The following is a 220,616-nucleotide window of genomic DNA, read 5'->3' on the forward strand; positions in this document are numbered from 1 at the left end:
ATGACGCGGGCGGTGGTGACGCCGTTGCGCACGGCGTGCAGGCAGCCCTCCATCTTGGGGACCATGCCGCTGGAGAGGTCGGGCAGGAGCTTCTCCAGCTGGCTCGCGGTGAGCCGGCTGATGACCTCGTCGCTGTTCGGCCAGTCCTCGTAGAGGCCCTCGACGTCGGTCAGGACCATCAGGGTCTCGGCGCCCAGCGCCGCAGCGAGTGCCGCAGCCGCCGTATCAGCATTGACGTTGTAGACATGTCCGTCGTCCTCGGAACGGGCGATGGAGGAGACGACCGGGATCCGGCCGTCGTCCAGGAGGGCTTGGATGGCGCCGGTGTCGATGGCGGTGATCTCGCCGACCCGGCCGATGTCGACGCGTTCGCCGCCGATGAGCGGCTGGTGCTTGACGGCGGTGATGGTGTGGGCGTCCTCGCCGGTGAGTCCGACGGCGAGCGGGCCGTGCTGGTTGAGCAGCCCGACGAGTTCGCGCTGGACCTGGCCGGCGAGGACCATCCGCACGACGTCCATGGCGTCCTCGGTGGTGACCCGCAGGCCGGCCTTGAACTCGCTGACGATGCCGTGCCGGTCGAGGGCGGCGCTGATCTGGGGGCCGCCTCCGTGCACCACGACCGGCTTGAGGCCGGCGTGGCGCAGGAAGACGACGTCCTGGGCGAAGGCGGCCTTGAGGTCGTCGTCGATCATGGCGTTGCCGCCGAACTTGATGACGACCGTCCTGCCGTGGTGCCGCGTGAGCCAGGGCAGTGCCTCGATGAGGATCTGGGCCTTCGGGAGGGCGGTGTGCTTCCGCGCGGTGTGGGTCATGACGAGTACGCGCTGTTCTCGTGGACGTAGTCGGCGGTGAGGTCGTTCGCCCAGATGACGGCGGACTCGGTGCCGGCGGCCAGGTCGGCCGTGACGGTGACCTCCCGGTAGCGCATGTCGACCAGGTCGCGGTCCTCGCCGACGGAGCCGTTCCGGCAGACCCAGACGCCGTTGATGGCGACGTTCAGCCGGTCGGGCTCGAAGGCCGCCCGGGTCGTGCCGATGGCGGAGAGGACGCGGCCCCAGTTGGGGTCCTCGCCGTGGATGGCGCACTTGAGGAGGTTGTTGCGGGCGATGGAGCGGCCGACCTCGACGGCGTCGTCCTCGGTCGCCGCGTTGACGACCTCGATGCGGATGTCCTTGCTGGCGCCCTCGGCGTCGCCGATGAGCTGGCGGGCGAGGTCGTCGCAGACGGCCCGTACGGCCTCGGTGAACGCGTCCTGCGCGGGCGTGGTGCCGGAGGCGCCGGAGGCCAGCAGGAGGACGGTGTCGTTGGTGGACATGCAGCCGTCGGAGTCGACCCGGTCGAAGGTGACGCGGGTGGCGCCCCTCAGGGCGCTGTCGAGGCCGGCCGCGTCGACGTCGGCGTCCGTGGTGAGGACGACGAGCATGGTGGCGAGGCCGGGGGCGAGCATGCCGGCGCCCTTGGCCATGCCGCCGACGGTCCAGCCGTCGCGGGTGACGACGGCCGTCTTGTGCACGGTGTCGGTGGTCTTGATGGCGATGGCGGCCTTCTCGCCGCCGTGCTCGGAGAGTTCGGCCGCGGCCTTCTCGACGCCGGGGAGCAGCTTGTCCATGGGGAGCAGGACGCCGATGAGGCCGGTGGAGGCCACGGCGACGTCGCCCGCTGCGACGTCGGTGCCCAGCTTGGCGAGGACCTCCGCGGTCTTCTCGGCGGTGGCGTGGGTGTCCTGGAAGCCCTGGGGGCCGGTGCAGGCGTTGGCGCCGCCGGAGTTGAGGACGACCGCGGTCAGTTCGCCGTCGGCCAGGACCTGCTGGGACCAGAGGACGGGTGCGGCCTTGACGCGGTTGGAGGTGAAGACTCCCGCGGCGGCGCGGCGGGGCCCGGTGTTGACCACGAGGGCCAGGTCCGGGTTGCCGTTCTGCTTGATCCCGGCGGCGATGCCCGCCGCCGTGAATCCCTTCGCTGCGGTGACGCTCACTGTGTCTCTCCGTTCGCTTCTCCGGCCGTGCGGGGCGGAGGTGCGGGTCTCGTCGTGGTCTGCGGACCGGTGGCCGCGCGCGGGTCACTCACGGAGCGACTCCCGTCGTGGACAGTCCGGTGCTCTCGGGGAGGCCGAGGGCGATGTTCATGCTCTGCACCGCGCCGCCGGCGGTGCCCTTGGTCAGGTTGTCGATGGCGCTGATCGCGATGATCCGGTTCGCGGCCGCGTCATGCGTGACCTGCACCTGAACGGCGTTGGAACCGTAGACGGACGCCGTCGCCGGCCACTGGCCCTCGGGCAGCAGGTGGACGAAGGGCTCGTCCGCGTAGGCCTTCTCGTACGCGGCCCGGACGCTCTCGGCGGTGACGCCGGGCTTCGCGGCGGCCGTGCAGGTGGCGAGGATGCCGCGGGGCATCGGGGCCAGGGTCGGCGTGAAGGAGACGGTGACCCGCTCCCCCGCCGGTCCGCTCAGGTTCTGGATCATCTCGGGGGTGTGGCGGTGGCCGCCGCCGACGCCGTACGGCGACATGCTGCCCATGACCTCGCTGCCGAGCAGGTGCGGCTTGGCGGCCTTGCCCGCTCCGGAGGTGCCGGACGCGGCGACGATCACGGCCTCCGGCTCGGCGAGTCCGTGGGCGTACGCCGGGAAGAGCGCGAGCGAGACGGCGGTGGGGTAGCAGCCGGGTACGGCGACGCGCTTGGAGCCCTCCAGGGCGGCGCGGGCGCCGGGCAGTTCGGGGAGGCCGTAGGGCCAGGTGCCGGCGTGCGGGGAGCCGTAGTACGTCTCCCAGTCGGCCGGGTCCACCAGCCGGAAGTCCGCCCCCATGTCGACGACGAGGACGTCCGGCCCGAGCTGTTCGGCCACGGCCGCGGACTGTCCGTGCGGCAGCGCCAGGAAGACGACGTCGTGGCCGGCGAGCTCCTCGGCCGTGGTCGGCACGAGGACGCGGTCGGCGAGCGGGAGCAGGTGGGGCTGGAGGCCGCCGAGCCGCTGACCGGCGTTGGAGTGGCCGGTCAGGGTCCCGATCTCGACGTCCGGGTGTCCCAGCAGAAGGCGCAGGAGCTCTCCGCCCGCGTATCCGCTCGCCCCTGCCACTGCTACTCGTACCGTCATCGAAACCCTCCTCATGGATGGCATGACTATACGTAAGCCCGCAGCTTTATGCAACGACTATCCGGCCAACCTCGGCAGGCGGCGGCGCGGCGACGGCCCCCACCCGTCGGGGTGGGGGCCGTCACGGCCGGCCGGGGACCGAGGAGCCCGCCCGCGGGGGCCCAGGTCCCCGCGGGCGGGGGCCGCGGTCAGTCCGCGGAGCCGAACCACCGGGCGAGGTGGCCGGCGAGCTCCCCTTGGTCGTCGCCGACCCAGGCGACGTGACCGTCGGGGCGGAGGAGCAGGGCGGGGACGTCGAGGGTCCCGCCGGCCGCGTCGCCCTCGCCGAAGGCCACGCGGTCGACCCGGTCCGCCCACCCCTCGACGGAGAGGCCGCCGGTGCGGTCGAGCAGGAGGCCGCGGCCGCTGCGCAGCAGCTCGTAGAGCCGCCCCTCCGGCAGGTCGAGGTCGCGCAGGCGGCGGCCGAGGAGGGCGTGCCCCTCGCCGAGGTCGTAGCGGACGTCGACGGCGGTGATGAGGCCGGTGACGTGACGGTTCACCTCCTCGAAGTCCATCAGCCGGGTGAACAGCGCGCGCAGGGCGGCGGCCCCGGGGTCGGTGCCCAGGAGCGCGATGCCCGCCCGGGTGCTGTCCAGGACGGCGGCGCCGACCGGGTGGCGCTCGGCGTGGTAGCTGTCGAGGAGCCCCTCGGGGGCCCGGCCCTTCACCTCGGCGGCGAGCTTCCAGCCGAGGTTGAAGGCGTCCTGGACGCCGAGGTTGAGGCCCTGCCCGCCGGTGGGCGGATGGATGTGCGCCGCGTCGCCGGCCAGCAGCACCCGGCCGACGCGGTAGCGCTCGGCCTGGCGGGTGGCGTCGCCGAACCGGGAGAGCCAGCGCGGCGAATGGGCGCCGAAGTCGGTGCCCGCGACGGCCCGGAGCCGCTCCCGGAAGTCCTCCAGGGTCGGCGGGACGGTCCGGTCCTCGGCCACCCCGTCGGCCGGCGCGACCACCCGGTACACCCCGTCGCCGATCGGGGCGAGCCCGAACCGCAGCTGGGTCTTGCGGACCTCCGCGACGACGGCGGCGACCGTCTCCGCGTCGGCCGTCACCTCCAGCTCGCCCAGCAGCGTCTCGACCCTGGCCGGCTCGCCGGGGAAGCCGACGCCGATCAGCTTGCGCACCGCGCTGCGGCCGCCGTCGCACCCGACGACGTAGCGCGAGCGCAGCGACGTGCCGTCGGCGAGCTCGACGGTGACGCCGTCCTCGTCCTGGGCCAGCCCGACCACCTCCCGGCCGCGCCGGACGTCGACGCCGACCTCCAGGGCGTACTCGTTGAGCAGCCGTTCGGTGACGGGCTGCGGGGTGGCGAGCCCGTAGTCGTGGGCCGTGTCCAGCCCCTCCGGCCACGGCTTGGCGATGCCCCCGAAGAGACCGCCGACCCGGAACTTCTCGCTGACCGCGAGGAAGCGGTCCAGCAGGCCGCGCTGGTCCATGATCTCGACGCTGCGCGCGTGCAGCCCCTGGCCGCGGGACTGCTGCGTCTGCTCGGGCAGCCTCTCCAGGACGACCACCGACACGTCGGCCAGCCGCAGCTCGCCGGCCAGCATCAGGCCGGTCGGTCCGCCGCCCACCACGATCACGTCCACCATCACTCGTCGAACCCCGTTCGTCGTCTGTCGCGCAGGTCGGGAGGCCGGCCGTGCGGGCGCCGCGGGGCGCCCGCCGGGTTCCGCGTTTCCGCAGGTCGGCGGCCTCGGCCGACCATTCTGGAGCAGTACGGGGGCCTTGCCGCAAGGCCCCCTGTGCGCTATATCTTGAGAGTGGCAAGGAGTGCGAGACCTCCTTGCCTTTTCTTTTGCCCCGCGCAGGGCGGACCCCGGCCCGCCGGGGGTCCCGCCGACCCGGCGTTGCATGACCATGCGGAATCATGCATACTCTTCCTATGTCCAAGGTCCTCACCTCCCTGCCCGCCGGCGAGCGCGTCGGCATCGCCTTCTCCGGCGGCCTCGACACCTCCGTCGCCGTCGCTTGGATGCGCGACAAGGGCGCCATCCCGTGCACCTACACCGCCGACATCGGCCAGTACGACGAGCCGGACATCGCCTCGGTGCCCGGCCGCGCGAAGACCTACGGCGCCGAGATCGCGCGCCTGGTCGACTGCCGCGCGGCGCTGGTCGAGGAGGGCCTTGCCGCCCTGACCTGCGGGGCGTTCCACATCCGCTCCGGCGGCCGCGCCTACTTCAACACCACCCCGCTCGGCCGCGCCGTGACCGGCACCCTGCTGGTCCGGGCGATGCTGGAGGACGACGTCCAGATCTGGGGCGACGGCTCGACCTTCAAGGGCAACGACATCGAGCGGTTCTACCGCTACGGCCTGCTCGCCAACCCCCACCTGCGGATCTACAAGCCCTGGCTGGACGCGGACTTCGTGACCGAGCTGGGCGGCCGCAAGGAGATGTCGGAGTGGCTGCTCGCCCACGAGCTGCCCTACCGCGACAGCACGGAGAAGGCGTACTCCACCGACGCCAACATCTGGGGCGCCACCCACGAGGCCAAGACGCTGGAGCACCTGGACACGGGCGTCGAGACGGTCGACCCGATCATGGGCGTCAAGTTCTGGGACCCGTCGGTCGAGATCGCCACCGAGGACGTCACCATCGGCTTCGAGCAGGGCCGCCCGGTGACCATCAACGGCAAGGAGTTCCACTCCCCCGTCGACCTGGTCATGGAGGCGAACGCCATCGGCGGCCGCCACGGCATGGGCATGTCGGACCAGATCGAGAACCGGATCATCGAGGCCAAGAGCCGGGGCATCTACGAGGCCCCCGGCATGGCGCTGCTGCACGCCGCCTACGAGCGGCTCGTCAACGCGATCCACAACGAGGACACCCTCGCCCAGTACCACAACGAGGGCCGGCGCCTGGGCCGCCTCATGTACGAGGGCCGGTGGCTCGACCCGCAGGCCCTCATGGTCCGCGAGTCCCTCCAGCGCTGGGTCGGCGCCGCCGTCACCGGCGAGGTCACCCTGCGGCTGCGGCGCGGCGAGGACTACTCGATCCTCGACACCACGGGCCCGGCGTTCAGCTACCACCCGGACAAGCTCTCCATGGAGCGCACCGAGGACTCCGCGTTCGGCCCCGTCGACCGCATCGGCCAGCTCACCATGCGGAACCTCGACATCGCCGACTCCCGCGCCAAGCTGGAGCAGTACGCCGGCCTCGGCCTCATCGGCACCGGCAGCCCCTCGATCGGCGCCGCGCAGGCCGCCGCCACCGGCCTGATCGGCACCATGCCCGAGGGCGGCGCGGAGGCCATCGCCTCCCGCGGCGAGGTGTCCGACGACGATGAGATGCTGGACCGCGCCGCCATGGAGTTCGGCACGGACTGACCGGCACCCCCGGCACCACGGACCCACCGGCACACCCGGCACCCGAGAGGGCCGGCCCGACGCCCCGCGCGTCGGGCCGGCCCTTTCCGCTGCCGCGCCGGGGACCCGGGGGCGGGCTGTCACATCCGGGTGGGCGTTCGCGTCAAGCGGGTACGGAACCCATGAGGAGTGAGACGCCATGTCCGACGACACGTTCCTGACCGCCCTGACCGTCCGCTTCGACGCGCACGAGGACCAACTGCGGTGTGTGGCACTCCGGATGATGGGGTCCCCCGCCGAGGCCGAGGAGATGCTCGCGGTGGCGCGGGCGGGGCTCGGCCGGGACGAGGGGGCCGCCGTGCGCGCCTGGCTGACGGCTCTCGTGGGGCAGACCTGCGTGCGCGGGCTCCAGGAGCGGGGGGCGGCCGGACGATGGCGCGCCCACGGGGCGGCGGAGGGTTCGGACGCGGAGACGGGCCCCGAGGGGGGAGGCGCGTTCCCGGACGCTGTCACGGACGCGTTCCCGGACGCGTTCCCCGCCGGGCGCGACGGCGCCGGGGGCGTGGCGGCCGCCCGGGAGGCGCCGGGGGGTGGGAGACCGGCGCGGGCCGGGACGCCCGCGGGTGGCCCCGAGGGCGGGGCCGGGGCCGGGGACGGTTCCGGGGCCTCGCGGGCGGGGATCGAGTCCGTGTGGCTCGCGCTGCTCGTGGTGCTGGAGTCACTCGGGGGCGAGGAGCGTCTCGCCTACGTGCTGCACGACGTGTTCGGGCTTCCGGCGCGGGAGACGGCGCGGATCACCGGGACGCCGGCCGCCGAGGTGGCGCGGCTCGCGCGGGGGGCGCGGGACCGGGTCCGGGGTGTCGGGGCGGTCAGGACAGCGGAGGATCCGGGGCGGCAGCGGATCGTGGTGGACCGATTCCTGCGGGCCGCACGCGCGCGCGACGCACGCGCGCTCGCCGCCGTCCTCGACCCGGACGTCGTGGCGTACTCCGATCGCGGTCCGGTGCACGGCGCCCCCGCCGTCGCGGAGGGCGCCGCGGCCTTCGCGCGGTTCGCCGACGTGTCCCGGCCCGCCCTGGTCGACGGCGCGGTCGGTGCGGTGGCGTTCGTCGCGGGCCGCCCGGTGGCGGCGCTCATGTTCACCTTCCGGCAGGACCGCATCGCCACGCTCGCCGTGACCTCCGGCGAGGAGCGGGTCCGCGCCCTCGACCTGGCCTTCCCCGACTGGTGAGCCGGGGCGGGGAGCACCGCCGTGAGGCGGGCCGGCGTCCGGACGCGGTCCCGCCCGGTCCGGAGGACGTCCGGGGCCGGGCGGGGCGGTGTCCGGCGCTACGCCTGGCGTACGGCGCGCAGGACGACGAACTTGCGGTCGCTGGCGACGAGTTCGCTGTTGCCGAAGACGCGCCGCAGGGTGACGTGGTAGCCGAGGTGGCGGTTGCCGATGACCCACAGTTCGCCGCCGGGGCGCAGGGCGCGCCGGGCGTCGGCGAACATCCGGCGGGAGGTGCGGTCGGTGGTGGCCTGGTGGGTGTGGAACGGCGGGTTGTTGAGGACGAGGTCCACGGAGCCGGCGGGCAGGTCGCCGAGCCCGTCGCCGACGAGGAACTCGGCCGGGCGGTCCTCGCCGAGGTGGGCCCGGAAGTTCTCCCGGGCGGAGGCGACCGCCGGGTAGGACTCGTCGGCGAAGACGACCTCCGCCTCGGGCTCCTCGAGGGCGATGGCGAGGCCGACGACGCCGTTGCCGCAGCCGAGGTCGGCGACCCGGGCGCGGCCGAAGCCGCCGGGCAGGTTCGCGAGGAAGAAGCGGGTGCCGATGTCGAGGCGGTCCGCGCAGAAGATCCCTGCGTGGTTGGTGACGGTCAGGCCGGGGAGGCCGGGCGCGGGCGTGTCGGCCGGGAGGTCGTACCGGTACGGCCAGGGGTTCGGGCCCGGGGTGAGGTCCGGGTCGAACGTGGTGTGGATGAGCCGGGCCTTCTTGACCGCGAGGGAGGTGCGGGTGGGGCCGAGGATCCGCTCGAAGAGCTTGAGGGTGGAGGTGTGGACGTCCTTGACCATGCCGGTGCCGACGATCACGGTGCCCTCGTGCACGGCCGGCGCGATGCGGTGCAGCTGGTCCTCCAGGAGCCCGAGGCTCTTGGGGACGTGGACGAGGAGGACGTCGACGCGCGCGGGGGGCGTGTCCAGCGTGGTGAGCAGCCGGACGGCATCCGGGGCCGCGCCCGCGCGCGCGAGGTTGGCCCGGGTGGCCCGCTCCCCGAGGTACGAGTCGGTGATCTGGACCAGTTCGCCGGCTCCGGCCGCCTGCAGCGCGGTGACGAGGGCTCCCCAGCGGTCGCCGATGACGGCGACGGTGCCGGAGAGGTCGGTGCCGGTGTCGGCCAGGTGGCCCAGGAGGTATTCGTCGGCCGCGTCCCAGGCGCGCAGCTGGTCGCGCGGGTCCTCGGGGAAGCGGGTCAGCGTGAAGGCGCCCCATGACGTGCTCAAACGGTTCATCGTGTTCTCAGGCTAGCCGGTCGCGGGCCCGCGCTCCGCTCGGATGCCCGGCGGGGTCAGCGCAGGGCGGTGTCGAGGTGGAGGTGCCAGAGGCCGGGGCGGCCGGTGAGGGTGACCGTCGAGAGGGGGCGGACGTCGACGTTCCAGTAGGTGGCGGGCGGTGCCTTCAGCGCGTAGACGAGGGCGGCCCGCACGACGGAGGGTTCGGCGACGGCGACGATGGCGCCGTCCTCGGCCGGGCGGGTGTCGAGCCAGTTCCCTATCCGGGTGATGAAGGCGAGGAGGGGTTCGCCGCCGTGCGGGGCGGTGCGGGGGTCCCTGAGCCAGGCGTCGACGGCGGCCGGTTCGAGGGCGGCGACCTCGGCGAGGGTCAGGCCCCGCCAGCGGCCCATGTCGCAGTCGCGCAGGGCCGGCTGGGCGAGGGGCGCGTAGCCGAGGGCGGTGCCGGTGGCGCGGCTGCGCGGGGTCGGGGAGCAGTAGCGGAGTTCGGCCGAGCCGAGCGGGATGAGCGCGGGCGCGGCCTGCTGCACCTCGTACCAGCCGGCCTCGTCGAGCGGCCGGTCGTCGTCGAAGCGTTCGGCGAGCAGGGAGGAGCTGCGTGCCGCCGTGACGAGCGTCACCCGAAGACCCATGGCCGCGATCGTGAGGCCGGTGGCCCCGCAGGTCAAGGGGTCATTTCGGGTGGCCCGCGGGGGTGCGGTTCACTGCTGCCCGAGAGCCATCCACTTGTCCGGATTCTGGAGTGGCGCGAAACCGACCTTCTCGTACACGGTGTGCGCGTCGGCGGTGGCGAGCATGATGCGGCGCAGTCCGTGCGGGGCGAGCCGGTCGCGGACGAAGGTGACGAGCGCGGTGCCGAGTCCGGTGCCGCGGGCCGGGCGGTCGACGTAGACGTCGCAGAGCCAGGCGAAGGTGGCGTAGTCGGTGACCACGCGCGCGTAGGCGCTCATCTCGCCGGTCTCCCGGTGGTAGGCCCCGAGGTTCAGGGAGCCGGCGATCGCGCGGTCCTGCTTCTCCCGAGGTCGGCCGAGCGCCCAGTAGGCGTCGGTGGAGAGCCAGTGGTGCACGAGGGCCGGGTCGATCCGGTCGGGGTCGGCTGAGATCTCGTACGCCCCGTGCATGACGGAGCCGGCGGGGGCGGCGGGGGCCGCGCTGTCGTCCATGGCCGCAGGCTGCCAGCGCGGCACGGGACTTGTCAGGTGAATTTGCCCGCGGCCAGGGCCGTGGCGGTGCCGCTCCGGCCCGCTCCCCGCCCGGCCCCGGAGGGTCATCCGGTGAGCTCGTCGACCGCCGTCCGCAGCCGGCGCACCCCCTCGGCGATCTCGGCGGGACCCGCGACACCCGCGAAACTCAGCCGGATGTGCCCGGCGGGGGGTTCGGCGCAGAAGTAGGGGCGCCCGGGGGCTGCGGCGACCCCGGCCCGCAGCGCGGCGGCGACGAGGGACGCCTCCGGGAGGGCGTCGGGGAGCCGGAGCCAGAGCTGGTGGCCCCCCGAGGGCAGGTGGGGCAGGGACAGGCCGGGGAGGTGCCGGGCGACCGCAGCGGCCATCAGGGTGCGGCGGTCCCTGAGTTCCTGGGAGACGGCGCGCAGATGGCGGTGCCAGGCCGGCGCGCCGACGAGTTCGAGGGCGGCCTCCTGGAGGGGCCGGGCGACGAAGAAGCTGTCGACGACCTGGATGGCGCGCAGGCGCTCCAGGACGGGACCGCGGGCGGCCAGGGCGCCGACGCGCAGGCTGGGCGAGGTGATCTTGGTGAGCGAGCGGACGTGGACGACGACGCCGTCGGGGTCCTCGGCGGCGAGCGGGGCGGGCAGGGGCGGCGCGTCCTCGTGGACGAGCCGGCGGGCGAAGTCGTCCTCGACGACGAAGGCACCGGCGGCGCGGGCGATGCGGACGACCTCCCGGCCGCGTTCGGCGGCGAGGACCACACCGGTCGGGTTCTGGAAGAGCGGCTGGCAGACGAGGACGCGGGCGCCGGTGGCGCGGAAGGCGGCTTCGAGGAGTTCGGGGCGCACGCCGTCGGCGTCGGTGGGCACGGGGACGGGCCGGAGTCCGGCGGCCCGGGCGACGGCGATCATGCCGGGGTAGGTGGGCGACTCGACGAGCACGGGGGCGCCGGGCGGGGCGAGCGCGCGCAGGGCGGTGGCGAGGGCCGACTGACCGCCGGCGGTGACGAGGACCTCGGCCGCGGTGACGCCGCCGCCGATGTCGCGGGCGAACCACTCGCGCAGCTCGGGCAGTCCGTCGGTGGGCGGCCTGCCCCAGGCGCCCGGGCGGCGCCCGGCGCGGGCGAGGGCGGCGGCCAGGGCCTGCTGGGGCTGGAGGGAGGGGTGGAGGTAGCCGCCGTTGAACTCGATGACGCCGGGCGGCGGCGCGGCCAGGGTGACCAGGACGCCGGAGGCGTCGACGGCCCGGGGCACGACGTCCCCGGCGGTGTCGGCGCTGAGGGCCACTTCCTGCCAGGAGGTGTCGCCGACGGCGGGCGTGGCGGTACGCGGCTCCGCGCGGAAGGCGCCGGCGCCGGGGCGGGTGACGACGAGTCCCTCCGCCGCGAGCTGGGCGAGGGCCCGGGTGACGGTGACCGGCGAGACCCGGTACCGCTCGACGAGGGCGCGACTCGATGGCAGTTTTCCACCTGGAGAGTAGCGGTCGACTTCCGCTCGCAGGGATTTCGCCAGCTCTGCCACGCTGCTACGCTCGTGCATGAGAACAGAGGATAGCGCTACTATCACCTCGACGATAGCGGTCCCCGCCTCCGGCCGGACCGCGACGACCGCCGCGACCGCACGGGGCACGGGCGCGCGCACCGCGCCGGACTCCGCCTCCTCCGGCAGCTCCGCCTCCGGCGCCTCCCCGGCCGCCACCGGGTCACCCTCGGCCTCGGTCGCCGCCGACCCGGTCGGCCGGGGCACCCTCCTGGCCGTGCTCGGCGTGGTGGCGTTCTCGCTCACCTTCCCGTCGACCGTCTGGGGCCTGGAGAGCTTCGGCCCCTGGTCGCTGGTCGCCGTCCGGTCCACCCTCGCCGCCCTCGTCGCGGGAGGCTTCCTCCTCGCCGGCCGGGTGTCCCTGCCGGAGCGGCGCCACTGGGCGGGTCTCGCCGTGGTCGCCGGCGGGGTCGTCGTCGGCTTCCCGCTCCTGACGACGCTGGCCCTGCAGACCTCCACCACCTCGCACGCCGCCGTCGTGGTGGGTCTGCTGCCGCTGACCACCGCGACCGTCGCCGCGCTGCGCACCGGCCGCCGCCCGTCCCGCACCTTCTGGGTCGCGGCCGTCTCCGGGGCGGTGGTGGTGATCGCGTTCACCCTCCAGCAGAGCGGCGGCGCGCTGTCTCGGGGCGACCTGTACCTCTTCGGCGCCCTCCTGGTCTGCGCGGCCGGCTACACCGAGGGCGGACGGCTGGCGCGGCTGATGCCGGGCTGGCAGGTGATCGGCTGGGCCCTGGTGCTCTGTCTGCCGCTGATGGTGCCCGCCTCGGCGCTCGCCCTGGCGCTGGAGCCGGTCCGCCTGACCGTCCACGGCGTCGTCGGGCTGGTGTGGGTCGCCGCCGGCTCCACCTTCTTCGGGCTCTACGTCTGGTACCGCGGGATGGCGTCGATCGGCATCCCGAAGGCGAGCCAGCTCCAGCTCGCGCAGCCGCTCCTCACCCTGTTCTGGTCGGTCTTCCTGCTGGGCGAGACGCTCCCCCTGGCCGCTCCGCTCGCGGCGGTCGGCGTCCTCGTCTGCATCGCGGTGACCCAGCGGGCCCGGAGCTGACGCGACGGGAGGGGGTGACGCGCGCCACAATGGCAGACAGAGACACCCACCCAGGACAGGCGCTGCCGCGAGGAGGTCACCCCGATGCAGGCGAGCGTGGGCGACAAGCTGCTGGTGCACGGCCGGACCGTCGGTCATCACGACCGTACGGCCGAGGTCCTTCAGGTACTGGGGGAGAACGGCACTCCCCCGTACCGCGTGAAGTTCGACGACGACGGTCACGAGGCCCTGATGTCCCCGGGCCCCGACACCGTCGTACGCCACCACCCGGAGGAAGGGGCCCGCTGAGTCCCTACCGTCCCGGCGCGCGGACCCGGGTCGGATAGTGGTCGTCCACCACGGTGGACATCGCCCCGATCGGGTCCGCGGCGACCTCCTTGGCCGCGAAGAAGCAGTGGCCGCCGACCGACGGGAACCCGGCCGCGAGCGCCAGGTGGCGCGAGAGCTCCTCCGGGTCCTGCCAGGCGGCGGGCTGGGCCGGATCGCCCGCCTTGTAGAGCGCCTCGCCGATGTAGAGGCCGACGCCGGTCCCCCGGACGACCCGGTCCCACCAGGGCAGCAGCCGGGCGTAGTCGGCGGCGGGGAGCCCGATGTTCCAGTACAGCTGCGGTACGACGTGGTCCAGCCAGCCCTCCCGGACCCATGTACGGGTGTCGGCGTACAGGTCGTCGTACGTCTGGACCCCGGCCAGGGTGTCCGACCCCTCCGGATCGGTGGCGGCGTTGCGCCAGACACCGAAGGGGCTCACCCCGAAGGCGACGCCCGGCTTCGTCTCCCTGATCCGGGCGGACATCTCCGACACCAGCAGGTCGATGTTGTTCCGCCGCCAGGACGCCCGGTCGGGGAAACCGCCGCCGTACCGCGCGTAGGACGCGTCGTCGGCGAAGACCTGCCCGGCCACCGGGTACGGGTAGAAGTAGTCGTCCCAGTGCACCGCGTCGACGTCGTACCGGCGCACCGCGTCCAGCATCGCGTTCTGCACGAAGCTGCGGACCTCGGGCCGGCCGGGGTCGTAGTACAGCTTCCCGCCGTAGGGCACCACCCACTCCGGGTGGAGCCGCGCCGGGTGGGCGGGGACGAGCCGGGCGGGGTCCGTGTGGTTCGCCACGCGGTACGGGTTGAACCAGGCGTGCAGTTCCAGGCCGCGCGCGTGGGCCTCGCGCACCGCCGTGCCCAGCGGGTCCCAGCCGGGGTCGCGGCCCTGGGTGCCGGTGAGGCACTGCGCCCACGGCTCGTACGGCGAGGGCCAGAGCGCGTCGGCGGTCGGCCGGACCTGCAGGACGACGGTGTTGAGCCGGCGCCGGACCGCCGTGTCGAGGTGGCCGAGCAGCTCGGCGCGCTGCTGCGCCGCGGTCAGCCCCGTGCGCGAGGGCCAGTCGCGGTTGGCGACCGTCGCGAGCCACATCCCGCGGAACTCCGGCCCTCGGCGCGGCCCGCCCCGCACGGGGGCGCCGTGCTCCCGTGGTGACCCGGCCGCCGACCCGGAGGCGCCGCCCGCGGCCCCTGCCGTCCCGTCGGCCCCCGCCGTCCCTGTCGATGCCGTCACAGCGAGCGCGGCGCCCGAGGCGCCTGCCACGAACCCTCTTCTGCCGATAGGCGGCACTTGTACCCCTCCTCTGTCGGATACGTCACACCCACCCGGACAGCATGCCCGGCCCGGACGATCGATCATCGGTTAATGAGCGGTAACGTCGTGGGGGTCGAGGCGGACGCACCGGAATCACGCGGGCCCGCCGCCAGAGAAGAGCGAAAGGCACGAGGTGACGGACTCCATGGCCGACATTGAGCGCGTCGGAGTGGTGGGCTGCGGCCAGATGGGCGCGGGCATCGCGGAGGTGTGTGCCCGGAGCGGGCTCGAGGTGAAGGTCGCCGAGACCACCGGCGAGGCGCTGGAGATCGGCCGCACGCGGCTCTTCAACTCGCTGTCCAAGGCCGCCGAGCGCGGCAAGATCAGCGAGGAGGAGCGGGACGCCACGCTCGCCCGCCTCAGCTTCACCACCGACCTGGGCGAGTTCGCCGACCGCGACCTCGTCATCGAGGCCGTCGTGGAGAACGAGCAGGTCAAGACCGAGATCTTCCAGGTGCTCGACCAGGTCATGACCCGGCCCGACGCCATCCTGGCCTCGAACACCTCCTCCATCCCCCTGGTGAAGCTGGCCGTGGCGACCTCCCGCCCCGACCAGGTCATCGGCATCCACTTCTTCAACCCCGCCCCGGTGCAGAAGCTCGTCGAGCTGATCCCCGCCCTCACCACCTCCGAGGGCACGATCAGCCGCGCCCAGGCGTTCGCGGAGAAGGCGCTCGGCAAGCACGCCATCCGCGCGCAGGACCGCTCCGGCTTCGTCGTCAACGCGCTGCTCGTGCCGTACCTCCTCTCGGCGATCCGGATGTTCGAGTCCGGCATCGCGAGCCGCGAGGACATCGACAACGGCATGGAGTTCGGCTGCGCCCATCCGATGGGTCCGCTGAAGCTCTCCGACCTGATCGGCCTGGACACGATCGCGTCGATCGCCGACTCGATGTACGCGGAGTTCAAGGAGCCGCTGTACGCCGCTCCCCCGCTGCTCCAGCGCATGGTGGACGCGGGCCGGCTGGGCCGCAAGACGGGGTCGGGCTTCTACCCGTACCCCTGATCCCCCTGGACACCGGACGGCCCGTACACACGCACAGGTACGGGCCGTCCGGCATGTCGCGCCCGGGTTCCCGGAGCCCCGGTGCTCAGCCGAGGCGCAGGTGGTGGAGCATCAGCAGCCCGGCGGCCATGTTGGCGGCCGGTATCTCGCCCCGGGTGATCATGTCGGGGATCTGCTTGAGCGGGACCCAGGCCCGCCGCGAGGACTCGAAGGCGTCCTCGGGCGGTCCGGTGTACGTGGCGCGGTCCGCCCAGTAGAGGTGGTGCCGGGCGTCCGACAGGCCGTTGGAGGGCTCGACGGTGAGGAGGTGGCGCAGCGGCCCCGGCCGCCAGCCGGTCTCCTCCTCCATCTCGCGCGCGGCGGCGGACTCGACGTCCTCGCCGTCCTCGACGACGCCGGCGGCCAGCTCCCAGCCCCAGCTGTCGGTGATGAAACGGTGGCGCCAGAGCATCAGGACCTCGTCCGCGTCGTTGACGGCCGTCGCGACGGCGACGGGGCGGAGTCGGATCAGATAGTGGTCGAGGTGGCGGCCGTCCGGGAGTTCGACGTCCGCGAGGTTCACCCGGAACCAGCGGTTCTCATAGACCGAGCGTTCGCTCAGTTTCGTCCATTGCACGTTCTTGCCACCTTCCGACTGGTCGGTGCTTGATTGGTGGCAATATCGCAGCAGTTGGCGGGCTACAGGGGAACGCGCAGCGCCCCGTCGATCAACGCCGCCGCCTCACGGGCCTCCCGCCCGTCGCTCTCGAGGAGCTGTTCCCGGACCTGGCGCAGCCGGTCCCTCAGCCGACGTGACTCCATCCCCCGCGCCCGCTCCGTCATCTCCACCGCCGTGCGCGCGGCGCCGTCCGCCTCGCCCTGGCGCAGCTCGATCTGACAGAGCATGGCGAGCCGGTGCACCCGCCCCCGGTCGTGCGAGGGCGTGCGGACCGCCGCCGAGGCGTGCTCGTGCGCCCCCGCGAGATCACCGAGGCTGAGCAGCGCCTCGGCGACCTGGACGTCGACGAACCCCGGCTGGACGTAGCCCGTCTCGGCCGGCTCCTCCCCCGGGCTGATCCGCTCCGCCGCGGACTCCGCCCGCCGGATGCAGGCCAGCGCCGCGGTGGCGTCGCCGAGGTGCGCGTACGCCTTCGCCTGCATCGCCGTCAGGTCCGCGGCCAGCGCGGGGGTGATCTGCCGGCCCGCCGCCCGCAGCGCCGCCTCCGCGAACGCCACCGCCTGCCGGTACTCCGCCATGAACAGCGCCTGGTTGACGAGCAGGGCGATCACATAGGCGCCCAGGCCCCGGTCGCCGCTCGCCTTCGCGAGCCGCAGGGCCTGGTGGAAGTAGCGCTGGGCGAGGCCGTGCGCGTCGGCGTCGTAGGCACAGATTCCGGCCACGGCGACCAGTCCCCCGGTCGCGCGGTGCAGCTGCCGCCCGAGGGCGTCGCTGTACGCGCCCCGGAGCAGCGGCGCGGTCTCGCCGGTGAGGAAGCCGACGATCCGGGCCCGGGTGGCGATCCCGCCGGCCCTGCGGTACATCTGCTCGTAGTGCGAACGGGCCGCGCTCAGCACGGAGATGTCGGCCGCCGAGACCTTCGCACCCCGCCCGACGCGCGACACGTCCGCGTCCTCAGGGGGGTTCTCCCACTCCCACACCGGCATCACCGCGGGCGTGCCGGTCACGGCCTGCGCACCGAGGGTGTGGGGCCGCCGCTGCTCGTCCGAGCGCCACAGGGCGGGGGCCCGCTCGACGAAGCCGGAGAGGGGCGCGCCGAGGGCCGCGGGCGGCACGCCGGGCACCCCGAGGCCGATGTCGTCCAGGGTCACCTGCCGGTGCAGCCGGGCGGCGAGCACCTCGCAGATCAGGTCCGGGACCTGGCCGCGCGGCCGCTGGCCCTTCAACCAGCGCGCCACCGCGGTGTGTTCGTAGCGCAGGGTGAGGCCCCTGCCCCGGCCGGCCCGGTTCACCCGGGCGGCGAGGCCGGCGTGCGAGACGCCCGCCTCGTCGAGCAGGGCGTCGAGCAGGGTGTTGGGCTGCATGGGCCCCTCCGGTGACTCGGTGCACTCACCCTAGGGCCGAGCGGGCCTCCAGGGTGGCCGAATTCATACGGCTCGACTCCGTACGTGTCGACTCCGTACGGACCGACCGCGTACGGACGGACTTCGGACGGACCGGGACCGTACGGGGCCGCCCCGGGCACGACGCCGCACGGGGTCATCCCGCGGCGGCCGGCCCCGCGCCGCGCGGCGGTGTCCGGCGCACATTCGCACGGGGTGTGAACCGAGTACCCGTTCCGCCGGTCCGCGCACGCTGCCGCCCCCGCCCGGCCCCTAGTTGACTGAGCATCTCGCCGCAAGGCGAGGACCGGGCCGCCGGCTCCCCCTCTGACAGTGCGGCTGCCCGGTCCGCGTCGCCCGCCCCGCCGATCTGCCCGACACTCCGTGGCGGGGCGGGCGTCGCCGGCCCCGCGCTCCCCGCTCACCTGTGGGAGGAGGGGGCGGGCCGGGAGCGACGCAGCCCGGGTTCGGCGGGCTGCGCCGCTACCCGGACCCGGTCGTTGCGCACGGCGAGCAGGGCGACGTCGTCGGCGAGCCGGCCGCCCGTGTGCCGCAGCAGCGCCTCGTGGACGCCCCTCACCAGCGCGGCGGGCGGCGCACCGGCCATCGCGGCCAGGGCCTCGTCGAGGGCGAAGAACCGCCCCCGGCGGTCGCGGGCCTCCTCCGCCCCGTCGGTGTGCAGGACCAGCGTCTCGCCCGGGAGTAGCGCGGCAGCGCCGTAGGGGACGAGTTCGGCGGGGAGCGGCAGCACCCCGAGCGGCGGCAGCGGATCGCCGAGCGCGATGCGCTCCACACGCGCGCCCAGCCGGTACGGGCCCGGATGACCGCAGTTGAAGACGGAGAGCCGCCCGTCGGGGCCGATCTCCAGGAGCAGCAGCGTCACGAAATCCTCCGCTGCCGGATGCCGGGGGCCGGCGCCCGCCCGCGCCGGGTGCTCGTCGCGCGCCCGCTCGCGCAGATGGCGTTCGAGCGCCCGCTCCAGGCGCCGCAGCACGCCCCCGAGTTCGGGCTCGTCGTGGGCGGCCTCCCGGAAGCTGCCGAGGACGGCCACCACCGCGCCGAGCGCCGCGAGACCGTGCCCCCGCACGTCCCCGACGACGATCCGCACCCCGTACGGCGTGGCCACCGCCTCGTACAGGTCGCCGCCCACCGTCGCGCCCCGGGTCGCGGACGACTGCCCCGCCGCGAGGGCGAGTCCGTCGAGCCGGGCGGGCGGCGGACGGAGCAGGACCCGCTGGGTGGCGGTGGCGACGGCCCGCACCCGGGCCAGCTCGCGGACGGGGCCCCGCCGCAGCCCCAGGACGAGGCCGACGCCCACGCTCAGGAACACGACGCTCGTGGCGATCCGCGTCGGCAGGCCCGGCTCCCCGGCCGGCGGGCACCAGAACCTCCACACCACCGCCGCGGCTCCCCACGCGAGCGGCAGGACGAGCGGGGCCGGCCGGCGGAGGCGGGAGCGAACGGCGACCGACGTCCAGGTACGCATCATGCACGGCCCTTCCCGAGCCCCGACAGCGCCCGAAGGCCCCGCGGCCCGACGGGTCCGCGCCCGCGAGCCGCGTCGATTCTGCCGACCGTACGGGGCACGGGGGAACAGCCGTCGGCCGACTCACCCGAAGGAGTGAGCGCCCCCGTCGCGCCTCCCCCCGCCAGGGGTCCGCCACGCGGACAGCAGGACGAGCCCCGCTCAGGAGTACGCCGCGCGCGGGCGCACTCCCCCACACACGACGGAGGGCCGCCCCGGGGATTCCGGGGCGGCCCTCCTGGGGTCGTGCGGGTGCGTCAGGCGCCGCGGAGGACGGCCCCGGTGCGCTCGGACGCCAGGGCGACGGCCGCGTCGCGGGCCGCGCTGGCCTCGTCGACGGTGAGGGTGCGGTCCGTGGCGCGGAACTTCAGCGCGTACGCCAGGGACTTGTGGCCCTCGCCGAGCTGGTCGCCCGTGTAGACGTCGAAGAGCCGGACGGACTCCAGGAGTTCGCCCGCGCCCTCGCGCAGGGCGGCCTCGACGTCGGCGGCCGGGACCTCGCCGGCGACGACGAGGGCGACGTCCTGGGTGGCCACCGGGAAGGAGGAGATGCGGGGAGCCCGCAGGGGGCCCTCGTTGGCCTGCTCCAGGAGGTCCAGGTCGATCTCCATCGCACAGCTGCGGGCCGGAAGGCCGAACGCCTTCACCACCCGCGGGTGGAGCTCGCCGGCGTGGCCGACGAGGACCTTCTCGCCCGCCACCTCGACGTGGAACGCGGCGCAGCGGCCCGGGTGCCACGGGGCGTGGCGGTCGGCGCTGACGATCAGCTCCACACCGGCCTCGGCGGCCACCGTGCGGCCGGCCTCGACGGCGTCCGCCCAGTCGGACGGACGGCCCTTGCCCCACCAGCCGGCCTGCTCGCGCGCCCCGGCGAGGACGACGGCGACGCGCCGCGGCTGCCTGGGCAGCACCGCGTTGACGCCGGCGATCTCCTCGTCGGTGGGACGCCGGTCGACGGGCAGGCGGACGGCGACGCCGGGCTCGCCCTCCGGCCGGAAGACGAGACCGGTCTCGAAGAGCGCCAGGTCGTGGCTGCCGCGGCTGTCGTTGCGGCGGAGCGCGCCGAGCAGGCCCGGGAGCAGCGTCGTACGGAGCGCGGGCTCCTCGTCGGAGAGCGGGTTGACCAGGGTGACGAGCCGGCGGCGGTCGTCGTCCGCGTCCAGGCCGAGCTGGTCGAGCGCCTGCTCGCCGATGAACGGGTAGTTCAGCGCCTCGACGTACCCGGCGCCGGCCAGGGCGCGGCCCACGCGGCGGTGGGTGCGCTGGCGCTCGGTGAGGCCGCGGCCGGCCGGGGGCTTGGGCAGCGTGGAGGGCAGGTTCTCGTAGCCCTCCAGCCGGATGACCTCCTCGGCGAGGTCGTTCGGCTCGCCCAGGTCGGGGCGCCACGACGGCACGGTGACGACGAGCTCGTCCTGGCCGTAGACGTCGCAGCCGACCTCCTGGAGGCGGCGGACGACGGTCTCGCGGCCGTAGTCGACGCCCGCGATCCGGTCGGGGTGGTTCGCCGGCATCGCGATCGTGCGCGGCGCGGACGGCGCGCTGATCTCGGTGACGCCGGCCTCGGCGGTGCCGCCCGCGAGGAGCACGAGCAGGTCGACGGTGCGCTGGGCGGCAGCGGCGGCGGCCTGCGGGTCCACGCCCCGCTCGAAGCGCTTGGACGCCTCGGAGGAGAGCTTGTGGCGGCGGGCCGTGCGGGCGATCGAGATCGCGTCGAAGTGCGCGGCCTCGATGACGACCTCGGTGGAGCCGGACACGACGCCGGTCTCGGGGTCGGTCACCGGGTCGGCGATCTCCGTGTTGGCACCGCCCATGACGCCCGCGAGGCCGATCGGGCCGCGGTTGTCGGTGATGACCAGGTCCTCGGCGTCGAGCACGCGCACGGTGCCGTCGAGGGTGGTGATCTTCTCGCCGGCCTCGGCGCGGCGGACCCCGATGGGCCCGTCGATCCGGGTGCGGTCGTAGGCGTGCAGCGGCTGGCCGAGCTCCAGCATCACGTAGTTGGTGATGTCCACGGCGAGCGAGATCGGGCGCATGCCGGCCTTCTGCAGGCGGCGGCGGAGCCAGATCGGGCTGCGGGCCTCGGGGTCGAGACCGACGACCGTGCGCGCGGTGAAGCGGTCGCAGCCGATCGGGTCGCCGATCCGGACCGGGTAGCCGTAGGAGTTCGGCGCGGGCACGTCGAGGAGCGCCGGGTCGCGCAGCGGCAGGCCGTAGGCGGTGGCGGTCTCGCGGGCGACGCCGCGCAGCGAGAGGCAGTAGCCGCGGTCCGGGGTGACGGCGATGTCGAGGACCTCGTCGAACAGCTCCAGGAGGACCGTGGCGTCGATGCCGACCTCGTGCTCCGGCGGCAGCACGATGATGCCGTGCGTGCCGTCGTCGCCCATGCCGAGCTCGTCGCCGGAGCAGATCATGCCCCGGGAGACGCGGCCGTACGTCTTGCGCTCGGCGATCCGGAAGTCACCGGGGAGCACGGCGCCGGGCAGGGCCACGACGACCTTGTCGCCCTCGGCGAAGTTCCGCGCGCCGCAGATGATCTCCTGGGGCTCGCCGGTGCCGTTGGCCTGGCCGACGTCGACGGTGCAGAAGCGGATGGGCTTCTTGAACTCCGTCAGCTCCTCGATCGTGAGGACCTTGCCGACCACCAGCGGGCCGGTCAGGCCGGCGCCGAGCTGCTCGACGGCCTCGACCTCGAGGCCGGCCGAGATGAGCTTGGCCTGGACGTCGCGGCCGGTCGCCGTGGCCGGCAGGTCGACGTACTCCCGCAGCCAAGAAAGCGGGACCCGCATCAGATCTCCATCCCGAACGGCCGGGTGAACCGGACGTCACCCTCGACCATGTCTCGCATGTCGTCGACGTTGTGGCGGAACATCAGCATCCGCTCGATTCCGAACCCGAAGGCGAAGCCGCTGTACTTCTCGGGGTCCACACCGCAGGCGACGAGCACCTTCGGGTTGACCATGCCGCAGCCGCCGAGCTCGATCCAGCCCTCGCTGCCGCAGGTGCGGCAGGGACGGTCCGGGTTGCCGACGGACTCGCCGCGGCAGACGTAGCAGAGCATGTCCATCTCTGCGGACGGCTCGGTGAAGGGGAAGAAGTTCGGGCGGAGCCGGGTCTTCATGTCCGGGCCGAAAAGCGCCTGGACCATGTGGTCCAGGGTGCCCTTGAGGTCGGCCATGGTCAGGCCCTCGTCGACGGCGAGCAGCTCGATCTGGTGGAAGACCGGGGTGTGCGTGGCGTCGAGCTCGTCGGTGCGGTAGACGCGGCCGGGGCACACGACGTAGACCGGGGGCTCCCGGTCGATGAGGGTGCGGGCCTGGACCGGCGAGGTGTGCGTACGGAGCACGACGCCGGACTCGTCGCCCGAGGTGGCCTTTCCGTCGGCGGTGGTGCCGCGGACGAAGAAGGTGTCCTGCATCTGGCGCGCCGGGTGGTCCGGCACGAAGTTCAGGGCGTCGAAGTTGAACCACTCCGCCTCGACCTCGGGGCCCTCGGCGACCTCGTACCCCATGGAGACGAAGACGTCGGAGACGCGCTCCATGAGGGTGGTCAGCGGGTGACGGGCGCCGGCCGGGACGCGGTCGTACGGCAGGGTGACGTCGACGGCCTCCTCGACGAGGACGCGGGCGTCCCGCTCGGCCTCCAGCTCGGTCTGGCGGGCGGCGAGCGCCTTGGAGACGGCGCCGCGGGCCTGGCCCACGAGCTTTCCGGCGGCGGCCTTGGCCTGCGGCGGCAGGGCGCCGATCTCCCGGTTGGCGAGCGCCAGCGGCGAGGTGCCACCGGTGTGCGCGGTCTTCGCCTGCGCGAGCGCGTCGAGGTCGCCCGCGGCGGCGAAGGCGGCGAGCGCCTCGTCCCGCATGCGCTCGATCTCTTCCGGTTTCAGTGCCTCGACCTCAACCGGGTCGTACGACTTATTGGGTGCGGACATCTCTTCCCGTGCTTCCGTTGGCTGGCTGGGCGGCCCCGCTCGACGTCAAGGGCGCAAACGTGCCAAAGGTCGAGTCTAACGGGGCGGGGGGACGCGCATGAGCCCGTGGGCAGGCCGGGCGGCTCCTGATCTCTTCCGGTCTCGTCAGATGAGACGTCAGAGGAGATGGGCCGGGGTGCCGACGGGCAGGATAAATCGGAACTCGGCCCCGCCGCGGGGGCCCCGTCCGACGGTGATGGTGCCGCCGTGGGCCTCGACGACGCCCTTGACGATGTAGAGGCCGAGTCCGGTGCCGCCGCGCTTGCTGCCCCGCCAGAAGCGGGTGAAGACGCGGTTCATGGACGCCTCGGGGATGCCGGGGCCCTCGTCGCTCACGGTGACCTCCGTCCCCTCATCTCCGTCCTCTCCCGCCGTGGCGGGTGCCACCTCGATGGTGACGGTTCCGTCCCCGTGGCGCACCGCATTTTCGAGGAGGTTGCCGAGGATCTGGTCGATCTTGTCGGGGTCGGCCCAGAGCGCGGGCACCCCGGGCCGGATCCGGACGAAGAAGCGGTCCGGGGGCTGGCCGCCGGTGATGTGGACCTGGATGTGCCGGCCGATCGCGGCGGCGAGGTCGACGGGCTGGCGGCGCACCTCCAGGCGGCCGGAGTCGATCCGGGAGATGTCGAGGAGTTCGGCGATGAGCCGCTTGATGCGGCCGGCGTCGGCGTCGACGGTCTCCAGCATGAGCCGCTTCTGCTCGTCGGTGAACCGCTCCCACTTGTCGAGGAGGGTGGCGGTGAAGCCCTTCACCGAGGTGAGCGGGGAGCGCAGCTCGTGGGCGACGGTGGCGATGAGCTCGGCGTGGCTGCGCTCGGTGCGGCGGCGGGCGTCGGTGCCGCGCAGCGAGACCACGACGCGGCGGACCGGCCCGGTGGGGTGGTCGCGGACGTAGCGGGCGGAGACGAGGACCTCGCGGCCGCCGGGGAGCAGCAGGTTCCGCTCGGGCTGGCCGCGGCGGATGGCGAGGCCGCCGTACGGGTCGGTGAGCGCCCACCAGCGGCGTCCCTTGAGGTCCTCCAGGGGGAGCGCCTCGTCGAGCGGGAGCCCGAGGGCGCGGCCGCCGGGGACGGCGGTGATGCGGCTGGCGGCGGCGTTGAAACAGACGACGCGGCCGGTCTCGTCGGCGACGACGAGACCGTCGGGCAGGTCGTCGGGGCCGAGGCCGGCCAGTCCGCCGGCGGGAGCGGCTCCGGGCGGCTCCGGGGCGTGCGGCGCGGCGCTCCGTGCCTGTGCGGGACTGTCCGTGCCGACCGTCATCCCCGTACCCCACCCCTCCGTGTAGCGCAGTGGGCCCCCGAGTGCGTCACTCTACTGGGCGAGGGAGGCGGAATGGACCCTTCAGGAGGAGGTTCGGGGGCGCTGGGCGCGCGCGGAGGCGTAGAGGCAGACCGCGGCGGCGGTGGCGAGGTTGAGGCTCTCGGCCTTGCCGTGGATCGGGACGCGGACGACGGCGTCGGCGAGCGCCCGGGTCTCCTCCGGCAGCCCCCACGCCTCGTTGCCGAAGATCCATGCGGTGGGACCGCCCATGGTGCCGGCGTCGAGTTCGTCGTCCAGGTCGTCCTGGCCCGCCCCGTCGGCGGCGAGGATCCGCACGCCCGCGCCCTTCAGTCCGGCGACGGCCTGTTCGACGGGGACGCCGACGGCCACGGGGAGGTGGAAGAGGGAACCGACGGAGGCCCGCACGGACTTGGGGTTGTAGAGGTCGACGGAGGCGTCCGTGAGGACGACGGCGTCGGCGCCGGCCGCGTCGGCGCAGCGCAGCACGGTGCCGGCGTTCCCCGGGTCGCGCACGTGGGCGAGGACGGCGACGAGCTTGGGCCGGGCCGCGATGATCTCCTCGAAGGGTGAGTCGAGGAAGCGGCAGACGCCGACGAGGCCCTGCGGGGTGACGGTCTGGGAGACCTCGGCGAGGACGGCGTCGGAGGCGTGGTGGACGCGGGCGCCGGCGGCGCGGGCCGCGTCGACGATCGGGGCGTAGCGCTCGGCGGCCTCGACGGTGGTGAAGAGCTCGACGAGGGTCGGCTCGCCGGTGGAGCCCCGGTGCTCGACGGCCTCGCGGACGGCCTGCGGGCCCTCGGCGATGAAGAGGCGGTCCTTGCCCCGGAAGTTGCGCTTGGCGAGCCGTCGGGCGGCGACGACGCGCGGGGAACGCGGGGAGATCAGCTCGGGGGTGACCATGGGGTGCGGCGGTTCTCTCTTCGGGACCGGGGGCTTCGGGGACCGGGAGCGCCGGTTCCCCCAGGGGGTGAAGCACCCGGACCCGCAGGCGCGTGCGCGCCTGCGGGTCCGGGCAGAAGTACTGCGGCCTGGAAGATCAGGCGGCGGCCTTCGGGGCGTTGACGTCGGCCGGGAGGGCCTTCTGCGCGACCTCGACCAGCGCGGCGAACGCGTTGATGTCGTTGACGGCCAGCTCGGCGAGGATCTTGCGGTCCACCTCGATGTTGGCGGCCTTCAGACCCTGGATGAGGCGGTTGTACGTCATGCCGTTCTGGCGGGCAGCGGCGTTGATGCGCTGGATCCACAGCTGACGGAAGTCGCCCTTGCGCTTCTTGCGGTCGTTGTAGTTGTAGACCAGCGAGTGGGTGACCTGCTCCTTGGCCTTGCGGTACAGGCGCGAACGCTGACCGCGGTAGCCGGAGGCCGCCTCGAGAATCGCCCGGCGCTTCTTGTGGGCGTTGACTGCCCGCTTGACGCGTGCCACTTTTAACTCCTTGTAGCGGGGTCGTGGTGGTCCTCACACGACCCGAAAAACGAATGGATCCCGGTCTCAGCCGGATGCCCCCGTCGCCGAGGGCGGGAGATCAACTCAGATGCCCAGCATCTTCTTGATCTTGGCGGCGTCACCCGGGGCCATCTCGGCGTTGCCGGTGAGGCGACGCGTCAGCTTGGACGACTTGTGCTCGAGCAGGTGGCGCTTGCCGGCGCGCTCGCGCAGGATCTTGCCGGAGCCGGTGACCTTGAAGCGCTTCTTGGCACCGGAGTGCGTCTTGTTCTTCGGCATCGCGCCGTATCTCCTCGTCAGTGGCGCTCCCGCCCGGTGCGGACACCGGACAACCGGGAGCGTCAGTTCTTCGTGTGGTGGTTCCGGGCGGGGCCCCGGGCTGCCTGGGTGGCAGCCCGACGGGTCACGCCTCGGGGGTCTCGGCCGGAGCCTCGGCCTCGGCGACCGGAGCCTCGGCGGCCGGGGCCGCGGGCGCCTCGTCGGAGGTCGCACCCTGGCGCTCGGCCTTGCGTGCGGCCTGGGCCTCACGCGCCTCGGCCATGGCCTCGGTCTTCTTCTTGTGCGGGCCGAGAACCATGATCATGTTCCGGCCGTCCTGCTTCGGGTTGGACTCGATGAAGCCAAGCTCCTCGACGTCCGACGCCAGCCGCTGAAGCAGCCGGAAACCGAGCTCGGGGCGGGACTGCTCACGACCACGGAACATGATCGTGATCTTGACCTTGTCGCCCTGCTTGAGGAACCGGACGACGTGACCCTTCTTGGTGTCGTAGTCGTGCGGGTCGATCTTCGGCCGGAGCTTCATCTCCTTGATGACCGTGTGCGCCTGGTTCTTGCGCGCCTCACGGGCCTTCATGGCCGACTCGTACTTGAACTTCCCGTAGTCCATGAGCTTGCACACGGGCGGACGGGCGTTCGCCGCGACCTCGACCAGGTCAAGGTCGTACTCCTGTGCGAGCTCCAGGGCCTTGGCAAGCGGAACAATCCCGACCTGCTCGCCGCTGGGTCCGACAAGTCGCACCTCGGGAACGCGAATCCTGTCGTTGATGCGGGGCTCGGCGCTGATGGATCCTCCTCGGTAGCACCACGCGACCGCCTGGCGGACGGACGCGCACTGTCTGTTTCTGACCAACCGAGCCGGAACGTGAAAAACGCCCCGGACGGGACACAGGCGGGGCTCCACGGAAATACCGGAGCACCGCCGCGGTCAACCGCGGGGCGCAACATCGGGCGGCTCCATCGTCCGTACGGAACGATGGGCGCCACCTGACCGGTGACCCGCCACCCGTGAGGGCGGTCAGGTGGGAGTACGGAGCCTCCACTTGTGGGCCGGGCACACAGGTGTCCGGCCGGTCGTTACACAAGGTTAGCAGGACCCGTCCCCATACGCGAACGCGGGCGCGGCGGCGGGGAGGCGCCCCGGGCGGCTTATCGTGTGGGGCATGAGCGAGACGCCCCAGAACGAGTCCGCGGACTCCCCCGAAACCCCCGACTTCGAATCCATGACCCGTGACATCGCGGAGGTCCCGGCGGTCGAGGTGATCGTGACCGTCGCCGTCAACCTGATGAGCGCCGCCGCGGTGAAGCTCGGGCTCACCGAGGAGGGCGACAAGCACAAGGACCTCGACGAGGCGCGCAAGCTGGTGCACGCGCTCGCGGGCCTGCTGGACGCCGGCGCGACGGAGGTCTCCTCCTTCCACGCCGCTCCCCTGCGGGACGGCCTGAAGTCCCTCCAGCTCGCCTTCCGCGAGGCCTCCCTGATCCCGGACGAGCCGGGCCAGGGTCCGGGCGAGAAGTACACCGGACCGGTGTACGGCTAGGAACCGACCGCGTCCCGGGGAGTCTCCCCCGGTCGCCTGACGTAGAAGGGCTCGCCCGGAGGGGTGGCCGAGGCCGGCAGCAGTGCCAGGTCGAGGCCCCGCACCAGGCGGGCCCTCAGTGTCTCGTCGGCCGCCAGGGCGCGGGCCACGCGCCCGGCGGTCTCCGCCGGGGAGCCGTCCTCGGCGAGGACCAGCGCGAGGGTGCCGTCGGCGGTCCCGGGACCGAGATGGGCCCGGAGCACCGCGGGCTCGGCGGCGACGGCGGCGCGCACCGCCTCGACCACGGCCGGGTCGTCCAGCGGGTCGGCGCTGGAGCGCCCCTCGGCGAGGGCGAGCAGCAGCGGGCCCGTCAGCTGGTAGGGCACCGGGCCGGCGAGGTCGAGGACGAGGGTGTCCGCCTTCTCGTGCGCGGCCGCCTGGAGCGCCTGGTGGAGCGGGACGGCGACGGGCCGGGCCCCGGGGTCCCACAGCGCGAGCGAGGCGATCGAGGTGAAGGCGGGCAGGGCCCGCCGGTCACCGGCCGTCAGCGTGGGGACCGCCATGTCGCTGGTCTTCTCGCGGCGCAGGCCGTTCTCGTCGGTCTCGACCTCGCCGAGCACGGCGACCACGGGGACGAGCAGCCGGGCGCCCCTGAGGGCGTCGAGGACCGGGCCGTGCGCGGTCCTGTCCTCCGCCCAGGCGGCGAGGGCCGCCGCCAGCCGCGGGTCGGCGGTGCCGTCGTCGTCGGAGAAACCGGGGTCCGGGATGTTCTTGAGCGCCACGCGTCGAGCCTAACCGGCGGGCCGGGACGCGCGGTCCGCCGGGTCCTCGGGCGCGCGCCGTCGTGCCGCCGGGCCGGGCCGGGCCTCAGAAGGTACGGCGGGAGCGGCGGAGGACGACGGCGGTCAGCAGGAGCAGGGCGCCCAGGCCGCCGGCCGCGGGGGCGAGCAGCCCGAAGGAGCGTTCCTCCTCCGCCGCGGGGACCGGACCGGGACCGAAGTGGCTGCCGCGGAAGCCGGCGACGGCGTTCTTGGGGTCGCCCGCCTTCAGCCGCGCGCCCGCCTCGATCGCGGCGGCCGGGTCGACGGTCCCGTACCCCTTGGCGTCACTGCGGCCGCCCTTCGGCCTGCTGCGGGCGGTGTCGATGAGGAGCCGCTTGATCTGGGCGGGGGTGAGGTCGGGGTGCGCGGACCGGACGAGGGCGACCGCGCCGGAGACGAACGCCGCGGCGGCGCTGGTCCCCCAGCCCTCGTAGTAGCGGCGGTCGGGGTCCGCGATGACGATGTCGACGCCCGGGGCGCTGACGGTGGCGTACCAGCGGCGGGTGGAGAAGGAGGCGTGGGTGCCGAAGCGGTCGACGGCGGTGACCGCGATGACGCCGGGGTAGGCGGCGGGGTAGGAGACGTGGTCGCCCTTCTCGCCGCCGTTACCGGCGGAGGCGACCACGGAGACGCCCTTGGCCAGGGCGTACTGCACCGCGGCGTCCTCGCCCGCGTCGGGGTGGGCCGACTCGGAGTCGTCGCCGAGGGAGAGGTTGATGACGTCGGCGCCGTGGTCGGCGGCCCAGCGGATGCCCTCGGCGAGGGCGGTGCCGCGGCTCTTGCGGGCCTTGTCGCGGGCCTTGTCGGTGCTTTCGAGGATGACCCGCACGGGCAGGATCCTCACGTCGGGCGCGATGCCGAGCACGCCGTCCCCGCCGTCGGGGCCGTGGCCGTGCCCGGCGATGATGCCGGCCATGGCGGTGCCGTGCCGGGCCCAGGCGCGGTCGCCCCGGGCGGCGCCGAAGCCGATGAGGTCGTGGCCGGGCAGGACCGAGCCCTCCAGGTCCGGGTGGCTGGCGTCGACCCCCGTGTCGAGGACGGCGACGGTGATCCCGTCGCCCTTGGTGGTCCGCCACGCCTCGGCGGTGTGGAGCGCCTCCGGGCCCCACTGGCGGGCCCGGATGGTGTCGGCGTACGCCGGAGGCGTCGTCGCCGGCAGCACGGCGATGCCGGCGGCGAGCAGGGCGGCCGCGGCGCCGCGCGTCCGGCGGCGGGAGGGCGGGGTCACCGGTCGTTCTCCTTCGCCGCCGCGACGGCGGTCGTGCGCAGCAGCGACGCGAACCCCTTCGCGATGCCGCGGGCCTCGTGCCCGAGGCCGGACTGGGCGACGGGGTCGGTGCGGCCGGGTCCGGCGGCCTGGTCGGCCGGGATCGGCTTCTCGACGGGCCGGCCGTCGGCGAAGCCGGAGACCGCGGTGACGACGACCGGCAGGTCGGCGGGGGCGGTCAGCCACCAGCTCGCGCGCTGCCCGGCGCCGAACCGGGCCGCGACGGTGCCGGGTCCGGACAGCGCGGGCGGCACGTCCTGTCCGCCGAGGCGGGTGGCGACCTCGCGGCCGAGCCGCCCCTGCGCGGTCACGTCGGCCCGGGTGAAGACGAGGCCGACGGTGATGACGCTGCTGGACGTCGCGTCGGTGTAGGTGGCGCGCAGGACGCGCTCGCAGCCGAGCGGCTTCACGGCGGCCAGCAGGCCCTTGCCGAGCGCGGCGGGCGAGCAGGCCGCGTCCGGCGCGACGACGACCCTGGTCCAGGTGCGCGCCGCCGAGCCGGGACCGGCGCCCGGTCCCGCGACGGTGCGCGGGAACAGCGTGTCCACCGGCGCGTCGTGCCAGAGCTCCTTGGCCTCCGCGTACCCGGCCGGTTCGGCGGGCGCACCGGGCTCCGCCGCCGCCAGCCACACGCCGGCCAGTGCGCCGCCGATGAGGCCCAGGCCCAGCACGGCGCACGCCGCGGCGGCCACCGTCCGGCCGGTCCCGCGCTCCCGCACGGGCCGCAGCCGCGTGGTCGTCTCCACCGGCGCCTCGGGCGGCAACGCCCCGGGCATGCCGGGGCCGTGGGCCCGCGCCGGGGCGGCGAGGGCCGCGAGGAGGGGTACGGACGCGGGCCGGGGCGGGGCGGCGGGGCGGCCGGCGGTCGCGGCCCGCCCGTCGCGGAGCGCGCCGGTGCCGGACGCGCGGCGCGGGTCGGGGTCCGTGGCGCGGATGGCCCGCAGGCGGGTGGTCGTCTCCACGGGCGGCGCGAGGGGCGCGGGGGCCTCGGCGGGCCGCTCGGGCCGCGCGGGCACGGTGGGGACCCGGCCGGCGGGCGTGGCGGGGGCTGGGCGGGAGCCGACGGGTGCCGGAGCAGTGGGGGCGGCGGCGAAGCCCGCGGGAGGGGCGGCGGGGGCCGGCGTCCGACCGGTGGAGACGGAGCCCGCGGGAGGGGCGGCGGGGGTCGGCGTCCGGCCGGCGGAGGCGGCGGGACCGGTCGGCGGGGCCGGGCTCGCGGGTACGGCCGGGACCGGGACGGCCGGCGCGGCAGCGACGGGGGCGGCCTCGGGCGCGGCGGGCGCGGACGCGGTCGGGGCGGGGCCGGGAGGGGGGCCGCCGGGGAGGAGCGCGTCGGTGATGCGGGACGAGACGGGGCGGTGCTCGGCGGTCATGCCCGTCCCCCCTGCTCGTGTCGACAATGGCCGTCACTCTACGGGCTGTTCCCCACCGCACGGGAACTCAGGGGCTACCCACCCGTAAACCTGTCTGGCAAGCTCGGGCCATGACTCCGCGCGCCGCCGACCGGGCCCGTTACGACCGGGCCACCGCTGAACTCGACGCGCCCGTGGCGATCGTCGATCTGGAGGCCTTCGACGCCAACGCGGCGGACCTGGTGCGCCGCGCCGGGGGCAAGCCGGTGCGGGTGGCGAGCAAGTCCGTGCGCTGCCGGGCCCTGCTGGAGCGGGTGCTGGCGCGGGAGGGCTTCGCGGGCATCATGTCCTTCACCCTCGACGAGTCGCTGTGGCTGGCCCGGGCCGGGTTCGAGGACGTGCTCCTCGCGTATCCCTCGGCCGACCGCGCGGGCTTCGGTGAGCTGGCCCGGGACCCGAAGCTGGCGGCGGCCGTGACCGTGATGGTCGACGACGTGGCGCAGCTCGACCTGATCGACGCGGCGCGGGCGGGCGGCACGGAGGAGGTCCGGGTCTGCCTGGAGCTGGACACGGCGCTGAGCCTGCTGGGCGGCCGGATACGGGTCGGCGCGCGCCGCTCCCCGCTGCGCGAGCCCGCCGAGCTGGCCGAGCTGGCCCGTTCGGTGGCGCGCCGCCCGGGGTTCCGGCTGGTCGGGATCATGGCGTACGAGGGTCATGTGGCGGGGGTCGGCGACGCGGTCGCGGGCCGGCCGCTGCGGTCGCGGGCGATCCGGCTGATGCAGGCGGCCGCGCGCCGGGAGCTGGCGGAGCGCCGGGCGGCGGTGGTGCGGGCCGTGCGGGCGGTGGCGCCGGACCTGGAGTTCGTGAACGGCGGGGGCACCGGCAGCGTGCAGCACACGGCCGCCGAGGACGCGGTGACCGAGATCGCCGCGGGCTCGGGGCTGTTCGTGCCGCGTCTCTTCGACAACTACACGTCCTTCAGCGGGCGTCCGGCCGCGCTGTTCGCGCAGCCGGTGGTCCGCCGGCCCGGTGTGGGCGTGGTGACGGTCCTCGGCGGCGGGTATCCGGCGTCGGGCGCCGCGGGCCCGGACCGGCTGCCGGTCCCGTACCTGCCGGAGGGACTGCGCTACGACCCCCAGGAGGGTCCCGGCGAGGTACAGACCCCGCTGCTCGGCTCCCCCGCCGACGATCTGCGGATCGGTGACAAGGTGTGGTTCCGGCACGCGAAGGCCGGCGAGCTGTGCGAGCGGTTCGACAGCCTGCACCTCGTGGAGGGCGACCGGATCACGGCGACCGTGCCGACCTACCGGGGCGAGGGACGCACCTTCCTCTGAGGGCGGCCCGTCCCTTCCCGGTCTCGCGCCGCCCGCGCTAGAAGACCGTGTCGCGCTGGTCCGGGACGACGGTGCCGTCGGGGCGGCGGACGGGCTGCGCGGTGCCGTCGGCGGCCGTGTAGCCGGTGGTGGCACAGGGGTAGGGGGTCGTCTTCTGCTTCTTGGGCTCGATGAACATCGGGTTGACGATCCAGCGGCCGTCCCCGTTCTCGTACGCCCGGCACATGAGTTCGCTCTTGTTGCGGTTGAGGACCAGGCGCAGGCCGGTCGCGTCGCGCAGGAACGAGATGTCGGTGTCGGAGTCGCCGGCGGCGAACACCTGGCGGCGGGCGGCGGGCTGGACGCGTTCGGCGGCGGGGCCGCGGACGCCGAAGATCTCCTGGTTGATCCAGCAGCGCTTGCCGTCGATGTAGGTGATCATCGTGTCCTCGCCGTCCCGCACCGTTCCGCAGCCCTTGAGGTGGCTGGTGAGGCGGCCGTGCTCGGTGGTGTTGCGGATGCCGAGGGTGTGGGAGGGGTCGACGCCGACGCCCCCGGCCCAGACGTCGACGACGGGCTCGGGCGAGGCGGAGACCACCCAGACGTCGAAGCCGGCGGCCTTGAGGGTGCGGATCAGGTCGCGCTGCTGCTCGTAGTAGCGGACCCAGCCCGTGACCTGGGCGGTGCCGACCCGCTGGGTGGCGCCCTGGGGCGCGGCGAGGTTCTCGGCGCGGGCGGCGGCGGCGAAGGACTCGGCCTCGCGGGTGGTCCAGCCGTGCAGGAGCTGGGCGAGCCAGGCGTACTGGGGCTCCGTGCGGCGGCGGTCGTGACCCGCGAAGGCGGCCTCACCCGCGGTGGTGGTGCCGGAGCCGTAGACGGAGAGCAGTTCGTCGGCGCAGCGGGCGTCGGTGGACGTGGGGAGGGTGCGGACCCCGGTGGGGCAGGCGGCGCCGAGGGCGGCCGCGGCCTCGAACGTGAGGTGGCGGCTGGTGGTGGACCAGTCGCCGCCGCGCGGCGGGCGGACGCGGTCGTGGCGCAGGAGCCAGTGGAAGGTGGCGTCGCCGACGTCGTTCTTGACGACGGTGTTGTCCCAGTCGAAGACGGCGACGGGCTTGCGGCCGGTTCTCGCGCGGTCGTCGCAGTGGTCGGCGACGAGGGCGTCGAGGCGGGCCTCGTTGTCGCCGTACCAGCCGTCGGAGACGGTGAGGGTGGGGCAGGGGCGGGGCTTCGGGGGCTTCGCCTGGGCGGGTCCGGCGGAGGCGAGACCGGTCGCGGCGAGGACGAGCGCGGCGGCGGCCGCGGAGGTGCGGAGTCGGTGGTTCATGATCACTCTCCTGTCTGTACGCGGAACAGCCGGGCGCCTTGCGACGCCCGGCTGTCGGGTGGGGGGAGCGGGGGTGAACTTCCGGGGTCCGTGGCCCCCTAGGGCCTGTCGTCGCCTTCCCCTCTGCCCCGCGACCCGGGCAACGAGGGGATGGTGACGACAGGTCCTAGAGCGGGGTCACGTACGCGCCGGAGATGCCGCCGTCGACGAGGAAGTCGCTGGCGTTGACGAAGGAGGAGTCGTCGCTCGCGAGGAAGGCGACGGCGGCGGCGATCTCCTCGGCCTCGGCGAAGCGGCCGACGGGGATGTGGACGAGGCGGCGGGCGGCGCGCTCGGGGTCCTTGGCGAACAGCTCCTGGAGGAGCGGGGTGTTGACCGGGCCCGGGCAGAGGGCGTTGACGCGGATGCCCTCGCGGGCGAACTGGACGCCCAGTTCGCGGGACATCGCGAGGACGCCGCCCTTGGACGCGGTGTACGAGATCTGGCTGGTGGCGGCGCCCATGAGGGCGACGAAGGAGGCGGTGTTGATGATGGAGCCCTTGCCCTGGCGGCGCATGTAGGGCAGGGCCGCCTTGCAGCACAGGTACACCGAGGTGAGGTTGACGTCCTGGACGCGCTTCCACGCCTCCAGGCCGGTCTCCAGGATGGAGTCGTCGTCGGGGGGCGAGATGCCGGCGTTGTTGAAGGAGATGTCGACGGAGCCGTAGGTCTCGAAGGCGGTCCTGAACAGGGCCTCGACCTGCTCGGGGTCGGTGACGTCGACCTGGACGAACGTGCCGCCGACCTCCTCTGCCGCGGCCTTGCCGGCGGTCTCGTCGATGTCCCCGCAGACGACGCGGGCGCCCTCGGAGGCGAGACGGCGGGCGGTGGCGAGGCCGATGCCGCTGCCGGCCCCGGTGATGACGGCGGTACGGCCGACCAGGCGGCGGCAGACGTTCTCTTCGGTGCTGGTCATGGTGGGTCAGGCCTCCGTGCTGAGGAAGACGTTCTTGGTTTCGGTGAAGGCGGTCAGGGCGTCAGGGCCGAGTTCACGGCCGAGGCCGGACTGGCGGTAGCCGCCGAAGGGGGTCGAGTAGCGCACGCTGGAGTGCGAGTTGACCGAGAGGTTGCCGGCGCGGACGGCGCGGGAGACCCGCAGGGCGCGGCCGACGTCCCGGGTCCACAGGGAGCCGGAGAGGCCGTACTCGGTGGCGTTGGCGAGGCGGACCGCGTCGGCCTCGTCGTCGAAGGGGAGGACGACGGCGACGGGGCCGAAGACCTCCTCGACGGCGCAGGGGGCGTCCTCGGCGATGCCGGTGAGGACGGTCGGCGGGAACCAGAAGCCCGGGCCCTCGGGGGCCTTGCCGCGGATGCCGGGGAGGTCGTCCGGCACGTAGGAGCGGACACGGTCGAGCTGGGCGCGGGAGATGAGCGGGCCCATCTGGGTGCGCGCGTCGGCGGGGTCGCCGACGACGATCTCCTCGATGGCGGGGGCGAGGAGTTCCAGGAAGCGGTCGTGGACGTCGCGCTGGACGAGGATGCGGGTGCGGGCGCAGCAGTCCTGGCCGCTGTTGTCGAGGAAGGACATCGGGGCGGCCGCGGCGGCCGCCTCGACGTCGGCGTCGGCGAAGACGATGTTGGGGCTCTTGCCGCCGAGTTCGAGGGTGACCCGCTTCACCTGGCCGGCGCACTTGGCCATGATCGCCTTGCCGACCCGGGTGGAACCGGTGAAGACGATCTTGGCGACGCCGGGGTGCTCGACGAGGGCGTCGCCCGCGACCGGCCCGGTGCCGGGGAGGACCTGGAAGAGCCCTTCGGGCAGGCCGGCCTCCAGGGCCAGTTCGGCGAGGCGGAGGGCGGTGAGGGGGGTCGTCTCGGCGGGCTTGAGGATCACGGCGTTGCCGGCGGCGAGGGCGGGTGCGGTGGCCCACGCGGCGATGGGCATGGGGAAGTTCCAGGGGGCGATGACGCCGACGACCCCGAGCGGTTCGAGGATCGTGATGTCGAGGCCGCCGGCCACCGGGATCTGCCGGCCGTTGAGGCGTTCCACTCCCCCGGCGGCGTAGTCGAGGAGGTCGCGGACGTTGCCGGCCTCCCAGCGGGCGTTGCCGAGGGTGTGCCCGGCCTCGGTGACCTCCAGGCGGGCGAGTTCCTCGACGTGGTCGTCCACGGTGGCGGCGAAGCGGCGGAGCAGCCGGGCGCGGTCGGCGGGCGCGGCGGCGGCCCAGCCGCGCTGGGCGGCGGTGGCGCGGGTCACGGCCGCGTCGACGTCGGCCGGCGTGGCGGCGGGGACGGTGGCGACCGGCTCCTCGGTCGCCGGGTTCAGTACCTGGAGCAACTCTGTCCTCTCAGTGGCGTTCGAAGGAGCGGCGCAGCTCCCAGTCGGTCACCGCGGCGTCGTAGGCGTCGAGTTCGACGCGGGCCATGTTGCGGTAGTGGGCGACGACCTCGGCGCCGAAGGCGGCCTTGGCGATCTCGCTGGTCTCCCAGAGTTCCGCGGCCTCGCGCAGGGTGGTGGGGACGTGCGCGTACTCGCCGGTGTAGGCGTTCCCGGTGCAGGGCGGGGGGAGTTCGAGGCGCTGCTCGATGCCGTGGAGGCCGGCGGCGACCAGGCCGGCGACGGCGAGGTAGGGGTTGACGTCGCCGCCGGGGAGGCGGTTCTCGAAGCGGGTGGAACGGCCGTGGCCGACGACCCGGAGCGAGCAGGTGCGGTTGTCGTGTCCCCAGGCGACGGCGGTGGGCGCGAAGGAGCCGGGCTGGAACCGCTTGTAGGAGTTGATGTTGGGGGCGTAGAGGAGGGAGAAGTCGCGGAGCGCGGCGAGCTGTCCGGCGAGGAAGTGCCGCATCGTCCCGGACATCCCGTGCGGGTCGTCGCCGGCCATCACGTTCTCCCCGTCGGCGTTCTGGAGGGAGAGGTGGATGTGGCAGGAGTTGCCCTCGCGCTCGTTGTACTTCGCCATGAAGGTGAGCGAGACGCCTTCCTGGGAGGCGATCTCCTTGGCGCCCGTCTTGTAGACGGTGTGCTGGTCGCAGGTGACGAGTGCTTCGTCGTACTTGAAGGCGATCTCGTGCTGGCCGGGGTTGCACTCGCCCTTGGCGGACTCGACGGTGAGCCCGGCGCCGGTCATCTCGTTGCGGATGCGGCGCAGGAGGGGCTCGATGCGGCCGGTGCCCAGGACGGAGTAGTCGATGTTGTACTGGTTGGCGGGGGTGAGGCCGCGGTAGTTCGCGTCCCACGCCTCCTCGTAGCTGTCCCGGAAGACGATGAACTCGAGCTCGGTGCCGACGTGGGCGGTGAGGCCGAGGCCGGCGAGGCGCTCCAGCTGGCGGCGGAGGATCTGCCGGGGCGCGGCGACGACCGGGGTGCCGTCGCCCCAGGCGAGGTCGGCCGTCACCATGGCGGTGGCCTCGTTCCAGGGGAGGCGCCGGAGGGTGGTGAGGTCGGGGTGCATGGCGAAGTCGCCGTAGCCGCGGTCCCAGGAGGACATCTCGTAGCCGTCGACGGTGTTCATGTCGGTGTCGACTGCCAGAAGATAGTTGCAGCCCTCGGTGCCGTGGCCGAGGACCTCGTCCAGGAAAAACGGGGCGGCGAACCGTTTGCCCTGGAGCCGTCCCTGCATGTCGGGGAAGGCCAGGACGACGGTGTCGATCTCGCCGCTCCCGACGAGGGCGCGGAGCTCCTCGACGGTGAGCGGGGGTGTGCGGACTGCCACGGGATTGCTCCTCCTTCGGCCTGCCGGAAGCCATAAGGTATTGCCGAAGACCATTGCTTGGGAAGTGCTGGAGGAAGGGAAACGAGAACGTGGCCAGGACGAGTGAACCGGCGGACCGGCTGACGCCCGTGCTGCGGCCGGTGCGGGCGGGCAACGGGTTCGAGGAGGCGCTGGAGCAGATCCTCCAGGTCGTGCGGCTCGGACTGGTGCCCGGCGGCGAGCGGCTGCCCGCCGAGCGGGAGCTGGCCGACCGGATGGGGATCAGCCGGGTCACGCTGCGCGAGGTGCTCAAGGTCCTCCAGGAGCAGGGGCTCGTGGAGTCCCGCCGCGGCCGGTACGGCGGGACGTTCGTGCGGCCCCGCGTCCAGACGGCGGACGAGGACGAGCTGCGCCGCCGGATCGCCACGGTCGACATGGAGGACACCCTGCGCTTCCGTGAGGTCCTGGAGGTGGGCGCGGCCGGGCTCTGCGCGGCCCACGGTCTCGACGCGGCCGGCGCCGAGCGGCTGCGGACGGCCGTGGCGGCCACCCGGGACGCCCCGCTGGCCGATTACCGCCGTCAGGACACCCTGCTGCACCTCACGCTCGCCGAGCTGTCCGGCTCGCCGACGCTGACCGCCCAGTACGCCGCCGTCCGGGCGACCGTGAACGACCTCCTGGACTGCATCCCCCTGCTCGTCCGCAATCTGGAGCACTCCCAGCACCAGCACACCGCGCTGGTCGAGGCGGTGCTCGACGGGGACGCGGACGCGGCGCGCGAGGTGATGCGGGAGCACTGCGCGGGGACCGCGGCACTGCTGCGCGGCTTCCTGACGTGAGGGCCCGGCCCGGCGGGGGCGTAACCCGAAAGTAACGCACGGGGGTTGCGCTTCCCGTCGGCCACCGCAAAGGTATGGCTCCAATCCATTGGGCCCGTTGCGGGGAGCTGACGCTGCCATGACGCTCGAAGACACCACCGGGGACACTCCCGGGAGCACGCCCGGGGCCACCGCCCCACCGAAGGACGACTACCTGGAGCGGCGGGCACTGCGGCGCGGCAGCGCCGGCTGGCTGCTGCTCACCGGGCTCGGCGTGGCCTACGTCGTCTCCGGGGACTTCTCCGGCTGGAACATCGGCCTGTCCAAGGGCGGCTTCGGCGGGCTCGCCGTCGCCACCGTCCTGATGGGCGCGATGTACGCCTGTCTGGTCTTCGCGCTCGCCGAGCTCTCCGCCATCCTGCCCACCGCGGGCGGCGGCTACGGCTTCGCCCGCCGGGCGCTCGGCACCTGGGGCGGCTTCCTCACCGGCACCGCGATCCTCATCGAGTACATCCTGGCGCCCGCCGCGATCTCGATCTTCATCGGCGACTACGTCGAGTCCCTCGGCCTCTTCGGCCTGGAGTCGGGCTGGCCGGTCTACCTCGTCTGCTTCGCGCTCTTCATCGGCATCCACCTGTGGGGCGTGGGCGAGGCGCTGCGCTTCAGCCTCATCGTCACCGCGATCGCGGTCGCCGCCCTGGTCGTCTTCGCCCTCGGCGCGTTCACCGACTTCCACGTCGACGGCCTCGACGACATCCCGGTCGACGGCGAGGCCTTCGGCGCGAACTCCTGGCTGCCCTTCGGCCTCCTCGGCATCTGGGCCGCCTTCCCCTTCGGCATGTGGTTCTTCCTCGGCGTCGAGGGCGTGCCGCTCGCCGCCGAGGAGGCGAAGGACCCGGTCCGGTCGATGCCGAGGGCACTCGCCCTCTCGATGGGCATCCTGGTGCTGCTCGCCGTCATGACCTTCTTCGCCGCCACGGGGGCGCGCGGCTCGGCCGCCGTCCAGGAGGCCGGCAACCCGCTGGTCGTGGCCCTCCAGGGCGACGGGGACCCGACGGCGCTCAGCCGCTTCGTGAACTACGCGGGCCTGGCGGGCCTGGTCGCCTCGTTCTTCTCCCTCATCTACGCCGGCTCCCGTCAGCTCTTCGCCCTCTCCCGGGCCGGCTACCTGCCCCGCTTCCTCTCGCTGACCAGCCGCCGCAAGTCGCCGTACCTGGGGCTGCTCATCCCCGGCGCGATCGGCTTCGCGCTGGCCGCCGGGACCGGGAACGGGGCCCGGATGCTGAACATCGCGGTCTTCGGCGCCACCATCTCGTACGCCCTGATGGCGCTCTCCCACATCGTGCTGCGGCGCCGCGAACCGGGGCTGCACCGGCCCTACCGCACGCCCGGCGGCATCGCGACCTCGTCCGTCGCCTTCGTCCTGGCCCTGTCGGCGCTGGTCGCGACCTTCCTGGTGGACCGGACGGCGGCGTTCACGGCGCTCGGGGTGTACGTGATCGCCCTCGCCTACTTCGCGCTCTACAGTCGGCACCATCTGGTCGCCCGGGCGCCCGAGGAGGAGTTCGCGGCGCTCGCCGCGGCCGAGGCCGAACTCGAACGCGACTGACCCGCCGCCGTCCCGCCCCTCTCTCCGCACCTCTGGAGGAAGCACGTGTCCCAGCCGCTCATCGGCGTGACCACCTATCTGGACCGGGCCCGCTGGGGGGTGTGGGACATGGAGGCCGCGCTGCTCCCCGCCCGCTACCCGGGGCTCGTCCGGGAGAGCGGGGGGCTCGCGGTGATGCTGCCACCGGACGGACCGGAGGCGGCGGCCGCGGTGGTGGCCCGGCTCGACGGGCTGGTCGTCGCGGGCGGGGCGGACGTCGAGCCCGCCCGGTACGGGGCCGCCCTCGACCCCCGTACCGGCCCGCCCGCCCGCGCCCGCGACGCCTGGGAGCTGGCCCTGATCGACGCGGCCCTGGCCTCCGGCACCCCGCTGCTCGGCATCTGCCGGGGCATGCAGCTGCTGAACGTGGCGCTCGGCGGGACGCTGGTCCAGCACCTCGACGGCCACGTCGAGGCCGTCGGCGTCATCGGGCGGCACGCGGTCAAGCCGGTGCCGGGCACCCGGTACGCCTCGCTCGTGCCCGAACTCGCCGAGGTCCCGACCTACCACCACCAGGCCGTGGACCGGCTCGGCGCGGGACTCGCCGTCTCCGCCCTCGCCGAGGACGGGACGATCGAGGCGGTGGAACTGGCCGATCCCGTCTGGGCGCTCGGCGTGCAGTGGCACCCCGAGATGGGCGAGGACACGCGCGTGATGCGGGGGCTCGTCCGGGCGGCGGGGGCCCGCCGGGGCTGAGCCCGACGCCCCGGCCCCCGACCGGCGAGGCCCGGCGCCCGCGCGGTTCGCCGGCGGCGAGCACCGGGTCCGGGAAGGGGTGGGTGCGGGTGGGCCGTCCCCCGTCGTCGGGGGTGACGACCGCCGTGCCGGCGGGTGCGCGCTCCACGGAGGCGGCGTGGTCGGCGGTCACCACGGTGACGACCGTGGAGGCCGAGACCGGGGCGCCGGTGAGGGGGCCGACGGCCTCCCCGTACGACCCCGCGGTGCCCGGCGCCCCGTCTCCTCGACCAGCTCCGGGGCCCACGCCCGGGTGGCGTCGGCGCGGCGCGGGGCGGGCAGACGGGCGCCGGGGGCGCGGCGACCGCGGCGATGAGCTCCTCGCAGACCTTCCGGGCACGGGCCACGGCGTCGCCGGCCAGGCGGCCGCCGTCCTCGCCCCGGCGCCTCGGGGAGTCCGCGGTGATCCGGAGGACCGGGCGGTCCCTCACGCCTCCGCCCGGGCGGCGAGCACCGTGCGGTCGCGGCGCATGAGGAGCGCGTAGAGGAGCGCGGAGACGGCCGTGCCGACGGGGAGCGAGAGGTCGACGCCGCCGAGGGCTCCGGCGACCGGTCCCGTGTAGAGCGTGTCGACGCAGAGGGCCGCGGCGGCGATGCCGGCGAGGAGGGCGAGGGCGCCGGAGCGGTTGACGCCCCCGGTGTACCAGAAGGGGCTCGCCGGGGTCTCGTCGGAGAGGGCGATCCCGTCGTAGCGGCCCCGGCGGAGGAGCACGTCGGTGGCGTAGACGGCCATCAGGGGCCCGCTGAGGATCACGATGACCTGGAGGGCGTTGCTGACGGTGTCCAGGAAGTCGGAGACGAGCAGGCCGTAGAGGGTCAGGGCGACGGCGACGGCGCCGTCGAAGAGGACGCTGACGGTCCGGCGGACGCGCAGGCCGACGGCCTGGAGGGCGAGTCCGGCGCTGTAGGCGGTCAGGGCGTTGATGGCGATCGTGCCGAGGACGAGGGCCAGCAGGAAGACCGGGGTGAACCAGCCGGGGAGGATCGACTGCAGCGCGGTCTGCGGGTCGGTCATGTCGACGGCGGTCGCCGCGAAGGCGCCGAGCGAGCAGACGACGACGCTGGGCAGGAAGGCACCGAGCGCGGTCCAGCCGACGATCGCCTTCTTCGAGGACGTCCGGGGCAGGTAGCGGGAGAAGTCGGCGCTCGTGGTGTACGAGAGCGGGCCCGAGGCGATCATCGTGACGCCGGCGAGGAGGAGCGCCCAGCGCTCGGCCCCGTCCGGCCGCGCGGCCGGGGCGTAGGAGAAGTCCGCGTGCCGCAGGACGGCGAAGGCGACCACGGCGAAGACGGCGGCCAGGACCAGGGTGATCGGCAGGTACAGCCGGACGATCAGGGCGTGCCCGTAGACGCTGATGGCCAGGGTCAGGGCGGCGATGACGACGATGACGACGACCTTCACGGGGGTGTTCGCCGTGATGCCGGCCTTCTCGACCAGGGCGAACGCGGCGGTGGCCGCGGCGGCGAGGTTGAGGGCGAAGTAGCAGACGGAGACGAGCCAGCCGCCGACCGCGTTGTTCACGCGGTTGCCGATGACCCCGTACAGAGCCCGGGTGATCACTTCGCTGGGCGCGCCCGCGGCCGGTCCGGAGGTGGCGAGGAGGCCGGTGACCAGCCAGAAGAGGTTGCCGACGACGATCACGGCGACGGCCTGCCAGAGGGTGAGGCCCATCAGGACGAGGGCGCCGCCGATGACGAGGCTGAGGTAGTTCACATTGGCCGCCGCCCAGACGGAGAAGAGCTCGCGGGGGTGTCCGTGGCGCTCCCCGTCGGGGATGTGGTCGATGCCGTGGGCCTCGACGCGGCCCGGCCGGTCGGCGGCCGGCGCGGTGACCCGGGCTCCCGGGGAGCCGGGCAGCGGGTCGGGGATCGTGGAAGCCATGCGGCCCTCCGGATGCGTGTGGTGCCCACCTGGTTGCTTATTGGTCGCACACTCAATAGCATCCCCGGTATGTCGTCAAGCGTCGAGCGCAAGCGCATTCGCAAATCCCCGGAAGCCCGGCGGGCGGAGATCGTGGAGACCGCGGCCCGCGTCGCCCTGACGGAGGGGCTCGAGTGCGTCACCCTCCGGCGGATCGCCGACGAGCTCGCCGTGCGCCCCGGTCTGATCAGCCACTACTTCCCCTCCGCCGAGGAGCTGGTGGCCGAGGCCTTCAGCGTCGCCTCCACCGGCGAGCTCGACGCGCTGCTGCCCGCCGACCGGCCGCACGGCACTCCCACCCAGTACCTCGCGCGCTACTTCGCCCTCTCCTCCGGCGAGGCGTACGACGACATCAGCCGGCTCTGGATCAACGCCCGGCACCTCAGCCGCTACCGGCCCGTCCTCCGCGACCGCGTCGCCGAACAGGAGCTCGCCTCCGACGACCGGCTGGAGGCCGTCATCCGCGAGGGGGTCGCGCGCGGCGAGTTCCGCACCGACGACCCGCGCGCCGCGGCCATCCAGATCCTCGTCGTCCTCGACGGCCTCGGCGCCCACGCCAACACCGACCGCAGCGACCGCCCGGAGGCGGTGACCCGGATGGCCGTCAGCACGGCGGAACGCGTCCTGGACCTGCCGTACGGAGCCCTCACCGAGGCGCCGCCGCTCCCCGGGCAGACCCCCGGCGAGGACCCCGCGCCGCCGGAATGACACCCCGCCGCCCGGCAGCCCTCCCCCTCGCTCCTGCTCGCTCCCCTCGCTCCTCCTCCCGCAGTCGGCCCCCGACGCCCCCGGCCCCTCCCGAGTGACGGCCCGCCGGACGGCGGCCCTGCCCCTCGTTCCCCCTCCCCGGGCCTCCGCCGGCCCCGTCCGGCCCCCTTCCCCTCCCCGGCCTCCGCCGGCCTCGTTCCGGCCCCCTTCCCCTCCCCTGGAGCCCCCGTGCGCACCCGACTCGTCCTGCTCTCCGCCCGTCTGCTCGACCCCGGCACGGGGGAGTTCCTGCCGCAGAACGCGCTCGCCGTCTCCGACGACGGCCGCATCGCGGCCCTGGGCGACGACCGCGCGATGCGGGCCCTGGCCGGGCCCGCCACCACGGTCGTCGACCTCAAGGGGGCCGTGGTCACGCCCGGTCTCGTCGACGGCCACGTCCACCCGGTCTCCGGCGCCGAGCTGACCCACGGCCTCGACCTGTCCTCCTGCGCCGACGTCGACGACGTGCGGGAGGCGCTGGCCCGGGAGGTACGGTCCCTCGACCGCGGCGCCTGGCTGTTCGCCTGGGGGCTCGACCCGAACGTCTTCGCCGGCGCACCGGTCGGCATCGCCCCGTTCGACGCGGTACTCGACGGCATCCCGGCCTTCCTGCTGCTCTTCGACGCCCACTCGGCCCTGGCCAGCCGCCGCGCCCTCGAACTCGCCGGCGTCGACGGCCCGCGGACCTTCGACCAGGCGTCGGCCGAGGTCGTCTGCGACGCGGCGGGCCGCCCCACCGGACTGCTCCAGGAGGACGCCGCCTGCGCCCTGGTGGAGCGGGTCGCCCCGCGGCCGACCCGCGAGGAGAGCCGCGAACGGCTGGCGGCCGCGCTGCGCTCCATGGCGGCGGCGGGACTCACCGGCGGGCACGCCATGGACGCCAACGGCGACAGCCTGGCCCTGTACGGCGACCTCGACGCGGCCGGCGACCTCCCGCTGCGGCTGCGGGTCGCGCCCTGGTGCCAGCCCGGCACCGACGCCGACGGCGTGCGCGCGCTCGTCGAGCAGCAGGGCACCGGCGGCGCGCTGTGGCGGGTCGCGGGCGTGAAGCTCTTCATGGACGGGACCATCGACAACGGCACCGCCTGGCTGGAACGCCCCGACTGCCACGGCGAGTCCACCCACGCGTTCTGGCCCGACCCCGCCGCCTACACGCACATCGTCGGCGAGCTGCACCGGGCCGGCGTGCCCACCGCCACGCACGCCATCGGCGACGCGGCCGTCCGGCACGTCCTCGACGCCGTCGAGAAGGCCCAGGCCGGGGACGGCCGGCCGGACGCGGTTCGCCACCGGGTCGAGCACATCGAGACCGTGCCGGACGACACCCTGCGCCGCTTCGCCGAGCTCGGCGTCCTCGCGTCCATGCAGCCCACCCACTGCTGCGACTTCACCCGCGCCGACCACACCGACAACTGGTCGCGGCGGCTCGGCGAGGAGCGCGCCTCGCGCGCGTGGCGCTGCCGCGACCTGGCGGACTCCGGCGCCGCGGTGATCCTCGGCTCCGACTGGCCGATCGCCCCCTTCCCGCCGCTCGGCGTGATGGCCGGCGCCCGCCACCGCCGCCCGAGCCGCGACCTCGGCCAGGCGCCGCACGGCCCCGAGCAGGCCCTCACGGCGCTGGAGGCGCTGCGCGGGATGACGACGGCGCCCGCCTTCGCCGCCGGCGAGGAGCACGAGGCCGGCCGGCTCTCCCCCGGCTACCGCGCCGACCTCACCGTCCTCGGCGCCGACCCGTTGACCACCCCCGCCACCGAGCTGCCGGACCTCCCGGTCCGGCTGACCGTGGTGGACGGCCGGCCGACCTTCCGGGCCGCGGACCTCTGAGACGGGGCCACGCCCCGCTCGGCGCAGAGCCCGGGGCAGACCCCTCGGACAGACCCCTCGGGCAGATCCCCGGGCAGACTCCTCGGGCAGACCACTCCGGCAGATCCCGGGGCAGACTCCTCGGACAGACCCCTCCGGCAGACCCTTCGCCGCAGGCCCTCGGGGCCGGCCCCGACCGCCGGGCCCGGGGCTACCCCGCCGGCCGCGCCCGCGTCAGCGACAGCAGGTCCCGGGCGGGACCGGTGGGGCGGTGGCCGGTGGGCCAGACGGCCCGGAGGTCACGGCGGAGCAGGACCCCGGCGACGGGGACGGCGACCAGGCGGCGTGAGGCGAGCTCCTCGGTGATGGCGAGTTCGCTGAGGACGGCGGGCCCGGCCGCGCTGACGGCGGCGGCCTTCACCGCGGTGGTGGAGGCGAGTTCCAGCAGGGGCTGGGCGAGACCTCCGTGGCCGGAGAGGGCGGCGTCGAGGACCTGACGGGTCCCGGAGCCGCGTTCGCGCAGGACGAGGGGGGTCGCGGCCAGCTCCGCCGGGTCCAGGGGGTCCCGGCGGCGGGCCCACGGGTGCGACGGGGCGACCACGAGGACGAGCCGGTCGTGGGCGACGACCGCCCCGTCGAGGCCGTCGGGCACGGCGAGCCCCTCGACGAAGCCGACGTCGGCGTCGCCCGCGAAGAGGCGCTCCGCGACCGCCGCGGAGTTCCCCGCCTGCAGCGACACGGCGGTGTCCGGCCGCTGGGTGCGCAGGGCGATGAGCCAGCCGGGCAGCAGGTACTCGGCGATCGTCATGGACGCGGCCACCCGCAGCCGGGAGTCCCGGCGTCCCCGCAGCGCCTGCGCGCCCGCGTCGAAGGCCTCCGCCGCCTCCACGATCCGCCGCGCCCAGTCGGTGACGAGCGCGCCGGCGTCGGTGAGGCGGGAGCCGCGGGGCGAGCGGTCGACGAGGGCCACCCCGAGCTGCCGCTCCATGGAACGGATCCGGCTGCTCGCGGCGGGCTGGGTGATCCCGACCTCGCGGGCCGCCGCGCCGAGACTGCCGTGCCGGGCGACGGCGAGGAGGAGTTCGAGCGCACCGAGGTCCGGGACCCGGTGGGAGAGGTGGGGCCGCGGCTCGCCGCCGTGCTCCCCAGGCTGCCCGCGCGTCCCCCGGCCCTCGGAGATCCCCCCCTCCGCCCGTGCCTCCCGCCTGCCGTCGGCACCCTGCGGCCCGCTCGTCTCCCTGCTCATAAAGCCAGCTTATGACGTCATAGCCGCATGATCCCTGGTGGGGGCCGGAGCGAGGGGCGACGGTGGAGCCATGGCAAGCCTCGCAACACCCCGCTCGGCCCCCCGTCCGGCCCTCCGCGCCACCACCCCCGGCGCGCGGCCGGCCCCGTCGGCCCCTTCCGTCCGCCACCTCGGACCGAACTGGTACGCCTCCGTGATGGGCACCTCCATCGTCGCCACGGCGGGTGCCGCGCTCCCGGTGGACGTCCCCGGCCTGCGGACGGTGTGCACCGCGGTCTGGGCGCTGTCCCTGGTGATGCTGGCCGTCCTGGTCTCCGCCCGCGTGCTGCACTGGATCCACCACCGCGACCAGGCCCGCGCGCACCTCCTCGACCCCGCCGTGGCGCCCTTCTACGGCTGTACCTCGATGGCCCTGCTCGCGGTCGGCGGCGGGGCGATGACCGTGGGCCTGGACTGGATCGGGCTGCCGGCGGCCCTGGCCCTGGACGCGGTCCTTTTCATCGTCGGCACGCTGGTCGGGCTGGCGGCCGCGGTGGCCGTCCCGTACCTGATGGTGGTGCACCACCGGATCGAGAGCGCCTCGCCGGTGTGGCTGCTCCCGGTCGTGGCGCCCATGGTCTCGGCCGCGCTCGGCCCGCTGCTCGTGCCCCACCTGCCCGCGGGCCAGGCCCAGCAGACCCTGCTGATCGCCTGCTACGCGATGTTCGGCGTGAGCCTGCTGGCCACCCTCGTGATGCTGCCGCTCGTCTTCGGCCGGCTGGTCACCGGCGGTCCCCTCCCCCTCGCGCTCACCCCCACCCTGTTCCTCGTCCTCGGCCCGCTGGGACAGTCGACCACCGCGGCGAACAAGTTCGCCGACGCGGCCGCGGGGGTGCTGCCCGCTCCGTACGCGCACGGCTTCGCCGCCTTCGCCGTCCTCTACGGCGTGCCCGTCATGGGGTTCGCGCTGCTGTGGCTGGCACTGGCCGGGGCGATGGTGCTGCGGGCGCGGCGGCAGGGCATGGGCTTCGCGATGACCTTCTGGGCCTTCACCTTCCCCGTCGGCACCTGTGTGACCGGCGCGGAGGGCCTGGCCGGGCACACCGGACTCGCGGCCTTCCGGTGGCTCGCGATCGGGCTGTACGCGCTCCTCGTCGCGGCCTGGCTGCCGACCGCGTTCCACACGGCGCGGGGGCTGTTCAGCGGCGCGCTGCTCGCAGGGCCCGGGCCAGTGCCCGCGGGGCGGCGGCCAGGGACGGCCCGTACCACGTGAGCATCCGCCCGTCGACGAGCGCGGCGGCGGCCTCGGGGAACGCCTCGGGGCCGTCGTCGGCGGTGAAGCGGTAGGGCTCGTCCGGCAGGACGACGAGGTCGGGGGCGGCGGCCCGCAGGTCGTCGAGCGGCAGGCGCGGATAGCGCTCGGGGTGGCCTGCGTACACGTTGCGGACGCCGAGCCGGGCCAGCAGGTCGCCCGCGAAGGTGTCACGGCCGAGGACCATCCAGGGGCGGCGCCAGATCGGCACCACGGCGGTGAGCGGTCCGCCGTCCGCCGCGGCCCCCACCGGCGTCACCGCCTCCCAGGCGGCCTCGGCCTCGTCGAGCCAGCGGGGCCGCGCGGGCGCGCCGCAGGCGGCGAGGACGCGGGCCAGTTCACGCAGGCCCTGGTCGAGGGTGCGGACCTCGGTGACGAGGACCTCGGTCCCGGCGGCCCGCAGGGCGGCGAGGTCCGGGGCCCGGTTCTCCTCCTCGTTGGCGAGGACGAGGTCGGGGCGGAGCGCGGTGACCGCGGCGACGTCGGGGTTCTTGGTGCCGCCGATCCGCGCGACGTCGAGGCCCGCGGGGTGGCTGCACCAGTCGGTCGCGCCGACGAGCAGGCCGGGCAGAGTGACGGCGACGGCCTCGGTGAGGGACGGCACGAGGGAGACGACCCTCGGTGCGGCCCTCACACCTCCTCGGCCTCGACGTGGTCGGCGACGGCGACGACGAGCAGGCGGGTGCCGGGCTCGGTGGCGCGCCAGCGGTGCCGCACGCCGCCGGAGAGGTAGAGGGTGTCGCCGCGGCCGAGCCGGTAGGCGCGACCCTCGGCCTCGACCTCGGCGGCGCCGTCGGCCACGTAGAGCAGCTCGTCGTTGCGGTGCTGGAACTCGCGTCCCGCGTCCTGCTCGCCGGTGAACTCCAGGGCGTGCAGCTGGTGGCGGCCCCGGACGAGCCGGCGGACGCCCGCGGGCAGGGCCGGGTCGGGGGAGCTCTCGTCGGACCGTACGACGTCGACGGTGCGGGAGGCCTCGGCGGCGGCCAGGAGTTCGCCGGCCGTCGTCTCCAGGGCCTTGGCGACCAGTTCGAGGGAGCGGCGGCTGGGTCGGGCCCGGTCGTTCTCCACCTGGCTGAGGAAGGGGACGGAGAGTCCGCTGCGGGAGGCGACGACGGCCAGGGTGAGCTGGAGCGCTCTGCGGCGTCTCTTGACGGCCGCGCCCACACGGGGTGATTCCTTCTCGTCCATGTCGACTCCCTCCCTTGTGTCTGCGGCGGGTCCCTCGGACCGGTGTACCGGTCGGTTACCTGAACCTTACGCAGCTTTGGGGCGGTGTTTCTCGTCGTGCCGAAAAGGGGTGGTCGCCGAGCACGCTCGGCGACCACCCCTTTTCGGACAGGAGTCACGGGACCGTCCCGGGGGGACGGGTCCGGACGGCTACCGCGGAGTGAGCTTCTCCGCGAGGCCCGGGTTCCGGTCCAGCCAGGTACGGACGGCCTGCTGCTCCTTGCCCTTGCCGGTCTCCTGGATGACGGCCTCCAGGTCCGTGAGCTGCTTCTCGGTCAGCTTGAACCTCTTCAGCCAGGCGCCGATCTCGGGGTTCTCGGCGGCGAAGCCCTTGCGGGCGAGGGTGTGGACGCCGTCGCCCTTGCCCCAGCTGCCCTTCGGGTCGGCGAGCTTCCTCAGGTCGTGGGCGGAGTAGGCCCAGTGCGGCGACCAGAGGGTGACGACGACCGGTTCCTTGCGGTCGTACGCGCGCTTCAGCTCGGCCAGCATGCCGGGGGTGGAGCCGTCGACGACCTGGTACTCGCCGTCGAGGCCGTACTCCTTCATGACCTTGTCCTTGAGGATGCCCATCATGCCGGCGCTCGGCTCGATGCCGACGATCCGGCCCTTGAACTGTCCGGCCTTCCCCTTGAGGTCGGCGAGCGAGTCCACTCCCTTGACGTACGAGGGGACGGCGAGCTCCAGGGAGGTGGGGCCGTACCAGGAGCCGAGGTCCTCCAGCTTGTTCCGGTACTTGGCCCAGTACTGCTCGTGCGTGACGGGCAGCCAGGCGTCGGTCTGGAAGTCGAGCTGGCCGCCGGCGAGACCGGTGTAGAGCGCGCCGGCCTCCAGCTGCTTGGTGTCGACCTGGTAGCCGCGCCGCTCCAGCAGCTCCTTCCACAGATAGGTGGAGGCGATGCCCTCGTCCCAGGGGATGAAGCCGATGCTGACCTTCTTGCCGTTGCCGCCCGCGGAGGCCGTACCGGAGCCGCCGAGGAAGCCGGAGCCGCCCGCGACCAGGGCGAGGACGACGACGCCGACGAGGGCGGTGACGGGCTGCGGACGGTGGGCCCAGAGCTTCGCGCCGACCCTCCCGGCGCTCGCCGCGCGCGCCTTGGCGGCGGCCCGGCGGCCGAGCGGGGAGACCTGGCGGCCGAGGGCGCCGGTCATCCGGTCGAGGTACATGGCGAGCACCACGATGGAGACGCCGGCCTCGAAGCCGAGGCCGATGTCGACGTTGCCGATCGCCCGGTAGACGGCGCCGCCGAGGCCGCCGCCGCCGACCATGCCGGCGATGACCACCATGGAGAGGCCGAGCATGATGACCTGGTTGACGCCGGCCATGATCGTCGGCAGGGCGAGCGGCAGCTGGACGCGCAGCAGCGTGTTCCGCGGCGTGGTGCCGAACGCCTCGGCCGCCTCGACGAGTTCGCCGTCGACCTGGCGGATGCCGAGTTCGGTCATCCGGACGCCCGGAGGCAGCGCGAAGACGATGGTGGCGATGATGCCGGGGACGACACCGACGCCGAAGAAGATGATGCCGGGGATGAGGTAGACCATCGCCGGCATGGTCTGCATGAAGTCGAGGACGGGCCGCAGGACGGCGCTCACGCTCGTGGACCGGGCCGCCCAGATGCCGAGCGGCACCGCGATCACCAGGGTCACCAGGGTGGCCACGAGTACGAGCGACAGCGTCGCCATGGCCTCGTCCCACAACTGGACGGAGTCGACGAGGGCGAACCCCGCGAACGCCAGGACGCCGGCCGCGAGCCCCCGCAGCCACCAGGCCAGGACGGCCAGGATGCCGGCGAAGAGCAGCGGCTGGGGTGCGGACAGGACGGCGTCGATGCCGTCGTAAAGGCCGGTGACGCCGGTGCTGACGGCGTCGAACAGCCAGGAGAACTGGACCTGGAGCCAGTCGACGGAGCTGTCGACCCACTCGCCGAGGGGAAGCCTAGGCACCGGCGGTCACCTCCCGGGCGTCCTTGCGGACCGGTCGGGCGGACGCACCGCCCGGGGCGGGGCGCGGGAAGTCGTCCGCCGTCCGGCGCGGGGCGTCGTAGGCCGCGCGGCCGTCCTTCTCCGCGGCGGCGGTCGCGCCGCCCATGACGGCGAGCAGGCGCTCCGCGGGGACGACACCGAGGACGGTGCCGTCGGCGTCCTCGACGGTGACGGGGTGCGGGGCCAGCGCGGCGACGGCGCACAGGTCGGCGACGAGCGTGTCCGGTCCGACCGGCCGGCAGGCGCAGCCGGCGGGGCAGTCGGCCGCGGTGGCGCCCTCGGTCATGACGGCGGACGCGGTGAGCACCCGGGAGCGGTCGACGTCCTGGATGAAGGAGGCGACGTAGTCGTCGGCGGGGCGGACGAGGATGTCCTCCGCGGTGCCGAGCTGCACGATCCGGCCGTTGCGCATGACGGCGATCCGGTCGCCGAGGCGCATGGCCTCGTTCAGGTCGTGGGTGATGAAGACGATGGTCTTCTTCAGCCGCTGCTGGAGGACGAGGAGCTGGTCCTGCATGTCGCGGCGGATCAGCGGGTCGAGCGCGCTGAACGACTCGTCCATGAGGAGCAGGTCGGCGTCGGTGGCGAGCGCGCGGGCCAGGCCGACGCGCTGCTGCATGCCGCCGGACAGCTCGTCGGGCCAGGACTTCTCCCAGCCCGCGAGACCGCACAGTTCCAGAGCCTCGGCGGCGCGCTTCTCACGCTCGGCGCGGGGTACTCCCTGCACCTCCAGGCCGTAGGCGGCGTTCTCCAGGACGTTTCGGTGCGGGAACAGAGCGAAGTGCTGGAAGACCATGCTGATCTTGCTGGAGCGGACTTCGCGGAGCTCGCGGGGGGAGAGCGCGGTGAGGTCGCGGCCGTCGAAGAGGACCCGTCCCGCGGTGGGTTCGAGCAGACCGTTCAGCATGCGCAGGAGGGTCGACTTGCCGGATCCGGACAGACCCATCACGACGAAGATCTGGCCGGGCTCGACGGTGAAGCCGGCGTCGACGACCGCGGCGGTCGTCCCCTCGGACCGCAGTTCCTCGCGGTCGGCACCTGCGGCGAGCCTGCGCACGGCCTCGTCGGGTCGTCTGCCGAACACCTTGAACAGGTGGTCGGCCTGGAGCCTGGACACATACACCTCACGGGTAGCAATGAAGAACGGCCCTGCCACCCCCGCGCGGCCGGGCCGTGGAGCGGGCAGGATCCGCCTGCGACCCGTCGCGTACGGGGGTTCCAGCATCGAAATCCCCGTACCGGGATCCGCTCCGGGCTGCCGCCTGCCCGGGGCCACCCGGTGCAAACGCAAAGGTGACACGGGTCACTCCGGGTCCTGCGCGAGGCGGCGCCCGCACGGGTCCCGGCGACCGCGGGGACCCGTGCGGGCGCCCCGGCGCGCCACGCTCCCTCCGAGGCCGCCTCGGCCGAGCGACAGGCATCCGCCGTCGCGGCGGCGGATGCCTGTCGCTCGCCGCGGTCTGTCGGTGGCGTGCGGCATGATCGGGCGGGTGACCCGACGTTTGATGCTCCTCGACACCGCCAGCCTGTACTTCCGCGCCTACTTCGGCGTCCCGGACTCGGTGCGCGCGCCGGACGGCACGCCGGTCAACGCCGTCCGCGGGCTCCTCGACTTCATCACCCGGCTCGTCCAGGACCACCGCCCCGACGACCTGGTGGCCTGCTGGGACGAGGACTGGCGGCCGCAGTGGCGGGTCGACCTGATCCCGTCCTACAAGGCGCACCGGGTGGCGGCCGAGACGGAGACCGGGCCCGACGAGGAGGAGATCCCGGACACGCTGTCCCCGCAGGTGCCGGTGATCGAGGAGGTCCTCGCGGCGCTCGGCGTGGCCCGCGTCGGGGCCGCCGGCTACGAGGCGGACGACGTGATCGGGACGCTGGCCGGGCGGGCCGCCGGTCCGGTCGACATCGTCACCGGCGACCGCGACCTGTTCCAGCTGGTGGACGACGCACGCGGGGTGCGCGTCCTCTACCCCCGCAAGGGCGTCGGCGACTGCGACCTGGTGGACGCCGCGTTCATCCGCGCGAAGTACGGGGTGCGCCCCGACCAGTACGCGGACTTCGCGGCGCTGCGCGGGGACGCGAGCGACGGGCTGCCCGGCGTCAAGGGCATCGGGGAGAAGACGGCGGCGCAGCTGATCACGGAGTACGGCGACCTCGACGGGGTCCGGACGGCCGCCGAGGACCGCGCGTCGAAGCTGACCCCGGCCAAGCGGCGCGGGATCGTCGAGGCGGCCGCGTACCTGGACGTCGCCCCGACGGTGGTGCGGGTCGCCGGTGACGTGTCGCTGCCGGAGTTCGACCCGGCGCTGCCGTCGGCGCCCCGCGACCCGGCGGCGCTCGACGCCCTGGTGAAGCGGTGGGGGCTGGGCGGGGCCGTGGGCCGGCTGCTGCCGGTACTGGAGCGCTGAGGGACGGGCCCGTGGGCCGTCCCCGCGCCGGCCCGGGGACGGACTCCGCGCTGCCGGCGGACAGTCCGGGGAAGGATTTCGCGGCGCCTTTCGCGGCGCCCGCGGACAGTGCGGAGACGGGCCTCGCGGCGGCGGGGGGCGGGGGTCTGGGGCGCACGCGCCGCGAGATGCTAGCTTAGGCATACCTAAGTTCGTAGAGTCAGGAGAGCCCGCCGTGGCAGAGCAGCCGGCCCGCAAGGCACCGAAGGCCACCGAGGCGCGCGTGGTGCGCACCGAGCGCATCACGCCGCACATGGTGCGCGTGGTCCTGGGAGGTCCGGGGCTCGACGCGTTCGACGCCGGTGAGTACACCGACCACTACGTGAAGCTGCTCTTCGCCCCGGAGGGCGTCTCCTACCCGGAGCCGTTCGACATGGAGCGGATCCGGGCGGAGTTCCCCCGGGAGCAGTGGCCGACGACCCGGACGTACACCGTGCGGGCCTGGGACGCCGTGCAGCGGGAGCTGACCGTCGACTTCGTGGTGCACGGCGACGAGGGCCTGGCCGGCCCGTGGGCGGCGCGCGCGCAGGCGGGCGAGACGGTGCGCTTCCTCGGCCCCGGCGGCGGCTACGCGCCGGACCCGGCGGCCGACTGGCACCTCCTCGTCGGCGACGAGAGCGCGCTGCCGGCGATCGCCGTGGCCCTGGAGCGGCTGCCCGCCGGGGCGCGCGTGCACGCGTTCGTCGAGGTGTCGGACGCGGCCGAGGAGCAGAAGTTCGCCACCGCGGACGGCGTGGAGGTGACCTGGCTGCACCGGGGTGACCGGCCGGCGGGCGAGGCGCTCGTCGAGGCCGTCCGCTCGCTGGACTTCCCGGCCGGTGACGTGCACGCCTTCGTCCACGGTGAGGCCGGTTTCGTGAAGGACCTGCGCCGCCACCTCCGCCTGGACCGCGGAGTGGGCCGCGAGCGGCTGTCCATCTCGGGTTACTGGCGTCTGGGCAAGTCGGACGAGGCGTGGCGCGCGATCAAGCGCGAGTGGAACGAGCAGGTGGAGCGCGAGCAGGAGAACTGACGCGCCGACCGGCGAGCAGGGGGTGGGCGCCCGAGGCACCCACCCCCTTTCGCCTGCCCGGCCCCATTCCCCTGCCCGGCCCCTCCCCCGCCTGGACCGTTCCCCCACTTCACACGGCCCCGCTTCACACGGCCCCGCTTCACACGGCCCCGCTTCACACGGCCCGGCCTCACCCCGCCCGGCCACCGGCCGACCGGCGGGGCCCCGCTACTTCTTCTCGCCGAAGGCGCGGTCCGAGGCGTCCACGTGGGCCAGCCGCCGCAGCGCCGAGAAGACCGCGTCACCGAGGACCGTGCCCACGACGGTGCTCTCGACGAGCTCCTCGCGCGCCACGTGGTCCGCCACGTACCGCAGGTCGGCGCGGGCGACGTTCTCCGCCGCGTCGGCGTAGACCTCCAGATAGTCGGCGAACGAGCCGTGGCCGACCTCTTCGAGCGTGGCCAGGGCGGTCGCCAGCGCCTCCGCCGCCCCGCCGCCGGAGTGCACCCGCCAGCCGCGCGCGGCGACCAGTGCGGCGACCCGCTCGCGCGCCTTCTCGATCCCGGCGCCCGGTTCGCGCTCGTAGCGCGGCACCAGCCGGATGGCCGCCGTGCCGAGGACCTTGTGCACCGGCCGCTCCTTGTCGTCGACGGCCTCGATCACGTCCCGGATGCCCGCGACGGAGAGTCCGCCGACATCGAGAAGCGCCCGGATCAGGCGGAGGCGCCGTACATGCGTCTCCTCGTACGAAGCCTGGTTGGGGCTCGTCAACTCCCCTGCCGGCAACAGCCCTTCCCGTACGTAGAACTTGATCGTGGGCACGGACACCCCGGTCCTGCGACTCAACTCTCCGATGCGCACCGCGCGTTCACCTTCCCGGTCGTTCAACGGTCTTGCCGACCGACGTCTCCATCATAGATAGTGGCGCTATCAGATAGCGGCGAGTGCCACTATCCATAATCGTTCCACGGGGGATACGCATGTCGTCGTTACCGCACCCGCCCGCCCGCCTCCACCGGCCCCTGGTCTGGTTCGCCGCCTCCATGGGCCTGCTGGCCCTCGTCTCCGTCGTCGGCCTGGCCGTCGACGACCGGATCCTCGTCGGCGTACCGATCTGGACGAAGCCGCTGAAGTTCTCGCTCTCGTTCATCGCCTACGCGCTCTCGCTCGCCTGGATGCTCTCGCTGCTCGCGCCGCTCCCCCGGGCCCACCGGATCGGCTGGTGGGCCGGGACGGTGGTCGGCGTCGCCGGCGCGGGCGAGATGGTCCTCATCACCCTCCAGGTGATCCGCGGCACCCAGAGCCACTTCAACCAGGCCACGCCCTTCGACAACGCCGTCTTCCAGATCATGGGCGGCACCGTCGTCGTCCTGTGGCTGGGCGCCCTGACCATCGCCGTGCTCCTGCTGCGCGCCCGGATCCTCGACCGGGCCACCGCCTGGGCCGTCCGGCTCTCCTCCCTGATCGCCCTGGCGGGCGCGGCCGTCGGCTTCCTGATGGTCCGTCCGACCCCCGAGCAGCTGGCGGTGGAGGAGCCCCCCATCAGCGGCGCCCACAGCGTCGGCGTCCCGGACGGCGGCCCCTCGATGCCGCTGACCGGCTGGGCGACCACCGGAGGCGACCTGCGCGTGGCCCACTTCTTCGGCATGCACGCGCTCCAGCTGCTCCCGCTGCTGCTGCTCGTCCTCGCCGCCCTCGCCGGCCGCTTCGGGCGCCTCGCCGACGAACGGGTGCGCCTGCGGCTGACATTGACCGCCTCCGCCGCCTACACGGCCGTCTTCGTCCTCCTGACCTGGCAGGCCCTGCGCGGCCAGGCCCTGTTCGCCCCGGACGGGGCGACCCTGGCGGCCGGGGGCGCGATCGCCGTACTCACCGCCGTGGCCGCGGGCCTCTCCCTCCGCCTCCCTTCCTCCACCCCCTCCTCCCCCGCCTCCGCACCTTCGGAGGAGGTCTCGGCATGACCGGCTTCCTCTTCGAGCTGACGTTCCTGCTGGCGGCGCCCGTCTGGCTGCTGATGATCCTGGCGCCGGGGTGGCGCGGAACCGAGCGGCTGGCGGCCTCGCCGTTCACGGTCCTGCCCCTGCTGACCGTGTGGGCGGTACTGGCCGTCCCCGTCCTGCCGGAGCTCTGGACCGCCGTCTCCAGCCCCGACCTCGACACCTTCCGGGAGCTCACCGCGCTCGCGAACGGCGCCGGGGCCGTCTGGGCACAGGTCATCGCCTGGGACCTGCTCCTGGGCCAGTGGATGTACCGCGAGGCCCGGCGCCTTGAGGTCCCGCCCCTCCTGATGGCCCCGCTGCTCCTCCTGACGATTCTCCTCTCCCCCGTCGGTCTGCCTCTGTTCCTGGGAGTGCGGGCGGTATGGACGGTGAAGGCAGGGCGCGGGGCGGGAGCCGGCGCGCCGCAGACGCCCACCCCGGTGCGCTGACGGGACGGCTTCCCCGCGACGACCCGGCACGGGGCTCCCGGGCCCGCGCCCTGCCCTCCGCCCCCTACCGAAGCGCTTCCCGTCGCAGCCGGGCGGCCGGGCCCGCCAGGCGGCCGTCGCGGTGTCCGTCGTCGCGGCTCCTCATCCGTCCCCGCGGCGACAACGGCACCTCCACGGGTTGGTGGTGACCGGGCGTCAGCGACGGGCGCGGACCGTTGCGTGGACGTCCCGGTCCGGCTGGAGCGTGAGGCTGGGGACCGGGCGGATCTCGTCCGTCGTGACGTCGAGGTGGTAGCGGCGGGCGAGGACGGCGAGGACGAGGACGGCCTCCACGAGGGCGAAGCGGGTACCGAGGCAGACCCGGGGACCGCCGCCGAAGGGGAACCAGGCGTACTCGGGTATCTCCTCGGCCGGCTCGCCCTCCTCGGTGGTGAGCCAGCGCTCGGGACGGAAGGCGTCCGCGTCGCCGTACCAGCGGGGGTCGCGGTGGGTGGCCCACTGGCTGGACCAGACGCGGGTGCCCGCCGGCACGGGGGTGCCGGCGAGAGTGGCACCCTCCTTGGCGAGGCCGGTGATGAGCCAGATCGTGGGGTAGAGCCGCAGGGTCTCCTTGACGACGGCCTGGGCGTAGGTCAGGGAGGCGTAGTCGTCGTAGCCGGGCTCGTGGTCGGCGAGGACACGGTCGAGCTCCTCGGCGAGGGCGTCGCGGACCCGCGGGTTGCGGGAGAGGAGGTACCAGGCCCAGACGAGGGTGGAGCTGGTGGTCTCGTGACCGCCGATGTAGAGCGTGACGGTCTCGTCGCGGATCTCCCGGTCGGAGAGGCTGGCGCCGGTCTCGTCCCGGGCGGCGAGGAGCCGGCTGAGGAGGTCGGGGCGCTCGGTGTCGCCGTCGCGGTGGCGGGAGACGACCCGGGAGACCTCGGCGTCGATGACGGCGGTGGCGCGCTTGATGCGGGCGCGGCCGGGGGTCGGGACCCAGTCGGGGAGCACGGCGCCGATCCCGCTGAACTCGGCGCCGATCTCCTTCTGCGCGATGTCCATGGCCCGGCCGATGGACTCGGCGTCGGCGGCGGTGTCGACGCCGAAGATGGTGCGGACGGCGATGAGCTGGGTGAGGGCCGCCATCTCCTTCTTGATGTCGACGTGCTGCCCGTCGCTCCACCGGTCGGCGAGGTCGACAGCGCACTCGGCCATCGTCGCGGCGTAGGAGCGGACCTGCTTGGGGCGGACGGAGGGCTGGACGAGGGAGCGCTTGCGGCGCCAGTCGGCGCCCTTGGCGACGACCACGCCGTTGCCCAGCAGGGTGCGGAAGGCGATGCCGAGGTCGGGCTGGTCGAAGGTGCGCTCGACCTCGGTGAGGAGTTCACCGACGGAGTCGGGATGGGCGATGAAGAGCGCGCGCCCGCGACCGAAGCGCCAGCGGACGAAGTCGCCGCGCTCCCTGAGCTGTTCGAAGAAGGCGAGCGGGTCCTTGCCGAACGCGGGGAGGTTGCCGAGGAGGGGCACTCCCCGGGGTCCGTCGGCGAAGACCGGCGCCGGCCGTCCCGTGTCGTCGTCGCGCGTCCCGGTGCCCGGACCGGCTTCCGTGGTCATGTACGTCCCCTCCCCAACTGGCCTTTCCCCTGTACGAGTCCATGCAAGCGGAAGGGTCGGCCCGTGCGCCACCCCTGTGGACGACGGCCTGTGGACAACGCTGCGCGGGGCGGAGGAAGCGGCCGGAAACGACCCGGTGCCCGTGGCGTGATCGCCACGGGCACCGGGTCGTGCGCAGGAGGTGGGTCAGCCGACCGAGCTGTAGGCGACGACACCGCGGAGCAGGGAGTCGACCGCCTTGCGGGCGTTCTTCGCGACCGTGCTGTTCTCCTTGGGAGCGGCCGCGGCGATCTGCCCGAGGACGTCGATGACCTGCTTGCACCAGCGGACGAAGTCGCCGGCGGGCATCTCGGCCTCGCGCAGGACCTCGTCGAGGCTCTTGTCGGAGGCCCACTGGTAGGCGGCCCAGGCGAAGCCGAGGTCGGGCTCCCGCTGGCCGACCCCCTCGGCCTGGTTGATCTTGAACTCCTCTTCGAGGGCGTCGAGACGGCCCCAGATGCGGACCATCTCGCCGAGCGCCGCCTTGGCGTTGCCGGTGGGCAGCTTGGGGGCGACGGCGTCGTCCGCCTGGCGCGACTCGAAGACCAGCGCGGAGACGCAGGCGGCGAGTTCGGGCGGGGTGAGCCCCTCCCAGACACGGTCGCGGAGGCACTCGCTGGCGAGCAGGTCGAGCTCGCCGTAGAGCCGCGCGAGCCGCTTGCCGTTGTCCGTGACGTCGTCCCCGCGCAGGTAGTCGAGCTCGGTGAGGAGCGCGACGATCCGGTCGAAGGTGCGGGCGATCGTGTTGGTCCGGCCCTCGATGCGCCGCTCCAGCTGCTGGGTGTCGCGCTGGAGGCGGTGGTAGCGCTCGGCCCAGCGGGCGTGGTCCTCGCGCTCGTCGCAGCCGTGGCAGGGATGGGCGCGGATCTCGGTGCGCAGCCGCGCGATCTCGCGGTCGTCGGCCGCGGCCGCGCGCTGCTTGCGGTGCCGCTCGGGGTTGATGTGCCCGGCCTTGCTCCGCAGGGCGGAGGCGAGGTCGCGGCGGGACTGCGGGGAGCGGGGGTTGAAGGTCTTGGGGATCCTCATCCGCTCCAGCGCCTCGACGGGGACCGGGAAGTCCATCGAGGCGAGCCGCTTGACCTGACGCTCGGCGGTGAGGACGAGCGGGCGGGGGCCGTCGTGGTGCTCGAAGCCGCGGTGGCCGTTGGTGCGGCCGGCCGGGATGCCGGGGTCGAGGACCAGCGCCAGCCCGGCGAACTTGCCGGTGGGCACGTGGATGATGTCGCCGGGCTTGAGCTTCTCCAGGGAGCCGGCCGCCTGCGCGCGGCGCTGGGCGGCGCCCTGCCGGGCCAGTTCGGTCTCGCGGTCCTTGAGGTCGCGGCGGAGCCGCGCGTACTCCTCGAAGTCCCCGAGGTGGCAGGTCATGCCCTCGCGGTAGCCCTCCAGCCCTTCCTCGTTCCGCTGGACCTGGCGGGAGATGCCGACGACGGAACGGTCCGCCTGGAACTGCGCGAACGAGGTCTCCAGCAGCTCGCGCGAGCGGTGCCGGCCGAACTGGTCGACGAGGTTGACCGCCATGTTGTACGAGGGCCGGAAGCTGGAGCGCAGCGGGTAGGTGCGGGTGCCGGCGAGGCCGGCGAGGTGGCCGGGGTCGAGGCCGCGCTGCCACAGGACGACGGCGTGGCCCTCCACGTCGATGCCGCGGCGGCCGGCGCGGCCGGTGAGCTGCGTGTACTCGCCGGGGGTGATGTCGGCGTGCTGCTCGCCGTTCCACTTGACGAGCTTCTCCAGGACGACGGACCGCGCGGGCATGTTGATGCCGAGGGCGAGGGTCTCGGTCGCGAAGACGGCCTTGACGAGGCCGCGGACGAAGAGCTCCTCGACGACCTCCTTGAAGGTCGGGAGCATGCCGGCGTGGTGGGCGGCGATGCCCCGCTCCAGCGCTTCGAGCCACTCGTAGTAGCCGAGGACGTGGAGGTCCTCCGCGGGGATGGAGGCGGTGCGCTGCTCGACGATCTCGCGGACCCGCAGCCGTCCCTCGTCGTTGTTGAGGCGCAGGCCGGCGTAGAGGCACTGCTGTACGGCGGCCTCGCAGCCGGCGCGGCTGAAGATGAAGGTGATGGCGGGCAGGAGCCCTTCGGCGTCGAGGCGCTCGATGACCTCGGGGCGGCCGGGGGTCCAGATGCGGGAGCGCTGGCGGCGCTCGCGCTCGCGGTCGGCCTCGCGGACCATCTTGCCGCGGCGCCGGTCGCGCGGGTTGTAGGCCGAGTTCTCGGTGCGGGCGAGGCGGATGAGGTCGGGGTTGACCTCGCGCCGGGCGGAGCCGCGGCCTCCGTGGTCGGTCTCCTCCTCGAAGAGGTCGTACATCCGGCGTCCGGCGAGGACGTGCTGCCAGAGCGGTACGGGGCGGCTCTCGGAGACGATGACCTCGGTGTCGCCGCGGACGGTGTCCAGCCAGTCGCCGAACTCCTCGGCGTTCGACACGGTCGCGGAGAGCGACACCAGGGTGACGGACTCGGGGAGGTGGATGATCACTTCCTCCCAGACCGCGCCGCGGAAGCGGTCGGAGAGGTAGTGGACCTCGTCCATGACGACGTAGCCGAGGCCGGAGAGGGCCTGGGACCCGGCGTACAGCATGTTGCGGAGGACCTCGGTGGTCATGACGACGATCGGGGCGTCGCCGTTGACACTGTTGTCACCGGTGAGGAGGCCGACCTTGTCGGGGCCGTACCGCTTGACGAGGTCGGCGTACTTCTGGTTCGACAGCGCCTTGATGGGGGTCGTGTAGAAGCACTTGCGGCCCTGGTCGAGGGCGAGGTGGACGGCGAACTCGCCGACGATGGTCTTGCCGGAGCCCGTGGGCGCGGCGACGAGCACGCCCTTGCCCGCTTCGAGGGCCCGGCACGCTTCGATCTGGAAGGGGTCCAGACCGAACTCGTACATCTCGCGGAAGGGCGCCAGCGCGGTGGCCTGCTCTGCGTTGCGCGCCAGGGCGGCGGCATAGCGCTGGGCTGGTGTGAGGTCCTCTGTCATCTTGTCATCGAGCCTACCCGCCACCTGTGACAGTGACGCGATCTTTATCGGGGCAATGGTTCCGGCCGCGGTGGCGGGCCCCGGACGTGCGAAATCCCCCCGGACGCCGTCCGGGGGGATCCGCCGTGCTCGGGATCAGGTGATGTCGTCGTAGCCGTTGAGCCGCTGGGCGGCGGACCCGCCCGGTTCGCCGGTGGCCTGCTCGGGCAGGGCGCGGGCGGCGGGGACGGGTTCGACGGCGCCGACCCTCTCGGGGGTGAGGTCCAGCGCGGACGCCTCGTCGTCGTCGAGCTCCGCGTCGGGGTTCGCGCGTCGGCGTCGCCGGTCGTTGAGGAGCGAGAAGCCGACGGCTCCGAAGTACAGGATCGTGATCGGCCCGGCGAGGGCGATCATGCCGACCGGGTCCGTGGTCGGGGTGATCACGGCGCCGAAGACGAACACGCCCATGATCACGCCGCGCCACCAGCCGGCCATCCGGCGGCCGGTGAGGACACCGGTGAGGTTCAGCATCACCAGGACGAGGGGGAGCTCGAAGGCGAGGCCGAAGACGAGCACCATGCGCAGGGTGAAGTCGAGGACGTCGTTCAGCGACAGGATGTTCGCGGAGCCGCTCGGCGTGAGGCTGATGAGGACCTTCACGCTGACGGGGAGGATGAGGTACGCGAGGTAGGCGCCGGCAGCGAAGAGCGGCACGGCCGCGCCCACGAAGGCGTACGTGTACTTCTTCTCGTTCTTGTGCAGCCCGGGCGCGACGAACGCCCACAGCTGGTAGAGCCAGACCGGGCTCGCGACGACGAGGCCCGCCGTCAGCGACAGCTGGATCGTCGTGCTGAAGGGGGCCATCAGCGTGTTGAAGGAGACGATCGCGCAGTTGCCGCCGTCGCTGGTGACGCCCTTGGCGCAGGTGGGCACCGACTTCGTCAGGAACTGCATCAGCTCCTCGCTGTAGGCGAGGGCGACGATCGTCACCGCGGCGATGGCGAGGAGACCCTTCGCCAGGCGGTTGCGGAGTTCACGCAGGTGCTCCACGAGGGGCATCCGGCCCTCGGGATCCTTCTCCTGCTTGCGGGCAGACTTGGGCAACCCACGTCCTCATCTCGTGCGGCAGCCGCCGCCCGGTGCGGCGGCTGCGGCGGACCGGGTCAGCGCTTGGTGGTGTCCGAGGGCTCGGCCACGGGACGCGAGCTGGTCACGTCGCCGGGGGCGGCCTGGATCGTGCGCGGCGCGGGCTGCGGGTCCGTGGCACCGGCCTGCGGCGGGTCGGCGGGCGCGCTCTGCTGGTCGTCCGACTTCATCGCCTTGGCCTCGCTCTTGAGGATGCGGGCCGACTTGCCCAGGGAGCGGGCCATGTCCGGGAGCTTCTTGGCGCCGAACAGAAGGATGATCACGACGAGGATCAGAATGATCTCGGTGGGGCCGAGCCTACCCATAGCTGTTTACCTTCTTCACCGAGGAGACATGGAGTGCGTGCCCGGCGGGTCGGACGTCCGTCCGGCCACCGCGCTGCCTGCGATCGTAACCCGCAGGAGTAAACGCAGGGCAATGCCCTTGCATACTCCCGATTTCGTCGAACGAGCCCCCTCAAGGGCGTCTTCATGCAGGGTACGGCACGGGTTCAGCGCAGGGTCTCGCCCGTGCGGGCCAGGTCGGCGGCCGCGTCCTCCAGCTCTCCGGCCGCCCGATTGATCCGTTCTGTGGTGTGCGCCACCTGACGGCCGAGGCGCTGGACTTCGAGGAAGACCTTGATGCCGAGGACGCCGAGGACGGCGACACCGAGAAAACCGAGGGCGATGGCGAGCATGGGCCAGAACATGTGCCGAGCCTACTCAGACGGTCGTGTGGAGGCGCAGGGTGCGCACCCCGCCGCCGGTGAGGAGCTCGACGATCCGCTCGCCGGCGGGCTTGCGGACGGAGTTGCCGCACTCGGGGCAGGTGAAGGAGTAGAAGGTGGTGCGCCGGCTGGCGCCGATGGCGAGCCGCAGGGCGCCGGCGGAGAGCTCGAACCGGGAGCGGCAGTCGGGGCAGGCCGCCTTGAAGAGGACCGGGGCCACCGTGGCCGTCAGACCGTGCGTCACCGACATCTCCCTCACTTCGCCCGCTTCCCGTCCACGGCCGCCCGGCGGTCCGTGTCCCCGTCTCCCGCACGCGGCCGCCGGTGGCCCGCGGGCCCGGCGGTCCCGCCCTCCGGTGGCGTCCGCGCCGCCGGATCCGTCATGTCACCACGTCGTCATGTCACCACGTCAGTAACAGCGTCGCCCGGGCGGGGAACGTCACGCACCGGCGACGCCTCCCGCCCGGGGACGGGGCCTCAGGCGCCCTCGTACGCGGCGAGCGCGGCGGCGGCGGCCGTCCTCGCGCTGTCGGCGAGGTCAGCGGGGGCGACGATCCGTCCGTCGCTGCCCAGCCGGAGCGCGAGCCGGCGCAGGGAGGCGGGGTCGGGCGTCCGCAGGGTGATCCGCAGGCCCCCGTCGGGCAGCTCGTCGGCTCGGTCGTGCGGGTAGTACTCGGCGACCCAGCGGCCACCGGGGCCGACCTCGACCACGACCTCGGGGTCGTCGGCGGACGGCTGGACCAGCCCCTCGGAGAGGTCGCGCAGCTCCAGCTCGGGCGGCGCGGCGTGCTCGTCGAGGATGCGGATCTCGACGACCCGGTCGAGCCGGAAGGTGCGGCGCGCCTCGGAGAGCCGGCACCACGCCTCCATGTAGGTGTGGCCGACGGCGAAGAGGCGGATCGGCTCGACCTCGCGCTCGGTGAGCTCGTCGCGGGCGGGCGAGTAGTAGCGCACCCAGAGCCGGCGGCGTTCGGAGATGGCCCGGTCGACCTCGGCGAAGACGCCGCCCTCGGACTCGAAGGTGACCGAGAGCCGGGAGCTGGCTCCGGCGGCCTCGCCGGCCGCGGCCTCCAGCTTGGCGGTGGCGCGCAGCAGGGCGTCGCGGTCGCCCTCCCGGAGCCCGGGCAGGGTGGCGACGGCGCGGGCGGCGACGAGGAGGGCGGTCGCCTCGTCGGCGGCGAGGCGCAGCGGCGCGGCGGCGTCCGCGCTGAGCGCGCTGGGGTTGCGCCACCAGATCCGGTCGCCGTCGGTGTCGATGTCGAGCAGGTCGCCGCCCCGGAAGCTGGTGCCGCACATGGGCAGCACGTCCAGGTCGGAGATCAGCTCGTCCTCGGTGATCCCGAAGGCGCGGGCCACGTCGGCGACGTGGGCGCCGGGGCGCTCGCGGAGGTAGGTGACGAGGGAGAGCATCCGCCTCGTCTGGTCGATCGCGTTGGCAGCCATGCGGTTCGTCTCCCCCTCAGCCCTTGGCCACGGCGCGCAGCCGGTCCACCACGTCGGCCCGCAGATCGGCGGGCTCCTGGACGACCACGTCCGGTCCGAACTCGACCAGCCAGGCGTCGAGCCCGTGGCCGTACGGGATCTCCAGCTCGTCCCAGCCGTCGGCGCCCTCGCGCGCGGACAGGGCGCGGGCCCGCAGCGGGTAGCCGCAGCCGGCGCGCAGCCGGATCCGGGCGGAGCGGGTGGCGGTCTCGCCGGCCCAGGTCTCGACGGTCTCGCGGACGGTGACGACGTCGGGCACGGGCGCGGTGAAAGCGCCGGCCCGGGAGCGGACCTTGCCGGTGATCCGGGAGAGGCGGAAGACGCGCTCGGCGCCGCGCTCGCGGTCCCAGCCGGCGAGGTACCAGTGGCCGCGCCAGCATTCGAGGGTCCAGGGCTCGACCTGGCGGGTCTCGGGGCGGGCGGCGTTGGCCTTGCGGTAGTCGAAGACGACGGGGCGCCGGTCGCGGCAGGCCAGCATGAGCGGCTCGAAGGCCGCCTCGTGGACCGGGATACGCGGTTCGAGGGCGCTGGGCTGGGTGTCGTAGGAGTCCTCCGCCTCCGGCATGCCGGCGGCGCGGAGCTTCTGGAGGGCGCCGCTGGCGGCGCCGGCGAGGCGGGCCTGCTGCCAGACCTTGGCGGCCAGGCCGAGCGCGGCGGCCTCCTCGACGTCGAGGGTGATGGGCGGCAGCGTGTTGGAGTCGCGGCGGGCGAGGTAGCCGATCTCGCCCTCCAGGTTCTCGACGGTCTCGATGACCAGGCCGAGCTCGCGCAGGTCGTCCTTGTCGCGCTCGAACATCCGGTTGAAGGCGTCGTCGCCCGCGGCTTCGAGATAGGCCTCGATGGACCCGCGCAGTTCACGCTTGCTCAGCGGACGGCGCGTCCCGAGCAGGCACAGCGCGAGATTCATCAGCCGCTCGGACTTGGCAATCGCCATCGACGCCCTGCACCTCTTCCGCGGATCCACTTCTCGGACGTCCGACCGTACCGCCCCGGGGTGTCGCGGCCAAAGCCGAGGCCCCCGTCACGGTGGACGGGGGCCTCGGAGCGACCGGGTACGGCCGGGTGCGCGCGGGTCAGCGCTTGGCGACGCCCACGAGGTCGCAGACGAAGATCAGCGTCTCGCCCGGGGCGATCGCGCCGCCGGCGCCGCGGTCGCCGTAGGCGAGGTGCGCGGGGATGACCAGCTGGCGGCGGCCGCCGACCTTCATGCCCTGGACACCCTGGTCCCAGCCCTGGATGACCTGGCCGGCGCCGAGGTTGAAGTCGAGCGGCGTGCCGCGGTTCCAGGAGGCGTCGAACTCCTCGCCGGTGGAGAAGGCCACGCCCACGTAGTGGACCTTGACGAAGTCACCGGCGGCGGCGACGTCTCCGTCACCCTCCCAGATGTCCTTGATCTCCAGGTCCTTCGGCGGCTCGCCACCCGGGAAGTCGATCTCGGGCTTCTCGATGCTCACGGAATTGCTCCTCGTACTGATGAACTGCTCGATCGGGACAGTCTTACATCTTCGTCAGGATGTCGACGACGAACACCAGCGTGGAGTTCTTCGGAATGCCCTGCTTCTCCTCGTTGCCGAAGGCCTCGGACGGCGGGGCGACGATGAGGACGCGGCTGCCGAGCTTCTTGCCGACGAGGCCGTTCTTGAGGCCCTTCAGCGTGAGCTGCTCCAGCGGGAAGTTGGCGGGCTTGCCGGTGGTGTACGTCGAGTCGAAGACCTTGCCGTCCTTCCAGAGGGCGGCGACGTAGTTCACGACGACGGTGTCGGTGGCCTTGACGGCCGCGCCGTCGGACTCCAGCACGTAGTTCGAGACGAGCTTGGTCGGCGGGTCGACCTTGGGGACCGTCAGCGAGGGGGCCTTGCCGTCGGTGTTGGTGCCGACCTTGGGCAGGTCCTTGTTGTCCTGGGCGACCGGGGTGCCGGTGGCGGACTTCGGGATGGTGACGGCCTTCAGGATGTCCACGACGAAGACGAGGGTGGCGTTGGGCTTGATGTCGCCCTGACCCTGCGCGCCGTAGCCGAGCTCCGGCGGGATGCCGATCTCGATGCGGCTGCCGACCTTCTGGCCCTCCAGGCCCTGGTCCCAGCCCTTGATGACCTGACCGGCGCCCAGCGTGAGGTCGAACGGCTGGCCGCGGTCGAAGCTGTTGTCGAAGGGGGTGGTGGAGTCCCACGCCTGACCCAGGTAGTTGACCTGGAGCGCGTCGCCCTTCTTCGTCACCGGGCCCGTGCCCTCGCTGATGACGTTGACCTTCAGTTCCTTGGGCGGGTCGCCCTCGCCCTTGGAGAGGGTCGGCTTCTCCCCGAACTTCTCCCCCGCGGTGATGGCGGGCAGCCCGTTCTTCATCGATGCGGAATCGGAGCCCTTGTCGTCGCTGCCGCACGCCGCTGTGGAGAGCAGCAGCAGCGGGACGACGAGAAGGCCGGCAAGTCGGCGCACGTGTTCCTCAGATCTCAGACGGCACAGTAGTGGTGCCGACACTCTAGGGGGTGTCCCGCCGCTCACGCCGGGCTCGCGACGCCCGGCACCCCCTGAGGACCCTCCTGTCAGCAGGAGGGCCCCGCACGTGAGACGTGCGGGGCCCTCGGGCGCGTACGACCTGGTCCTACATCCCGGCGATCAGCTTTTCCACCCGGTCGTCGACGGAGCGGAACGGGTCCTTGCACAACACGGTGCGCTGGGCCTGGTCGTTGAGCTTGAGGTGCACCCAGTCGACGGTGAAGTCCCTGCGCTGCTCCTGGGCGCGGCGGATGAAGTCGCCGCGGAGCCGGGCACGGGTGGTCTGCGGGGGCACCGACTTGCCCTCGAAGATCTTCAGGTCGTTGCAGATCCGCGCCGCCTGCCCGTTCTTCTGGAGCAGGTAGTAGAGCCCACGACGGCGGTGGATGTCGTGGTAGGCGAGGTCTATCTGCGCGACCCGGGGGTTCGACATGGTCATGTTGTGCTTGGCCCGGTAGCGCTCGATGAGCCGGTGCTTCATGACCCAGTCGATCTCGGTCTCGATGCGGTCGAGCCGCTCGCTCTCGATCGCGTCAAGGGTGCGGCCCCACAGCTCCAGGACCTGGGCGACGGTGCCGGAGCGGATGCCGCGGCGGTCGACGAAGTCCACGGCCTTCTCGTAGTACTCGCGCTGGACCTCCAGGGCGGAGGCCTCACGGCCGCTGGCGAGCCGGACCTTGCGCTGGCCCGTGATGTCGTGGCTGACCTCGCGGATGGCCCGGATGGGGTTCTCCAGGGTCAGGTCGCGCATCACGGTGCCGGCCTCGATCATGCGGAGCACCAGGTCGGTGGCGCCGACCTTGAGCAGCATGGTCGTCTCCGACATGTTCGAGTCGCCGACGATGACGTGGAGCCGGCGGTAGCGCTCGGCGTCGGCGTGCGGCTCGTCCCTCGTGTTGATGATGGGCCGGGAGCGGGTGGTGGCGGAGCTGACGCCCTCCCAGATGTGCTCGGCGCGCTGGGAGACGCAGAACACGGCGCCCCGCGGGGTCTGGAGGACCTTTCCCGCGCCGCAGATGAGCTGCCGGGTCACCAGGAAGGGAATGAGGATGTCCGCGAGCCGGGAGAACTCCCCGTGGCGGGCGACGAGATAGTTCTCGTGGCAGCCGTAGGAGTTTCCGGCCGAGTCGGTGTTGTTCTTGAAGAGGTAGACGTCGCCGGCGATTCCCTCCTCGTGCAGGCGGCGTTCGGCGTCGACGAGCAGGCCCTCGAGAATGCGCTCGCCGGCCTTGTCGTGGGTGACCAGTTCGGTCACGTTGTCGCATTCCGGTGTGGCGTATTCCGGATGCGATCCCACGTCGAGGTACAGGCGGGCGCCGTTCCGCAGGAAGACATTGCTGCTGCGGCCCCATGACACGACACGGCGGAAGAGGTAGCGCGCCACTTCGTCAGGAGACAGTCGGCGCTGTCCCCTGAACGTGCACGTGACGCCGTACTCGTTCTCCAGCCCGAAAATGCGGCGGTCCATGTCTGAACATTACGCCTGACGGCCTGTGCTGAAACCGGGTTGGGCGTTCCCGTTTCGATCATTTTCCGATCAGTGCGCGTTCTTTTCCGTGTGTACGGCGGCGGGGACCGCGTCCGCTCCGGCGTGTCGCACGGTGTCGCCGGGCGTGCCGGGGGACACGGGGACGGTGAGGACGCGCCCGGTGGCGACCAGGACGAGCAGCGCGACGAGGCCGCCCACGCCCGCCACGGCGAAACCCGCGACCGTCCCGGCCAGTTCGACCGCGGGTCCGGCGACCGCGGAACCGAGGGCCGCGCCGACCCCGAAGGTGGTGACGAGCCACGAGAAGGCCTCGGTGACGGTGCCGCGCGGAGCGTGCCGGTCGACCACGATGAAGGCGCAGGCGAGGACCGGGGCGAGGAAGAGGCCGGAGAGGACGGAGAGGCCGGTCATGGCAACGGGGCCGGGCGTCAGCATCAGCGGCAGGTAGCAGACCGCGAGGAGCAGCACGAGGACCCGCAGCCGCCGTTCGGGCGCGCCGGCCCACTGCCGGGCGCCGTAGACGGTGCCGCCGAGGAGGGCGCCGAGGCCGAGGGCGGCCATCAGCCAGCCGTAGACGGAAGGGGTGCCCCGGTCGTCGGCGTAGGCGACGGCGGCGACGGTGATGGAGCCGAGGGCGAGGCCGACGAAGAAGAAGGAGCCGAGGAGGGCGAGCAGCCCGGGCGAGCGCAGGGCGCCCAGCCAGTGGGCCTCGCGGGTGGCGGAGCGCCAGGTCCGGGAGGGCTCGGAGAGGACGACGGCGAGGGCGCCGAGCACCCCCAGGACGTTGATGACGACCAGGGCGGCGGCGGGCGACCACACGGCGACGAGGAGCGTCACCAGCAGCGGGCCGACGGTGAACATGACCTCCTGGGCGACCGCGTCCAGGGCGTACGCGCGGTGGACGCGGTCCTCGCGGCCCAGGACGCTCGGCCACAGGGCGCGCAGTCCGCCCTCCAGCGGCGGGGTGAAGAGGCCGGCGAGCACGACGGCGACGTAGGCCACGGCGAGGTGGCCGATGCCGGTGAGGGCGAAGAGGGCCATGCCGAGCGCCGAGAGGACCGCGGCGGGCAGCTGGACGCGGGGCTGGCCCTTGAGGTCGACGGCGCGGCCGAGGAGCGGCTGCCCGACGGCGTTGGCCACGCCGTAGGCGGCGATCAGGCCGCCGGCCAGGGTGTAGCTGCCGCCCTGGTCCCGCACGAACAGGGTCATGGCGATGGGTCCGGTGCCGTTGGGCAGGCGCCCGACGAGCGTGCCGGTGAGCAGCCGGGCGGCGTGCGGCGCCCGGAGTATGTCGAGATAGCCGCCGTGCGCGGGGGCCTCGGTGGCCATGTCCGCTCTCCCCTCACCTCGGAATCCCGCCGAGGTTTTACGTATAACGTTACCGGTCATACGTACCATGTCGGCGGGACGCGGGTCCACCCCGCCCCCAGCGATCCCGACCAGCGTGCCACGCGGAGGCCAGCCGTGCAGATCCACGAACCCGCCGCCGGAGGCGCCCGGCCGACCAGCCGGGACGTGGCCCGTGTGGCGGGCGTCTCCCAGGCCACCGTCTCCCTCGTGCTGGGCGACAAGTGGCGCGGCCGGGTCTCCGAGCGCACGGCGGAGACGGTTCGCGAGGCCGCCCGCGAGCTGGGCTACCGGCCCAACCTCGCCGCCCGGAACCTGCGGCTCGGCCGTACCCGCACGGCCCTGCTCGTCGTGCCGGCCCTGACCAACGAGTTCTTCGCCCACGTCCACACCGGCGCGGCCGCCGTGGCCGCCCGGCACGGCTTCGGCGTCGTCCTCTACCCCTCCCCCGACGGCGTCGGCCCCGCCCGCGACCCGTTCGCCTCCGCCCAGGCCGCCCTGGACGGGGTCATCGCCTCCTCCATGGCGGCGGACGCGCTCGGCGCCCTCCGCGGGACCGAGCTGCCGCTGGTGATGCTCGACAGCGATCCGTCCGACCCGGCGGCCTCGGCCCATGTGAACCTCGACGTCGCCGACGGCATGCGGAGGGTCACCGAACACCTGCGGGCGCTCGGCCACCGGCGCTTTCTGCACCTGGCGTCGGCCGTGCCGTCCTGGACCTTCGACGTCCGGGCCGCCGCCCTCGCCGACGCCCTGCGCGGGACGGAGCTGCGGACGGTACGGGCGCCCCTGACCGTCGCCGGGGCGCGGGAGGCCGCCGCCCGGGCCTTCGACGCCCCCGGCCCCCGGCCCACGGCCGTGGTCTGTGACGACGACATCCTGGCGGTCGGCGTGGCGAAGGTCGCCCGCCGGCTGGGGCTGCGGGTCCCGGAGGACCTGTCGATCACCGGCTTCGACGACCTGTCGCTCGCGTCCGCGGTCGAGCCGGAGCTGACCACCGTCCGGCTGCCCGCCGAGGAGTTCGGCCGGCGGGGCATGGAGGCGCTCCTCGCCGTCCTGGCGGGCGACAGGGTCGCTCCGGCCACGCTGCCCGTCTCGCTCGTCGCACGGGGCTCCTCGGGCCCGGCACCGGCCGTCTGAGCCTCTCGGGGTCCGGCCCGCCCCGCCGGGAGGCGGAGACGGCCGAACCCCGGACGCGCCCGAGGGGCCCCGGTCCGTGGACCGGGGCCCCTCGGGGACGGAGGTGACTACTCCTCGGGCGCCTCGTCCGAGGGCTCGTCGGTCTTCGCCGCCGCCGCGTTGTCCGCCTCCAGGAGACGGGACAGCTGACGGCCGACGATCCGCTTGAACTTGCGCTGCTGCGGACGCGTGCGGTCCAGGACCGCCACCTCCAGCCGCTCCGCGGGGATCTCCCGCTCGGTGCCGTTGGTGTCCCGCGAGAGCGCCTGCACGGCCAGCTTCAGGGCCTCGGCCAGGGACATGCCGTCCCGGTGCCGCTGGTCGAGGAAGGAGCTGATCTGCTCCGCGTTGCCGCCGACCGCGACCGAGCCGTGCTCGTCCACGATCGAGCCGTCGTGGGGCAGCCGGTAGATCTGGTCGCCGTCCGGCTCGGTGCCGACCTCGGCGACGACGAGCTCGACCTCGTAGGGCTTCTCCCCCGCGCTGGAGAAGATCGTGCCGAGCGTCTGGGCGTAGACGTTGGCCAGGCCGCGCGCGGTCACGTCGTCCCGGTCGTAGGTGTAGCCCCGCAGGTCGGCGTAGCGGACGCCGCCGATGCGGAGGTTCTCGTACTCGTTGTACTTGCCGGCCGCGGCGAAGCCGATCCGGTCGTAGATCTCGCTGAACTTGTGGAGTGCGCGCGACGGGTTCTCGCCGACGAAGACGATGCCGTCCGTGTACTGGAGGACGACGAGGCTGCGGCCTCGGGCGATGCCCTTGCGGGCGTACTCGGCCCGGTCGGCCATGGCCTGCTGGGGTGAGACATAGAACGGCGTGGACACCGGCTACCGTCCCTTTCTTCCGGTCTGAAGGGCTACTGCGGGCGGTGAGCGGTCAGAGAAGGGCGGCGCGCGGCCCGTCGGGCTGCTCCAGACGCCGCTCGGTGACCGACCGGGCCAGGTCGGAGGACTCGGCCTCGCTGAGCCTGCGGAAGCCCTCCTCGGTGATGACGGTGACGATCGGGAAGATCCTGCGCGCCATGTCCGGGCCGCCGGTCGCCGAGTCGTCGTCCGCCGCGTCGTACAGCGCCTGGACCACCAGCGTGGTGGCCTGCTCCTCGGTGAGGTCGGCGCGGTACAGCTTCTTCATCGACCCGCGGGCGAAGATCGAGCCGGAGCCCGTGGCGGCGTATCCGTGCTCCTCGGAGCGGCCGCCGGTCACGTCGTAGGAGAAGATCCGGCCCTTCTCCCGGCCCTCGTCCCAGCCCGCGAAGAGCGGCACGACGGCGAGCCCCTGCATGGCCATGCCGAGGTTGCCCCGGATCATGGTGGAGAGACGGTTCGCCTTGCCCTCCAGGGAGAGCGTCGCGCCCTCCACCTTCTCGAAGTGCTCCAGCTCCAGCTGGAACAGCTTGACCATCTCCACCGCGAGTCCGGCGGTGCCGGCGATGCCGACGGCGGAGTACTCGTCCGCCGGGAACACCTTCTCGATGTCCCGCTGCGCGATCATGTTGCCCATGGTGGCCCGCCGGTCACCGGCGAGGACGACCCCGCCGGCGAACGTCGCCGCCACGATGGTGGTGCCGTGCGGCGCCTCGACGATGCCCTCCGGGAGCTTCCGGTTGCCCGGGAGCATCTCCGGCGAGTGGTCGGCCAGGAAGTCCATGAACGAGGACGACCCCGGCGTCAGGAAGGCCGCCGGCAGACGCCCGGTGCTACGAGGGTTGGCTTCCACGCGATTCCTTCCGGGTGGGAGAGTCGCCCGCCTCGGGAGGCGCGGGGCGATCTTGGTTGCTGTGCACGGACCATACCCGTGCCACCGCCTGTCATCCGTCCCCGGGCCCACGGCTTTCTCCGGGGCTCCGGGGACGGAGACGACAGGCGCGCGAGGCGGCTACTGGCCGCCCTTCTGAACGAACGAGCGCACGAAGTCCTCGGCGTTCTCCTCGAGCACGTCGTCGATCTCGTCCAGGACGGAGTCCACGTCCTCGCTCAGCTTCTCCTGGCGCTCCTGGAGGTCGGAGCTCGCCTCCGTGGTGGTCTCCTCGACCTCCTCCGTGGAACGCGTCGCCTTCTGCTGTCCGCCGCCGGTGTCCTTGGTCGCCATATCCCTCACCCCGCTCGATTCGGCCCGCTCGGTCGAGTCCTTACAAGATCAGACCCTATAGCGCGGGCCCGACTTCGGCCCCGCGGTTTCGTCAACGTCCGGGCACTGATTCCATGATTCCCAGCGCCCGGGTATTTCAGGCCCGAACCGGGCCACCGTTTCACCCGCCGGAAAGCACGCGGACGAGTTCCTCCGCCGTCCGGCAGCGGTCCAGCAGCGATTTCACATGGGCCTTGGTGCCGCGCAGCGGTTCCATCGTGGGAACGCGCTGGAGCGAGTCGCGGCCGGGCAGGTCGAAGATCACCGAGTCCCAGGAGGCGGCCGCCACGTCGTCGGCGTACTGCTCCAGGCAACGGCCCCGGAAGTAGGCCCGGGTGTCCTCCGGCGGCGCCGTCTCGGCCCGCAGCACCTCCTCGTCGTCCAGAAGCCGCTTCATGCGCCCGCGGGCCACCAGGCGGTTGTAGAGGCCCTTGTCGGGGCGCACGTCCGCGTACTGGAGGTCCACCAGGTGCAGCCGGGCCGCGTCCCAGTCCAGGCCGTCGCGCCGCCGGTAGCCCTCCATGAGCTCCCGCTTGGCGATCCAGTCGAGCTCGCCGGCCAGGCTCATCGGGTCGTTCTCGAGCCGGTTGAGCGTGTCCTCCCAGCGGGTGAGGACGTCCTTGGTCTGCTCGTCCGCGTCCGCGCCGTACCGCTCCTCCACGTACTTCCTGGCCAGCTCGAAGTACTCCATCTGGAGCTGGACCGCGGTGAGCGTCCGGCCGCTGCGGAGGGTGACCAGGTACTGCAGGGTCGGGTCGTGCGAGACGTGGTGGAGGGTGCGCACCGGCTGGTCGACGGCGAGGTCGACGGTGATGAAGCCGTCCTCGATCATCGACAGGACCAGCGCAGTCGTGCCCAGCTTGAGGTAGGTCGAGATCTCCGACAGGTTCGCGTCGCCGATGATCACGTGGAGCCGGCGGTAGCGCTCGGCGTCGGCGTGCGGCTCGTCCCTGGTGTTGATGATGGGCCGCTTGAGGGTGGTCTCCAGGCCGACCTCGACCTCGAAGTAGTCGGCGCGCTGGCTGATCTGGAAGCCGTTCTCCCGGCCGTCCTGGCCGATGCCCACCCGCCCCGCGCCGGTCACGACCTGGCGGGAGACGAAGAAGGGCGTCAGGTGGCGCACGATGTCCGAGAAGGGGGTCTCCCGCTTCATCAGGTAGTTCTCGTGCGTGCCGTAGGACGCGCCCTTGTTGTCGGTGTTGTTCTTGTAGAGGTGGATGGGCTGGGCCCCGGGCAGCTGGGCGGCGCGGACCGCCGCCTCCGCCATGATCCGCTCGCCGGCCTTGTCCCAGAGGACGGCGTCGCGCGGGTTGGTCACCTCGGGCGAGCTGTACTCGGGGTGGGCGTGGTCCACGTAGAGCCGCGCACCGTTGGTGAGGATCACATTGGCCAGGCCGATGTCCTCGTCGGTGAGCTGGCTGGAGTCGGCGACCTCGCGGGCGAGGTCGAAGCCGCGGGCGTCCCGCAGCGGGTTCTCCTCCTCGAAGTCCCAGCGGGCACGGCGCGCCCGGTGCATCGCCGCCGCGTAGGCGTTGACGATCTGGGACGAGGTGAGCATGGCATTGGCGTTCGGGTGTCCCGGGACGGAGATCCCGTACTCCGTCTCGATGCCCATTACTCGCCGTACGGTCATGCGGCCCTCCTTGCCCGGCGTCGCTCACAGTGCGCGACTCGGCGTTACCGAAGAGCCTAGAGCGGCTCAGCGCTGGTGGGGAGATCACTTGCGGCATTTCCCGGCTGCCGAGGGAAAAGCTGCCGGAATGCGACGGCTGCGGATGCCCGGTTTCCGGACATCCGCAGCCGGCTCGCGCTTTACAGGTACTGACCGGTGTTCGCCACCGTGTCGATGGAGCGTCCGGTGTCCGCGCCCTGCTTTCCGGTGACGAGGGTGCGGATGAACACGATCCGCTCGCCCTTCTTTCCGGAGATACGGGCCCAGTCGTCGGGGTTGGTCGTGTTGGGCAGGTCCTCGTTCTCCTTGAACTCGTCCACGCACGCCTGGAGGAGGTGGGAGACCCGGATGCCCTTCTGGTTGTGGTCGAGGAAGGCCTTGATGGCCATCTTCTTGGCCCGGTCGACGATGTTCTGGATCATCGCTCCGGAGTTGAAGTCCTTGAAGTAGAGGACTTCCTTGTCGCCGTTGGCGTACGTGACCTCGAGGAAGCGGTTCTCCTCGGATTCCGCGTACATCTGCTCGACGACCGACTGGATCATTCCGTGGGCCGCGGCGGCCTTGGAACCGCTGTGCTCGGAGATGTCGTCCGAGTGCAGCGGCAGGTTCGCCGTGAGGTACTTCGCGAAGATGTCCTTCGCCGCCTCCGCGTCCGGACGCTCGATCTTGATCTTGACGTCGAGCCGGCCGGGCCGCAGGATCGCGGGGTCGATCATGTCCTCGCGGTTGGAGGCGCCGATGACGATGACGTTCTCCAGGCCCTCCACACCGTCGATCTCGGCGAGCAGCTGCGGGACGATGGTGTTCTCCACGTCCGAGCTGACACCCGAGCCGCGGGTGCGGAAGAGGGATTCCATCTCGTCGAAGAAGACGATGACGGGGGTGCCCTCGCTCGCCTTCTCCCGGGCACGCTGGAAGACGAGGCGGATGTGCCGCTCGGTCTCGCCGACGTACTTGTTGAGGAGCTCGGGGCCCTTGATGTTGAGGAAGTAGGACTTCCCCGCGGGCTGGCCGGTCACCTCGGCCACCTTCTTGGCGAGCGAGTTCGCCACGGCCTTCGCGATGAGCGTCTTGCCGCAGCCCGGCGGGCCGTAGAGCAGGATGCCCTTGGGCGGCCGCAGTTCGTGCTCCTTGAACAGGTCCGGGTAGAGGTACGGCAGCTCGACCGCGTCGCGGATCAGCTCGATCTGGTTGCCCAGACCGCCGATCTTCTCGTAGTCGACGTCCGGGACCTCTTCCAGGACGAGTTCCTCGACCTCGCTCTTGGGGACCACCTCGTAGACGTAGCCCGAGCGCGAGTCCAGCAGCAGGGCGTCGCCGGCGCGGATGGTGACGTCCAGCAGAGGCTCGGCGAGCCTCACCACCCGCTCCTCGTCGGTGTGCCCGACCACCAGGGCGCGCTCGCCGTCCTCGAGGATCTCCTTGAGGGTGACGATGTCGCCGGCGCGCTCGAACTCCATGGCCTCGACCACGTTGAGCGCCTCGTTGAGCATGACCTCCTGGCCGCGCCTGAGCTCGTCGAGCTCGATGCTGGGGCTCACGTTCACCCGGAGCTTGCGGCCCCCGGTGAAGATGTCGCACGTGCCGTCCTCGTTCGCCTGCAGGAAGACGCCGAATCCGGCCGGCGGCTGTGCGAGCCGGTCGACCTCCTCCTTGAGGGCGACGATCTGGTCGCGCGCCTCACGGAGCGTGTTCGCGAGTCTTTCGTTCTGGGCGGACACGCCGGCCAGGCTGGTCTGCAGCTCGACGATCCGCTCTTCGAGAATCCTCGTGTGGCGCGGAGAGTCGGCGAGCTTGCGGCGCAGGACGGCGATTTCCTGCTCGAGATAGGCAACCTGTCCGGCGGGGTCATCAGACCCTCGCCCGGGCCGGATGCCGCGGTTGATGTCGTCGTCGTGGGCTGCCACGGTCCTCACCTCCTCCAGGGGGAGCTGGACGCTTCCTGACCCTACCTGCGTGGGTGATGATTGAAACCCCTAGATCAAAAAGACTCCGGGGTGTGTCCGATCTTCACCCTTGCGCTTCCCCTCTCGCCAGGGGAATACCCACCCTTCACCGCTTGAAAGCGGGCGGTTGTATCGTCGTCTTTGGCCAACACCCGTCAGGGGTGGCCCGACTTACCGCGCGAAGCAGAAACGGCAGGAGATATGACCGTGCAGCACGAGGCCCCGGCGACGGGCGCCGAGGGGGCGCTGGAAGTCTGGATCGACCAGGACCTGTGCACCGGGGACGGGATCTGTGCCCAGTACGCCCCGGAGGTCTTCGAGCTCGACATCGACGGGCTCGCTTATGTGAAGAGCGCCGACGACGAGCTCCTCCAGGACACGGGCGCGACCACCCCGGTGCCGCTGCCGCTGCTCCAGGACGTGGTGGACTCCGCGAAGGAGTGCCCGGGCGACTGCATCCACGTGCGCCGGGTGGCGGACGGGGTCGAGGTGTACGGCCCCGACGCGGAGTGACGGGTCAGACGCCCCGCGCGTCCGCCGCGCCGGAGCGTACGAAGGAACCGCCCTGCCAGCGCCAGCTGACCTGCTCCTTCTCGTCGGGGCAGCAGCGCGGCACGTCGAGGGTCGAGTAGCCGAGCAGCGTGGCGTGGACCGCGCCGTCGCGGACGGCGAGGGCGCCGACGTTCTGGTGGAGCTCGGGTCCGACGAGCGTGGCCACCACGCGGGCGGGGGCGCCCTTCTCCTTGCCGCGGGTCAGCACGTAGACGGCGTGCGGCGGGGTGCCGGAGCCGGCTTCGCAGTGCACGACCGCAACGGTCTCCGGGTTCCCGTCCCCGTCGAGGTCCCCGGAGGCGCGCTTCGCGACCTTCACCGGCGCTCCCCCGCACGCGAGGGGGTAGTCCGCTCCGGCGGCCTCGGGCGCGGGTGCGGGAGCCGGGGCGGCCGGGGCGGCGGTGGCTCCGGCGGGGCCGGGCTGGAGCAGCCCCGCCAGGGCGACGACCGCGGCCGTCGCGGTGGCGGTGGCCAGCCAGTGGGCCGGCCGGGCGGCGGTGTGCGCGAGGTCCGCGAGGTCCGGGGCGGCGGAGGGCTGCACGCGAGACGTCTCCTGTGGGGTGGTGCGGCGTGGTTCCGGGCATCGTGCCACACGTCACAGGGCGAAGGAACAGCCGGGGGTCGACGACGAGCGGCGCGGTCCGGGGGCGCGTACGCGCCCGGAAGGAGCGTTCCGGGGGCGCGAACCGGCCTCGGCCCGGCGCCGCGGCGGGGCGCCGAACATGAGGACGCCGCCGTCGAGTTCCCTCCCGTGGGCGGGGAACTCGACGGCGGCGTCGTACGGATGTCGGGACGTCAGCCCTTGTTGGGGCCTTCGTAGTCCTCGCCGTAGGCGCCCTTGGCGGGGCGGCGGCGGCGCATCGGGGGCTCGACGCCGTCCGCGAGGCGGCGGGCGGTGACGAGGAAGCCGGTGTGGCCGATCATGCGGTGGTCGGGGCGGACGGCCAGGCCCTCGACGTGCCAGTTGCGGATCATGGACTCCCACGGCTGCGGCTCGGCGTAGCAGCCGAACTCGCGGATGGACTCCACGGTGCGCGCGAGCTGGGTGGTGGTCGCCACGTAGCAGCAGAGGATGCCGCCGGGGACGAGCGCCTTGGAGACGGCCTCCAGGCACTCCCAGGGGGCGAGCATGTCCAGGATGACGCGGTCGACGTCCGTGTCGGACAGGTTGTCCTGGAGGTCGCCGACGGTCAGCTGCCACGCGGGGTGGGGGCCGCCGAAGTAGCGCTCGACGTTGCCCTTCGCGATCTCGGCGAAGTCCTCGCGGCGCTCGTAGGAGTGCAGCATGCCGCTGTCGCCGATGGCGCGGAGCAGGAAGCTGCTGAGCGAGCCGGAACCCACACCCGCCTCGACGACGCGCGCGCCGGGGAAGATGTCGGCGAAGGCCAGGATCTGGCCCGCGTCCTTCGGGTAGACCACGGCTGCGCCGCGGGGCATGGACAGGACGTAGTCGGGGAGCAGGGGGCGCAGCGCGAGGTAGGCGACGTTTCCGGTGGTGCGGACAACGCTGCCCTCGGGGGCGCCGATCAGTTCGTCGTGCGGGAAAGAACCCTTGTGGGTGTGGAAGTTCTTTCCCTCTTCGAGCGTGAACGTGTAGTGACGGCCCTTGGGGTCGGTCAGCTGAACCTGGTCCCCGACCTTGAAGGGCCCGCGTCGGCGGGCGGCACCGGTCGGTTCGGACATACGACCAGAGTACCGGGGTTACGAGGCGGGTCTTGCCATGGCCTTGACGAAGGCGCGCTCGACGTCGGTGGTGGCGAGGACGCCGTAGATCTCGCCGGTCTCCTCGACGACCAGGTACTCGGTGGCCGGGCTGGCGCGGAGGTGGTCGAGGAGGGGCTGTCCGGTGAGTTCGGCGGGGACCCGCATGCCGTCGGTGAGGTCCTGGGTGAGGGTGCTGACGGCGACCCAGGGGCGGCGGTGCTGCGGGACGGCGGCGATGGCGCTCTCGCGGACGATGCCGGTGGGGGCGCCGGCGGCGTCGACGACGACGAGGGCGCGGGCGCCCGCCTCGTTGGCGCGGCGCAGTGCCTCGGAGAGGGGGGTGGCGGGCTCGACGGGGATGGCGCGGCGGGTGAGGCTGCGGGCGCTGAGCTCGGGGAGGTGCTCGCGGAGCCGGGCCATGCGGAGGCTGTTGCCGGCGCCGGTCCAGATGATGGCGGCGAGGATCGCGGCGAGCAGGGCGTCGGTGACGGTGTTGAAGCCGCTGATGTCGTCGGTCGAGTTGCCGAGGAGGCCGGTGCGGGTGAGCAGGGGCAGGCCGACGAGGACGAGGACGGCGAGCGCGCGGCCGACCCAGGCGGCGGCGACGGTGCCGCTCATGGGCTTGCCGGTGATCTTCCAGACGACGGCGCGGAGCATGCGGCCGCCGTCGAGCGGGAGGCCGGGCAGCAGGTTGAAGATCGCGACGATCAGGTTGGAGATCATCAGGCCGGCGAGCAGGACGCCGGGGACGGTGCCGGGCTCGACGGCGTACAGGGAGAGGTAGAAGACGCCCGCCAGGACGAGGGAGAGGAGGGGGCCGACGAAGGCGAGGACGAACTCGCGGCCGGGGGTCTCGCTCTCCTTCTCGATCTCGGAGACGCCGCCGAAGAACTGGAGCTGGATGCGGCGCACGGGGAGCTTGAAGCGGAGCGCGGCGATGGTGTGGGCCAGCTCGTGGACGAGGACGGAGGCGTAGAACGCCACGGCGAAGAAGAGCGAGACGAGGTAGCGGGCGGCGCCGAGCTCGGGCAGGACGCGTTCGATCTGGTCGCCGAAGACCCAGGTGATCAGGGCGGCGACGAGGAACCAGCTGGGCGCGACGTAGACGGGCACGCCGAAGGGGCGGCCCATGAGGATGCCGCCGCCGGGCTCCTCGGTCCGCTGCGGCTTGGGCTCGTCCTGGTTCACGGGTTCCTCTCGTCGCGTGGTGTGACCCCGCGTCGGTGCGTCACGGTTCGATCATGCAGTGCGACGGGGTCCCGGGTCGATGGTATTCCGCGCGTTGTCGGTGGCGGGTCGTAGGGTCTTCGTCATGAGTACGAGCGAGCAGGTGCCGGCGGAGCCCCGGGCGCCCATGTCGTTGTCGCCGTCGCGGGCGAGCGATTTCATGCAGTGTCCGCTGCTGTACCGGTTCCGGGTGATCGACCGGCTGCCGGAGAAGCCGAGTCCGGCGGCGACCCGGGGCACGCTGGTGCACGCGGTGCTCGAGCGGCTCTTCGACGCTCCGGCGGCGGACCGGACTGCGCCGCGGGCCAAGGCGATGGTGCCGGGCCAGTGGGACCGGCTGCTGGAGTCGAAGCCCGAGCTGGGCGAGCTGTTCGCGGAGGACCGGGACGGGGAGCGGCTGGCGGGCTGGCTGTCGGAGGCGGAGCGGCTGGTCGAGCGGTGGTTCACACTGGAGGACCCCTCGCGTCTGGAGCCGGCCGAGCGCGAGCTGTTCGTGGAGACGGAGCTGGATTCGGGGCTGCGGCTGCGCGGGGTGATCGACCGGATCGACGTGGCGCCCTCGGGCGACGTGCGGATCGTCGACTACAAGACGGGGAAGGCGCCGCGGCCGGAGTACCGCGACGGCGCGCTGTTCCAGATGACGTTCTACGCGCTGGTGGTCTGGCGGCTGCGGCGGGTCATGCCGCGGCGGCTGCAGCTGGTCTACCTGGGCAGCGGGGACGTGCTGACGTACGACCCGGTGGAGGCGGATCTGCTGCGGGTGGAGCGGAAGCTGCTGGCGCTGTGGGACGCGATCCGGCTGGCGACGGAGACCGGCGACTGGCGGCCGCGGCCGACGAAACTGTGCGGCTGGTGCGACCACCAGGCGGTCTGCCCGGAGTTCGGGGGGACTCCCCCGGTCTATCCGCTGAAGATCGTCTCCGCGCGCCCGCCGGAGGCGGGTGAAGAGGGTCAGGGCAGAATGGACCCGGCCCGGCCGTCCGTGTGAGCCGGGCCGGCACCGTGTGCCCGCCCGCACCGTGAAGGAGCCCCTGTGACGATCCGCGTCCTCTTGGTCGACGATCAGCCGCTGCTGCGCACCGGCTTCCGGATGATTCTGGAGGCGGAGCAGGACATCGCGGTGGTGGGTGAGGCCGGGGACGGTCTGCAGGCGCAGGAGCAGGTGCGCGCGCTGCAGCCGGACGTGGTGCTGATGGACATCCGGATGCCGCGGATGGACGGGGTGGAGGCGACCCGGCAGATCACGGGGCCGGGCCGGGACGGTCCGGCGAAGGTGCTGGTGCTGACCACCTTCGACCTGGACGAGTACGTGGTGGAGGCGCTGCGGGCGGGCGCGAGCGGCTTCCTGCTGAAGGACGCCCCGGCGAACGAGCTGGTGCAGGCGATCCGGGTGGTGGCGGCGGGCGAGGCGATGCTGGCCCCGTCGATCACGCGCCGGCTGCTGGACAAGTACTCGGCGCACCTGCCGACGGGCGAGGAGCGGATGCCGGAGACGCTGGGCACCCTGACCGACCGCGAGGTGGAGGTCCTGAAGCTGGTGGCGCGGGGCCTGTCGAACGCGGAGATCGCGGCGGACCTGTTCGTCAGCGAGACGACCGTCAAGACGCATGTGGGCCATGTGCTGACGAAGCTCGGGCTGCGCGACCGGGTGCAGGCCGCGGTGTACGCGTACGAGAGCGGTCTGGTGCGGCCGGGCGGCGGCCAGTAGGCGGCTCCCGGGGTACCGGGAGCGGGGAGGGGCCCGGCGCGCGGACGCGTGCCGGGCCCCTCCCCGTCGTCGTGCGGGTGCCGCCGGGGCGGTCAGCCCTTCCGGATCTCCCAGAAGCGGAAGACGGTGGACGCGTCGAGGGTCCACTCCAGGCCGGTGACGTCGTCGCGGGCGACGGCGTACTGCTTGCCCTGCCACAGGGGCAGCATCGGCAGGTCGTCGGCGACGAGGTCCTGGATGCGGCCGTACTCGTCGGCGGTGCCGGCGCGGTCGGTGAGGGCCGCGGTCCTCGGCAGGAGGCGGCCGGTGATGGTGGCGTTGTCGTAGTGGTTGCCCAGGACGTTGCCCTCGCCGAAGAACGGGGAGGTGAAGTTGTCGGCGTCCGGGTAGTCGGGGACCCAGCCCTTGACGTAGACGCCGTACTTGCCGGCCGCTATGTCCTTCTCGTACTGCTCGTAGGCGACGGACTTGACGTCGGCGTCGAAGAGGCCGCTGTCGTTGAGCTGTCCGGCGATGGCCTTGAGCTCCTGGTCGGTGGACGGGCCGTAGCGGCTCGGCGTGGACCAGAGGGTGAGCTTGACCTTGCCGGTGATGCCGGCGGTGCGCAGGGCCTTCTTGGCCTTCGCCGCGTCGGGGCTGCCGTAGGTGTCGAAGAAGGCGGTGTTGTGGCCGGCGATGCCGGTCGGGACGATCGAGTAGAGCGGCGTGGCCGTCGACTTGTAGACGTCCTCGACGAGGGCCTCGCGGTCGACGAGGTGGGCGATGGCCTGGCGGACGGCGAGCTTGCCGACGACCGGGTCCTTCATGTTGAAGACGAGGTGCTGGACCTCGGCGCTGCTGCCCTGGACGACCTCGATGCCCTTGTCGTCGGTGGTGTCGGACGTCTCCAGGGCCGCGATGTCGTCGGCGGAGAGGCCTCGGTAGGCGATGTCGACGTCGCCGTCGGTGAGGGCCTTGGCGAGGGCGGTGCGGTCGCCGCGGTAGAGCTTGAGGGTGATCGCGTCGTTCTTGGGCCGGGCGAGGCCGTGGTACCCGGAGTTGGCGGAGAAGGTGGCCTGGTTCTCGCCGAAGGAGTCCAGCTTGTACGGCCCGGAGCCGACGGCCTTGCCGTCGGTGCGCAGGGCGTCGGCCGGGTACTCCCGGTGGTCGACGATGGAGCCGGCGCCGGAGGCGATCTTGCTGGGGAAGGTGGCGTCCGGCACCTTGAGGTGGAAGACGACGGTCCGCTCGTCGGGGGTCTCGATCTTGTCGATCGTGGAGAGGAGCGGGGCCGGGCCGGAGGGGTCGGCGATCCTGAGGGCGCGCTCGAAGGAGAACTTGACGTCCTCCGAGGTGAGCTTGTTGCCGTTGGAGAAGGTGAGGCCGTCCCGCAGGGTGCAGCTGTACACCTTGCTGCCGGCCGAGAAGCCGCACTTGTCGGCGGCTTCCGGCTCGGGGGCGAAGCCGCCCTTGGGGAAGGCGAGCAGGGACTGGAAGACGTTGTTGAACAGCAGCCAGGAGCCGGGGTCGTAGCCGGCGGCCGGGTCGGTGGCGAGGATCTCGTCGGACATGCCGACGCGCACGCCCTCCCCGGAGCCGTCGGCGCCGCCGCCCTGTTCGGTGCCGCAGCCGCTGAGGAGCGCGGCGGACAGGCCGGCGGCGAGCGGGGCCGTCAGCCACTTGGTGTGTGCCTTCACAGAACGTGCCTCTTGATCTCTATGTCAGGCCGGCCGCGCCCGGGTGCGCGGCCGGTACAACCGATCCGGACAGGGGTTATGCGGTGCCGCGTCCCAGTTCCCAGAGCAGCAGGTCGGAGGAGGTGTTGAGGGCGTACTCGACCCCGTTGAGGTCGTCGCGCGCCGCGACGTACTGCTTGCCCTGCCACAGGGGCAGGACGGGGACGTCCTGGGCGACGATCTTCTGGATCTGCGTGTAGACGGGGGTCGCGGCCGTGCGGTCGGCCATGCGGCGCGAGCGCGGGATGAGCTGGTCGCGGACCACCTTGTTCACGTACGGGGTGTTGAGGAAGTTGTCGCTGTCGAGGAAGGGCGCGACGTAGTTGTCGGGGTCCGGGTAGTCCGGGAACCAGCCCAGGCCGTAGACGGCGTAGTCGCCGCGCTTCTGGGCGGTGCGGAACTTCGACCACTCGGAGCCCTGGACGGTGGCGTCGAAGAGCTCGGAGGCGACCAGCTGCTTCTTGAGCGCCTCGAACTCCTGCGCGGTCTCGGCGCCGTAGTGGTCGGTGGTGTAGTTCAGCGTCACCTTGACCGGTGTCTTGACGCCCGCTTCCTTGAGGAGCTTGGCGGCGCGGGCGGGGTCGGGCTCGCCGTACTCGTCGAAGAACGGGGTGGCGTGGCCGGTGATGCTGGAGGGGATCAGCGAGTACAGGGGCTCGGCGGTGGGGCCGTAAACCATGTTGACGAGCGCGCCGCGGTCGACGACGGACGCCATGGCCTGGCGGACCGCCTTCTGCTGGACGGAGGGCGCCTTGGTGTTGAAGCCGAGGTAGCGGATCTCGAGGCCGGGGACCTCGGTGATCTCGATGCCGTCCTGGGGCGACTCGGTGAGGTCCTTGATCTGCTTCTGCGACAGGGAGCGGGCCATCATGTCGATGTCGTCGCTCTCCAGGGCGGCGCCCATGGCGGTGGCGTCGCCGTAGGGGCGGAGCTCCACCTTGTCGTTGCGCAGGGTGATGTCGCCCTTGTAGGCGGGGTTCCTGGTGAAGACGAAGCGGGTGGCCTTCTCGCCGTCGCGCTCGACCTTCATCGTGTACGGACCCGAGCCGTCGACGTCGAAGCCGTCGCGGAGGGAGTCGGAGGCGTACTTGGCCTTGCTGAGGATGCCGGCGACCGGGGTGGAGAGCTTGTACGGGAAGGTCGCGTCGGGGCTCTTGAGGTGGAAGACGACGCCGTCGGAGCCCTGGGTCTCGACGGTGTCGATGTTCGCCAGGAGGGCGGCCGTGCCGTTGTCCGACTTGATCTTCAGGACGCGCTCGATGGAGTACTTGACGTCCTCGGCCGTGATCGCGGTGCCGTCGGCGAAGGTGAGGCCGGAGCGGAGCTTGCAGCGGTAGCTCTCGCTGGCCTTGTCCGAGAAGCCGCAGCTCTCGGCCGCCTCGGGGACGGGCTCGCCGCCGCCGCGCGGCACGTGCATGAGGGTCTGGACGGTCTGGCGGAGGATGTTCCAGGCGCCGGTGTCGTAGGCGTACGCCGGGTCGAGCGGGGCGGGGGCGTCCTCGGTGGCGATGAACTGGTCCGTGGTGCCGACGACGATCGCTCCGTCGTCCTGTCCTCCGCCGCAGGCGGCGAGCAGGGGGGCGAGCAGTCCGGCCACGGCCGGTAGCACCAGGGTCTTGCGGTTCATCAGGGACGATCTCCTCATCCGGCACTGGGTACAGCGGTCAGTGGGAACTCCGCCGCCGGCCGCCCGGTCGGGGCGGGAGCGATCGGGCCGGGTGTTTCGATCGGTCCTGTGCTCACGGCGGTCGGGGTGTGCGCCGGTGCACGCGGTTATACGGCGAAGTTCTCGCGAAAGATTAGTGGGCGGCGCCGCTATTGCCGGACCGCGAAGCGGCCAGGGGGCTGCCGGACAGTGATCATGAATACGGGACGCTCGATAGTCATGCGGGGGTACGACGGGGACGCCCGTGAGCGAATCAGGACACATGAGGGCAACGGAATCGCCCCATTCCGGGCGCACCACGCGGACAGGCCACCCACCGCCGGGCACTCTGCGTGACGAAGGTCACGGGAATTCCGTCGCGGTGAATGGCCTGTCCGATTCCCTGGCGGGAAAGGCGCATTCGGTCCGGGGAAAGCTCAGATACAGCTCAGATTCCGGAGATCAACGTGCGCAGGAAAGGCACGTCGACGTCTTCGAGGGAGCGCACCACGACCCGGCCGGGAGAGGCCGTGATCGGGGCGACGGAGGGCACCGCGACGACCCGGCAGCCGGCCGCCTCCGCGGCCGCCACACCGGTCGCCGTGTCCTCGATGACGGCGCAGAGCGCGGGGTCGGCCCCGACCCCGCGGGCGGCCGTGAGATACGGCTCGGGGTGGGGCTTGGTGCGGACGACCTCGTCGCCGGCGACCGTCAGGGTGAAGCGGTCGCGGCCGAGTGAGGCGAGGACCCGGTCGATGATCCGCCGGTGCGAGGCGGAGACCAGGGCGGTGGGGATGGAGTGGCGGGCCAGCTCGGCGAGGAGCCGCTCGGCGCCGGGCATGAGCGGGACGCCGCGGTCGATGCGCTGCTCGAACTTCTCGTTGAGCAGCACCGTCAGCTCGTCGAGCGTGATGTCGGCGCCGGTGGACTCGATGAGGTAGCCGGCGCTGCGGGTCATCGGGCCGCCGACGACGATGTCCCTCCACGCCTCGTCCAGCCGGTGCCCGAGGTCGGCGAAGACCTCGACCTCCGCGTCCCACCAGAACCCCTCCGTGTCGACGAGGGTCCCGTCCATGTCGAGGAAGACCGCCTGCAGGGCGGAGCTGCCGTTCGTACGGAACAGGGACGCGGGGACCGTACTGGTCATCGGCACACCTCCATGGAGGGACGAGAAGGCCGGCCCCCTCCCCGGTACGGGGAGGAGGACCGGCCTGCACTGGACCGACAAGTGTACGTCCGGATCATCGCGGAAGCGTGGATTTGGACCACGCCTCCGTCACATCCGCCGCCGGGCGTCGCCCGGCGGTCACCGGGCGTTGAAGTACTTCGCCTCGGGGTGGTGGATCACGATGGCGTCGGTGGACTGCTCGGGGTGGAGCTGGAACTCCTCCGAGAGGTGCACGCCGATCCGCTCCGGGCGGAGGAGCTCGGCGATCTTGGCCCGGTCCTCCAGGTCGGGGCAGGCGCCGTAGCCGAGAGAGAAGCGGGCGCCGCGGTACTTGAGGTCGAACATGGACTGGACGTCCGCCGGGTCCTCGCCGGCGAAGCCGAGCTCGGCGCGGACGCGGGCGTGCCAGTACTCGGCGAGGGCCTCGGCGAGCTGGACGGAGAGGCCGTGCAGCTCCAGGTAGTCGCGGTAGGAGTCGGAGGCGAAGAGCTTGGCCGTGGCCTCGCCGATCTTCGAGCCGACCGTGACGACCTGGAGGCCGACGACGTCGGTCTCGCCGGACTCCTCCGGGCGGAAGAAGTCCGCGAGGCAGAGGCGGCGGCCCCGGCGCTGGCGCGGGAAGGTGAAACGGGTCCGCTCGTTGCCGGCCTCGTCCAGGATGATCAGGTCGTCGCCCTTGGAGACGCAGGGGAAGTAGCCGTGGACGACGGCCGCCTCCAGGAGGTTCTCCGTGTGGAGGCGCTCCAGCCAGCCGCGCAGCCGCGGCCTGCCCTCGGACTCGACGAGCTCCTCGTACGAGGGACCGTCGCCGGCGCGGTTCTGCTTGAGGCCCCACTGGCCCTTGAAGAGGGCGCCCTCGTCCAGCCAGGAGGCGTACTCCTTCAGCGGGATGCCCTTGACGACGCGGGTGCCCCAGAACGGCGGGGTCGGCACCGGGTTGTCGGTGGCCACGTCGGAGCGTCCGGCGGGCTCCGGCTCGTCGACCTGGAGGGCGGGGGCGTCGCGCTTGACGACCCGTCGCTGCTTCAGCTCGGGGAGCGCGGCGCCGGGGACGCCCCGCTTGACCGAGATGAGGGCGTCCATGAGGCGCAGGCCCTCGAAGGCGTCGCGGGCGTAGCGCACCTCGCCCTGGTAGATCTCGTGCAGGTCCTGCTCGACGTAGGCGCGGGTGAGGGCGGCTCCGCCGAGGATCACCGGGTACTTCGCCGCCAGCTCGCGCTGGTTGAGCTCCTGGAGGTTCTCCTTCATGATCACGGTGGACTTCACGAGGAGACCCGACATGCCGATGACATCGGCGGAGTGCTCCTCGGCGGCCTCCAGGATCGCGGAGACGGGCTGCTTGATGCCGATGTTGACCACGTTGTAGCCGTTGTTCGACAGGATGATGTCGACGAGGTTCTTGCCGATGTCGTGGACGTCGCCGCGGACGGTGGCGAGCACGATCGTGCCCTTGCCCTCCGCGTCCGACTTCTCCATGTGCGGCTCCAGGTGCGCTACCGCGGTCTTCATGACCTCGGCGGACTGGAGCACGAACGGCAGCTGCATCTGACCGGAGCCGAAGAGCTCGCCGACCACCTTCATGCCGTCGAGCAGGGTGTCGTTGACGATGTCGAGGGCGGCCCGGGACTCCAGGGCCTCGTCGAGGTCGGCCTCCAGGCCGTTCTTCTCGCCGTCGATGATGCGGCGCTTGAGGCGCTCGTCGAGGGGCAGGGCGAGGAGTTCCTCGGTCTTGCCGGCCTTCATCGACTTGGTGTTGACGCCCTCGAAGAGCGCCATCAGCTTCTGCAGCGGGTCGTAGCCCTCGGCCCGGCGGTCGTAGATCAGGTCGAGGGCGGTGGTGACCTGCTCGTCGTCGAAGCGGGCGATCGGCAGGATCTTGGAGGCGTGGACGATCGCCGAGTCGAGGCCGGCCTTGACGCACTCGTCGAGGAAGACCGAGTTCAGCAGGATGCGGGCGGCCGGGTTGAGGCCGAAGGAGATGTTGGACAGGCCCAGCGTCGTCTGGACGTCGGGGTGGCGCCGCTTGAGCTCGCGGATGGCCTCGATGGTGGCGATGCCGTCCTTGCGGGACTCCTCCTGACCGGTACAGATGGTGAAGGTCAGGGTGTCGATGAGGATGTCCGACTCGTGGATGCCCCAGGTGCCGGTGAGGTCCTCGATGAGCCGCTCGGCGATCGCGACCTTGTGCTCGACGGTGCGGGCCTGGCCCTCCTCGTCGATGGTGAGGGCGATCAGCGCGGCGCCGTGCTCCTGGGCCAGCCGGGTGACCTTGGCGAAGCGGGAGTCGGGGCCGTCGCCGTCCTCGTAGTTGACGGAGTTGATGACCGCGCGGCCGCCGAGCTTCTCCAGGCCGGCGCGCAGGACGTCGACCTCGGTGGAGTCCAGGACGATGGGGAGGGTGGAGGCGGTCGCGAAGCGGCCGGCCAGCTCCTCCATGTCGGCGACGCCGTCGCGGCCCACGTAGTCGACGCAGAGGTCGAGCATGTGCGCGCCCTCGCGGATCTGGTCGCGGGCCATCTCGACGCAGTCGTCCCAGCGGCCTTCGAGCATGGCCTCGCGGAACTTCTTCGAGCCGTTGGCGTTGGTCCGCTCGCCGATCGCCATGTAGGAGGTGTCCTGGCGGAACGGCACGGTCTGGTAGAGCGAGGCGGCGCCGGGCTCGGGCTGGGGGGAGCGCTCGGGGGGCGTGATGCCGTGCACCCGCTCGACGACCTGGCGCAGGTGCTCGGGCGTCGAGCCGCAGCAGCCGCCGACCAGCGAGAGGCCGTAGTCGCGGACGAAGTTCTCCTGCGCGTCGGCCATCTCCGGCGGCGTCAGGGGGAAGTAGGCGCCGTCCTTGGTCAGGATCGGCAGGCCCGCGTTCGGCATGCACATCAGGGGCGTGCGCGAGTGGCGGGCGAGGTAGCGCAGGTGCTCGTTCATCTCGGCCGGGCCGGTGGAGCAGTTCAGCCCGATCATGTCGATGCCGAGCGGCTCCAGGGCGGTCAGCGCCGCGCCGATCTCCGAGCCGAGCAGCATGACGCCGGTGGTCTCGAAGGCGAGGGAGCAGATCAGCGGGACGTCGAGGCCGACGGCCTCCATGGCGCGGCGGGCGCCGATCAGGCTCGCCTTGGTCTGGAGCAGGTCCTGGGTCGTCTCGACGATCAGGGCGTCCGCGCCGCCGGCGAGCAGGCCCTCGGCGTTCTGCTGGTATCCGTCGCGCAGGACGCCGTACGTGGTGTGGCCGAGGGAGGGCAGCTTGGTGCCGGGGCCGATGGAGCCCAGGACCCAGCGCTGGCGGCCGTCGCGGGCGCCGTACGCGTCGGCCACCTCGCGGGCGATGCGGGCGCCGGCCTCGGAGAGCTCGAAGATCCGGTCGGCGATGTCGTACTCGCCGGCGGCCGAGTGGTTGGAGCCGAAGGTGTTGGTCTCGACGCAGTCGACGCCGGCCTCGAAGTACTCCTCGTGGACCGAACGGACGATGTCGGGGCGCGTGACGTTCAGGATCTCGTTGCACCCTTCGAGGTTCTGGAAGTCCTCGAGGGTGGGGTCCTGGGCCTGGAGCATGGTGCCCATGGCTCCGTCGGCGACGACGACGCGGCTCGCGAGCGCCTCGCGGAGGGCTGCGGCGCGGGTCCGGCTGTCAGCGGAAGGGGTCGGCAACGAGGCCATGGATGAGCTCCCTGGGATGCGACGGCTGTCGGCTTTGCGCCCTCGGGGGAGGGTGCACGTGGCCAGCGTAACCGCGCTCAGCCCGGGGTGGACACGGCGTCCCACGGGGCGGACGGCATCCTGTGTGCGGGGACTCCCGGTACGACCCGCTCTTGCCCGACACTGTCAGGTGTAACGCAAGGTCGGCATCGACCGATAGTGTTCAGCATTGTCGAACAGTGTGAGAGGGATAAGGGGCCGGGCGATGGCGAAGAACATCCAGTCGCTTGAACGGGCGGCGGCCATGCTGCGACTGCTCGCAGGCGGCGAGCGCCGGCTCGGCCTGTCGGACATCGCGTCCTCGCTGGGACTCGCCAAGGGAACGGCCCACGGGATCCTGCGCACCCTCCAGGCGGAGGGGTTCGTCGAGCAGGAGCCGGCCTCGGGCCGCTACCAGCTGGGCGCGGAGCTGCTCCGGCTCGGCAACAGCTATCTGGACGTCCACGAGCTGCGGGCGCGCGCCCTGGTCTGGACGGACGACCTGGCCCGGTCCAGCGGCGAGAGCGTCCACCTGGGCGTCCTGCACCAGCGCGGCGTCCTGATCGTGCACCACGTCTTCCGGCCGGACGACAGCCGGCAGGTCCTGGAGGTGGGGGCGATGCAGCCGCTGCACTCCACCGCGCTGGGCAAGGTCCTCTCGGCGTACGACCCGGTGGCGCACAGCGAGGTCCTGGAGGTCGAGCGGGAGGCCTTCACCCCGCGGACGACCACGGAGCCAGCGCGGTTCGAGGAGCTGCTGGACCTGGTGCGGGCGCGCGGCTGGGCGGCGGACGCGGAGGAGACCTGGGAGGGCGTGGCCTCGGTGGCGGCGCCGATCCACGACCGCCGGCGGATGCCGGTGGGCGCGGTGGCCGTGACGGGGGCCGTGGAGCGGCTCTGTCCGGGCGGGGAGCTGCGCCCCGAGCTGGTGGCGGCGGTACGCGACTGCGCCCGCGCGGTGTCGCGGGACCTGGGGGCCGGCCGCTTCTGACACGCCCGGGAGGCGCGTACTCCCCCCGGCACCCGAACACGACTGAACCCGTCGGTAACGATCGCGTTATCGGCGGGTTTTTCGCGCCCCGGACCCTTGACGTGCTGTTAACCCGGGGGCAAAACTTCCGTTCATCGGTCGGCAATGCCGAACACCTAACGGCAATACGCGCTAGAGTGTGGCAGCGCCAAGGGCCGGTAACGCCCTCAACACGAGGGCGCGGACCACCGGAGGGACCCGGGGTTCGCCTTCCCCTGGACGAAGGACAAAGGAGTCGCGGGTGTCCAGCTCCGACATCTTCCTCGGCGAGACCATCGGTACCGCCGTTCTCATTCTGCTCGGCGGCGGCGTGTGCGCCGCCGTGACGCTCAAGGGCTCCAAGGCCCGCAACGCGGGCTGGCTCGCGATCACCTTCGGGTGGGGCTTCGCCGTGATGACGGCCGTCTACATGACCGCTTCCCTCTCCGGCGCCCATCTGAACCCCGCCGTCACCGTCGGCATCGCGATCAAGGACGGCGAGTGGGGCAACGTCCCCATCTACCTCGCCGGCCAGATGCTCGGCGCGATGATCGGCGCGGCGCTGGTCTGGGTGGCCTACTACGGCCAGTTCCAGGCGCACCTCGCCGACCCCGAGGCCTCGGGCGAGAAGCCGATCGAGGGCCCCGGCCCGGTGCTCGGCATCTTCTCCACCGGCCCCGAGATCCGTAACACCTGGCAGAACCTGGCCACCGAGATCATCGGCACGGTCGTGCTCGTCCTGGCCGTGCTCACCCAGGGCCTGAACGACAGCGGCAAGGGCCTCGGCGTCATAGGCGCCCTGATCACCGCCTTCGTCGTGGTCTCCATCGGCCTCTCGCTCGGCGGCCCGACCGGTTACGCGATCAACCCGGCCCGTGACCTCGGTCCGCGCATCGTGCACGCCCTGCTGCCGCTGAAGCACAAGGGCGGCTCCGACTGGGGCTACGCCTGGATCCCGGTCGTCGGACCGCTGATCGGTGGCGCCCTCGCCGCGGGTATCTACAACATCGCGTTCGCCTGAGCCGTCCTTCTTCCAGACCCCCCTTGGAGCACACCGTGACCGACGCACACACCTCCGGCCCCTTCATCGCGGCCATCGACCAGGGCACCACCTCCTCGCGCTGCATCGTCTTCGACAAGGACGGCCGGATCGTCTCCGTCGATCAGAAGGAGCACGAGCAGATCTTCCCGAAGCCGGGCTGGGTCGAGCACGACGCCGCCGAGATCTGGACCAACGTCCAGGAGGTCGTCGCCGGCGCCCTGACGAAGGGCGGCATCGCCGCGGCCGACGTCAAGGCCATCGGCATCACCAATCAGCGCGAGACCACGCTGCTCTGGGACAAGAACACCGGCGAGCCCGTCCACAACGCCCTCGTCTGGCAGGACACCCGCACCGACGCGCTCTGCAAGGAGCTCGGCCGCAACGTCGGCCAGGACCGCTTCCGCCGCGAGACCGGCCTCCCGCTCGCGAGCTACTTCGCCGGCCCGAAGATCCGCTGGATGCTGGACAACGTCGAGGGCCTGCGCGAGCGCGCCGAGGCCGGCGACATCCTCTTCGGCACGATGGACTCGTGGGTCATCTGGAACCTGACCGGCGGCGTCGACGGCGGCGTGCACGTCACCGACGTCACCAACGCCTCGCGCACCATGCTGATGAACCTGCACACGCTGGCCTGGGACGAGAAGATCGCGGAGTCGATGGGCGTCCCGCTCAACGTCCTCCCCGAGATCCGCTCCTCCGCCGAGGTGTACGGCCACGTCAAGGACGGCGTGCTCGCCGGCGTCCCGGTCGCCTCCGCGCTCGGCGACCAGCAGGCCGCCCTGTTCGGCCAGACCTGTTTCGCCGAGGGCGAGGCCAAGTCCACGTACGGCACCGGCACGTTCATGCTGATGAACACCGGCGACAAGATCATCAACTCCTACAGCGGCCTGCTGACCACGGTCGGCTACCAGATCGGCGACGAGAAGCCGGTCTACGCCCTGGAGGGCTCCATCGCCGTCACCGGTTCGCTGGTGCAGTGGATGCGCGACCAGATGGGCCTGATCAAGTCCGCCGCCGAGATCGAGACCCTCGCGTCCTCGGTCGAGGACAACGGCGGCGCCTACTTCGTGCCGGCCTTCTCCGGCCTGTTCGCCCCGTACTGGCGCTCCGACGCCCGCGGTGTGATCGCCGGCCTCACCCGGTACGTCACCAAGGCGCACATCGCCCGCGCCGTTCTCGAGGCCACCGCCTGGCAGACCCGCGAGATCACCGACGCCATGACGAAGGACTCCGGCGTCGAGCTGACCGCGCTCAAGGTCGACGGCGGCATGACCTCCAACAACCTGCTGATGCAGACCCTCTCGGACTTCCTGGACGCGCCCGTCGTGCGTCCGATGGTCGCCGAGACCACCTGCCTCGGCGCCGCCTACGCCGCCGGCCTCGCCGTCGGCTTCTGGCCGGACACCGCCGCGCTGCGCGCCAACTGGCGCCGCGCCGCGGAATGGACCCCTCGCATGGACGCCGGCAGGCGTGACAGCGAGTACAAGAGCTGGCTCAAGGCCGTGGAACGCTCCATGGGCTGGCTCGATGACGCATCCGAGGAGTAAGACACATGACGACCACCCTGCAGAGCGTCCCTGCCCTCGGGACGCACCCGGCGTCCGGCTCCCTCCCGAGCCGCGCCGAGACCCGGGACCAGCTTTCCAAGGCGACGTACGACCTCCTGGTGATCGGCGGCGGCATCCTGGGCATCTCCACCGCCTGGCACGCCGCGCAGTCGGGCCTGCGGGTGGCCCTGGTGGACGCCGGCGACTTCGCCGGCGCCACCTCCTCCGCCTCCTCGAAGCTGCTCCACGGCGGTCTGCGCTACCTGCAGACCGGCGCGGTGAAGCTGGTCGCGGAGAACCACTTCGAGCGGCGTGCGGTCTCCCGCCAGGTGGCACCGCACCTCGCCAACCCGCTCACCTTCTACCTGCCGGTCTACAAGGGCGGCCCGCACGGCGCGGCCAAGCTCGGCGCCGGCGTCTTCGCCTACAGCGCCCTGTCGGCCTTCGGTGACGGCGTCGGGCACCTGCTCTCCCCCGCCAAGGCCGCGCAGGACGTGCCGGAGCTGCGGACCGACAACCTGAAGGCCGTCGCCGTCTACGGCGACGACCAGATGAACGACGCCCGCATGGCGCTGATGACGGTCCGCGCGGCGGTCGACGCCGGCGCGACCGTCCTCAACCACGCCGAGGTCACCGGCCTGCGCTTCACCCGGGGCCGGGTCACCGGCGCCGAGCTGAAGGACCGCACCAGCGGTGACGAGTTCGGCGTCAGCGCCCGGCTCGTGCTCAACGCGACCGGACCGTGGGTCGACCACCTGCGCCGGATGGAGGACCCCAACGCGGCCCCCTCCATCCGTCTGTCCAAGGGCGCCCACCTGGTCCTCAAGCGGACCTCCCCGTGGAAGGCCGCGCTGGCCACCCCGATCGACAAGTACCGCATCACCTTCGCCCTCCCCTGGGAGGACATGCTGCTCCTCGGCACCACCGACGAGGAGTACGAGGGCGACCCGGGCCAGGTCGAGGTCACCGAGAAGGACACCGCCCAGATCCTGGACGAGGCCGCCTTCTCCATCCGCGACCAGCAGCTGTCGCGGGACCTCATCACCTACGCGTTCGCCGGTCTGCGGGTGCTCCCCGGCGGCCCCGGCGACACCTCCAAGGCCAAGCGCGAGACGGTCGTCACCGAGGGCCGCGGCGGCATGCTGTCGGTGGCCGGCGGCAAGTGGACGACCTTCCGCCACATCGGCCGCACGGTCATGAAGAAGCTGGAGCAGCTCCCCGGCCACCCGCTGGGCGAGGACTACGAACCGGTGTCCGCGCTCCCGAAGCGGCTGCCGCTGCCCGGCATAGCCAACCCGAACGCGGTCGCCCACCGGCTGCTCGTCGACGGTCCGGCGCCCGGCCCGCGCATGGCGGCCGACACCGCCAAGCACCTGGCGACGCACTACGGTTCGCTCTCCTTCGACATCGCCCGCATGGCGAACGAGAACCCGGACCTGGCCCGCCGCATCCACCCGGACGCGCCGGAGATCTGGGCGCAGGTCGCCTACGCCCGCGACCACGAGTGGGCCGAGACGGCGGACGACGTGCTGCGCCGCCGCACGACGCTGACCATCCGCGGTCTCGCGACGGACGAGATCCGCGCCGACGTCGAGTCCATGCTGCGGAAGTAGCCGCACGGCGACTCCGCGGCGGGGGGGGGCGGTTCCTCCTCGGGAGGGCCGCCCCCGCGGCGTGCCACGCGCCGTCCACACGGCCGCAACACTCGGCGCGCAGAGTGGACGCATGAAGTTTCAGGTGCTGTCGATCGTCCACCACTCCCCGCACCCGCTGACCGGAGAGATCCTCACCGCCGCCGACCGGCTGGAGCAGGTCGTCGCGCTCGGCGAGACCGCCGAGCGCCTCGGCTTCGACGCGTACGCGGTGGGAGAGCGGCACGCGGGCCCGTTCCTCTCCTCGGCGCCGACCGTGCTGCTGGCCGCGCTCGCCGCCCGGACCCGCCGGATCAGGCTGCTGACCGGCGTCACCGTGGTCGCGATCCTGGACCCCGTCCGGGTCGCCGAGGACTACGCCACCCTCGACCAGCTCTCCCGCGGCCGGCTCGAACTCGTCGTCGGCAAGGGCGCGGAGGCCGGGCACTTCGACCTCTTCGGACTCGACGAGGAACGGCAGTGGGACCTCCAGAAGGAGAAGTACGAGCTGCTGCGCCGGCTGTGGACGGAGGAGGGGGTCGACTGGGAGGGCGAGTTCCGCCCGCCGTTGAAGAACGTCACCACCGTGCCGCGTCCGTACGCCGGACCGCCCCGGATCTGGCACGGCTCGGCCACCAGCCTGAACTCTCCCGAGCTCGCGGCGAAGCACGGCGACCCGCTCTTCACCGCCAACGCGATCCAGCCGAGGGAGGCGTACGCGAGGCTGATCGCGCACTACCGCGAGAAGTTCGCGGAGTACGGCCATGACCCGGCCCACGCGCGCGTGGCGGCCGGTTCCGGCGGCCTGCTCATCGCCGACACCGCCGAGCGGGCGGTCGCCCGCTACAAGGACCTGTACGAGGCGAAGGTGCGGCAGAGCTTCCGGCCACACCTGGAGGGGAAGGCCGGGTACAACACCCCGTTCCGCACGATCGAGGACGCGATCGCGGACGGCCCCCAACTGATCGGCTCGCCCCAGCAGATCATCGACAAGATCCTCGGCTACCACGCGCACTACGGGCACGACCTGCAGTCGGTGACGGTCGACACGTTCGGCCAGTCGACGGCCGAGCAGGCAGAGACGCTCCAGCGCTTCGCGGAGGAGATCGCACCCGTGGTGCGGAGGGAGGCGCCGAGCACGCTCTGGGAGGAGTGAGGCCGCCGTGTGCGGAGGGGAGTTCCTGGGTAGTCGATCAAGGCCGCACGGGTTTTCGGGGATGCCCGGGGGCTGCGGGCGGACCGCCGGAAAGCCGTAAGGTTGGTCCGTACGACAGGAACTTCGAATAAGGAGGCGCTGGGTGATCGAGCTCGAGGGGGTACCCGAGCTGATCGACCCGGTCATGGTGGCCGCGTTCGAGGGCTGGAACGACGCCGGCGACGCCGCCTCCACCGCGGTCGCCCACCTGGACCGGGAATGGAAGGGCGAGGTGTTCGCGGCGCTGGACGCCGAGGACTACTACGACTTCCAGGTCAACCGGCCCACGGTCTTCCTGGACAACGGCGTCAGGAAGATCACCTGGCCCACGACCAGGCTCTCCGTGGTGCGGGTCGGCGGCGACAAGCCGCGCGACCTGGTGCTCGTCCGGGGCATCGAACCCTCGATGCGCTGGCGCTCCTTCTGCAACGAGCTGCTCGCCTTCGCCCACGAACTGGGCGTGGAGATGGTGGTGATCCTGGGCGCGCTGCTCGGTGACACCCCGCACACCCGTCCCGTCCCGGTCAGCGGGGTCACGTCCGACCCGGACCTGGCGCGGACGATGGACCTGGAGGAGACGCGCTACGAGGGCCCGACCGGCATCGTGGGCATCCTCCAGGAGGCGTGCACGCACGCGGGGGTCCCGGCGGTGAGCCTGTGGGCCGCGGTCCCGCACTACGTGTCGCAGCCGCCGAACCCGAAGGCGACGCTGGCGCTCCTCAACCGCCTGGAGGACCTGATCGGTCTGCGCATCCCGCTGGGCGAGCTGCCCGAGGACGCGCGGGCCTGGCAGGTGGGCGTGGACCAGCTGGCCGCCGAGGACAGCGAGGTCGCCGAGTACGTGCAGACGCTGGAGGAGGCCCGGGACACGGCGGAGCTGCCGGAGGCGTCGGGTGAGGCCATCGCCCGCGAGTTCGAGCGGTATCTGCGGCGGCGCGAGCCGGGCAGCGGCCCCGGGCCCGGCATGGCGACGGACGGCGGCGACTCCCCGTTCCTGCGCGACGCCGGCAGCGGCCGGACCCGGCCGCCGAAGCCGGAGCAACCCGGTCCGGAGGCCGTACCGGGCGCGGAAGCGGCACCGGAGGCGGGCGCGAAGCCGAGCGGGGACGCGGGCGCGGAGCCGGGCCCCGCGGTGGATCCGGCAGCCGACGCGGCCGGCGGACCGGACGCGGAGCCGGGGCCCGACGCGGAGCCGGACGCCGCGCCCCGCCCGCCTGCCGAGGGCCGCAACGGCGAGGACACGGAGTGACCGGTACGGGAGGGGTGGCGCGGCCACCCCTCCCGTCCGGCTTTCCGGCCCCGCCCGCGCCCGGCGGGGTCGCCGGGCGCGGGGCGATGGTCAGCGGCAGCTCAGGCGGGCCGCGGCCCAGTCCCCGTGGTCACCGCTCTTGGACCCGTTGGTGTCCGTGATCCGCAGCCGGAGGTGCCGGGCCCCGGTCACGTCGACGTTCACCGGCAGGGTCGCGGAGGCGCCGGTGAGCCGGGGCGAGGTCCACAGGACCTTGCCGTCGGCCTCGACGGAGAAGGCCACCTCCCCGTAGCCGTCGATCTCGTCGTCGATGCCGACGTCGGCGGTGAGGGCCGTGCAGCGGCCGCCGAGGTAGACCTCGATGTCGGAGTCGGCGTGGGCGCCGATGCCCTTCGCGTAGGTCGTGCCCGCGAGGGTGAGGGTCCGGCCGTCGGCGGCGCCGGACTCGCCGTTGGAGCGGTCGCGCTCCGCCGGACCCCAGCCGTTGGTGGAGCGCAGCCAGACGAGATCGCTCGCCCACGCGTCGCCGGTGGGCGGCGGGGGCATCACGCCGACCGCGAGCCGCTGGGTGGCGGTGCGGTCGACGCCGGCCGCGCGGTGGCGGGCGGTCGCCGTGAGGGTGGCCTCGCCGGGCGTGGCGCCGGCCGCGGGGGTGACCGTGACCTCGACCCGGCGGGTGGTGCCGGCCGGGACACGGGCGATCGGGGCCGCCGGGGCGACCTGCCAGCCGGCCGGGACGTCCAGGGAGACCCGTACGTCGGTGGCGTCCCTGCTGCCCGCCGTGACGTCGACGGCGACGGTGCCGGGGGCGCCGGCGCCGAGCTCCTGGCCCGTGGGGGCGGCGAGGACGGCGGGAGCGCCCCGGACGGCGCCGCCGACCGCGCTGGTCTCGGTCAGGCGCAGCTCGAAGCCGCGGGCGGTGGACAGGGCCGCGGTCTTGACCCGGACCACTCCCCCGCGCTCGTCGCGGTCGTACCACCAGCCCTCGGCGGCGGCGTCGAACGCGGTCCGGGAGGTGAGGCCGGGCAGGCTTCGTCCGTCGAGCCGGACGCTGCCGGGGGCGTCGCCGGTGTGGACGGTGAAGGCGTACGGCCGGGCCGCCGGCTTGCCGGTGTACGTGCCGGTGCTGGGTCCGACGCGGACCGAGACGTCGCCGGGACCGGCGTTCGGGGCGCGGACCTCGGCGCGCTGGGTGGCGTACCGGCCGGTGCGGTGCTCGCGGGTGACGCCGTCGTCCTCGTACAGCTCGAAGGACGAGGTGCCCTGGGGGTAGACGTCCCAGGCGAGCGGGTCGCCGGGGGCGCGGTCGGTGGAGGAGCGGATGTCTCCGGGCCACATCGGGACGGCCGCCCCGGCCCGGACGAACAGGGGCAGGGTGTCGAGCGGGGCGCTGTAGTCGTCGAGGGTCACCGGGCCCTGGTGGACGCGGCCGCTCCAGTAGTCGATCCAGGTGCCCGCGGGCAGGTAGATGCCGTCGCGTTCGACGGCGTCCTGGTAGACGGGGGCGACCAGGAAGTCCTCGCCGCTGAGGAACTCGTACTTCGCGGCGTCGCCCGCGGCCTTCGGGTCGTCCGGGTACTCCAGGGCGAGCGGCCGGGCGAGGCCGACGCCGGTCTTCGTGGCGCGGTGGGCGTGGCTGTAGATGTACGGGAGCAGGGCCTCGTGGAGCTTGAGGGAGGCGCGGTTGATCGTGGTGTAGGGCTCGCCGTAGCGGAACGGCTGCTTGTCGTTCGCCGCCCAGCCGTCCATCGTCATGGTGACGGGCAGGAAGGTCTTCCACTGGAGGTCGCGGGTGTAGGTCTTGGCGCTGCCGCCGAAGATGCCGTCGACGTCACCGGTGGTGTAGGCGAGGCCGGACATGGACGCGCCCGCGTAGGTGGGGATCTGCCAGCGGATGTACTCCCAGCTGCCGGACTGGTCGCCGGACCACTGGACGCCGCAGCGCTGGGCGCCGGACCAGCTCTCGGGGGCCCAGGTGAAGCCGCGGGCGTCGCTGTTGGCCTCGATGCCGGCGTGGGCGTCCTTGCAGCCGTCGAGGGCGAACTTGTAGCCCTCGCCGACCCAGGCGACGTCGAGCTTGGCGACCCGCTGGCCGGCCTTGACCTGCTCGCCGAGCCGGTCGATGCCGTCCTCGGTCCACAGGCCGAGCTTCATGCCCCGGTCGCCGAGTCCCGCGGCGGCCTCGGCGAGGTTCTCGTAGCCGCAGCCGTAGCCGTCGTTGACGAGCATCCAGCCGTTGGGCATGTCGTTCTCGACGTAGCCGTCGGCGACCTTCAGCGCGTCGAGGGTGCGGCGCTCGCCGCGGTTGGCGTTGTGGAGGTAGCAGTCGGCGTCGCCGATCTCCAGGCCGTACACGGGCGGCAGGAAGGGCTTGCCGGTGAGCCGGGTGTACTGGCCGATGACGTCCTTGGCGGCGTCGCGGCCGGTGCCGGTGAAGTAGTAGGCGTCGAAGCGCTGTTCCCGGGCGGCGGTGGTGACGGGCTCGGTGAAGGCGTAGGTGTTGGGGGCGTAGGTGTTGCGGTAGACGCCGTACCCGGCGGACGAGAGGTAGAACGGGACGGAGTTGGGGTGGCCGCCGTCGTTCCAGTTGTAGTCGACGCCGACCTCGACGGTCTTGTCGCGGTGGGAGGTGTTGCCGCGGCCGTTCTGCATGCCGGCGCCGTAGAACTGCTCCGTGGCGCCGCGGGCGAGGGTCTGGACGGTGCGGTCCTGGTTCCAGGTCAGGCCCCGGGTCTCGGACCAGAGCGGGGTGCCGTCGGCGCGGACGGCCGCGAAGCGGAGCGGCGCCTTGTAGGCGCGCAGGGTCACCTCGGCGGTGGCGAGTTCGTAGCGGTCGCCGAGGTCGCGCCAGCGGGTGGCCGGCGGCGGGCCCTGCGGCAGCGTGATGTCGGTGCCGGTGGGGTCGGTGAACTTCCCGTCGGGGGCGAGTTCGATGCGGAAGGTGTCGGCGGTGACGAAGGAGACCCGGGCCTCGGCCCGGCCGGCGGTCAGCCGGTAGACGGAGCCGTCGGCGGCGAAGCCGGTGACCGCGCCGACGGTGGTGTCGGACGGTTCGGCCGTGGCGGTGGCACCGGGTCCCGCGAGGGTGGCGACGAACCCGAGGAGTGCTCCGACGACTGCAGCTCTCATGCGCATTGATGATTGCATGGTGCCTCTTTAGCGCAGATTCGAGCATCGCGACAGGACAAAAAGGAACCGCCCCCGGACTTCTTGAGAAGTCCAAGGGCGGTTGCGCAGAAGGGAGTTGTGCGGGAGGGACGCTTACAGGGCGACACCGAGCAGGGCGTCGACCGCGCGCGAGACGAGGCCGGGAGCGGAGTCGTCGTCGCCGCCCTCGGCCGTCTGCAGCGCGGCCCAGCGGTCCACCGCGGCCAGCGCGGCGGGGGTGTCGAGGTCGTCGGACAGCGCCTCGCGGAGCTCCTCGACGAGCGCGTCGGCGGGCGTGCCGTCGGGGCGGGACACCGCGGCGCGCCAGCGGTCGAGGCGCTCCACGGCGTCCTGGAGGACCTGGTCGGTCCACTCCCAGTCGGCGCGGTAGTGGTGGGACAGGAGCGCCAGCCGGATGGCGGCCGGGTCGACGCCGTCGCGGCGGAGCGCGGAGACGAAGACCAGGTTGCCCTTGGACTTCGACATCTTCTCGCCGTCCAGCCCGACCATGCCGGCGTGGACGTACGCCTTGGCCATCGGGAACTCGCCGGTGAGCGTCTGGGCGTGGGAGGCGCCCATCTCGTGGTGCGGGAAGATCAGGTCCGAGCCGCCGCCCTGCACGTCGAAGCCCATGCCCAGGTGGTCGAGGGCGATGGCGACGCACTCGATGTGCCAGCCGGGACGGCCGGGGCCGAGGCTCGCGCCGTCCCAGCTCGGCTCGCCCTCGCGGGCGGTCATCCAGAGCATCGGGTCGAGCGGGTTCTTCTTGCCGGGGCGCTCCGGGTCCCCGCCGCGCTCGGCGGAGAGGTGGCGCATCAGCTCGGTGGTGTAGTTCGAGACCTGCCCGAAGTGCGGGTCGGCGTCGACGGAGAAGTAGACGTCGCCGTCGAGCTCGTAGGCGGCGCCGGAGTCCCGAAGGCGCTCGACGAGCGGGACGATGCCCGGTATGGCCTCGACCGCGCCGATGTAGTGCTGCGGCGGCAGCATCCGCAGGGCGGTCATGTCCTCGCGGAACAGGGCGGTCTCGCGCTCGGCCAGGCCGACCCAGTCGACGCCGTCGCGGATCGCGCGCTCCAGGAGCGGGTCGTCCACGTCCGTCACGTTCTGGACGTAGTGCACCTGCCGCTTGGTGTCGAGCCACACGCGCTGAACGAGGTCGAACGCGTTGTAGGTCGCCGCGTGACCCATGTGGGTCGCGTCGTACGGCGTGATGCCGCAGACGTAGATACGGGCGACGGGGCCGGGGACGAGGGTGACTCGTCCGCCGGTCGCGGTGTCGTGGATCCGGAGGTCGCGGCCCTTGCCGGGAAGGGCGGGGACCTCAGAAGCGGGCCAGGCATGCATGACCCGAGCGTAACCGGACAGGTGTTCCGGATACGAACCGGATCCGGGATCTTGACCGATTAGGCGGTCTTGCGGGTCGGAGGCGTGCGTGCATACCCCCCAGGGGTGCCGGGTGCCACCAGGGCCTGGCCGAAACCTTTCGGCCCGTGCTCAGACCGGCGGCCAGGGGATCGCCGGCCACTGTCCCGACGGTTCCGGATGGCGCCCCGTGCTACGCAGGGCCTCCACGCGGGCGCGCACGGCCTCGATCTCGGCGGCGGTGAGCAGTTCCGCCAGACGGGCGGCGAGGGGCCCTCCAGGGGCCAGGGAGCGGCCGAGGGCGTCGAGGACGCCGGCCGCCTCGGCGGGCAGCTCCTCGCCCGCCCAGCCCCACAGCAGCGTCCGCAGCTTGTCCTCGACGTGGAAGGACACCCCGTGGTCGATCCCGTACAGCCGGCCGCCCGGGGCCGGCAGCAGGTGCCCGCCCTTCCGGTCGCCGTTGTTGATCACCGCGTCCAGGACGGCGAGCCGCCGCAGTGCCGGGGTGTCCGCGTGCACCAGGAGCGCCGTGCGGTCCTCGGCCACCTGGGCCGGCCCGACGGCCTTCCAGCCCTCGCCGGCCTCGTCGTCCTCGGTCAGGGCCAGCAGCCGCGCCTCGGGGTCGGCCTCGATCCACAGCTGGACCATGCCCTCCCCGTACGGGCCGTCCCGCAGCACCGTCGGCGGGATCAGCCCCCAGCCGGTGGCCTCGGACAGCTCGTACGCGGCGACCTCGCGCTGGGCGAGGGTGCCGTCGGGGAAGTCCCACAGCGGCTGCTCGCCCGCGACGGGCTTGTACACGCAGGCCGCCTCACGGCCCTCGTACGCGACGGAGCAGTACAGCACGGCGTTGGACGCCTCGCGGACCCGGCCGCGCACGGTCAGCTCACCGCGGGCCAGCAGTTCGGCGTCCGGCGGCGTCGGGGGGCTGCTGGTCATGCTCCGCGGCGGTATCCGTTCTGGCGGGGGCAGACGTGGCCCTCGGGGTCGAGCGGCAGGCTGCACAGGGGGCACGGCGGCCGGCCCGCGTTGACGACGTCCAGGGCCCGCTTGGCGAAGGCCCGCGCCTGGGCCCCGCTGAGGCGCACCCGGAGCATCGGCGGACCGTTCTCCTCGTCCTGGAGCAGCCGCTCCTCGGCCTCGGCGAGGTCCTCCTCGGAGTCCACGTCGAGCTCGACGAGGGCCTGCGCCTCGACGATCATCCGCTGCTCCTCGCCGTCCCAGGCGAGCGCCATGGTGCCGACCCGGAACTCCTCCTCGACGGGGGCGTCGAGGGGGGCGGTGTCGGCGATCTCGGCGGGCGCGACGGCCGGGACCGGGGCGTTGCCCCCGGTGCGGCGCACGACCTCGTCGAGGAGTTCGTCGATCCGCTCGGCGAGCGCGGCGACCTGCGTCTTCTCCAGGGCCACGCTGGTGACCCGGCCTGCGGCCGACGCCTGGAGGAAGAACGTACGGCGGCCAGGCAGCCCGACCGTACCGGCCACGAAACGCTCCGGCGGGTCGTAGAGGAACACCTGACGGGACACGTTCCCGGCTCCCTTGGGTCTCGACAGTCGTACTACGGCGGCGCGTCCACCCTACTGCTCAAGAGGATCACGGTGCGCCCGCACCACCCCCGACCTCCGCCGACCCGGAGCCGTCGGGGTGGTCGCGGGGGGCGAGCGCGGCGAAGTCGCCCGTGTCGCCGAGGCGGACGAGGAAGGGCCGCAGGCGCGTGTAGCGGATGACGGTGACCGAGCACGGGTCGACGTGGATGCGCTGGAAGAGGTCGAGGTGGAGCCCCAGGGCGTCGGCGACGACCGACTTCACGATGTCCCCGTGGGAGCACATGAGGTACGTGGCGTCCTCCCCGTGCTCGGCCTCCACGCGGGCGTTCCAGTCGCGCACCGCCTCGACGGCACGGAACTGCATGGTGCGCATGGACTCGCCGCCGGGGAAGGCCGCGGCGGAGGCGTGGGCCTGGACGACGTCCATCAGGGGCTCGTCGTTCAGCTCGGCCAGCTTCCGGCCGGACCAGTCGCCGTAGTCGCACTCGTTGATGCGGTCCTCGACGTGGAGCGGCAGGTCCGGGCGGGCGTCCAGGAGGGGCCGCAGGGTCTCGCGGCACCGCTGGAGCGGGCTGGAGACGGCGGCGGCGAGCGGGACGCCCGCGAGGCGTCCTGGCAGGGCCGCGGCCTGCTCGGCCCCGCGCTCGTCGAGCGCGATGCCGGGCGTGCGCCCGGCGAGGACCCCGGAGGTGTTGGCGGTGGAGCGTCCGTGCCGGACGAGGATCAGCGTGGCCATGCGGGCCAGCCTAGGCCGTGCGGGCGAAGGACGGGGGCGGCCGGATCGCGGACCGCGCGCGGCGGTGGCGCGCCGCACGCGCGCGGGACGGGGACGCACCGGTTCGGCGCACGCGTGCGTGCCGGAGCGGATCGGGGGCAGAATGCGCCGCGTGATCGTGGACTCTGCCCTCTACCGCGACGGACGCCGTACCGACGGACCCGCCGACCTCTCCGATGCCCTGGAGGAGGCGAGGGCGAGCGGGGACGCCTTCCTCTGGGTGGGCCTGCACGAGCCGTCGGAGGCGGAGTTCGACCACGTCGCGTCCGAGTTCGCGCTGCACCCGCTCGCGGTCGAGGACGCGCTCAAGGCGCACCAGCGGCCCAAGCTGGAGGTCTACGACGACTCGCTGTTCATGGTGCTCAAGCCGATCGTGTACGAGCCGGAGAGCGACCGGGTGTCCTCCGGCGAGCTCATGATCTTCATGGGCGACTCGTTCGTGGTGACGGTCCGGCACGGCGAGGGGGCGCCGCTGATGGCGGTGCGCAAGCGCCTGGAGGCCGACCGCGAGGTCCTGCGGCACGGCCCGACGGCGGTGCTGTACGCGGTGAGCGACGCGATCGTCGACCACTACCTGGACGTGACGGGCGAGCTCCAGGTGGACCTGGAGGAGCTGGAGGCGGACGTCTTCGCCCCCACCGGCGGCAACCCGGCGAACACCGCCGAGCGGATCTACACGGCGAAGCGCCAGGTCCTGGAGTTTCGCCGGGCCAGCGGGCCGCTGGCCGGCCCGATGGCGCGGCTGACGGCCGGCGCGGTGCCCTTCGTGGAGGAGGCGGCCCAGCCCTTCTTCCGCGACGTCAACGACCACCTCCTGCGCTCCAACGAACAGGTGGAGGGGCTCGACCGGCTGCTCTCCGACGTGCTGTCGGCCCATCTCGCGCAGATGGGGGTGCGCCAGAACGACGACATGCGGAAGATCTCGGCGTGGGCCGCCATGGCCGCCGTCCCCACGATGGTCGCCGGCATCTACGGCATGAACTTCGAGCACATGCCGGAGCTGCGCTGGGAGTGGTCCTACCCGGTCGTGATCGTCGTGATGACGGGCATCGTCGCCACGCTGTACCGGCTCTTCAAGCGCCGCGGCTGGATGTGAGGCGGGGCCCGCCTCAGAAGGCGGGTGCGGGGACCGGCGGTCCGCCGAGCGCGTCGAGCCGGTCCGGCATCCTCAGGCCGACCATCCGGTGCCAGCCCGCGGCCCGGTCGTAGGCGTACACGCCGTGGATGCCCGCGGCGAGGACGGCGGCCTTGGGCCGGGGCCACTCCAGGATCCGCCCCATGTGCCGCATGACGGCGAGGCTGACGTCGCGGTAGACCTGGATCTCGGCGAGCGCCGACGCGCGCAGGGTCCGCTGGATGAGCCGGCCGTGGCCGGCGCGGGCGAGCCGGAGCAGCTCCTCGTGGCAGTAGGCGAGGTGGTTGTCCTCGTCGTTGCAGATCATCCGGATCGCCTTGCCGAGCTCGGGGTGGTCGCCGAAGTACCTGACCAGGAGCTGCATCTGCTCGGCCGCGCGCTCCTCGGTGACCCGGCTGTGCGCGAGGTAGACGACGACGTCCTCCTCGGTCAGCGGCTCGTCCCGGCGGAGCTTCTCGTGCGCGAGCCCGATGCCGCGCTCTTCGAGCAGCATCGTGTAGTCGGTGTCGGGCGGCACCGGGACGGGTTCGAGGCCGCGCTTCTTCATCAACGCGCGGAAGATCCGGCCGTGCTTGTCCTCGTCGGCGCCGTGCCGGGTGATCTTGGGAGTGAGATCCCGCATCCCGGGGGCCACGAGGGCCGCGATCCGGGCGTTCTCCCAGCCCCCCTGCGCCTCGCCGCTGGCGGCGATGGAACAGAAGAGCCGGAAGGACTCGTCGTTGTCGATGATTTCCTGGAACAGGCCCTTGGCCGTGAGCATCGCCGCCACCTCCGTGCGGACGCCCGCACTCCGGTACGTCCGGGAAGGCCGAGTCAAGTCCGGTCCCGCCCGGCGGGCAACAGCAGGGGCCGACGGCTCGGCCGAAAGAGTGAGGGCCGAGGGCGTAACCGGCTGCCCCGCACCTGCGTTGTGCAGCCTGACGGCCGTGGCGGGGAAGACCCCCGAGCCCCCACCACGGCCGCGGACCACCACTCCCGCCGGCGCCTACAGCCCGGCGCGCTCCATCGCCTCCACGCCCGCCCGCAGGGCCGCCACCCGCTCGTCGAGGGTGAAGCCGGCCGGGGCGAGGGTCAGGGTGGTGACGCCGGCCTCGGCGTACGCCGTCATCCGCTCGGCGATCCGCTCGACGGAGCCGAGCAGCGCCGTCTGGTCGATCAGGGAGTGCGGCACGGCGGCCGCGGCCCCCGCCTTGTCGCCGGCCAGGTACTTGTCCTGGATCTCGGCGGCCTCCTTCTCGTAGCCCATCCGCTGCGCGAGCTGGTTGTAGAAGTTCTGCTTGCGGCTGCCCATGCCGCCGACGTACAGGGCGGTGTAGGGGCGGAACACGTCGGCGAGGGCCTGGACGTCGTCGCCGAGTGCCAGGGGCAGGGTCGGACAGACGTCGAAGCCGTCCATGGTCAGGCCCGCCTTCTCGCGGCCCGCCCGCAGGTGGCGCAGGGCCGTCTCCTCCAGGTGGTCGGCGGAGGGGAAGATCAGCAGGGCGCCGTCGGCGATCTCGCCGGTCTGCTCCAGGTTCTTGGGGCCGATCGCGGCGATGTAGAGCGGGATGTGCTCGCGCTCCGGGTGGACCGTCAGCTTGATGGGCTTGCCGGGGCCGCCCGGGAGGGGCAGGGTCCAGTGCTCGCCCTCGTAGCTGAGGCGCTCGCGGGTCATGGCCTTGCGGACGATCTCGACGTACTCGCGGGTCCGGGCGAGCGGCTTGTCGAACTTCACGCCGTACCAGCCCTCGGAGACCTGCGGGCCGGAGACGCCGAGGCCGAGGCGGAAGCGGCCGCCGGTGAGCGAGTCGAGCGTGGCGGCGGTCATCGCCGTCATCGCGGGCTGCCGGGCCGGGATCTGCATGATCGCGGAGCCGACGTCGATCCGCTCGGTCTTCGCCGCGACCCAGGTGAGGACGGTCGGGGCGTCGGAGCCGTACGCCTCCGCGGCCCAGCAGACGTCGTAGCCGAGGCGGTCCGCCTCCTGGGCGACGGCGAGGTTGTCGCCGTCCATGCCGGCGCCCCAGTAGCCGAGGTTGATGCCGAGCCGCATTCCACACACCCCTTACCCATCGGTAACGTCTCTGTGGGCGGGACTCTAGCGCGCGGCCCCGCCATCCGTCAGGGCACGGTTGTCCACAGGCTCTCTCCGCGTGGTGCCCTGGCCAGTAATCTCGCGCCCATGGAGCAGAGGCATCTCGGACGCACCGGCCTGCGCGTGTCGCGCATCGGACTCGGCACCCTGACGTGGGGCCGGGACACCGACGAGCACGACGCCGCCGAGCAGTTGAAGGCGTTCTGGGACGCGGGCGGCACCCTCGTCGACACCGCCGACGTGTACGGCGGGGGCGAGGCGGAGTACCTGCTCGGCCGTCTGATGGAGCGACTCATCCCCCGCCAGGACCTCGTCCTGTCCACCAAGGCGGGCAGCGTGCCCGACCCCGACCGGCGCACCGACGGCTCGCGCGGTCATCTGCTCGCGGCCCTCGACGCCTCCCTCGCGCGGCTCGGCACCGACCACGTGGACCTGTGGCAGCTCCACGCGTACGACCCCCACACGCCGCTGGAGGAGTCCCTCCAGGCGCTCGACATCGCCGTCCGTACCGGGCGCGCCCGGTACGCGGGCGTGTCCGGCTTCTGCGGCTGGCAGCTGGCCAAGGCCGGCACCTGGCAGCTCGGCGGCGACCGCACGCGCCTCGCCGGAGCCCAGCTGGAGTACTCGCTGCTCCAGCGCGGCGTCGAGCGCGAGGTGCTCCCCGCCGCCCTCGACCTGGGCATAGGTCTGCTCCCCTCGTCGCCCCTGGGACGCGGAGTCCTGACGGGCAAGTACCGCACGGGGACACCCTCGGACTCGCGCGGCGCCTCGGAGACCATGGCGCCCTTCGTGGAGCCGTACCTGGACGACGCCGCGAGCCGGATCGTCGACGCGGTCGCCACCGCCGCCGACGGCCTGGCGACCACCCCGCTGCACGTCGCCCTCGCCTGGGTCCGCGACCGGCCCGGCGTGACCGCGCCCGTCGTCGGCGCGCGCACGGCACGCCAGCTCACGGCCGCGTTGTCGGTGGAGACCCTTAGTCTTCCTGAGGAGATCTGCCGAGCGCTCGACGACGTGTCCGCGCCCGTGCACCGCTATCCGGATCACGACTGGAGCACCTTGTGACCGAGCCTTCCGGGGAGACCGCGCCCGAGGCACCCGAGCCCACCGCCGACGCGCCCGGGGAGGCCGCGCCGGACACGGGCCCCGGTGCCGCCACCGACGCCTCCGGGCCCGGCGCGGGCGACGGCGACGCCGGGGACGGCGAAGCGACAGACGACGCGGCCGGTGACGCCGGGGCGGACGACGGCCCCGCGGCCGGCGGCGACGCCGGGGAGACCGGGGCGGCGGACGACGGGACCGCGGAGAGCGAGACGAAGACCGACGCCGCGACCGCCGACGCGCCCGAGGTGAGCGAGGCGCAGGCCGAGCTGACGGCGCAGCGGGAGCTGCGGGCCCGGATCGCGGCCCGGAAGGCCGAGAAGGACGGCACGGTGGCCAGCGGCGCCAAGCTCAGCGGCACCGCGGCGGACCTGCTGGCGGCGGTACGGGCCATGGAGGGGGGCGCGACCTCGGGGGACGCGTTCTTCGAGGCGCCCGAGCCCGCCCCGCGCCGCGCCGCGGCCGAGGCGGCCCCGGCCATGACCGTCCGGCCCCCCGCGCCCGAGCGCGTCTCCGCACCGGCGCCCGCCACCACGGAGGCGGTGCGGGAGGTACTGGCCAAGGGCGGCGCGCCCGAGGCGCTGGCCGGGCCGGTCGCCGCCGCGCTCGGCGAGGGCGCGGCCGCGGTGCTGGGCGAGGACCCGTGGCAGCTGCTCGCGGTGCCCGGCGTCCGGCCGGAGCAGGCCGACGGTTTCGCGCGGGCCCTGCTCGGCCCCGCCTGCGGTCCGGGCGACCCGCGCCGTACGGTCGCGCTGACCGTGTGGCTGCTGGAGAGCGCCGCCGCGCAGGGTCACACCGCGCTGGAGGTCCAGGCCGTGCGCGCCGGGCTCGCCGGCCACGCCGTGCCGGACCCGGACGAGGCCGTCGAGACGGCGGTCTCCGAGGCCGCCGTGCTGGTCTTCCAGGAGGAGGAGACGGCGCGGGAGGACACCGACGCGGACGACGAGGAGGCGGCGGACGCCCCGGAGCCGGCGGACGACGAGGGACCGGCCTCGCCCGTGCTGCTCGGGCTCGACCGGTACGCGCTCGCGGAGGAGAGCCTCGCCGACGGTCTCGCCCGTCTCGTCAGGACCGCGACGGAGCAGACCTGGGAGGGTCCCGAGCTCGCACGGGCCGCCGGGGCGCACGGGCTCGTCCTGCACACCGGGGGCGAGGCCGCCCGGGCCGAACCGGTGGCGCTCGCCGCGGCCGCCCGCGAGCGGGGACTGCGCGCCCTGGTCGCCGTCCACCACGACGCCGGCCGACGCGCGACGGGCGCGGCACCGGAGGACGTGGTGACGGTCGCCGGCCTGCTCTCCGGGACGGCCGGCCCCGGCCGGGACGAGGACGGCGCCCTCGCCCTGGACCTGCTCGCGGTACTCGACGCCCCGCAGCTGGACGTGGAGACGGCCGCCGCCCTCGTGGAGTCGCTGCCGGACGGCTGCCGGCTGGTGCTGAGCGGCGACCCGGAGGTGCTGGGCGCGCCCGGCCCCGGGCGGGTCTTCGCCGACGCGCTGGCGGCGCGGGTGTGCCCCCGGATCGCTTCGCGGACGCCCGACCCGGGCCCGCTCGGCGAGCTGGTGTCGGGCATCGGGGTCGGCGAGCTGAACCAGGTGGCGGCCCCCGGCAAGGAGGTCGTGATCGTCCCGGTGCGGGACGCCGGCGAGGCGGTGCACCGCACGGTCCAGCTGGTGGCCGACTCGGTGCCGCGGGCGATCGGCGTGCCCGCCGACCAGACCCAGGTGATCACCGTCGGCCACGGCGGCTCCGCGGGCACCCGCGCGCTGAACACCGCCCTCAAGCAGCGGCTCAACCCCGGCCCGGGCCGCTTCGGCGGCTACGACCCCGGTGACCGCGTGGCGTACGCGGCCGCTCCGGGCCGGACCGTGACGGGGACCGTGCTCTCGGCGGACGCCGAGGGGCTGCGGCTGCGCTGCGGGGACGAGGAGCGGGTGGTGCCGAAGGAGCGGGTGGAGACGACGCTGCGGCACGGCTGGGCGCTCACCGCGCACCAGGCGGCCGGGGCGCGCTGGCCCGCCGTGGTCGTGGTGCTGCCCGGTGACGCCGCCGGCGGGCTGAGCCGGCCGTGGGTCTACACGGCCTTCGGGCGCGCCGAGCGTCACCTCTCGGTCGTCCACGGGGTGGACCAGGCCCTGGCCCGCGCCGTGGCCGAAGGGGTGGCGCCGGAGCGCACGACCCGCCTGCGGCCGCTCCTGGAGGCCCTGCTCGCCGCTCCCGGGGAGTAGGCGGGACCCCGGACCGGGACGGCCGGAGGGCCGGGGACGCCGCGCTGTGCGGTGTCCCCGGCCCTCCGCCGTGCTCCGGCTGCCTTCCGGGCGGGATCCGTCAGGAGCCCGCGCCCGCGTGCTCGCCCGCGGCGGCCCGCCGCCCGTCGCGTCCGGGGTCCCCCGCGGCCCTGTCGTCGTCCTCGTCGTCCTCCTCGTCGAAGACGGAGCTGACGTCGAAGCGGCAGACGATCCGCTCGGGGTCGGCGGCGTGGTCGAACGGGGCGTTCAGCCACTCCCCCGGCTCCGCGAGTTCGTCGGCGGCGGTGACCCACAGCGTGGAGTCGCCCTCCTCCAGGCCGAACTCCTTGTGCCGGGAGGCGATCTCGTCCGGTTCGAACTCGCCGAAGAGCACCCCGATCGCGGCGAGCGGCGACACGGCCGCCTTGGCGGCGTTGCGGGGGACGTCCCCTTCGCCGTCCAGCTCGCTGACCCGCCGGGCCTGGGCGAGCAGGCGCTGCGGTTCCGCCACGGCGTAGTCGCGGCGGATCAGGAGGCTGAGGGCGTGGGGTTCGTCAGGTCCGGCGTAGGGCGGCAGGGCGCCGTCCGCTCCCGGGATCTCGAAGGGAGTGACCTCGTCGTACCGGTCGTAGAGGAGTTCGTCGTACGCCTCGGCCGCCGCGGCGAGGGCGTTGAAGGCCTCGTAGACGGCCGTGTCGTCGTCTCCCGTGCGGAGTTCGACCGCCGCGAGGTGACGGTCCAGTGCGGTCTTGACCGCCTCGGCGGCGGCACGTACCTCGGCAGCGGTGGGCTGCGCAGCATCAGACATGGGACAGACGCTATCCGTACCGGGCCCGTGCCCGCACAATAGATGCGATGCCGGAATACGAATTTGTCGATGTGTACGTGCCGCGCGGTGTCTCCCGCAAGGAGGCGACGCGCCTGCTGACCGACCACGCCGAGTACGGACACTGGGAGTTGGACCGCCTGACCCTGCACCGGGACGGGAGCCGGAGAGTGCGGCTGAAGCGGCGGATCATCCGCCAGGTCCGGGCGACCTGGTAGCGACCGCATGACCACGTCAGGACATCGAGAAGGGGCCCCGCGGTGTGCGGGGCCCCTCTGCGTGGTCCGTCGGGCGCGAGGCGCTCAGGCGGCGCCGCGGTTGCGCCGGTAGATCAGCGAGCCGCCGAGCAGCAGCCCCGCCGCGGCCGGCACGATCACGCCGAGCGGACCCGCGCCCGTCTCCGCCAGCTCCTCGACGGGCGGCGTGACGACGTGCGTACCGGGCGTGTTCGGGGTGCCGGGCGTACCGGGGGTTCCGGGCGTGCCCGGGTTCCCGGGAGTACCGGGGTTGCCCGGGTTACCAGGATTCCCGGGGTTGCCAGGGTTTCCGGGATTCCCGGGATTCCCGGGATTCCCGGGGTTGCCAGGATTCCCGGGGTTCCCGGGGTTGCCGGGGTTGCCAGGGTTCCCGGGGTTCCCCGGATTGCCGGGATTGCCCGGGTTCTCCGGCTCCTCGCCGTAGCCCGTGTCCTCGTCGTCTCCGTATCCGCCGTCGTCGTCCCCGTAACCGCCGTCGTCGTCGCCGTAGCCGTTCGCGCAGTCGTTGTCCGCGACCGCGTTGCCCAGGCCGACGCCGGTGAAGCTGTTGCCGCAGACGTTGACGGGGATGTCGACGGGGACCTGGACGTTGTTGCCCGATGCCACGCCGGGCGATCCGCCGGTGCGGCCGACGGCGGCGGAGCCACCGCGCGACGGCGCGGTGTGGGCACAGGTGTTGCCCATCGCCGGATTCATGAGTCCGACGGCGTTGACGGTGTTTCCGCAGGCGTTCACCGGTACGTGGACCGGGACCTGGACGGAGTTCCCGGACGCGACGCCCGGGGAATTCGTGGCCGTACCGTTCGCGCCGGATTCGGCGTGCGCATAACCGCCGCCGACGGCGGCGAAAACGCCTCCGGCGGCCGCCACGGTGATAAGGCCCTTGCGCGTGACCTGTCGCATAGCTGTTCCCTGCCTGCTCGGCTTCGAAAGAGTGCCACCGGATGGAGAACCCGGTGGCGGAAATGGCCACCGGCCCCGGAGTGCATGGCACGCACTCCGGGGCCGGACCGGCTCACACCCTCACGGGGCGAGGCACAACGTCAGGCGTTGACGCAGGTGTTGCCGAAGGCGGGGTTCAGCAGACCGATCACGGAGACCGTGTTGCCGCACACGTTCACGGGGACGTGAACCGGCACCTGGACGACGTTGCCCGAGAGGACACCGGGGGAACCGATGGCCGCACCCTGGGCACCCGAGTCGGCAACGGCCATGCCCGCGCCCGCGAGAACCAGACCGCCGGTGGCAGCCGCAGCAGCGACGACCTTCTTGATCATTATTCCTCCTAGTTGGCAATGCGGCCCCAGCCGCGGACCGCATCACCTGTAACGAGGGGGAAGGGTGGGGGCTACGAGTCCCCGAGTTCATTCACTCTTTCCGGTCACATGCAAACGGGCGGACGAATTCGGCCCGTCCGCCGCACCCGTCAGCAGGCGTCGAGGAAGCGGTCCAGGACGCGCGCGCCGAACTTCAGGCCGTCGACCGGCACCCGCTCGTCGACGCCGTGGAACATGCCGGCGAAGTCGAGCTCCGGCGGCAGCTGCAGCGGCGCGAAGCCGAAGCAGCGGATGCCGAGGTCGTCGAAGGACTTGGCGTCGGTGCCGCCGGAGAGCATGTACGGCACGGCACGGGCGATCGGGTCCTCGGCCCGGAGAGCCAGCTGCATGGCGTCCACCAGCGCGCCGTCGAAACTGGTCTCCAGCGCCTTGTCGCCGTGCACGTCCTCGCGCTTCACCCGGGGGCCGAGGATCCGGTCCAGGTCGGCCAGGAACTCCTGCTCGTAGCCGGGCAGGAAGCGCCCGTCCACGTGCGCGGTGGCCTGGCCGGGGATCACGTTCACCTTGTAGCCGGCGCCGAGCATGGTGGGGGCGGCGGAGTTGCGCAGGGTGGCGCCGACCATCTTGGCGATCCCGCCGAGCTTGGCGAGGGTGCCGTCCATGTCCTCGGGGTCGAGCGGGGTGCCCAGCGCGTCCGAGAGCTCGTCCAGGAACGACCGCACGGTCTTGGTGACCCGCACCGGCCACTGGTGGCGGCCGAGGCGGCCCACGGCCTCGCAGAGCTCCGTGATCGCGTTGTCGTCGTTGGTCATGGAGCCGTGGCCGGCGGTGCCCTCGACGGTGAGCCGCATCCAGTGCATGCCCTTCTGCGCCGTCTCGACCAGGTACAGGCGCAGGTTCTCGTTCACCGTGAAGGAGAAGCCGCCGACCTCGCCGATCGCCTCGGTGACCCCGTCGAACAGGTCCCGGTGCTTGTCGACCAGGTGCCGGGCGCCGTACGTGCCGCCGGCCTCCTCGTCGGCGAGGAAGGCGAGGACGACGTCGCGCGGGGGCTTGCGGCCGCTGCGCAGCCGGTCCCGCACGACCGCGAGGGTCATCGCGTCCATGTCCTTCATGTCGACGGCCCCGCGGCCCCACACGCAGCCGTCGGCGATCTCGCCGGAGAAGGGGTGGTGGGTCCAGTCCTCGGCGTTGGCCGGGACGACGTCGGTGTGGCCGTGGATCAGCAGGGCCGGCCGCGACGGGTCCTCGCCCTCGATGCGGGCGACGGTGGACGCGCGCCCCTTGTGCGACTCGATGATCTTCGGCTCGAGTCCGACCTCCGCGAGCTTCTCGGCGACGTACTCGGCCGCCGCCCGCTCTCCCGGGCCGGAGTGGTCGCCGTAGTTGCTGGTGTCGATGCGGATGAGATCGCGACAGAGGTCCACGACCTCGTCCTCGCCCCTGACGCCCTGGGCCGTGTTCGACTCGCTCACGCTGCTTCCTCCCACTACGTGCCCCACGTGGTTCCTTGTGATCTCCCCATCCTCCCGCGTGGCCCCCTCACCCCCCAAGACCACCCGTCGGCCGACATGCGGCTGTCACATGACAGGGGCCGACGAGGGGTGGTGATCGACCCCCTCGAATCTTTGCTATTGTTCTTCTCGTCGGAAGGGCCGAGCGGCCGGGAAGACAAAACACCTAGTCCGGGTGGCGGAATGGCAGACGCGCTAGCTTGAGGTGCTAGTGCCCTTTATCGGGCGTGGGGGTTCAAGTCCCCCCTCGGACACCAGTGAGAGACCCCACATGATGTGGGGTCTCTCTTGTTTTTCACGACGGCAGGACCCCGGTGCGACGCAGATCGAAGGCCCCTTCCTCCCCGCTCCCCCAGCGGGACGGCATCGATCCCGTGCGGGTGCGGTTCCCGGAGGATCCGGAGGGCGGCTGGGGGACCGTGCGGGAGTTCCTGGTGGCCCGGTACGGGCGGGCGATCGGGGCCGGGCGGGTCGAGGAGATGCTGGGGGCCGGCCGGTTCGTCGGGCTGGACGGGCCGGTGGGCGGGGACGAGGCGTACGAGGCGGGGCGGCTGGTCTGGTTCCACCGGGACTTCCCCACGGAGACGCCGGTGCCGTTCGGGATCGGGGTGGTGTACCGGGACGAGCGGGTGCTGGTGGCGGACAAGCCGCACTTCCTGGCGACCATGCCGCGGGGGCGGCACGTGACGGAGACGGCGCTGGCGCGGCTGCGGAGGGAGCTGGGGCTGCCGCGGCTGCAGCCGGCGCACCGGCTGGACCGGCTGACGGCGGGGCTCGTGCTGTTCGTGGTGCGGGAGGAGGACCGGGGGGCGTACCAGACGCTGTTCCGGGACCGGCTCGTGCGCAAGGAGTACGAGGCGGTGGCGCCGTACGACCCGGGGGTGCGGCTGCCGGTGACGGTGCGGAGCCGGATCGAGAAGGAGCGCGGGGTGATGGCGGCCCGCGAGGTGCCGGGCGAGCCGAACGCCGAGAGCCGGATCGAGCTGGTGGGGCACGCGGGCGGTCTGGGCCGGTACCGGCTGGTGCCGGTGACCGGGCGGACGCATCAGCTGCGGGTCCACATGAACGCCCTGGGGCTGCCGATCCTGCACGACCCGGTCTATCCGGTGGTCCGTGAGGACGGGCCGGAGGACTTCGGGCGGCCGCTGCAACTGCTGGCGCGGACGCTGGAGTTCACCGACCCGCTCACGGGCGTGAAGATGCGCTTCGAGAGCCGGCTGGCTCTCAGTGGCCCCGGTTGATCCACTCCTGGAGGTGCGGGGCCTCGGCGCCGATCGTGGTCGGGTCGCCGTGACCGGTGCGGACGACCGTCTCCGGGGGCAGCGTCAGGAGCTTCTCGCGGATCGAGTCGACGATCGTCGGGAAGTCCGAGAAGGACCGGCCGGTGGCGCCCGGACCGCCCTGGAAGAGCGTGTCGCCGGTGAAGACCGTGCCGAGGTCGGGGGCGTACAGGCAGACCGCGCCGGGGGCGTGGCCCGGGGTGTGGAGGACGGTCAGGTCGGTGCCCGCGATGGTGAGGACCTGGCCGTCGGCCAGGTCGCCGTCGGGGCTGTGGTCGGGGTGGGTCTGCTTCCAGAGCGGCTGGTCGGCCGGGTGGAGCAGGATGCGGGCGCCGGTGGCGGCCGCGAGCGCCGGGGCCGCGTCCACGTGGTCGTTGTGGGCGTGGGTGCAGACGATGGCGCGCAGGGCCCGGCCGTCGAGGGCGGCGAGGATGGCGTCGGCGTCGTGGGCGGCGTCGATGACGACGGCCTCGGTGTCGTCGCCGACGATCCAGACGTTGTTGTCGACGTCCCAGGTGCCGCCGTCGAGGCTGAAGGTGCCGGAGGTGACGAGGTGGTCGATGCGGGCGGCCATCACAGCACCACCACCGAGCGCAGGACGTCGCCCTGGTGCATCCGGGCGAAGGCCTTCTCGACGTCGCCGAGGCCGATGGTCTCGGTGACGAAGGCGGCGAGGTCGATGCGGCCCTGCTGGTGCAGGTCGATCAGCATCGGGAAGTCGCGGGAGGGCAGGCAGTCGCCGTACCAGGAGGACTTCAGGGCGCCGCCGCGGCCGAAGACGTCGAGGAGGGGCAGTTCGAGCTTCATCTCGGGGGTGGGGACGCCGACGAGGACGACCGTGCCGGCGAGGTCGCGGGCGTAGAAGGCCTGCTCGTACGTCTCGGGGCGGCCGACGGCCTCGATGACGACGTCGGCACCGAAGCCGCCGGTGAGCTCGCGGATCGCCTCGACGGCGTCGGTGGAGCGGGAGTTGACCGTGTGGGTGGCTCCCATCGACGTGGCCGTCTCCAGCTTCCGGTCGTCGATGTCGACGGCGATGATCTTCGCGGCTCCGGCGAGGCGGGAGCCGACGATCGCCGCGTCGCCGACGCCGCCGCAGCCGATGACGGCCACGGTGTCGCCGCGGCCGACGCCGCCGGTGTTGATGGCGGCGCCGATGCCGGCCATGACGCCGCAGCCGAGGAGGCCCGCGACCTCGGGGGCGACGGCCGGGTCCACCTTGGTGCACTGGCCGGCGGCGACGAGGGTCTTCTCGGCGAAGGCGCCGATGCCCAGGGCCGGCGACAGCTCCGTGCCGTCCAGGAGGGTCATCTTCTGGCGGGCGTTGTGGGTGGCGAAGCAGTACCAGGGGCGGCCCCGCTCGCAGGCGCGGCAGGTGCCGCACACGGCACGCCAGTTGAGGATGACGAAGTCGCCGGGGATGACGTCGGTGACGCCCTCGCCGACCGACTCGACGATTCCGGCCGCCTCGTGGCCGAGCAGGAAGGGGAACTCGTCGTTGATGGCGCCCTGCTTGTAGTGGAGGTCCGTGTGACAGACGCCGCACGCCTGGATCTTCACGACCGCCTCGCCGGGGCCGGGATCGGGGATGACGATGGTCTCGACCCGTACCGGTTCGTTCCTGCCGGGGGCGATGACCCCCTGGACGTGCTGCGGCATCGCGAACTTCCTTTTCTCCGACCGGATCTTGTAAGGCTCCTGCGTACCACTATCTCCTGACAAGAGGCGAGACCCCCGCAGGCCGTGCCCGCGGGGGTCCCGCCGTTCCCGTGAGGGGAGGTCAGTCCAGGGGGGTCGCGGCGGTCGCGCGGACCCGGCGGCGGACCAGGAACCAGCCGCCAACGAGCGCGGCCGCGATGAGCGGGAGGAGGTTCACGGTGGTGCGGCCGATGCCGCCGTCCATCCACATGAGGACGAGGACGGAGGCGAGGAAGCCCAGGGTGACGATCTGGGTGTACGGGGCCCAGGGCAGGTTGTAGCCGGGGCGGGTGAGGCGGCCCTGGCGGGCGCTGCGCCAGAAGAGCAGCGAGCAGACCATGATCATGGCCCAGGTGCCGATGATGCCGAGGGAGGCGAGGTTGAGCACGAGTTCGAAGGCCTCGCCGGGCATGACGTAGTTGAGGGCGACGCCGAGGACGCCGAAGCCGGCGGTGAGCAGGATGCCGCCGTAGGGGACGCCGCCCCGGTTCATGACGCCGGTGAAGCGGGGCGCGGAGCCGGACAGCGACATGGAGCGCAGGATGCGTCCGGTGGAGTACAGGCCCGAGTTGAGGCTGGAGAGGGCGGCGGTGAGGACGACGAGGTTCATGACGCCCGCGGCGCCGGGGACGCCCAGCTTGTCGAAGACGGTGACGAAGGGGCTCTGGTCGCCGGAGTACGCGGTGTACGGGAGGATCAGCGCGAGCAGGACCACGGAGCCGACGTAGAAGAGGCCCACGCGCCACATGATCGAGTTGATCGCCTTCGGCATGATCTTCTCGGGGTTCTCGGTCTCGCCGGCGGCGACGCCGCACAGCTCGACGGAGGCGTAGGCGAAGACGACGCCCTGGATGAGCAGGAGCATCGGCATCGTGCCCTGGGGGAAGATGCCGCCGTTGTCGGTGATGTTGGCGAGGCCGGGGGTGTGGCCGCCGACGTCGTGCGAGGTCACGATGAGGAAGATGCCGACGAGCATGAAGGCGACGAGGGCGGCGACCTTGATGATCGCGAACCAGAACTCCATCTCGCCGAAGTACTTCACGGAGATGAGGTTGGCGGCGAGGACGACCGCGAGGGCGATCAGGGCGAGGACCCACTGCGGGACGTCGCTGAACATGGCCCAGAAGTGGGCGTAGGTGGCGGCCGCGGTGATGTCGGCGACGGCGGTGGTCGACCAGTTGAGGAAGTAGAGCCAGCCGGCCGTGTAGGCGCCCTTCTCGCCCATGAACTCACGGGCGTAGGAGACGAAGGCGCCGGAGGACGGGCGGTAGAGCACCAGCTCACCGAGGGCGCGCACGACGAAGAAGGCGAAGACGCCGCAGACCGCGTAGGCGATGAAGAGGGAGGGGCCCGCCTGGGACATCCGGCCGCCGGCGCCGAGGAAGAGGCCGGTGCCGATGGCGCCGCCGATGGCGATCATGTTGATGTGCCGGGACTTGAGGTCCTTGCGGTATCCGGCGTCGCCGGCGTCGACGTGGGGGGCAGCGGCCTGCGGGGCCGGTGCGGCGGACAGCGGCTCGGCCGCGGTGACGCGGTCAGTCATGGAGTTGTTCGCCTTCGTGAGGGGGGAGCTGTGCGGTGCCGGGCCGTGCCCGGTGGGGGGTGTCCCCGGCACGGCCAGCGCACATCCTCACGTCAGGAAGTGACGGATGACTGTGGCGCATGTCACTGAACGCCCATATTTGAGCTAGTTCAGAGCTTACGGAGCCAGTACGTCCAGTTCCCGGAGGGCGCCCACCGCGATCTGGCGGGTGAGCTCCTCGGCGCGGGCGGCGTCGCGCTCACGGACGGCCTCGGCGACCTGGACGTGGAGGGTGACGGCGGCCGGGTCGGGGTCCTCGAACATGACGTGGTGGTGGGTGCGGCCGGTGAGGACCTCGGCGACGACGTCACCGAGGCGGGCGAACATCTCGTTGCCGGAGGCGTTGAGCACGACCCGGTGGAAGGCGATGTCGTGGACGAGGTACTCCTCCAGGCGCCGGCCGCGCGAGGTGGCGACCATGCCGAGGGCCTGCTCGGTGAGTTCCCGGCACTGGTCGGGGGTGGCGTGGAGGGCGGCCAGTCCGGCGGCGACGGGTTCGACGGCCGAGCGCAGGACGGTGAGCGAGCGGAGCTGGCGGGGGCGGTCGGCGCCGGCCAGGCGCCAGCGGATGACCTGGGGGTCGTACACGTTCCAGCTGGCGGTGGGGAGGACGGTCACGCCCACCCGGCGGCGGGACTCGACGAGGTGCATGGACTCCAGGACCCGGACGACCTCGCGGACCACGGTCCGGGAGACGTCGAAGCGCTGGGCCAGCTCGTCGGTGCGCAGCACGGTGCCGGGCGGGTACTCCCCCGCGGTGATCGCCAGGCCCAGGGTGGCGAGGACGTGGGAGTGGAGCCCCGGGGCCGGTGTCGTCATGTCGGCAAGCCTATGCGGGCGCGCTCGGGTGATCACCTCGGGAATTAAAAGTACTACTTTTACGTCACAGCCTCTTGAATACGTCGTACCCAATGGGTTTCATGAGCGCGACGGATCGATGTCGAAGAAGACAGCGAGGCACCACCCATGAGCACCACCCCCCAGCCCGGGACGAGGACGGTCGTCGTCGTGATGGGCGTCGCCGGGACCGGCAAGACCACGATCGGCCCCCTGGTCGCCGAGGCCCTCGGCCTGCCCTACGCGGAGGGCGACGACTTCCACCCCGCGGCGAACGTGGCCAAGATGTCGGCCGGCACCCCCCTGGACGACTCCGACCGGTGGCCCTGGCTCGACGCCATCGGCCGGTGGGCGCACGACCGGGCCGGGCTCGGCGGGGTGGTGAGCAGCTCCGCGCTGAAGCGGAGCTATCGGGACCGGCTGCGCGCCGCGGCGCCCGGCGTGGTCTTCCTCCATCTGACCGGCGACCGGGAGCTGATCGAACACCGGATGGGGGCCCGCCGGGGCCACTTCATGCCGACGGCGCTCCTCGACTCGCAGTTCGCCACCCTGCAGCCGCTGCAGGAGGACGAGGCCGGCGTCGCCGTCGACGTCTCCGGCACCCCCGAAGAGATCACCGCCCGGGCCGTCGCCGCGCTGCGCGGCCTCGCCGCCCGCTGACCCCCGTCCCCCGGCCCCCCGCCCTCCTGCCCGTACGAAGGACCCCACCGTGACCCGTCTCAGCGTCGAGACCCTGGCAGCGGACGCCGCCGAACCGATCACCTCGGCCGGCAACGCCCAGCTCGGGATCGCCGTGCTCGCCGGCATCGCCGTCATCGTCCTGCTCATCACGAAGTTCAAACTGCACGCGTTCCTGGCGCTGACCATCGGGTCGCTGGCGCTCGGCGCGTTCGCGGGCGCCCCGCTCGCCGACACCATCAAGTCGTTCAGCACCGGCCTCGGGAACACCGTGGCCGGCGTGGGCGTCCTCATCGCGCTCGGCGCGATCCTGGGCCGGCTGCTCGCCGACTCGGGCGGCGCCGACCAGATCGTGGACACGATCCTGGCGAGGACGGGCAAGCGCGCCATGCCGTGGGCGATGGTCCTGATCGCCTCCGTGATCGGCCTGCCGCTCTTCTTCGAGGTCGGCATCGTGCTGCTGATCCCGGTGGTCCTGATGGTCGCCAAGCGCGGCAACTACTCGCTCATGCGGATCGGCATCCCGGCCCTGGCCGGCCTCTCCGTGATGCACGGTCTCATCCCGCCGCACCCCGGCCCGCTCGTCGCGATCGACGCCGTCGGCGCCAACCTGGGCGTGACCCTCGCGCTCGGCCTCGTCGTCGCGATCCCGACCGTGATCATCGCCGGTCCCGTCTTCTCCCGGTACGCCGCCCGCTGGGTGGACATCCAGCCCCCGGAGTCGATGATCCCGGCCCGTCCCTCCGAGGACCTGGAGAAGCGCCCCGGCTTCGGCGCCACCGTCGCGACCGTGCTGCTGCCCGTCGTCCTGATGCTGGTCAAGGCGCTCGTCGACATCGTCGTCGACGACCCCGAGAACGCCGTGCAGAAGGTCACCGACGTCATCGGCTCGCCGCTGATCGCGCTCCTCGCGGCCGTCATAGTCGGCATGTTCACCCTGGGCCGCGCGGCCGGCTTCACCAAGGAGCGGCTGTCCACGACCGTCGAGAAGTCGCTCGCCCCCATCGCGGGCGTGCTGCTGATCGTCGGCGCCGGCGGCGGCTTCAAGCAGACCCTGATCGACATCGGCGTCGGCCAGATGATCCTCGACTTCTCCGAGGAGTGGTCGATCCCGGCCCTGCTGCTCGCCTGGCTGATCGCGGTCGCGATCCGGCTCGCGACCGGCTCGGCCACCGTGGCGACGATCTCGGCGGCCGGCCTGGTCGCCCCGCTCGCCGAGGGCATGTCGACCGGTGAGGTCTCCCTCCTCGTCCTCGCCATCGGCGCCGGTTCGCTCTTCTTCAGCCACGTCAACGACGCCGGTTTCTGGCTGGTGAAGGAGTACTTCGGGATGAGCGTCGGCCAGACGGTCAAGACCTGGTCGGTGATGGAGACCATCATCTCGGTCGTCGGCATCGTCTTCGTGCTGCTGCTCTCGCTGGTGCTGTAGCCCGGCCGCTCGCGTACGGCCCCGGGGGCCGGTCATGGCTGACAGACTGTCGGCCATGACCGGCCCTCACGCGCTCAAGCCCTTCCTCCTCGCCTTCCCCGGCCCGCTCCGGGACCGGCTCGTCGCGGCCGTCCTGACCGGCCGCAAGACCGCCACCACCGGACTGCTGGCCGAGTGGCAGGTCGAGGGCGAGGAGCTGCCCGAGGTGGGCGAGCGCTCGGCGCTGATCGACTCGGACGGCCGCGAGGTCGCCGTCGTGGAGGTCACGGAGGTCCGCGTCCTGCCCCTCGGCGAGGCGGACCTCGCCCTCGCCCTGGACGAGGGCGAGGGACATCTCTCCGTCCCCCAGTGGCGGGCGGACCACGAGCGCTTCTGGCACGGCGAGGAGATGCGCGAGGCCCTCGGCAACCCGGACTTCACCGTGGACGACACGACGATGCTGGTGGTGGAGCGGTTCCGGGTGGTGGGGCCGCTGCCCGTGGAGCCCCGCCCCCCGGGCCTCGGCTGACGCGCCCGGCGCCCCCGCCGGCGGCCGGACGGGGCGGCGTCCGCGACGGTCCGGCCGGTCCCGTCAGCCGACCGCCTTCGCCGCGGCGCGGCCCGCCGCGCGGCCCGAGAAGATGCAGCCGCCGAGGAAGGTGCCTTCGAGGGAGCGGTAGCCGTGGACGCCGCCGCCGCCGAAGCCGGCGGCCTCGCCCGCGGCGTACAGACCGGCCAGCGGTTCGCCGCCCTCGGTGAGGACGCGGGAGTCGAGGTCGGTCTCCAGGCCGCCGAGGGACTTGCGGGTGAGGATGTTGAGGCGGACGGCGATCAGCGGGCCGGCCGCGGGGTCGAGGATGCGGTGCGGGGCGGCGGTGCGGATGAGCTTGTCGCCGAGGTAGGTGCGGGCCCCGCGGATGGCCGTGATCTGGAGGTCCTTGGTGAAGGGGTTGGCGATCTCGCGGTCGCGGGCGGTGATCTCGCGGCGGAGGGCGGCCTCGTCGATCAGCGGTTCGTCGGTGAGCGCGTTCATGCCGCGGACGAGGGCCGGGAGGTCGTTCTCGACGACGAAGTCGGCGCCCCGGTCCATGAACGCCTGGACGGGTCCGGGCACGTCGGCGCGGGCGCGGCCGAGGACGCCGCGGACGGACTTCCCGGTGAGGTCCGGGTTCTGCTCGGAGCCGGAGAGGGCGAACTCCTTGCCGATGATCCGCTTGTCGAGGACGAACCAGGTGTGGTCGTGGCCGGTCCGCATGATGTGTTCGAGGGTGCCGAGGGTGTCGAAGCCGGGGAAGAGCGGGACGGGGAGCCGCTTGCCGGTGGCGTCGAGCCAGAGGCTGGAGGGGCCGGGGAGGATGCGGATGCCGTGGCGGGCCCAGATGGGGTCCCAGTTCTCGATGCCCTCGGTGTAGTGCCACATCCGGTCGCGGTTGATGTGGTGGGCGCCGGCCTTCTCGGCGACGCCGAGCATGAGGCCGTCCACGTGGGCGGGGACGCCGGAGAGCATCCTGGCGGGCGGGGTGCCGAGCCGGTCGGGCCACTGGGCGCGGACCAGGTCGTGGTTGCCGCCGATGCCGCCCGAGGTGACGATCACGGCCTGGGCGCGCAGCTCGAAGGCGCCGGTGGCCTCCCGGGAGCTGGCGGTGCCGCGGACGGCGTCGGAGGGCTCCAGGATCTCGCCGGTGACGGTGTCGACTGCACCGGCGGTGCGGCCGAGGCCGGTGACCCGGTGACGGAAGCGGAGGTCGACCAGACCGCGGGCGGCGCCCTCGCGAACCCGCCGCTCGAAGGGGGCGACGAGGCCGGGGCCGGTGCCCCAGGTGATGTGGAAGCGGGGCACGGAGTTGCCGTGGCCGATGGCGCCGTAGCCGCCGCGTTCGGCCCAGCCGACCACGGGGAAGAAGCGCACCCCGCGCGCGTGGAGCCAGGAGCGCTTCTCGCCGGCGGCGAAGTCGACGTACGCCTCGGCCCACTCGCGCGGCCGGCGGTCCTCGGTCCGGTCGAAGCCGGCGGTGCCGTACCAGTCCTGGAGGGCGAGTTCGTGGCTGTCCTTGATGCGCATCCGGCGCTGCTCGGGCGAGTCGACGAGGAAGAGTCCGCCGAAGGACCAGTGGGCCTGGCCGCCGAGGGACTGCTCGGGCTCCTGGTCGAGGAGGATCACGGTGCGGCCGGCGTCGACCAGCTCGGCGGTGGCGACGAGGCCGGCGAGGCCGGCCCCGATCACGATCACATCAGCGTCGTAGGACATGGACCGCATCTTGGATACACGGATGTATCCAGTCAACCGTTTCGCCTCGCCGGGGGCCTCCCGTTTTCTAATGGCGAGCATTAATATGTTCCCATGGCACGTACGTCGGGGCCCGAGACCCGGGAGAAACTGATCCGCGCGGCGGAGGAGCTCTTCGCCGCCCAGGGCGTCCACGGCACGCAGCTGCGGGACGTCGTCGCGCTCGCCGGACAGGCGAACCCCTCCGCGGTGCAGTACCACTTCGGCTCGCGCGCCGGGCTGCTGGACGCCGTAATGGCCGCCCGCCAGACCCGTACGGAGGGCGTGCTCGCGCCCCTCTTCGAAGCCGCCGAGACGGCGGCCGACAGCGCCGGCGAGGGCCCGGAGGACGGGCTGAGACGCCTGGTCGGCGCCCTCGTCACCGCCGAGGCGAGCGAACTGCGCACCGACCGGGGCCGCCGCTGTCTGCGGATCTCGGCCCAGCTCAGCCACGAGAGCGGGGTGCGCACCCGCACGCCGCACCCCACGCTCGCCGGGACCGTCTACTGGCGCCTGATCGAGCGCGTCGCGGAGCGGCTGGCCGGCACGGGGCTGCCCGGGCCGCTGCTCCTGGAGCGGCTGGACCTGGCGCTCACCGTCGTGGGCGCCGCCCTGGCGGACCGGGCCCGGCAGTACCTCGACGGCACCGAACCCCTCACCGGTGAGGCGCTCTTCCTCGCCGATCTGGTGGAGACCACCACCGCCCTGCTGCGTGCCGCACAGCCGGAGCGGGCGCACCCCCGAAAGGACCCTTCATGAACGACCTCACCGGCAAGACCGTGCTCGTCACCGGCGGCGCCCGCGGCCTGGGCGCCGAGGCAGCCCGGCAGGCGGTGGCCGCGGGAGCGAACGTCGTCGTCACCGACGTCCTGGACGAGGACGGCAGGGCGACCGCCGACACGCTCGGCGAGCGGGCCCGCTTCCTCCACCACGACGTGACCTCCGAGGAGGAGTGGGCGGCGGCCGTCGCGTACGCGGTGGCGGAGTTCGGCGGACTGCACGGGCTGGTGAACAACGCGGGCATCTCCACCGGAGCGTTCCTGGAGACCGAGTCCGTCGCGCACTTCCGCCAGGTCCTCGACATCAACCTGACCGGCGTCTTCATCGGCATGAAGGCCGCGATACCGGCGCTGCGGGAGGCCGGCGGCGGCTCGATCGTCAACATCTCCTCCGCCGCGGGGCTGATGGGCCTGGCCCTGACCGCCGGATACGGCGCCTCCAAGTGGGGCGTGCGCGGTCTGACCAAGATCGGGGCGGTGGAGCTCGGTACCTCGGGCATCCGCGTCAACTCCGTGCACCCGGGCATGACGTACACCCCGATGACGGCCTCGGTCGGCATCGAGCGCGGTGCGGGCAACTACCCGAACACGCCGATGGGCCGGGTCGGCGAGGCCGACGAGATCGCGGGCGCGGTCGTCTTCCTGCTCTCCGACGCCGCCTCGTACGTGACCGGTGCCGAGCTCGCGGTCGACGGCGGCTGGACCACGGGCCCGACGGTCGCGTACGTCATGGGGCAGTGAGCGCGCCGGGGCCCGGCGGGTCCGGCGGCCCGGCGGCGGTGCTTGGATGGCGGGATGAGCTCCGCTGAAGAGATTCTCGACGTCGTCGACGAGCACGACCGGGTGATCGGGCAGGCCCCGCGCGGCGAGGTGTACGCGCGGGGCCTCGTCCACCGCTGCGTCTTCATCCGGGTCAGGGACGCCCGGGGCCGGATCTTCGTGCACCGCAGGACGCCCGGCAAGCTCGTCTTCCCCTCCCTGTACGACATGTTCGTCGGCGGGGTCGTCGGCGCCGGCGAGTCCTACGACGACGCGGCGCTGCGCGAGGCCGAGGAGGAGCTGGGCGTCTCCGGGCTCCCCCGCCCCGAGCCGGTCTTCCGCTTCCTGTACGACTCCGGGGGCGTGGCCGGGAAGTGGTGGTCGGCGGTCTACGAGGTCCGCTGCGACCTGCCGGTGGACCCGCAGGCGGAGGAGGTCGCCTGGCACGGCTTCCTCACCGACGAGGAGCTGGAGGAGCGGCTCGCCCTCTGGGAGTGGGTGCCGGACGGGCTCGCCGCCCACGAGGGACTGCGGGCGCACGAGGCCCGGACGGGGCGCCGGGCGGGGCCCTGACCGGGCCGTTAGGGTGCACGTGTGAGCGATTTCGTACAGACCGTGCGCCTGTGGTTCGCGCCGCAGCGGGTGCGGGACGAGGGCGAGACCCCCGACTACCGTTTCTCCCTCGCCAACGAGCGGACGTTCCTGGCGTGGATCCGCACGGCGCTCGCTCTCGTCGGCGGCGGGTTCGCCGTCGACCAGTTCCTGCCGGACCTTCGCTGGGGGGTGCGGGTCGGGCTCGCGCTCGCGCTGCTCGCGGCCGGCGTGCTGTGCTCCCTGCGCGCGGTGAACCACTGGGTGCGCTGCGAGCGGGCGATGCGGCGCGGCGAGGACCTGCCCGGCTCCCGCTTCCCCGCGGTGCTGAGCCTGGCCGTGGCCGCGGTGGCGCTGACGATGGTGGTGCTCGTCGTCTTCGGCTGGGCCGGCCGGTGAAGACCGCGCCCCACGCCCGGGACCCCGGGCTCCAGCCGGAGCGCACCCGGCTCGCGTGGCGGCGCACGACCCTGTCGTGCACGGTCGTCGCCGTGCTGGCCGTGAAACTGACCGTCAGCGACACGATCGGCGCGAGGGAGATGACCGGGCTCGCGCTGTCGGCCCTGGTGTGGGTGGCGTTCCTGGCGGTCGCCCACCGCCGGATCCGGTCCCTGGGCGCGGCGCGGCCGCTCCCGCTCTCCCACCGGGGGGCGCTGCTCGCCACGGCGTGCACGATCGCGCTGGCCGTCTTCGGGGCGGCGCTGATCTGGTGACGCCGGGCACGGGCCCGCGCCGGAGCCTCCACGAGCGGGCCGGGCCGGGATCGACGGCGGCGTACCCCAGGCCCTCCACGCGGCCGTTCCGGAGCGGGTGGCTCCGACTTCCCCCGGTCCGGGTCGCCTGGCACGCTTCCCCTGTCCAGTCGGGCTCTCAACCGGGGGAATCCCTTTGTCTGCCACCGATCCCTACGTGGTCGCGCTCGCGCCGAACGTCCACGCCTTCGTCCAGCCCGACGGCGGCTGGTGCCTGAACAACGCGGGCTTCCTCGGCGACGCGCGCGAGTCGCTGCTCGTCGACACCGCCGCCACCGAGCGCAGGGCGCTGCTGCTGCGCGAGGCGGTGCTCGCGGCGGGGCTGGCGCTGCCGTCGACCGTCGTGTCCACGCACCACCACGGCGACCACACGTACGGCAACGGGGTGTTCCGGCCGGAGGCCCGGATCGTCGGGCACGAGAACTGCCGGGCCGAGCAGCTCGCCGCCGGCCACCAGCTCCACCTGCTGTGGCCGCAGACCGACTTCGGGCGGGTCGACATCCTGCCGCCGTCGGTGACCTATCGCGACCGGCTGACGCTGTACGTCGGGGACGTCGAGGTGCGGGTGATCCACCCGGGCGCGGCGCACACGACCGGCGACTCGATCGTGCACCTGCCCGGGCAGGGCGTGGTCTTCACCGGCGACCTCGTCTTCCAGGGCGGGACGCCCTTCCTGCCGACGGGATCGCTCGCCGGCTCGCTGCGCGCCCTCGCCCTGCTGCGGTCGCTGGACGCGCCGACGGTCGTGCCGGGCCACGGCCGGGTGACCGACCCCTCCGCGTACGACGCGACCGAGCGCTATCTGCTGTGGGTGCGGGACCTGGCCGCCGACGGGTACGCCAGGGGCGAGACCCCGCTGGAGACGGCACGGCGCGCGGACCTCGGGGAGTTCGCCGCGTGGCGGGAGAGCGAGCGGCTCGTCGCGAACCTGCACCGGGCGTACGCGGAGCTGGAGGGGCTGCCGGAGGGCGCGCCGCTGGACCCGGTGGCGGTCTTCGGCGACATGGCCGCGATGAACGGCGGGGTGCCGGTGGCCTGCCACGCCTGAGCACGGTGGCCCCGGGCCGGCGGAGCGCTCCGACCGGTGCTGGGGCGGGCCTTCCCCCGGTCCTCCGGCCGCCGGTGCGGTCTCCGGTCACCAGCGGGGGACGCGGGGCGCCTGCCACGCCGGGTCCGCGACGCGCATGGCCGCCGCGTCGTCGCGGTCCCGCAGGGTGCCGTCGTCGTCCAGCCAGCGGCGGTGCAGCGCGGCCAGCGCGGTCCGGTCGAGGGTGACGCCGAGACCGGGCGCGTCGGAGACGGTGAGACGGCCGTCGCGGAAGACGGGCCGGGTGGTCACGACGTCCTCGGTCTGCCACGGGTAGTGGGTGTCGCAGGCGTACCGGAGCCCGGGCAGGGTGGCGGCGACCTGGGTCATGGCGGCCAGGCTGATGCCCAGGTGGGTGTTGGAGTGCATGGAGAGCCCGATGCCGTACGTCCGGCAGAGCGCGGCCAGTTCGCGGGTGCGGTGGAGGCCGCCCCAGTAGTGGTGGTCGCAGAGGACGATCCGTACGGCTCCCTTCGCGAGGGCCTCCGGGACCTCCTCGAAGGTGGTCACGCACATGTTGGTGGCGAGCGGCAGCTCCGTGCCGGCGGCGATCGCGGCCATCGCGTCGGTGCCGCTCGCCGGGTCCTCCAGGTACTCCAGGACGTCCGCGAGTGCGCGGGCGACCGCGAGGGAGGTCTCCACGGACCAGGCCCCGTTGGGGTCGAGGCGGAGGGGGCGGCCGGGGAACGCCTCGGCCAGGGCACGGATCGCGGCGACCTCCCGCTCCGGCTCGAACACCCCGCCCTTGAGCTTGAAGGAGCGGAAGCCGTACTCCCGGTCGAAGCGGCGGGCCTGGGCGACGACGCCCGCCGGGTCGAGGGCCGCGCCCCAGTCGTCCGTCGGGGCCGCGCCGGGGTGGGCGTCCCAGCGGTGGAAGAGGTAGGCGCTGTACTCGACGGTGTCGCGGACCTTGCCTCCGAGGAGGGCGTGGACGGGCAGGCCGAGGGTCTTGCCGAGGGCGTCGAGACAGGCGGTCTCGAAGGCGGAGACGACGGAGAGGCGGAGCTTGTCCGCGCTCCGGACCCCGCGCAGGCCGCCGGCGTCGACGCCCTCGTCCGGGCCGCCGGCTGCCGGGGCACTCGGAGCGACGGCGGCCGCGAGGGCGAAGAGGCCGTTCACGTCCGTGACCGACCGTCCCGGCAGGGCCTGCGCCAGCGGGCGGGCGGCGTCCAGGTAGGCGCCGTCGCCGTACGTCTCGCCGAGGCCGCCGACCCCGTCCGCGGTGATGACCTCCACGACGAGGCGAGGAGTGAAGGGCTGGTGGACGCCCTGGACGTTGAGGAGGGGCGGGTCGGAGATGAGGATCGGGGTGAGCCGGACTTCGTCGACGATCAGCTTCGCATCCATATGTGAACCCTATTCAGAGATGCGACCAGCGGCCAGGGTGCGACGCACCCTTTCCCGGCGAGCCCCTGGACGACATACCGACTGGTCGGTCATCATGAACGCCGACCGAAGCCGACCCGGAGGTACGCACCCATGAGCTCCGCCCCGCCGCCAGGACTCGACCCCGAGCGGCTGCGCCGCTTCCTCGACCGGGAGCGGCCCGGTCTGGTGGCCGGCCCCCTCGAAGCCCGGCTGATCGAGGGCGGGCGGTCGAACCTCACGTACGTCGTGACCGACGGCACCGGCCGCTGGGTCGTCCGCAGGCCGCCGCTCGGCCACGTCCTCGCCACCGCCCACGACATGCGGCGCGAGCACCGCGTCATCAGCGCCCTCGCCGGAACCGGCGTGCCCGTCCCCCGCTGCGTCCTGCTCGGCGAGGACGAGTCCGTGCTCGGCGCCCCCTTCTACGTCATGGAGTTCGTCGAGGGGACCCCGTACCGCTCGGCTCGCGAACTCGCGCCCCTCGGGGCCGAACGCACCCGTGCCGCCGTCCTCGGGCTCGTCGACACGCTCGTCGAACTGCACGCCGTCGACCCGGCGGCCGTCGGCCTCGCCGACTTCGGCCGGCCCGAGGGCTTCCTCGACCGGCAGCTGCGCCGCTGGGGCAAGCAGCTCGACGCCTCGCGGGGCCGCGAGCTGCCCGGCATCGGGGAGCTGCACGCCGCGCTCGGCCACGCGCTCCCCGACTCCCCGGCGCCCACCGTGATCCACGGCGACTACCGGCTCGACAACGTCCTCATCGGCGACGACGACCGGATCAAGGCGGTCCTCGACTGGGAGATGTCCACCCTCGGCGACCCGCTCACCGACCTGGGCCTGCTCGTCATGTACAGCACCCCGCTCGACCTGCCGAACTCCCCCATCTCCACCACCGCCACGGCCCCCGGCCACCCGAGCGCCGCCGAACTCGTCGAGCGCTACGCGGCCCGCTCGGGCCGCGACACCTCCGCCCTCGCCTGGTACACGGCGTTCGCCTGGTTCAAGCTCGCGGTGATCCTGGAGGGCATCCACTACCGCTACACCCTCGGCCAGACCGTCGGCGCCGGCTTCGACCGCATCGGCGAACTCGTCCCCGTCTTCATCGAGCACGGCCTCACGACCCTTCAGGAAGGCTGATCCGCCATGGACTTCGCGTACGACGCCCGCACCGAGGAACTGCGGGCCCGGCTGCTCGCCTTCATGGACGAGCACGTGTACCCCGCCGAGGCCGTCGCCGACGAGCAGCGCGCCGGGCTCGCCTCGCCGTGGGACACCCCGCCGGTCGTCGAGGAGCTCAAGGCCGAGGCCAGGCGGCAGGGCCTGTGGAACCTCTTCCTCCCCGACGCCGAGTACGGCGCCGGACTGACCAACCTCCAGTACGCGCCGCTCGCCGAGATCACCGGCCGCAGCCCGCACCTGGCCCCCACCGCCCTCAACTGCGCCGCCCCCGACACCGGGAACATGGAACTGCTCGCCCAGTTCGGCGACGAGGCGCAGAAGAAGCAGTGGCTGGAGCCGCTGCTCGCGGGCGAGATCCGCTCGGCCTTCGCCATGACCGAGCCCGAGGTCGCCTCCTCCGACGCGACCAACATCGAGACCCGGATCCGCCGCGACGGCGACACGTACGTCGTCGACGGACGCAAGTGGTACATCTCCGGGGCCATGAACCCCGACTGCCGGATCTTCATCGTCATGGGCAAGACCGACCCCGACGGCGCCGACCCGCGCCGCCAGCAGTCGATGATCCTCGTGCCCCGCGACACCCCCGGCGTCGAGGTGCGGCGCGCCATGCAGGTGTACGGCTACGAGGACCACTCCCACGGCGGCCACGCCGAGGTGGTCTTCCACGACGTCCGCGTCCCCGCCTCGCACCTCATCGGCGAGGAGGGCGGCGGCTTCGCCATCGCCCAGGCCCGGCTCGGCCCCGGCCGCATCCACCACTGCATGCGGCTCATCGGCATGGCGGAGCGGGCCGTCGAGCTCATGTGCCGCCGCGCGGTCTCCCGTACCGCCTTCGGCAAGGCCCTCGCCCAGCAGGGCGTCGTCCAGAACTGGATCGCGGACGCCCGCGTCACGATCGAGCAGCTGCGGCTCCTCGTCCTCAAGACCGCCTGGCTCATGGACACCGTCGGCAACCGCGGCGCCCACACCGAGATCCAGGCCATCAAGATCGCGACCCCGCGCGCGGTCGTCGACATCATCGACAAGGCCGTCCAGGCCCACGGGGCCGGCGGCGTCTCGCAGGACTTCCCGCTCGCCGAACTCTGGTCCGCGGCACGGACGCTGAAGCTCGCGGACGGTCCGGACGAGGTGCACCAGCGGTCGCTGGCCCGCCGGGAGCTGAAGAAGTACCTGTGAGGTGGGCCGGTCTCAGCCCAGTCGGAGGCAGAGGACGCCCGTCGCCGTGTGGACGCAGAGCCGTTCGTCGTCGACCCAGTCCACGTCCAGGATCTCCCCGCCCACGTGGATCCGGTGCAGGACCTCCGTCGTGTCGGCGGCGAACAGCGTCAGCACGCCGTCGGCACCGGCGGTCAGGACCGTGGGGCGGCCGTTCCTGGTCTGCAGCCGGAGCGCGGTGACGCGGACCCGGTCGGGGCGGGGGACGACGTCCGGCTTCGTCGGCTCGGCGCGGAAGGAGGCGGGGAAGGCCGTGCGGACCACCAGGTCCCCGTCGTCCGTGACGTGTCCGAGCGCGGGACCCTGCGGCCACCGGCCCAGGTCGTGGACGACGTGCACCGAGTTCAGCCGCATGGTGAACCGCACGGTGTCGTCCGGCAGCGAACGCACCGTCAGCAGGGGTACGGGCGGCGGCGGCTCCTCCGAGAGGCTGTCGTCACTGCGGAGCCCGACGACGGCCGCGAAGACGCGCGCACCGTCCCGGACGAGCCGCAGCGAGTGGACGCCGTTCAGGTCGACGTCCAGGCGCGTCCCGACCGGGCCGTCGGGCGTGAGCAGGGCGAGGAAGTGCCTGCCCGCGCCGTAGTGGCTGAAGCAGGCGACGACGCGGGGGCCTCCGGGGCCCGGCACGGGGCAGGCCGTGAGAAGTCCGCGCGTCGGAGGGAAGGCGACGGGCGGACCACCCGGCCAGAGCCACGTCCTGATCCGCTGCCGCCGTCTGATCCGCTTCGTGTCGAGCCGGTCGCGGAGCACGACAGGGGCCCCCGGGTGGCTGTCGACCACCGGGGCGCCCTCGCCACGGCCCGCCACGCGGTCCCGTACCGCTCCGTTCGCGCCGTCCCACAGGGCGGCGCCCTCGGCGTCCTGGACGACCACGACGGACCGCCCCGCGTGCGTCCCGGTCCGGACGGTCACCGCGGGGTCGCCGACGCTCTCGCCCGGCTCGGACGGCGGGCCGAGGGTCCAGCCCTTGGCGGACCAGGCGTCGGCGCCCAGGGAGACCAGCCGGAGTCCGTCCGGCCCCCGGCCGGCCGGGAAGAGGCGCGACACGGGAGCGTCGATGCGGGTCCGGCCGACGACCGTGCCGTCGGCGGCCCGGGCGGACATCTCGTACGCCGTCGCCGAGAGGCACGTCATCGGCACGTCCCCGCCCTCCGCGGAGTCCGGTCCGGCGACGGCGGTCAGCAGCCGGGCTTCGCCGTACGGATGCCCGGCCCATTCGACGATCCGGAGACCGTCCGCCCCCCGGACGGCGCGCGTGCCCGTCGTGGACGCCCACAGCACGCAGTCGGTGGCCACGTGCACCGTGTCCCGGTCGAGGGCGAGAGCCTGGACGTCCGTGCCGCGCAGGGAGCGGTGCAGCTTCCGCTCGACGGTCAGGGTGTCGGCGGACGGGCCACCGAGGTCCCAGACGGTGAGGCGGGCTCGGCGGCTCCAGTTGCTCCACCGGTGCACACGGATCGCGGCCACCCTGATCCGGCCGTCGTGACAGGCCAGGGCCAGCCGGTCCCCGTCGAAGGGGCGCCACAGGTGCACCGAGCGGCGAGCGGCCCGCAGGGAGAGCGGCCGGGCGTCCCCCGAAGCGGCCCTCAGGACGACCCGGCCGCGCAGGTCCGACACGGCGATCAGGGGCTCGCCGTCGAGCTCGGTCACCGCGCAGTCCACCGCGCGGCGCGGCGCGGGCACCGCGCCGATCAGGTCCCGGGTCTCCACGTCCCACACCCAGATCCGGTCGTCGGTCGCGAGGGCGACCCAGGGCCGGGTGGCGCAGCCTCGGACGGAGGTGATCCGGCCGAGGGCGGAGGGGAGTTCGGCGAGGAGTTCACCACCCTCGGTGTCCCAGGCCCGTACGGCTCCCCCGCGCTCGGCGACCACGAGAGCGGGACGGCCGTGCAGGGACACGACGGCGGCGCCGCGCACGCCTCCGCGGAAGGTGCCGAGGGTGGTGTACGGCACCGGCGTCACCCGCGCCCACTCGGTGTCCCAGCGCAGCCGGGGGTGGCGGAGCCGGATCGCCTCGGCGAGCTCGCCGGCGCCGGTCTGGAAGGCGGACAGGCGCAGCTGGGCGGCGCGGGTTGCGGGGTCGGTGGGGGCGTGCAGCAGGGCGGCGCAGTGCCCGACGGCGCGGGCGGCGGCGCGGGCGGGTTCCGTGCCGGCGCGGTTCAGGACCCGCTGGAGCGCGGAGACGGGTGCGGTGAGCAGGTGGCCGGGGTCGAGGGCGAGGACGTCCAGCAGCTCCGTGCCCTCGGCGTGTGCGGCGAGGTGGCGGCGGACGTAGGGGGGCGCGGCGGTCCAGTCGGGGCCGTCCGGGCCTGTCGGGACCAGTCCGGCGAGGGCGTGGGCGACGCGGCCGCGGGCGCCGGGGTCGAGGGTGGCGCGAAGGGCGTCGGCGTACGCCTGGTGGTAGAGGCGGTAGACCGAGCGTCCGTCGGCGTCGAGCTCCTCGACGAGGTGTTCGCCGACGGCCCCGAGCAGCCAGGCGATGTCCTCCCAGCCGAAGCCGGGGACCGCGGGGGCGGCTTGGTCGGGGGCCGCTCCGGCACGGGCCGGTTCGTCGCGCGCCGTTTCGTCGCGGACTGCTCCGTCGCCGGCGGCTTCCTCGCCGGCGGCGCAGGCTCCCGCGATCGTGCGCCAGACGTGGTCCGGGGGGAGGCCGGGGCCCTCGGCGAGGGCGAGGGCGGCGAGGAGGGCGAGGCCGCGGGCGTGGTCGGGGCCGAGCTGGTGGCGCAGGACGCGGAGGAAAGTGTGCCCGGGGGTCTCGCCGAACTCGGGGACGTGGGCGCGCCAGTCGGGACGGGAGGTGTCGACGGCGCGGGCGGCGCGGCCGAGGTGGCGGGCGGCGACGCGGGCCGAGAGGAAGCTGCCGCGGGCGCGGTCGGCGATCTCGCGGGCGACGGTCTCGGCGGCGGTGTCGTCGTACGGTCCTCGGCTGCCGGGTCCGTCGGGGGCCTGGAGGAGGCGGCGGGCGTAGTGGGCGACGTCCCGGGAACTGTCCTCCCTGGCGGTGTCCAGGTCGAGGACGGCGGTCTCGCCGGCGAAGGCGTCGACGACGTGCGGGCGGGCGCCGACGAGGAGCCGGACGCAGGGGAGGCGGAGGAGCGGGCGCAGCAGCTCGGCGGCGATCCGGCGGGCCTCGGTGTCGTCTCCGCCGGCCTCGCCGGCCTCGTCGAGGGCGTCGACGATCAGGTGGAGCGGGTCCCTGCGGCCGGCGAGGGCGGCGAGGAGGGCCTGCGGGGTGGCGGCGTCGGTCCCGGCGGCGTCGGCGACGGCGGCGACCAGGTCCTCCAGGAAGCGGTGCCGGGCGTGGACGGCGGTGGGGGCGGGGGCGGCCGCCGTGCGTCCGCCGGAGCGGAGGAGCAGTTTGCCGAGCAGCGCGGACTTGCCGACGCCGGGGCCGCCGGTGACGATCAGGCCGCGGTGCCCGGCGGGGTCGCCGTGGGCCAGCCAGCGGCCGACGCGGTCGAGTTCGGCGGTGCGGCCGACGAAGTACGAGCCGCCGCGGCCGGGCGCGGCGTGCTCGAAGCCCTGCCCGCGCGGGGCGAAGTGGTTCTCCAGGTCGGCGCGGCGGCGCAGGCCCTCGGGGCCGGAGCGGCCGAGCCGCGCGGCGAGTTCGGCGACGTCGCCCTCGTCGTAGCGGGCCTCGGGGTGGTAGCCGGTGTTCTCGAAGGAGAAGAAGGCGTAGCCCTCGGACTCGACGTGGGCGCGGGCGGTCTGCCGGACGCCGGCGCTCCGGTAGACGTCGTTGACGGTGTCGACGACCTGCTCGACGGAGAGGTAGCGCTGCTTGAGGGAGACGGAGAGGCGGGCGAGGGCCGTCTCGAGCGCGGCGGCGAAGACCATCGGGGAGGCGGGTTCACCGGCGCGGGCGACGGCGATCACGGCGAAGTCGGTGAGCCTGCGGCCGGTGTCCTCGCCCGCGGCGCGGTCGGTGTCCGCGGCGCCGCGGCGCAGGGCGGCGCCGAGCTGTTCTGCGGCGGCGGCCGCGTCGGCGCCGCCCTGTCCGGCCCCGCAGGTGTCGATGACGAGGAGGACGCGTTGGGCGCCGGATTCGAGGACATAGCGGGTGAGGTCCTCGGCGGCGAGCGCGGTCCCGGCGAGCCGGTCGGGACGGCTGTCGGCGCAGAGCAGGTAGTGGCGGCCGGCGCCGTGGACGCCGTGCCCCGTCCAGTAGACGACGACGGCGCTGCCGGAGCCGTCGGTGCGGTAGGCCCAGTCGAGGATGCGGTCGCGGGTGCCGGCGAGTCCCTCGTCGGTGATCCGCTCGTCGACCCGGTAGCCGAGTCCGCCGAAGAGCCGGACCGCCGCGCGTAACTCCTCGGGCATCAGGGGAAGTTCCGCGGCGTGCCGGTAGCTGCCGGTGCCGACGACGACGAGTCTGCGGTCGATGCCCGCCGTCTCCCGCGTCGCCCCGTGCGCCCCGCCCGCCCCGTCCACGGGCCTGTTATACCCGACGGGACCGTCAGGGGCGCAGGGCCCGGAGCAGGAGGTCGGCGAGGTGGCCGGCGACCTGCTCGGGGGTGAGGGGCCCGTCGGGGCGGTACCAGGTGGAGAGGTGGTGCACGGAGCCGAAGTGGTAGTCGACGACCAGGTCGGCGGGGGTCGCGGAGGAGAAGACCCCGGACCGCTGCCCCTCCTCGACGAGCGCCCGGAAGCGCTCGTGGTAGCGGCGGCGCTCGGAGCGGACCTGCTTGTGCTTCTCCGGGCTGAGGTGGTGCATGGAGCGGAAGAAGATGGCCGCGTCGTCGAGGTTCTCGATGGTGGTCACGACGACGTCGGCGGCGGCGTCGCGCAGCCGGTCCTCGACGGGGGCGTCGGCGTCCGCGTAGGCGTCGAGCCGCTCCTGCTGGAGGCGGAGGACCCGGGCGTAGACCTCCTGGAGGAGGTCCTCCTTGGAGCCGAAGTAGTGGTAGAGGGCGCCCTTGGTGACCCCGGCGGCCTCGACGATCTCCTGGACGGAGGTGCGGTCGTAGCCCTGTTCCGCGAAGAGCCGGGTGGCGGCGGCGAGGAGCCTCTGGGGGACGGGCGCGCCGCTCCCGTCCGTCGTCCTGGCCATGCGCCGCCGCCTTCCTTCGTGATCGTTTCCGATCGTCCGTGATCGTCCTGGGGTGGGGGAACGCCGTTCCCGTCCGTAGATCTTCCCATCCGCCGGGGCTACTCCTCGCGGGTGCCCGCCTCCCACGCCTGCTGCACGTGGTTCATGGTGCCCAGCCAGCGCTCCGGGTCGGTCGCGCGGTTGCGGTAGTAGCCGGCCACCTCGGGGTGGGGCAGGACGAGGAAGCGGTCGGCGGCGATGGCGTCGATCAGGGCGTCGGCGACGTCCTCGGGCTCGATGGCGGTGGGGGCGAGGACGAGCTCGCCGGCCGTGCCCGCGGCGGTGAGCATGTCCGTGCGGACGCCCTGCGGACAGATCGCGTGGACCCGCAGACCGCGGTGGCGGTAGGTCAGGGAGAGCCATTCGGCGAAGGCGTACGCGCCGTGCTTGGAGACGCTGTACGGCGCCGCGCCGATCATGGTGAGCAGGCCGGCGGCGGAGACGGTGGAGACGAACCGGCCTGCGCCGCGCTCCAGCCACTCCGGGAGGAGGGCGCGGGCGGCGCGGACGTGGGCCATGACGTTGACGTCCCAGGCGGCGGCCCAGACGTCCTCGTCGGCGAAGGCGTCGCCGGGCGAGGAGAGCCCGGCGTTGGCGCACCACACGTCGACGGTGCCGCCGAGGGCGTCCCGGGCCTCGTCGACGACGGCGGAGGCGTCGCCGGGGACGGCGACGGCGCCGATCTCCTCGGCGACGGCCTTGGCGCGGTCGGCGTCGAGGTCGTTGACGACGACGCGGGCACCCTCGGCGGCGAAGCGGCGGGCCAGGGCGGCGCCGATGCCGCCGCCGGCCCCGGTGACGACGACGCCGGAGCCCCGGAGCCCGTCCGCGCCGCCGGCGCCCTCGCCCGTGCTCGTGTCCGTGCTCGTGCCCGCGTTCATGGACCCACCCTTCGGCTGTGACGACCGGGGCAGACTAACCGGTCGGTATGGAGGAGCGGAAGACCCGTTCCGCACGCCTCGTTCCCCGCGGCGGTCAGGAGCGCTAGCGTGCGTGCCCATGTCACCCCGAGGAGGTTCCATGCGCCTGTCCCGTCGGAGTCTGCTGGCCGCCGGAGGCGCCCTCGGGGCGGTGGCGGCCACAGCGCCCACCGCCTCGGCGGCCCCGCCGGGACGGGGACACGGCCGGGTGAGGACCGGCTTCGAACGCCTGGCGGCCGACGGATACGCCCTGCTGGCCGGCGAACGGGTCGGCATCGTCACCAACCCGACCGGGATCACCGCCGACGCGCGGCACGTCGTGGACGTGATGCACGCCGACGACCGCGTCGACCTGGCCGCCGTGTTCGGCCCCGAGCACGGCTTCCGGGGCACCGCGCAGGCGGGCGGCTCGGAGGGGCGCCACGACGACCCGGCGACCGGACTGCCCGTCTACGACACGTACCTCAAGAGCGGGCAGGCGCTGGCGGACGTCTTCACCGCCTCCGGGGTGGACACCGTCGTCTTCGACATCCAGGACGCCGGCGCGCGGTTCTACACGTACATCTGGACGCTGTACGACTGCATGGCGGCCGCCGCGCTCGCCGGGAAGCGGTTCGTGGTCCTGGACCGGCCCAACCCGGTCACCGGCCGCGCGGCCCTCGGCCCCGTCCTGGACCGGGCGTTCGCCACCTTCGTGGGGCGCGAGCCGATCGCGCAGGCCCACGGCATGACGGTGGCCGAGCTGGCGCTGCTGTTCGACGGCGAGTTCCTGGCCGGCCCCCTGGAGCTGGAGACCGTCCGCATGACGGGGTGGCGGCGCTCCGACTTCTTCGACGCGACGGGACTGCCCTGGGTGCCGCCCAGCCCGAACATGCCGACGCCGGAGACCGCGCTCGTCTACTCCGGCACCTGCCTCTTCGAGGGGACGAACCTGTCCGAGGGCCGGGGCACCACCAGGCCCTTCGAACTCCTGGGCGCGGAGGGGATCGACCGCCGGTGGGCGGAGGCGGCGAACGCCCTCGGCCTGCCGGGCGTCCGGTTCCGCGAGGCGTACTTCGCCCCCACCTTCTCCAAGTTCCAGGGGAAGACCGTGGGCGGGGTCCAGCTGCACGTCCACGACCGGGAGTCCTTCGACCCGGTTCGGACCGGCATCGGCCTCCTGGTGACCGCCCGGAGCTCCTGGTCCGGCTTCGCCTGGCGCCCGGACAACTGGATCGACAAGCTGACCGGCTCGACCCGGGTGCGGACCCTGGTCGACGCCGGCGCGGACGTCGACGAGGTCGTCGGGGCGTGGCAGACGGACCTGGCGGCCTTCCGGGCGGTGCGCGCCACGTACCTGCTCTACCGCTGAGGGGACCCGGACGGACCGGCCGGGGGTGGGGTTGACCCCCGGCCGGCAGGGGTGCGGGCAGGCTGTCCCCACCGGATCACGCCGACCACGCTGGTCCCATGAACCTCTCGTTACGCCCCCGTTCCCGCCGTCTGCCGCTCGTCGGACTCCTCGTCGCCGCCTGCCTGGGCACCCTCGCGCCCGCCGCGGACGCCGCCGGAGACCCGGCCGGATCCCCCGGCCCCGTGCGCGAACTGGCCCGCTCCGCGCACCCCCTGACGGACCTGCGGCCGCTCGACCGGATGATCGGTTCGGCCGCGGTCGTCGGCGTCGGCGAGGCCACGCACAGCTCGGCCGAGTTCTTCACGGCCAAGCACCGGATCTTCGAACACCTCGTGGAGCGGCGGGGGTTCAGGACCTTCGCGCTGGAGGCCAACTGGTCCACGGGGCTGCTCGTCGACGAATGGGTCCGCACCGGGCGGGGTGACATCCGGGCGATCATGCGGGACGAGTTCCAGGAGTCGTACCGTCTCTGGAACACCGAGGAGTACCTCGACCTCTTCCGGTGGATGCGCCGGCACAACCGGCTCCACCCCGACCACCAGGTCCGCTTCATGGGCAACGACCTCGGCTACGCGGGCCCGAACCTCTTCGACGCCGTCACCTCCTACGTGGCCCGTGCCCACCCGGACCTGCTCCCCCGCTTCCGGGAGCTGTACCGCGACGCGCGGCCCACCGGCACCGTCGAGTCCTGGATGAAGGGGTACATGGAACGGCCGCGGGAGCGGCGGCAGCGGATGGCCGCCGACGCCGGACGGGCGCTGGCCCTCCTGGAGGGCCGGCGTCCGTCCGGCGGGCCCGCGGCGCGCGAGGCCCACGCCTGGGCGGTGCAGCACGCGCGGGCCGTCGCCCAGGTCGCCACCGAGTACGCCCACGACCTGACGAGCGAGGCCGGCGTCGCCGCGGCGATGCTGTACCGCGACCGGGTCATGGCGGAGAACACCGTGTGGTGGCAGCGGCGGACCGGCGACCGGATCGTCCTCTCGGCGCACAACGGGCACGTCGGCTACGTCACCACGGACCCGCAGCACTACCCGAGGCTCCAGGGCGCCTTCCTGCGGGACGCGCTCGGCCCGCGGTACGTGAGCGTCGGCGCCTCCTTCGGGCAGGGCTCCTTCCGCGCGCACGACACCACGGCACCGGGCGAGCCGCTCCGGGTCTTCACCGTGCCCCCGCTCGGTCCGGGCAGCGCCGCCGACACCCTGGACCGGGTCTCCCCCGGCGCCTTCTACCTGGACCTGCGGCGGGCGGGCCCGACGGCGCGCGACTGGCTCGGCGCCGCGTGGCCGGCCCGGAACATCGGGACCGCGTACCCCTGGCCGGGCGACACCGTCCCCGTCCGGCTGTCCGCCTCGTACGACCTGCTGATCCACTTCCCCGAGGTGTCGGCGGCGCGCCTGCGCTGACCGGCCGCCCCGCGTCTGGACGGGGCCGCGCGCGGGCATGCTCGCCCTGGAGCCGCCGCCCGCGCACGCGCGCGCCCCACGGCATGGCGGCCCACCTCGACGTGGAGGGGCGGTCGTGCCGTGACCGGGATGAGTGTGGAGCCGTACCGGGAGATCACCTTCGACAAGGACGGCGACGGTCCTCCGGGCCAGGCCGCCACACTCGCCTCGCTCGCCCGGCAGGGGGTCACCGACCTGGTGGTGCTCGCGCACGGGTGGAACAGTTCGCCGTCCGGCGCCACCCGTCTCTGCTCGGACTTCTTCGCCCCCTTCCCCGGCCTCTTCGCCCCCGGCGTCGAGGCCGGGTACGCGGGGCTCGTCTGGCCCTCCATGATGTTCACCGGCGAGCCGGTGCCGGACTACCGGGCGCTGGTGACGGTCCTGCCGGAGAAGGAGCCGCTCCTCGGGCGGATCACCGACCTGCTGGCCTCCGCGCCGGCCGACGAGCGGGCGTTCGCCGCGTTCGGCGCGCTCCTGCGCGCGCTCGTGGACCTCCCCGACGAGGAAGCCCGGAGCGCGGCCGGACCGCCGGAGCGGGTACCGGAGTTCCTGCTCGCGGACCCCGTGGAGGTGTGCGCCCTGTTCACGGCGGCGCTGGAGGACGCGGACGGCCCCGGGGACGCGGACGACTGCCCCGGGGGCGGGCCGGGCTTCGGGGAGGGGCTGTCGCGGTACTGGAAGGGCGGCCGCGAGGCGCTGCGCCAGGCCACGTACTACGTGATGAAGAAGCGGGCGGGCCTGGTGGGCGAGCACGGGCTCGGGCCGCTGCTCGGCGAGGTGGCCCGGTCCGCCCCCGGCCTCCGGGTCCACCTGGTGGGGCACAGCATGGGCGCCCGGCTCGTCGCGTACGCGCTGCGGGGGCTGCCCGCGGGGGCCCGGCCGGTGGCCTCGGTGACCCTGCTCCAGGGCGCCTTCTCGCACTACGCCTTCGCGGCCCGGCTCCCGCACGACGCCGGGCGTTCCGGCTCGCTGCGGGACGCGCAGCGGCTCGTGCGCGGTCCGGTGGTGGCCTCGTACTCGCGGCACGACAGGGCGCTGGGGGTGATGTATCCGCTGGCGTCCCGGCTCGCGGGCGACTCCGCCTCGCTCAGCGGGGTGCCGGCCGGTCTGCTGGGCGCCGGCGACCCCCGGTGGGGGGCGATCGGGCACGACGGCGTCCGCGCGGTCCCCGGCACGGTGGAACGGACCCTGGAGGAGGCGCTGCGCGCGGGCGTGCCCGCGGCGGGGTGCGTGAACGTCGACTCGTCGGCCGTGGTCGGTTCGCACAGTGACATACTCCGGCCCGAGCTGGCCCGGCTCGTGGTGGCGGCCGCCCGCCCGGGGCGGCCGCGTGACCTGGGATTCTCCGGGTCCTGAGCGCTCCGGACCCGCCGGTTCCGCTGCCGGCGGGCGGTCCCACCCGTCCCGTTGATGGCTCCCATCGCGATATCGATGGAACATCGGGGGCCGCTCGTTCGTCCCTCTGATATCGCGGAAGGACCAGCGGCGGAGGTGGCGAGAGATGGCCGGTTTCCGGAGTCTCGCGAGACAGGTGCGCGATCCGGGGTGCGACACGGCGCTGCGCAGGTACTCCCTGCGCAAGTGCCTGGAGCGGTTCGCACCGTACGGGCACCGGGCGACCTGGGACCATCTGTGCAACAGGCACAGATTCGGGCCCGAGGACCGGGAGCTCGACCCGGGGCGGCTGGTGGCCGCCCTGGACGAACTGGAGGAGGCGCGGGCCGTGTGGCTCGCGTACGAGGAGGAGTTCGCCGCCCGACGGCGGCGCGAGAAGCACGAGGGGCTGCGCGGCCTCGGCGCCCTCGACGACTGGCACCGGCGGGTCTGGGGCGGCAACGGCGTCGTCCGGTGCGGCGATCCCGCCGTGCACCCGTCGGACCCCCTGCCCGACGTGCTGCGGCGGCTGATCAGCGCCCTGGAGAGCGGCCCGGGCGACGGCTGTCCGGTGTGCGCGGGGCCGCGCATCGAGTGGGCGGGCCCCGGCGACGCGTACGAGCCGTGGCTCGGGCCGGTCTGCGGGGACTGCGGCGTGGGCGTCCCGCGCGCGGTGCTCACCTCCGGCGCGCTGGCCAGGGCCCGCGGGGTCCGCGGCCGTCCGCTGGCCTCGGCTGCGTGAGACGGGCGTCCCCCGCGCTGCTCCAGGTGTGCCTCAACGGGTCACGGGGTCCGGGGGACTCGGCGGCGGTGCCGATGTCGCCGCACTCCCTCGCGGCGTCCGCCGCGGCGGCGGTGGCGGCGGGAGCCCGGGAGATACGCGTCCATCCCCGCACGCCCTGCGGTCGTCCCTCGCTCTCGCCCGGGGTGCTCGGGCCCGTCCTGGCCGCGCTCGACGCGGCGGTCGGAGCCGGAAGGGCGGGCGGTGGGCCGGGGGCGCGGGCGCCGGTGCGGATCACGACGGCGGTGTCCGCCGAGCCCGACGCGGAACGCCGAGTGGACCGGGTACGGTCCTGGGCCGTCCTGCCGGGTCTCGTCTCGGTCGACTGGCACGAGCCGGGCGCGGAGGCGGTGGCGGCGGCGCTCCTGGCGCGCGGGGTCCCGGTCGAGGCCGCCCTGTGGTCCGGCACGGACGGTCCGGCCCGCTTCGCCCGCTCTCCGCCGGCGCCCCGGGTGGCCCGGCTCCTGGCCCGGGCCGAGGCCCCGGCGGCGGACGGGGCCGAGGCCCTGGCCTCCGCGCTGCTCGCGGCGATCGCGTGCCCGGCGGACCGTCCGCTCCTGCTCCACGGCGTGGACGGCGGCGCGTGGCCGGTGCTGCGGCCGGCCGGCCGCCTTGGGCTCGCGGGCCGGATCGGCCTGGAGGACACCCTCACGCTCCCGGACGGCACCCGGGCCCGCTCGAACGCGGAGCTGGTGGCGGCGGCCGTGACCCTCCGGGGGACGTCGATCAGGGCGGGCGACGTGAGCCCGGGATGACCGTCACGACACTCCTCAGGGGGTGTCGTCCTGGGCCGGGCGGCGCACCGGGAGGAGGCGGGAGCCGGCCATGTGCTCGCCGATGACGTCGTCGGGATTGGAGAGGACGCAGGTCTCCAGGGAGAGGCAGCCGCAGCCGATGCAGTCCGTCAGGTGGTCGCGGAGCCGGGCGAGCCGGGTGATGCGTTCGTCGAGTTCCGCGCGCCAGGCCGCCGAGAGCCGGGCCCAGTCCTCGTTCGTGGGCGTGCGCTCCTCGGGGAGCTGGGCGAGGGCCTGCCGGATGGTGGCGAGGGGGATGCCGACCCGCTGCGCGGCACGGACGAAGGCGACCCGGCGGAGGGTGTCGCGGCCGTAGCGGCGCTGGTTGCCGGGGGTGCGGCGGCTGCTGATGAGCCCCTTGGCCTCGTAGAAGTGCAGGGCCGAGACGGCGGCCCCGCTGCGGGCGGAGAGCTGGCCGACGGTGAGCTCGTGGATCTTCTCTGGAATCTGCGGCACCCGCCGAACCCTACTGTCCGTTGACAGGACCCCCCTCACCCCACATGCTGAGCAAGCGCTTGGATACCGACCGTTGGGTATGCCGTACCAGAGAGGGACACCACCATGGCCGAGCCGAGGATCTTCACCTCCGCCGAGGAACTGCGCGCGGGGGTCGGCGAGCAGCTGGGGCACAGCGACTGGCTGGAGGTCGACCAGAAGCGGATCGACCTCTTCGCCGAGGCGACCGGGGACCACCAGTGGATCCACGTGGACCCCGAGCGCGCCGCCACGGGGCCGTTCGGCACCACCATCGCCCACGGCTATCTGACGCTCTCGCTGCTGCCGCTCTTCGTGCCCCAGGTGTTGTCGGTCCAGGGCATGAGGATGGGCATCAACTACGGCACGGAGAAGGTCCGCTTCCCCGCCCCCGTGCCGGTCGGCTCGCGGCTGCGCGCGACGGCCGTCCTGACGAAGGTCGAGGAGGCGGGTGGCGGCGTGCAGGTGACGGCGGCCGTGACCGTGGAGCGCGAGGGCTCCGACAAGCCGGTCTGCGTCGCCGAGTCGGTCTCCCGCTACTACTTCTGAGCGCCGACCATCCGGAGCACGAGGTCGGCGTAGAGCGCGCCGACCTCGTCGGGCGTCCTGCGGCCCTGCACGTTGAACCAGCGCGAGACGTCGATGCAGAGGGACAGCACGGCGACCGTCGTGCCGGGCACGTCGATGGCGTCGAACTCGCCCGCCGCCACGCCCTCCTCGATGATCCCGCGCACCGCGGCGTCGGAGAGCCGGCGCAGCTCGACGATCTCGGCCCGGTGCTCGGGGCCGAGCGCGTCCAGCTCGTACTGGACGACCCGCGCCGTGGTGTGGCGCTCGGCGTGCCAGCGGACGAAGGAGCGCACGGCGTCGGCGAGGCGCTCGGCGGCCGTGCCCTCCCCGGCGGCCGCGGCCCGGAGGATCTCCAGGGCCTTGTCGTGGCCGATGCGGCTGATCCGGTGGAGCAGCTCTTCCTTGGTCTTGTAGTGGATGTAGAGCGCGGCCGGGCTCATGCCGGCGCGGCCGGCGATGTCCCGGGTGGTGGTGGCGTGGTAGCCGCGCTCGGCGAACGCCTCCACGGCGGCCACCAGCAGCCGCCGGGCCGCCTCGGGCGTGACCTCGCCCCAGGGCACGTCCTCGCCCCCGGGCGTCTCCTCCGCCGCGCTCATCCCACACTCCTTCTCGGACCCCGTCAGGACGAACACCATACAACGAGGGTGAGCAAGCGCTTAGAGCTTCTGGAAGGGGTCGTGCTCGGCGAGGAGCTTCTCCAGCCGCGCCTGGTCGACCCGGCTGACGATCTGACCGGCCTCCTGGCGGTCGCGGACGACCTTGGCGAGGGTGAAGGCGGAGGTCGTGAGGTAGAGGACGGAGACGGCGAGGAAGGCGCGGACCCAGGCGCTGGCGTCGAGCTGGTAGATCCCGATGCCGACGGCCGCGATCGCGATCCCGAAGGAGATGACCGCCTGCAGGTAGTAGGCGGCGGTGTTCTGCTGCTTGACCGGTGTGTCGCTCATGGGAAGAGCATCGGGCGGACGTGGCCCGTGCCACATCCGCCCGCGTACTCATTCCGCGTACTCATTCCGCGTGCTTCCGCGCCCCCGGATGCCGGGGCCACGGCCGGGGCGCGACCCGGCCCTCCGGGGACTCAGAAGGCCGAGACCCCCGTCAGCGCCCGCCCGATGATGAGCTTCTGGATCTGGCTCGTGCCTTCGTAGAGGGTCATCACGCGGGCGTCGCGCAGCAGCTTCCCCACGGGGTACTCGTCGATGTAGCCGTAGCCGCCGAAGACCTGGAGGGCGTTGTTGGCGGCGCGGACGGCGGCCTCGGAGGCGTAGAGCTTGGCCTGGGAGGCGGCGGTGGCGAAGTCCCGGCCGCGGTCGATCAGGTCGGCGACCCGCCAGGTCAGGAGCCGGGCAGCGTCGACGTCCACGGCGATGTCGCTGATCAGCTCCTGCACGAGCTGGTACGAGGCGATGGACCTGCCGAACTGCTCGCGCTCCCCGGCGTAGCGCACGGCGGCGTCGAGCGCGGCCTGCGCGATGCCGACGCATCCCGCGGCGACCGACATCCGCCCCTTGGCCAGGGCGGACATGGCGACGGCGAAGCCCTTGCCCTCGGGGCCGAGCATCGCGGCGGCGGGGACGCGGACGTCCTCCAGCACCAGTTCGGCGGTCGCCTGGCCGCGCAGTCCGAGCTTGCCGTGGATCTCGCGGCGGGTGAGGCCGGGGGTGTCGGTGGGGACGAGGAAGGCGGAGACGCCCTTGTGGCCGGGGGTGTCGTTCGTCCGCGCGAAGAGCAGCACGACGTCGGCCCAGGTGCCGTTGGTGATGAACATCTTGCTGCCGCTGACCACGTAGTCGCCGGTGGCGGCGTCGCGGACGGCCCGGGTGGCCAGGTTCCCGGCGTCGGAGCCGGTGCCCGGCTCGGTGAGGCCGAAGCAGCCGAGCGCCTCGCCGGCTGCGAGCCGGGGCAGCCAGGCCCGCTTCTGCTCCTCGCTCCCCCAGGAGGCGATCGTCTTGGCGACCAGACCGAGCGAGACGGAGACGATGCCGCGCACGGAGGAGTCGCCGCGCCCCAGTTCCTCGGTGACGAGGCAGTAGGCGAGGTGGTCGCCGCCGGAGCCGCCGTACTCCTCGGGGATCGTCAGTCCGAGGAAGCCGACGGAGCCGAGCTTCTTCACGATCGCGCGGTCGACCTCCTCGGCGCGGTCCCAGGCGACGACGTGCGGGGCGACCTCCCGCGCGACGAAGTCCTCGGCGAGCCGCCGTACGGCCTCCTGCTCCTCGCTCAGCGCCAGATCCACCGTGCACCACCTCGCCGATCCCGTTAATTACCACTGCTAGTTTTTGAGCGCACGCCTACTATGTGCGCCATGGCCCGACCGCGCAAGCCCCTGCTCAGCCGAGACCTCATCGTCGAGACGGCGGGAGCGCTGATCGACGCGGAGGGCCTCGCGGCCCTGTCGACGCGCAGGCTGGCCGCCGAACTCGGGGTCAGCGGCCCCTCGCTGTACAACCACTTCCGGACCAAGGACGAGATCCTCGACGCGGTGGCGGACGCGGTCAGCGCGAAGATCGACCTGTCGATGTTCGCGGAGGACGACGCACGGGACTGGCGCACCGCACTGCACGACTGGGCGGGCTCCTACCGGGCCGCCCTCGCCGACCACCCCCACATCGTCCCCGTGCTCGCCCAGGGCCCCGGCCGCCGCCCGGCCGGCCTCCGCGTCGCCGACGCCGTCTTCGGCGCGATGGTCCGCGCGGGATGGCCCCCGGCGCAGGCCACCTCCATCGGCGCGCTGATGCGCTACTTCGTCACCGGCTCCGCCCTCGGCTCGTTCGCCCGCGGCTTCGTCGACGACGAGACGGCCTACGACCCCGCCGACTACCCCCACCTGGGCCGCGCCCACCTCCTCGCCGAGCACCGCCAGAAGGTCGACGAGGGCGCCTTCGAGACCGGCCTGCGGGCCCTCCTCGACGGACTGGCGCTCCAGTACGCGTCCCTCCCGGCCCGCCGGACGACGGCGCCGTAGGAACGGCGCGGCCCCTTCCGTGCGGGTGGGGGAACCGGCACCGTTCGGCGCTCGCCGAACGGTCGGTGCGGCAGGCTGGAGGCATGGCAGCCAGTGACCTCGCCGCGCTCGCGGCGCTCTTCGCGGACGAGAGCCGCGCCGCATTCCTGCTCGCCCTGCTCGACGGCCGGGCCTGGACGGCGGGCGAACTCGCCCGGCACGCGGGCGTGGCGCCGTCCACCGCGAGCGGGCACCTGGGAAAGCTGGTCGCGGGCGGGGTCCTCGCGGAGGAACGCCAGGGCCGGCACCGGTACGTCCGGCTCGCCGACCCCGGGATCGCGCACCTCGTCGAGGACCTGGCCGCCCGCTCCGAGCCGGTCGTGCCCACGCGGCCCCGCTCGCTGCGGGAGGCGAGCGCCGGCGAGGCGATGGCCCGCGGCCGGACCTGCTACGACCACCTCGCCGGGCGGCTCGGCATCACGGTCACCGAGGCGCTCACCGCGCGGGGACTGCTCCGCCAGGACACCGGCTTCGCCCTCACGGACCGCGGCCTGGCCTGGTTCGGGGAGCGGGGCATCGCCCTGGCGCGCACGGGACGGCGTCCCATGGCGCGCGGCTGCCTCGACCTGACCGAACGACGGCCCCATCTCGCCGGGGCCGCGGGCGCCGCCCTGTGCCGCCACGCGCTCGACGCCGGCTGGTGCGTCCGGATCGGCTCCGGGCGGGCCGTGAAGGTGACGCCGGAGGGCGAGTCCGCCCTGCGCGCCGCCCTCGGCATCGCCCCGGCGGCGCTGCGCTGAGGCGCCCGGAGCGCGGCGGGCGGCGCCCGGAGCGGCTCCCGCTCCCACCCCTCGATATTGCGGTGAAGGCCGAAGGGTCCACGGCCTACGGTCGAGCCATGCAGAAGCAATCCTCGCGGCTCGCCCTCGGCGCCGCCGGCGTCACCGTCGTCCTGTGGGCCTCCGCCTTCGTCTCGATCCGCAGTGCCGGGGCGGCCTACTCCCCCGGCGCGCTCGCGCTCGGCCGGCTGCTGGCCGGTTCCCTGGTCCTCGGGGCGGTGCTGCTCGTCCGGCGGGAGGGGCTGCCGTCGCGGGCGGCGTGGCCGGGGATCGTGACCTCGGGCCTGCTGTGGTTCGGGGTGTACATGGTGGTGCTCAACTGGGGCGAGCAGGAGGTCGACGCGGGGACGGCGGCGATGGTGGTGAACATCGGGCCGATCCTGATCGCCCTGCTCGGCGCGCGGTTCCTGAAGGAGTCGCTGCCGCCCCGGCTGCTCGCCGGCATGGCCGTCTCCTTCGCGGGCGCGGTGGCCGTGGGCCTGTCGATGTCCGCCGGCTCCTCCGGCGGCCACGCCTCGGTGCTCGGCGTGCTGCTCTGTCTGCTGGCGGCGGGGGCGTACGCGGGCGGGGTCGTGGCGCAGAAGCCGGCGCTGGCGCACGGCAGCGCGCTCCAGGTGACGACGTTCGGGTGTCTGGTGGGCACGGCGGCCTGTCTGCCCTTCACCGGCCAGCTCGTCGAACAGGCGGGCCGGGCCCCGCTCTCGGCGACGCTGAACATGGTCTACCTCGGGGTGTTCCCGACCGCGCTCGCCTTCACGACCTGGGCGTACGCCCTGGCGCGGACGACCGCGGGCCGGATGGGCGCGACCACCTACGCCGTGCCCGCCCTCGTGGTGCTGCTCGCCTGGCTCCTCCTCGGCGAGCTGCCCGGCCTCCTCACGCTCGCCGGGGGTGCGCTGTGCCTCGCGGGCGTGGCGGTGTCCCGCTCGCGGTCGCGGTCCGCGGCAGGTGCCGGAACGGCCGAATCCACCTGACAGGCCATACCCAGGGTTCCGGTCAGTTCACGGGCGGCCCGGGGCGCCCGGGCGTCCGCGACCTGGAGGGGGGATGCCCGTCAAGCCCCACTTTCGGCCGGAGCGGCGACGGGAGGCGTTTGGCCGCCCCCCGGCCGGATAGTTTCGAGTCGGTCACGGGCGCGGGCCTGAACATGACGGTCCGCCACCTTCCGGCAAGCCGACGGGGGAGTCATGGCGATTCAGCAGCGGGCGGAGCGTACGAGACAGGAGATCCTCTCGTCGGCGGCCAGGATCTTCGACCGGCTGGGCTACGAGCGCGCGTCCCTCGCGCGGATCGCCGGCGAGGCCCGGGTGACCACCGGCGCCCTCGTCTTCCACTTCGCGACCAAGGCCGACCTCGCGACCGAGGTGCGCGGACGGGCCCGCGCGGTCACCCGGATCACCGTCGAGTCGGCCTGTCTGTCCACCGAGGGCGTGGGCGGGACGGCGATCGACAAACTGGTGATCACCACGCACGCGCTGATCCGGCTCTTCGAGACCGACCACATGGCGCGCGCCGGCGAACGACTCGCCCGCGAGCTCCAGTCGACCGGTCCCGTGCGGGACTGCCCCTGGCGGCGCGAGGTGGCCCGCCTCGCGCGGTTCGCGGCGGCGGAGGACGCGCTGCGGCCCGGCGTGGACGCGACCGCCGTCGCGGCGCTCATCGGGTACGTGATCACCGGTGTCGAGCTGGAGATGCGCTGCCCCAACGCCGCGCCCACCGAGGGCCCCTGGCCGCCGGAGCGGGGCGCGGCCGACCCGGAGGACCTGCCGCCCCGGAGCCCGGCGGAGGGCGTCGCGCCCGCGCGCCGGCCGGCGGAGAGCGGGGCGCTGTGGGGACCGGCCGAGGAACGCCTGGGGCGGATCTGGGAGTTGATCCTGCCGGGACTCCTCCACCCGGCGGGGCGGCCGCGCGAGGGCACGGCCGGGCGCGAGGAGCCGGGCGCGGCGCCCGGTCCGGGCGGCCACGTCCGGGCCGCCGGGCCGTCAGTCCCCGTCGCCGGCCTCAAGGAGTCGGCGGGCGAAGGCCGTCAATGACCGGCCGATGCGCTCGGCCGGCAGGCCGAGTTCGTGCCGCTGGAACTGGAAGAGTTCCGGCGACAGCGGGCTGAGGGCGATGTCGACGAGGGGGTCCGGGTCGCGGACCCCGTGGGCGACGAGCAGCGTGCGGACGTGCACGCGCCAGAAGCCGTAGGCCCCGGTCCGGAAGCGCGCGGGGCCGGTCTCCGCCCCCAGGGCCAGCGGGAGATGGCGCTCCAGCAGGTCGAGCATGGCGAGGTAGAAGGCGGCCAGCCGCTCCCCCGCGGGCGCGCCCGGACCGAGCGGCGGCGGCCCGTAGATCAGCTGCCCCTGGAGCCGGCGCTCGTGCTCGTCGAGCAGCGCCACGGCGACCGACGGCGGGTCGGGGAAGCTCCGGTAGAGCGTGGCGCGGCCCACGCCGGCGGCCTTGGCGATCCGGTCCATGGTGACCGTCCGCGGGTCCTGCTCCGCGAAGAGCCGCTCGGCCGCGGCCAGGATCTGGGCGCGGTTGCGCTCCGCGTCGGCCCGCCTGCGCGGGGCGACCGGCTGCTCGTCCACGGCCTGGAGATCTCCGAGGAGCCCGCCGACCCGGTGCACGGAGCCGGTCCCCCGTCCGCGCTGCTCTTCCTCGCTCATGGACCCGACCTTACTTCCCTCGGGGCTAAGTGGACACCTTGTCCGTTTGCCATGCCACGTGGCATGCTAAACGGACTCAGTGTCCACTTATCCGCTCGCCATCCCGCCCCAGGGAGATCCAGATGCACACCGCGCTTCTCGCCGCGGCCCTGCTGGTCGGCTGCCTCCTGGCCGTCCAGGCCTCGGTGAACCTCCAGCTCAACTCGGCCGTCGGCACCCCGTACGGCGCCTCGACCATCCAGCTCGGCGTCGCGACCGGCCTGCTCGTCGTCCTGGCCGTGGCCGCCGGAGCGCTCGGCGCGCTCGGCAAGCTCCCCGACGTGGAGCCCTGGCAGCTGCTCGGCGGACTGGCCAGTCCGCTCTACATCACCAGCGGCATCCTGCTCTTCCCACGGCTCGGCGCCCTCGCCGCCGTCGGGCTGTTCGTGACGGGGCAGATGTTCGCCTCGCTCGCGCTCGACCTCTTCGGCCTCCTCGGCCTGGAGCGGAAGGAGCTCAACGCCGGGATCGTCATCGGCGCCCTGGCCGTGCTCGCCGGCATCGTCGTGATCATCCGGGGCATGAAGGCGGCGGCCCCGCCCGGCGCCCCCAGGATGTCGAGCGCCGGCCGGGTCGGCTGGCTCGCCCTCGGCGTCCTCGCCGGCGGCGTCCTGCCGGTCCAGGGCGCGGTCAACGCCCAGCTGCGCGCCCAGCTCAAGGAGCCCATCACCGTCGCCGTGATCAGCTTCGCCGTCGCGACCTTCACCATCGCCGTCGTGCTGCTCGTGCTGTACGCGACCCGGCGCACCCCCAAGCCGAAGATCGCCCCGCTCAAGAAGATGCCCTGGTGGGGCTGGCTGGGAGGCGCCTGCGCCGCGGCCTACGTCACCGGCACCTTCCTGCTCATCCCCTCCATCGGCGCGGCCGTGACGATCGCGCTCACCGTGACCGGCCAGCAGCTCACCTCGGCGCTGATCGACCACAAGGGCCTCTTCAAGCTCCCCCAGCGCTCGCTGACCAAGCCGCGCGCGCTCGGCCTCGCCCTGCTGATCGCCGGCTCCCTGACCATCCAGCTCGTCTGACGACACGCCACGAGAGGTGCGGCATGAAACCCTCCTACACGGCCGGGCCGGACATCCACGTCCTGCCCTCCGCACTGCCCATACCGGGCCTCGGCGACCAGCCGGTCAACGCCTTCCTCGTGCGGTCCGGGCAGCCGCTCCTCGTGGACACCGGCATGCCCGTCGACCGCGAGGGGTTCCTCGACTCCCTCTGGTCCCTGATCGATCCGGCCGACCTGCGCTGGGTGGCCGTCACCCACGACGACCGCGACCACACCGGCACCCTGGCCCGGATCCTGGCCGAGGCCCCGCACGCGAAGGTCCTCGCGAACGCGATATCAGTGACGCGAATATCAGAAGAGTTCGACATTCCCGGGGACCGGGTAGTAACAGCGAACCCGGGAAGTCGGGTGAAAATCGGCGACCGCGAGCTGAGCTTTCACCGGCCGCCCACCTTCGATTCACCCGGCACCCTCGCCGTGTTCGACCATTCCGATGGAACGCTCTACAGCTCCGACAGCTTCGGCACCGTAGTCGAGGAGATCACCCAGGAATTCACCGACCTTTCCGAGGAGGAGTTCTTCCGCGGATTCGACGTCCTGAACCGGGCGATAGCCCCGTGGACCGCGCTGGTCGACGAGGCGAAGTTCGTCCGGCCCGTGCGCGAACTGGCCGCGCTGCGCCCGGCCCGCCTGCTGAGCGCCCACGGCCCGACCGTCCGCGAGGCCGCCGTGCCCCGGCTCCTCGACGCGATGGCCCGCATCCCGTCCCTGCCCGCCTGGCTGCCCGGCGCCGACCTCGACCTCGAGGCGGCGCTGGACGCCCACGAGTCCACCGCCGGCTGACCCCCGCCGCGCACGAACCGAGGAGAACCATGCCCGACCCGACCACCGCCGACCTGACCCCGCCGCGCGGAGTCGTCACCGTCTTCTCCGACATCTGGTGTTCCTTCGCGCACATCGCGATCCACCGGCTGCACGCGGCCCGGGCCCGGCTGGGCCTGGAGGAGCAGGTCGCCTTCGACCTGCGGGCCTTCCCCCTGGAGCTGCTCAACGACGCCCCGAGCCCGCGCCCCGGCACGGACAGCGAGGTCGCCCGGATGGCCAGTCTGGAACCGGGCGCCGGCTGGCAGCTGTGGCAGGCCAAGGACTGGCTCTACCCGTCGACGACCCTGCCGGCGCTGGAGGCCGTCCTCGCGGCGAAGGAGCAGGGCCTGAACGCCTCGGAGCAGCTCGACCTCGGCCTGCGCCGGGCGTTCTGGGCCGAGTCCCGCTGCATCAGCCACCGCAAGGTGATCCTCGACGTGGCGGCCGACACCGGCGTGGTCGACGTCGACGCCCTGACCGAGGCACTGGACGACGGACGGGCCCGCCGGGCCCTCGCCGACCAGGCCGCCCTCTCCCGGACCGACCGCGTGAACTGCAGCCCGCACCTGTTCCTGCCCGACGGCTCCGACCACGCCAACCCCGGCATCGAGGTGGGCTGGGAGGGCGCGTACGGCATCGGCTGGCCGGTCATCTCCTCGGACGATCCGAAGGTGTACGAGGACATTCTGCTGCGGGCCGCCACCGAATAGCCGTACCGGGCCGCTCGGGCGGTCATTTCACCGGAACGACGGCCAGGCATTCCTTTCGAGGAATGCCTGGCCGTCGTTCCTTTTTTATTTCCGCAGAACATCGCGGTGATTATTAATTGCGTGACCCGGCCGTTATTCGCAAGGCCGGTCGCACCTCCTACAGTCGTTCTCGCCGGCCGGAATTCCGGAGGCAGATTCACAGCGGCATTCTCATTGGCATTCCACATCCACAGCGGGAGCACTTCATGTCGTTGACCGACAAGGCAGACGTCAGCACCTTCGTCGACCTCACCCAGCACGAGATCGAGGCGCTGAAGACGCGGTTCAACCTCGCCGACGCGCACACCCACCAGCGCCAGTCCGCCTCCCAGGAGCAGATCGTCTCGCGGCTCCCCGAGCTCTGGCACGAGTCCGAGTCGAAGCAGCAGGCCCACTTCGAGCGCCAGTTCCTCGACGCGTTCTTCCGCCTGCACCGCCAGCCGACCGCCCGGGCGATGGAGCGCACGCTCCTGTCGTACTCCGCCAGCGTCTCCACCATGGTCGCCGGCATGTTCCTCAAGCAGCGCGGCAAGTCCGTGCAGCTGGTCGAGCCCTGCTTCGACAACCTGGTGGACCTGCTCCGCAACATGCAGGTGCCGATCTCCCCGCTCGCCGAGTCGGCGCTGCACGACAAGGACGCCATCTACGACCGGCTGGTCGAGCAGGTCGACGCGGACGCGATCTACCTGGTCGACCCCAACAACCCCACCGGCTTCACCCTGCTCGCCGAGAAGCTGGAGGGCTTCCGCGAGGTCGTCCGCTACTGCGTCGACCACGACAAGGTCCTGGTGATGGACTTCTGCTTCGCCTCCTTCGCGCTCTGCGACGAGGGCGTCGGCCGGGTCGACATCTACCGGCTCCTGGAGGACTCCGGGGTCACGTACATGGTCATGGAGGACACCGGGAAGACCTGGCCGATCCAGGACGCCAAGTGCGCCATGATCACCGCCAGCCGGGACATCCAGGAGGAGGTCTACAACCTCCACACCAGCGTCCTGCTCAACGTGTCGCCGTTCGTCCTCAACATGGTCACGCAGTACGTCGAGGACTCCATCTCCGACGGCTTCGCCTCCGTGCGCGACATCATCACGACCAACGGCGAGGCGGCCCGCGCCGCGCTGAACGGCACCATCCTGGAGTTCCAGGAGCCGGTCGTCGGCACCAGCGTCGCCTGGTTCCGGATCAAGCCCGAGCACGTGACCGCCACCCAGCTCCAGGCCGTCCTCTTCGACGAGGAGGTGTACGTCCTGCCGGGCACCTTCTTCTACTGGAACACGAAGGAGAAGGGCGAGCGCTTCCTCCGCCTGGCCCTGGCCCGCGAGCCCGAGCTGTTCGCCGGCGCGATGGAGCGGATGCGGAAGGTGCTCGAGCGCTATGCCGGCTGACCCCTCCCCCGCGGTGTTCATCGACGCCACCCTCTTCATGGGCATGCACAGCAAGGACGACGCCGTCCGGATCGCCGCCAAGTCCTTCTTCGCGGACCGGCTCGCCGCCGGGCAGGCCGGCCGGATCGTCATGAGCTGGGAGCAGGTCGGCCGCTGCGACGACCTCGTGTGGCGCTACGGGCGGCGCGTGCAGGACGCGTACTACCCCTTCATGGACGTCCTCCACACCGACCTGGCGGTCGACCGGATCGCCTACGACGAGGAGGACGTCCGCCGGGCCCTCACCGCACCCGGGCTCGACGGACTGCCCACCCATGAACGGCTCGTCCTCGCGCAGGTCCTCGGCAAGGGGGGCGTGCTCCGCACAGCGAGCCCCCGGCTGCTCCGTACGACCGGACTTCCCGTCGAACCGATCGTGCGGGACGGGGCTCGAAGCCCGGTGGAGGAACCCTCGTTCCCCGCATACCTGGAGGAGCTCTACCAGCGGTCGCTGGTCCTGTCGGTCGTCTCCGAACAGCTCTGAACGGCCGCGCCCACCCTCCGAACCACCTCTGGACCCATTTCCGAAGGGCACCCCTCTCATGCCTGGCACCTACTCCGGGACCATCGTCCCGCTGATCACCCCGTTCGACGAGCACGGCACCGTCGACCGGCGGAGCGTCGCCCGCCTCGTCGACCACGTCCGCGCCGAGGTCTCCGGCCTCATGCCGGCCCTGACCTCCGGCGAGGGCTGGGCGCTGGACGCCCGCCAGTGGCACGACGTCGTGGCGTACACCGTCGAGCACGCGGACGGCCTGCCCGTGCTCGCCGGCATCCAGCTCCCCGACACCGACGCGGTGATCGACCGGGCCCGCACGGCCGCCGCGCTCGGGGCCGACGCCGTCGTCGTCACCACGCCGTTCGGCGCGGACGTGACGCAGGACGCGATCGTCGACCACTACCGGTCGATCCGGGCCGCGCTCGACCTGCCCGTCTTCCTCTACAACGAGGAGGCGCTGTCCGGCAATCGCATCGCCTTCGACACCCTGCTGCGGATCTGCAAGGAGATACCCGGCATCGTCGGCATCAAGGAGTCGAGCGGCGACGCCGCCTTCACCCGCGAGATGGCGGAGGCCGGCACCGGCATCCCCGTCTTCGAGGGCTGGGAGAACCTCCTCGTCGACGCCCGCGGCATCCAGGGCTTCATCGGCCCGCTGGCCAACCTCGAACCCGGTCTGTGCAACGCCATGCTGGTCGACCCGACCCCGGACCGGCAGGCGGAGATCAACACCGTCTGCGAGCGGTACGGGGTGTTCCGCGACGACTGGTACCGGTGGGTGAAGAAGGAGCTGCACCGGCGCGGCGTGATCAGCTCCCCCACCACCCACGAGGAGGCGAAGGCGGCATGAGCGCCCCCTCGTCCCCCGCCCCCGCCCCGTCCCGCGCGACCGTCCCGGTCGCCGCCCACTCGGTCGCGGCCCCGGCCGCGACCGCCCAGCGCACCCTGCACGAGCTCTACCGCCGGGTCCCCAACCTCGGCGACTACGGCTCGATGACCGCCATCGAGGAGCGCTGGATCCTGCCGAAGGCGCGGGCCCACGAGGCCGCCGCGCCCCGGTTCGGCTCGGCCGGCGAACTGCTCCAGGCGCTCAGGGAGTTCCTCGCCGAGGAGGAGGCCGCGCTCCCCGAGAGCGCGACCTTCCTGGCCGAGCACGCGACGCTCGACCAGTTCAAGGTCGTGGTGCGGCAGTTCGCCCTCGACGGCCTCACCGAGTCGGAGTCGCTCCTCCCGGTCGTCCCCCGGCTGCCGTACCGCTCGGCGATGGCGGTCTTCCGGGTCCTCATCGACGAACTCGGCTGCGGCAACGAGGAGAAGGCGCACTCCCAGCTCTACCGGGACCTGCTCACCGAACTGGGGCTGAGCCTCCGGCTCGACGACTACCTCGACGAGACGTCGCCGGAGTGCTTCGCCTACGTCAACATGTTCCACTGGCTGGCGAGCCGGGCGCCCTCGCCGCAGTACTTCCTCGGCGCGTACGCCTACTTCGAGACGAGCGTGCTCTACGCCTTCCAGAGCTTCGCGCGGGCGGCGCGGCGGCTCGGGATCGTCCACGACGCCTACTACACCGAGCACCTGTACATCGACGCCTACCACAGCAACCACATGCGGACGGCGATCCGCTCCCTGGAGGAGCCCGACCTCGCGAAGATCTGGGCGGGCGTGCGGCTGGCCTCCGACATCGTCGGCGAGGCCACCGAGGCGGCCGTCGCGCGGGCCCGGGGGACCGCCGCGTGACCGCCGTGCCGGCGGGGCGGCGCCGGGAGGGCGGCGAGCCCTCCGTCCGCCAGGTGACCGAGGACCTCGTCCTGGTCGAGGTCGGCGGCCGCAAGGTCCTCGCGGCCGCCCTCTGCCCGCACCGCGGGGGCAGGCTCAAGTACGGCAGGGTCGACGGGGACAGGCTGCGCATCACCTGCCCCCTGCACCACACGACCTTCGACCTGACGAGCGGCGAGCGCACCTCGGGGGCGGCCTGCGCCGCCCTCCGGGTGGTCGACGTGCTGCCCGGCGACCCCGGTGCCCAGGGCCGGGCCGGGGGCGCCCCGTGACCACCACACCGACCGGGGCGGCGTCCGTCGTGACGCCGCCCCGCGCGGCGGCCGACCACGACGGCGTGGCACCGGTGCCGGCGTCCCTGCGGACCTCGGCACCCGCCGCGTTCGGCTGGATCTGGCCGTCCGCCCAGTTCTCCTTCGGCACGGTCGTGCTCGGCGCGCTGCCCGTGGTCTTCGGCCTCGGCTGGTGGGCCTCGGCGAGCGCGATCGCCGTGGGCGTCGCCGTCGGCACGGTGCTGCTGGCGCCGCTGGCCCGGTTCGGCGTCCGCACCGGGACCAACGACCCGGTGGCGAGCGGGGCCCACTTCGGCGTCCGGGGCCGGGTCGTGGGCAACGCGCTCACCGTGGTGACGGCGCTCGGCTTCTTCGCGATCGCCGTGTGGACCGGGGGCACCGCGGTCATGGTGGCCGGCCACCGGCTGCTGTCGACGCCGACGGGTCCGGGACCGCTGACGGCCGCGATGGCGGTGACGGCCGGGGCGGTCGCGCTGGTGGCCGTGCGCGGTCACGAGGCGCTGGTCCGCACGTACCGCGTCACCGCCGTCACCGGCGGGGCGGTGCTCCTCGGCACCGTCCTCGTGCTCGCCCCCCGGTTCGACGCGGGGTACGCCGGCGGGACCCTGGCGCTCGACAGCGGCCTGCACACCTGGCTGCTGGCGGCCACCGCCTCCGCGACGGTGCCCCTCTCGTACGCCACCTTCCAGGGCGACTACACCCGCTTCATGCCCGCCGCCACCCCCACCCGGCGGGTGATGCGGGCCAGCGGGACCGCGATGTTCCTCAGCAGTCTCGCCGCGCTCCTCACCGGCGCGTACGTGACGACCCTCTTCCCCGTCCCCGACGATCCCTGGCTCCAGGGCCTGACGGACGCGGTGCCCGGCTGGTTCGCCGTCGCGGTCGTGGTCTTCGGCTTCGCGGGCACCCTGCCGCAGGCCGGCCTCTGCCTGTACGCGGCCGGGCTCTCCGCCAACTCCGTCTTCTGGCGCTCCTCACGAGCCGCCGTGACCACCGCGGTCGCGCTCCTCGCGGCGGCCGTGCTCTACCTCGGAGCCGTGGTGTACGACGCCATGGACGCGATGTCGGCGTTCGTCACCCTGCTCCTGACGGTCGTCGCCCCCTGGGCGGCGGTCCTCTCCGTCGGCTACGTGCTCCACCGGGGCCGCTACGACGCCGAGGCGCTGCGCTCCTTCACCGTGGGCGGCGGCGGACGCTACTGGTACACGGGCGGGGTCAACGCGCGGGCCGCGGCGGCCTTCGCCGCCGGCTCCGCCGTCGGGGTGCTGTGGGTCAACAACCCGCTCTACACCGGCCCGTTGACCCGACTGACCGGCGGGGTCGACCTGAGCCTGCCGGCCTCCTTCGCGGTCGCCGCGGCGCTGTACGCGGCCCTGTGCCGGATCTGGCCCGAGCCCGCGCCGCTGCCCGCCCTCCCCTGACCCGCTCGCGGACGCTCCCGCCCGCCCGAGATCGCCGAGGTGCCCCTTCATGTCCCTGTTCCGACTCACCGTCCGGTCGGTCGCCGAGGAGGCGGCGGGCGTCCGCGGACTGCTCCTCGCCGACCCCGCGGGAGCCGCGCTGCCGCCGTGGGAACCCGGCGCGCACCTGGAGGTGACCCTCCCGTCCGGTGCGGTCCGGCACTACTCGCTCTGCGGCGACCCCGCCGACCGGAGCGCCTACCGGCTCGGGGTGCTGCGCGAACCGGCGGGCCGCGGCGGCTCGGAGGAGGTCCACACCGCCGTCGGGGAGGGCGCCCTCCTCGGCGTCCGGGGCCCCTTCCAGCGGTTCCCGCTGGTGCCCGCCGAGCGGTACCTGTTCGTCGCGGGCGGCATCGGCATCACCCCGCTGCTGCCGATGGTCCGCTCCCTCCCGCCGGGGACCTGGTCCCTGCTGTACGGCGGCCGGAGCCTGGCGTCGATGGCGTACCGCGAGGAACTGTCCGCGCTCCCCGGGGTCACGCTCGTGCCCGAGGACACGGCGGGCCGGCCCGATCTGGACGCCGTCCTCGCCGGGCAGCCCCCCGGGACGGCCGTCTACTGCTGCGGCCCGGACGGACTCCTGCGGGCGGTGGCGGACCGGTGGACCGGGCCGCTGCACACCGAGCGGTTCGGCGCGGCGGACCCGGAGCCCGCGCCCTCCGGCGGCGGCTTCGAGGTCGAGCTGCGCCGCAGCGGGCGCACGCTCCGGGTGGAGCCGGGGCGGAGCCTCCTCGACGCCGTGCGGGAGGCGGTGCCCGGGGTCGCGTACTCCTGCGAGGAGGGCTGGTGTGGCACCTGTGAGACGAAGGTCCTCGACGGGACGCCCGAGCACCACGACTCCGTGCTCGGCGAGGACGAGCGGACCTCGGGGACGACGATGATGATCTGCGTCGGCCGGTCGCGCGGCCCGCGGCTCTCGCTGGACCTGTGAGGAACGGACGGGCCCGCACGCCCTGGAGGGGTGCGGGCCCGTGCCGGTGCGTCCGGGTGCCGGTGCGTCCGGGTCCCGGTGCGTTCGGGTCCCGGTGCGTCGGGGTGCCGGTGCGTCGGGGTGCCGGTGCCGTCTCAGGGCGCCGCACTCAGGGGAAGATCACCAGCGCCCGGCCGCCCTTGCCGGCGAGCATGTTCTCGAAGGCGCCCGGGATGCCGTCGAGGGAGATCCGCTCGGTGACCAGGGCGCCGAGGTCGAACCGGCCCGCGCGGATGTGCTCGGCGAGGACCGGCAGGTCCTCCGCCGGGTTCGAGTCGCCGTAGACGCAGCCGGCGAGCGTGCGGCCCCAGTGGAACAGCTCCAGGGCGTTGAAGGTGACCTGCTGGTCCTTGCCTCCGATGCCGACGACCGTGGTGCGGCCGCCGCGGCGGGTGGACTCCCACGCCGTGCGGATCGTGACGGCGCGGCCGACGCACTCGACGGCCACGTCGACGCCGTGGCCGCCCGTCAGCCGCCGGATCTCCTTCGCCGTCGTCTCCGAGGCGACGACGTACTCGGTCGCCCCGGCCGCCCGGGCCAGCGCCTCCTTCTCCGGGGAGACGTCGACCGCGACGATCGTCGAGGCGCCCGCGATCCGGGCGGCCTGGAGGGTGGCGAGGCCGACGCCGCCGACGCCGAAGACCGCGACGGTCTCGCCCTCCCGGACCCGGGCCGAGTGGTGGACCGCGCCCCAGCCGGTGAGGACGGCGCAGCCCAGCAGGGCGGCGTCGGTGAGCGGGACGCCGTCGGGGACGGGCAGAACGCAGTTCGCGGCCACGACCGTCTCCTCGGCGAAGGCGGCGACGTTCAGGCCGGGGTGGAGCGCGGTGCCGTCGGCCGTGTGGGCGTGCACGTTGCCCGCGCCGGTGAGCGCGTCGGCGCAGAGCCACACCTCGCCCAGCGAGCAGGAGTGACAGCGGCCGCAGGACGGGGCCCAGTTGAGGACGACGCCGTCGCCGGGCGCCACGACGGTGACCCCCTCGCCGACGGAGACGACCGTGCCGGCGCCCTCGTGTCCGAGGACGGCGGGGACCGGCACGCGCATCGTGCCGAGCGAGAGCGAGAGATCGGAGTGGCAGACGCCGGCGGCGGCGAGGCGGACCCGGACCTGGCCCGGGCCGGGCTCGGGGAGTTCGATGTCGGTGATCTCCAGCGGGGAGCCGACGGCGGGCAGGACGGCGGCGCGGATCGTGCTCACGTGGACTGCTCCTCGGGGCTCAGAACTGGAGGGACTTGGTCTGGAGGTACTCGGCGAGGCCGTGCGCGCCGAGCTCCCGGCCCACACCGGACTGCTTGTAGCCGCCGAAGGGGGCCAGGGGGTTGAAGCGGCCGCCGTTGATGTCGACCTGCCCGGTCTCCATCCGGCGGGCGAAGGCGACGGCCTCGGCCTGCTCGCCCCAGACGGCGCCGGCGAGGCCGTAGACCGTGCCGTTGGCGATCGCGAGGGCCTCGTCCTCGTCCTCGTACCGCAGCAGGGAGACGACGGGCCCGAAGATCTCCTCCTGGGCGATGGTCATCTCCGGGGTGACGTCGGCGAAGACGGTCGGCGCGACGTAGTACCCGGTCTCGCGCGGGGCGTCGGGGCCGCCGGCGACGAGACGCGCGCCCTCCTCGATCCCCTTCCGGATGTAGCCGCGGACGCGCTCCTGCTGCCGGGCGTTGACGAGGGGGCCGACGCGCTCGCCGGGGACGTACTTGGCGACCGCCTCGGCCGCGAGCGCGACGGCCTCCTCGTACCGGTCGGCGGGGATCAGCATCCGGGTCCAGGCGCTGCACGTCTGGCCGGAGTTGGACATGACGTTGGCGATGCCGACGGCGACGGCCTTGGGCAGGTCGGCGCTCGGCAGGACGACGTTGGCGGACTTGCCGCCGAGTTCGAGGGCGACCCGCTTGACGGCGCCGCCCGCGAGGGCGCCGATGCGGCGGCCGACGGCGGTGGAGCCGGTGAAGGAGACGAGGTCGACGTCCGGGTGCTCGGCGAGCGCCTGTCCGGCGACCGGACCGAGGCCGGTAACCAGGTTGAAGACGCCGGCGGGCAGGCCCGCCTCGTGCACGGCCTCGGCGAAGAGCTGGGCGGTCAGCGGGGTGTCCTCGGCGGGCTTGAGGACGGTGGTGCAGCCGGCGGCGAGCGCCGGGGCGACCTTGGCGACGATCTGGTGGAGCGGGTAGTTCCAGGGCGTGATGGCCGCGACCACGCCGACCGGTTCGGCGTAGACGGTGGAGTTGCCGACCTTCTCCTCGAAGGGGTGGGTGGCGGCGAGTTCGGCGTACGAGCCGGCGACCGCGATCGGCAGGCCCGTGTGCACGGCGGCGGCCAGCTGCGGCGGGGCGCCGAGTTCGGCGGTGACGGTGGCGGCGATCTCCTCGGCGCGGGCCGCGAGGGCGTCGCGCAGGGCGGCGATGCGCGCTCCGCGTTCGGCGGGCGCGGTGGCGGCCCAGCCGGGGAGCGCGGCGCGGGCGGCGCGCACGGCGGCGTCGACGTCCTCCGCGGTGCCCGCGGGGACGTGCCCGATGACCTGCTCGTCGGCCGGGTCGATCACCGGGATGGTGTCCGTGGAGGAGGCGGGGCGCCACTCCCCGCCGATGTACATCGCGTCGTGCGCGTCGTGGGCCTTCATGCGCTTCCCTCTCGTCACCCGGCCGACCGGTGCGGCGGCACCGCCCCAAACTAGCGCTGTTAGTTTTCCGGCGCCAGGGTCCGCCGGAGTGCCCCCGGTCTCACCCGGCGCGAACCGATCGTGCCGCCCCCGCGCTCCCCGTGTCCACGCCGGCCCCACAGCCGTGTGCCCCGGGAACCGTCGGGAACCCCCTTGCCCGCCCCGCCCCTTCCCGTATCGCGCCGTCCCGCCCCACCCGGCCCCGGGGCGTCCGCGCACAGGGGAACGCCCCGCCCGACGGAGCGGCTGGGTCCGTCGGGCGGGGCGTGACCGTGGGGAGCCGGACGAGCGGCTCGTGCCGGCGGGCCGGCTCTCCTCGCCGGGGCCGGGGCGTCCGGCTCGGGCGGGAGCCCCGGAGCGGTCAGATCTTCTGCGCGAGGTCGGTGAGGTGGGCGAAGACGACGATGTTCGCCGCGTAGCCCGTGGCGCGGTCGAAGGCCCCGCCGCAGGTCAGCAGCCTGAGCTCGGGACGCCCGGTGGCGCCGTACACCTCCTTGTCGGGGAAGCCCGCCTTCTCGTACGTCTGCACCCGGTCGACGGTGAACACGGCGACCTTGCCGTCGGCGCGGGCGATCCGCACGGTGTTCCCGGCGCTGAGCGAGTCGAGGTCGAGGAAGACCGCGGGTCCGGTCCTGGTGTCCCGGTGACCCACCACGACGGCCGTCCCTCGCTCCCCGGGGGTCACGCCCTTCGCGTACCAGCCGACGACGTCGGGGTTGTCGACCGGCGGCGTGGAGAGCCGCCCGGTGGCGTCGACGTCGAGCTCGACCACCGGGGCCTCGATGGTGATGGCCGGGACGGCCAGGGCAGTGGGGCGCGAGCGGGACAGCGGCGCGGGCGGCGGATCGGGCCGGGGCGTGGGAACGGCCTTGGGCCGGACCCTCGGCTTCGCCTTGTGGTCCACCGCCGCGGGCGCGCCGGCGGCGGGCTTCCCGGCCGCCGCCTTCGCCTCCGCCGCTTTCCCTTCCGCCGCCTTCCCGGCCACGGCGGCGTCCGCGGCCTTCCCGGGCGAGCCCGGGGCGGCCGGGCCGGCGGCGAGCGTCTGGTCGGCCGGCTCGTCGTCGCCGGCCCACCAGACGCCCCCGGTCACCAGGACCGTGGCCATCGCCACGGTCCGGGTGAGCCGGAGGAGCCTCCGCCGCCTGCGCGAGAGGCGGAACCTACGCGGCGCCATGGTCGCGGCGGCGCGAGCGGCGGATCAGGACCAGTCCGGCCGTGCCGGCGAGACCGGCCGCGACGGCCGCTCCGATGCCGAAGGCGGAGGAGTCCTCGGCCGCGATCTCCGCGCTGCCGCCGCCACCGGCGCCGACCGGACCGTGCGGGTGTCCGCCGGGACCGTGCCCCCCAGAGCCGCCGGGCCCTCCGGGCCCGCCCGGACCCCCGGAGCCGCCCGGGCCTCCGGTCGGCGGAGCGGTCGGCGAGGCGGTCGGGTTGGTGATGACGTCATCGGGACACGCGACTCTGAACACCTTCTGCTTGGCGGCCCCGCTCTGGCCCTCGAAGGTCCACACGACCTTGTACTGGCCGTTGGGCAAGGACAGGGGTGCGGTATGACCCGTCCCGGTCGCCAGGGTGATGTGCCCGCTGAGACTGGGGTCGGCTCCCTGGAGCGGCTGGGGCGAGATCTCCCAGTCGACCTCCTGGAGCGTGTCGAAGTTGAAGGCCGCCAGGTAGAACCTGCAGACCCTCGGCTCGTTGCTCTGGTCGTCGAAGGGCGTGCCGACCCTGTGGACCTTGATGTCGCCGTTGTCGCCGGGGGCGGCGTACGCGGAGGGCGCGCCCGCGAGGGCGAGGCTGCCGAGGGTGAGCGCGGCTGCGGCGGTGGCGGCGAGGGGCCGGGCGGTACGAGCGGTCATGCGGGTTCCTCCGGAAGGAGATCGTCGAACGGATCAACCGATAATCCGACTATCTGTCACCTCATGACTTCGGAGGGTGGCGACATGCACCCGCCACCCTCCGAATCGCCCGTCCGGCGCACACCCCCCGGTCACCGGCCGGAGGGCCCGAAGGGGCGGGGGCCGGAGACCCCGGCGCGACGCGGGTCAGATGATCCCGAAGACGATCCCCGCCGCCAGGACGACCAGCGAGGTGAGCGCGGCCCACTTCACCGTGAACCGGGTGTGGTCGCCGAACTCCACCTTCGCCATGCCGACGAGCACGTACACCGCGGGAACCAGCGGGCTCGACATGTGCAGCGCCTGGCCGACCAGCGACGCCCGGGCGATCTCCAGCGGCGGGACCCCGTGGGCGGCGCCCGCCTCGGCGAGGACCGGCACGACGCCGAAGTAGAAGCCGTCGTTCGACATGAAGTAGGTGAGCGGGATGCTCAGCACACCGGTGACCAGGCCCATGTGCGGCCCGAGGCCGTCGGGGACGGCGCCGACGAGCCAGTCGGCCATGTGCTCGACCATGCCGGTGCCGGTGAGGACACCGGTGAAGACGGCGGCGGCGAAGACCATGCCGGAGACGTTGAGGACGTTGTCGGCGTGAGCGGCGATGCGCGCCTTCTGCTCGGCCATGTTCGGGTAGTTGACGGTGAGCGCGAGAGCGGCGCCGAGGAGGAACAGGACCGGGATCGGCAGCAGTTCGAGGATCATCGCGGTGAGCAGCGCGACGGTCAGCCCCGCGTTGAACCAGTACAGCCGGGGACGGAGCGTCGGGCGGTGCGGGTCGAGTCCCTGGAAACCGTCGCCGGCGGCCGACACCGCTCCGGAGCCGTCGCCGCCCGGGGAGTCCGGTCGCTCGCCGCCTTCGGTGCCGTGGTCCTCGCCGCGGCCGGTGCCGCGGTCCCGGCCGGAGCCCGTGGGCCTCACCGGGCGGCCCGCGGCGGCACCCGGGCCGCCCGCCGCGACCAGGACGGTCCCGGACTCGGTCACCAGGGCCTCGTCGAGGGTGAGGTACCCGATCCGCTTCCGCTCGCGGCGCCCGAGGACGTACGCGAGGGCCAGGACGAAGAGCAGTCCCATGCCGAGCGCGGGGATCATCGGGACGAAGATGTCGGCGGCGTCGAGCTTGAGCGCCGTGGCGGCTCGGGCCGTGGGGCCGCCCCAGGGCAGGGTGTTCATGACGCCGTTGGCCGTGGCGGCGATGCCCGTCATGACGACCAGGCTCATGCCGAGCCGCTTGTAGAGCGGGTACATGGCCGAGACGGTGATCATGAACGTGGTGGAGCCGTCGCCGTCCAGCGAGACGATCGCGGCGAGCACCGCGGTGCCCACGACGACGCGCACGGGGTCCGCCTTGCAGAAGCGCAGGATGCCCCGGACGATCGGGTCGAAGAGGCCGACGTCGATCATGACGCCGAAGTAGACGATCGCGAACATCAGCATCGCGGCGGTCGGCGCCAGCTTGCCCACGCCCTCGATGACGTAGTCGCCGAGCCGGGGCCCCTGCCCGACCGCGACGCAGAAGAGCGCCGGGATCAGCACGAGCGCCGCGATCGGCGACATCTTCTTCATCATGATCAGGACCAGGAAGGTCGCGATCATGGCGAAACCGAGGACGGTCAGCATGGAGGACACCTCACGTTCACCCTTGAACTGCCGCCGAGCGGCGGTCCGGATGACCGTAGGTGCCCCCTTCCGCCGTCCACAAGACGTCGAGGCGTGAGCAATACGAGCAAAACCCCAGGTCACGGCTTTGGTGCCGGGACCGTCGCGGGCGGCGGTCACGGCAGGGGCGACACCTCGACGGGGAAGCCGTTGAGGACGGCGGTGCCGGACAGCGGGTCGATCCGGGACCCGTCGAGGAGCTGGTTGACGTTGACCCCGGGGCGGGCGGAGGCGACGGCGAGCCGGGTGCCCGCCCGGTCGTGGCCCCAGCCGTGCGGGAGGCTCACCACGCCCGGCCGCACCCCGTCGGTGACCTCCACGGGCACCTCCAGCTCCCCGCCCTCCCCCTTGACCCGGGCGAGGCCGCCGTCGGCGAGCCGCAGCCGGTCGGCGTCCCGGGGGTGCACCTGGAGCGTGCAGCGGTTCGAGCCGCCGCCGAGCGCGGGGGTGTTGTGCAGCCAGCTGTTGTTGGAGCGCAGGTGCCGGCGGCCGACGAGCTGGAGGGTCCCCGGCTCCGGCACGGTGTGCAGTGCCGCCCGCAGCCGGGGCAGGTCCGCGGCGAGCGGCGCGGGGAACAGTTCGATCCGTCCGCTGCGGGTCTTGAGCAGCTGGGGGATCCGCGGCTTCAGCGGCCCCAGGTCGATCCCGTGCGGGTGGGCCTTCACCTCGTCGAGGGTGAGCCCGTACGGGCCGAGGCGCAGCATCAGGTCGAGCCGCCGCTCGGGTCCGTCGGCGCCGGCGAGCCGGGCCGCGAACTCCCGGGGGTCGGCGCCATGGGCAGGCGAGTGCTCCTGGGTCACGGCCTTGGCGAGGGTGGTGTCGATGGCGAGCGCGTCGACCGCGGACGGCGGGGCGCCGTGCATGCCGGAGACGGCGAGGACGAGCCGGGCGTGGATCTCGCACTCGTCCATGCGGTCCGCTTCGAGGGGGACGGCCGCCGGGGTGTAGCGGACCTGGTCGCGGACGGAGAAGCCGTTGAAGGCGAAGTCGAAGTGGGCGCTCCGGGAGGGCGGGGGCGGGGGCAGCAGGACGTCGGCGTGGCGGGTGGTCTCGTTGAGGTACGGGTCGACGGCGACCATGAGGTCGAGGGAGGCGAGGGCCGCGTCGAGCCGGTTCCCGTCGGGCGCGGACAGGACGGGGTTGGCGGCGATGGTGATCACCGCCCGGATCCGTCCCTCCCCCGGTGTCTCGATCTCCTCGGCGAGTGCGACCAGGGGCAGTTCGCCCTTGACCTCGGGGTGGCGGGAGACCCTGCTGTGCCGGCGGCCCAGGGCGAAGCCCTTCCCCGGGCCGGCCGGCCGTGGGGCGGGGGCGGTGGCGGAGAGCGGGAAGAGGGCGCCGCCGGGCCGGTCGAGGTTGCCGGTGAGGACGTTGAGGACGTCGACGAGCCAGTTGCCGAGGGTGCCGTACTCCACGGTGGAGCTTCCCATCCGCCCGTAGACGGCGGCGGTGGGCGCGGCGGCGAGCTCACGGGCGAGGGCGCGGATGGTGTCCGCGTCCACGTCGCAGGCATCGGCGACCGCCTCGGGGGTGAACTCCCGTACGGCGGCCCGTACGTCCTCGACCCCCTCCACGTGGGCGGCGAGCGGGCCGAGGTCGGTGAGGCCCTCCTCGAAGAGGGTGTGGACGAGCGCGGCGAGGAGGAGCGCGTCGGCGCCGGGGCGGATCGCGACGTGCCGGTCGGCGAGGCGGGCGGTGCGGGTGCGCCGGGGGTCGACGACGGTGAGGGTGCCGCCGCGCCGGCGCAGCGCCTTGAGCCGGCCGGGGAAGTCGGGGGCGGTGCAGAGACTTCCGTTGGAGTCCAGCGGGTTGGCGCCGAGGATCAGCAGGTGGTCGGTGCGGTCCAGGTCCGGCACGGGGACGGCGAAGGGATCCCCGAAAAGCAGGCCGCTGGAGACGTGCTTGGGCATCTGGTCGAGCGTGGACGCGGTGAAGAGGTTCCGCGTCCGCAGGGCGCCGATCAGCAGGGGCGGGTAGAGGGCGCCGGCGATCGTGTGCACGTTGGGGTTGCCCAGGACGATACCCACGGAGTCCGGCCCGTATTCCTCGATCAGCGGCCTGATCCGCGCGGCGATCGTGTCGAACGCCTCGGCCCAGGTGGCCTCCTGGAGCCTGCCGTCCTTCCTGACCAGCGGGCCGCGCAGCCGGTCCGGGTCGGCGTCGACCTCGGGGAAGGCGGCGCCCTTGGGGCAGATGAACCCCTGGCTGAAGACGTCCTCCCGGTCGCCGCGGGCCCCGGTCACCCGGGGTCCGTCGAGCGTCAGGGTCAGTCCGCAGGTCGCTTCGCAGAGGGGGCAGATGCGCAGGGCGGTGGACATGGCGTCTCCCTGGGGCGGCGTCGGGTGGCGCCGAGCATACCGACCGGTAGGCACGTACGGGAGGGGGAGGGGACGGCGAGTGCGTGCGGGGCCGGGCGGGACCCGGCGGGTCCCGCCCGGGCGCTAGGACAGCGAGGGCGCCAGATAGGCGTGGAGCAGGTGGCGGGTCTCGTCGACGAGGGCGGGGTCGCCGTCGGGGTCCGTGCGGAAGGCGAGGCGCACGAGGGCGTCGGCGGTCTCGACCCCGACGAGGACCTTGCGGCGGAGGTCGTCGTCGGCGGTGCGGCCCAGGTGCTCGGCGAGGAGCCCGCAGATCCGTTCGGCCACGAGGCGGTTGGGGTCCTCGGCGAGCCCGTCGCCGCCCCCCTCGCCGCCGCCTGCGTCCGCGGCCTCCCCCGCGGCCTCCCCCGCGCCCTCCCCCGGGCCGCGATCCTCGCGCTCGCCGGCGCCCGTCCCGGAGGCGTCGCCGGGCGCCGCGGCGGGCACCCCGAAGTCGACGAGGGCGAAGCCGGGGACAGTCCGCTTCATGGCGATGAACTCGTCCAGGACGCCGTCGATCGCGCCGCGGGCGTCGAGCAGGGGCGTCGCGGCGAAGCGGCTGGAGATCCGCTCGGCGTACTGGTCGAGGTTGCGGTGCGCGAGGGCGGCGACCATCGCCCGCTTGTTCCCGAAGAAGCGGTAGACGGAGCCGATGGGGACCTCGGCGCGGACGGCGACGGCGCGGGTGCTCAGCTGCTCGTACCCGGTCTCGTCGAGGAGGGTGGCGCAGGCGTCGAGGATCCGTTCGAGCCGTTCGGCGCTGCGCTGCTGCACGGGGGTGCGGCGGAGCACCGGGGGCGTCTGGTGGCTGGTCTGGGGCACGGGGACCATGATGCCGCTCCGGTAGGCGGTCGGGCGAAGCCGGGGTTCAGGCGATGAGGAGTCCGATGCCTCCGAGGGTGTAGGCGATCATCAGCGCGAACAGCGGGAGTTGGCCGGCGACCGCCCGGGCGGGCGGGAAGAGGCGGACCGACCGGTCGTGGGCGGCGACGACGCCGAGGACGTGGCCGGTGACGATCGCGGCGACCTGGAGGGTCGCGAGGCCGGCGGGACCCAGGAGCGGGGCGGGTGCGGAGGCGTTGTCAGTGCCCGCTGCCATGATGACGGTGTGTGGTCCTTCGGTGACGAAGAGCGAGAAGTAGTGCGCGACGAGATAGCCGAGGGCAATGGGCAGGAGCGAGTGGGCGAAGGAGGTGAGGGGGGTGGTGAGGTCACGGCTCATCAGGCGCAGGGCCCCCGCGCAGAGTCCGTAGCAGCCGGCGGCGAGGGCGACGGCGGCGAGCAGGCCGAGCGTGGCGGTGGCGGTGGGGCCGAGGGGTGAGGTCTGGAGGGTGGTGATCCAGCGGGGGTTGTCGGAGAGGCCGTCGTAGGCGGTGGAGCCGAGGAGGACGCAGACGGTGGCGACGAGACCGGGGGTCTGCGGGGTGGAGTCGAGACCGTGGAAGGGGGAGCGCAGGACGAGCCGGCCGTCGTCGCGGCGGCCGAGCGGCGAGAGGCGGGCGAGGAGGGAGGAGTAGACCTCGAAGGGGTCGGCGTGGGCGAACCAGCGTGCGCCGTGGCGGGCGGCGCCGGCGAGTTGGACGGCGGTGTGCACGCCGAGGGCGATGAGGAGGGTGGTGCGGGAGGTGTTGTCGGGGGCGACGAGTTCGAGCCAGGTGAAGAGGAGGAGCCCGGCGGCGGCGGGGCGGATGCCGAGTGCGGCGGGCACCGGTCGGGGGCGCCGGGGCGGGTGGAGGGCGTGGACGGCGCGCAGGGGGTTGAGGAGGCGCCAGACGGGGCCGAGGAGCAGGGAGGCGGGGACCAGGCCGACCCAGAGGAGGACGTAGAGGGCGCCGGGTGCGGGGTTGCGGTCGGGGTCGTCGGGGCCGAGGAGGAGGTGGAGGACGACGAGGAGGGCCGCGGCGCCCCCGAGGAGACGGAGGGCGCCGCGGGTGGCGGGGGCGTCGGCCGCCCGCTGGAGGGCGGCGGGGAGCGGGCGGCCGGCCCGGTCCCCGCGGAAACGGGAGGTGGACCAGAGGAGTCCGAGGGCGAGGAAGGAGACGAGGAGCGCGGTGAAGGCACCGGCGTAGGCGTAGAAGGGAGAGAGGGGGAGATCGTGCCGGGAGCCCACGCCGTGGGCGAGCGGGAGACCGAGCGGCTCGGCGAGAGCGAGGGCGTGGGCGTGGGCGGCGGGTACGGCGGTCACCGGACGACGAGTTGGGTCAGCACGAGTCCGGACTCGTGCGTCTCGACCTCGAAGAGACCGGTGCGGTCGGCGGTGAGGGTGAGGGTGCCGGGGACGCCGGGAGAGAGGGCGAGTTCGCGGTCGTAGCCGTGCACGTGGACGGTGTCGGCGCGGTCGGCGGTGACCCGGAGGGTGAGGCGTTCGCCCTTCTTCAGTTCGACGCGGGACGGGGGTGGTGTGACGGTCTTTCCGGTGACGGTGACGGTGAGGGTCCGGCCGGCGGCGGGCGGGCGGCTCGTCGGCGCGGGGGCGGCGGGGGCGGCGGGGGCGCCGTCCAGGCGCAGGGTGGTCTGGACGGGGACGCCTGCGACGGCCCAGACCGTGTGGTCGTCCGCGTGGAGCCGGACGGTCAGGGTGTGGGCGCCGGGAGGCACGTACCCCCACGGGCCGTAGAGGCGGCCGGTCTCCCGGCCGTCGACCAGGAGGCGGGCGTGGCCGCGGCCCGGGAGGGCCGCGCCGCCGGTGCTGTCGGGGGTGAAACGGAACCTCTCCACGGTGAGGTGGACGTTCCAGCCGCCCTCGGGGTCGGGGCGGGCCTCGGCCCTGACGGTGGGGGCGTCGGCCGCGGGGAGCTGACGCAGCCGGTGGCCGCGTTCGTCCTCGGCCGGCAGGAGGGTGCCGCTGTCGCCGGTCGCCTCCTGGTGGGTGGTGCCGGGCTTGTGGTGGGTGGTGGCCCGGCCGCCGCAGCCCGTCAGGGCGAGCGCGGCGGCGAGGACGAGGGTGAGGAGGGGGGCCGCCCCGCGGGCCCGGGTCATGCCGGCCCGTCCGCGAGCTGCCCGGCGGGGGCGGCCGTGGGGTGTGCGGGGTCGGTGGCGGGCTCGGGCGGGCGGGCTCCGGCGGCGACGACGGCCCAGAGGACCCAGACGACCCCGAGCAGGAGACGGAACCACGCGGGGCTGACGGGGATGCCCGGGAGCATGAGGACCGCCTTGTCGAAGGCGTCGAGGAGGGTCAGGGCGCCGAGGGCCAGGGTGGTCCAGGCGAAGACGGGGCGGGCGGGCCGCAGGGCGAGGCCGACGAGGGTCCACCAGGTCCCGGTGAGGAGGAGTGCGAGGGCGGGGACGAAGGTCGGGGTGAGGGCGAGGGTCGAGCCGGCCACGTCGAGCGTCAGGCCCGCGAGGCCGACGAGGGTGGCGACGCCGGCGAGCCGGCTGCCGCGCAGGCGGCGCCACCAGAGGGCGAAGCCGGCGAGGGCGAGGACGAGGGCGCTGCCGAGGGCGAGCTGGGTCTCGACGCGCTGGAGGCCGCGGGCGCCGTACCAGTCGCAGCCGGCCGGGAGGCGGCGCGCCTGGACGTTGTAGTCGGCGCAGACGAGGAGCTGGGCGAGTTTGACGGGTTCGCCGACGAGCCGGTCGGTGTTCCCGGAGACCTCGCCGCGGCGGGGTCCGCAGGCGGGGAGGGCGCTGGGGGTGGCGGCGCCGGCGTCGGACTGCCAGCAGTTGCCGTCGCCCTGGCCGTCCCACCAGACCTCGGTGCGGTTGGGGCGGGCGTTGCCGGCCTTGTCGACGCCGAGGTGGTTGGCGGCGTAGCGGTTGTGGTGGGAGGTGTCGGTCTGCTTGCCCCAGGCGGACTCGCCGCGGATGAAGGCGGGGACGGCGCTGAGGAAGAAGGCGGCGCGCTGGTGGCCGTAGACCCAGTTGTCCTCGTAGAGGTTCCAGTTGCCGCCGGCGGTGATGATGCCGGTACCGGGCGGCATGGAGATCTGGGGGCAGACGACGCCCTGTTCGTAGCCGCGGTCGACGGGGGGCTTGGCGCAGGTGCCGTCGGCGACGTACGGGTAGTAGTTCTGGTTGTTGTCGTGGATCAGGTTGCGTTCGAAGCGGGCGTGGTTCTGGGGCAGTCCGGGGTGGCCGGGGAAGGCGGAGTCCATGGAGGCGCCGCCCATGTTGTGGTCGAGCTCGTTGTCGTGGACCCAGACGGAGTCCCCGGCGGTGCCGGAGTAGCCGACCATGTTGTGGTGGCTGCGGCAGCCGGTGATCTCGATGGAGTAGCGGGGGACGTCGTAGCCGTGGCCGTCGTTGATGTTCGAGGCCGAGCCGGGGTAGATGCCGGAGTCGCCGTTCCCGTAGGACTCGCAGTTCTTGTAGAGGCCGTGGTCGGAGGCGAAGGTGAGGAAGCCGTACTCGTCGTTCCAGCGGGTGAGGACGTCGTCGATGACGAAGCCGTCGGCGGCGAGCACGTACAGCGAGTTGAAGGTGGTGCGCTGGGCGGTGAAGTTGCGGAAGTAGATGCCGTCGGAGCCGTCGGCGCGCAGGGCGTTGAGCTTGCGGTACTTGGCGTCGATGACGACGTCCTGGCGGGAGGCGCCGGTGCCTTCGATCTGGAGGTTCTTCTTGCCGAGGATGGCGACGAGGTTCTGGTTGTGGGGGCAGCGCCGCTGCTGCTCGTAGCTGAGGATCTGGTAGCCCAGCGCGGACTTGGGGGCCTTGAGGGCCGCGCACTCCCCGGTGGGCCGGGGAAGGGAGGGTTCCTCCTCGTACAGGCCGGGGAGGATGGCGATGGTCATCCCGGGCCGGTCGACGGCGTCGACGGCCTGCTGGAGGTGGCGGTAGCCGCCGCGGGCGCAGCGGTCGTGGAGGGCGAGGTTGCGGGCCTTGAGGGCGGCCGGGAAGGCGGCGACGCGCCGCTCGAAGTCGGCCCGGTCGGTCTTGCAGACGAGGAGGTCGGGTTCGCCCGTGCGGAGGGTCGGCACGCTGCCGGTGCCGTCGGGCAGGGTGACGGGCCGCTCCTCGTGGGCCTGGGCCCCGGGTGCGGTGAGCAGGGCCGCGGTGAGGGTCGCGAGCACGACGGTGAGCGCGAGGACGAGTCTTCGGGTCCAGGACATGCGCGTGAGAGTAGAGCATTGTTCATCTTTTCTGACCCCCTCGCGCACGGACTTCTGCGCGGGCCCCCGCACGGCCGCGCGGCCGCCCCGGCGGAGCCGGGGACGAAGCAGCCCGAACGCCCCCAGGCCGGCCCGCGGCGCCCCGGGAAGATCCACGGAGGGGCCGCGCCCCGTTGACGGGAGGCGCGCGGAATCCTACGGTCATCCATAGGATTCCCTTGCGGGCTCAGGACAGGAGCGGGCGATGACCACGGAGCAGGCCAGAAAGACGGCCGAGGCGCTCACCTACCACACCGGTTTCGGCAACGAGCACAGCTCGGAGGCCGTCCCCGGAGCTCTGCCGGACGGCCGCAACGCGCCGCAGCGCGCCCCCCTCGGCCTCTACGCCGAGCAGCTCAGCGGCAGCGCCTTCACCGAGCCCCGCGCGCACAACCGGCGCTCGTGGCTCTACCGGATCCGCCCCTCGGCCGCCCATCCGCCGTTCACCCGGATCGACAACGGCGCCCTGCGCGGCGCGCCCTTCGCCGAGACCGTGCCCGACCCCAACCGGCTGCGCTGGAACCCGCTGCCCGACCCGGCCCCGGGCACCGACTGGCTGGCCGGCCTGTGGACCCTCGGCGGCAACGGCGACGCGGCCCAGCGGACCGGCATGGCCGTGCACCTCTACCACGCCAACGCCTCCATGGACCGGGTCTTCGGCGACGCGGACGGCGAGCTGCTGATCGTCCCGGAGCGCGGCGGCCTGCTGCTCCGCACCGAGCTGGGCCTGCTCGCCGCCCACCCGGGCGAGGTCGCGCTGATCCCCCGCGGGGTCCGCTTCCGCGTCGAGCTCCTCGACGACACGGCCCGCGGCTACGTCTGCGAGAACCACGGAGCCCCCTTCCAGCTCCCCGACCTCGGCCCGATCGGCGCCAACGGCCTCGCGAACGCCCGCGACTTCCGCGCCCCGGTCGCCGCGTACGAGGACGTCGAGGGTCCGGTCGAGGTGGTCAACAAGTACTGCGGCAACCTCTGGTCCGCCACGTACGACCACTCCCCGCTGGACGTCGTCGCCTGGCACGGCAACCACACCCCGTACGTCTACGACCTGCGCCGCTTCAACGTCATCGGGACGATCTCGTACGACCACCCGGACCCGTCGATCTTCACGGTGCTCACCTCGCCGTCCGACACCCCCGGGCTCGCGGGCGTGGACTTCGTGGTCTTCGCCCCGCGCTGGCTGGTCGGCGAGGACACGTTCCGCCCGCCGTACTTCCACCGCAACGTGATGAGCGAGTACATGGGCCTCATCGAGGGCGCCTACGACGCCAAAGCGGAGGGCTTCGTGCCGGGCGGCGGCTCCCTGCACAACATGATGTCCGCGCACGGCCCCGACCGGGAGACGTTCGACAAGGCCAGCGCCGCCGAGCTGAAGCCGCAGAAGATCGACGACGGCCTCGCCTTCATGTTCGAGACCCGCTGGCCGATGACCGCGACCCGGCAGGCCGCGGACGCCGACCACCTGCAGAAGGGATACGACGACGTATGGCAGGGTCTGGAGCGCCACTTCCGGCCGTAATGTCTCGGCCGTAAGCCCGTAGCCTTCGTACGGAGAACCCGTGACCGCCTTCGCACCCGACTCGCTGGTCCTGAACCGCAAGCTGCCGCTCTGGTATCAGGTCTCGCAGTCGCTGCGCGCCTCGATACTGGGCCGCACGCCCGACGCCTCGCTGCGGCTGCCCACCGAGGAGCAGCTCGCCGCCCACTACGGCGTCAGCGTGCTGACCATGCGCCAGGCCCTCAAGGAACTGGAGGGCGAGGGGCTGATCAGCCGGCACCGGCGACGCGGCACGTTCATCGAGCCGGGTGCCCGGCGGTCCACCCCGCGCCGGCTGCTGGGCTCGATCGACGCGATCGTGGCCCAGCAGTCGGGCGAGCGGACCACGGTCCTCGGGCACGGCCCCGAGCCGGTGCCGGGCGAGCTCGCCGAGTACTTCCCGGACGTGCCCGAGGTGGTGGCCTACCGCCGGCTGCGGCGCGACGGGGAGAGCGGCGAGCCCACCAACTGGGCGGAGAACGCGGTGCTCCCCGAGCTCGCGGCCGCCCTCGATCCGGCCGATCTGGAGCGCTGGCCGATGACGAAGGTGCTGCGGGACGTGGTCGGGGTGCGGATCAGCCGCATCACGGACACCGTCGAGGCGCGCCTCGCCGACCCGGAGACGGCGGGTCTGCTCCAGGTCCCCCTCCTCTCGCCGATCCTCCACTACACCGGCGTGACCTACGACGAGGACGGCAGGGTCGTCGACGTGGCCCGCATCCGCTACCGCGGCGACCGCTTCTCCTTCACGGTCACGGTCGAGGCCCACTGAACGCTGGAGCGGCACGGAGGGCCCTCGTTAGCATGCGGGGCGTGACGAATGCGCCCGGAGCGGACGACGCCCCGCCCCTCCTCGACGAGCTCATGCCCTGGTCCGTCGCGCCGCTGCGGTTCGGGCGGGGCTGGATCATCGCACCGGACGCGCGGACGCTGCGGGCCCGCTGGGAACGGCTGACGGCCGCCGAGGGCGCCGAGCGGGAGGCGCTCTTCCGCCCGAGCCGGGCGCGGACCCCCGGCAGCGCGGTGGCCGCGCTGCCCGGACAGCGCAGCGGGACCGTGCGGTTCGCGCGCGAGTCGGGCCCGTGCCCGGAGCCGGTACGGGTGGCCCCCGGGCCGTTCGACGAGCAGTGGCTGCTGCCCGACCACCGGCTGATCGACACCGCGCGCCCGGAGCTGTGGCGGGTGGCCGGGGAGCCGCAGCTCTTCGCCGTCGAGCAGGGATACGTGCCGGGCGCGGCCGGTCCCGCGCTCCTGGTGACGGCTGCGCTGCCGGAGGGCCGCTCCCCCGCGGGCCGCCCCGGCCGCATCCGTCCGCTGTTCCGCCGGCCCGGGGGGCTGGAGCCCAACCTCGCGCCCGGCCTGCTCGACTTCCTCGGCCGCCGCTACGGGCACGGCGTGGACGCCCGGGCCTGGCTGGCGTGGACCGTGGCGGCGGCCGTCCCCTCGCCCGCGGGCTGCCGGGTGCCGTTCCCCCGGGACCCGGAGCTGTGGGCCGCGGGCGTCGCGCTGGGCCGCGAACTGGTGGACGTGCAGACGCGCGGAGCCCTGAGCGGGACGAAGCCGCGGCTGCCGGGCGGGCGCCGCCCCTACGTCCGCTCCGCCGTGCCCGCGCGGCCGGCGGAGATGACGTACGAGGCCGGGGAGGAGGCGCTCTGCCTCGGGGAGGGCCGGATCTCCCCGGTGCCGGCGGAGGCGTGGGAGTTCCGGGTCGGCGGGGTGCGGGTCCTGGAGCAGTGGTTCGCGCACCGGACCGCGCCGGCGGAGCCCGGTTCCCTGGAGGCGATCGGCCCCGCGGAGTGGCCCAAGGAGTGGACCTCGGAGCTGCTCGACCTGATCACCGTGCTCGCGCTGGTCGGCGCGCGGGAGGCGGAACGGGCGGCCCTCGCCGCTGCCGTCACGGGTCCCTCGGCCGGGGCCGAGCTGCGGGCGGCCGGGGTGCTCCCGCCGCCCGGCCGGGCCCGCCGCCCCGCCTCGGTGCTGGATCATCACGAGGAGGGCCCGGGAGGCCAGGGCACGCTGGTCTGAGCGGCCCTCGGGCGCCGGGCGGCGCGGGGGAGTCCGGAATCGTCCTGACCGCGCGGTGCGCACCGTGCGATCCGCCGCCACACCCGCGGCCGAGCCCGGCCCCGCGTGACGCACGCCCTGGTGACAGGGGAGGCCGGGCAGGGTAGGCAGGGCTTCCATGAGCACCCAGCCACTCCCGCTCGCCGGGATCACGGTCGTCGCCGTCGAGCAGGCCGTCGCCGCCCCCTTCGCCACCCGGCAGCTCGCCGACCTCGGCGCGCGCGTCGTCAAGGTCGAGCGCCCCGACGGGGGCGACTTCGCGCGGGGGTACGACACCGCGGCCCGCGGCCTCGCCTCCCACTTCGTGTGGTGCAACCGGGGCAAGGAGTCCGTGGCGGTCGACCTCAAGGACCCGAGGGGCCTCGCCCTCGTGCGACGCCTGGTGGCCGACGCCGACGTGTTCGTGCAGAACCTCGCGCAGGGGGCGGCGGCGCGCCTCGGTCTCGACGCCGCCGCCCTGTGCGCCGCCCATCCGCGGCTGATCGCCGTGGACGTCTCGGGGTACGGGGCGACGGGACCGTACGCGCACCGGCGGGCGTACGACATGCTCGTCCAGTGCGAGGCCGGTCTGGTGTCGGTGACCGGCACCCCGGAACGGCCCGTCAAGTCCGGCATCCCGGCCGCCGACATCGCCGCCGGGATGTACGCCTTCTCGGGCGTCCTCGCCGCCCTGGTCCGGCGCGGCACGACCGGCCGGGGCGGCCCGGTGGAGGTCTCCCTGCTCGACTCGCTGGCCGAGTGGATGGGGCATCCCCTGCACCACGGGGCGCACGGAAGCGCCGCCCCGGCGCGAACGGGGCTCGCGCACGCGGTCATCGCCCCCTACGACGCCTATCCGACGTCCGACGGCGGCCTGGTGCTGCTCTCCGTCCAGAACGACCGCGAGTGGCGGCGGCTCGCCGGACAGGTCCTCGGCCGGCCCGGTCTCGCCGACGATCCCGCGTTCGCCACCAACACGGCGCGGGTGGCCGGGCGCGCGGCGACGGACGCCGCGGTCGCCGAGGCGCTGGCCCCGCTGACGACCGCCGAGGCGCTGGCCCGGCTCGACGCGGCGGGGATCGCCTGCGCCCGCCTCAACTCGGTCGCGGAGCTCGCGGAACACCCCCAGCTCACGGCCCGCGACCGCTGGCGGGACGTGGAGTCCCCCGTCGGGCCGCTGCGTTCGCTGCTGCCCCCGATCGTCTTCCCGGACGCCCCGGAACCGCGCATGGACCGCATCCCGGCCCACGGACAGGACACGGACGCCGTCCTCGCCGGTCTCGGCGTGACCGAGGGCGAACTCAAGGAGCTGCGGGACGCCGGGGTCATCGCCTGACGGGGCGCAGGACACGGGCCCCGCGGGCGGGGAGCCGGGGGCCCGTCACGGACGGGAGGGTCCCGCGCGGCCCGCACGGACGGAGGGCGCGACCTCCGGACGGGTGGACGCGCGGTGACGGACGCGCCGCCGTGCGGGCCGGGCGCGGGCGGGCGTGTCGCGCGGGTGCTCCGGACACGACTGAACGCCGGACGGGCGGGGACACGTCCGGCGGAGTCGTGGTCCGGGCCTTGCCGGAGGCCCGGGGGTGAATGCGGGGGTGTCGTGTCGATCAGGCCGGATCAGCGAGCCCGGCACGATCGGCGAGACGCCCCCTAGTGGCGCGCGCCGAAGAGCGAGCGGCGCAGTCGGCGGAGCGGCGCGAAGAGCGAGACGCGCGCGCTGCGGCTGCGGTGGCTGTGCACCGCGGGCTCTCGCGTGCGCGACGTCAGTTCCCGCATCAGCAGCGTCGCCTCGGCCACCTCGCGCTGGGGCACGGCGGGGCCGCCGAGCACCGCGAGATGGCGGTCGAGGCGCGAACTCGTCGCGCTGCTCCCGCAGGTGATGGCAGGCACTCGCGGCCTGCTGCGCATTGCTATCTGTTCCATGTCACTCCCCACCCGTACAAGGGCACCCGGCCCGGGCAGGTTAACCCTATCGCCCCAGCATCACACGCGTGTATCCCGCCGACGGGATTCACCGCACCCGTACGGGGGTTGACGGTCACCGTGCGAATCCATCTGATTCCAGGGCGAGTTGGACAGCACTCGAACAGCTGCCGAACCGTCACGAACCATCCTGCACTCCGGTCGCCCCTGTACGGACACGGAGACCGGTGTGATCTCCGACACCAAGATCGTCACGCCTCTCGCGCCGACCGGCCGGGGGCAGGACGGCACCCCTCGGGCTACCGTGGATCCATGACGGTGATCGCGGGTCGTTACCGGCTTCTGGACGTCCTCGCCGAGGGGGCTACGGGCACCGTCTGGCGCGCCCTGGACGAGACGAGCCGCCACGAGGTGGCCCTCAAGGAGCTGCGGCTCCCGGACGGCGTCCCGCCCGACGACCTCCCCCTCCTGTACGCCCGCCGCGAGCGCGAGGCACGCGCCGCGGCACGGCTCTCCCACCCGGCCGTGGTGCGGGTCCACGGCGTCGCCACCGACGACGGCCGCCCCTGGGTCGTCATGGAGCTGGTCCGCGGCCTCAGCCTCGCCGAGACCCTCGACGCGGACGGCCCCCTGCCCCCGCGCGAGGCCGCACGGGTCGGCGCCGAGGTCCTCGGCGCGCTGCGGGCGGCCCGGGAGGCGGGCGTCACCCACCGCGGACCGACCCCGGACCACGTCCTGCTGGGCAACGACGGACGCGTGGTCGTCACGGGGTTCGGCGCCGACCCCGACTCCCCCGGCCCCCAGGACACCGCACCGGTCCGGGCGCCGGGCCCTGCCGACGACCTGCGCTCCCTCGGGGAGCTGCTCGACACGGCGGCGGGCGGCGGAAGCGGCCCCCTGGGCGCCCTGATCGACCGGCTGCGGGACGACGGCCCGGACGCCCCCGGGGCGGCCGAGCGCGTCGAGGAGGAGCTGCGCCGGCTGGCCGGCGGAACGGCGGCCCCCTTGCGGACGGAGAGCGGTGAGAGGGGTGCGAGCGGCGACGGTCCGCCGCGCGCCGCCGCGGAGGGCGGTCCGGGGCGCGGGCCGGGAGCCGCGCCCGCGGCCGGGGTGGCGGGCGGCTCCGGCCGTCGGTCGCGGCGGGCCGGCGCGGGTGCGCCCCGCCGGGTCCCCGTCCTGGTGGCCGGGGTCGTCGGGGCGCTGCTGATCGCGGGGGCGCTGACGTATCACGCGCTGCGGGACGACGGGCCGGGGGCCGGGCCCGCGCCGGGCGGGGTGTCGAGCACCGCCCCGGCCGGGCCCGGCGTCACGGACGCGGACGGGGACGGGGCTACACCGCGTTCCTGAAGGACGGCAGGTAGCCGCCCGACTGGCCGGCGGCGGTCGGGTGGTACGACTCGCCGATGTTGAGCCAGTTGACGCTGTGCAGCCAGGCGGAGCCGGAGCAGATCTCGTGGCCGGTGAAGGCCGGGACGACGCTGGCGAAGGCGAAGCCGTGGTCGGCCGCGCGCTTGGCGACGGCGGCGTTGAGGTAGTCGGAGGCGCCGTTGATGGCCCTGCGCTCGCCCTCGCTGAGGCCGGCGATGCAGCTGCCGTTCAGCTGGTAGAAGCGCGGATAGCCGAGGACGACGACACGGGCGGAGGGAGCCTTGCCCCGGATCGCGTCGTAGACGGCGTCGAGTTTGCCCGGAAGCGTGGTGTCCACGTAGCTCTTGGCCTGATTCACCCGGCTGACGCAGGTCGCCTCGGACTGCAGCACACAGGTCGTCATGACGTCGGCGAAACCGGCGTCATTTCCCCCGATCGTGATCGACACCAGGTCGGTGGCGGTCGAGAGGGGTCCGAGCTGATTGGCGGTCACATCACCCGTTCGGGCGCCCGAGCAGGCGGTGAAGGCGAACGAGGAGGGGGCGTTCGCGTTCTTCCACAGCACCGGGTACGCCTTCGTGGAGCGCTTGCAGTCGCCGCTTGCGCCGTCGTAACTCCCGGCGCCGACGCCCGAGGAGTACGAGTCTCCCAGCGCCACGTAGTCGAGGGCCGCGGTTTCGGCGGCCTGTGCGGCGCTCGCCCCGGTGAGGGCGAGGACGGCACCGAGCAGGAGCGAGGACGAGAGCGCGGTGAATCTGGACAGTCTCATGGGACCTCCTGTAGCAGGATCTCTGCGCTACCAGGTAGTAGCATCGGATCTGCCGCACCGGAAGTGTTCATGTCAAAACTGGAGCCGAACGGCCCCCGACCCTCCGTCAGCGACCGTCGATTTCAGGCCACTCCAGGAACCGGAACTTCCGCTCCCACTACATGGCCGATCGAGAGCGCGACAGATTCGCACAACAATGCACAGGAGTGCCGCCCCACCTCGGCGTTCTCTCCTTGCGGGGCGAATGATCGAATCCGATCAGGGAGCTTGCAGATCCGATCCCGAAGCTTCATGAAACTGTGGAAAGTGGGGCCACAGAGGCGGGACTTGCCATACAGTCCCCTTCATCAATACCGTCGTACATCTCACCCGCACCTATCCGTCCGCAAGGCTGCCCTGGGGAGGGCACTCGCCTCGCGACACAGGTGCGGGGCGCGGTAGGGGGGTGCCGTGCTCGGTGTGCGAACGCGCGCCGGGTCGCGGGTACCGCGCGGCCGGTCATGCCAACTCGCTGGTCCCGTGAAGGGATCGATTCCGTGCGGGCGGGCGGGAACCCCCCTTTCGAACCGGACACATCACCGGGTCGCCCAAGGGGTGGGCGGCCCACCGGACGAGAGGGAAAGCAGAACCATGAGCTCGTTCCTGCGCCCATCCACCACGGGCCACGATACGACCGAGCCGAGTCGAATAGCCGCCCAATACCGGGCCATCACCTCGCATCTGGCGATCACCCCACCGGTGAGCGTCGTCATTCCCGCGATGAACGAGGCGGAAAATCTTCCGTACGTCTTCAAGACGCTGCCGGAATGGATCCACGAAGTTGTCCTCGTCGACGGAAACTCCTCCGACGCCACGGTCGACGTCGCACGGGAACTCCGGCCGGACGTCAAGGTCGTGAAGCAGGTCGGCAAGGGCAAGGGCGATGCGCTGATCAGCGGATTCGCCGCCTGCACCGGCGACATCATCGTCATGGTCGACGCGGACGGCTCGGCCGACGGCCAGGAGATCGTCTCCTACGTCTCCGCCCTCGTCGGCGGGGCCGATTTCGCCAAGGGTTCCCGCTTCGCCAACGGCGGCGGCACCGACGACATGACGACCATCCGACGCCTCGGCAACTGGGCGCTCTGCACGCTCGTCAACCGCAAGTTCGGCGCCCGTTACACCGATCTCTGCTACGGATACAACGCCTTCTGGCGCCACTGCCTCGACAAGATCACCCTGGACTGCACCGGATTCGAGATCGAGACGCTCATCAACATCCGGGTCGTCAAGGCCGGTCTCAAGGTGCAGGAGGTGCCGAGCCACGAGTACAACCGCATCCACGGCGTCAGCAACCTCAACGCCGTGCGCGACGGCATCCGGGTCCTGAAGGTGATCCTGAAGGAGAAGGCCGTCGCCAAGGCGGCCCGCCGCCGGCCCGCCCCGTTCTCCGCCGGCGTCCCGCGGGGAGAGACGTCTTGAACGACCGCACGTCCCCGTCCGACTTCTCGGTGGTGATCTGCGTCTACACGGAGGACCGCTGGGAGGACATCCTCGCCGCGGTCGGCTCCGTCCGGAACCAGTCGCTGCCCGCGCTGGAGACGCTGCTCGTGGTCGACCACAACGAGCGGCTGCTCTCCCGGCTCACCGAGGAGTACGCGGACGAGCGGCTCCGGGGAGAGGTGCGGGTGCTCGCCAACGCGGGACCCCGCGGCCTCTCCGCCGGCCGCAACACCGGGATCGCCGCCGCCCGCGGCGACCTCGTCGCCTTCCTCGACGACGACGCCGTCGCCGAGCGGGACTGGCTCCACCACTTCGCCGGCGGCTACGACGACCCGCGGGTGATGGCCGTCGGCGGCCGCACGCTGCCCGCCTGGGCCTCCGGCCGCCGGCCCGCCTGGTTCCCGGAGGAGTTCGACTGGGTCGTCGGCTGCACCTACCGCGGCCTTCCCCCGGGCCGCGTCCCGGTGCGCAACGTGCTCGGCGGCAACGCCTCCTTCCGCCGCACCGCCTTCGACGCGGCGGGCGGCTTCGCCACCGGCATCGGGCGCGACGGCGACCGGCGGCCCCTGGGCTGCGAGGAGACCGAGCTCTGCATCCGGCTCTCCACCGCGCTCCCGGGCGCGGTCCTGCTCATCGACGACCGGGCGGTCATCCACCACAAGGTGCCCGCCGCCCGCGAGCGGTTCGCCTACTTCCGCACCCGCGTCTACGCCGAAGGCCTCTCCAAGGCCCTGGTCGCGGTCAGTGTCGGCGCGCAGAAGGGCCTGGAGTCCGAACGCCGCTACACCACCCGGGTCCTGCCCGCCGGAGTGCTCCGCGGCCTGCGCGACGCGCTCCGCGGCCGCTCCGGCGGGGCCGGGCGCGCCGGCGCCATCGTCACCGGCGTGAGCCTCGCCGCCGGCGGCTACGCGCTGGGCCGGCTGCGTGCCCGGCGCGGCGGCACCACGTTCGCGTGGGGGCCGATCGAACGCGCCGCGGTCCCGCCGTCCACCGGCGTCCCCCAGGGCCGTACGGCGGGGGCCGGCGTCCCCCGGGGCCGTACGGCGGGGGCCGGGGACACGGCGCCCGACGGCCGCGCGGCGGAGGGGGCGGCGTCATGACCGCGACCGGAACCCGCGGAGCCGACCGCCGGGCCGAACCCGGGGGCGAACTCCGCGGGGAGGCCGCGCGCGTGCCGGTGCCGATCCTCATGTACCACGCCGTCGCCCGGGATCCGGCACCCGCCACCCTGGGTCTCTCGGTCACCCCGGAGGCGTTCGCGGCGCAGATGGACGTGGTGGCCGAGCGCGGGTTCACGCCGCTGACCACCGCGGCGCTCGCGGCGGCCTGGCGCACCGGCGGAACGCTCCCCGCCCGGCCGCTCCTCGTCACCTTCGACGACGGCTACGAGGGGGTGCACCGGCACGCCCTGCCCGTGCTCGCCGCGCACTCCTTCGCGAGCACCGTCTTCGTCTCCACCGGCTGGCTGCGGGGCCGGCACGACACGGGCGGCGCGCTCGACACCATGCTGGACTGGGGGCAGGTGCGCGAACTCGCCGACGCGGGCACGGAGATCGGCGGCCACAGCCACACCCATCCGCAGCTCGACCAGCTCGACGCGCGGCGGCTGCGCTTCGAGGCGCTGCGCTGCCACGAGATCGTCGGCGAGGAACTCGGCACCGCCCCCGCCTCCTTCGCCTACCCCTACGGCTACTCCAGCCGCCGGGTCCGCCGGGCGGTCCGCGAGGCCGGCTTCGCCCAGGCGCTCGCCGTCGGCAACGCGCTGGCCTGCCGCTCCCAGGGACCGTACGCCCTGGAGCGGGTGACCGTGCGCCGGTCCACCGGCATCGGGGAGTTCACCCGGCTCGTGGAGGGACGGGGCATCGCGCGGAACTTCGCCGCCGACCGGGTGATGACGAAGGGGTACGCGCTGGTGCGGCGCGCCCGGGGCGCGCTGCGGGGCCACGGGATCTGACGCCGAGCCCGCCGGATCGGTCGCCGGCGGGCCGGCGGGCCCGACGCCGAGGTCACGGGTGGCGGCGCCGGGTCCGGCCCCGATCCGGCACGCCGGCCCGTGGGCACCGCCGGAGATCGTCCCGTTCAAAACACGGTGCACGGAATGCCCGGTTGCCGGATCATGGGCGCCATGGCTGACACTCCACCGGAACCGTCCGAGCCGCAGCGTTCGCTCCCGATCCGCCTCAACCTCGACGACAGCGACTCGCCGTCGGACGTCGTCGACGCGCTGTTCCTCGGCCGCTTCGCGACCGGCGAGCAGCCCCACTCGCACAGCACGACCGTGGACCGGGTCAAGGCGGAGGCGACGCTCCTCCCCGCGGGCGCGCGGGTGCTGCGCGCCGCGAAGGACGACGACCGCAGCGCGCTGCTCGCCGAGGGCGAGGGCTGGACGCTGCTGGTGTCCCGCTGGAACCGGGGCGCCGACGTCACCGTGACGGCCGCCGACGCCGAACTGGCGGAGCGGATCCTGAAGGAGGCCACCGACGGCGCGAAGGACGAGCCCGAGCCGCAGCCCGAGAACGTGACGATGGGGTTCTGGTACGTGTCGCCCCGGCGCGGACCGCACCGGACCACCCGCCAGATCAGCGCCGGGACCTGGGACGAGGTCCGGCCGCACTACTCGGCGCCGGTGGCCGAGTCGATGGACCGGCTCATGAAGGTGACGCCGGACTCCATCGCCGGCCGGCTCCTGCTGCTGCACGGTCCGCCCGGCACGGGCAAGACGTCGGCGCTGCGGACCCTCGCCCGGTCGTGGCGGGACTGGTGCCAGGTGGACTGCGTCCTCGACCCGGAGCGCCTCTTCAACGACGTCGGCTATCTGATGGACATCGCGATCGGCGAGGACGAGGGCACGGCGAAGGGACGCTGGCGGCTCCTGCTCCTGGAGGACTGCGACGAGCTGATCCGCGGTGAGGCGAAGCACACGGCGGGGCAGGCCCTGTCCCGGCTGCTCAACCTGACGGACGGTCTCCTCGGGCAGGGGCGCAACGTCCTGGTCGGCGTCACCACCAACGAGGACCTGGAGCGGCTCCACCCGGCCGTCGTCCGTCCGGGCCGCTGCCTGGCCCGGATCGAGGTCGGTCCGCTGACCCGGGCGGAGTCGGTGGCGTGGCTCGGCCGCGAGGAGGACGTGCCGCGCGAGGGCGCGACGCTGGCGGAGCTGTTCGCCCTGCGCCGCGGCACGCCCCCGGCGGAACTCCCGGAACCCCGCACGGCGGGGGCGGGCCTCTACTTGTAGGGCGCCTCCGGCTGGCTGTCGTACGCCGCGCGCAGGGCCTCGCTCATCGCCGCCTCCGCGGCCTCGCGGCTGAGCCCGAGGCGGCGGGTCTCCTCGGCGTACCGGGCGGCGGCGGTGGCGGCCCTGCGGGTGGCGGCGTCGCCGGCGGCCGCGACGAAGGTGCCGTGACGGCCGCGGGTCTCGATGACCCCGTCCGCCTCCAGTGCCTTGTACGCCTTCGCGACCGTGTTCGCGGCGAGGCCCAGCTGCTCCGCGAGCCCGCGCACCGTCGGCAGCTTGTAGCCGACCGGAAGTCTGCCCGACCGGGCCCGCTCCGAGATCTGGGCACGCAGCTGTTCGTACGGAGCGGTGGTGGATTCGTGGTCCACGGCGATGGTGAGTGTCACCCCGCCGATTCTGCCCCCACCCCGCCGGAAAAGGGGAGGCGGCTGCGTCCCCGCACCCGTAGCGTGCGGGGACATGACTGTGATCGTCCGTGACGCGACGGCCGAGGACGCGGCGGCATTCGCCCGGGTCCGCCGGTCCGCGCTCCCCTTCATGCTCGCTACGGCCGAGCAGCTGCGCTTCGACTGGGCGCACGCCCATCCGGAGAGCCACTACCGCCCGCTCGTCGCCGTGACCGACGAGGACGGGATCGTCGGGACCGCGCAGGTGGGGATCGCCCACGACGCCCCGGAGCCCGGCATCGGCTACGCGAACGTGTACGTGGACCCCGCCCGCCTGGGCCGCGGCGCCGGATCGCTGCTGCTGCGCACCGCCGAGGAGTACCTCGCCGGGCGGGGCGCGCACACCGTGTACAGCTGGGTCCTCGACGCGCCGGGGAACCGCGCCTGGGCCGAGCGCCGCGGCTACGCGCCGAGCCGGTCCGCGCACTTCCTCCGGCTGGACCTGACGACGGCCGGACTGCCGGAGCTCCAGGCCCCGCCGGCCGGTGTCCGGGTGCTCACCGCGGAGGACTTCGCGGACGACCCCCGGCCGCTGTTCGAGCTGGACGCGGTGACGACGGCGGACGAGCCGGGCGACGTCGGGGCCGAGCTCGCCGACTACGCGCACTGGCGGAAGACCACCTGGGAACACCCCCATCTGGACCGGGCGCTGACGACCGTCGTGGTGGTCGACGGGGTGCCCGCGGCGTTCAGCGCGGCCCACACGGACGGGCTCGGCCGGTACTCCTCCGGCATGACGGGGACCTCCCCCGCCTTCCGCGGCCGCGGACTGGCCAAGCTCGCCAAGAACACGTCCCTGCACCGGGCCCGCGCCGCGGGCTGTACGGAGGCGTTCACCGGGAACGACGCGGGCAACGGCCCGATGCTGGCGATCAACGAGTGGTTCGGCTACGAGATCGGCGCGACGGAGGTGCGGCATGTCCGGACGATCGGTTGAGGTGACCCTCACGAAGGCCGGACGGACGAAGATCCGCTACCCGGCCGAGGTCCTCGTCGAGGAGGGCGCCCGGCTCTCGGTGCGCGCCCCGTGGGCGGCCGAAGGGGTGCGGGACTTCGGCTTCGTGCGCTTCGAGCCGGGCGACGTCTTCGTGGAGCACTACTGGAGCGACCGCTGGTTCACGGTCAAGGAGGTGTGGTCCGCCGACGGCGTCCTGAAGGGCTGGTACTGCGACATCACCCGGCCGGCCGTGATCGACGGCTCCGGGGTGGTGGTCGAGGACCTCGACCTCGACCTGTGGGTGTCGGCGGACGGCAGCGAGGTGCTGCGGCTGGACGAGGACGAGTTCGCCGCCGGCGGCCTCGCCTCCTCCGACCCGGAGGCGGCGGCCCGCGCGGTCGTGACCCTCGACGAGCTCGAAGTCCTCGGCCGCGAGGGCCTGATCGACCTGCTGCGGTAGGAGGCGTCCGGGCTCAGCCCTCGTGGAGGGCGACGTCGGACTCCCGGGTGGCGAGGAAGCCCGGGGTCGGCAGGCCCGTCTCACCGGTCGTGAGCTGCATGAGCGTGGCCCGGACGCGGGCCGCGCCCGGCTGGTAGGCGGCGTCCTTCACGACGGCGTCGTTGACCCAGGTGTGGACGCGGCCGTCGCAGACGGCCCGGGTGCCGCCGATCCCGGCGCGCCGGTCCCCCTGGACGAGGGTGGAGCCGACGAAGACGGGGCCGGCGCTGTCGTCGAGACAGCGGTAGGTGCCGGAGAGGGTCACCGTGCTGTCGGAGGCGACGACGCCGACGGCGTCGACGGTCACGCCGTCGGCCTCCCTCGCGTGCGCGAGGGGGGCCGTGGCGGCGGTGACGGCGGCCAGCAGGCCGGCGGCGAGGACGAGGCGGACGCGCATGACGCGGGGTCCTTTCGGAGTGGGGGATGGTGCTGCCCGCCAGGGATACCGGATCAAGCCGCCGACTGACCGAAACTCACTCCATCGGCGGCGAGTTGACCCCCGCCCCGCGCATACCGTCCTACGGTCGGAGCGGCGCGCGCCGACCGGTCGCCCGCTTCAGCAGCGGCCAGGCCAGCAGGATCGCGACGACCGCGTAGACCGTGACCGAGAACGGCGTGTTCACCAGTCCCGTCAGCGACCCGTCGCTGATCTGCAGGGCGCGCCGGAGCTGCTGCTCGGCGGCCGGGCCGAGGATCACCCCGATGACGGCCGGCAGCACCGGCAGGCCGTAGCGCCGCATCCCCAGGCCGATCAGGCCGATGACGAGCAGGATGACCAGGTCGAGTGCCTCCCCGCCCACCGCGTACGCGCCGACGGCGGCGAAGAAGAGGATCCCGGCGTACAGGTACGGGCGCGGGATGCGCAGCAGCTTGGCCCAGACGGGCGCGAGCGGCAGGTTGAGCGCCAGCAGCAGCACCATGCCGACGAACAGCGAGGCGATCAGACCCCAGACCAGCTCCGGTTCCCGCTCGAAGAGCAGCGGTCCGGGCTGGATGCCGTACTGCTGGAACGCGGCCAGCATCACCGCGGCGACGGCCGTCGTCGGCAGGCCCAGGGTGAGCATCGAGACGAGCGTCCCGGCCGCCGAGGCCGAGGCCGCCGACTCGGGCCCGGCGACGCCCTCGATGGCGCCCCTGCCGAACTGCTCCCCGTGCTTCGAGAGCCGCTTCTCCGTCACGTACGACAGGAAGGTCGGGATCTCCGCGCCGCCGGCCGGGATCGCGCCGAACGGGAAGCCGATCAGGGGCCCGCGCAGCCAGGACTTCCAGGTCCTCCGGACGTCGTCCCTGCCCAGCCAGGGGCGGCCGACCGGAATGGCCTCCCCCGCCGTGCGGCGCAGGTGCGCGGCGACCCAGAGGGCCTCGCCGATGGCGAAGAGGCCGACCGCGACGATGACGACGTCGACGCCGTCGGCGAGCTGGAGCGAACCGAAGGTGAGGCGCTGCTGCCCGGTCATCTGATCGAGACCGACCAGGCCGATCGTCAGGCCGATCAGGAGCGAGGCGAGGCCGCGGATGCGGGAGGAGCCCAGGACCGAGGTCACCGCGATGAAGGCGAGGACCATCAGCGCGAGGTAGTCCGGGGCGCCGATGTCGACGGCGAGCGCGGCGACCGTCGGGGCCAGGACGACGAGCAGGACCGTGCCGATCATGCCGCCGGCGAAGTGGCCGACGGCGGCGGCGGCGAGCGCCTGCGCGCCCCGCCCCTCCTTCGCCATGGGATGGCCCTCGAGGGCGGCCACGACGGCGGCGCTCTCGCCCGGGGTGTTGAGCAGGATCGAGGTGGTGGAGCCGCCGAACATGGCGCCGTAGTAGATGCCGGCGAACATGATGAACGCGCCCGTCGGTTCCAGGCCGTACGTCACCGGCAGGAGCAGGGCGACGGCCATGGCGGGGCCGATGCCGGGCAGCACGCCGATGGCCGTGCCGAGGAGCACGCCGATCGCGGCCCACAGCAGGTTCATCGGGGTGAGCGCGGTCCCGAAGCCGTCGATCAGGGAGGTGAGGGAATCCACGGGTCAGATCACTCCCATCAGCGGGCCGCCGGGCAGCGGGACGCCGAGCAGCTTGTCGAAGACGACGTAGGTGAGCAGCGACAGGCCGGCCGCGATCAGCGGGTCGCGGTGGACACGGCGGCTGCCGAGGGCGTGGGCCGCGCCCCAGAAGAGGAGGGCGCCGGCGACCGGGAAGCCGACGGGGCCGATGAGGACGGCGAACGCGAGGAAGACGCCGGCGAGGAGCAGGACCGTGCGCCAGTCGGCGGGCTCGGACAGGTCGACGTCCTCGCCGCTCTCGGCCTCGCCCCGGCCGCCGCGCAGGACGTCGACGGCCAGCAGGACGGCGACGGCGAGCAGACCGCAGCCGACGACGAGGGGGACGGTGGCCGGGCCGACCGGGCCGCGGCCGGTGACGTCGGCGTCGAGGGTGACCGCGTCGGTGAGGACGAGGACGCCGAGGAGGAAGAGGAGGACGCCGACGCCGAGTTCGGAACGCTCGCGCCACCAGGCGGCGAGGTCCTTCTTCCCGGTGTCCACGGGTGCGGTGGTCACAGGCCCAGCTCCTTCAGGACGGATCCGACCCGACGGTCCTGCTCGGCGAGGAAGGCGCCGAACTCCTCGCCGGGCAGGAAGGCGTCGTCCCAGCCGTGGGTCTTCAGCGACGCGCGCCACTGCGGGGAGTCGTGCAGCTCGGTCACCAGGCCGACGAGCTTGTCGCGCTCGGCGTCGGCGAGGCCGGGCGGGGCGACGATGCCGCGCCAGTTGGTGAACTCGGTGTCCAGGCCCGCCTCGCGGAGGGTGGGGGCGTCGAGGCCGGGGACGCGCTTCGGTCCCGTGACGGCGAGCAGGCGCAGCTCGCCGGCCTTGATCTGGTCGAGGTACTCGCCGACGCCGGAGACGCCGAAGGCGACCTTGTCGCCGAGGATGGAGGCGAGGAGCTCGCCGCCGCCGTCGAAGGGCACGTAGTTGACGTCGGCGGGGGCGATCCCGGCGGCCTGCGCCATCAGCATCGGGGCCAGGTGGTCGGGGCCGCCGGGCGAGGAGCCGCCGCCGACGGGCAGCTTGCCGGGGTCCTTCCGCCAGGCGGCGAGCAGCTGGTCGACCGTCCGGTACGGGGAGTCCTTGCCGACCACGACGATGTCCTGCTCCTCGGTGAGCCGGGCGATCGGGGTGGTGTCGGCGAGGGTCCTGGGCGTCTTGTTGGTGTGGACGGCGCCGACGACGCCGAGACCCATGGACATCGCGAGCCGGCCGTTGCCGCGCTCGCCGACGAGCCGGGTGAGTCCGACGGTCCCGCCCGCGCCGGGCAGGTTGAAGACCTCGATGTCGCCGGTGAGGTCCGCCTCCTCGGCGTTCTTCGCCGCCGTCCGGGCGGTGATGTCGTAACCGCCGCCGGGGGTGTTGGGGACCATGACGCGCAGGCCGGGTATCCGCGTGCCGGTGTCCGCGCCGCTGCCGGGGGTGAGCAGCGGCGGGACCACCAGGACGAGCAGAGCCGCCCCGAGGAGGGCGAAGGGGGTGCGCAACCGCACGTGAGCCGCCTCTCGGCTGGAGGGATGGGGGGTGTGAGGTGGCCCACATGTTGCCGGTACGTGAAGAAGCTGTCTCTCTTCCGCAATCAACGGACGTTGTGGTCCTTGTGGTCGGGACCTACCGTGTCGGCGTGACGAACGTGCTGGTGGTGGACGACGACTTCATGGTCGCCCGGCTGCACTGCCGCTATGTGTCGGCGGTGCCGGGGTTCCGGGTGTCCGGGGTCGCGCACAGCGGCGCCGAGGCCCTCGGCGCGGCCGAGCGGCTCCGGCCCGACCTCGTCCTCCTCGACGTCTTCCTGCCCGACATGGACGGCGTCCAGGTGCTGCGCGACCTGCGGGCCGCCGGCCACGCGGTGGACGCCCTCTTCATCACGGCGGCCCGGGACGCCGCCACGATCCGCTCGGCGCTGCGCGCGGGCGCCCTGCACTACCTGATCAAGCCCTTCAGCCAGAGCGCGCTCCACGAGCAGCTGCGCCACGTCGCCTCCCTGCGCACCCGCCTCGACGACCTCGACGAGGCCCGCCAGGAGGACGTCGACCAGATCTTCGGCACCCGTCCCCGCGGCTCCCGCGACCTCCCCAAGGGCCTCGCCGCCCCCACCGCCGAACTCGTCGACTCCGTCCTGCGCGCCCACCCCGAGGGCCTCTCCGCCACCGAGTGCGCCCAGGCCGGCGCCCTCTCCCGCGTCAGCGCCCGCCGCTACCTCGAGTACTTCGCCGCCACCGGCCGCGCCGAAGTCACCCTCCGCTACGGCGGCACGGGCCGCCCGGAACGCCGCTACCGCCGCCTGGGATGAGCTTCCTCAGGCGGTGCTTACCCCCGCCTTAAAGCGGTCCTAAGGATCGCCGCATCCCCTTCTTCGAGGGGTTTTCGGTGGGTGGCGGGGGCTAGCGTGCGGGGCGTTCACCCCCCACAGACCCTCGTGAAGGAGCTGTCCCCCCATGACTTCTCGCCGTACGGCCGTGGCCGTCGCCACCACCACCGCAGGACTGACGCTGGCCGGGCTGATGTCCGGGAGCGCGTATGCGCACGGGTCGATGACGGATCCGGTGAGCCGGGTGGCGGCCTGTTACGCGGAGGGGCCGGAGGCGCCGAAGTCGGCGGCGTGCAAGGCGGCGGTGGCGGCGAGCGGGACGCAGGCGTTCTACGACTGGAACGGGGTGAACATCGCGAACGCGGCGGGGAACCACCGTCAGTTGATCAAGGACGGGAAGCTGTGCAGCGCGGGGAACGAGAAGTACCGGGGGCTGGACCTGGCGCGGGCCGACTGGCCGGCCAGCACGATGAGCTCCGGCTCCCACACCTTCCGCTACAAGGGGACGGCGCCGCACAAGGGGTCGTTCGCGCTGTACGTGACGAAGGACGGGTACGACCCGGCGAAGCCGCTGAAGTGGTCGGACCTGGAGGAGAAGCCGTTCGTGACGGTGACGGACCCCGGGATGCAGAACGGTGACTACGTCTTCCAGGGGACGGTGCCGAAGAAGTCGGGCCGTCATCTGATCTACTCGGTGTGGCAGCGGTCGGACTCCCCCGAGGCGTTCTACACGTGCTCCGACGTGGTGTTCGGGAAGGACGGCGGCGGTACGGCCCCGGGGCCGAAGGACCCCGCCCCGACCGCCTCCGCGCCCACCGCCCCGACCGCCACCGCCCCGACCGAGGAGCAGATCGAGGACGGCGAGGACAAGTCCACCGTGCAGCACGGCGGGCACGGGTCGACGGCGTCGGCCCCGGCGCCCTCCGCGCCCTCGTCCGGTGCGTCCGCGGGCGGCGCGTCCTCCGGCGGCGCGGCGGGCAACGCGCCGGTGCCCGCCTCCGGTGGGGAGACGGGCACGGAGCTGGCGGAGACCGGTGGCGACTCCGCCACCCCGTTCGTCGCGATCGGCGGCGCCGCCGGGCTCGCGCTGGGTGCGACCCTGCTGTTCTCGACGACCCGGCGGCGCCGCAACCGCGTCTAGCCGACGACCGAGAGGCAGGTCGTCGGGGTGGCGTGGGCCGGGTCGAGGGCGTTGGCGACCTCGTGGAAGGCGACCCGGTCCACGGTGCCGATGGCCACGTGCTCGGAGAGGTCGAGGGCGCACTTGTCCTGGATGAGGACGTTGGTGACGTTCGGGCCGCTCAGGAACTGCGAGCGCCACGGCGTGACGACCTCGTCGTACTGGCTCGCGATGACGTGGTAGCGGACGCCGGGCACGGTGTCGCCGCCCTCGTTGAGCTTGGTGATGAAGGCCGAGCCGGCGATCTGGTCGGCGAGGCCGGGGGTCGCGGAGCTGATCAGGTCCTCGGCCCCGGGGAAGTACGGCAGGAGCTTGGTGAGGCCGAGGAGGGTGGTGCCGTGGTTGTCGGGGGCGATCCCGACGAGCGCGTTCACCTTCTCGGCCCCGCCGAGGAACTTGAGGTACCAGCGGGGCATCATGCCGCCCTGGGAGTGTCCGACGAGGTCGGCCTTGGGGGCGCCGGTGGCGGCGAGGACCCGGTCGACGTAGGCGTCGAGCTGGCCGGCGGAGGCGGCGATGGGGCCGAGCCCGTGGAAGAGGGGCACGTTCGGCAGCTGGCCGTAGTCGAGCGAGAAGACGCAGTAGCCCCGGTTCACGAGGTAGGGCGCGAGAACGAGCCAGTTGTCGACGGAGTTGCCGAAGGTGCCGTGGACGAGGACGACGGGCCTCGGGTGGGCGGCGGAGGGCTTGCAGGAGAAGTCGTTCCAGCCACGGCTGGACGCGGCGCTCTGCTCCTGGGCGGAGGCGGCGGCGCTGGGGGCGAGGGTGGCGGCGGCGGTCAGCAGCAGGACGGACAGCGCTCTGACGGCGCGCTTCCAGGACTTCGGGGGCAGCATCGGGCGATCTCCTTGCGGCTCAAGGGGATGGTGGGGGTGCTGTGCCCTGCGGTCCGGACCACAAGTGGGGATGCGCCATGGGGGGCGCTTCAGCCAAGCTACGCACCGGTAGCCACGACTGGGAAGTTACGCGTCGGTAAAAAGTGAGGTGTCGTCACGGCGCGCCCGCGGGAGCATGATCAGGCCGCGAGGGAACCCGGGAGGACCGCCCGCGGGCCGAACTTCGCCCGGGCCAGGTCGGCGACCGCCTCGATCCGCCGGGCCTTCTCGTCCGCGGGGTCGAGGGAGAGCTGGTGGGCGGAGCCCTCGGCGTCCGTGAGGCCCTCGGCGCGCAGCGCGATGCCCCGGACACGGGCCCGCTGGAGGCCGAGGGAGTCGTGGACGGCGTACGCGAGGGCGGTGAGCGCGGCGGTGTGCGCGGTCGGTTCGGGCAGGGCGCGGCTCCGGGTCGTCGTGGTGCGGTCGGCGTAGCGCACGGTGACCGCGAGCGAGCGGCACACCTGGCGTTCCGTCCGCAGCCGGGCGCCGAGCTCGGTGGCGAGGGAGAGGAGCGCCCTGCGGTGCGCGTCCCGGTCGGTCTCGTCGTGCGGGAAGGAGCGCTCGGCCGCGGCCGAGCGGGCGGCGGCGTTCGGGACGACGGGGGTGCGGTCGATGCCCCGGGCCCGTTCCCACAGGTCGCGGCCGGCCTTCGCGCCGACGAGCCGCTGGAGGACGGCGAGCGGGGCGTCCGCGACGCGGCCCGCGGAGTCGAGGCCGTAGCCGCAGAGGGTACGGGCGGTGGCGCGGCCGACGCCGTCGAGGGCGACGACCGGCCGGTCGCGCAGGAAGGCCGCCGGGTCGTCGACGACCAGGGTGACGCCGGGCCGGGCGTCGCGGGCCGCCATCCGGGCGAGCATCGGGTTGGGTCCGGCGCCGATGACGCAGTCGACGCCGTGGAGGGCGAGCGCCCTGACCCGGATCACCGCGGCGAGTTCGGCGGGGCCGCGGCCGAAGTAGCGCAGGGCGCCGCCCATGTCGGCGAGCAGGGTGTCGGGCGGGGTCGCCTCGACGACGGGGGTGAACGCGCCGAGCAGGTCCACCAGCCGGGGCAGCATGACCTCGGTCCCTCCGCCCGGGGAGGAGGGGGTGTCGAGGCGGAATCGTACGCAGAGGATCATCCCGCGCTCCCGGGGCTGCTGTGCCAGAGTCTGCGCGCCGGGGTGGCGGCGCCCTCCCCGGCGGGCCGGAGGTCGGCCCAGGGGTTCATCTCGTAGCCGGTGGGCAGGGTGATGCGCCGGCCGTCGTCGGTGCTCTCGGCGGCGGGCGGCGTCTCGGCGAGCCGCTCCCCCACCGCTTCGAGGCCGCCGGTGGCCCGGAGTTCGGCCAGTTCGGCGAGGTTCCAGGCGGCGGAGCCGACGACGCTGAGGCTGCGCGGGCCGCGCCGCTGCACCACGCCCCGGACCAGGAGCAGCCAGGAGTGGAAGACGGTGTGGGCGCACGCGGCGTGGGCGTCGTCGAAGAAGGCGAGGTCGACCAGGCCGGTGCCGTCGTCGAGGGTGCTGAAGATGACGCGCTTGCCGGAGCGGATGGGCGGGGTCTGGGTGGCGGCCTTGGCGCCGGCGACGAGGACGGTCCGGCCGTGGGGGGTGTCGCGCAGCCGTCGGGCGGTGACGACGCCGAGTTCGCGGAGGAAGGCGTGGTGGTCGTCCATGAGGTGGCGGGAGGCGTCCATGCCGAGGACGCCGAGTTCGGCGCTGAGGCGTTCGCTCTCGTCGAGGTCGGGCAGGCCGATGGGGGCGGTCTTCCCGCCCTGGGCGAAGGGCAGTTGGCCGCCGTGGGAGGCGGCGCCGCGCTGGACGCGCCGGAGTTCGGCGAGGTGGAGCAGGAGGTCGCGGCGGTTGGCGCCGAAGGCGTCCAGGGCGCCGACCTGGGCGAGGCGTTCGGCGACGGGGGTGCGCGGGCGGGCCCGTTCCCAGAAGTCGAGCAGGGAGGCGTAGGGCTGTCCGGCCTCGATGCGGCCGCTCTCGGCCTCGCTGATGCCGTGGACGTCGGTCAGGCCGAGCCGGAGTCCCCAGACCGGAGGCTCGTCGGACACCAGTTCGATCCGATGGGCGACCGCCGACCGGTTCACGTCGAGCGGGAGCACCGGCACCCCGCGCCGCCGCGCGTCCGCGAGCAGCAGCCGCTTGGGGTACATGCCGGGGTCGTGGGTGAGCAGCCCGGCGTAGAAGGCGGCCGGGTGGTGCGCCTTGAGCCAGGCGGACTGGTAGGTCGGCACGGCGAAGGCGACCGCGTGCGCCTTGCAGAAGCCGTACGAGCCGAAGGCGGCGACGATCTCCCAGGTGCGGGCGACGGTGTCGGCGTCGTAGCCGCGCAGCGCGGCGAGCCGTCCGAACCAGACCTTGATCCGGCCCTGCGACTCGGGGTCCGAGAGCCCGCGCCGCACCTGGTCGGCCTCGTCGCGGCCGCAGCCGGTGATGATCCGGACGATCTCGATGATCTGCTCGTGGAAGACGACCACGCCGTACGTCTCCTTCAGCGCCTCCTCCAGGTCGGGGTGCGGGTAGCGGACGGGGGCACGCCCGTGCCGGGCCTCGATGAAGGGGCGGACCATGTCGGCGGCGACCGGGCCGGGGCGGAAGAGGGAGATGTCGACGACGAGGTCGTGGAAGGTCGCGGGCTGGAGCCGGCCGACCAGGTCGCGCTGGCCCGGGGACTCGATCTGGAAGCAGCCGAGGGTCTCCGTGGAGCGGATGAGCCGGTACGTCTCGGGGTCGCCGTCCGGGATCGCGTCGATGTCCACGCGTCCGCCCGTGGCCCGCTCGACCTCGGCGACGGCGTGGGCCATCGCGGACTGCATCCGCACCCCGAGGACGTCGAGCTTGAGCAGCCCGAGGTCCTCCACGTCCTCCTTGTCGAACTGGGACATGGGGAACCCCTCGCCGCTGGTGGGGACCACGGGGGTACGGGTGAGCAGGGAGCCGTCCGACAGGAGCACCCCGCAGGGGTGCATGGCGGTGCCGCGGGGCAGCGCGTCGAGCGCCTCGACCAGCTCCCAGAACCTGCCGTACCGCTCCTCGTCCCGGCGGGTCTCCCCCGCGAGCTCGCGCAGCTCGGGCAGTTCGTCGAGGGCGGCGAGCGCGTCCCGGGCGCGGATGTGCGGGAACGCCTTGGCGATCCGGTCGATCTCGGCCGGGTCCATGGAGAGGGCCGCGCCCACGTCCCGTACGGCGTGGCGGACGCGGTAGGTCTCGGGCATGGCGACGGTGGCGACCCGCGCGGTGCCGAAGCGGTCGATGATCGCCCGGTAGACCTCCAGGCGACGGGCGGACTCGACGTCGACGTCGATGTCGGGGAGGGCGGTGCGGCGCTTGGAGAGGAACCGTTCCATCAGCAGTCCGTGCTCCACCGGGTCGGCGTGGGCGATGCCGAGGAGGTGGTTGACGAGGGAGCCCGCGCCGGAGCCCCGGGCGGCGACCCGGACGCCCATGGACCGGACGTCGTCGACGACCTGGGCGACCGTCAGGAAGTAGGTGGCGAAGCCGTGGTGGGCGATGACGTCCAGCTCGCGGTGCATCCGGTCCCAGTAGGCGCGCCGGTTCCCGTACCCCTTCAGGACCATGCCGGCGGCGGCGCGGGAGGCGAGGACGCGCTGGGCGGTGCGGTGTTCGGCGCCGACGAGGTGCGGTTCGGGGAAGTGCGCGGAGCCGATGCCGAGGTCGTCCTCGGGGTCGACCAGGCAGGCGGCGGCGACGGCGGCGGTCCGGTCGAGCAGCCGGTGGGCGGCGTCGCGGCGGAAGCCCGCGGCCTCGACGATCCGCTCGGCGGCGGCCAGCATGCCGTCGGTGTCCGCGGCCCCGTGGGCGCCGCGGGTCCCTTCGAGCCCCTTGAGCCACGCCTCGCCGCTGTCGAGTTCCCTGCGGGGGTCGACGGGGACGAGCCGGCGGGCGGAGTCGAGGACGTCGGCGACCGGCCCCTGGCCGGGGTCGGCGTAGCGGACGGCGTTGGTGAGGACGGGCCGGACCCCCTGCTCGGCTGCGAAGCCGACGGTACGGGCGGCGAGCCGCAGGGAGCCGGACCCGGCACCGGGGCGCCCGTGGTGGACGGCCGCCAGGCACAGCGCCTCGCCGTACCGCTCCCGCCAGGGGGCGAGCAGCCGGGCGGCCCGGTCGGGGCGGCCCGCGGCGAGGGCGCGGCCGACGTCGGAGTCGGGGCCGAGCAGGACGGACACGCCGTCGTCGCGCAGGGCCGCCCAGGGCAGCAGGGGGCGCTCCCCCTCCCCGGCGTGGGCGGCGGTGATCATCGCGCAGAGCGAGGTCCAGCCGGTGCGGGAGCGGGCGAGGAAGACGGCGCGGGGCGCGGACTCGTCGACGAAGGCCCCGCCGCGGACGGGGACCCGCCGGGCGGAGCCGCGGTCGACGGCGGGTCCGGGGGGTTCGGGGAGCGCGTACGCGAGGTCCACGCCGAACAGCGGGCGGACGCCCTCCTTCGCGCACGCCTTCGCGAAGCGGACCGTGCCGGCGAGGGTGTCGCGGTCGGTCAGGGCGAGCGCGTCCATGCCCCGCTCGGCGGCGCGGGCGGCCAGCCGTTCGGGGTGGGAGGCTCCGTAGCGGAGGGAGAAGCCCGAGGCGGCCTGCAGGTGCGTGAATCCCGGCATGGCTGGCGCACCTCCCGTACTCCGCGTCGAATTCGTACGTACGTTCTCACCCCCGGAGTCCCAGCCTAGCTTATTTTCGAACATTCGTACGATAACCCGTTCGGGCTTGCCCCACCTGCGGAAACACCGCCCTCCCCGGAGCCTGGGGGGCATGAGTCTCGTCGATGAACTGAAAAGCGCCGTCACCCCACGGGCCGCCCTGCTGGTGGCCGGGGTCTTCGCCCTCCAGCTCCTGTTCATCACCTCGTACGTCGGGGCCCTGCACAATCCGAAACCCGTGGACGTCCCCTTCGGCGTGGCCGCCCCCCAGCAGCAGGTCGCCACGGCGCTGAACGACCGGCTGGAGACGCTGCCCGGCGACCCCCTCGACCCGCACGTGGTCCCGGACGAGGCCGAGGCCCGCGACCAGATCATGAACCGGGAGATCGACGGGGCCCTGATCGTCGACCCCCGGGGCCGCACCGACACCCTGCTCGTCGCCTCCGGCGGCGGCAAGGTGCTCTCGGCGACCCTGGAGGCGATGATCACGAAGCTGGAGGCGGCCAACCAGCGCCTCGTCAGGACCGTCGACCTGGCCCCCTCCTCCTCCCAGGACTTCAACGGGCTCTCGGCCTTCTACCTGGTCATCGGCTGGTGCGTCGGCGGCTACATCTGCGCCGCGATCCTGGCGATCAGCGCGGGCTCGCGGCCCGCCAACCGGGAGCGGGCGATCATCCGGCTCGGGGTGCTCGCGCTCTACGCGGTGCTCGGCGGACTCGGCGGCGCGATCATCGTCGGCCCCGTCCTCGGCGCCCTGCCCGGCAGCGTCGCGGCCCTGTGGGGCCTGGGCGCCCTGGTGGTCTTCGCCGTCGGCGCCGCCACCCTCGCCCTGCAGTCCGTCTTCGGGATCGTCGGCATCGGCCTGGCGATCCTGCTCATCGTGATCGCCGGCAACCCCAGCGCGGGCGGCGCCTTCCCGCTGCCGATGCTGCCGCCGTTCTGGCGGGCGATCGGCCCGTACCTGCCACCGGGCGCGGGCACCTGGGCGGCCCGCTCCATCGCGTACTTCAAGGGCAACGACATGACCGCCTCGATGGTGATCCTGTCGGTCTGGGCGATCGTCGGCTCGGCCGTCACCCTGGTGCTCTCCTCGGTGAAGCGGCACCCGAAGGAGGAGCCGATCGCCGCGGAGGTGGGCGAGGTCCGCCCGTAGGACCACCCGGCCGGCAGAAGGCCCCCGCCGTCCCGGCGGGGGCCTTCTGCCGGCCTAGGCTCCGTAGTAGGCCCGGGCCATCAGTTCCTTCATCTCGTCGATCATCGGCATCCGCGGGTTGGCGGGGGCGCACTGGTCGGCGTAGGCGTTCATCGCCTGCTGCGGCAGTGCCGCCAGGAAGGCCGCCTCGTCGACGCCCTCCTCCCGGAACGAGGCCGGGATGCCGCACCGGGAGCGGAGCTCCTCGACCGCGCGGGCGTAGGACTCCACGCCCTCGGCCGGGGTCGCGGCCGGCAGGCCGAGCGTCCGGGCGATCTCCTGGAACCGCTCCGGGGCCCGGTAGACCTCGGCCTTCGGCCACGGCACGGCCTTGTGGGTGACGGTGCCGTTGTGGCGGATCACGTGCGGGAGGAGCAGCGCGTTCGTGCGGCCGTGGGCGACGTGGAAGGTGTTGCCGAGGGTGTGGGCCATGGCGTGGACCAGGCCGAGGAAGGCGTTGGCGAAGGCCATGCCGGCGATGGTGGAGGCGTTGTGCATCCGCTCGCGGGCCTCGGGCGCCCGCGCGCCCCGCGTCACACAGGTCTCCAGGTTCTCGAAGATCAGCCTGATCGCCTGGAGGCACTGTCCGTCGGTGAAGTCGTTGGCGTAGGCCGAGACGTACGCCTCGGTGGCGTGGGTCAGCGCGTCGAAGCCGGAGTCGGCGGTGACCGTGGCCGGGAGGTGCAGCGGCAGCAGCGGGTCGACGATGGCGACGTCCGGGGTGAGCGCGTAGTCGGCGAGCGGGTACTTCTGCGCGGCCTCGGGGTCGGAGATGACCGCGAAGGGGGTGACCTCGCTGCCGGTGCCCGAGGTGGTCGGGATCGCGACCAGCTTCGCCTTCCGGCCGAGCGCGGGGAACCGGTAGGCGCGCTTGCGGATGTCGAAGAACTTCTCCCTGGCGTCCGCGAACTCGACCTCGGGCCGTTCGTACATCAGCCACATGATCTTCGCCGCGTCCATCGGGGAGCCGCCGCCGAGGGCGATGATCGTGTCCGGCCGGAAGTCCCGCATGGCGGCGGCGCCGGCCCGGACGGTGGCGAGCTCCGGGTTGGGCTCGACGGAGTCGAGGACCTGGAGGACGACGGGCTCCGGGCGGCCGTTCAGGATGTCGGTGACCTTGGCGACGAAGCCGAGGTCGCCCATGGTCCGGTCGGTGACGATCGTGACCCGGTGGACGTCCTCCATCTCGCCGAGGTACCGGATGGCGTTGCGCTCGAAGTAGATCTTCGGCGGCACCTTGTACCACTGCGTGTTGACGGTGCGGCGGCCGATCCGCTTGATGTTGACCAGGTCGACGGCGGTGACGTTGCCCGAGACGGAGTTGCGGCCGTACGAGCCGCAGCCGAGGGTCAGCGAGGGGAGGAAGGAGTTGTAGACGTCGCCGATGCCGCCGAAGGTGGAGGGCGCGTTGACGATGACCCGGATCGCCTTGACCCGGCGGCCGAACTCCTCGGCGAGCTCCTCGTCCTCGGTGTGGACGGCCGCGCTGTGGCCGAGGCCGTGGAACTCGACCATGCGGGCGGAGAGTTCGAGACCGTGCTCGGTGGAGCCGGCCCGGAGGACGGCCAGGACCGGGGAGAGCTTCTCGCGGGTGAGCGGTTCGTCCTCGCCCACCTCGGCGCATTCGGCGAGCAGGACGGAGGTGCCCTCGGGGACCTCGAAGCCGGCCTGCGCGGCGATCCAGTGCGCGGATTTCCCGACCACGTCGGCGTTGAGCCGGGCGCCCGCGCAGTCGGTGGAGTACGCGGTGGTGCCGAAGACGTACTCCTCCAGCTTGGTCTTCTCGGCGGCGGTGACGACATGGGCGCCGAGCCGCTCGAACTCGGTGATGCCCTCCTCGTAGATCTCCGTGTCGAGGACGACGGCCTGTTCGGAGGCGCAGATCATGCCGTTGTCGAAGCACTTGGAGAGCACGATGTCGTGGACGGCGCGGGCGAGCCTGGCGCTCCTGGTGACGTACGCCGGGACGTTTCCGGCGCCCACGCCGAGGGCGGGCTTGCCGCAGGAGTAGGCGGCCTCGACCATCGCGTTCCCGCCGGTGGCGAGGATGGTGGAGACGCCCGGGTGACGCATCAGGAGGCCGGTGGCCTCCAGGGAGGGCTCCTCGATCCACTGCACGCACCCCTCGGGCGCGCCGGCGGCGACGGCGGCGTCGCGGACGGTCCGGGCGGCCTCGGCCGAGCAGTTCTGGGCGGAGGGGTGGAAGGCGAAGACGATCGGGTTGCGGGTCTTGAGGGCGATGAGGGCCTTGAAGATGGTGGTCGAGGTGGGGTTCGTGACCGGGGTCATCGCGCAGACGACGCCGACGGGTTCGGCGATCTCGGTGATGCCGCTCACCTCGTCGCGGCGGACGACTCCGGCGGTCTTCAGTCCGGCCATGGAGTGGGTGACGTGTTCGCAGGCGAAGAGGTTCTTCACCGCCTTGTCCTCGAAGAGGCCGCGGCCGGTCTCCTCCACGGCGAGCCTCGCCAGGTCGCCGTGCGCGCCCAGCGCGGCCAGCGCGGCCTTCTTGACGATGTGGTCGACCTGTTCCTGGTCGAAGGTCTCGAACCGGCCGAGCGCCCCGAGGGCCTCCCGCACCAGTCCGTCCACCATCTCCTTGGCCTCCATGACAGGCACTCCTTCCGGGTCCCTTGGTCCGATGCCTCCATTCGACACCCGATGACCTGCGGAAAGACCAGGAGAAGGGCCTTGAGGGAGAGGCCGGAAGTCCCTTTGTGAAGGGATTCACAAAGGGACGTCCGGGCCTCGCGGCGCGTCAGTACACGCTCACCCCATAGGCGCTCAGCGCCTCCGTGACGGGCTGGAAGAAGGTCGTGCCGCCGGAGGAGCAGTTGCCGCTGCCGCCCGAGGTCAGGCCGATCGCCCGGCTGCCCGAGTAGAGCGGGCCGCCGGAGTCGCCGGGTTCGGCGCAGACGTTGGTCTGGATCATGCCGTAGACGACGTCGCCGCCGCCGTAGTTCACGGTGGCGTTGAGGCCGGTCACCCGGCCGCTGTGGATGCCGGTCGTCGAGCCGCGCCGGGTGACGGACATGCCGACGGTGGCGTTGGCGGCGCCGGTGATGTCGACGCTGCCGACCGCTCCGGACTTGGTCACGGAGCTGTTGGTGTAGCGCACGATGCCGTAGTCGTTGGTCGGGAAGCTCGACCCGGCCGTGGAGCCGAGCACGGTGGTGCGGGACGAGTTGGAGTACCAGGTGCCCGCGCCGTCGGTGCAGTGGCCGGCGGTGAGGAAGTAGTAGTTCCCGGCGCCGTCCCTGACGTTGAAGCCCAGCGAGCAGCGCCAGCTGGTCGCGTAGATCGCGTCGCCGCCGGAGATCAGCTTGCTGAACCTGCCGGGGGTGCGCTCGATGCGCAGCGCCCCCGCGTCGGCCCCGGCCCTGCTCCGGATCCGGGCGATCGCGGCCGGGGAGACGGTGGAGTCGGCGGTGACGACCACGGTGCCGCTCGCGGGGTCGACGCGCCAGGCGGTGCCGGCCACGTCGGCGGCGAGGACGGCGTCGCCGACGGCGGCGAGCCGGGCGGCGCCGACGGCGCCCGTGGCGGTGGGGTCGGCGTGGGCGGTGGGTGCGGCCAGCGCCGCGGCGGCGGCGAGCCCGGCCGCGACGGCGAGCATCCGGACGGTTCTCGTGGGGGTGGTGCGCATGATCCTCACTTCTCGTTCCTCCCGAGGGGGATCGGGGGCCCGCAGTGGGGTGTCGGGCCCGTGAGGCGCCATCAGGTGACGTGTCCCTGACATGCACCTGTGGGCGATACTGGCCCTCCCGGGACGGGTGCACAAGACCGCCGTACGCACAGGGACACGAACCCTTCACACGGAGGGGCGCCCCCGGCCGTCGTGGCCGGGGGCGCCCCGCGTGCCCGTCCCCGCCGGTGCCACCGCGGGGAGGAGGGCCGGTCAGGCGGGGGAAAGCCGCCGCTCGCCGGCCGGGACCGCGGTGTCGAGCGTGTTGCCCGGGGGCGGGAAGGGGCAGAGGAAGTGGTCGGCGAAGGCGCACGGCGGCAGCAGGGCCCGGTTGAAGTCCACCGTCACCGCGCCGTCCGCCGCGGGGACGTCGGGCCGCAGGAACCGGAAGCGGTAACTGTCCCGGCCGCTGGTGGCGTCGGCGAAGACCGCCCAGAGGGTGCCGTCGTCCTCGACGGCCACCTGGAGGACGTGCTCCCCGCCGTGCAGCTCGAAGGAGAGCTCCCCGGACAGCCCCAGACCGCGCTCGACCCCGTCGGCGTTCTCCACCCGCACGCTGCGCCTCGCCCCGTACGGGCGGTAGACGCCGGGCACCACCCAGCGCTCGTCGTACGGGGTGGCCTCGATGCCCCGGAAGGCGCGGCGCGCCTCCGAGCCGGGGTCGAAGTCCCTTACGGCCCAGAGCCCTTCGCGCCGCAGGACCACGAGACGGCGGCCCGCCGCCTCGACCCGGGACGCGTGGATCGGGCCGTGGTCAGCCCCCAGCCGGACCGTGCCCGCGAAGAGCTTCCCGTCGACGGTGAGCCCGTCCTCGGCGACCGCGGTCAGGGTCACCTCGTCGCCGTCCTCCCGCCAGAGGCCGGGCAGTCCCGGCACACGGCCCTCCGGGGCGTCCGCGAGCCAGTGGGTGCCGGTGAGGGAGAGCGGGCCGTACGAGGACGCGACCGCCGCGTCCCGCTGCTCGTGCCAGTGCTGCCAGTCCTGCCGTGGATCCGTGCTCATGGTGTTCCACCCTTCCACACGGGCTCGGGAAGCCCGAGGTGCGAGCGCAGCGTCGTCCCGGAGTACTCCGTACGGAAGACACCCCGCTCCTGGAGCAGCGGGACGACCCGGTCGACGAAGTCGTCGAGGCCGCCCGGGGTGAGGTGCGGGACGAGGATGAAGCCGTCGGCGGCGTCCGTGGCGACGAACTCCTCCAGGGCCGCGGCCACCGTCGCCGGGGAGCCGACGAAGGACTGCCGGCCGGAGAACTCGATGACCGTCTGCCGGATCGAGAGGCCCTTGGCCTCGGAGAGCGCCCGCCACTTCCGGGCCACCGCCACGGGGTCGGCCACCCGCACCCGGCCCTGGACGAGCGTGGAGTCCGGGTCGGGGTCGACGTCGGGGAGCGGTCCGTCGGGGTCGTGGCCCGAGAGGTCGCGGCCCCAGATCTGTTCCAGGGCCAGGATCGCGTTCTGCGGGGAGACCTGCTGCCGGCGGATCTCGGCGGCCCGTTCCTGCGCGTCGGCGTCGGTGTCGCCGAGCACGTACGTCACCCCCGGCATGATCTTCAGATCGCCGGGTTCCCGCCCGTACCGCGCGAGCCGGCCCTTGACGTCGGCGTAGAACTCCCGGCCCGCCTCCAGGGTGGAGTGCCGGGTGAAGACCACGTCGGCGCCCGAGGCGGCGAACTCCCGTCCCTCGGCGGAGTCCCCGGCCTGGATGACGACCGGATGCCCCTGCGGGGAGCGCGGGACGGTGAAGGCGCCGCCGATCCGGAACTGCGGACCGCTGTGGGCGAAGGGCAGGGGCGCGCCGTCCGGCGTCCAGGAGTCCCACAGCTCCCGGGCCGTCGCGAGGAACTCGGCGGCCCGCGCGTACCGGTCGGCCCGGTCCAGATAGCCGCCGCGCCGGAAGTTCTCGCCGGTGAAGGCGTCCGAGGAGGTGACCACGTTCCAGGCGGCCCGGCCCGCGCTGAGGTGGTCGAGCGAGGCCAGCCGCCGGGCCAGTTCGTACGGCTCGTTGAAGGTGGCGTTGACCGTCGCGGCGAGCCCGAGCCGGTCGGTGACGGCCGCGAGGGCGTTCAGGACGGTGATCGACTCGGGTCGCCCGACGACGTCCAGGTCGTGGATCCGTCCCGCGTGCTCACGCAGCCGCAGCCCCTCGGCCAGGAAGAAGAAGTCGAAGAGGCCGCGCTCCGCCGTCCTGGCGAGGTGCTCGAAGGAGGAGAAGTCGATCTGCGAGCCGGACCGCGGATCGGCCCAGACGGTGGTGGAGTTGACGCCGGGGAAGTGCGCGGCGAGATGGAGGTGCCGGCGGCCCGCGCGGGTGCTCATGGGCGGGCTCCCGTCGTGGCGTACTGGCTGACCGGGCGCGCGAGTCCCAGGTGGTCGCGGAGCGTGACGCCCGCGTAGGCCGTACGGAACAGCCCGCGGTCGCGGAGCCTCGGCACCGTCCCCGCGGCGAACCGCTCCAGGTCCCGTCCGGGGACGGCCGGCACGAGGTGGAAGCCGTCGACCGCCCCGCCGGCGTGCCAGCCGGCGATCAGCTCGGCGAGGGCCTCGGGCCCGCCCTCGTACGCGTCGAGGTCGACGGTCAGGGAGAGCAGCACCCGCAGCCGGCCGGGGTCACGGCCGTGCGCGCGGGCCGCCCGGTGCAGCTCGGCCCGGAGGGCCGCGGCCTCCTGCGGCGAGGAGGCGCGGACCAGCGCCACGTCGGCGTGGTGGGCGGCGGTGTCCCGGGCGGCCGGGTGGGTGGCGTCGACGACGGTCACCGGGTTGCCCTGCGGGGGCCGGGGGACGGTCGAGGGGCCCTTGACGGAGAAGGTGGCGCCCTGGAAGTCCACGTGGTGCAGCTTGCGGCGGTCGACGAACCGGCCGGTCGCCACGTCCCGTATCTCCGCGTCGTCCTCCCAGCTGTCCCACAGCTTGCGGGAGACCTCGGCGACCTCTCCGGCCTCCTGCCACAGCTCGGTGGTGGGCGGGGCCGGGCGGCGGCCGAAGAGCCGGGCCTCGGCCCCGGTCGGCGAGACCTCGATCCGCCAGCCGGCCCGCCCGCGGCTGACCCAGTCGAGGGTGGCGACGGCGGCCTGGACGTGGAAGGGCTCGGTGTGGGTGGTGGTCACGGCCGGGACGAGGCCGACGGAGCGGGTCTCGGGCGCGACCCGGGCGAGGACGGCGAGCGCGTCCAGGCCGGGCCGGGCGAAGGAGTCGTCGTGGGTCACGAAGTCGAGCGCGGCGGCCTCGGCGAGCCGGGCGAGCGCGACCGTGCGGGCGGCGGTCTCCGGGCCGGGGGCGGCCCGGCCGGGGTCCGGGGCGAGTTCCGCGGCGAGGTGCAGCGGTCGGGTGCTGGTCATGCGGTCTCTCTCGGAGCAGGCGGGGTGGGTCAGTTCTCGGTGCGGGGCAGGCCGGGCGGGTTGATCTCCGACTTCTGCACGGCCTCGGTGGTCAGCCCCCACCGCTTGAGGACCTGGGCGTAGGTGCCGTTCTCGACGATGTGGTCGAGGGCGGCCGCGTAGGCGGCGACGAGGCCGCTGCCCTTCTTCGTGGTGGCCGCGATCTTGCCCTGGAGCCCGGTGCCGGCGCCGGAGAACTTCCCGACGGTCTCGGTCTGTCCGGCGGAGGCCACGTGGTACGCGACGGTGGGGTTGGGGCCGAGGTAGCCGTCGATGCGGCCGGACTGGAGGGCGAGGTAGTAGTCGGTGGTGTTGTCGTAGTACTTGATGTCGACGCCCTTGCGGCCGGCCTTCTCGTTCCGGCGGGACCAGTCGACGAGGATCTTCTCCTGGTTGGTGCCGCTGCCGACCGCGATCCGCTTGCCCGAGACGTCCTCGGGGCCCTTCACCGTCCAGCCGGACCCCTTCTTCGCCTCGAAGGCGAGGTCGTCGAGGCGGTAGGTGGCGAAGTCGTACTTGTCCTTGCGCTCCTCGGTGACGGTGACGTTGGAGAAGACGCCGTCGTACTTGCCGCTGTCCAGGCCGACGAAGAGGTTCTCCCAGGACACCGGGTTGAACTCGGGCTTCAGGCCGAGGGTGTCGGCGACCAGGGTGGCGATGTCGAGCTCGACGCCGATGAGCGTCTTGTCGTCGGTGGCGCGGAAGGCGAGCGGCGGGTTGCTCTTGGCGGAGACGCCGAGGACGAGGGTGCCTCTCTTGCGCACGGCCTCGGGGAGCTTCCCGGCGATGGCGTCGACCTTGGCGGTGTGGACGCGGTTCTGGTCCGGGCCGATGTTGATGCCGGCGTCCTTCCGGCCCTCCGGCGTGATCTCGTTGACGGCGGCGTCGCCCGAACCGCAGGCGGTGAGGACCCCGAGGGCGGTGAGCGAGGCGAGGGCGGTGAGGAGGGTGCGGCGGGACGTCATGGCGAAGCTCCTTGGATGGGAGGGACCTGCGGGAGAGAAAGGAGAGAAGGGGGGAAGGGGTCAGAGGACCTTGGAGAGGAAGGCGCGGGTGCGCTCGTGGCGGGGGCCGTCCAGGACCTCGGCGGGCGGGCCCTGTTCGACGATCCGGCCCTCGTCCATGAAGACCACGGTGTCGGCGACCTCACGGGCGAAGCCGATCTCGTGGGTGACGACGATCATGGTGGTGCCGGAGGCGGCCAGGTCCTTGATGACGTCGAGGACCTCGCCGACCAGCTCGGGGTCGAGCGCGGAGGTCGGCTCGTCGAAGAGCAGCAGGCCGGGTTCGAGGGCGAGCGCGCGGGCGATGGCGACCCGCTGCTGCTGTCCGCCGGAGAGCTGCTTGGGGTACGCCTCCGCCTTGTCGGCGAGCCCGACGCGGTCGAGCAGGCTCCGGGCCGCGGCCTCCGCCTCCTTGCGGGGGCGCTTGAGGGCCGAGACGGGCGCCTCGACGATGTTCTCCAGGACGGTGAGGTGCGGGAAGAGGTGGAAGTTCTGGAAGACGAAGCCGATCCGGGTGCGCTGCCGGAGGATCTCGCGCTCGCGGAGCTCGTACAGCTTGTTCCCGGAGCGGCGGTAGCCGACGAGGACGCCGTCGACGGCGACCGTTCCGCCGTCGACCTTCTCCAGGTGGTTGACGGTCCGCAGCAGGGTCGACTTGCCCGAGCCGGAGGGGCCGAGGATCACGGTGACCTCGCCGGCCCGCACGTCGAGGTCGATGCCGCGCAGGACGTGCAGGGGGCCGAAGTGCTTGTGGACGCCGCGGATCTCGACCTTGGCGGTGGCGGACCCGGCGGCGGGGTCGGCGGAGGCGGCGGTGGTGACGGAGCTCATCGGACGCTCCCCTTCGCGTAGTGGCGTTCGACGTAGTGCTGGACGACGGAGAGCGCGGTGGTGAGCAGGACGTACCAGGCGGTGGCGACCATCAGGAGCGGCACGACGCGGCCGTTGCGGCCGTAGACGACCTGCACCTGGTAGAAGAGTTCGCCGATCGCCATGACGGAGACGATCGAGGTGCCCTTGAAGAGCGAGATGATCTCGTTGGCGGCGTTGGGCAGGATCGAGCGCATCGCCTGCGGCAGCACGATCCGCCGGACCTGGCGGAGCCGGGGGATGCCGAGCGCGGCCGCCGCCTCCAGCTGTCCGTCGTCCACGGCGAGCACGCCGCCCCGGACGATCTCCGCGGCGTAGGCGGCCTGGTGCAGGGCGAGTCCGAGGACGGCGGCGCCCATCTCGCCGACCAGACCCATGGTGTCGAAGGAGACGAAGCCCGGCCCGAAGGGGATGCCGATGCTCAGCTCCTCGTAGAGGTAGGCGAGGTTGAACCAGAAGAGCAGCTGCACGATGAGCGGGATCGAGCGGAAGGCCCAGATGTAGGCGAAGGCCACCGACCGCAGGAACGGGCTGGCCGACAGCCGCATGAAGGCCAGGACGATGCCGATCGCGAAGCCGAGGGCGGTGCCGTGGAAGGTCAGCTGGAGGGTGACCCAGACGGCCTGGAGGATCGTCTCGGTGGTGAAGAAGGCGGCGAAGACGTCCCACTCCCAGCCCGGGTTGGTCACCAGACCGTGGCCGAACTGGACGAGCAGGACGGCGGTGGCGGCGACCGCGACCCAGCGCCAGGGATGGCGCACGGGGACGACCACGAGCCGGTCGGCCGGCGGCGGAGCGGGGGTGGGCGCCGGTTTCTGCACGTCGGTGTCGGTACGGGTGAGAGCCATGGCGGTTCCTCGGAAAGGGCGGGACGGGCGGCGGGAGGGAGCGTCGGATCAGGCGCTCAGCGGCGCGGGGAGACGACACTCCCGGTCGCGCAGGAAGGCCAGCGCGGCGCGCGCGGTGACGTCGTTCTGCCCGAAGGCGACACCGCCGGTACGGGGCCGGGTGAAGGCGCCCCCGGCGCGGGCGGTGGTGTGCGGGCCCAGCGCGAAGCGGCGCGGGTGCGGGCGCCCGTCGCGCTCGACGACCCGGCCGTCGGCGGGGTCGACGACGAGGAGGCCGCTCGCGGTGGCCCGGGCCCCCTCCTCGTACAGCCCGCGCAGCAGCGGGCTGCCGGTGAGTTCCAGGGTGGGGTCGGGGAGCCGGGCCTCGACCAGGGCGCGGGCCTCGGTCCACTCCCCCGGCACGGCGGGCGACGAGGCCCGGAACACCCCGCGCTCCTCGTCGGTCTCGACGGTGACCCCGGGTCCGAGGAAGCGGACGACGCCGGCGCGGGAGAGCGCGAGGAGCTGCCGCAGCCGGGGACCGGGCGGCCCGGAGGCGAGGTAGCTGAAGAAGCCGTGCCACCAGCCGCCGAGGTCCACGTGCTGCCCGAGCCGCAGGAGCTGGCCGTAGACGGAGAGCAGCCCGGCGAAGACGGCGGCGTCGGGACTGTGGGCGGGGTCGTGCCGGCGGTGCAGGTCCTCGCCGATGTACGCGCGCAGACCGTGCTGGAGGGCCTCCCCGGAGGCGTAGCGGATGCCGTCCAGGGGGTGGTCGAGGGCGTCGAGGTCGAGCCGGTCGGCGGGGTCGGGGACGGCGGCGGCGACGACCGCGGCGAGTTCGGCCCCGCCCGGCGCGGCCTGCTCGTACGCCTTCTCGAAGTCGCTCCAGGCCAGCGAGGTCCGCTCGGGGTGGGTGGAGAAGAGCCGGTGGTAGTGGGCCCAGCCCAGCTCCTTGTCGACGAGCGGCCACACGTCGCGCCCGAAGTCGACCGGCGTGGTCCTCCGCAGCAGGGCGTCGGTCTGCTCGGGGCCGAAGAAGCGGGGCAGCGGAGGCCGTTCGCCGTCGAGGACGTATCCGATCTTCGAGTGGTACGGGACGCCCCGCCGCGATCCGACGTGCAGGACCGGCTCCCGGCCCGAGGGGACGTAGACCAGCGCGTCGCCCTCGCCCTCGTACCGGCCGCCGCGGCCCTCGGTGAGCAGCACCGCCAGGTCGACGAAGGCGAGGCCGAGCCCCCGGACGAGGACGGGTTCGCCGGGGCTCAGGGCACCGAGGTCGGTGTCGGCGGTGAAGTCGGGCGGCAGGTGGACGAGCCGGTGGCGGGCGGCGAAGCCGGCGAGTTCCCGCTGCTCGCGGTCGGGTTCGGCGTCGAGGTGGCCGACGGTGAGGACGACGAGGTCGGCGAGGAGGGGGGCGGGGCCGTCCTCCAGCCAGACCCGCTGGCGTCCCTCGCGGGGGCCGCCGATCCGCAGGGCGGTGGTGCGGTGTTCGTGGACGGTGACGCGGGCGGGCAGCGCGGCGCGGGCCCGTTCGTACACCCAGCGCAGGTAGGCGCCCTGCTGCGGGCGGGTCGGGAAGGTGCGGCCCTCGATGCCGGCCCACTCGGCGAGGGTGGGGCCGGGCCGGACGGGTCCGTCCAGTTCCACGGTCTCGTCGGTGAACATCGTGACGTCCTCGGCCTGGGAGTTCATCCAGAGCAGCGGGGACTGTCCGGTGCGCCAGATGCGTCCGGGGCCGGGCGGGTGCGGGTCGACGACGTGCACGGTCAGCGGGCCGTCGCCGTACAGCTCGGGCAGGTTGGCGGCGAGCCGTTCCAGGAAGCCGGTCCCCCGCGGCCCGGCCCCCACGACGACGATCGACGGGCCGGGGTTCACCGGGCACCGGCCGTTCCGCGGGCGTAGTGCCGCTCGACGTAGTGCTGGCCGATGCCGAGGACCGAGGTGACGGCGACGTACCAGAGGGTGGCGACGAGGAGCAGCGGGATGATCTCGTACGTGCGGTGGTAGACGAGCTGCGTCGAGTAGAGCAGGTCCTGGACGGCGATGACGGAGACGATCGAGGTGCCCTTGAGGGTGCCGATCAGCATGTTCCCGGCCGGCGGGACGATGGCGCGCATGGCCTGCGGCAGCACGATCCGGGAGAGCCGGCGCCACCGGCCGAGGCCGAGGGACTCGGCGGCCTCGATCTGGCCGCGGTCGACGGAGAGGATGCCGCCGCGCACGACCTCGGCGGCGTAGGCCGCCTCGTGCAGGGTGAGGCCGATGACGGCGACGGCGACCGGGCCGAGGAGGTTGACCGTGTTCACGCCGAGGATCTGCGGGTAGAGCACGCCGATGTTGAACCAGAAGAGCAGCTGGACCAGGATCGGGGTGGCCCGGAAGAACCAGGTGTATCCCCAGCTGACGGCGCGCAGGACCGGGTTGGCGGAGAGCCTGAGGACGGCGAGCAGGGTCCCGAGGACAAAACCCAGGACCATCACGAGGGCGGTCAGCCACAGGGTGAGGCCCAGTCCGCGCAGCACGGACGCCGAGGTGACGTACGTGGCGACGACGTCCCACTGGAAGGCCCGGTTGCGGACGACGGAGACGAGGCCGAGCGCGAGCAGGACGAGGACGAGGGCCGCTGCGGCCCACTGCCCGGCGCGGCGGGTGGGGACGACTCGGAGGGGCGGTTCGGCCGGCGGGGCCGTGGAGGGGGTCTTGACGAGGGTCGCGGACATGCGAAGGCTCCGTCGATGCCAGGGGGCGGATCGAACACGGGAGTGCGCCTTCACATGCGCCGAGCGCGGATCCGGGCCCCTCAGCCCGATCCGCCCTTCGAGGCTATGCGGTCAACACGCCCTGCTGTCAAGGGTGTCCGCACTGTGAGCCGTACGTCTCACCGCAGTTGACGCGCGACCGGATGCCTGTTCCACTGGGGCCATGCATCCGCAGCAGCTCGTCACGCGCTCCCACATCGACTTCGGTCGCGTGTGGTCCTCCTCCTGTTGAGCCGACCCGCTGTTCTGCCCTGCCTGCGTGTACCTCTCCGCGGCGCCTTCACATCCGGACACCCCGTGGGTGCCTGAGCTCTCCCCTCCCCTCGCCTTGCCCTTGTGCCCTCCTTCGCCCTGAAGGACCGTCATGACCTTCGCGTTGTCCGTGCACCGGACCACGACCGCAGACCCGCTCGCCCGTCCGCTCTTCGAGGAGCTGGCCCACGAGTACACGACCCGGTACGGCTCCCCGCACGATCTGACCAGCTACCCGCCGGAGGAGTTCCTCCCTCCCCACGGCGCCTTCCTGCTCCTCCTGGAGCAGGGCCGGCCCGTGGCGGGAGGGGCCTACCGCCGCCACGACGACCACACCGCCGAAATGAAGCGGATCTGGACGCACTCGGCGCACCGCAGGCGCGGGCTCGCCCGCCGCGTCCTGACGGTGCTCGAAGGGGAGGCCGCCACGCGCGGCTACTCCCGCGTCTTCCTGACGACCGGCCCGCGCCAGCCGGAGGCCCGGGGCCTCTACCTGGCGAGCGGCTACCGCCCGCTGTTCGACGTGACCGCCGATCCCGAGTCGATCGGCCCGCTGCCGTTCGAGAAATTCCTGGAGAACCCGAGACCATGAGCACGCGCACGAGTTCCGCCGCCCGCACCACCGTCGCGTTCGCCCTGATCACCGCCGCCACGCTCACCCTCACCTCGTGCACCGGGGGCGGGCCCGCGACGGCCCCCGCCGGTGCCTCGGGGGCGCCGGGGGCGGCGAAGGGCGCTCTCCCGACCGAGGACGTGGTGTCGGCGGTCCGGAAGAACGAGACCGCGGCGGCGCTGCTGCCGGCCGAGGTGCGGAAGCGGGGCAGCCTCACCTTCGCAGCCTCGGTCGCGACCCCGCCCAGCTCCGCCTATCTGCCCGACGGCAGGACCGTGGTCGGCGTGGACGCCGACTTCTCGGCCGCCGTGACGAAGGCGCTCGGCCTGGAGCTCAAGCGGGAGGTCGTCGGCTTCGAGGCGATCCTGCCGGCGCTCGGCAGCGGCAAGTACGACGTCGGCACCGGGAACTTCGGTGTGACGGAGGAGCGTCGCCGGACGATCGACTTCGTGACGTACGTCAACGACGGCCAGGGGTTCGCGAGCCGTTCGGACAGCCCGCTGAAGGCCGTCACCGACCTCACGCAGCTGTGCGGTCTGAAGGTGGCGGTGAACGCCGGCACCACCTTCGAGCGGACCCTGGAGAAGAACAGGGGGCGGTGCGCGGAGGCCGGCAGGAAGCCGTACGAGGTGAACGTCTACAGCGAGACGGGCGCGATCTGGATGTCGCTCCGGCAGGGCCGCAGCGACGTCGTGATGAACACGATCAACGGCGTGCGGTACGCGGTGACGCAGCAGCAGAACGTGAAGTTCCTCAACGAGTACCGGCGGCTCGACGTCGGGTTCGCCTTCAGGAAGGGCACGCCGCTCGCGCCCGCGTTCCAGGCCGCGGTCAACGGGCTGAAGGCCGACGGGACCTACGACCGGATCCTGCGGAAGTGGGGCGTGACGGCGTCGGGCATCGCGCGGTCGGAGATCTCCCCGCCGGAGATCCCGGCGCCGACGAAGTAGCGGCGCCAAGACCCGGCGGCACGTCAGCAGTCGCAGCCGCAGTCACAGTCGCAGCAGCAGCCGTCGCCCTCGCCGCACGAGGAGCAGTTGCTGCAGCAGTCACAGCAGTCGCAGCAGCTCCCGGGGTCGCACTGCTGGCAGAGCCCTTCGCGCCGCCGGCGGCTCCAGGGGTCCTCGAAGCTGCCGCAGCACATCTGGCAGGTGCAGGCGAGGCCGACCCAGAGGGCGCAGCCGGCGATGAGCCCGCGGCGGTTCGGGGGTCCGGGCGGGAGCGGCCCGCCGGGACCACCGGGGCCGCCGGGGCCGGGGGCGTGGGGCCCTCCGGGGCCGGCCGGGCCGCCGGGGGCGTACGGGTTGCCGGGGGCGTACGGGTTGCCGGGGGCGTACGGGTTGCCGGGGCCCGGGCCGTGCGGTGCGGCGTACGGGTTACCCGGCACCGGTCCGTGCGCGTGCGGGGCGGTGCCGGGTCCCTGCGCCGCCCCGGTGTGCGAGCAGGTCGTCGTGCCGAAGGCGCGGTCCACGGAGGTGCGCAGCTCGTGGGCGAGGAGGACGTGGACCAGCGTGCCGTCGGCGAACTCGGCGTCCTTCAGGGCGAGGCGTATGCCGTGCAGGGCGTCGTCGGCGAGGCGGCGGGCCTCCGCGCGGGAGGTGCCGGTCGCGGTGAGCGGGTTCCAGGCGCCGCTCGCCGCGTCGGCGCTCTGGTCCTCGACGGCGTCGAGGAGGTGGGCGAGCCGGCCGAAGAGGCGGCCGGCCTCGGCGAGCGGCGCCGCGTTCCCGGGGCGTCCGGCGAGGACGGCGGTGTGGGCGAAGGCGGCCGCGGTCGCGGTCTCGGTCGGTTCGGTGACGGCGAGCAGCGGGGTGCCGGGGCCCGCGAGAGCCTCGATGCCGGTCTGCCGGTCGACCGCGTCGACGAGGACGGCGGTGTCGAAGCCGAGCGAGCGGCCGGTCCTGGCCCCGGCCCGGTCCCAGGAACGGGCGACCCGGCGGGCGGCCGCGGCGACGGGCCGGCGGGCCAACAGGCCGTCCCGGTCGGCGACGTGGTCCCGTACCTTCGCCGAGGCGAGGACGAGCGAGACGGCGGCGGCGAGCCGGGCGCCCTCGCCCCGGGCGACCGGGGCGGTCCGCATGCCGCGCAGCGGGCAGGGGCCCGCGGTGCGGCGGCCGCTCTCGACGGCGCCGGTCTGAGCCTCCGTCAGGACCGAGACGATGAGGCCGTCGTAGTTGGTGACGACCCGGGCGAACTGTCCGTGGTCGGCGCGCAGGGCCAGGCAGAGGCCGCAGAGATGGGCCATCCACTCGACCTTCAGGCCGTCGGTGAGCCGGTGTGCGCAGGGCCTGACGATGCCGAACAAGTGACTCCCCCGTGGATGGTGCGACGTGCCGCCGTGCGGCCTCGCGGCATCGTAGCGAGCCGGCCCGTTCACCCGTACGCGCCCACCGTCACCCTTCCGGCCCGACTTTCATATTTTCAGCTACATGGCCCTCCTTCAGGGCCCGCATACCGCAGGATTCCTGACGAATCGCCAGGAAACGGCCCTCACGTTCTGCACCAGTACCGTCACGAATCCCCTGCGCGGCGCCTATCCACTTGGCGCGCGATCCGCATCATGGACGACGATGGGTATTGCGGAACCACAAGTGACCGCGCTGAAAGGAGGCGTCCATGGGATCGGTGCGCAAGGCGAGTGCCTGGCTGGGACTCGTCGAGGACAACGACGAGCGTTACTACGACGACGAGTACGCCGACGGTGCCGAGAGCGGCGACGCCTGGGTGACGGACCCCCGGGTGCGCGTCGCGACGGACACCGCCGAGGAGCGGGGCCGCCGGATCGCCACGGTCTCCCCGGACGGTTTCCGGGACGCCCGGAGCATCGGCGAGCTCTTCCGGGACGGCGTTCCGGTGATCGTGAACCTGACCGCCATGGAGCCGAACGACGCCAAGCGCGTCGTCGACTTCGCCGCCGGCCTCGCCTTCGGCCTGCGCGGCTCGATCGAGCGGGTGGCCACGCGGGTCTTCCTGCTGACCCCCGCCGACACCCAGATCGTCACCGGCGAGTCCGGCCGCCGCCGGCAGGACGGCTTCTTCAACCAGAGCTGACCGGGTCCGCCGGCCCGGCGCGGCGCCTCCCGGGGATCCGGGTCAGTGCGCCGGGCGCCCCGAGCCGGCGGGCTCGATCGCCTCCCGGGTCGCGGGCACCCGCGGCTCGGCCCGCTCCGGACGCCCGCCCCGCTCCGCCGCCTCGGCGGCCGCCGCGTCCGGCACCCCGGCGCGCTCCGCCGCCGCGCGCCCGGCGAGGGACGCCGCACCGGCCGAGTCCGTGTCGGCGACGGGAGCCGCCGCGCCCCCGGGCCGCCCGCCGCCCGTTCCGCCCGGCGCCTTCTCCGGTGCCGCCGCCCGCGGCTTCGCCGGCTCCGGCACCAGGATGTCGGTGTACTCCGCCTCCGGCCCGTGGGGATCCGCCGGACACTCCATGACGCGCGGCAGCCGCCGGGCCATCAGCGCGCCCAGGAGCAGCAGGCCGGCGCTGACGCAGAGCGTCACGTGCAGGCCGGTCACGAAGGCGTGCCGGGCCGCCTGGTGCAGGGCGCCGCCGGCCGCGCCGCCGAGCTGGTCGGCGACCTGGTAGGCCTCGCCGAGCGAGTTCGCGGCCGCCCGGCTCGCCTCCGCGGGCACCCCGGGGACCCCTGCGAGGCCGGGTGCGTACGCCGCGTTCATCACGCTGCCGAGCAGGGCGATGCCCATGCCGGCGCCGAGCTGGTACGAGGTCTCGCCGATCGCGGCCGCGCCGCCCGCGCTCTGCGGCGGCGCCTCGCTGAGCATCGACTCGTAGGCCGAGAAGAGCGTGGTCTGCAGGCCGAAGCCGAGCAGGACGAAGCCGACCGTGAGCAGCAGCGGACGGTCGTGCTGTCCCATCAGGGTGAGCAGCAGCACGGCGGCGGCGGTGAGCACGAAGCCCCAGCCGACCATCCGGCGCGGACCGATCCTGCGCAGCGTGTACGAGCCGGTGGCCCCGGCGGCCATGGCGGCGAAGGTGAGGGGCAGCAGCCGCAGACCGGTCTCCAGCGGGCTGAGCCCGATGACCAGCTGGAGGTACTGGACGGCGATGAGCTCCAGGCCGACCAGGGCCAGCATGCCGATGACGATGCAGCCGACGGAGGTGGTGAAGGCCGCCCGGGAGAAGAGCCGGAGGTCGATCAGCGGGTGCGGGCGCCGGCGCTGGCGCCGTACGAAGAGGACGAGGAGCGCGGCGCCGACGAGCAGGGGTCCGGCGGTCGGGAGGGCGAGCAGCGGGTCGCCGGCCCCCGCGCGCTTCACGCCGAGGACGCAGCCGAGGACGCCGGCCGCGGCCATGAGGGCGCCGAGGACGTCCCAGGGGCCGTCGGCGCCGCCCCGGGACTCCGGGAGGAGCCGCCGGCCCAGCGGCAGGATGAGCGCCATCAGCGGGATGTTGATGAGGAAGACGGAGCCCCACCAGTAGTGCTCGACGAGGAAGCCGCCGAGGACCGGTCCGGTGGCGGCGCCGATGGCGGCGACGGCGGTCCAGATGCCGATGGCGGTGGCGCGCTCGCGCCGGTCGGGGAAGACCGTCCGGAGGATGGAGAGCGTCGCCGGCATGATCATCGCGCCGCCGACGCCGAGCAGCGCGCGGGCCGCGATGAGGACCGAGGGCTCGGTGGCGAGGGCGGCGATCGCCGAGGCGATGCCGAACAGGGCGTAACCGAGGAGGAGGACCCTCTTGCGTCCGACGCGGTCGCCGAGCGTGCCGAAGAGGATCAGCAGCGAGGCGCAGACGAGCGGATAGGCGTCGACGATCCAGAGCAGCGCGGTGGAGCTGGGGCGCAGGTCCTCGGTGAGCGAGGGGACGGCGACGTGGAGGATGGTCGCGTCGAGGGCGACCAGGAGGAGACTGACGCAGAGGACGACGAGAACGACCCAGCGGTTGGTGCTTCTGCCGGCAGCGGCACGGAGTGGTCCTTGGGCCGTGTTCGTCCGCGACATGTACGTACCTCCCAGTGAAGCTCTCGCGCTCGGCGGGCCCCGACCAGGGCTTATGCCCTCGGGGCGGCCCGGCATCGACGGGCGAGTGAGCCGTCAGCGTACGCGAGTTCAAGCCCCGAGCGCGTGGTGCAGCTCTCACCTCGACGGAGCTCGCGGTGTGGCGTACGCCACTCCGGACGCCCCGCGCGTCGCATGGAATTCCGTACGGACGTCTGTGTGAGGAAATTCCGTCGCCTTCAAACACCCTTCCGAAAGAGGCCCTTCGGCAATAGGGCGGAAGGTCATCCGATTTTCCGACGGACGTCTGGAATAGACCACTCGACGAGACCCACTCCACATCACATGGTCATCACGAAGGGAGCGGATCGACCGGGTCTGCTTCTCACTCCCTGTAACGTCGATTGGGTGCGTACCGACATCTTTGCCCGGCTGGACCGGGAGCCGGAACCGCCGAAGATAGAGGTCCCGCGGATGACCCGCACGCGTCTCGCCCTCTTCGGCGGGACGTCGGCGTTCTATCTCGCCATCGTCGTGGCCGTGCTCCTGTCGACCTGGCTGGTGACCCTCGACTGGAAGATCATGCTCTTCCGGCCGTACCAGCAGTGGCCGGAGATCCACGGCTTCCTCGACTACTACGTCGTCCTCGGTCAGCGCGGCCCCACGGCCGTCATGGTGGCCGCGTGGCTGGGCTGGCGCTCCTGGCGCCAGCACACCCTGCGGCCGCTGCTCTGCCTCGGCGCCGCGCTGCTGCTGCTGAACGTCTCGGTCGGCGCGGTCAAACTCGGACTCGGCCGGCTCGGCCCCCACTACGCGACCCAGGTCGGCTCGGCCGAGCTCTTCGCCGGCGGCGACATATTCCCCTCCGGTCACACCGCCAACGCGGTCGTGACCTGGGGCATCCTCGCCTACCTGGCGACCACCCCGCGGGCCCGGCGCTATCTGTCGGCGCTCTCCGCCGTGGTGGCGCTCGGCGTCGGCCTCACCACCGTCTACCTCGGCACGCACTGGCTGAGCGACGTCCTGCTGGGCTGGGCCGCCGGACTGCTGGTCCTGCTGGCGCTGCCGTGGTGCGAGCCGTTCCTCGCCGTGGCGGAGTCCTGGATCCTCGCCGCGCGCGACAGCCTGCGCGAGCGGCTGCGCGACCGCCGCCGGCTGGTGCCGTCGCTGCCCGTGGCCTCCGGAGGCCCGCGCCCGGGGTTCTTCCCGCCGCGCCCGCCGGGGACCGAGGAGCCGGTCCGCGATCCGGTCCGCGAGCCCGTGGGGGTGGCCGGCGGCCGGCGCACCCCGGCGACCCGCGGCTGACACGTCCCGCACGTCAGGGAAGGGCCCCGGCCGCACCGGCCGGGGCCCTTGCGTGTGCGCGGGGGCCCTGGAGCCGTCCCCTGAGGGGGCTCCCCACAACCAACCAAAACTCACAAAACATATGTGTGGGGAAAAAGGTTGCTGCTTTCTTTTTCGGCCCCT

General features: G+C 73.4%; 195 protein-coding genes and 1 tRNA gene (1 of these 196 running past the window's edge). 82 read left to right on the plus strand and 114 right to left on the minus strand.

Annotated features, from left to right (window positions below; genetic code table 11):
- The 4 genes from argB to rox form a co-directional block, all read right to left on the minus strand.
- Positions 1-812, minus strand: partial view of an acetylglutamate kinase gene (gene argB, locus ACZ60W_RS01590; RefSeq protein WP_469753314.1) — the 5' portion only. 94 nt of this gene lie to the left of the window's left edge; 812 of the gene's 906 nt are visible here — the first part of the coding sequence; the start codon lies at positions 810-812; its stop codon lies off the left edge, out of view.
- Positions 809-1,975 carry a bifunctional glutamate N-acetyltransferase/amino-acid acetyltransferase ArgJ gene (argJ, locus tag ACZ60W_RS01595; protein ID WP_469753315.1) on the minus strand — a complete coding sequence of 389 codons (1,167 nt, stop codon included), beginning with the start codon at positions 1,973-1,975 and terminating at the stop codon, positions 809-811. Before argJ ends, argB begins: the two co-directional genes overlap by 4 nt.
- Positions 1,976-2,063: 88 nt before the next feature.
- Entirely contained in the window at positions 2,064-3,092 is a 1,029-nt protein-coding gene (gene argC / locus ACZ60W_RS01600; RefSeq protein ID WP_469753316.1) for an N-acetyl-gamma-glutamyl-phosphate reductase, read from the minus strand.
- Positions 3,093-3,280: 188 nt separating this feature from the next.
- Complete coding sequence (gene rox / locus ACZ60W_RS01605) at positions 3,281-4,720, minus strand: rifampin monooxygenase (RefSeq protein ID WP_469753317.1); 1,440 nt, start codon at positions 4,718-4,720, stop codon at positions 3,281-3,283.
- A gap of 293 nt (positions 4,721-5,013) precedes the next feature.
- Here rox and argG point away from each other — a divergent pair, with 293 nt between their 5' ends.
- Together argG and ACZ60W_RS01615 are read left to right on the plus strand one after the other, a co-directional pair.
- Positions 5,014-6,459 (plus strand): argininosuccinate synthase, encoded by a 1,446-nt coding sequence (gene argG, locus ACZ60W_RS01610; RefSeq protein WP_469753318.1) that lies wholly within the window; start codon positions 5,014-5,016, stop codon positions 6,457-6,459.
- A 178-nt stretch (positions 6,460-6,637) separates the two neighbouring features.
- Positions 6,638-7,669 (plus strand): DUF4440 domain-containing protein, encoded by a 1,032-nt coding sequence (locus ACZ60W_RS01615; protein WP_469753319.1) that lies wholly within the window; start codon positions 6,638-6,640, stop codon positions 7,667-7,669.
- 98 nt (positions 7,670-7,767) lie between these two features.
- Here the strand turns inward: ACZ60W_RS01615 and ACZ60W_RS01620 are convergent, their stop codons facing one another.
- From ACZ60W_RS01620 to ACZ60W_RS01635, 4 genes are all read right to left on the minus strand, one after another.
- On the minus strand, positions 7,768-8,931 hold the full coding sequence (locus ACZ60W_RS01620) for a methyltransferase (protein ID WP_469753320.1): 1,164 nt from the start codon (positions 8,929-8,931) through the stop codon (positions 7,768-7,770).
- Between the two features lie 56 nt (positions 8,932-8,987).
- Entirely contained in the window at positions 8,988-9,563 is a 576-nt protein-coding gene (locus ACZ60W_RS01625; RefSeq protein ID WP_469753321.1) for a histidine phosphatase family protein, read from the minus strand.
- A 69-nt stretch (positions 9,564-9,632) separates the two neighbouring features.
- Entirely contained in the window at positions 9,633-10,094 is a 462-nt protein-coding gene (locus ACZ60W_RS01630; protein ID WP_469753322.1) for a GNAT family N-acetyltransferase, read from the minus strand.
- 104 nt (positions 10,095-10,198) lie between these two features.
- Positions 10,199-11,635 carry an aminotransferase-like domain-containing protein gene (locus ACZ60W_RS01635; protein WP_469753323.1) on the minus strand — a complete coding sequence of 479 codons (1,437 nt, stop codon included), beginning with the start codon at positions 11,633-11,635 and terminating at the stop codon, positions 10,199-10,201.
- On the opposite strand from ACZ60W_RS01635, the gene ACZ60W_RS01640 reads away from it, so the two are divergent.
- A complete protein-coding gene (locus tag ACZ60W_RS01640) occupies positions 11,634-12,683 on the plus strand; it encodes a DMT family transporter (protein ID WP_469753324.1) in 1,050 nt (349 codons plus the stop codon). The genes ACZ60W_RS01635 and ACZ60W_RS01640 overlap by 2 nt on opposite strands.
- An 84-nt stretch (positions 12,684-12,767) precedes the next feature.
- Complete coding sequence (locus ACZ60W_RS01645; RefSeq protein ID WP_017241746.1) at positions 12,768-12,971, plus strand: DUF1918 domain-containing protein; 204 nt, start codon at positions 12,768-12,770, stop codon at positions 12,969-12,971.
- 4 nt (positions 12,972-12,975) lie between these two features.
- Here ACZ60W_RS01645 and ACZ60W_RS01650 read toward each other — a convergent pair whose 3' ends face one another.
- Positions 12,976-14,355, minus strand: coding sequence for a glycoside hydrolase family 10-like protein (locus tag ACZ60W_RS01650; protein WP_469753325.1), 1,380 nt, complete (start codon positions 14,353-14,355; stop codon positions 12,976-12,978).
- A 100-nt stretch (positions 14,356-14,455) separates the two neighbouring features.
- Here ACZ60W_RS01650 and ACZ60W_RS01655 point away from each other — a divergent pair, with 100 nt between their 5' ends.
- A complete protein-coding gene (locus ACZ60W_RS01655) occupies positions 14,456-15,316 on the plus strand; it encodes a 3-hydroxybutyryl-CoA dehydrogenase (protein ID WP_469753326.1) in 861 nt (286 codons plus the stop codon).
- A gap of 85 nt (positions 15,317-15,401) precedes the next feature.
- Here the strand turns inward: ACZ60W_RS01655 and ACZ60W_RS01660 are convergent, their stop codons facing one another.
- The 10 genes from ACZ60W_RS01660 to infC all read right to left on the minus strand — a co-directional run bounded on the left by ACZ60W_RS01660 (position 15,402) and on the right by infC (position 26,699).
- Entirely contained in the window at positions 15,402-15,932 is a 531-nt protein-coding gene (locus ACZ60W_RS01660) for an NUDIX hydrolase (RefSeq protein ID WP_469753327.1), read from the minus strand.
- Between the two features lie 62 nt (positions 15,933-15,994).
- A complete protein-coding gene (locus ACZ60W_RS01665; RefSeq protein ID WP_469753328.1) occupies positions 15,995-17,338 on the minus strand; it encodes a transcriptional regulator in 1,344 nt (447 codons plus the stop codon).
- Positions 17,339-17,777: 439 nt separating this feature from the next.
- Positions 17,778-18,845, minus strand: a complete 1,068-nt coding sequence (locus ACZ60W_RS01670; RefSeq protein WP_469753329.1) for a PP2C family protein-serine/threonine phosphatase — start codon at positions 18,843-18,845, stop codon at positions 17,778-17,780.
- A 293-nt stretch (positions 18,846-19,138) separates the two neighbouring features.
- Positions 19,139-21,667: a phenylalanine--tRNA ligase subunit beta gene (pheT, locus tag ACZ60W_RS01675; protein WP_469753330.1), complete on the minus strand. Its 2,529-nt coding sequence runs from the start codon at positions 21,665-21,667 to the stop codon at positions 19,139-19,141.
- Positions 21,667-22,806, minus strand: coding sequence for a phenylalanine--tRNA ligase subunit alpha (gene pheS, locus ACZ60W_RS01680; RefSeq protein ID WP_469753331.1), 1,140 nt, complete (start codon positions 22,804-22,806; stop codon positions 21,667-21,669). The genes pheT and pheS overlap by 1 nt, the downstream gene beginning before the upstream one ends.
- Before the next feature lie 156 nt (positions 22,807-22,962).
- Complete coding sequence (locus ACZ60W_RS01685; RefSeq protein WP_469753332.1) at positions 22,963-24,105, minus strand: sensor histidine kinase; 1,143 nt, start codon at positions 24,103-24,105, stop codon at positions 22,963-22,965.
- An 81-nt stretch (positions 24,106-24,186) separates the two neighbouring features.
- Entirely contained in the window at positions 24,187-25,026 is an 840-nt protein-coding gene (locus ACZ60W_RS01690) for a TrmH family RNA methyltransferase (protein ID WP_469753333.1), read from the minus strand.
- Positions 25,027-25,162: 136 nt separating this feature from the next.
- Positions 25,163-25,549, minus strand: coding sequence for a 50S ribosomal protein L20 (gene rplT, locus ACZ60W_RS01695; protein WP_017241732.1), 387 nt, complete (start codon positions 25,547-25,549; stop codon positions 25,163-25,165).
- Positions 25,550-25,654: 105 nt separating this feature from the next.
- A complete protein-coding gene (gene rpmI, locus ACZ60W_RS01700) occupies positions 25,655-25,849 on the minus strand; it encodes a 50S ribosomal protein L35 (protein ID WP_015032399.1) in 195 nt (64 codons plus the stop codon).
- A 124-nt stretch (positions 25,850-25,973) separates the two neighbouring features.
- The gene (gene infC, locus ACZ60W_RS01705; protein ID WP_469753334.1) at positions 25,974-26,699 is read right to left on the minus strand and encodes a translation initiation factor IF-3; all 726 of its coding nucleotides are present in this window, start codon (positions 26,697-26,699) and stop codon (positions 25,974-25,976) included.
- A gap of 310 nt (positions 26,700-27,009) precedes the next feature.
- Here infC and ACZ60W_RS01710 point away from each other — a divergent pair, with 310 nt between their 5' ends.
- The gene (locus ACZ60W_RS01710; protein WP_384885322.1) at positions 27,010-27,387 is read left to right on the plus strand and encodes a DUF1844 domain-containing protein; all 378 of its coding nucleotides are present in this window, start codon (positions 27,010-27,012) and stop codon (positions 27,385-27,387) included.
- On the opposite strand, the gene ACZ60W_RS01715 is transcribed toward ACZ60W_RS01710, so the two are convergent.
- From ACZ60W_RS01715 to ACZ60W_RS01725, 3 genes are all read right to left on the minus strand, one after another.
- Entirely contained in the window at positions 27,384-28,148 is a 765-nt protein-coding gene (locus tag ACZ60W_RS01715) for an SseB family protein (RefSeq protein ID WP_469753335.1), read from the minus strand. The genes ACZ60W_RS01710 and ACZ60W_RS01715 overlap by 4 nt on opposite strands.
- Before the next feature lie 85 nt (positions 28,149-28,233).
- On the minus strand, positions 28,234-29,415 hold the full coding sequence (gene mycP, locus ACZ60W_RS01720) for a type VII secretion-associated serine protease mycosin (protein WP_469753336.1): 1,182 nt from the start codon (positions 29,413-29,415) through the stop codon (positions 28,234-28,236).
- Positions 29,412-30,827, minus strand: coding sequence for a hypothetical protein (locus tag ACZ60W_RS01725; protein WP_469753337.1), 1,416 nt, complete (start codon positions 30,825-30,827; stop codon positions 29,412-29,414). Before ACZ60W_RS01725 ends, mycP begins: the two co-directional genes overlap by 4 nt.
- 110 nt (positions 30,828-30,937) lie before the next feature.
- On the opposite strand from ACZ60W_RS01725, the gene ACZ60W_RS01730 reads away from it, so the two are divergent.
- A complete protein-coding gene (locus ACZ60W_RS01730; protein WP_469753338.1) occupies positions 30,938-32,140 on the plus strand; it encodes an amino acid deaminase/aldolase in 1,203 nt (400 codons plus the stop codon).
- Between the two features lie 37 nt (positions 32,141-32,177).
- Here ACZ60W_RS01730 and ACZ60W_RS01735 read toward each other — a convergent pair whose 3' ends face one another.
- From ACZ60W_RS01735 to ACZ60W_RS01750, 4 genes are all read right to left on the minus strand, one after another.
- A complete protein-coding gene (locus tag ACZ60W_RS01735) occupies positions 32,178-33,443 on the minus strand; it encodes a haloacid dehalogenase-like hydrolase (RefSeq protein ID WP_469753339.1) in 1,266 nt (421 codons plus the stop codon).
- 166 nt (positions 33,444-33,609) lie between these two features.
- On the minus strand, positions 33,610-34,398 hold the full coding sequence (locus tag ACZ60W_RS01740; RefSeq protein ID WP_469753340.1) for a 3-oxoacyl-ACP reductase: 789 nt from the start codon (positions 34,396-34,398) through the stop codon (positions 33,610-33,612).
- A gap of 6 nt (positions 34,399-34,404) precedes the next feature.
- Positions 34,405-35,760 (minus strand): aldehyde dehydrogenase family protein, encoded by a 1,356-nt coding sequence (locus tag ACZ60W_RS01745; protein WP_469753341.1) that lies wholly within the window; start codon positions 35,758-35,760, stop codon positions 34,405-34,407.
- Positions 35,761-35,770: 10 nt separating this feature from the next.
- The gene (locus ACZ60W_RS01750; protein WP_469753342.1) at positions 35,771-37,135 is read right to left on the minus strand and encodes a glutamine synthetase family protein; all 1,365 of its coding nucleotides are present in this window, start codon (positions 37,133-37,135) and stop codon (positions 35,771-35,773) included.
- Positions 37,136-37,224: 89 nt separating this feature from the next.
- On the opposite strand from ACZ60W_RS01750, the gene ACZ60W_RS01755 reads away from it, so the two are divergent.
- The 3 genes from ACZ60W_RS01755 (at position 37,225) to ACZ60W_RS01765 (ending at position 40,276) form a co-directional block, all read left to right on the plus strand.
- A complete protein-coding gene (locus ACZ60W_RS01755) occupies positions 37,225-37,953 on the plus strand; it encodes a FadR/GntR family transcriptional regulator (RefSeq protein ID WP_469753343.1) in 729 nt (242 codons plus the stop codon).
- Between the two features lie 118 nt (positions 37,954-38,071).
- On the plus strand, positions 38,072-39,541 hold the full coding sequence (gene eat, locus ACZ60W_RS01760) for an ethanolamine permease (protein WP_469753344.1): 1,470 nt from the start codon (positions 38,072-38,074) through the stop codon (positions 39,539-39,541).
- Between the two features lie 45 nt (positions 39,542-39,586).
- Complete coding sequence (locus tag ACZ60W_RS01765; protein WP_469753345.1) at positions 39,587-40,276, plus strand: gamma-glutamyl-gamma-aminobutyrate hydrolase family protein; 690 nt, start codon at positions 39,587-39,589, stop codon at positions 40,274-40,276.
- A 466-nt stretch (positions 40,277-40,742) separates the two neighbouring features.
- Here the strand turns inward: ACZ60W_RS01765 and ACZ60W_RS01770 are convergent, their stop codons facing one another.
- Positions 40,743-42,197: a purine-cytosine permease family protein gene (locus ACZ60W_RS01770; protein ID WP_469753346.1), complete on the minus strand. Its 1,455-nt coding sequence runs from the start codon at positions 42,195-42,197 to the stop codon at positions 40,743-40,745.
- A gap of 69 nt (positions 42,198-42,266) precedes the next feature.
- Here ACZ60W_RS01770 and ACZ60W_RS01775 point away from each other — a divergent pair, with 69 nt between their 5' ends.
- Both ACZ60W_RS01775 and ACZ60W_RS01780 read left to right on the plus strand, forming a co-directional pair.
- Positions 42,267-42,944, plus strand: coding sequence for a TetR/AcrR family transcriptional regulator (locus tag ACZ60W_RS01775; RefSeq protein WP_469753347.1), 678 nt, complete (start codon positions 42,267-42,269; stop codon positions 42,942-42,944).
- A gap of 228 nt (positions 42,945-43,172) precedes the next feature.
- Positions 43,173-44,807 (plus strand): amidohydrolase, encoded by a 1,635-nt coding sequence (locus ACZ60W_RS01780; protein ID WP_469753348.1) that lies wholly within the window; start codon positions 43,173-43,175, stop codon positions 44,805-44,807.
- A 190-nt stretch (positions 44,808-44,997) separates the two neighbouring features.
- Here the strand turns inward: ACZ60W_RS01780 and ACZ60W_RS01785 are convergent, their stop codons facing one another.
- Positions 44,998-46,032, minus strand: coding sequence for a LysR family transcriptional regulator (locus ACZ60W_RS01785; RefSeq protein WP_469753349.1), 1,035 nt, complete (start codon positions 46,030-46,032; stop codon positions 44,998-45,000).
- Positions 46,033-46,102: 70 nt separating this feature from the next.
- Here ACZ60W_RS01785 and ACZ60W_RS01790 point away from each other — a divergent pair, with 70 nt between their 5' ends.
- Complete coding sequence (locus ACZ60W_RS01790; protein ID WP_469753350.1) at positions 46,103-47,284, plus strand: TDT family transporter; 1,182 nt, start codon at positions 46,103-46,105, stop codon at positions 47,282-47,284.
- On the opposite strand, the gene ACZ60W_RS01795 is transcribed toward ACZ60W_RS01790, so the two are convergent.
- From ACZ60W_RS01795 to ACZ60W_RS01810, 4 genes are all read right to left on the minus strand, one after another.
- The gene (locus ACZ60W_RS01795) at positions 47,211-47,957 is read right to left on the minus strand and encodes a helical backbone metal receptor (protein WP_469753351.1); all 747 of its coding nucleotides are present in this window, start codon (positions 47,955-47,957) and stop codon (positions 47,211-47,213) included. The genes ACZ60W_RS01790 and ACZ60W_RS01795 overlap by 74 nt on opposite strands.
- Positions 47,954-48,511 carry a helix-turn-helix domain-containing protein gene (locus ACZ60W_RS01800; RefSeq protein WP_469753352.1) on the minus strand — a complete coding sequence of 186 codons (558 nt, stop codon included), beginning with the start codon at positions 48,509-48,511 and terminating at the stop codon, positions 47,954-47,956. Before ACZ60W_RS01800 ends, ACZ60W_RS01795 begins: the two co-directional genes overlap by 4 nt.
- 189 nt (positions 48,512-48,700) lie before the next feature.
- Complete coding sequence (locus tag ACZ60W_RS01805) at positions 48,701-50,491, minus strand: ABC transporter permease/substrate binding protein (RefSeq protein WP_469753353.1); 1,791 nt, start codon at positions 50,489-50,491, stop codon at positions 48,701-48,703.
- Positions 50,484-51,647, minus strand: coding sequence for a quaternary amine ABC transporter ATP-binding protein (locus ACZ60W_RS01810; RefSeq protein WP_469753354.1), 1,164 nt, complete (start codon positions 51,645-51,647; stop codon positions 50,484-50,486). Before ACZ60W_RS01810 ends, ACZ60W_RS01805 begins: the two co-directional genes overlap by 8 nt.
- 388 nt (positions 51,648-52,035) lie before the next feature.
- On the opposite strand from ACZ60W_RS01810, the gene ACZ60W_RS01815 reads away from it, so the two are divergent.
- Together ACZ60W_RS01815 and ACZ60W_RS01820 are read left to right on the plus strand one after the other, a co-directional pair.
- Positions 52,036-52,941: a 5'-3' exonuclease gene (locus ACZ60W_RS01815; RefSeq protein WP_469753486.1), complete on the plus strand. Its 906-nt coding sequence runs from the start codon at positions 52,036-52,038 to the stop codon at positions 52,939-52,941.
- 214 nt (positions 52,942-53,155) lie between these two features.
- Positions 53,156-53,992 (plus strand): siderophore-interacting protein, encoded by an 837-nt coding sequence (locus ACZ60W_RS01820; RefSeq protein WP_469753355.1) that lies wholly within the window; start codon positions 53,156-53,158, stop codon positions 53,990-53,992.
- A gap of 207 nt (positions 53,993-54,199) precedes the next feature.
- On the opposite strand, the gene ACZ60W_RS01825 is transcribed toward ACZ60W_RS01820, so the two are convergent.
- Entirely contained in the window at positions 54,200-54,832 is a 633-nt protein-coding gene (locus tag ACZ60W_RS01825; protein WP_469753356.1) for a MerR family transcriptional regulator, read from the minus strand.
- A gap of 182 nt (positions 54,833-55,014) precedes the next feature.
- On the opposite strand from ACZ60W_RS01825, the gene ACZ60W_RS01830 reads away from it, so the two are divergent.
- Entirely contained in the window at positions 55,015-55,932 is a 918-nt protein-coding gene (locus ACZ60W_RS01830; RefSeq protein WP_469753487.1) for a hypothetical protein, read from the plus strand.
- On the plus strand, positions 55,929-56,399 hold the full coding sequence (locus tag ACZ60W_RS01835; RefSeq protein WP_469753357.1) for an ABA4-like family protein: 471 nt from the start codon (positions 55,929-55,931) through the stop codon (positions 56,397-56,399). Before ACZ60W_RS01830 ends, ACZ60W_RS01835 begins: the two co-directional genes overlap by 4 nt.
- A gap of 195 nt (positions 56,400-56,594) precedes the next feature.
- Here the strand turns inward: ACZ60W_RS01835 and ACZ60W_RS01840 are convergent, their stop codons facing one another.
- The 12 genes from ACZ60W_RS01840 to ACZ60W_RS01895 form a co-directional block, all read right to left on the minus strand.
- Positions 56,595-57,992: a cytochrome P450 gene (locus ACZ60W_RS01840; protein ID WP_469753358.1), complete on the minus strand. Its 1,398-nt coding sequence runs from the start codon at positions 57,990-57,992 to the stop codon at positions 56,595-56,597.
- A gap of 186 nt (positions 57,993-58,178) precedes the next feature.
- A complete protein-coding gene (locus ACZ60W_RS01845; RefSeq protein ID WP_469753359.1) occupies positions 58,179-61,004 on the minus strand; it encodes a DEAD/DEAH box helicase in 2,826 nt (941 codons plus the stop codon).
- Between the two features lie 135 nt (positions 61,005-61,139).
- A complete protein-coding gene (gene tatC, locus ACZ60W_RS01850; RefSeq protein ID WP_469753488.1) occupies positions 61,140-62,042 on the minus strand; it encodes a twin-arginine translocase subunit TatC in 903 nt (300 codons plus the stop codon).
- A gap of 104 nt (positions 62,043-62,146) precedes the next feature.
- Positions 62,147-62,434, minus strand: coding sequence for a Sec-independent protein translocase subunit TatA (gene tatA / locus ACZ60W_RS01855; RefSeq protein WP_469753360.1), 288 nt, complete (start codon positions 62,432-62,434; stop codon positions 62,147-62,149).
- 185 nt (positions 62,435-62,619) lie between these two features.
- Positions 62,620-62,817 carry a hypothetical protein gene (locus tag ACZ60W_RS01860; RefSeq protein WP_469753361.1) on the minus strand — a complete coding sequence of 66 codons (198 nt, stop codon included), beginning with the start codon at positions 62,815-62,817 and terminating at the stop codon, positions 62,620-62,622.
- A gap of 13 nt (positions 62,818-62,830) precedes the next feature.
- Complete coding sequence (locus ACZ60W_RS01865) at positions 62,831-63,085, minus strand: hypothetical protein (protein WP_469753362.1); 255 nt, start codon at positions 63,083-63,085, stop codon at positions 62,831-62,833.
- A 227-nt stretch (positions 63,086-63,312) separates the two neighbouring features.
- Positions 63,313-64,278 carry a helix-turn-helix transcriptional regulator gene (locus tag ACZ60W_RS01870; protein WP_469753363.1) on the minus strand — a complete coding sequence of 322 codons (966 nt, stop codon included), beginning with the start codon at positions 64,276-64,278 and terminating at the stop codon, positions 63,313-63,315.
- A gap of 16 nt (positions 64,279-64,294) precedes the next feature.
- Entirely contained in the window at positions 64,295-65,251 is a 957-nt protein-coding gene (locus ACZ60W_RS01875; protein ID WP_469753364.1) for a helix-turn-helix transcriptional regulator, read from the minus strand.
- Between the two features lie 139 nt (positions 65,252-65,390).
- Entirely contained in the window at positions 65,391-65,771 is a 381-nt protein-coding gene (locus ACZ60W_RS01880) for an FKBP-type peptidyl-prolyl cis-trans isomerase (RefSeq protein WP_366303808.1), read from the minus strand.
- 43 nt (positions 65,772-65,814) lie between these two features.
- Positions 65,815-66,753 carry an FKBP-type peptidyl-prolyl cis-trans isomerase gene (locus tag ACZ60W_RS01885; protein ID WP_469753365.1) on the minus strand — a complete coding sequence of 313 codons (939 nt, stop codon included), beginning with the start codon at positions 66,751-66,753 and terminating at the stop codon, positions 65,815-65,817.
- Between the two features lie 166 nt (positions 66,754-66,919).
- On the minus strand, positions 66,920-68,281 hold the full coding sequence (pafA, locus tag ACZ60W_RS01890; RefSeq protein WP_033204999.1) for a Pup--protein ligase: 1,362 nt from the start codon (positions 68,279-68,281) through the stop codon (positions 66,920-66,922).
- 69 nt (positions 68,282-68,350) lie between these two features.
- Positions 68,351-69,631: an MFS transporter gene (locus tag ACZ60W_RS01895; protein WP_469753366.1), complete on the minus strand. Its 1,281-nt coding sequence runs from the start codon at positions 69,629-69,631 to the stop codon at positions 68,351-68,353.
- Between the two features lie 135 nt (positions 69,632-69,766).
- On the opposite strand from ACZ60W_RS01895, the gene ACZ60W_RS01900 reads away from it, so the two are divergent.
- On the plus strand, positions 69,767-70,789 hold the full coding sequence (locus ACZ60W_RS01900) for a LacI family DNA-binding transcriptional regulator (RefSeq protein WP_469753367.1): 1,023 nt from the start codon (positions 69,767-69,769) through the stop codon (positions 70,787-70,789).
- Positions 70,790-70,896: 107 nt separating this feature from the next.
- Here ACZ60W_RS01900 and prcA read toward each other — a convergent pair whose 3' ends face one another.
- The 5 genes from prcA to arc all read right to left on the minus strand — a co-directional run bounded on the left by prcA (position 70,897) and on the right by arc (position 76,531).
- Entirely contained in the window at positions 70,897-71,649 is a 753-nt protein-coding gene (gene prcA, locus ACZ60W_RS01905) for a proteasome subunit alpha (RefSeq protein ID WP_469753368.1), read from the minus strand.
- A 52-nt stretch (positions 71,650-71,701) separates the two neighbouring features.
- Positions 71,702-72,541: a proteasome subunit beta gene (gene prcB, locus ACZ60W_RS01910; RefSeq protein WP_469753369.1), complete on the minus strand. Its 840-nt coding sequence runs from the start codon at positions 72,539-72,541 to the stop codon at positions 71,702-71,704.
- 159 nt (positions 72,542-72,700) lie between these two features.
- Complete coding sequence (locus ACZ60W_RS01915; protein WP_053194491.1) at positions 72,701-72,913, minus strand: ubiquitin-like protein Pup; 213 nt, start codon at positions 72,911-72,913, stop codon at positions 72,701-72,703.
- Positions 72,914-73,073: 160 nt separating this feature from the next.
- Positions 73,074-74,585, minus strand: coding sequence for a depupylase/deamidase Dop (gene dop / locus ACZ60W_RS01920; RefSeq protein WP_469753370.1), 1,512 nt, complete (start codon positions 74,583-74,585; stop codon positions 73,074-73,076).
- 179 nt (positions 74,586-74,764) lie between these two features.
- Positions 74,765-76,531, minus strand: coding sequence for a proteasome ATPase (arc, locus tag ACZ60W_RS01925; RefSeq protein WP_469753371.1), 1,767 nt, complete (start codon positions 76,529-76,531; stop codon positions 74,765-74,767).
- A 240-nt stretch (positions 76,532-76,771) separates the two neighbouring features.
- Here arc and ACZ60W_RS01930 point away from each other — a divergent pair, with 240 nt between their 5' ends.
- Positions 76,772-77,083, plus strand: a complete 312-nt coding sequence (locus ACZ60W_RS01930) for a ferredoxin (RefSeq protein ID WP_469753372.1) — start codon at positions 76,772-76,774, stop codon at positions 77,081-77,083.
- Positions 77,084-77,087: 4 nt separating this feature from the next.
- Here ACZ60W_RS01930 and ACZ60W_RS01935 read toward each other — a convergent pair whose 3' ends face one another.
- The 3 genes from ACZ60W_RS01935 to ACZ60W_RS01945 all read right to left on the minus strand — a co-directional run bounded on the left by ACZ60W_RS01935 (position 77,088) and on the right by ACZ60W_RS01945 (position 79,957).
- The gene (locus tag ACZ60W_RS01935) at positions 77,088-77,663 is read right to left on the minus strand and encodes a hypothetical protein (RefSeq protein ID WP_469753373.1); all 576 of its coding nucleotides are present in this window, start codon (positions 77,661-77,663) and stop codon (positions 77,088-77,090) included.
- Between the two features lie 254 nt (positions 77,664-77,917).
- Positions 77,918-78,805, minus strand: a complete 888-nt coding sequence (locus tag ACZ60W_RS01940; protein ID WP_015032448.1) for a tRNA (adenine-N1)-methyltransferase — start codon at positions 78,803-78,805, stop codon at positions 77,918-77,920.
- Between the two features lie 18 nt (positions 78,806-78,823).
- Positions 78,824-79,957, minus strand: coding sequence for a site-2 protease family protein (locus ACZ60W_RS01945; protein ID WP_469753489.1), 1,134 nt, complete (start codon positions 79,955-79,957; stop codon positions 78,824-78,826).
- 181 nt (positions 79,958-80,138) lie between these two features.
- Between ACZ60W_RS01945 and ACZ60W_RS01950 the strand changes: the two genes are divergently transcribed.
- Together ACZ60W_RS01950 and ACZ60W_RS01955 are read left to right on the plus strand one after the other, a co-directional pair.
- Positions 80,139-81,041, plus strand: coding sequence for a RecB family exonuclease (locus ACZ60W_RS01950; protein ID WP_469753374.1), 903 nt, complete (start codon positions 80,139-80,141; stop codon positions 81,039-81,041).
- A 45-nt stretch (positions 81,042-81,086) separates the two neighbouring features.
- Complete coding sequence (locus ACZ60W_RS01955; RefSeq protein WP_469753375.1) at positions 81,087-81,761, plus strand: response regulator; 675 nt, start codon at positions 81,087-81,089, stop codon at positions 81,759-81,761.
- Between the two features lie 92 nt (positions 81,762-81,853).
- Here ACZ60W_RS01955 and ACZ60W_RS01960 read toward each other — a convergent pair whose 3' ends face one another.
- The 4 genes from ACZ60W_RS01960 to metH form a co-directional block, all read right to left on the minus strand.
- A complete protein-coding gene (locus ACZ60W_RS01960) occupies positions 81,854-83,437 on the minus strand; it encodes an ABC transporter substrate-binding protein (RefSeq protein WP_469753376.1) in 1,584 nt (527 codons plus the stop codon).
- Positions 83,438-83,513: 76 nt separating this feature from the next.
- Positions 83,514-85,103, minus strand: coding sequence for an ABC transporter substrate-binding protein (locus ACZ60W_RS01965; RefSeq protein ID WP_469753377.1), 1,590 nt, complete (start codon positions 85,101-85,103; stop codon positions 83,514-83,516).
- Between the two features lie 466 nt (positions 85,104-85,569).
- Complete coding sequence (locus tag ACZ60W_RS01970; RefSeq protein ID WP_469753378.1) at positions 85,570-86,268, minus strand: HAD family hydrolase; 699 nt, start codon at positions 86,266-86,268, stop codon at positions 85,570-85,572.
- A gap of 159 nt (positions 86,269-86,427) precedes the next feature.
- A complete protein-coding gene (metH, locus tag ACZ60W_RS01975) occupies positions 86,428-89,940 on the minus strand; it encodes a methionine synthase (RefSeq protein ID WP_469753379.1) in 3,513 nt (1,170 codons plus the stop codon).
- A 244-nt stretch (positions 89,941-90,184) separates the two neighbouring features.
- Here metH and ACZ60W_RS01980 point away from each other — a divergent pair, with 244 nt between their 5' ends.
- From ACZ60W_RS01980 to ACZ60W_RS02005, 6 genes are all read left to right on the plus strand, one after another.
- Positions 90,185-90,949: an IclR family transcriptional regulator gene (locus tag ACZ60W_RS01980; RefSeq protein WP_469753380.1), complete on the plus strand. Its 765-nt coding sequence runs from the start codon at positions 90,185-90,187 to the stop codon at positions 90,947-90,949.
- Positions 90,950-91,229: 280 nt separating this feature from the next.
- Positions 91,230-91,988, plus strand: a complete 759-nt coding sequence (locus tag ACZ60W_RS01985; RefSeq protein WP_469753381.1) for an MIP/aquaporin family protein — start codon at positions 91,230-91,232, stop codon at positions 91,986-91,988.
- Positions 91,989-92,023: 35 nt separating this feature from the next.
- Positions 92,024-93,556: a glycerol kinase GlpK gene (gene glpK, locus ACZ60W_RS01990; RefSeq protein ID WP_469753382.1), complete on the plus strand. Its 1,533-nt coding sequence runs from the start codon at positions 92,024-92,026 to the stop codon at positions 93,554-93,556.
- Positions 93,557-93,561: 5 nt separating this feature from the next.
- A complete protein-coding gene (locus ACZ60W_RS01995) occupies positions 93,562-95,169 on the plus strand; it encodes a glycerol-3-phosphate dehydrogenase/oxidase (protein ID WP_469753383.1) in 1,608 nt (535 codons plus the stop codon).
- Between the two features lie 112 nt (positions 95,170-95,281).
- Positions 95,282-96,343, plus strand: coding sequence for an LLM class flavin-dependent oxidoreductase (locus ACZ60W_RS02000; RefSeq protein WP_469753384.1), 1,062 nt, complete (start codon positions 95,282-95,284; stop codon positions 96,341-96,343).
- 142 nt (positions 96,344-96,485) lie between these two features.
- A complete protein-coding gene (locus ACZ60W_RS02005; RefSeq protein ID WP_469753385.1) occupies positions 96,486-97,631 on the plus strand; it encodes a PAC2 family protein in 1,146 nt (381 codons plus the stop codon).
- A 90-nt stretch (positions 97,632-97,721) separates the two neighbouring features.
- Here ACZ60W_RS02005 and ACZ60W_RS02010 read toward each other — a convergent pair whose 3' ends face one another.
- The 5 genes from ACZ60W_RS02010 to ACZ60W_RS02030 all read right to left on the minus strand — a co-directional run bounded on the left by ACZ60W_RS02010 (position 97,722) and on the right by ACZ60W_RS02030 (position 104,423).
- The gene (locus ACZ60W_RS02010; protein WP_469753386.1) at positions 97,722-100,778 is read right to left on the minus strand and encodes an NPCBM/NEW2 domain-containing protein; all 3,057 of its coding nucleotides are present in this window, start codon (positions 100,776-100,778) and stop codon (positions 97,722-97,724) included.
- A gap of 114 nt (positions 100,779-100,892) precedes the next feature.
- Complete coding sequence (mshC, locus tag ACZ60W_RS02015; protein WP_469753387.1) at positions 100,893-102,122, minus strand: cysteine--1-D-myo-inosityl 2-amino-2-deoxy-alpha-D-glucopyranoside ligase; 1,230 nt, start codon at positions 102,120-102,122, stop codon at positions 100,893-100,895.
- Positions 102,123-102,272: 150 nt separating this feature from the next.
- A complete protein-coding gene (locus ACZ60W_RS02020) occupies positions 102,273-103,112 on the minus strand; it encodes an SCO1664 family protein (protein WP_469753490.1) in 840 nt (279 codons plus the stop codon).
- A complete protein-coding gene (locus ACZ60W_RS02025; RefSeq protein WP_469753388.1) occupies positions 103,076-103,666 on the minus strand; it encodes a DUF3090 domain-containing protein in 591 nt (196 codons plus the stop codon). Before ACZ60W_RS02025 ends, ACZ60W_RS02020 begins: the two co-directional genes overlap by 37 nt.
- Before the next feature lie 67 nt (positions 103,667-103,733).
- Positions 103,734-104,423 (minus strand): histidine phosphatase family protein, encoded by a 690-nt coding sequence (locus ACZ60W_RS02030; RefSeq protein WP_469753389.1) that lies wholly within the window; start codon positions 104,421-104,423, stop codon positions 103,734-103,736.
- 142 nt (positions 104,424-104,565) lie between these two features.
- Between ACZ60W_RS02030 and ACZ60W_RS02035 the strand changes: the two genes are divergently transcribed.
- Positions 104,566-105,558 (plus strand): magnesium and cobalt transport protein CorA, encoded by a 993-nt coding sequence (locus ACZ60W_RS02035; protein ID WP_469753390.1) that lies wholly within the window; start codon positions 104,566-104,568, stop codon positions 105,556-105,558.
- Between the two features lie 13 nt (positions 105,559-105,571).
- Here the strand turns inward: ACZ60W_RS02035 and ACZ60W_RS02040 are convergent, their stop codons facing one another.
- Both ACZ60W_RS02040 and ACZ60W_RS02045 read right to left on the minus strand, forming a co-directional pair.
- Positions 105,572-106,357, minus strand: coding sequence for a ferritin-like domain-containing protein (locus ACZ60W_RS02040; RefSeq protein ID WP_469753391.1), 786 nt, complete (start codon positions 106,355-106,357; stop codon positions 105,572-105,574).
- 225 nt (positions 106,358-106,582) lie between these two features.
- Positions 106,583-107,629 (minus strand): LLM class F420-dependent oxidoreductase, encoded by a 1,047-nt coding sequence (locus tag ACZ60W_RS02045; RefSeq protein ID WP_469753392.1) that lies wholly within the window; start codon positions 107,627-107,629, stop codon positions 106,583-106,585.
- A 129-nt stretch (positions 107,630-107,758) separates the two neighbouring features.
- On the opposite strand from ACZ60W_RS02045, the gene ACZ60W_RS02050 reads away from it, so the two are divergent.
- Together ACZ60W_RS02050 and ACZ60W_RS02055 are read left to right on the plus strand one after the other, a co-directional pair.
- Entirely contained in the window at positions 107,759-108,736 is a 978-nt protein-coding gene (locus ACZ60W_RS02050; RefSeq protein ID WP_469753393.1) for an aldo/keto reductase, read from the plus strand.
- Entirely contained in the window at positions 108,733-110,997 is a 2,265-nt protein-coding gene (locus ACZ60W_RS02055) for a helix-hairpin-helix domain-containing protein (RefSeq protein WP_469753394.1), read from the plus strand. Before ACZ60W_RS02050 ends, ACZ60W_RS02055 begins: the two co-directional genes overlap by 4 nt.
- Positions 110,998-111,097: 100 nt before the next feature.
- Here the strand turns inward: ACZ60W_RS02055 and ACZ60W_RS02060 are convergent, their stop codons facing one another.
- Positions 111,098-111,805 carry a hypothetical protein gene (locus ACZ60W_RS02060; RefSeq protein ID WP_469753395.1) on the minus strand — a complete coding sequence of 236 codons (708 nt, stop codon included), beginning with the start codon at positions 111,803-111,805 and terminating at the stop codon, positions 111,098-111,100.
- A 47-nt stretch (positions 111,806-111,852) separates the two neighbouring features.
- On the opposite strand from ACZ60W_RS02060, the gene ACZ60W_RS02065 reads away from it, so the two are divergent.
- Complete coding sequence (locus ACZ60W_RS02065) at positions 111,853-112,041, plus strand: DUF5703 family protein (RefSeq protein WP_073915128.1); 189 nt, start codon at positions 111,853-111,855, stop codon at positions 112,039-112,041.
- A gap of 84 nt (positions 112,042-112,125) precedes the next feature.
- On the opposite strand, the gene ACZ60W_RS02070 is transcribed toward ACZ60W_RS02065, so the two are convergent.
- The 3 genes from ACZ60W_RS02070 to ACZ60W_RS02080 all read right to left on the minus strand — a co-directional run bounded on the left by ACZ60W_RS02070 (position 112,126) and on the right by ACZ60W_RS02080 (position 114,832).
- Positions 112,126-112,983: a chaplin gene (locus ACZ60W_RS02070; protein WP_469753396.1), complete on the minus strand. Its 858-nt coding sequence runs from the start codon at positions 112,981-112,983 to the stop codon at positions 112,126-112,128.
- A 140-nt stretch (positions 112,984-113,123) separates the two neighbouring features.
- Positions 113,124-113,357: a chaplin ChpH gene (gene chpH / locus ACZ60W_RS02075; RefSeq protein WP_030315925.1), complete on the minus strand. Its 234-nt coding sequence runs from the start codon at positions 113,355-113,357 to the stop codon at positions 113,124-113,126.
- A gap of 149 nt (positions 113,358-113,506) precedes the next feature.
- Positions 113,507-114,832, minus strand: a complete 1,326-nt coding sequence (locus ACZ60W_RS02080; RefSeq protein ID WP_469753397.1) for a M20/M25/M40 family metallo-hydrolase — start codon at positions 114,830-114,832, stop codon at positions 113,507-113,509.
- A 208-nt stretch (positions 114,833-115,040) separates the two neighbouring features.
- On the opposite strand from ACZ60W_RS02080, the gene ACZ60W_RS02085 reads away from it, so the two are divergent.
- Together ACZ60W_RS02085 and ACZ60W_RS02090 are read left to right on the plus strand one after the other, a co-directional pair.
- Positions 115,041-115,128, plus strand: a tRNA-Leu gene (locus tag ACZ60W_RS02085).
- A gap of 57 nt (positions 115,129-115,185) precedes the next feature.
- Positions 115,186-116,112, plus strand: coding sequence for an RluA family pseudouridine synthase (locus ACZ60W_RS02090; RefSeq protein WP_469753398.1), 927 nt, complete (start codon positions 115,186-115,188; stop codon positions 116,110-116,112).
- On the opposite strand, the gene ACZ60W_RS02095 is transcribed toward ACZ60W_RS02090, so the two are convergent.
- The 4 genes from ACZ60W_RS02095 to ACZ60W_RS02110 form a co-directional block, all read right to left on the minus strand.
- Positions 116,096-116,725 carry an MBL fold metallo-hydrolase gene (locus ACZ60W_RS02095; RefSeq protein ID WP_469753399.1) on the minus strand — a complete coding sequence of 210 codons (630 nt, stop codon included), beginning with the start codon at positions 116,723-116,725 and terminating at the stop codon, positions 116,096-116,098. The two genes, ACZ60W_RS02090 and ACZ60W_RS02095, sit on opposite strands and share 17 nt — an antisense overlap.
- Positions 116,725-117,810: an S-(hydroxymethyl)mycothiol dehydrogenase gene (locus ACZ60W_RS02100; protein WP_469753400.1), complete on the minus strand. Its 1,086-nt coding sequence runs from the start codon at positions 117,808-117,810 to the stop codon at positions 116,725-116,727. Before ACZ60W_RS02100 ends, ACZ60W_RS02095 begins: the two co-directional genes overlap by 1 nt.
- A gap of 121 nt (positions 117,811-117,931) precedes the next feature.
- Positions 117,932-119,392, minus strand: a complete 1,461-nt coding sequence (locus ACZ60W_RS02105) for an amino acid permease (protein WP_469753401.1) — start codon at positions 119,390-119,392, stop codon at positions 117,932-117,934.
- 156 nt (positions 119,393-119,548) lie between these two features.
- Positions 119,549-120,250 carry a FadR/GntR family transcriptional regulator gene (locus ACZ60W_RS02110; protein ID WP_469753402.1) on the minus strand — a complete coding sequence of 234 codons (702 nt, stop codon included), beginning with the start codon at positions 120,248-120,250 and terminating at the stop codon, positions 119,549-119,551.
- Positions 120,251-120,397: 147 nt separating this feature from the next.
- Between ACZ60W_RS02110 and ACZ60W_RS02115 the strand changes: the two genes are divergently transcribed.
- Genes ACZ60W_RS02115 through ACZ60W_RS02125 form a run of 3 tightly spaced genes read left to right on the plus strand, consistent with a single transcriptional unit; the run spans position 120,398 to position 122,883 of the window.
- Complete coding sequence (locus ACZ60W_RS02115) at positions 120,398-120,928, plus strand: gluconokinase (protein ID WP_469753403.1); 531 nt, start codon at positions 120,398-120,400, stop codon at positions 120,926-120,928.
- A gap of 49 nt (positions 120,929-120,977) precedes the next feature.
- Positions 120,978-122,375, plus strand: a complete 1,398-nt coding sequence (locus ACZ60W_RS02120) for a GntT/GntP/DsdX family permease (protein ID WP_469753404.1) — start codon at positions 120,978-120,980, stop codon at positions 122,373-122,375.
- 55 nt (positions 122,376-122,430) lie between these two features.
- Positions 122,431-122,883: an ASCH domain-containing protein gene (locus ACZ60W_RS02125; protein WP_469753405.1), complete on the plus strand. Its 453-nt coding sequence runs from the start codon at positions 122,431-122,433 to the stop codon at positions 122,881-122,883.
- A gap of 63 nt (positions 122,884-122,946) precedes the next feature.
- Here the strand turns inward: ACZ60W_RS02125 and ACZ60W_RS02130 are convergent, their stop codons facing one another.
- Positions 122,947-124,602: an FAD-binding dehydrogenase gene (locus tag ACZ60W_RS02130; RefSeq protein WP_469753406.1), complete on the minus strand. Its 1,656-nt coding sequence runs from the start codon at positions 124,600-124,602 to the stop codon at positions 122,947-122,949.
- 93 nt (positions 124,603-124,695) lie between these two features.
- Here ACZ60W_RS02130 and ACZ60W_RS02135 point away from each other — a divergent pair, with 93 nt between their 5' ends.
- From ACZ60W_RS02135 to ACZ60W_RS02160, 6 genes are all read left to right on the plus strand, one after another.
- Positions 124,696-125,379 (plus strand): TetR/AcrR family transcriptional regulator, encoded by a 684-nt coding sequence (locus ACZ60W_RS02135; protein WP_469753407.1) that lies wholly within the window; start codon positions 124,696-124,698, stop codon positions 125,377-125,379.
- The gene (locus ACZ60W_RS02140) at positions 125,376-126,140 is read left to right on the plus strand and encodes a glucose 1-dehydrogenase (protein ID WP_469753408.1); all 765 of its coding nucleotides are present in this window, start codon (positions 125,376-125,378) and stop codon (positions 126,138-126,140) included. The genes ACZ60W_RS02135 and ACZ60W_RS02140 overlap by 4 nt, the downstream gene beginning before the upstream one ends.
- 54 nt (positions 126,141-126,194) lie before the next feature.
- A complete protein-coding gene (locus tag ACZ60W_RS02145) occupies positions 126,195-126,731 on the plus strand; it encodes an NUDIX hydrolase (RefSeq protein ID WP_469753409.1) in 537 nt (178 codons plus the stop codon).
- Between the two features lie 21 nt (positions 126,732-126,752).
- On the plus strand, positions 126,753-127,148 hold the full coding sequence (locus tag ACZ60W_RS02150) for a YidH family protein (RefSeq protein ID WP_366303893.1): 396 nt from the start codon (positions 126,753-126,755) through the stop codon (positions 127,146-127,148).
- On the plus strand, positions 127,145-127,462 hold the full coding sequence (locus ACZ60W_RS02155; protein ID WP_469753410.1) for a DUF202 domain-containing protein: 318 nt from the start codon (positions 127,145-127,147) through the stop codon (positions 127,460-127,462). Before ACZ60W_RS02150 ends, ACZ60W_RS02155 begins: the two co-directional genes overlap by 4 nt.
- 175 nt (positions 127,463-127,637) lie before the next feature.
- Positions 127,638-128,549 (plus strand): MBL fold metallo-hydrolase, encoded by a 912-nt coding sequence (locus tag ACZ60W_RS02160; protein ID WP_469753411.1) that lies wholly within the window; start codon positions 127,638-127,640, stop codon positions 128,547-128,549.
- Between the two features lie 87 nt (positions 128,550-128,636).
- Here ACZ60W_RS02160 and ACZ60W_RS02165 read toward each other — a convergent pair whose 3' ends face one another.
- Positions 128,637-129,935, minus strand: a complete 1,299-nt coding sequence (locus tag ACZ60W_RS02165; RefSeq protein WP_469753412.1) for an enolase C-terminal domain-like protein — start codon at positions 129,933-129,935, stop codon at positions 128,637-128,639.
- A 132-nt stretch (positions 129,936-130,067) separates the two neighbouring features.
- On the opposite strand from ACZ60W_RS02165, the gene ACZ60W_RS02170 reads away from it, so the two are divergent.
- Together ACZ60W_RS02170 and ACZ60W_RS02175 are read left to right on the plus strand one after the other, a co-directional pair.
- Positions 130,068-131,090: a phosphotransferase family protein gene (locus tag ACZ60W_RS02170; protein ID WP_469753413.1), complete on the plus strand. Its 1,023-nt coding sequence runs from the start codon at positions 130,068-130,070 to the stop codon at positions 131,088-131,090.
- A gap of 6 nt (positions 131,091-131,096) precedes the next feature.
- A complete protein-coding gene (locus ACZ60W_RS02175; RefSeq protein WP_469753414.1) occupies positions 131,097-132,311 on the plus strand; it encodes an acyl-CoA dehydrogenase family protein in 1,215 nt (404 codons plus the stop codon).
- Positions 132,312-132,323: 12 nt separating this feature from the next.
- Here the strand turns inward: ACZ60W_RS02175 and ACZ60W_RS02180 are convergent, their stop codons facing one another.
- From ACZ60W_RS02180 to ACZ60W_RS02190, 3 genes are all read right to left on the minus strand, one after another.
- A complete protein-coding gene (locus ACZ60W_RS02180) occupies positions 132,324-136,784 on the minus strand; it encodes a hypothetical protein (RefSeq protein ID WP_469753415.1) in 4,461 nt (1,486 codons plus the stop codon).
- A 25-nt stretch (positions 136,785-136,809) separates the two neighbouring features.
- Positions 136,810-137,403 carry a TetR/AcrR family transcriptional regulator gene (locus ACZ60W_RS02185; protein ID WP_366303907.1) on the minus strand — a complete coding sequence of 198 codons (594 nt, stop codon included), beginning with the start codon at positions 137,401-137,403 and terminating at the stop codon, positions 136,810-136,812.
- 98 nt (positions 137,404-137,501) lie between these two features.
- Positions 137,502-138,323, minus strand: coding sequence for an SDR family oxidoreductase (locus ACZ60W_RS02190; RefSeq protein ID WP_469753416.1), 822 nt, complete (start codon positions 138,321-138,323; stop codon positions 137,502-137,504).
- Positions 138,324-138,462: 139 nt separating this feature from the next.
- On the opposite strand from ACZ60W_RS02190, the gene ACZ60W_RS02195 reads away from it, so the two are divergent.
- The 5 genes from ACZ60W_RS02195 (at position 138,463) to ACZ60W_RS02215 (ending at position 144,107) form a co-directional block, all read left to right on the plus strand.
- Positions 138,463-139,713, plus strand: coding sequence for an exo-beta-N-acetylmuramidase NamZ family protein (locus ACZ60W_RS02195; protein WP_469753417.1), 1,251 nt, complete (start codon positions 138,463-138,465; stop codon positions 139,711-139,713).
- Between the two features lie 98 nt (positions 139,714-139,811).
- The gene (locus ACZ60W_RS02200) at positions 139,812-141,158 is read left to right on the plus strand and encodes an erythromycin esterase family protein (protein ID WP_469753418.1); all 1,347 of its coding nucleotides are present in this window, start codon (positions 139,812-139,814) and stop codon (positions 141,156-141,158) included.
- Between the two features lie 129 nt (positions 141,159-141,287).
- The gene (locus tag ACZ60W_RS02205; protein WP_469753419.1) at positions 141,288-142,553 is read left to right on the plus strand and encodes a serine-threonine protein kinase; all 1,266 of its coding nucleotides are present in this window, start codon (positions 141,288-141,290) and stop codon (positions 142,551-142,553) included.
- A gap of 145 nt (positions 142,554-142,698) precedes the next feature.
- Entirely contained in the window at positions 142,699-143,313 is a 615-nt protein-coding gene (locus ACZ60W_RS02210) for a hypothetical protein (RefSeq protein ID WP_469753420.1), read from the plus strand.
- 17 nt (positions 143,314-143,330) lie between these two features.
- On the plus strand, positions 143,331-144,107 hold the full coding sequence (locus ACZ60W_RS02215) for a 3-keto-5-aminohexanoate cleavage protein (RefSeq protein ID WP_469753491.1): 777 nt from the start codon (positions 143,331-143,333) through the stop codon (positions 144,105-144,107).
- Between the two features lie 15 nt (positions 144,108-144,122).
- Here ACZ60W_RS02215 and soxR read toward each other — a convergent pair whose 3' ends face one another.
- A complete protein-coding gene (soxR, locus tag ACZ60W_RS02220; RefSeq protein ID WP_469753421.1) occupies positions 144,123-144,602 on the minus strand; it encodes a redox-sensitive transcriptional activator SoxR in 480 nt (159 codons plus the stop codon).
- A gap of 105 nt (positions 144,603-144,707) precedes the next feature.
- Between soxR and ACZ60W_RS02225 the strand changes: the two genes are divergently transcribed.
- The gene (locus tag ACZ60W_RS02225) at positions 144,708-145,169 is read left to right on the plus strand and encodes a MaoC family dehydratase (RefSeq protein WP_469753422.1); all 462 of its coding nucleotides are present in this window, start codon (positions 144,708-144,710) and stop codon (positions 145,167-145,169) included.
- On the opposite strand, the gene ACZ60W_RS02230 is transcribed toward ACZ60W_RS02225, so the two are convergent.
- The 3 genes from ACZ60W_RS02230 to ACZ60W_RS02240 all read right to left on the minus strand — a co-directional run bounded on the left by ACZ60W_RS02230 (position 145,160) and on the right by ACZ60W_RS02240 (position 147,423).
- Positions 145,160-145,786, minus strand: a complete 627-nt coding sequence (locus tag ACZ60W_RS02230) for a TetR/AcrR family transcriptional regulator (RefSeq protein WP_469753423.1) — start codon at positions 145,784-145,786, stop codon at positions 145,160-145,162. The two genes, ACZ60W_RS02225 and ACZ60W_RS02230, sit on opposite strands and share 10 nt — an antisense overlap.
- Before the next feature lie 60 nt (positions 145,787-145,846).
- Complete coding sequence (locus ACZ60W_RS02235; RefSeq protein ID WP_469753424.1) at positions 145,847-146,134, minus strand: YiaA/YiaB family inner membrane protein; 288 nt, start codon at positions 146,132-146,134, stop codon at positions 145,847-145,849.
- 131 nt (positions 146,135-146,265) lie between these two features.
- Entirely contained in the window at positions 146,266-147,423 is a 1,158-nt protein-coding gene (locus tag ACZ60W_RS02240) for an acyl-CoA dehydrogenase family protein (RefSeq protein ID WP_469753425.1), read from the minus strand.
- Positions 147,424-147,492: 69 nt separating this feature from the next.
- On the opposite strand from ACZ60W_RS02240, the gene ACZ60W_RS02245 reads away from it, so the two are divergent.
- From ACZ60W_RS02245 to ACZ60W_RS02260, 4 genes are all read left to right on the plus strand, one after another.
- Entirely contained in the window at positions 147,493-148,152 is a 660-nt protein-coding gene (locus ACZ60W_RS02245; RefSeq protein ID WP_469753426.1) for a TetR/AcrR family transcriptional regulator, read from the plus strand.
- 83 nt (positions 148,153-148,235) lie between these two features.
- Complete coding sequence (locus ACZ60W_RS02250; RefSeq protein WP_469753427.1) at positions 148,236-148,931, plus strand: ArsR/SmtB family transcription factor; 696 nt, start codon at positions 148,236-148,238, stop codon at positions 148,929-148,931.
- Positions 148,932-149,029: 98 nt separating this feature from the next.
- Positions 149,030-149,944, plus strand: coding sequence for a DMT family transporter (locus tag ACZ60W_RS02255; protein WP_469753428.1), 915 nt, complete (start codon positions 149,030-149,032; stop codon positions 149,942-149,944).
- Positions 149,945-150,157: 213 nt separating this feature from the next.
- On the plus strand, positions 150,158-151,003 hold the full coding sequence (locus ACZ60W_RS02260; RefSeq protein ID WP_469753429.1) for a TetR family transcriptional regulator: 846 nt from the start codon (positions 150,158-150,160) through the stop codon (positions 151,001-151,003).
- Here the strand turns inward: ACZ60W_RS02260 and ACZ60W_RS02265 are convergent.
- A complete protein-coding gene (locus tag ACZ60W_RS02265; RefSeq protein WP_469753430.1) occupies positions 150,953-151,621 on the minus strand; it encodes a TetR/AcrR family transcriptional regulator in 669 nt (222 codons plus the stop codon). The two genes, ACZ60W_RS02260 and ACZ60W_RS02265, sit on opposite strands and share 51 nt — an antisense overlap.
- 122 nt (positions 151,622-151,743) lie before the next feature.
- Between ACZ60W_RS02265 and ACZ60W_RS02270 the strand changes: the two genes are divergently transcribed.
- From ACZ60W_RS02270 to ACZ60W_RS02315, 10 genes are all read left to right on the plus strand, one after another.
- Positions 151,744-152,682, plus strand: coding sequence for a DMT family transporter (locus tag ACZ60W_RS02270; RefSeq protein WP_469753431.1), 939 nt, complete (start codon positions 151,744-151,746; stop codon positions 152,680-152,682).
- Positions 152,683-152,705: 23 nt separating this feature from the next.
- Positions 152,706-153,506 carry an MBL fold metallo-hydrolase gene (locus tag ACZ60W_RS02275; RefSeq protein ID WP_469753432.1) on the plus strand — a complete coding sequence of 267 codons (801 nt, stop codon included), beginning with the start codon at positions 152,706-152,708 and terminating at the stop codon, positions 153,504-153,506.
- Positions 153,507-153,535: 29 nt separating this feature from the next.
- Positions 153,536-154,237 carry a DsbA family oxidoreductase gene (locus ACZ60W_RS02280; protein ID WP_469753433.1) on the plus strand — a complete coding sequence of 234 codons (702 nt, stop codon included), beginning with the start codon at positions 153,536-153,538 and terminating at the stop codon, positions 154,235-154,237.
- A 245-nt stretch (positions 154,238-154,482) separates the two neighbouring features.
- Entirely contained in the window at positions 154,483-155,661 is a 1,179-nt protein-coding gene (locus ACZ60W_RS02285; protein WP_469753434.1) for a pyridoxal phosphate-dependent aminotransferase, read from the plus strand.
- Entirely contained in the window at positions 155,651-156,184 is a 534-nt protein-coding gene (locus ACZ60W_RS02290) for a DUF6190 family protein (protein ID WP_469753435.1), read from the plus strand. The genes ACZ60W_RS02285 and ACZ60W_RS02290 overlap by 11 nt, the downstream gene beginning before the upstream one ends.
- A 58-nt stretch (positions 156,185-156,242) precedes the next feature.
- A complete protein-coding gene (locus tag ACZ60W_RS02295; protein WP_469753436.1) occupies positions 156,243-157,049 on the plus strand; it encodes a dihydrodipicolinate synthase family protein in 807 nt (268 codons plus the stop codon).
- Positions 157,046-157,936, plus strand: a complete 891-nt coding sequence (locus tag ACZ60W_RS02300; RefSeq protein ID WP_469753437.1) for an iron-containing redox enzyme family protein — start codon at positions 157,046-157,048, stop codon at positions 157,934-157,936. Before ACZ60W_RS02295 ends, ACZ60W_RS02300 begins: the two co-directional genes overlap by 4 nt.
- The gene (locus ACZ60W_RS02305) at positions 157,933-158,247 is read left to right on the plus strand and encodes a Rieske (2Fe-2S) protein (RefSeq protein ID WP_366303941.1); all 315 of its coding nucleotides are present in this window, start codon (positions 157,933-157,935) and stop codon (positions 158,245-158,247) included. Before ACZ60W_RS02300 ends, ACZ60W_RS02305 begins: the two co-directional genes overlap by 4 nt.
- Entirely contained in the window at positions 158,244-159,689 is a 1,446-nt protein-coding gene (locus ACZ60W_RS02310) for a purine-cytosine permease family protein (RefSeq protein ID WP_469753438.1), read from the plus strand. The genes ACZ60W_RS02305 and ACZ60W_RS02310 overlap by 4 nt, the downstream gene beginning before the upstream one ends.
- A 49-nt stretch (positions 159,690-159,738) precedes the next feature.
- The gene (locus tag ACZ60W_RS02315) at positions 159,739-160,659 is read left to right on the plus strand and encodes a PDR/VanB family oxidoreductase (protein ID WP_469753439.1); all 921 of its coding nucleotides are present in this window, start codon (positions 159,739-159,741) and stop codon (positions 160,657-160,659) included.
- 148 nt (positions 160,660-160,807) lie between these two features.
- On the opposite strand, the gene ACZ60W_RS02320 is transcribed toward ACZ60W_RS02315, so the two are convergent.
- The 10 genes from ACZ60W_RS02320 to ACZ60W_RS02365 form a co-directional block, all read right to left on the minus strand.
- Positions 160,808-161,896 (minus strand): Zn-dependent alcohol dehydrogenase, encoded by a 1,089-nt coding sequence (locus ACZ60W_RS02320; RefSeq protein WP_469753440.1) that lies wholly within the window; start codon positions 161,894-161,896, stop codon positions 160,808-160,810.
- Between the two features lie 19 nt (positions 161,897-161,915).
- Positions 161,916-163,316, minus strand: a complete 1,401-nt coding sequence (locus tag ACZ60W_RS02325; protein ID WP_469753441.1) for an aldehyde dehydrogenase family protein — start codon at positions 163,314-163,316, stop codon at positions 161,916-161,918.
- 400 nt (positions 163,317-163,716) lie between these two features.
- Positions 163,717-164,460: a class F sortase gene (locus ACZ60W_RS02330; protein ID WP_469753492.1), complete on the minus strand. Its 744-nt coding sequence runs from the start codon at positions 164,458-164,460 to the stop codon at positions 163,717-163,719.
- A gap of 55 nt (positions 164,461-164,515) precedes the next feature.
- Positions 164,516-165,211 (minus strand): hypothetical protein, encoded by a 696-nt coding sequence (locus ACZ60W_RS02335; protein WP_469753442.1) that lies wholly within the window; start codon positions 165,209-165,211, stop codon positions 164,516-164,518.
- A gap of 186 nt (positions 165,212-165,397) precedes the next feature.
- Positions 165,398-166,867 carry a CitMHS family transporter gene (locus ACZ60W_RS02340; protein WP_469753443.1) on the minus strand — a complete coding sequence of 490 codons (1,470 nt, stop codon included), beginning with the start codon at positions 166,865-166,867 and terminating at the stop codon, positions 165,398-165,400.
- Positions 166,868-167,022: 155 nt separating this feature from the next.
- Positions 167,023-169,224 (minus strand): molybdopterin-dependent oxidoreductase, encoded by a 2,202-nt coding sequence (locus ACZ60W_RS02345; RefSeq protein ID WP_469753444.1) that lies wholly within the window; start codon positions 169,222-169,224, stop codon positions 167,023-167,025.
- A gap of 123 nt (positions 169,225-169,347) precedes the next feature.
- Positions 169,348-170,094, minus strand: coding sequence for a TetR/AcrR family transcriptional regulator (locus tag ACZ60W_RS02350; RefSeq protein ID WP_469753445.1), 747 nt, complete (start codon positions 170,092-170,094; stop codon positions 169,348-169,350).
- Positions 170,095-170,131: 37 nt separating this feature from the next.
- Positions 170,132-171,373 carry a hypothetical protein gene (locus tag ACZ60W_RS02355; RefSeq protein WP_469753493.1) on the minus strand — a complete coding sequence of 414 codons (1,242 nt, stop codon included), beginning with the start codon at positions 171,371-171,373 and terminating at the stop codon, positions 170,132-170,134.
- Positions 171,374-171,444: 71 nt separating this feature from the next.
- Complete coding sequence (locus ACZ60W_RS02360) at positions 171,445-172,242, minus strand: cupredoxin domain-containing protein (protein WP_469753446.1); 798 nt, start codon at positions 172,240-172,242, stop codon at positions 171,445-171,447.
- A complete protein-coding gene (locus tag ACZ60W_RS02365; protein WP_469753447.1) occupies positions 172,239-174,311 on the minus strand; it encodes a right-handed parallel beta-helix repeat-containing protein in 2,073 nt (690 codons plus the stop codon). Before ACZ60W_RS02365 ends, ACZ60W_RS02360 begins: the two co-directional genes overlap by 4 nt.
- A gap of 244 nt (positions 174,312-174,555) precedes the next feature.
- On the opposite strand from ACZ60W_RS02365, the gene hmgA reads away from it, so the two are divergent.
- The 4 genes from hmgA to ACZ60W_RS02385 all read left to right on the plus strand — a co-directional run bounded on the left by hmgA (position 174,556) and on the right by ACZ60W_RS02385 (position 179,266).
- Complete coding sequence (hmgA, locus tag ACZ60W_RS02370; protein WP_469753448.1) at positions 174,556-175,869, plus strand: homogentisate 1,2-dioxygenase; 1,314 nt, start codon at positions 174,556-174,558, stop codon at positions 175,867-175,869.
- Positions 175,870-175,909: 40 nt separating this feature from the next.
- Positions 175,910-176,659: a GntR family transcriptional regulator gene (locus ACZ60W_RS02375; RefSeq protein ID WP_469753449.1), complete on the plus strand. Its 750-nt coding sequence runs from the start codon at positions 175,910-175,912 to the stop codon at positions 176,657-176,659.
- A 32-nt stretch (positions 176,660-176,691) separates the two neighbouring features.
- Positions 176,692-177,912, plus strand: coding sequence for a type ISP restriction/modification enzyme (locus ACZ60W_RS02380; RefSeq protein ID WP_469753450.1), 1,221 nt, complete (start codon positions 176,692-176,694; stop codon positions 177,910-177,912).
- Positions 177,913-178,069: 157 nt separating this feature from the next.
- Entirely contained in the window at positions 178,070-179,266 is a 1,197-nt protein-coding gene (locus ACZ60W_RS02385) for a CaiB/BaiF CoA transferase family protein (RefSeq protein ID WP_469753451.1), read from the plus strand.
- A gap of 314 nt (positions 179,267-179,580) precedes the next feature.
- Here ACZ60W_RS02385 and ACZ60W_RS02390 read toward each other — a convergent pair whose 3' ends face one another.
- On the minus strand, positions 179,581-179,853 hold the full coding sequence (locus ACZ60W_RS02390) for a hypothetical protein (RefSeq protein WP_366303974.1): 273 nt from the start codon (positions 179,851-179,853) through the stop codon (positions 179,581-179,583).
- Positions 179,854-180,165: 312 nt separating this feature from the next.
- On the opposite strand from ACZ60W_RS02390, the gene ACZ60W_RS02395 reads away from it, so the two are divergent.
- Complete coding sequence (locus ACZ60W_RS02395) at positions 180,166-181,200, plus strand: protein kinase domain-containing protein (RefSeq protein ID WP_469753452.1); 1,035 nt, start codon at positions 180,166-180,168, stop codon at positions 181,198-181,200.
- Here the strand turns inward: ACZ60W_RS02395 and ACZ60W_RS02400 are convergent.
- The gene (locus ACZ60W_RS02400) at positions 181,184-181,990 is read right to left on the minus strand and encodes an SGNH/GDSL hydrolase family protein (RefSeq protein WP_469753453.1); all 807 of its coding nucleotides are present in this window, start codon (positions 181,988-181,990) and stop codon (positions 181,184-181,186) included. The two genes, ACZ60W_RS02395 and ACZ60W_RS02400, sit on opposite strands and share 17 nt — an antisense overlap.
- A 630-nt stretch (positions 181,991-182,620) precedes the next feature.
- Here ACZ60W_RS02400 and ACZ60W_RS02405 point away from each other — a divergent pair.
- The 4 genes from ACZ60W_RS02405 (at position 182,621) to ACZ60W_RS02420 (ending at position 186,707) form a co-directional block, all read left to right on the plus strand.
- A complete protein-coding gene (locus tag ACZ60W_RS02405) occupies positions 182,621-183,451 on the plus strand; it encodes a glycosyltransferase family 2 protein (protein ID WP_469753454.1) in 831 nt (276 codons plus the stop codon).
- Complete coding sequence (locus tag ACZ60W_RS02410) at positions 183,448-184,572, plus strand: glycosyltransferase family 2 protein (protein ID WP_469753455.1); 1,125 nt, start codon at positions 183,448-183,450, stop codon at positions 184,570-184,572. Before ACZ60W_RS02405 ends, ACZ60W_RS02410 begins: the two co-directional genes overlap by 4 nt.
- An 89-nt stretch (positions 184,573-184,661) precedes the next feature.
- Positions 184,662-185,426 (plus strand): polysaccharide deacetylase family protein, encoded by a 765-nt coding sequence (locus ACZ60W_RS02415; protein ID WP_469753494.1) that lies wholly within the window; start codon positions 184,662-184,664, stop codon positions 185,424-185,426.
- 162 nt (positions 185,427-185,588) lie between these two features.
- The gene (locus ACZ60W_RS02420) at positions 185,589-186,707 is read left to right on the plus strand and encodes a DUF5925 domain-containing protein (protein ID WP_469753495.1); all 1,119 of its coding nucleotides are present in this window, start codon (positions 185,589-185,591) and stop codon (positions 186,705-186,707) included.
- Here the strand turns inward: ACZ60W_RS02420 and ACZ60W_RS02425 are convergent.
- A complete protein-coding gene (locus tag ACZ60W_RS02425) occupies positions 186,698-187,093 on the minus strand; it encodes a GntR family transcriptional regulator (protein ID WP_469753456.1) in 396 nt (131 codons plus the stop codon). The two genes, ACZ60W_RS02420 and ACZ60W_RS02425, sit on opposite strands and share 10 nt — an antisense overlap.
- A 73-nt stretch (positions 187,094-187,166) precedes the next feature.
- Between ACZ60W_RS02425 and ACZ60W_RS02430 the strand changes: the two genes are divergently transcribed.
- Both ACZ60W_RS02430 and ACZ60W_RS02435 read left to right on the plus strand, forming a co-directional pair.
- Positions 187,167-188,090, plus strand: a complete 924-nt coding sequence (locus ACZ60W_RS02430) for a GNAT family N-acetyltransferase (RefSeq protein ID WP_469753457.1) — start codon at positions 187,167-187,169, stop codon at positions 188,088-188,090.
- Positions 188,071-188,550: a ribonuclease FAU-1 family protein gene (locus tag ACZ60W_RS02435; RefSeq protein WP_469753458.1), complete on the plus strand. Its 480-nt coding sequence runs from the start codon at positions 188,071-188,073 to the stop codon at positions 188,548-188,550. The genes ACZ60W_RS02430 and ACZ60W_RS02435 overlap by 20 nt, the downstream gene beginning before the upstream one ends.
- A gap of 13 nt (positions 188,551-188,563) precedes the next feature.
- Here the strand turns inward: ACZ60W_RS02435 and ACZ60W_RS02440 are convergent, their stop codons facing one another.
- The 4 genes from ACZ60W_RS02440 to ACZ60W_RS02455 form a co-directional block, all read right to left on the minus strand.
- Positions 188,564-188,986, minus strand: coding sequence for a DUF6299 family protein (locus tag ACZ60W_RS02440; RefSeq protein WP_469753459.1), 423 nt, complete (start codon positions 188,984-188,986; stop codon positions 188,564-188,566).
- A 121-nt stretch (positions 188,987-189,107) separates the two neighbouring features.
- Entirely contained in the window at positions 189,108-190,604 is a 1,497-nt protein-coding gene (locus ACZ60W_RS02445; protein WP_469753460.1) for a tripartite tricarboxylate transporter permease, read from the minus strand.
- A 3-nt stretch (positions 190,605-190,607) separates the two neighbouring features.
- Entirely contained in the window at positions 190,608-191,138 is a 531-nt protein-coding gene (locus ACZ60W_RS02450; protein ID WP_469753461.1) for a tripartite tricarboxylate transporter TctB family protein, read from the minus strand.
- Positions 191,135-192,118 carry a Bug family tripartite tricarboxylate transporter substrate binding protein gene (locus ACZ60W_RS02455; protein ID WP_469753462.1) on the minus strand — a complete coding sequence of 328 codons (984 nt, stop codon included), beginning with the start codon at positions 192,116-192,118 and terminating at the stop codon, positions 191,135-191,137. Before ACZ60W_RS02455 ends, ACZ60W_RS02450 begins: the two co-directional genes overlap by 4 nt.
- A gap of 131 nt (positions 192,119-192,249) precedes the next feature.
- On the opposite strand from ACZ60W_RS02455, the gene ACZ60W_RS02460 reads away from it, so the two are divergent.
- Together ACZ60W_RS02460 and ACZ60W_RS02465 are read left to right on the plus strand one after the other, a co-directional pair.
- The gene (locus ACZ60W_RS02460) at positions 192,250-192,918 is read left to right on the plus strand and encodes a response regulator (RefSeq protein WP_469753463.1); all 669 of its coding nucleotides are present in this window, start codon (positions 192,250-192,252) and stop codon (positions 192,916-192,918) included.
- Positions 192,919-193,063: 145 nt separating this feature from the next.
- Positions 193,064-194,077: a lytic polysaccharide monooxygenase auxiliary activity family 9 protein gene (locus ACZ60W_RS02465; protein ID WP_469753464.1), complete on the plus strand. Its 1,014-nt coding sequence runs from the start codon at positions 193,064-193,066 to the stop codon at positions 194,075-194,077.
- Here the strand turns inward: ACZ60W_RS02465 and ACZ60W_RS02470 are convergent.
- The 3 genes from ACZ60W_RS02470 to ACZ60W_RS02480 all read right to left on the minus strand — a co-directional run bounded on the left by ACZ60W_RS02470 (position 194,074) and on the right by ACZ60W_RS02480 (position 199,588).
- Positions 194,074-194,952 carry an esterase/lipase family protein gene (locus ACZ60W_RS02470; RefSeq protein ID WP_469753465.1) on the minus strand — a complete coding sequence of 293 codons (879 nt, stop codon included), beginning with the start codon at positions 194,950-194,952 and terminating at the stop codon, positions 194,074-194,076. The two genes, ACZ60W_RS02465 and ACZ60W_RS02470, sit on opposite strands and share 4 nt — an antisense overlap.
- A 179-nt stretch (positions 194,953-195,131) precedes the next feature.
- Entirely contained in the window at positions 195,132-196,109 is a 978-nt protein-coding gene (locus ACZ60W_RS02475; protein WP_469753466.1) for a DNA polymerase Y family protein, read from the minus strand.
- Positions 196,106-199,588: a DNA polymerase III subunit alpha gene (locus ACZ60W_RS02480; protein ID WP_469753467.1), complete on the minus strand. Its 3,483-nt coding sequence runs from the start codon at positions 199,586-199,588 to the stop codon at positions 196,106-196,108. Before ACZ60W_RS02480 ends, ACZ60W_RS02475 begins: the two co-directional genes overlap by 4 nt.
- Positions 199,589-199,739: 151 nt before the next feature.
- On the opposite strand from ACZ60W_RS02480, the gene ACZ60W_RS02485 reads away from it, so the two are divergent.
- On the plus strand, positions 199,740-200,780 hold the full coding sequence (locus ACZ60W_RS02485) for an ABC-2 transporter permease (protein ID WP_469753468.1): 1,041 nt from the start codon (positions 199,740-199,742) through the stop codon (positions 200,778-200,780).
- Positions 200,781-200,834: 54 nt separating this feature from the next.
- On the opposite strand, the gene adhE is transcribed toward ACZ60W_RS02485, so the two are convergent.
- From adhE to ACZ60W_RS02535, 10 genes are all read right to left on the minus strand, one after another.
- The gene (gene adhE / locus ACZ60W_RS02490) at positions 200,835-203,429 is read right to left on the minus strand and encodes a bifunctional acetaldehyde-CoA/alcohol dehydrogenase (RefSeq protein ID WP_469753469.1); all 2,595 of its coding nucleotides are present in this window, start codon (positions 203,427-203,429) and stop codon (positions 200,835-200,837) included.
- A gap of 148 nt (positions 203,430-203,577) precedes the next feature.
- A complete protein-coding gene (locus tag ACZ60W_RS02495) occupies positions 203,578-204,474 on the minus strand; it encodes a S1 family peptidase (protein WP_469753470.1) in 897 nt (298 codons plus the stop codon).
- Positions 204,475-204,717: 243 nt separating this feature from the next.
- On the minus strand, positions 204,718-205,506 hold the full coding sequence (locus ACZ60W_RS02500) for a DUF1684 domain-containing protein (RefSeq protein WP_469753471.1): 789 nt from the start codon (positions 205,504-205,506) through the stop codon (positions 204,718-204,720).
- Entirely contained in the window at positions 205,503-206,819 is a 1,317-nt protein-coding gene (locus ACZ60W_RS02505) for an NtaA/DmoA family FMN-dependent monooxygenase (RefSeq protein WP_469753472.1), read from the minus strand. Before ACZ60W_RS02505 ends, ACZ60W_RS02500 begins: the two co-directional genes overlap by 4 nt.
- Complete coding sequence (locus tag ACZ60W_RS02510) at positions 206,816-207,838, minus strand: LLM class flavin-dependent oxidoreductase (RefSeq protein ID WP_469753473.1); 1,023 nt, start codon at positions 207,836-207,838, stop codon at positions 206,816-206,818. The genes ACZ60W_RS02505 and ACZ60W_RS02510 overlap by 4 nt, the downstream gene beginning before the upstream one ends.
- Positions 207,839-207,867: 29 nt before the next feature.
- Positions 207,868-208,842, minus strand: a complete 975-nt coding sequence (locus tag ACZ60W_RS02515; RefSeq protein ID WP_469753474.1) for an ABC transporter substrate-binding protein — start codon at positions 208,840-208,842, stop codon at positions 207,868-207,870.
- Positions 208,843-208,902: 60 nt separating this feature from the next.
- On the minus strand, positions 208,903-209,712 hold the full coding sequence (locus ACZ60W_RS02520; protein ID WP_469753475.1) for an amino acid ABC transporter ATP-binding protein: 810 nt from the start codon (positions 209,710-209,712) through the stop codon (positions 208,903-208,905).
- Positions 209,709-210,599, minus strand: coding sequence for an amino acid ABC transporter permease (locus ACZ60W_RS02525; RefSeq protein WP_469753476.1), 891 nt, complete (start codon positions 210,597-210,599; stop codon positions 209,709-209,711). Before ACZ60W_RS02525 ends, ACZ60W_RS02520 begins: the two co-directional genes overlap by 4 nt.
- A 48-nt stretch (positions 210,600-210,647) precedes the next feature.
- Positions 210,648-212,453, minus strand: coding sequence for an FAD/NAD(P)-binding protein (locus ACZ60W_RS02530; RefSeq protein ID WP_469753477.1), 1,806 nt, complete (start codon positions 212,451-212,453; stop codon positions 210,648-210,650).
- Entirely contained in the window at positions 212,450-213,298 is an 849-nt protein-coding gene (locus ACZ60W_RS02535) for an amino acid ABC transporter permease (RefSeq protein WP_469753478.1), read from the minus strand. Before ACZ60W_RS02535 ends, ACZ60W_RS02530 begins: the two co-directional genes overlap by 4 nt.
- A 403-nt stretch (positions 213,299-213,701) precedes the next feature.
- Between ACZ60W_RS02535 and ACZ60W_RS02540 the strand changes: the two genes are divergently transcribed.
- Positions 213,702-214,181, plus strand: a complete 480-nt coding sequence (locus tag ACZ60W_RS02540; RefSeq protein ID WP_469753479.1) for a GNAT family N-acetyltransferase — start codon at positions 213,702-213,704, stop codon at positions 214,179-214,181.
- Positions 214,178-215,152 carry an ABC transporter substrate-binding protein gene (locus ACZ60W_RS02545; RefSeq protein WP_469753480.1) on the plus strand — a complete coding sequence of 325 codons (975 nt, stop codon included), beginning with the start codon at positions 214,178-214,180 and terminating at the stop codon, positions 215,150-215,152. The genes ACZ60W_RS02540 and ACZ60W_RS02545 overlap by 4 nt, the downstream gene beginning before the upstream one ends.
- Before the next feature lie 23 nt (positions 215,153-215,175).
- Here ACZ60W_RS02545 and ACZ60W_RS02550 read toward each other — a convergent pair whose 3' ends face one another.
- Entirely contained in the window at positions 215,176-216,504 is a 1,329-nt protein-coding gene (locus tag ACZ60W_RS02550; RefSeq protein WP_469753481.1) for a DUF5685 family protein, read from the minus strand.
- A gap of 311 nt (positions 216,505-216,815) precedes the next feature.
- Here ACZ60W_RS02550 and ACZ60W_RS02555 point away from each other — a divergent pair, with 311 nt between their 5' ends.
- A complete protein-coding gene (locus tag ACZ60W_RS02555) occupies positions 216,816-217,250 on the plus strand; it encodes a cell division protein SepF (RefSeq protein ID WP_469753482.1) in 435 nt (144 codons plus the stop codon).
- Between the two features lie 42 nt (positions 217,251-217,292).
- Here ACZ60W_RS02555 and ACZ60W_RS02560 read toward each other — a convergent pair whose 3' ends face one another.
- Entirely contained in the window at positions 217,293-219,152 is a 1,860-nt protein-coding gene (locus ACZ60W_RS02560) for an MFS transporter (protein WP_469753483.1), read from the minus strand.
- Between the two features lie 471 nt (positions 219,153-219,623).
- On the opposite strand from ACZ60W_RS02560, the gene ACZ60W_RS02565 reads away from it, so the two are divergent.
- Complete coding sequence (locus ACZ60W_RS02565; protein ID WP_469753484.1) at positions 219,624-220,454, plus strand: phosphatase PAP2 family protein; 831 nt, start codon at positions 219,624-219,626, stop codon at positions 220,452-220,454.
- Positions 220,455-220,616 lie beyond the last annotated feature (162 nt).

Source organism: Streptomyces sp. NPDC104202 (assembly GCF_055584185.1).

What these genes read in the sequence shown, in the direction of transcription:
- argC (WP_469753316.1), bottom strand. Translation starts at nt 3,092, where the DNA reads ATGACGGTACGAGTAGCAGTGGCAGGGGCGAGCGGATACGCGGGCGGA.
- rox (WP_469753317.1), bottom strand. Translation starts at nt 4,720, where the DNA reads ATGGTGGACGTGATCGTGGTGGGCGGCGGACCGACCGGCCTGATGCTG.
- argG (WP_469753318.1), top strand. Translation starts at nt 5,014, where the DNA reads ATGTCCAAGGTCCTCACCTCCCTGCCCGCCGGCGAGCGCGTCGGCATC.
- ACZ60W_RS01615 (WP_469753319.1), top strand. Translation starts at nt 6,638, where the DNA reads ATGTCCGACGACACGTTCCTGACCGCCCTGACCGTCCGCTTCGACGCG.
- ACZ60W_RS01620 (WP_469753320.1), bottom strand. Translation starts at nt 8,931, where the DNA reads ATGAACCGTTTGAGCACGTCATGGGGCGCCTTCACGCTGACCCGCTTC.
- ACZ60W_RS01625 (WP_469753321.1), bottom strand. Translation starts at nt 9,563, where the DNA reads ATGGGTCTTCGGGTGACGCTCGTCACGGCGGCACGCAGCTCCTCCCTG.
- ACZ60W_RS01630 (WP_469753322.1), bottom strand. Translation starts at nt 10,094, where the DNA reads ATGGACGACAGCGCGGCCCCCGCCGCCCCCGCCGGCTCCGTCATGCAC.
- ACZ60W_RS01640 (WP_469753324.1), top strand. Translation starts at nt 11,634, where the DNA reads ATGAGAACAGAGGATAGCGCTACTATCACCTCGACGATAGCGGTCCCC.
- ACZ60W_RS01635 (WP_469753323.1), bottom strand. Translation starts at nt 11,635, where the DNA reads ATGCACGAGCGTAGCAGCGTGGCAGAGCTGGCGAAATCCCTGCGAGCG.
- ACZ60W_RS01645 (WP_017241746.1), top strand. Translation starts at nt 12,768, where the DNA reads ATGCAGGCGAGCGTGGGCGACAAGCTGCTGGTGCACGGCCGGACCGTC.
- ACZ60W_RS01650 (WP_469753325.1), bottom strand. Translation starts at nt 14,355, where the DNA reads ATGATCGATCGTCCGGGCCGGGCATGCTGTCCGGGTGGGTGTGACGTA.
- ACZ60W_RS01655 (WP_469753326.1), top strand. Translation starts at nt 14,456, where the DNA reads ATGGCCGACATTGAGCGCGTCGGAGTGGTGGGCTGCGGCCAGATGGGC.
- ACZ60W_RS01665 (WP_469753328.1), bottom strand. Translation starts at nt 17,338, where the DNA reads ATGCAGCCCAACACCCTGCTCGACGCCCTGCTCGACGAGGCGGGCGTC.
- ACZ60W_RS01670 (WP_469753329.1), bottom strand. Translation starts at nt 18,845, where the DNA reads ATGATGCGTACCTGGACGTCGGTCGCCGTTCGCTCCCGCCTCCGCCGG.
- pheT (WP_469753330.1), bottom strand. Translation starts at nt 21,667, where the DNA reads ATGCGGGTCCCGCTTTCTTGGCTGCGGGAGTACGTCGACCTGCCGGCC.
- pheS (WP_469753331.1), bottom strand. Translation starts at nt 22,806, where the DNA reads ATGTCCGCACCCAATAAGTCGTACGACCCGGTTGAGGTCGAGGCACTG.
- ACZ60W_RS01685 (WP_469753332.1), bottom strand. Translation starts at nt 24,105, where the DNA reads ATGACGGTCGGCACGGACAGTCCCGCACAGGCACGGAGCGCCGCGCCG.
- ACZ60W_RS01690 (WP_469753333.1), bottom strand. Translation starts at nt 25,026, where the DNA reads ATGGTCACCCCCGAGCTGATCTCCCCGCGTTCCCCGCGCGTCGTCGCC.
- rpmI (WP_015032399.1), bottom strand. Translation starts at nt 25,849, where the DNA reads ATGCCGAAGAACAAGACGCACTCCGGTGCCAAGAAGCGCTTCAAGGTC.
- ACZ60W_RS01710 (WP_384885322.1), top strand. Translation starts at nt 27,010, where the DNA reads ATGAGCGAGACGCCCCAGAACGAGTCCGCGGACTCCCCCGAAACCCCC.
- ACZ60W_RS01725 (WP_469753337.1), bottom strand. Translation starts at nt 30,827, where the DNA reads ATGACCGCCGAGCACCGCCCCGTCTCGTCCCGCATCACCGACGCGCTC.
- ACZ60W_RS01730 (WP_469753338.1), top strand. Translation starts at nt 30,938, where the DNA reads ATGACTCCGCGCGCCGCCGACCGGGCCCGTTACGACCGGGCCACCGCT.
- ACZ60W_RS01735 (WP_469753339.1), bottom strand. Translation starts at nt 33,443, where the DNA reads ATGAACCACCGACTCCGCACCTCCGCGGCCGCCGCCGCGCTCGTCCTC.
- ACZ60W_RS01740 (WP_469753340.1), bottom strand. Translation starts at nt 34,398, where the DNA reads ATGACCAGCACCGAAGAGAACGTCTGCCGCCGCCTGGTCGGCCGTACC.
- eat (WP_469753344.1), top strand. Translation starts at nt 38,072, where the DNA reads ATGACGCTCGAAGACACCACCGGGGACACTCCCGGGAGCACGCCCGGG.
- ACZ60W_RS01770 (WP_469753346.1), bottom strand. Translation starts at nt 42,197, where the DNA reads ATGGCTTCCACGATCCCCGACCCGCTGCCCGGCTCCCCGGGAGCCCGG.
- ACZ60W_RS01775 (WP_469753347.1), top strand. Translation starts at nt 42,267, where the DNA reads ATGTCGTCAAGCGTCGAGCGCAAGCGCATTCGCAAATCCCCGGAAGCC.
- ACZ60W_RS01785 (WP_469753349.1), bottom strand. Translation starts at nt 46,032, where the DNA reads ATGAGCAGGGAGACGAGCGGGCCGCAGGGTGCCGACGGCAGGCGGGAG.
- ACZ60W_RS01790 (WP_469753350.1), top strand. Translation starts at nt 46,103, where the DNA reads ATGGCAAGCCTCGCAACACCCCGCTCGGCCCCCCGTCCGGCCCTCCGC.
- ACZ60W_RS01800 (WP_469753352.1), bottom strand. Translation starts at nt 48,511, where the DNA reads ATGGACGAGAAGGAATCACCCCGTGTGGGCGCGGCCGTCAAGAGACGC.
- ACZ60W_RS01815 (WP_469753486.1), top strand. Translation starts at nt 52,036, where the DNA reads ATGCTCCTCGACACCGCCAGCCTGTACTTCCGCGCCTACTTCGGCGTC.
- ACZ60W_RS01830 (WP_469753487.1), top strand. Translation starts at nt 55,015, where the DNA reads ATGGGCCTGCTGGCCCTCGTCTCCGTCGTCGGCCTGGCCGTCGACGAC.
- ACZ60W_RS01835 (WP_469753357.1), top strand. Translation starts at nt 55,929, where the DNA reads ATGACCGGCTTCCTCTTCGAGCTGACGTTCCTGCTGGCGGCGCCCGTC.
- ACZ60W_RS01840 (WP_469753358.1), bottom strand. Translation starts at nt 57,992, where the DNA reads ATGACCACGGAAGCCGGTCCGGGCACCGGGACGCGCGACGACGACACG.
- ACZ60W_RS01845 (WP_469753359.1), bottom strand. Translation starts at nt 61,004, where the DNA reads ATGACAGAGGACCTCACACCAGCCCAGCGCTATGCCGCCGCCCTGGCG.
- tatC (WP_469753488.1), bottom strand. Translation starts at nt 62,042, where the DNA reads ATGCCCCTCGTGGAGCACCTGCGTGAACTCCGCAACCGCCTGGCGAAG.
- tatA (WP_469753360.1), bottom strand. Translation starts at nt 62,434, where the DNA reads ATGGGTAGGCTCGGCCCCACCGAGATCATTCTGATCCTCGTCGTGATC.
- ACZ60W_RS01860 (WP_469753361.1), bottom strand. Translation starts at nt 62,817, where the DNA reads ATGTTCTGGCCCATGCTCGCCATCGCCCTCGGTTTTCTCGGTGTCGCC.
- ACZ60W_RS01865 (WP_469753362.1), bottom strand. Translation starts at nt 63,085, where the DNA reads ATGTCGGTGACGCACGGTCTGACGGCCACGGTGGCCCCGGTCCTCTTC.
- ACZ60W_RS01870 (WP_469753363.1), bottom strand. Translation starts at nt 64,278, where the DNA reads ATGGCTGCCAACGCGATCGACCAGACGAGGCGGATGCTCTCCCTCGTC.
- ACZ60W_RS01875 (WP_469753364.1), bottom strand. Translation starts at nt 65,251, where the DNA reads ATGGCGATTGCCAAGTCCGAGCGGCTGATGAATCTCGCGCTGTGCCTG.
- pafA (WP_033204999.1), bottom strand. Translation starts at nt 68,281, where the DNA reads ATGGACCGCCGCATTTTCGGGCTGGAGAACGAGTACGGCGTCACGTGC.
- ACZ60W_RS01895 (WP_469753366.1), bottom strand. Translation starts at nt 69,631, where the DNA reads ATGGCCACCGAGGCCCCCGCGCACGGCGGCTATCTCGACATACTCCGG.
- ACZ60W_RS01915 (WP_053194491.1), bottom strand. Translation starts at nt 72,913, where the DNA reads ATGGCGACCAAGGACACCGGCGGCGGACAGCAGAAGGCGACGCGTTCC.
- dop (WP_469753370.1), bottom strand. Translation starts at nt 74,585, where the DNA reads ATGACCGTACGGCGAGTAATGGGCATCGAGACGGAGTACGGGATCTCC.
- ACZ60W_RS01930 (WP_469753372.1), top strand. Translation starts at nt 76,772, where the DNA reads ATGACCGTGCAGCACGAGGCCCCGGCGACGGGCGCCGAGGGGGCGCTG.
- ACZ60W_RS01940 (WP_015032448.1), bottom strand. Translation starts at nt 78,805, where the DNA reads ATGTCCGAACCGACCGGTGCCGCCCGCCGACGCGGGCCCTTCAAGGTC.
- ACZ60W_RS01945 (WP_469753489.1), bottom strand. Translation starts at nt 79,957, where the DNA reads ATGGGCCGCCCCTTCGGCGTGCCCGTCTACGTCGCGCCCAGCTGGTTC.
- ACZ60W_RS01950 (WP_469753374.1), top strand. Translation starts at nt 80,139, where the DNA reads ATGAGTACGAGCGAGCAGGTGCCGGCGGAGCCCCGGGCGCCCATGTCG.
- ACZ60W_RS01965 (WP_469753377.1), bottom strand. Translation starts at nt 85,103, where the DNA reads ATGAACCGCAAGACCCTGGTGCTACCGGCCGTGGCCGGACTGCTCGCC.
- ACZ60W_RS01970 (WP_469753378.1), bottom strand. Translation starts at nt 86,268, where the DNA reads ATGACCAGTACGGTCCCCGCGTCCCTGTTCCGTACGAACGGCAGCTCC.
- metH (WP_469753379.1), bottom strand. Translation starts at nt 89,940, where the DNA reads ATGGCCTCGTTGCCGACCCCTTCCGCTGACAGCCGGACCCGCGCCGCA.
- ACZ60W_RS01980 (WP_469753380.1), top strand. Translation starts at nt 90,185, where the DNA reads ATGGCGAAGAACATCCAGTCGCTTGAACGGGCGGCGGCCATGCTGCGA.
- ACZ60W_RS01995 (WP_469753383.1), top strand. Translation starts at nt 93,562, where the DNA reads ATGACGACCACCCTGCAGAGCGTCCCTGCCCTCGGGACGCACCCGGCG.
- ACZ60W_RS02000 (WP_469753384.1), top strand. Translation starts at nt 95,282, where the DNA reads ATGAAGTTTCAGGTGCTGTCGATCGTCCACCACTCCCCGCACCCGCTG.
- ACZ60W_RS02010 (WP_469753386.1), bottom strand. Translation starts at nt 100,778, where the DNA reads ATGCAATCATCAATGCGCATGAGAGCTGCAGTCGTCGGAGCACTCCTC.
- mshC (WP_469753387.1), bottom strand. Translation starts at nt 102,122, where the DNA reads ATGCATGCCTGGCCCGCTTCTGAGGTCCCCGCCCTTCCCGGCAAGGGC.
- ACZ60W_RS02030 (WP_469753389.1), bottom strand. Translation starts at nt 104,423, where the DNA reads ATGGCCACGCTGATCCTCGTCCGGCACGGACGCTCCACCGCCAACACC.
- ACZ60W_RS02035 (WP_469753390.1), top strand. Translation starts at nt 104,566, where the DNA reads ATGCGCCGCGTGATCGTGGACTCTGCCCTCTACCGCGACGGACGCCGT.
- ACZ60W_RS02040 (WP_469753391.1), bottom strand. Translation starts at nt 106,357, where the DNA reads ATGCTCACGGCCAAGGGCCTGTTCCAGGAAATCATCGACAACGACGAG.
- ACZ60W_RS02045 (WP_469753392.1), bottom strand. Translation starts at nt 107,629, where the DNA reads ATGCGGCTCGGCATCAACCTCGGCTACTGGGGCGCCGGCATGGACGGC.
- ACZ60W_RS02050 (WP_469753393.1), top strand. Translation starts at nt 107,759, where the DNA reads ATGGAGCAGAGGCATCTCGGACGCACCGGCCTGCGCGTGTCGCGCATC.
- ACZ60W_RS02060 (WP_469753395.1), bottom strand. Translation starts at nt 111,805, where the DNA reads ATGTCTGATGCTGCGCAGCCCACCGCTGCCGAGGTACGTGCCGCCGCC.
- ACZ60W_RS02065 (WP_073915128.1), top strand. Translation starts at nt 111,853, where the DNA reads ATGCCGGAATACGAATTTGTCGATGTGTACGTGCCGCGCGGTGTCTCC.
- ACZ60W_RS02070 (WP_469753396.1), bottom strand. Translation starts at nt 112,983, where the DNA reads ATGCGACAGGTCACGCGCAAGGGCCTTATCACCGTGGCGGCCGCCGGA.
- chpH (WP_030315925.1), bottom strand. Translation starts at nt 113,357, where the DNA reads ATGATCAAGAAGGTCGTCGCTGCTGCGGCTGCCACCGGCGGTCTGGTT.
- ACZ60W_RS02095 (WP_469753399.1), bottom strand. Translation starts at nt 116,725, where the DNA reads ATGGCCGCCCGCATCGACCACCTCGTCACCTCCGGCACCTTCAGCCTC.
- ACZ60W_RS02100 (WP_469753400.1), bottom strand. Translation starts at nt 117,810, where the DNA reads ATGCCGCAGCACGTCCAGGGGGTCATCGCCCCCGGCAGGAACGAACCG.
- ACZ60W_RS02105 (WP_469753401.1), bottom strand. Translation starts at nt 119,392, where the DNA reads ATGACTGACCGCGTCACCGCGGCCGAGCCGCTGTCCGCCGCACCGGCC.
- ACZ60W_RS02110 (WP_469753402.1), bottom strand. Translation starts at nt 120,250, where the DNA reads ATGACGACACCGGCCCCGGGGCTCCACTCCCACGTCCTCGCCACCCTG.
- ACZ60W_RS02115 (WP_469753403.1), top strand. Translation starts at nt 120,398, where the DNA reads ATGAGCACCACCCCCCAGCCCGGGACGAGGACGGTCGTCGTCGTGATG.
- ACZ60W_RS02125 (WP_469753405.1), top strand. Translation starts at nt 122,431, where the DNA reads ATGACCGGCCCTCACGCGCTCAAGCCCTTCCTCCTCGCCTTCCCCGGC.
- ACZ60W_RS02130 (WP_469753406.1), bottom strand. Translation starts at nt 124,602, where the DNA reads ATGTCCTACGACGCTGATGTGATCGTGATCGGGGCCGGCCTCGCCGGC.
- ACZ60W_RS02135 (WP_469753407.1), top strand. Translation starts at nt 124,696, where the DNA reads ATGGCACGTACGTCGGGGCCCGAGACCCGGGAGAAACTGATCCGCGCG.
- ACZ60W_RS02140 (WP_469753408.1), top strand. Translation starts at nt 125,376, where the DNA reads ATGAACGACCTCACCGGCAAGACCGTGCTCGTCACCGGCGGCGCCCGC.
- ACZ60W_RS02145 (WP_469753409.1), top strand. Translation starts at nt 126,195, where the DNA reads ATGAGCTCCGCTGAAGAGATTCTCGACGTCGTCGACGAGCACGACCGG.
- ACZ60W_RS02165 (WP_469753412.1), bottom strand. Translation starts at nt 129,935, where the DNA reads ATGGATGCGAAGCTGATCGTCGACGAAGTCCGGCTCACCCCGATCCTC.
- ACZ60W_RS02170 (WP_469753413.1), top strand. Translation starts at nt 130,068, where the DNA reads ATGAGCTCCGCCCCGCCGCCAGGACTCGACCCCGAGCGGCTGCGCCGC.
- ACZ60W_RS02175 (WP_469753414.1), top strand. Translation starts at nt 131,097, where the DNA reads ATGGACTTCGCGTACGACGCCCGCACCGAGGAACTGCGGGCCCGGCTG.
- ACZ60W_RS02185 (WP_366303907.1), bottom strand. Translation starts at nt 137,403, where the DNA reads ATGGCCAGGACGACGGACGGGAGCGGCGCGCCCGTCCCCCAGAGGCTC.
- ACZ60W_RS02190 (WP_469753416.1), bottom strand. Translation starts at nt 138,323, where the DNA reads ATGAACGCGGGCACGAGCACGGACACGAGCACGGGCGAGGGCGCCGGC.
- ACZ60W_RS02195 (WP_469753417.1), top strand. Translation starts at nt 138,463, where the DNA reads ATGCGCCTGTCCCGTCGGAGTCTGCTGGCCGCCGGAGGCGCCCTCGGG.
- ACZ60W_RS02200 (WP_469753418.1), top strand. Translation starts at nt 139,812, where the DNA reads ATGAACCTCTCGTTACGCCCCCGTTCCCGCCGTCTGCCGCTCGTCGGA.
- ACZ60W_RS02205 (WP_469753419.1), top strand. Translation starts at nt 141,288, where the DNA reads ATGAGTGTGGAGCCGTACCGGGAGATCACCTTCGACAAGGACGGCGAC.
- ACZ60W_RS02210 (WP_469753420.1), top strand. Translation starts at nt 142,699, where the DNA reads ATGGCCGGTTTCCGGAGTCTCGCGAGACAGGTGCGCGATCCGGGGTGC.
- ACZ60W_RS02225 (WP_469753422.1), top strand. Translation starts at nt 144,708, where the DNA reads ATGGCCGAGCCGAGGATCTTCACCTCCGCCGAGGAACTGCGCGCGGGG.
- ACZ60W_RS02230 (WP_469753423.1), bottom strand. Translation starts at nt 145,786, where the DNA reads ATGAGCGCGGCGGAGGAGACGCCCGGGGGCGAGGACGTGCCCTGGGGC.
- ACZ60W_RS02235 (WP_469753424.1), bottom strand. Translation starts at nt 146,134, where the DNA reads ATGAGCGACACACCGGTCAAGCAGCAGAACACCGCCGCCTACTACCTG.
- ACZ60W_RS02245 (WP_469753426.1), top strand. Translation starts at nt 147,493, where the DNA reads ATGGCCCGACCGCGCAAGCCCCTGCTCAGCCGAGACCTCATCGTCGAG.
- ACZ60W_RS02250 (WP_469753427.1), top strand. Translation starts at nt 148,236, where the DNA reads ATGGCAGCCAGTGACCTCGCCGCGCTCGCGGCGCTCTTCGCGGACGAG.
- ACZ60W_RS02255 (WP_469753428.1), top strand. Translation starts at nt 149,030, where the DNA reads ATGCAGAAGCAATCCTCGCGGCTCGCCCTCGGCGCCGCCGGCGTCACC.
- ACZ60W_RS02260 (WP_469753429.1), top strand. Translation starts at nt 150,158, where the DNA reads ATGGCGATTCAGCAGCGGGCGGAGCGTACGAGACAGGAGATCCTCTCG.
- ACZ60W_RS02265 (WP_469753430.1), bottom strand. Translation starts at nt 151,621, where the DNA reads ATGAGCGAGGAAGAGCAGCGCGGACGGGGGACCGGCTCCGTGCACCGG.
- ACZ60W_RS02270 (WP_469753431.1), top strand. Translation starts at nt 151,744, where the DNA reads ATGCACACCGCGCTTCTCGCCGCGGCCCTGCTGGTCGGCTGCCTCCTG.
- ACZ60W_RS02275 (WP_469753432.1), top strand. Translation starts at nt 152,706, where the DNA reads ATGAAACCCTCCTACACGGCCGGGCCGGACATCCACGTCCTGCCCTCC.
- ACZ60W_RS02280 (WP_469753433.1), top strand. Translation starts at nt 153,536, where the DNA reads ATGCCCGACCCGACCACCGCCGACCTGACCCCGCCGCGCGGAGTCGTC.
- ACZ60W_RS02285 (WP_469753434.1), top strand. Translation starts at nt 154,483, where the DNA reads ATGTCGTTGACCGACAAGGCAGACGTCAGCACCTTCGTCGACCTCACC.
- ACZ60W_RS02290 (WP_469753435.1), top strand. Translation starts at nt 155,651, where the DNA reads ATGCCGGCTGACCCCTCCCCCGCGGTGTTCATCGACGCCACCCTCTTC.
- ACZ60W_RS02295 (WP_469753436.1), top strand. Translation starts at nt 156,243, where the DNA reads ATGCCTGGCACCTACTCCGGGACCATCGTCCCGCTGATCACCCCGTTC.
- ACZ60W_RS02300 (WP_469753437.1), top strand. Translation starts at nt 157,046, where the DNA reads ATGAGCGCCCCCTCGTCCCCCGCCCCCGCCCCGTCCCGCGCGACCGTC.
- ACZ60W_RS02315 (WP_469753439.1), top strand. Translation starts at nt 159,739, where the DNA reads ATGTCCCTGTTCCGACTCACCGTCCGGTCGGTCGCCGAGGAGGCGGCG.
- ACZ60W_RS02325 (WP_469753441.1), bottom strand. Translation starts at nt 163,316, where the DNA reads ATGAAGGCCCACGACGCGCACGACGCGATGTACATCGGCGGGGAGTGG.
- ACZ60W_RS02330 (WP_469753492.1), bottom strand. Translation starts at nt 164,460, where the DNA reads ATGGCCACGGTCCTGGTGACCGGGGGCGTCTGGTGGGCCGGCGACGAC.
- ACZ60W_RS02335 (WP_469753442.1), bottom strand. Translation starts at nt 165,211, where the DNA reads ATGACCGCTCGTACCGCCCGGCCCCTCGCCGCCACCGCCGCAGCCGCG.
- ACZ60W_RS02340 (WP_469753443.1), bottom strand. Translation starts at nt 166,867, where the DNA reads ATGCTGACCGTCCTCGGTTTCGCCATGATCGCGACCTTCCTGGTCCTG.
- ACZ60W_RS02345 (WP_469753444.1), bottom strand. Translation starts at nt 169,224, where the DNA reads ATGTCCACCGCCCTGCGCATCTGCCCCCTCTGCGAAGCGACCTGCGGA.
- ACZ60W_RS02350 (WP_469753445.1), bottom strand. Translation starts at nt 170,094, where the DNA reads ATGGTCCCCGTGCCCCAGACCAGCCACCAGACGCCCCCGGTGCTCCGC.
- ACZ60W_RS02360 (WP_469753446.1), bottom strand. Translation starts at nt 172,242, where the DNA reads ATGACCCGGGCCCGCGGGGCGGCCCCCCTCCTCACCCTCGTCCTCGCC.
- ACZ60W_RS02365 (WP_469753447.1), bottom strand. Translation starts at nt 174,311, where the DNA reads ATGTCCTGGACCCGAAGACTCGTCCTCGCGCTCACCGTCGTGCTCGCG.
- hmgA (WP_469753448.1), top strand. Translation starts at nt 174,556, where the DNA reads ATGACCACGGAGCAGGCCAGAAAGACGGCCGAGGCGCTCACCTACCAC.
- ACZ60W_RS02380 (WP_469753450.1), top strand. Translation starts at nt 176,692, where the DNA reads ATGCGGGGCGTGACGAATGCGCCCGGAGCGGACGACGCCCCGCCCCTC.
- ACZ60W_RS02385 (WP_469753451.1), top strand. Translation starts at nt 178,070, where the DNA reads ATGAGCACCCAGCCACTCCCGCTCGCCGGGATCACGGTCGTCGCCGTC.
- ACZ60W_RS02390 (WP_366303974.1), bottom strand. Translation starts at nt 179,853, where the DNA reads ATGGAACAGATAGCAATGCGCAGCAGGCCGCGAGTGCCTGCCATCACC.
- ACZ60W_RS02395 (WP_469753452.1), top strand. Translation starts at nt 180,166, where the DNA reads ATGACGGTGATCGCGGGTCGTTACCGGCTTCTGGACGTCCTCGCCGAG.
- ACZ60W_RS02400 (WP_469753453.1), bottom strand. Translation starts at nt 181,990, where the DNA reads ATGAGACTGTCCAGATTCACCGCGCTCTCGTCCTCGCTCCTGCTCGGT.
- ACZ60W_RS02405 (WP_469753454.1), top strand. Translation starts at nt 182,621, where the DNA reads ATGAGCTCGTTCCTGCGCCCATCCACCACGGGCCACGATACGACCGAG.
- ACZ60W_RS02415 (WP_469753494.1), top strand. Translation starts at nt 184,662, where the DNA reads ATGTACCACGCCGTCGCCCGGGATCCGGCACCCGCCACCCTGGGTCTC.
- ACZ60W_RS02420 (WP_469753495.1), top strand. Translation starts at nt 185,589, where the DNA reads ATGGGCGCCATGGCTGACACTCCACCGGAACCGTCCGAGCCGCAGCGT.
- ACZ60W_RS02430 (WP_469753457.1), top strand. Translation starts at nt 187,167, where the DNA reads ATGACTGTGATCGTCCGTGACGCGACGGCCGAGGACGCGGCGGCATTC.
- ACZ60W_RS02435 (WP_469753458.1), top strand. Translation starts at nt 188,071, where the DNA reads ATGTCCGGACGATCGGTTGAGGTGACCCTCACGAAGGCCGGACGGACG.
- ACZ60W_RS02440 (WP_469753459.1), bottom strand. Translation starts at nt 188,986, where the DNA reads ATGCGCGTCCGCCTCGTCCTCGCCGCCGGCCTGCTGGCCGCCGTCACC.
- ACZ60W_RS02465 (WP_469753464.1), top strand. Translation starts at nt 193,064, where the DNA reads ATGACTTCTCGCCGTACGGCCGTGGCCGTCGCCACCACCACCGCAGGA.
- ACZ60W_RS02470 (WP_469753465.1), bottom strand. Translation starts at nt 194,952, where the DNA reads ATGCTGCCCCCGAAGTCCTGGAAGCGCGCCGTCAGAGCGCTGTCCGTC.
- ACZ60W_RS02475 (WP_469753466.1), bottom strand. Translation starts at nt 196,109, where the DNA reads ATGATCCTCTGCGTACGATTCCGCCTCGACACCCCCTCCTCCCCGGGC.
- ACZ60W_RS02480 (WP_469753467.1), bottom strand. Translation starts at nt 199,588, where the DNA reads ATGCCGGGATTCACGCACCTGCAGGCCGCCTCGGGCTTCTCCCTCCGC.
- ACZ60W_RS02485 (WP_469753468.1), top strand. Translation starts at nt 199,740, where the DNA reads ATGAGTCTCGTCGATGAACTGAAAAGCGCCGTCACCCCACGGGCCGCC.
- adhE (WP_469753469.1), bottom strand. Translation starts at nt 203,429, where the DNA reads ATGGAGGCCAAGGAGATGGTGGACGGACTGGTGCGGGAGGCCCTCGGG.
- ACZ60W_RS02500 (WP_469753471.1), bottom strand. Translation starts at nt 205,506, where the DNA reads ATGAGCACGGATCCACGGCAGGACTGGCAGCACTGGCACGAGCAGCGG.
- ACZ60W_RS02505 (WP_469753472.1), bottom strand. Translation starts at nt 206,819, where the DNA reads ATGAGCACCCGCGCGGGCCGCCGGCACCTCCATCTCGCCGCGCACTTC.
- ACZ60W_RS02510 (WP_469753473.1), bottom strand. Translation starts at nt 207,838, where the DNA reads ATGACCAGCACCCGACCGCTGCACCTCGCCGCGGAACTCGCCCCGGAC.
- ACZ60W_RS02515 (WP_469753474.1), bottom strand. Translation starts at nt 208,842, where the DNA reads ATGACGTCCCGCCGCACCCTCCTCACCGCCCTCGCCTCGCTCACCGCC.
- ACZ60W_RS02520 (WP_469753475.1), bottom strand. Translation starts at nt 209,712, where the DNA reads ATGAGCTCCGTCACCACCGCCGCCTCCGCCGACCCCGCCGCCGGGTCC.
- ACZ60W_RS02525 (WP_469753476.1), bottom strand. Translation starts at nt 210,599, where the DNA reads ATGGCTCTCACCCGTACCGACACCGACGTGCAGAAACCGGCGCCCACC.
- ACZ60W_RS02535 (WP_469753478.1), bottom strand. Translation starts at nt 213,298, where the DNA reads ATGTCCGCGACCCTCGTCAAGACCCCCTCCACGGCCCCGCCGGCCGAA.
- ACZ60W_RS02540 (WP_469753479.1), top strand. Translation starts at nt 213,702, where the DNA reads ATGACCTTCGCGTTGTCCGTGCACCGGACCACGACCGCAGACCCGCTC.
- ACZ60W_RS02545 (WP_469753480.1), top strand. Translation starts at nt 214,178, where the DNA reads ATGAGCACGCGCACGAGTTCCGCCGCCCGCACCACCGTCGCGTTCGCC.
- ACZ60W_RS02555 (WP_469753482.1), top strand. Translation starts at nt 216,816, where the DNA reads ATGGGATCGGTGCGCAAGGCGAGTGCCTGGCTGGGACTCGTCGAGGAC.
- ACZ60W_RS02560 (WP_469753483.1), bottom strand. Translation starts at nt 219,152, where the DNA reads ATGTCGCGGACGAACACGGCCCAAGGACCACTCCGTGCCGCTGCCGGC.
- ACZ60W_RS02565 (WP_469753484.1), top strand. Translation starts at nt 219,624, where the DNA reads ATGACCCGCACGCGTCTCGCCCTCTTCGGCGGGACGTCGGCGTTCTAT.